The 230,686-nt window shown below is 29.8% G+C and carries 196 protein-coding genes and 2 tRNA genes (2 of these 198 only partly in view); 134 read left to right on the plus strand and 64 right to left on the minus strand.

Annotated elements, in window-relative coordinates:
* The 4 genes in view from H9I45_RS05415 to H9I45_RS05430 are tightly spaced (at most 39 nt apart) and all read left to right on the plus strand, a layout consistent with a single transcriptional unit that may run on beyond the window.
* Positions 1–842: the 3' end of a WD40/YVTN/BNR-like repeat-containing protein gene (locus tag H9I45_RS05415; RefSeq protein WP_088353059.1), read on the plus strand. Its footprint begins 2,356 nt before the window's first position; 842 of the gene's 3,198 nt are visible here — the last part of the coding sequence; its start codon lies beyond the left edge, outside the window; it ends in the stop codon at positions 840–842.
* A 3-nt stretch (positions 843–845) separates the two neighbouring features.
* A complete protein-coding gene (locus H9I45_RS05420; RefSeq protein ID WP_088353060.1) occupies positions 846–1,526 on the plus strand; it encodes a DUF2490 domain-containing protein in 681 nt (226 codons plus the stop codon).
* Between the two features lies 1 nt (position 1,527).
* Entirely contained in the window at positions 1,528–2,832 is a 1,305-nt protein-coding gene (locus H9I45_RS05425; RefSeq protein WP_088353062.1) for a DUF819 family protein, read from the plus strand.
* A 39-nt stretch (positions 2,833–2,871) separates the two neighbouring features.
* Positions 2,872–3,582: a DUF4369 domain-containing protein gene (locus tag H9I45_RS05430; RefSeq protein WP_088353063.1), complete on the plus strand. Its 711-nt coding sequence runs from the start codon at positions 2,872–2,874 to the stop codon at positions 3,580–3,582.
* 78 nt (positions 3,583–3,660) lie between these two features.
* On the opposite strand, the gene H9I45_RS05435 is transcribed toward H9I45_RS05430, so the two are convergent.
* Positions 3,661–4,116, minus strand: coding sequence for a DUF4442 domain-containing protein (locus H9I45_RS05435; protein ID WP_088353064.1), 456 nt, complete (start codon positions 4,114–4,116; stop codon positions 3,661–3,663).
* 233 nt (positions 4,117–4,349) lie between these two features.
* On the opposite strand from H9I45_RS05435, the gene H9I45_RS05440 reads away from it, so the two are divergent.
* The 5 genes from H9I45_RS05440 to H9I45_RS05460 all read left to right on the plus strand — a co-directional run bounded on the left by H9I45_RS05440 (position 4,350) and on the right by H9I45_RS05460 (position 8,304).
* Positions 4,350–4,775: a DUF4870 domain-containing protein gene (locus tag H9I45_RS05440; protein ID WP_088353065.1), complete on the plus strand. Its 426-nt coding sequence runs from the start codon at positions 4,350–4,352 to the stop codon at positions 4,773–4,775.
* Between the two features lie 92 nt (positions 4,776–4,867).
* Positions 4,868–5,212, plus strand: a complete 345-nt coding sequence (locus H9I45_RS05445; RefSeq protein WP_088353276.1) for a PadR family transcriptional regulator — start codon at positions 4,868–4,870, stop codon at positions 5,210–5,212.
* A complete protein-coding gene (locus H9I45_RS05450) occupies positions 5,205–6,884 on the plus strand; it encodes a PspC domain-containing protein (RefSeq protein WP_088353066.1) in 1,680 nt (559 codons plus the stop codon). The genes H9I45_RS05445 and H9I45_RS05450 overlap by 8 nt, the downstream gene beginning before the upstream one ends.
* A 95-nt stretch (positions 6,885–6,979) precedes the next feature.
* Positions 6,980–7,705 carry a head GIN domain-containing protein gene (locus H9I45_RS05455; RefSeq protein WP_088353067.1) on the plus strand — a complete coding sequence of 242 codons (726 nt, stop codon included), beginning with the start codon at positions 6,980–6,982 and terminating at the stop codon, positions 7,703–7,705.
* Positions 7,706–7,779: 74 nt separating this feature from the next.
* On the plus strand, positions 7,780–8,304 hold the full coding sequence (locus H9I45_RS05460; RefSeq protein WP_088353069.1) for a nuclear transport factor 2 family protein: 525 nt from the start codon (positions 7,780–7,782) through the stop codon (positions 8,302–8,304).
* A 247-nt stretch (positions 8,305–8,551) separates the two neighbouring features.
* Here the strand turns inward: H9I45_RS05460 and H9I45_RS05465 are convergent, their stop codons facing one another.
* Complete coding sequence (locus tag H9I45_RS05465; RefSeq protein WP_088353277.1) at positions 8,552–8,998, minus strand: FKBP-type peptidyl-prolyl cis-trans isomerase; 447 nt, start codon at positions 8,996–8,998, stop codon at positions 8,552–8,554.
* Positions 8,999–9,473: 475 nt separating this feature from the next.
* On the opposite strand from H9I45_RS05465, the gene H9I45_RS05470 reads away from it, so the two are divergent.
* Positions 9,474–10,934: a WG repeat-containing protein gene (locus H9I45_RS05470; RefSeq protein ID WP_176397528.1), complete on the plus strand. Its 1,461-nt coding sequence runs from the start codon at positions 9,474–9,476 to the stop codon at positions 10,932–10,934.
* Between the two features lie 373 nt (positions 10,935–11,307).
* Here H9I45_RS05470 and H9I45_RS05475 read toward each other — a convergent pair whose 3' ends face one another.
* Positions 11,308–11,715 carry a DUF2721 domain-containing protein gene (locus tag H9I45_RS05475; RefSeq protein WP_088353072.1) on the minus strand — a complete coding sequence of 136 codons (408 nt, stop codon included), beginning with the start codon at positions 11,713–11,715 and terminating at the stop codon, positions 11,308–11,310.
* Between the two features lie 101 nt (positions 11,716–11,816).
* On the opposite strand from H9I45_RS05475, the gene H9I45_RS05480 reads away from it, so the two are divergent.
* From H9I45_RS05480 to H9I45_RS05505, 6 genes are all read left to right on the plus strand, one after another.
* A complete protein-coding gene (locus tag H9I45_RS05480) occupies positions 11,817–12,584 on the plus strand; it encodes a DUF1206 domain-containing protein (RefSeq protein ID WP_088353073.1) in 768 nt (255 codons plus the stop codon).
* Between the two features lie 22 nt (positions 12,585–12,606).
* Positions 12,607–13,275, plus strand: a complete 669-nt coding sequence (locus H9I45_RS05485) for a M15 family metallopeptidase (RefSeq protein ID WP_088353074.1) — start codon at positions 12,607–12,609, stop codon at positions 13,273–13,275.
* Between the two features lie 76 nt (positions 13,276–13,351).
* A complete protein-coding gene (locus H9I45_RS05490) occupies positions 13,352–14,023 on the plus strand; it encodes a hypothetical protein (RefSeq protein ID WP_088353278.1) in 672 nt (223 codons plus the stop codon).
* Positions 14,024–14,296: 273 nt separating this feature from the next.
* Entirely contained in the window at positions 14,297–15,286 is a 990-nt protein-coding gene (gene pdhA, locus H9I45_RS05495) for a pyruvate dehydrogenase (acetyl-transferring) E1 component subunit alpha (protein ID WP_088353075.1), read from the plus strand.
* Positions 15,287–15,289: 3 nt separating this feature from the next.
* Positions 15,290–16,951, plus strand: coding sequence for a dihydrolipoamide acetyltransferase family protein (locus tag H9I45_RS05500; RefSeq protein ID WP_088353077.1), 1,662 nt, complete (start codon positions 15,290–15,292; stop codon positions 16,949–16,951).
* Between the two features lie 66 nt (positions 16,952–17,017).
* Complete coding sequence (locus H9I45_RS05505) at positions 17,018–17,704, plus strand: GNAT family N-acetyltransferase (protein ID WP_088353079.1); 687 nt, start codon at positions 17,018–17,020, stop codon at positions 17,702–17,704.
* Positions 17,705–17,819: 115 nt separating this feature from the next.
* On the opposite strand, the gene H9I45_RS05510 is transcribed toward H9I45_RS05505, so the two are convergent.
* From H9I45_RS05510 to H9I45_RS05535, 6 genes are all read right to left on the minus strand, one after another.
* A complete protein-coding gene (locus tag H9I45_RS05510) occupies positions 17,820–18,554 on the minus strand; it encodes a DUF6263 family protein (RefSeq protein ID WP_088353080.1) in 735 nt (244 codons plus the stop codon).
* Positions 18,555–18,659: 105 nt separating this feature from the next.
* The gene (locus H9I45_RS05515) at positions 18,660–19,988 is read right to left on the minus strand and encodes a dihydrolipoamide acetyltransferase family protein (RefSeq protein ID WP_088353081.1); all 1,329 of its coding nucleotides are present in this window, start codon (positions 19,986–19,988) and stop codon (positions 18,660–18,662) included.
* Between the two features lie 182 nt (positions 19,989–20,170).
* Positions 20,171–20,746, minus strand: a complete 576-nt coding sequence (locus H9I45_RS05520; RefSeq protein WP_088353082.1) for a hypothetical protein — start codon at positions 20,744–20,746, stop codon at positions 20,171–20,173.
* Between the two features lie 237 nt (positions 20,747–20,983).
* Entirely contained in the window at positions 20,984–21,685 is a 702-nt protein-coding gene (locus H9I45_RS05525) for a response regulator transcription factor (protein WP_088353083.1), read from the minus strand.
* Positions 21,685–23,082, minus strand: coding sequence for a sensor histidine kinase (locus H9I45_RS05530; RefSeq protein ID WP_088353084.1), 1,398 nt, complete (start codon positions 23,080–23,082; stop codon positions 21,685–21,687). Before H9I45_RS05530 ends, H9I45_RS05525 begins: the two co-directional genes overlap by 1 nt.
* 94 nt (positions 23,083–23,176) lie before the next feature.
* The gene (locus H9I45_RS05535) at positions 23,177–24,472 is read right to left on the minus strand and encodes a S41 family peptidase (protein ID WP_088353085.1); all 1,296 of its coding nucleotides are present in this window, start codon (positions 24,470–24,472) and stop codon (positions 23,177–23,179) included.
* A gap of 660 nt (positions 24,473–25,132) precedes the next feature.
* Between H9I45_RS05535 and H9I45_RS05540 the strand changes: the two genes are divergently transcribed.
* On the plus strand, positions 25,133–25,705 hold the full coding sequence (locus H9I45_RS05540) for a hypothetical protein (RefSeq protein WP_140422728.1): 573 nt from the start codon (positions 25,133–25,135) through the stop codon (positions 25,703–25,705).
* Here the strand turns inward: H9I45_RS05540 and hemF are convergent.
* The 6 genes from hemF to hemA all read right to left on the minus strand — a co-directional run bounded on the left by hemF (position 25,702) and on the right by hemA (position 33,098).
* Entirely contained in the window at positions 25,702–26,607 is a 906-nt protein-coding gene (gene hemF, locus H9I45_RS05545) for an oxygen-dependent coproporphyrinogen oxidase (RefSeq protein WP_088353087.1), read from the minus strand. The two genes, H9I45_RS05540 and hemF, sit on opposite strands and share 4 nt — an antisense overlap.
* A gap of 113 nt (positions 26,608–26,720) precedes the next feature.
* Complete coding sequence (gene hemE, locus H9I45_RS05550) at positions 26,721–27,749, minus strand: uroporphyrinogen decarboxylase (RefSeq protein WP_088353088.1); 1,029 nt, start codon at positions 27,747–27,749, stop codon at positions 26,721–26,723.
* A 56-nt stretch (positions 27,750–27,805) separates the two neighbouring features.
* A complete protein-coding gene (gene hemL / locus H9I45_RS05555; RefSeq protein WP_088353089.1) occupies positions 27,806–29,092 on the minus strand; it encodes a glutamate-1-semialdehyde 2,1-aminomutase in 1,287 nt (428 codons plus the stop codon).
* Positions 29,093–29,155: 63 nt separating this feature from the next.
* Positions 29,156–30,121: a porphobilinogen synthase gene (gene hemB, locus H9I45_RS05560; protein ID WP_088353090.1), complete on the minus strand. Its 966-nt coding sequence runs from the start codon at positions 30,119–30,121 to the stop codon at positions 29,156–29,158.
* A 138-nt stretch (positions 30,122–30,259) separates the two neighbouring features.
* Positions 30,260–31,852, minus strand: coding sequence for a hydroxymethylbilane synthase (hemC, locus tag H9I45_RS05565; RefSeq protein ID WP_088353091.1), 1,593 nt, complete (start codon positions 31,850–31,852; stop codon positions 30,260–30,262).
* A gap of 10 nt (positions 31,853–31,862) precedes the next feature.
* The gene (gene hemA / locus H9I45_RS05570; RefSeq protein ID WP_088353092.1) at positions 31,863–33,098 is read right to left on the minus strand and encodes a glutamyl-tRNA reductase; all 1,236 of its coding nucleotides are present in this window, start codon (positions 33,096–33,098) and stop codon (positions 31,863–31,865) included.
* 206 nt (positions 33,099–33,304) lie between these two features.
* Here hemA and H9I45_RS05575 point away from each other — a divergent pair, with 206 nt between their 5' ends.
* Genes H9I45_RS05575 through H9I45_RS05590 form a run of 4 tightly spaced genes read left to right on the plus strand, consistent with a single transcriptional unit; the run spans position 33,305 to position 36,452 of the window.
* Positions 33,305–34,189 (plus strand): helix-turn-helix domain-containing protein, encoded by an 885-nt coding sequence (locus H9I45_RS05575; protein ID WP_088353093.1) that lies wholly within the window; start codon positions 33,305–33,307, stop codon positions 34,187–34,189.
* Positions 34,190–34,246: 57 nt separating this feature from the next.
* On the plus strand, positions 34,247–34,765 hold the full coding sequence (locus H9I45_RS05580) for a TrmH family RNA methyltransferase (RefSeq protein ID WP_088353094.1): 519 nt from the start codon (positions 34,247–34,249) through the stop codon (positions 34,763–34,765).
* Positions 34,766–34,808: 43 nt separating this feature from the next.
* Positions 34,809–35,825: a ferrochelatase gene (gene hemH / locus H9I45_RS05585; RefSeq protein WP_088353095.1), complete on the plus strand. Its 1,017-nt coding sequence runs from the start codon at positions 34,809–34,811 to the stop codon at positions 35,823–35,825.
* Positions 35,826–35,855: 30 nt separating this feature from the next.
* On the plus strand, positions 35,856–36,452 hold the full coding sequence (locus H9I45_RS05590; protein WP_088353096.1) for a CopD family protein: 597 nt from the start codon (positions 35,856–35,858) through the stop codon (positions 36,450–36,452).
* Here H9I45_RS05590 and recR read toward each other — a convergent pair.
* Positions 36,449–37,066: a recombination mediator RecR gene (recR, locus tag H9I45_RS05595; RefSeq protein ID WP_088353097.1), complete on the minus strand. Its 618-nt coding sequence runs from the start codon at positions 37,064–37,066 to the stop codon at positions 36,449–36,451. The two genes, H9I45_RS05590 and recR, sit on opposite strands and share 4 nt — an antisense overlap.
* Positions 37,067–37,166: 100 nt before the next feature.
* On the opposite strand from recR, the gene H9I45_RS05600 reads away from it, so the two are divergent.
* The 5 genes from H9I45_RS05600 to H9I45_RS05620 all read left to right on the plus strand — a co-directional run bounded on the left by H9I45_RS05600 (position 37,167) and on the right by H9I45_RS05620 (position 41,919).
* A complete protein-coding gene (locus H9I45_RS05600; protein WP_088353098.1) occupies positions 37,167–38,639 on the plus strand; it encodes a sodium:solute symporter in 1,473 nt (490 codons plus the stop codon).
* Positions 38,624–39,271: a pyridoxamine 5'-phosphate oxidase gene (gene pdxH, locus H9I45_RS05605; protein ID WP_088353099.1), complete on the plus strand. Its 648-nt coding sequence runs from the start codon at positions 38,624–38,626 to the stop codon at positions 39,269–39,271. The genes H9I45_RS05600 and pdxH overlap by 16 nt, the downstream gene beginning before the upstream one ends.
* A gap of 35 nt (positions 39,272–39,306) precedes the next feature.
* Positions 39,307–39,795 (plus strand): SixA phosphatase family protein, encoded by a 489-nt coding sequence (locus H9I45_RS05610; RefSeq protein WP_088353100.1) that lies wholly within the window; start codon positions 39,307–39,309, stop codon positions 39,793–39,795.
* 6 nt (positions 39,796–39,801) lie between these two features.
* Positions 39,802–40,701 carry a Ppx/GppA phosphatase family protein gene (locus H9I45_RS05615; RefSeq protein WP_088353101.1) on the plus strand — a complete coding sequence of 300 codons (900 nt, stop codon included), beginning with the start codon at positions 39,802–39,804 and terminating at the stop codon, positions 40,699–40,701.
* Positions 40,702–40,818: 117 nt separating this feature from the next.
* Positions 40,819–41,919 (plus strand): OmpA family protein, encoded by a 1,101-nt coding sequence (locus H9I45_RS05620; protein WP_088353102.1) that lies wholly within the window; start codon positions 40,819–40,821, stop codon positions 41,917–41,919.
* Between the two features lie 305 nt (positions 41,920–42,224).
* Here H9I45_RS05620 and H9I45_RS05625 read toward each other — a convergent pair whose 3' ends face one another.
* Both H9I45_RS05625 and lpxK read right to left on the minus strand, forming a co-directional pair.
* Positions 42,225–42,722 carry a thioredoxin family protein gene (locus tag H9I45_RS05625; protein WP_088353103.1) on the minus strand — a complete coding sequence of 166 codons (498 nt, stop codon included), beginning with the start codon at positions 42,720–42,722 and terminating at the stop codon, positions 42,225–42,227.
* 90 nt (positions 42,723–42,812) lie between these two features.
* Positions 42,813–43,838 carry a tetraacyldisaccharide 4'-kinase gene (gene lpxK, locus H9I45_RS05630; protein ID WP_088353104.1) on the minus strand — a complete coding sequence of 342 codons (1,026 nt, stop codon included), beginning with the start codon at positions 43,836–43,838 and terminating at the stop codon, positions 42,813–42,815.
* Between the two features lie 54 nt (positions 43,839–43,892).
* Here lpxK and H9I45_RS05635 point away from each other — a divergent pair, with 54 nt between their 5' ends.
* Together H9I45_RS05635 and H9I45_RS05640 are read left to right on the plus strand one after the other, a co-directional pair.
* Positions 43,893–44,987, plus strand: coding sequence for a Nif3-like dinuclear metal center hexameric protein (locus tag H9I45_RS05635; protein WP_088353105.1), 1,095 nt, complete (start codon positions 43,893–43,895; stop codon positions 44,985–44,987).
* Between the two features lie 2 nt (positions 44,988–44,989).
* The gene (locus tag H9I45_RS05640; RefSeq protein WP_088353106.1) at positions 44,990–45,763 is read left to right on the plus strand and encodes a zinc ribbon domain-containing protein; all 774 of its coding nucleotides are present in this window, start codon (positions 44,990–44,992) and stop codon (positions 45,761–45,763) included.
* A 98-nt stretch (positions 45,764–45,861) separates the two neighbouring features.
* Here H9I45_RS05640 and H9I45_RS05645 read toward each other — a convergent pair whose 3' ends face one another.
* The 4 genes from H9I45_RS05645 to H9I45_RS05660 form a co-directional block, all read right to left on the minus strand.
* Positions 45,862–47,859, minus strand: coding sequence for a DUF349 domain-containing protein (locus H9I45_RS05645; RefSeq protein WP_088353107.1), 1,998 nt, complete (start codon positions 47,857–47,859; stop codon positions 45,862–45,864).
* 97 nt (positions 47,860–47,956) lie between these two features.
* Positions 47,957–48,715, minus strand: a complete 759-nt coding sequence (locus H9I45_RS05650; RefSeq protein WP_088353108.1) for a shikimate dehydrogenase family protein — start codon at positions 48,713–48,715, stop codon at positions 47,957–47,959.
* Positions 48,696–49,703, minus strand: a complete 1,008-nt coding sequence (locus H9I45_RS05655) for a DUF368 domain-containing protein (protein ID WP_088353109.1) — start codon at positions 49,701–49,703, stop codon at positions 48,696–48,698. The genes H9I45_RS05650 and H9I45_RS05655 overlap by 20 nt, the downstream gene beginning before the upstream one ends.
* Positions 49,704–50,627 (minus strand): polyprenyl-phosphate transporter, encoded by a 924-nt coding sequence (locus tag H9I45_RS05660; RefSeq protein WP_088353110.1) that lies wholly within the window; start codon positions 50,625–50,627, stop codon positions 49,704–49,706.
* A 135-nt stretch (positions 50,628–50,762) separates the two neighbouring features.
* On the opposite strand from H9I45_RS05660, the gene H9I45_RS05665 reads away from it, so the two are divergent.
* Both H9I45_RS05665 and H9I45_RS05670 read left to right on the plus strand, forming a co-directional pair.
* Positions 50,763–50,921 (plus strand): hypothetical protein, encoded by a 159-nt coding sequence (locus tag H9I45_RS05665; protein WP_176397529.1) that lies wholly within the window; start codon positions 50,763–50,765, stop codon positions 50,919–50,921.
* A 2-nt stretch (positions 50,922–50,923) separates the two neighbouring features.
* Positions 50,924–51,712: an SGNH/GDSL hydrolase family protein gene (locus tag H9I45_RS05670; protein ID WP_088353111.1), complete on the plus strand. Its 789-nt coding sequence runs from the start codon at positions 50,924–50,926 to the stop codon at positions 51,710–51,712.
* A gap of 53 nt (positions 51,713–51,765) precedes the next feature.
* Here H9I45_RS05670 and H9I45_RS05675 read toward each other — a convergent pair whose 3' ends face one another.
* The 3 genes from H9I45_RS05675 to H9I45_RS05685 all read right to left on the minus strand — a co-directional run bounded on the left by H9I45_RS05675 (position 51,766) and on the right by H9I45_RS05685 (position 53,059).
* On the minus strand, positions 51,766–52,023 hold the full coding sequence (locus H9I45_RS05675) for a DUF6952 family protein (protein WP_088353112.1): 258 nt from the start codon (positions 52,021–52,023) through the stop codon (positions 51,766–51,768).
* 3 nt (positions 52,024–52,026) lie between these two features.
* Positions 52,027–52,335, minus strand: a complete 309-nt coding sequence (locus H9I45_RS05680) for a thioredoxin family protein (protein ID WP_088353113.1) — start codon at positions 52,333–52,335, stop codon at positions 52,027–52,029.
* 82 nt (positions 52,336–52,417) lie between these two features.
* Positions 52,418–53,059: a peroxiredoxin gene (locus tag H9I45_RS05685; protein ID WP_088353114.1), complete on the minus strand. Its 642-nt coding sequence runs from the start codon at positions 53,057–53,059 to the stop codon at positions 52,418–52,420.
* 258 nt (positions 53,060–53,317) lie between these two features.
* On the opposite strand from H9I45_RS05685, the gene katG reads away from it, so the two are divergent.
* A complete protein-coding gene (gene katG, locus H9I45_RS05690; RefSeq protein WP_088353115.1) occupies positions 53,318–55,522 on the plus strand; it encodes a catalase/peroxidase HPI in 2,205 nt (734 codons plus the stop codon).
* Positions 55,523–55,753: 231 nt separating this feature from the next.
* On the opposite strand, the gene H9I45_RS05695 is transcribed toward katG, so the two are convergent.
* From H9I45_RS05695 to H9I45_RS05720, 6 genes are read right to left on the minus strand one after another with little or no spacing between them, the layout of a single operon-like run.
* Positions 55,754–56,281 carry a class I SAM-dependent methyltransferase gene (locus H9I45_RS05695; protein WP_088353116.1) on the minus strand — a complete coding sequence of 176 codons (528 nt, stop codon included), beginning with the start codon at positions 56,279–56,281 and terminating at the stop codon, positions 55,754–55,756.
* 11 nt (positions 56,282–56,292) lie between these two features.
* A complete protein-coding gene (locus H9I45_RS05700) occupies positions 56,293–57,456 on the minus strand; it encodes a sigma-54-dependent transcriptional regulator (RefSeq protein WP_088353117.1) in 1,164 nt (387 codons plus the stop codon).
* A complete protein-coding gene (locus tag H9I45_RS05705; RefSeq protein ID WP_088353118.1) occupies positions 57,456–58,325 on the minus strand; it encodes a DUF6268 family outer membrane beta-barrel protein in 870 nt (289 codons plus the stop codon). Before H9I45_RS05705 ends, H9I45_RS05700 begins: the two co-directional genes overlap by 1 nt.
* 13 nt (positions 58,326–58,338) lie before the next feature.
* Positions 58,339–59,295: a mechanosensitive ion channel family protein gene (locus tag H9I45_RS05710; RefSeq protein ID WP_088353119.1), complete on the minus strand. Its 957-nt coding sequence runs from the start codon at positions 59,293–59,295 to the stop codon at positions 58,339–58,341.
* Positions 59,296–59,299: 4 nt separating this feature from the next.
* On the minus strand, positions 59,300–60,619 hold the full coding sequence (locus tag H9I45_RS05715) for an ABC transporter permease (RefSeq protein ID WP_088353120.1): 1,320 nt from the start codon (positions 60,617–60,619) through the stop codon (positions 59,300–59,302).
* A gap of 2 nt (positions 60,620–60,621) precedes the next feature.
* Positions 60,622–61,551: an ABC transporter ATP-binding protein gene (locus H9I45_RS05720; protein ID WP_088353121.1), complete on the minus strand. Its 930-nt coding sequence runs from the start codon at positions 61,549–61,551 to the stop codon at positions 60,622–60,624.
* A 178-nt stretch (positions 61,552–61,729) separates the two neighbouring features.
* Here H9I45_RS05720 and H9I45_RS05725 point away from each other — a divergent pair, with 178 nt between their 5' ends.
* From H9I45_RS05725 to H9I45_RS05765, 9 genes are all read left to right on the plus strand, one after another.
* On the plus strand, positions 61,730–62,188 hold the full coding sequence (locus tag H9I45_RS05725) for a MarR family winged helix-turn-helix transcriptional regulator (protein ID WP_088353122.1): 459 nt from the start codon (positions 61,730–61,732) through the stop codon (positions 62,186–62,188).
* Positions 62,189–62,201: 13 nt separating this feature from the next.
* Positions 62,202–64,607, plus strand: coding sequence for a 3-hydroxyacyl-CoA dehydrogenase/enoyl-CoA hydratase family protein (locus tag H9I45_RS05730; RefSeq protein WP_088353123.1), 2,406 nt, complete (start codon positions 62,202–62,204; stop codon positions 64,605–64,607).
* Between the two features lie 4 nt (positions 64,608–64,611).
* Positions 64,612–65,802, plus strand: coding sequence for an acetyl-CoA C-acyltransferase (locus tag H9I45_RS05735; RefSeq protein ID WP_088353124.1), 1,191 nt, complete (start codon positions 64,612–64,614; stop codon positions 65,800–65,802).
* Positions 65,803–65,825: 23 nt separating this feature from the next.
* Positions 65,826–67,622: an acyl-CoA dehydrogenase FadE gene (locus tag H9I45_RS05740; RefSeq protein WP_088353125.1), complete on the plus strand. Its 1,797-nt coding sequence runs from the start codon at positions 65,826–65,828 to the stop codon at positions 67,620–67,622.
* Between the two features lie 236 nt (positions 67,623–67,858).
* On the plus strand, positions 67,859–68,809 hold the full coding sequence (locus H9I45_RS05745; protein ID WP_088353126.1) for a mechanosensitive ion channel family protein: 951 nt from the start codon (positions 67,859–67,861) through the stop codon (positions 68,807–68,809).
* Positions 68,810–68,954: 145 nt separating this feature from the next.
* Positions 68,955–69,857, plus strand: coding sequence for a septum formation inhibitor Maf (locus H9I45_RS05750; protein ID WP_088353127.1), 903 nt, complete (start codon positions 68,955–68,957; stop codon positions 69,855–69,857).
* Between the two features lie 53 nt (positions 69,858–69,910).
* Positions 69,911–70,870 carry a M20/M25/M40 family metallo-hydrolase gene (locus H9I45_RS05755; RefSeq protein WP_088353128.1) on the plus strand — a complete coding sequence of 320 codons (960 nt, stop codon included), beginning with the start codon at positions 69,911–69,913 and terminating at the stop codon, positions 70,868–70,870.
* Positions 70,871–70,894: 24 nt separating this feature from the next.
* Positions 70,895–71,287: a hypothetical protein gene (locus tag H9I45_RS05760; protein ID WP_088353129.1), complete on the plus strand. Its 393-nt coding sequence runs from the start codon at positions 70,895–70,897 to the stop codon at positions 71,285–71,287.
* A gap of 53 nt (positions 71,288–71,340) precedes the next feature.
* Positions 71,341–71,787 (plus strand): KTSC domain-containing protein, encoded by a 447-nt coding sequence (locus tag H9I45_RS05765; RefSeq protein WP_088353130.1) that lies wholly within the window; start codon positions 71,341–71,343, stop codon positions 71,785–71,787.
* A gap of 93 nt (positions 71,788–71,880) precedes the next feature.
* Here H9I45_RS05765 and trxB read toward each other — a convergent pair whose 3' ends face one another.
* From trxB to H9I45_RS05780, 3 genes are all read right to left on the minus strand, one after another.
* Complete coding sequence (gene trxB, locus H9I45_RS05770; RefSeq protein WP_088353131.1) at positions 71,881–72,828, minus strand: thioredoxin-disulfide reductase; 948 nt, start codon at positions 72,826–72,828, stop codon at positions 71,881–71,883.
* Positions 72,829–72,950: 122 nt separating this feature from the next.
* Entirely contained in the window at positions 72,951–73,379 is a 429-nt protein-coding gene (locus tag H9I45_RS05775) for a c-type cytochrome (protein WP_088353132.1), read from the minus strand.
* A 5-nt stretch (positions 73,380–73,384) separates the two neighbouring features.
* Positions 73,385–74,473 (minus strand): PQQ-dependent sugar dehydrogenase, encoded by a 1,089-nt coding sequence (locus H9I45_RS05780; RefSeq protein WP_088353133.1) that lies wholly within the window; start codon positions 74,471–74,473, stop codon positions 73,385–73,387.
* A gap of 85 nt (positions 74,474–74,558) precedes the next feature.
* Between H9I45_RS05780 and H9I45_RS05785 the strand changes: the two genes are divergently transcribed.
* The 4 genes from H9I45_RS05785 (at position 74,559) to H9I45_RS05800 (ending at position 81,244) form a co-directional block, all read left to right on the plus strand.
* Positions 74,559–74,633, plus strand: a tRNA-Pro gene (locus tag H9I45_RS05785).
* A 186-nt stretch (positions 74,634–74,819) separates the two neighbouring features.
* Positions 74,820–77,201: a hypothetical protein gene (locus tag H9I45_RS05790; protein ID WP_088353134.1), complete on the plus strand. Its 2,382-nt coding sequence runs from the start codon at positions 74,820–74,822 to the stop codon at positions 77,199–77,201.
* Positions 77,202–77,235: 34 nt separating this feature from the next.
* Positions 77,236–79,578 (plus strand): glycoside hydrolase family 2 TIM barrel-domain containing protein, encoded by a 2,343-nt coding sequence (locus tag H9I45_RS05795; RefSeq protein ID WP_088353135.1) that lies wholly within the window; start codon positions 77,236–77,238, stop codon positions 79,576–79,578.
* Between the two features lies 1 nt (position 79,579).
* A complete protein-coding gene (locus H9I45_RS05800; protein ID WP_088353136.1) occupies positions 79,580–81,244 on the plus strand; it encodes a glycosyl hydrolase 53 family protein in 1,665 nt (554 codons plus the stop codon).
* A gap of 80 nt (positions 81,245–81,324) precedes the next feature.
* On the opposite strand, the gene H9I45_RS05805 is transcribed toward H9I45_RS05800, so the two are convergent.
* From H9I45_RS05805 to H9I45_RS05815, 3 genes are read right to left on the minus strand one after another with little or no spacing between them, the layout of a single operon-like run.
* Complete coding sequence (locus tag H9I45_RS05805; RefSeq protein WP_088353137.1) at positions 81,325–84,525, minus strand: DUF8487 domain-containing protein; 3,201 nt, start codon at positions 84,523–84,525, stop codon at positions 81,325–81,327.
* 3 nt (positions 84,526–84,528) lie between these two features.
* Complete coding sequence (locus H9I45_RS05810) at positions 84,529–87,834, minus strand: DUF5107 domain-containing protein (protein WP_088353138.1); 3,306 nt, start codon at positions 87,832–87,834, stop codon at positions 84,529–84,531.
* Between the two features lie 23 nt (positions 87,835–87,857).
* The gene (locus tag H9I45_RS05815) at positions 87,858–89,267 is read right to left on the minus strand and encodes a sugar porter family MFS transporter (RefSeq protein ID WP_088353139.1); all 1,410 of its coding nucleotides are present in this window, start codon (positions 89,265–89,267) and stop codon (positions 87,858–87,860) included.
* Between the two features lie 125 nt (positions 89,268–89,392).
* On the opposite strand from H9I45_RS05815, the gene H9I45_RS05820 reads away from it, so the two are divergent.
* Complete coding sequence (locus tag H9I45_RS05820) at positions 89,393–90,268, plus strand: AraC family transcriptional regulator (RefSeq protein ID WP_088353140.1); 876 nt, start codon at positions 89,393–89,395, stop codon at positions 90,266–90,268.
* Positions 90,269–90,321: 53 nt separating this feature from the next.
* Here the strand turns inward: H9I45_RS05820 and H9I45_RS05825 are convergent, their stop codons facing one another.
* Complete coding sequence (locus tag H9I45_RS05825) at positions 90,322–91,428, minus strand: formylglycine-generating enzyme family protein (RefSeq protein WP_088353141.1); 1,107 nt, start codon at positions 91,426–91,428, stop codon at positions 90,322–90,324.
* Positions 91,429–91,512: 84 nt separating this feature from the next.
* Here H9I45_RS05825 and H9I45_RS05830 point away from each other — a divergent pair, with 84 nt between their 5' ends.
* The 13 genes from H9I45_RS05830 (at position 91,513) to H9I45_RS05890 (ending at position 115,634) form a co-directional block, all read left to right on the plus strand.
* Positions 91,513–95,421 (plus strand): two-component regulator propeller domain-containing protein, encoded by a 3,909-nt coding sequence (locus H9I45_RS05830; RefSeq protein WP_088353142.1) that lies wholly within the window; start codon positions 91,513–91,515, stop codon positions 95,419–95,421.
* Between the two features lie 211 nt (positions 95,422–95,632).
* On the plus strand, positions 95,633–98,311 hold the full coding sequence (locus H9I45_RS05835; protein WP_191141249.1) for a SusC/RagA family TonB-linked outer membrane protein: 2,679 nt from the start codon (positions 95,633–95,635) through the stop codon (positions 98,309–98,311).
* 326 nt (positions 98,312–98,637) lie between these two features.
* Positions 98,638–98,784 carry a hypothetical protein gene (locus H9I45_RS05840; protein ID WP_176397530.1) on the plus strand — a complete coding sequence of 49 codons (147 nt, stop codon included), beginning with the start codon at positions 98,638–98,640 and terminating at the stop codon, positions 98,782–98,784.
* 11 nt (positions 98,785–98,795) lie between these two features.
* The gene (locus H9I45_RS05845) at positions 98,796–100,427 is read left to right on the plus strand and encodes a RagB/SusD family nutrient uptake outer membrane protein (RefSeq protein WP_088353144.1); all 1,632 of its coding nucleotides are present in this window, start codon (positions 98,796–98,798) and stop codon (positions 100,425–100,427) included.
* A gap of 67 nt (positions 100,428–100,494) precedes the next feature.
* Entirely contained in the window at positions 100,495–100,776 is a 282-nt protein-coding gene (locus H9I45_RS05850) for a hypothetical protein (RefSeq protein ID WP_088353145.1), read from the plus strand.
* A gap of 71 nt (positions 100,777–100,847) precedes the next feature.
* Positions 100,848–102,506, plus strand: coding sequence for a sulfatase family protein (locus tag H9I45_RS05855; protein ID WP_088353146.1), 1,659 nt, complete (start codon positions 100,848–100,850; stop codon positions 102,504–102,506).
* A 217-nt stretch (positions 102,507–102,723) separates the two neighbouring features.
* Positions 102,724–104,337 (plus strand): MFS transporter, encoded by a 1,614-nt coding sequence (locus H9I45_RS05860; protein WP_088353147.1) that lies wholly within the window; start codon positions 102,724–102,726, stop codon positions 104,335–104,337.
* Positions 104,338–104,339: 2 nt separating this feature from the next.
* Complete coding sequence (locus H9I45_RS05865) at positions 104,340–105,719, plus strand: GH1 family beta-glucosidase (RefSeq protein WP_088353148.1); 1,380 nt, start codon at positions 104,340–104,342, stop codon at positions 105,717–105,719.
* A gap of 66 nt (positions 105,720–105,785) precedes the next feature.
* On the plus strand, positions 105,786–107,213 hold the full coding sequence (locus H9I45_RS05870; protein ID WP_088353149.1) for an MFS transporter: 1,428 nt from the start codon (positions 105,786–105,788) through the stop codon (positions 107,211–107,213).
* Positions 107,214–107,316: 103 nt separating this feature from the next.
* On the plus strand, positions 107,317–109,728 hold the full coding sequence (locus H9I45_RS05875; RefSeq protein ID WP_088353150.1) for a glycoside hydrolase family 94 protein: 2,412 nt from the start codon (positions 107,317–107,319) through the stop codon (positions 109,726–109,728).
* Between the two features lie 11 nt (positions 109,729–109,739).
* Positions 109,740–111,206, plus strand: coding sequence for a sulfatase (locus tag H9I45_RS05880; RefSeq protein ID WP_088353151.1), 1,467 nt, complete (start codon positions 109,740–109,742; stop codon positions 111,204–111,206).
* A 2-nt stretch (positions 111,207–111,208) separates the two neighbouring features.
* Positions 111,209–112,957 carry a glycoside hydrolase family 3 protein gene (locus H9I45_RS05885; protein ID WP_088353152.1) on the plus strand — a complete coding sequence of 583 codons (1,749 nt, stop codon included), beginning with the start codon at positions 111,209–111,211 and terminating at the stop codon, positions 112,955–112,957.
* A gap of 403 nt (positions 112,958–113,360) precedes the next feature.
* Positions 113,361–115,634 carry a CBM96 family carbohydrate-binding protein gene (locus H9I45_RS05890; RefSeq protein ID WP_088353153.1) on the plus strand — a complete coding sequence of 758 codons (2,274 nt, stop codon included), beginning with the start codon at positions 113,361–113,363 and terminating at the stop codon, positions 115,632–115,634.
* A gap of 110 nt (positions 115,635–115,744) precedes the next feature.
* On the opposite strand, the gene H9I45_RS05895 is transcribed toward H9I45_RS05890, so the two are convergent.
* Positions 115,745–116,746 (minus strand): glycoside hydrolase family 5 protein, encoded by a 1,002-nt coding sequence (locus H9I45_RS05895; protein WP_088353154.1) that lies wholly within the window; start codon positions 116,744–116,746, stop codon positions 115,745–115,747.
* 164 nt (positions 116,747–116,910) lie between these two features.
* Between H9I45_RS05895 and H9I45_RS05900 the strand changes: the two genes are divergently transcribed.
* The 9 genes from H9I45_RS05900 (at position 116,911) to H9I45_RS05940 (ending at position 129,867) form a co-directional block, all read left to right on the plus strand.
* Positions 116,911–118,563, plus strand: a complete 1,653-nt coding sequence (locus tag H9I45_RS05900; protein ID WP_088353155.1) for a sulfatase family protein — start codon at positions 116,911–116,913, stop codon at positions 118,561–118,563.
* Between the two features lie 40 nt (positions 118,564–118,603).
* On the plus strand, positions 118,604–120,193 hold the full coding sequence (locus tag H9I45_RS05905; protein ID WP_088353156.1) for a sulfatase: 1,590 nt from the start codon (positions 118,604–118,606) through the stop codon (positions 120,191–120,193).
* 108 nt (positions 120,194–120,301) lie between these two features.
* Positions 120,302–121,804, plus strand: a complete 1,503-nt coding sequence (locus H9I45_RS05910) for a sulfatase (RefSeq protein ID WP_088353157.1) — start codon at positions 120,302–120,304, stop codon at positions 121,802–121,804.
* Positions 121,805–121,928: 124 nt separating this feature from the next.
* Positions 121,929–123,071 carry an endo-1,4-beta-xylanase gene (locus H9I45_RS05915; RefSeq protein ID WP_088353158.1) on the plus strand — a complete coding sequence of 381 codons (1,143 nt, stop codon included), beginning with the start codon at positions 121,929–121,931 and terminating at the stop codon, positions 123,069–123,071.
* 24 nt (positions 123,072–123,095) lie between these two features.
* On the plus strand, positions 123,096–124,529 hold the full coding sequence (locus H9I45_RS05920) for a sulfatase (RefSeq protein WP_088353159.1): 1,434 nt from the start codon (positions 123,096–123,098) through the stop codon (positions 124,527–124,529).
* Between the two features lies 1 nt (position 124,530).
* Positions 124,531–125,379 (plus strand): alpha/beta hydrolase, encoded by an 849-nt coding sequence (locus tag H9I45_RS05925; protein ID WP_088353160.1) that lies wholly within the window; start codon positions 124,531–124,533, stop codon positions 125,377–125,379.
* A 4-nt stretch (positions 125,380–125,383) separates the two neighbouring features.
* Positions 125,384–127,141 carry an endo-1,4-beta-xylanase gene (locus tag H9I45_RS05930; protein ID WP_088353161.1) on the plus strand — a complete coding sequence of 586 codons (1,758 nt, stop codon included), beginning with the start codon at positions 125,384–125,386 and terminating at the stop codon, positions 127,139–127,141.
* A complete protein-coding gene (locus H9I45_RS05935; protein ID WP_088353162.1) occupies positions 127,138–128,196 on the plus strand; it encodes a COG3650 family protein in 1,059 nt (352 codons plus the stop codon). The genes H9I45_RS05930 and H9I45_RS05935 overlap by 4 nt, the downstream gene beginning before the upstream one ends.
* A 3-nt stretch (positions 128,197–128,199) precedes the next feature.
* Positions 128,200–129,867 (plus strand): sulfatase family protein, encoded by a 1,668-nt coding sequence (locus H9I45_RS05940; RefSeq protein WP_088353163.1) that lies wholly within the window; start codon positions 128,200–128,202, stop codon positions 129,865–129,867.
* A 74-nt stretch (positions 129,868–129,941) separates the two neighbouring features.
* Here H9I45_RS05940 and H9I45_RS05945 read toward each other — a convergent pair whose 3' ends face one another.
* A complete protein-coding gene (locus H9I45_RS05945; protein ID WP_088353164.1) occupies positions 129,942–133,373 on the minus strand; it encodes a T9SS type A sorting domain-containing protein in 3,432 nt (1,143 codons plus the stop codon).
* A gap of 165 nt (positions 133,374–133,538) precedes the next feature.
* Here H9I45_RS05945 and H9I45_RS05950 point away from each other — a divergent pair, with 165 nt between their 5' ends.
* From H9I45_RS05950 to H9I45_RS06240, 59 genes are all read left to right on the plus strand, one after another.
* Positions 133,539–135,005 (plus strand): sulfatase, encoded by a 1,467-nt coding sequence (locus H9I45_RS05950; protein ID WP_088353165.1) that lies wholly within the window; start codon positions 133,539–133,541, stop codon positions 135,003–135,005.
* A 58-nt stretch (positions 135,006–135,063) separates the two neighbouring features.
* Positions 135,064–136,662, plus strand: a complete 1,599-nt coding sequence (locus tag H9I45_RS05955) for a sulfatase (protein WP_140422729.1) — start codon at positions 135,064–135,066, stop codon at positions 136,660–136,662.
* A 90-nt stretch (positions 136,663–136,752) separates the two neighbouring features.
* Positions 136,753–137,622, plus strand: a complete 870-nt coding sequence (locus H9I45_RS05960) for an AraC family transcriptional regulator (protein WP_088353167.1) — start codon at positions 136,753–136,755, stop codon at positions 137,620–137,622.
* A 106-nt stretch (positions 137,623–137,728) separates the two neighbouring features.
* On the plus strand, positions 137,729–139,048 hold the full coding sequence (locus tag H9I45_RS05965) for an L-fuconate dehydratase (RefSeq protein ID WP_088353168.1): 1,320 nt from the start codon (positions 137,729–137,731) through the stop codon (positions 139,046–139,048).
* A gap of 1 nt (position 139,049) precedes the next feature.
* Positions 139,050–139,826, plus strand: a complete 777-nt coding sequence (locus tag H9I45_RS05970; protein WP_088353279.1) for an SDR family NAD(P)-dependent oxidoreductase — start codon at positions 139,050–139,052, stop codon at positions 139,824–139,826.
* Between the two features lie 73 nt (positions 139,827–139,899).
* The gene (locus H9I45_RS05975) at positions 139,900–140,751 is read left to right on the plus strand and encodes a fumarylacetoacetate hydrolase family protein (RefSeq protein ID WP_088353169.1); all 852 of its coding nucleotides are present in this window, start codon (positions 139,900–139,902) and stop codon (positions 140,749–140,751) included.
* Complete coding sequence (locus H9I45_RS05980) at positions 140,751–141,581, plus strand: amidohydrolase family protein (protein ID WP_088353170.1); 831 nt, start codon at positions 140,751–140,753, stop codon at positions 141,579–141,581. Before H9I45_RS05975 ends, H9I45_RS05980 begins: the two co-directional genes overlap by 1 nt.
* 4 nt (positions 141,582–141,585) lie before the next feature.
* Positions 141,586–142,365, plus strand: a complete 780-nt coding sequence (locus H9I45_RS05985) for an L-fucose dehydrogenase (RefSeq protein WP_088353171.1) — start codon at positions 141,586–141,588, stop codon at positions 142,363–142,365.
* Between the two features lie 2 nt (positions 142,366–142,367).
* Positions 142,368–143,708: an L-fucose:H+ symporter permease gene (gene fucP / locus H9I45_RS05990; protein WP_088353172.1), complete on the plus strand. Its 1,341-nt coding sequence runs from the start codon at positions 142,368–142,370 to the stop codon at positions 143,706–143,708.
* Positions 143,709–143,724: 16 nt separating this feature from the next.
* Positions 143,725–144,066, plus strand: a complete 342-nt coding sequence (locus H9I45_RS05995; protein ID WP_088353173.1) for an L-rhamnose mutarotase — start codon at positions 143,725–143,727, stop codon at positions 144,064–144,066.
* A gap of 1 nt (position 144,067) precedes the next feature.
* Complete coding sequence (locus H9I45_RS06000) at positions 144,068–145,216, plus strand: alpha-hydroxy acid oxidase (protein ID WP_088353174.1); 1,149 nt, start codon at positions 144,068–144,070, stop codon at positions 145,214–145,216.
* Positions 145,217–145,252: 36 nt separating this feature from the next.
* Positions 145,253–147,049 carry an alpha-L-fucosidase gene (locus H9I45_RS06005; RefSeq protein WP_088353175.1) on the plus strand — a complete coding sequence of 599 codons (1,797 nt, stop codon included), beginning with the start codon at positions 145,253–145,255 and terminating at the stop codon, positions 147,047–147,049.
* The gene (locus H9I45_RS06010; protein WP_088353176.1) at positions 147,042–148,631 is read left to right on the plus strand and encodes a sulfatase family protein; all 1,590 of its coding nucleotides are present in this window, start codon (positions 147,042–147,044) and stop codon (positions 148,629–148,631) included. Before H9I45_RS06005 ends, H9I45_RS06010 begins: the two co-directional genes overlap by 8 nt.
* A gap of 1 nt (position 148,632) precedes the next feature.
* Positions 148,633–150,063 carry a sulfatase gene (locus tag H9I45_RS06015; protein ID WP_088353177.1) on the plus strand — a complete coding sequence of 477 codons (1,431 nt, stop codon included), beginning with the start codon at positions 148,633–148,635 and terminating at the stop codon, positions 150,061–150,063.
* Between the two features lie 197 nt (positions 150,064–150,260).
* Positions 150,261–151,139 carry a sugar phosphate isomerase/epimerase family protein gene (locus H9I45_RS06020; RefSeq protein ID WP_088353178.1) on the plus strand — a complete coding sequence of 293 codons (879 nt, stop codon included), beginning with the start codon at positions 150,261–150,263 and terminating at the stop codon, positions 151,137–151,139.
* A 261-nt stretch (positions 151,140–151,400) separates the two neighbouring features.
* Entirely contained in the window at positions 151,401–151,730 is a 330-nt protein-coding gene (locus tag H9I45_RS06025) for a hypothetical protein (protein ID WP_088353179.1), read from the plus strand.
* A 102-nt stretch (positions 151,731–151,832) separates the two neighbouring features.
* Positions 151,833–151,973 carry a hypothetical protein gene (locus H9I45_RS06030; RefSeq protein WP_176397531.1) on the plus strand — a complete coding sequence of 47 codons (141 nt, stop codon included), beginning with the start codon at positions 151,833–151,835 and terminating at the stop codon, positions 151,971–151,973.
* A 233-nt stretch (positions 151,974–152,206) separates the two neighbouring features.
* Positions 152,207–153,409 (plus strand): T9SS type A sorting domain-containing protein, encoded by a 1,203-nt coding sequence (locus tag H9I45_RS06035; RefSeq protein ID WP_088353180.1) that lies wholly within the window; start codon positions 152,207–152,209, stop codon positions 153,407–153,409.
* An 11-nt stretch (positions 153,410–153,420) separates the two neighbouring features.
* A complete protein-coding gene (locus H9I45_RS06040) occupies positions 153,421–155,865 on the plus strand; it encodes a T9SS type A sorting domain-containing protein (RefSeq protein ID WP_088353181.1) in 2,445 nt (814 codons plus the stop codon).
* Between the two features lie 28 nt (positions 155,866–155,893).
* Positions 155,894–156,067 carry a hypothetical protein gene (locus H9I45_RS06045; protein ID WP_176397532.1) on the plus strand — a complete coding sequence of 58 codons (174 nt, stop codon included), beginning with the start codon at positions 155,894–155,896 and terminating at the stop codon, positions 156,065–156,067.
* A gap of 143 nt (positions 156,068–156,210) precedes the next feature.
* Complete coding sequence (locus H9I45_RS06050) at positions 156,211–156,867, plus strand: TetR family transcriptional regulator C-terminal domain-containing protein (protein ID WP_088353182.1); 657 nt, start codon at positions 156,211–156,213, stop codon at positions 156,865–156,867.
* A 57-nt stretch (positions 156,868–156,924) separates the two neighbouring features.
* Positions 156,925–158,229 carry an ABC1 kinase family protein gene (locus tag H9I45_RS06055; RefSeq protein WP_088353183.1) on the plus strand — a complete coding sequence of 435 codons (1,305 nt, stop codon included), beginning with the start codon at positions 156,925–156,927 and terminating at the stop codon, positions 158,227–158,229.
* Positions 158,229–158,852, plus strand: a complete 624-nt coding sequence (locus tag H9I45_RS06060) for a flavin reductase family protein (RefSeq protein ID WP_088353184.1) — start codon at positions 158,229–158,231, stop codon at positions 158,850–158,852. Before H9I45_RS06055 ends, H9I45_RS06060 begins: the two co-directional genes overlap by 1 nt.
* Positions 158,853–158,857: 5 nt before the next feature.
* Positions 158,858–160,279 carry an SDR family oxidoreductase gene (locus tag H9I45_RS06065; protein ID WP_088353185.1) on the plus strand — a complete coding sequence of 474 codons (1,422 nt, stop codon included), beginning with the start codon at positions 158,858–158,860 and terminating at the stop codon, positions 160,277–160,279.
* Positions 160,280–160,281: 2 nt separating this feature from the next.
* Positions 160,282–160,422, plus strand: coding sequence for a DUF2256 domain-containing protein (locus tag H9I45_RS06070; protein WP_088353186.1), 141 nt, complete (start codon positions 160,282–160,284; stop codon positions 160,420–160,422).
* Entirely contained in the window at positions 160,392–161,702 is a 1,311-nt protein-coding gene (locus tag H9I45_RS06075) for a DASH family cryptochrome (protein WP_088353187.1), read from the plus strand. The genes H9I45_RS06070 and H9I45_RS06075 overlap by 31 nt, the downstream gene beginning before the upstream one ends.
* A complete protein-coding gene (locus H9I45_RS06080; protein WP_088353188.1) occupies positions 161,703–163,187 on the plus strand; it encodes a cryptochrome/photolyase family protein in 1,485 nt (494 codons plus the stop codon).
* Positions 163,180–164,658, plus strand: a complete 1,479-nt coding sequence (locus H9I45_RS06085) for a cryptochrome/deoxyribodipyrimidine photo-lyase family protein (RefSeq protein ID WP_088353189.1) — start codon at positions 163,180–163,182, stop codon at positions 164,656–164,658. Before H9I45_RS06080 ends, H9I45_RS06085 begins: the two co-directional genes overlap by 8 nt.
* Positions 164,659–164,779: 121 nt before the next feature.
* Complete coding sequence (locus H9I45_RS06090) at positions 164,780–165,214, plus strand: hypothetical protein (RefSeq protein WP_088353190.1); 435 nt, start codon at positions 164,780–164,782, stop codon at positions 165,212–165,214.
* An 11-nt stretch (positions 165,215–165,225) separates the two neighbouring features.
* Positions 165,226–165,498: a TIGR03643 family protein gene (locus H9I45_RS06095; RefSeq protein WP_088353191.1), complete on the plus strand. Its 273-nt coding sequence runs from the start codon at positions 165,226–165,228 to the stop codon at positions 165,496–165,498.
* Positions 165,499–165,558: 60 nt separating this feature from the next.
* Positions 165,559–166,251: a GTP cyclohydrolase I FolE gene (folE, locus tag H9I45_RS06100; protein WP_088353192.1), complete on the plus strand. Its 693-nt coding sequence runs from the start codon at positions 165,559–165,561 to the stop codon at positions 166,249–166,251.
* Positions 166,252–166,253: 2 nt separating this feature from the next.
* A complete protein-coding gene (locus H9I45_RS06105; RefSeq protein WP_088353193.1) occupies positions 166,254–166,481 on the plus strand; it encodes a hypothetical protein in 228 nt (75 codons plus the stop codon).
* 78 nt (positions 166,482–166,559) lie between these two features.
* Complete coding sequence (locus tag H9I45_RS06110; protein WP_088353194.1) at positions 166,560–166,775, plus strand: hypothetical protein; 216 nt, start codon at positions 166,560–166,562, stop codon at positions 166,773–166,775.
* A gap of 7 nt (positions 166,776–166,782) precedes the next feature.
* Positions 166,783–167,466 (plus strand): SDR family NAD(P)-dependent oxidoreductase, encoded by a 684-nt coding sequence (locus H9I45_RS06115; RefSeq protein ID WP_088353195.1) that lies wholly within the window; start codon positions 166,783–166,785, stop codon positions 167,464–167,466.
* 3 nt (positions 167,467–167,469) lie between these two features.
* Entirely contained in the window at positions 167,470–167,943 is a 474-nt protein-coding gene (locus H9I45_RS06120) for a glutathione peroxidase (RefSeq protein ID WP_088353196.1), read from the plus strand.
* Positions 167,943–168,116: a Lacal_2735 family protein gene (locus H9I45_RS06125; RefSeq protein ID WP_140422730.1), complete on the plus strand. Its 174-nt coding sequence runs from the start codon at positions 167,943–167,945 to the stop codon at positions 168,114–168,116. The genes H9I45_RS06120 and H9I45_RS06125 overlap by 1 nt, the downstream gene beginning before the upstream one ends.
* Position 168,117: 1 nt before the next feature.
* Positions 168,118–168,579: a TspO/MBR family protein gene (locus tag H9I45_RS06130; RefSeq protein ID WP_088353197.1), complete on the plus strand. Its 462-nt coding sequence runs from the start codon at positions 168,118–168,120 to the stop codon at positions 168,577–168,579.
* 1 nt (position 168,580) lies between these two features.
* The gene (locus H9I45_RS06135) at positions 168,581–169,045 is read left to right on the plus strand and encodes an SRPBCC family protein (protein WP_088353198.1); all 465 of its coding nucleotides are present in this window, start codon (positions 168,581–168,583) and stop codon (positions 169,043–169,045) included.
* A 1-nt stretch (position 169,046) separates the two neighbouring features.
* A complete protein-coding gene (locus H9I45_RS06140; RefSeq protein ID WP_088353199.1) occupies positions 169,047–170,351 on the plus strand; it encodes a cryptochrome/photolyase family protein in 1,305 nt (434 codons plus the stop codon).
* A gap of 36 nt (positions 170,352–170,387) precedes the next feature.
* Complete coding sequence (locus H9I45_RS06145; RefSeq protein ID WP_088353200.1) at positions 170,388–170,750, plus strand: nuclear transport factor 2 family protein; 363 nt, start codon at positions 170,388–170,390, stop codon at positions 170,748–170,750.
* Between the two features lie 121 nt (positions 170,751–170,871).
* Positions 170,872–170,945, plus strand: a tRNA-Thr gene (locus H9I45_RS06150).
* A gap of 289 nt (positions 170,946–171,234) precedes the next feature.
* A complete protein-coding gene (locus tag H9I45_RS06155) occupies positions 171,235–173,070 on the plus strand; it encodes a wax ester/triacylglycerol synthase family O-acyltransferase (RefSeq protein ID WP_088353201.1) in 1,836 nt (611 codons plus the stop codon).
* The gene (locus H9I45_RS06160) at positions 173,071–174,003 is read left to right on the plus strand and encodes an alpha/beta hydrolase (protein WP_088353202.1); all 933 of its coding nucleotides are present in this window, start codon (positions 173,071–173,073) and stop codon (positions 174,001–174,003) included.
* Positions 174,004–174,013: 10 nt separating this feature from the next.
* Positions 174,014–175,174, plus strand: coding sequence for an alpha/beta fold hydrolase (locus H9I45_RS06165; RefSeq protein WP_088353203.1), 1,161 nt, complete (start codon positions 174,014–174,016; stop codon positions 175,172–175,174).
* A 14-nt stretch (positions 175,175–175,188) separates the two neighbouring features.
* Positions 175,189–178,422: an HAD-IB family hydrolase gene (locus H9I45_RS06170; RefSeq protein ID WP_228455066.1), complete on the plus strand. Its 3,234-nt coding sequence runs from the start codon at positions 175,189–175,191 to the stop codon at positions 178,420–178,422.
* A gap of 19 nt (positions 178,423–178,441) precedes the next feature.
* Positions 178,442–179,443: an NAD(P)H-dependent glycerol-3-phosphate dehydrogenase gene (locus H9I45_RS06175; protein ID WP_088353205.1), complete on the plus strand. Its 1,002-nt coding sequence runs from the start codon at positions 178,442–178,444 to the stop codon at positions 179,441–179,443.
* A 10-nt stretch (positions 179,444–179,453) separates the two neighbouring features.
* Entirely contained in the window at positions 179,454–179,969 is a 516-nt protein-coding gene (locus H9I45_RS06180) for a hypothetical protein (protein WP_088353206.1), read from the plus strand.
* 8 nt (positions 179,970–179,977) lie between these two features.
* Complete coding sequence (locus H9I45_RS06185) at positions 179,978–180,781, plus strand: bacterial transcriptional activator domain-containing protein (protein ID WP_088353207.1); 804 nt, start codon at positions 179,978–179,980, stop codon at positions 180,779–180,781.
* 88 nt (positions 180,782–180,869) lie between these two features.
* On the plus strand, positions 180,870–181,127 hold the full coding sequence (locus H9I45_RS06190) for a hypothetical protein (protein ID WP_088353208.1): 258 nt from the start codon (positions 180,870–180,872) through the stop codon (positions 181,125–181,127).
* Between the two features lie 75 nt (positions 181,128–181,202).
* Positions 181,203–182,078, plus strand: a complete 876-nt coding sequence (locus tag H9I45_RS06195; protein ID WP_088353209.1) for a helix-hairpin-helix domain-containing protein — start codon at positions 181,203–181,205, stop codon at positions 182,076–182,078.
* A gap of 27 nt (positions 182,079–182,105) precedes the next feature.
* Entirely contained in the window at positions 182,106–182,387 is a 282-nt protein-coding gene (locus H9I45_RS06200; protein WP_088353210.1) for a hypothetical protein, read from the plus strand.
* Between the two features lie 109 nt (positions 182,388–182,496).
* The gene (locus H9I45_RS06205; RefSeq protein WP_088353211.1) at positions 182,497–183,153 is read left to right on the plus strand and encodes a TetR family transcriptional regulator C-terminal domain-containing protein; all 657 of its coding nucleotides are present in this window, start codon (positions 182,497–182,499) and stop codon (positions 183,151–183,153) included.
* A 6-nt stretch (positions 183,154–183,159) separates the two neighbouring features.
* Positions 183,160–184,470: an ABC1 kinase family protein gene (locus tag H9I45_RS06210; RefSeq protein WP_088353212.1), complete on the plus strand. Its 1,311-nt coding sequence runs from the start codon at positions 183,160–183,162 to the stop codon at positions 184,468–184,470.
* A gap of 37 nt (positions 184,471–184,507) precedes the next feature.
* A complete protein-coding gene (gene udk / locus H9I45_RS06215) occupies positions 184,508–185,113 on the plus strand; it encodes a uridine kinase (protein WP_088353213.1) in 606 nt (201 codons plus the stop codon).
* A 4-nt stretch (positions 185,114–185,117) separates the two neighbouring features.
* Complete coding sequence (locus H9I45_RS06220) at positions 185,118–185,435, plus strand: FtsB family cell division protein (RefSeq protein WP_088353214.1); 318 nt, start codon at positions 185,118–185,120, stop codon at positions 185,433–185,435.
* The gene (locus H9I45_RS06225) at positions 185,435–186,799 is read left to right on the plus strand and encodes a methylmalonyl-CoA mutase subunit beta (protein ID WP_088353215.1); all 1,365 of its coding nucleotides are present in this window, start codon (positions 185,435–185,437) and stop codon (positions 186,797–186,799) included. Before H9I45_RS06220 ends, H9I45_RS06225 begins: the two co-directional genes overlap by 1 nt.
* Before the next feature lie 12 nt (positions 186,800–186,811).
* Positions 186,812–187,132, plus strand: coding sequence for a hypothetical protein (locus tag H9I45_RS06230; RefSeq protein WP_140422731.1), 321 nt, complete (start codon positions 186,812–186,814; stop codon positions 187,130–187,132).
* A complete protein-coding gene (scpA, locus tag H9I45_RS06235) occupies positions 187,125–189,188 on the plus strand; it encodes a methylmalonyl-CoA mutase (RefSeq protein ID WP_088353217.1) in 2,064 nt (687 codons plus the stop codon). Before H9I45_RS06230 ends, scpA begins: the two co-directional genes overlap by 8 nt.
* Positions 189,189–189,294: 106 nt before the next feature.
* Positions 189,295–190,008 carry an FkbM family methyltransferase gene (locus tag H9I45_RS06240; protein ID WP_088353218.1) on the plus strand — a complete coding sequence of 238 codons (714 nt, stop codon included), beginning with the start codon at positions 189,295–189,297 and terminating at the stop codon, positions 190,006–190,008.
* 72 nt (positions 190,009–190,080) lie between these two features.
* Here the strand turns inward: H9I45_RS06240 and H9I45_RS06245 are convergent, their stop codons facing one another.
* A complete protein-coding gene (locus H9I45_RS06245) occupies positions 190,081–190,407 on the minus strand; it encodes a hypothetical protein (protein ID WP_088353219.1) in 327 nt (108 codons plus the stop codon).
* Between the two features lie 188 nt (positions 190,408–190,595).
* Here H9I45_RS06245 and H9I45_RS06250 point away from each other — a divergent pair, with 188 nt between their 5' ends.
* The 3 genes from H9I45_RS06250 (at position 190,596) to H9I45_RS06260 (ending at position 194,421) form a co-directional block, all read left to right on the plus strand.
* Positions 190,596–192,116: a GH3 family acyl-acid amido synthetase gene (locus H9I45_RS06250; RefSeq protein WP_088353220.1), complete on the plus strand. Its 1,521-nt coding sequence runs from the start codon at positions 190,596–190,598 to the stop codon at positions 192,114–192,116.
* A gap of 271 nt (positions 192,117–192,387) precedes the next feature.
* Positions 192,388–193,650 (plus strand): putative DNA modification/repair radical SAM protein, encoded by a 1,263-nt coding sequence (locus H9I45_RS06255; RefSeq protein ID WP_088353221.1) that lies wholly within the window; start codon positions 192,388–192,390, stop codon positions 193,648–193,650.
* Positions 193,651–194,421, plus strand: coding sequence for a TIGR03915 family putative DNA repair protein (locus tag H9I45_RS06260; RefSeq protein ID WP_088353222.1), 771 nt, complete (start codon positions 193,651–193,653; stop codon positions 194,419–194,421). It abuts the gene before it with no gap.
* A 7-nt stretch (positions 194,422–194,428) separates the two neighbouring features.
* Here H9I45_RS06260 and H9I45_RS06265 read toward each other — a convergent pair whose 3' ends face one another.
* Positions 194,429–196,150, minus strand: coding sequence for an FAD/NAD(P)-binding protein (locus H9I45_RS06265; protein ID WP_088353223.1), 1,722 nt, complete (start codon positions 196,148–196,150; stop codon positions 194,429–194,431).
* Complete coding sequence (locus tag H9I45_RS06270; RefSeq protein WP_088353224.1) at positions 196,150–196,710, minus strand: hypothetical protein; 561 nt, start codon at positions 196,708–196,710, stop codon at positions 196,150–196,152. The genes H9I45_RS06265 and H9I45_RS06270 overlap by 1 nt, the downstream gene beginning before the upstream one ends.
* Before the next feature lie 112 nt (positions 196,711–196,822).
* Between H9I45_RS06270 and H9I45_RS06275 the strand changes: the two genes are divergently transcribed.
* Together H9I45_RS06275 and H9I45_RS06280 are read left to right on the plus strand one after the other, a co-directional pair.
* Positions 196,823–199,969, plus strand: coding sequence for a cytochrome c biogenesis protein CcsA (locus H9I45_RS06275; protein WP_088353225.1), 3,147 nt, complete (start codon positions 196,823–196,825; stop codon positions 199,967–199,969).
* 135 nt (positions 199,970–200,104) lie between these two features.
* Positions 200,105–200,620, plus strand: a complete 516-nt coding sequence (locus H9I45_RS06280; protein WP_088353226.1) for a hypothetical protein — start codon at positions 200,105–200,107, stop codon at positions 200,618–200,620.
* Between the two features lie 106 nt (positions 200,621–200,726).
* Here the strand turns inward: H9I45_RS06280 and H9I45_RS06285 are convergent, their stop codons facing one another.
* From H9I45_RS06285 to porU, 8 genes are all read right to left on the minus strand, one after another.
* A complete protein-coding gene (locus H9I45_RS06285) occupies positions 200,727–202,373 on the minus strand; it encodes a LysM peptidoglycan-binding domain-containing protein (RefSeq protein WP_228455069.1) in 1,647 nt (548 codons plus the stop codon).
* A gap of 5 nt (positions 202,374–202,378) precedes the next feature.
* Entirely contained in the window at positions 202,379–203,914 is a 1,536-nt protein-coding gene (guaA, locus tag H9I45_RS06290; RefSeq protein ID WP_088353228.1) for a glutamine-hydrolyzing GMP synthase, read from the minus strand.
* Between the two features lie 72 nt (positions 203,915–203,986).
* Positions 203,987–204,400, minus strand: coding sequence for an MFS transporter (locus H9I45_RS06295; RefSeq protein ID WP_088353229.1), 414 nt, complete (start codon positions 204,398–204,400; stop codon positions 203,987–203,989).
* A gap of 10 nt (positions 204,401–204,410) precedes the next feature.
* Positions 204,411–205,475, minus strand: a complete 1,065-nt coding sequence (locus H9I45_RS06300) for a 3-oxoacyl-ACP synthase III family protein (protein WP_088353230.1) — start codon at positions 205,473–205,475, stop codon at positions 204,411–204,413.
* A gap of 138 nt (positions 205,476–205,613) precedes the next feature.
* The gene (locus H9I45_RS06305; protein ID WP_088353232.1) at positions 205,614–205,994 is read right to left on the minus strand and encodes a group III truncated hemoglobin; all 381 of its coding nucleotides are present in this window, start codon (positions 205,992–205,994) and stop codon (positions 205,614–205,616) included.
* Between the two features lie 2 nt (positions 205,995–205,996).
* Positions 205,997–206,479, minus strand: coding sequence for a cytidine deaminase (cdd, locus tag H9I45_RS06310; RefSeq protein ID WP_088353233.1), 483 nt, complete (start codon positions 206,477–206,479; stop codon positions 205,997–205,999).
* A 77-nt stretch (positions 206,480–206,556) separates the two neighbouring features.
* Positions 206,557–207,663 carry a type IX secretion system outer membrane channel protein PorV gene (porV, locus tag H9I45_RS06315; protein WP_088353234.1) on the minus strand — a complete coding sequence of 369 codons (1,107 nt, stop codon included), beginning with the start codon at positions 207,661–207,663 and terminating at the stop codon, positions 206,557–206,559.
* Between the two features lie 36 nt (positions 207,664–207,699).
* On the minus strand, positions 207,700–211,149 hold the full coding sequence (porU, locus tag H9I45_RS06320) for a type IX secretion system sortase PorU (RefSeq protein ID WP_088353235.1): 3,450 nt from the start codon (positions 211,147–211,149) through the stop codon (positions 207,700–207,702).
* A gap of 203 nt (positions 211,150–211,352) precedes the next feature.
* On the opposite strand from porU, the gene gldJ reads away from it, so the two are divergent.
* Together gldJ and H9I45_RS06330 are read left to right on the plus strand one after the other, a co-directional pair.
* Positions 211,353–213,023, plus strand: coding sequence for a gliding motility lipoprotein GldJ (gene gldJ, locus H9I45_RS06325; protein ID WP_088353236.1), 1,671 nt, complete (start codon positions 211,353–211,355; stop codon positions 213,021–213,023).
* A gap of 68 nt (positions 213,024–213,091) precedes the next feature.
* Positions 213,092–214,348 (plus strand): UDP-N-acetylmuramoyl-tripeptide--D-alanyl-D-alanine ligase, encoded by a 1,257-nt coding sequence (locus tag H9I45_RS06330; protein ID WP_088353237.1) that lies wholly within the window; start codon positions 213,092–213,094, stop codon positions 214,346–214,348.
* Here the strand turns inward: H9I45_RS06330 and H9I45_RS06335 are convergent.
* Positions 214,341–215,192: an N-acetylglucosamine kinase gene (locus H9I45_RS06335; protein ID WP_088353238.1), complete on the minus strand. Its 852-nt coding sequence runs from the start codon at positions 215,190–215,192 to the stop codon at positions 214,341–214,343. The two genes, H9I45_RS06330 and H9I45_RS06335, sit on opposite strands and share 8 nt — an antisense overlap.
* Positions 215,193–215,318: 126 nt before the next feature.
* On the opposite strand from H9I45_RS06335, the gene H9I45_RS06340 reads away from it, so the two are divergent.
* Positions 215,319–216,059, plus strand: coding sequence for a tyrosine-protein phosphatase (locus H9I45_RS06340; RefSeq protein ID WP_088353239.1), 741 nt, complete (start codon positions 215,319–215,321; stop codon positions 216,057–216,059).
* Between the two features lie 45 nt (positions 216,060–216,104).
* Here the strand turns inward: H9I45_RS06340 and H9I45_RS06345 are convergent, their stop codons facing one another.
* The 12 genes in view from H9I45_RS06345 to H9I45_RS06400 are tightly spaced (at most 41 nt apart) and all read right to left on the minus strand, a layout consistent with a single transcriptional unit that may run on beyond the window.
* Positions 216,105–218,489: a GumC family protein gene (locus H9I45_RS06345; protein WP_088353240.1), complete on the minus strand. Its 2,385-nt coding sequence runs from the start codon at positions 218,487–218,489 to the stop codon at positions 216,105–216,107.
* Between the two features lie 2 nt (positions 218,490–218,491).
* Positions 218,492–219,268, minus strand: coding sequence for a polysaccharide biosynthesis/export family protein (locus H9I45_RS06350; RefSeq protein ID WP_088353241.1), 777 nt, complete (start codon positions 219,266–219,268; stop codon positions 218,492–218,494).
* 41 nt (positions 219,269–219,309) lie between these two features.
* Complete coding sequence (locus tag H9I45_RS06355) at positions 219,310–221,205, minus strand: polysaccharide biosynthesis protein (RefSeq protein ID WP_088353242.1); 1,896 nt, start codon at positions 221,203–221,205, stop codon at positions 219,310–219,312.
* 31 nt (positions 221,206–221,236) lie between these two features.
* The gene (locus H9I45_RS06360) at positions 221,237–222,334 is read right to left on the minus strand and encodes a DegT/DnrJ/EryC1/StrS family aminotransferase (protein WP_088353243.1); all 1,098 of its coding nucleotides are present in this window, start codon (positions 222,332–222,334) and stop codon (positions 221,237–221,239) included.
* Positions 222,334–223,296 (minus strand): MraY family glycosyltransferase, encoded by a 963-nt coding sequence (locus H9I45_RS06365; protein ID WP_088353244.1) that lies wholly within the window; start codon positions 223,294–223,296, stop codon positions 222,334–222,336. The genes H9I45_RS06360 and H9I45_RS06365 overlap by 1 nt, the downstream gene beginning before the upstream one ends.
* 3 nt (positions 223,297–223,299) lie before the next feature.
* Positions 223,300–224,214 (minus strand): NAD-dependent epimerase/dehydratase family protein, encoded by a 915-nt coding sequence (locus H9I45_RS06370; protein ID WP_088353245.1) that lies wholly within the window; start codon positions 224,212–224,214, stop codon positions 223,300–223,302.
* Entirely contained in the window at positions 224,189–225,379 is a 1,191-nt protein-coding gene (locus tag H9I45_RS06375) for a glycosyltransferase family 4 protein (protein ID WP_088353246.1), read from the minus strand. The genes H9I45_RS06370 and H9I45_RS06375 overlap by 26 nt, the downstream gene beginning before the upstream one ends.
* Positions 225,376–226,962 carry an alginate lyase family protein gene (locus H9I45_RS06380; RefSeq protein WP_088353247.1) on the minus strand — a complete coding sequence of 529 codons (1,587 nt, stop codon included), beginning with the start codon at positions 226,960–226,962 and terminating at the stop codon, positions 225,376–225,378. The genes H9I45_RS06375 and H9I45_RS06380 overlap by 4 nt, the downstream gene beginning before the upstream one ends.
* Positions 226,944–229,064, minus strand: coding sequence for a bi-domain-containing oxidoreductase (locus H9I45_RS06385; protein WP_088353248.1), 2,121 nt, complete (start codon positions 229,062–229,064; stop codon positions 226,944–226,946). Before H9I45_RS06385 ends, H9I45_RS06380 begins: the two co-directional genes overlap by 19 nt.
* Positions 229,065–229,076: 12 nt before the next feature.
* On the minus strand, positions 229,077–230,222 hold the full coding sequence (locus H9I45_RS06390; RefSeq protein WP_088353249.1) for a pyridoxal phosphate-dependent aminotransferase: 1,146 nt from the start codon (positions 230,220–230,222) through the stop codon (positions 229,077–229,079).
* Between the two features lie 13 nt (positions 230,223–230,235).
* Positions 230,236–230,679 carry a ParB N-terminal domain-containing protein gene (locus H9I45_RS06395; protein ID WP_088353250.1) on the minus strand — a complete coding sequence of 148 codons (444 nt, stop codon included), beginning with the start codon at positions 230,677–230,679 and terminating at the stop codon, positions 230,236–230,238.
* Between the two features lie 2 nt (positions 230,680–230,681).
* Positions 230,682–230,686 carry the final stretch of a phenylacetate--CoA ligase family protein gene (locus H9I45_RS06400; RefSeq protein WP_088353251.1) on the minus strand. It continues 1,285 nt past the right edge of the window, so only the last 5 of its 1,290 coding nucleotides appear in the window; the start codon falls outside the window, past its right edge — the gene reads right to left on this strand; its stop codon occupies positions 230,682–230,684.

Consider the following 230,686-nt stretch of genomic DNA (forward strand, 5'->3'; position numbering starts at 1 on the left):
TTGATAAACCTGTTGAAAAGAAGAAAGACAAAAGTGATAAGAAACAGGACAAAAGTGAAGCTAAAAAAGATAAAAACCAAGTAAAATACGATTCTATTAAATTAGAAATTTTTGATGGCGCTCGCCAAATTAGAACTTTAAAATTTAAAGCTCCTAAAGAAAGCGGAATTCATAAAACCACTTGGTATTTAAGAGAAAAAGGAGTTGCAAGAGCTTCTCGAAGAATTAGTAAATCTAAAAGAGAACCAGGAGGTGTAACTGTAAAACCAGGAACGTATCGTTTAAAAATGACGTTTGGAAATGAAGTTTCTGAGCAAAATATTAAAGTTGAATTTGATCCTAGGTTACAAATTTCTGAAACAGCTATCAATCAAAAATACAACGCAAGTAAAGAATTGGAATTTTATCAAGAAAAGATTGCAAATGTTGTAGAACAATTAGTTGAAAGTAAAAATACTGCAAGTTCAATAAAATCTGATTTATCTAAAGATGATAAGAAAAAATATAAAACAGAAATAAAATTGTCTACAGATATAATTAAAAAAATTGATGGATTAATCGCTAAATTCTTAGGTACTATTGATAAAAGACAAGGAATTACTAGAAACCCAGAAATCACTGTAAATCAGCGTTTTTATCAAGCAAGTAGTTATATTCGTTCTCGTTTTGGAGAGCAAACTTCAACAGAAACTGTTTTAATAAATCAGTTTAAAGAGGAGTTTAAAAAAGTCGTTAGCGAAACGAATGCCTTTTTTAATAACGATTGGATCAAATACAAATCAGAAACTGAAAATATTAAAATTTCTCCTTTTAAAGAAACTAAAATTTATTCAACAAATTAAAATATGCGTAAAATAATTTTTTTATTCAGTTTGACTTTTATCATTTTTAATACTCAAGCTCAAAAATTACCTGAAAATCAATTAGGAACTTGGTATATGTATAATGGTTCTCATAAATTATCTGAAAAATATTCATTGAAAACAATGGCGCATTTTAGGTATTTTGAAACTGCAAGTGAGTTTCAGCAAGAAATATACAGACTAGGTTTAAATTATAAATTCAACCCAAAAACAAATGTTACTTTGGGTATGAGTTACGCAACAGGAGATTTAGCTTACGATACTTCTTCCGCAAATTTATATGAATATCGTTTTTATGAGGATTTGAATTTAAATTCGAAATGGGGAGTTTTTAATGCAAGACATCGTTTTAGATTTGAACAAAGATTCATCCATAAAAATATTAATATAGATCAGTTTCAAAATTGGATTCGTTACGATTTAAATGTAAGTTATCCTCTTTCGGAAACTTGGAGTGTATATGCTTTTAATGAAATATTTTTAAATTTAAATAAGTCTAAAAGATTTGTTCAAAATTGGACTGGTGCAGGATTTATTCATAAATTGAATAACAACATCAAATTAAAAGCGGGTTATTTCCAAATTAAACTCCCTTCTAAAGTTTTAAAAAGATTACAATTTGGTATTATTTTAAACACAGATTTTTCTAAAAAAACAAGCTAATATGGAACCCATTTTTACAAACGATGCTATTGTATTTGGTATTTTAATGCTCTCTTTAGGATTTGTTTTTTATACAGAAAGTATAGAAAAAGGCTTTTGGCCAAAGTTTTACAAAATTGTTCCTGGTTTATTTATGGCATATTTTATACCTGCTATATTTACAACAATTGGCGTTATTTCTCCAGATTGGGAAACCACAAATGCCACTGGAGAAATTGTAAAAGGGAATTCTCAATTATACTATATAGCAAGTCGTTTTTTATTACCTGCAGCTTTGGTTTTAATGACTTTAAGCATCGATTTAAAAGCTATTTTTAATTTAGGTTCTAAAGCATTAATTATGTTTTTTACAGGAACTGTAGGAATTATTATTGGTGGGCCTTTAGCGATTCTCTTAATTTCTATATTTTCTCCAGAAACTGTTGGGGGCGCAAACTTCGATGCTGTTTGGAGAGGACTTTCTACGTTAGCTGGAAGTTGGATTGGTGGAGGCGCAAACCAAACTGCAATGCTGGAAATTTATAAATACAATCCTGCAAAATATGGAGGAATGGTGTTTGTAGATATTGTAATAGCAAATGTTTGGATGGCTGTTTTATTAATAGGAATTGGTAGAAAAGATAAAATTAACAAATGGTTAAAAGCAGATACTTCTGCTATTGAAGAATTAAAAGAAAAAGTTTCTTCATTTGCTCAAAAAGTAAAGAGAAATCCTACTTTAACAGATTTAATGATTATGTTAGCGATTGCTTTTGGAACTGTTGGTTTCGGACATTTTTCAGCAAAATATTTAGGTGCTTTTTTTAATGATTTTGTAGCTTCTATGGAATCGCAAACTTGGAGAAATATCTTTTCTTTTTTAGGATCTAGCTTTTTCTGGCTCATTAGTATATCTACAATTGTAGCAATTCTATTGTCTTATACAAAAGCAAAAAATTACGAAGGTGCAGGTGCAAGTAAATTAGGAAGTGTTTTTATTTACATTTTAGTTGCAACTATTGGTATGAAAATGGATTTAAAAATGATTTTCGATAATCCAGGCTTAATTGCCATTGGTTTTGTTTGGATGAGTATCCATGCAGGTTTATTGGTTTTAATTGCTAAATTAATAAGAGCTCCTTATTTCTTTTTAGCAGTTGGAAGTCAAGCAAACGTTGGTGGTGCTGCTTCTGCTCCAATTGTAGCACAAGCTTTTCATCCTTCTTTGGCTACTGTAGGTGTTTTATTAGCAGTTTTTGGATATGCAATTGGTACAGTTGGCGCAATTTTATGTACAATTTTAATGGAATTAGCGGCGAACATTTAAAAAATTAAAGCATATTTGCAATCGAAAATTTTTAAGATTATGAAGAAAATAATTGGGTTTATATTAATAGCTATTTTAGCTGTTGCGTGTTCCACTAAGAAAGATGGAAACATGATTGTTCAAGGAAATATTAAAGGTTTAAAAAAAGGAACTTTATACTTACAAAAAATGCAAGACACTGCACTAGTATCTGTAGATTCTGTAAAAGTTTCTGGCGATGGGAATTTTAGATTAACAGATAATGTAGAATCTCCAGAAATGTATTACGTAACTTTTAATGGAAATATTACTAATAAAAGAATTTTATTTTTCGGAGATAAAGGAACAATTACAATAAAAGATAATATCGAATTATTTGGTTTTAACCCAGAAATTACGGGTTCTAAAAACCAATTGGTTTTTAACGATTATATGAAGATAAATTCGAAATTTCAAATTCAAAGTTTAGAGTTTGTTAAAAAAGAATTTGATGCGAAAAGAGATAATGATAAAGATTTATTAGAGAAATTAGATAAAGATTATCGAAATATGATTAGAAGAAGGTATTTATACACCACTAACTTTGCATTAACTAATGCAGATTCTGAAGCAGCACCATATATTGCTCTAACTGAATTATACAATGCTAATATTAAATTATTAGACACTATTAATAATTCGTTATCTGAAGGTGTAAAGAATTCTACTTATGGAAAACGTTTAGATACTTACATTAAAGGTATAAAAGAGAAAGAAAAAGAAAGAAAATAAATAATTCTTTTTTTTTAAAAAAAATTTATTATAAAACCAAGCTCTTTTGCTTGGTTTTATTTTTAAAAAAAATTAAAATTACTGTTTCACTCTCACACTCCAGTTAAACTGAAATTTAGAAACGACTACTCCATCTTCATTTTTTCCTTCCGATGTTAAAACAACTAATTGTCCTTCTCCAGTTTTTATAGATTCTTGGATTGCGCTTCTAATTTCATTTCCTCCTTTGCAAGTAAATAAAATTTTGCCTGTTGCTTTTTTATAGAAATCTGCTTCTTGGTGCGTAACCAACATCGATACTTTTCTCTTAGAATCGTCAATTGCTTTCATTACCAAAATACCAGTTGGCATTTCTGCAGCCATTCCTTGTGCAGCCCAAAACATACTTCTAAACGGATTTTGGTTTAACCATTTGTGTTTTATAGAAACTACAACTTCAGTATCTGTAATCGAACGAACTCTTACACCTCCAAAATAGGCCAAAGGAAGTTTTACGAGGTTAAAAAGATTGACTTTTCTTGGAGTAAATTTCATTTTTATTGTAATTTTTGAAGCAATAATAGTTTCTTATTGAAATTATTTAAAAGCACAATATACTTAAAATTAATTTATAAAACTCAATAACAGTAATTGTTTCAGCTCTTTTTATGTTGAAATGAATTAAAAATAATAATGTTAAAAAAATGTTAATTATAGTACTATGCATTGCATAATACTATCTTTAAGATATATATTTGCATAAGAAAGTATTATATAGATTTAATAAAATGAAACAAAACAACGAAAACACCAACGCATTTTTAATACATTTATCTGCATTTGCAGGTTTTATGTTTCCTTTCGGAAATATAGTAGCACCATTAATAGCTTGGCAAACTTTAAAAGATAGAAGTCTTTATTTAGACGAACAAGGTAAAGAAGCTGTAAATTTTAACATCAGTTATACCTTATATGTTTTTATTATAAGCATTGCATTTGTTCCATTTGCATTTGGTTCTATTTTTAGAAACTTTAGAAATTTTAACAATATAGATATCAACTTAAATTTCGATAATCTTTTTGGATTTATAGGTTTAGGTTCTATTGCAGGCATTATTTACTTTATAGGAATTGCCTTGGTAATTATTGCATCCTTAAAAGTAAAAGATGGAGAGAATTACAAATATCCATTTACCATAAAATTTGTAAAATAAAAAAAAATGAAAATGAGATTTCAAAACATAAAATTAACGTCCTTAATTTTCTTCAAAATAAGAAGATTAGTATGGACTCAACCAACAAATACATGAAAATAGAAAACACAAAAGCACAAATGCGAAAAGGTGTTTTAGAATATTGCATTTTATCCATCTTAAAAAATGGCGATGCTTATACTTCTGAAATTCTTTCCACATTAAAAGGTGCAGAAATGATTGTGGTTGAAGGGACCATTTATCCATTATTAACACGTTTAAAAAACGCAGGCTTATTAACCTATAGATGGGAAGAATCTACTTCTGGACCACCAAGAAAATATTACGTTTTAACCGAAAACGGAGGCATGTTTTTAAAAGAATTAGATAAAACATGGAGTAATTTAATCAATTCAGTAAACCAAGTAATCAGCAAAAAACCAACTACAGATGAATAAGACAATAAATATTAATTTAGGCGGATTTTTCTTCCATATAGACGAAGTCGCTTATCAGAAATTAAAAAGATATCTAGAATCTATTTCTAGGTCTTTAAGCGACGATCCTCAAGGAAAAAATGAGATTATTGCAGATATAGAAGCACGAATTAGCGAACTTTTATCAGAAAAAATTACAGACGCAAGACAAGTCGTTAACGAAAGTGATATCGACGATATTATCGCAATTATGGGACAGCCAGAAGATTATGCAGAAGCAGAAGAAGCGTATGATAATTCTAGTTACTCTTACACAAGAAATAGTGCCTCTGGAAAAAAACTATTTAGAGATGGAGACGATAAATTTATAGGTGGTGTTGCATCTGGTATTGCACATTATTTTGATGTTGATACGATTTGGATTCGTCTTGGACTATTAGCATTATTCTTTGGTGCTGGTTTTGGGGTAATTTTATACATTATTCTTTGGATTTTACTTCCTGAAGCAAAAACAACTGCCGAAAAATTACAAATGGAAGGCGAACCTGTAAACATCGATAATATCGAAAAAAAGATTCGAGAAGAATTTAATAATGTTTCCGAAAATGTTAGTGTTTTTGCAAACCAAGCTTCAGAAAAAATAAAAGATGGTGCAAACGAGTTTTCAGAAAAAATGAGTAAAACCTTTAGAGCAAAGACAAAAAAAAATAACGGACTGCAAGATTTTTTAAATGCATTAGGCAATATTTTCTTAGTACTTTTAAAAGTAATTGGAAAATTTATAGGAGCCATCTTAGTATTTGTGGCAGCAGCAGTTATTTTATCTCTTATTATTGGAGGGTTTTCTGTAGGTAGCTTAGAATTTTTAAATTTTGGAGAAGAAATATTACAATATCCAGAGTTTTTCTACGCATCAAAAATACCAATGTGGGTATTAACATTGTTTCTTTTTTTATTAGTTGGAATACCGTTTTTAGTCTTATTCGTATTAGGTTTAAGAATACTTTCTAGCAGTGTAAAACAATTTAGCAAAACAACTTCTTTAACTCTTTTAGGAATTTGGATTATTGCTTTATTAGGAATCATTTTTGCTGGTTTGGAGTTTGGAGCTTCCCATGCGAATTATGGCCAATCTGTGGAGAAAAATACTTTAAACATTCAAAGTAATGATACGTTAGTTTTAAAAATGAAGAATGATGATGCTATATATTATCAACATAATTTAAGAAGAAGTTCTCGAAAATACAAGGTTGAAATTGACGACAAAATAGCAGTGTATTCAAATGACGTAGAAATAGATGTAAAAAGAAGTGCTACAAACGAAACGTACATTGTAGTGCAAAAAGAATCTCGTGGAAAAAGCAGAATTTTGGCAAACAAAACTGCCGAAAAAATTGAGTATAAGTATGAGGTTACTGGAAATGAAATTGTTTTCGATGCATTTTTCTTATCTGATGTTACCAATATTTGGAAAGACGAAGAAGTAGATATTACTGTGTTTATTCCAGAAAATATGACCATTTATTTCGATAATTCTGTAAAGAACTTCATCTATAATATTAAAAATGATGAAAAAATTCGTGATAGAAATATGCTTGATAGATATTTTACAATGGGTAAAAGCATTTTAAAGTGTACAGACTGTGTAAAGGAAGAGGAAGAATTAGAAGAAATTGAAAAAGAAACAATTTAAATTACATTTCAGCATAAAATTTACACAGTTGGGCAACTAAACTTTTGTTGTAATCGTCTATTAAGAGACTTTTACAATCTAAACAAACCATAATCATGAAAAAATCAATCAACAAAATTGTCGCAATTCTTTTTTTAGCAACCGTATTTACATCTTGTGGAGTCGATATGTTTAACAGAGTTAATGGAAATAGAAATGTAACGATTGAAGACAGAAAAGTAGACGAAAACTTCTCTGGAATAAAAGTAAGCTCAGGAATCGATTTATATATTACACAAGGAAATACAAACGAAGTAACCATTGAAGCAGACGAAAATTTGCATGAAATTATTATTACAGAGGTAAATGATGGTGTATTAAGAATCTATTCAGAGAAAAATATTTGGAAGGCAAAAGCCAGAAAAGTACATGTAGCTGTTAAAAACTTAGATCTTTTAACAGCCACAAGTGGAAGCGACGTTTATGGAAAAGGAGTTATTAAAACTCAAGAGATTTCAATCTCCGCAACAAGTGGTGCAGACATTCAAATAGAAGTAGATGCAGAAAGTGTAGAAACTGCTTCTACAAGCGGATCTGATATTTACATTTCTGGAATAACAACCAACCATGCTTCTAGTGCCACAAGTGGAAGTTCTATAGATGCATACGAATTAAGAAGTGCAAATGTAATTGCGAAAGCTACAAGTGGTGCAGACATTAACATTTTTGCATCCGATAAAATTGAAGCAAAAGCAACAAGTGGTGGAGATATCGACTTTAAAGGAAACCCTAAAAAAGTGAATAAGAAATCTACTTCTGGAGGAAGTGTTTCTAAAAAATAAACTTATTTCAATCAACCAAAACCAAGATTTCTTGAGGCTAGCAATAGCCTCAAGTTTTCAAAACCAAACCAACTATGAAATCTCTTTTAGATCCTTTTAAGGATTCTGTACTCATTAAAATTATCATGGCAATTCTTATGTTTTTGTTTAGCTTATTTAGCAATGCGCAAGAATCTAAAAATTCAGAATTGTACCAAATATTAAAATCTAAAGACAGTACAATTTTCGAAAATGCTTTTAATAATTGTAATCTTAAAAAATTAGAGCCAATAATTTCAGATAATTTTGAGTTTTATCATGATATTGGTGGCATTCAAAACAAAGAACAGTTTCTTGAAGCTGTAAAAAACAACATTTGTTCCAAGCCAGATAACCATGCCAGAAATCTTGTAGAAAATTCTTTAGAAGTTTTTTCGATGAAGAAAAAAGGACAATTATATGGTGCCATCCAAAAAGGGAAACACACCTTTCAAGAAAAACAAAACGGAAAATTAACAACAGTGGGTATTGCAGATTTTACACATCTTTGGATACTCGAAAATAAAATTTGGAAATTAAAAAGGGTTTTAAGTTATAACCACAAACCTTATTCCTATTAAAAATTTATTAGAAAGCTAACTTCTAATATGGTTACTAATACTTGGTTTTATTAGTTTACTTGGTAAGACGTCGTTTTGTAAAAAACGGCGCTTACTTTTTTATATACTAATCTTGTTTCAATATCTTATATTTTGTTTTTATATTTAAATTAAATAGTTTCAATAAAATTAATAAAAACAAAAACCTGACAACCTTTGCTAAAAAAATTAACAAAAAGCAGTCAGGCTATAAAAAAAGTGTTTTATTTTATTTGATAATCTCAAGTGGATTAATTTCTACCACTTCAAGATCGAAAATAAGTTCTTTACCAGCCAATGGATGGTTTCCATCGATAACAATACTTTCTTCCTTCACTTCCACAACCATTAAATTTAATTCTTGGCCATCTGGAGTTTTAGAAACTAATCCCATACCAACTTCTGGTGTCATATCTTCTGGAAGTTCTGTCTTCTTTACTTCTTGTATTAAATCACCATTAATTTCTCCATAGGCTTCTTCTTTGGAAACTGTAACAGTTTTTTTCTCATGCAACTTCATATCTATTAACCCTTTTTCAAAACCAGGTATTAACTGTCCTTGTCCTAAAGTAAATTCTAAAGGTTCCTTTCCTTCAGAACTATCAAAAATTTGTCCATCAGATAATTTACCTGTATAATTTACTTTTACAGTGTTGTTCTCTTTAACTTGAATCATATTACTATACTTTTTATTTTTAAAATACATTTTACATAATTCTTATGTTATAAATATTTTAAATTAAACTTATTGTTATAGTAGCCACTAAAACCAAGCCAAATGAGGAAAAATGATAACTAGTTTTTATAAACTTTCGTATTTAAATAATAATACTGTTAAGAATGAGTTGTGGTCTTACAAACGGAATAAAATTATCTCATTTTTTATATGAAATAATATGATAAAAAAAATCGGTAAACCTGTCAGTAAAAATTACTTATACTAAACTTAATACATACAAAGTAATAGAAGTTTATCTTTGATAACCTTATCGTTTTATAAAATACGGTATTTATATTTATAGTTTAACTTGTTTCTGTACCTAAAAAAATATAAATTAGCTAAGAATACTAATTAAAATATGACAAACTTTAAAAAAACAATATTCACACTTGCTCTTCTTTTTATTTCTATAGTATCAAATTCGCAAAATTTGAATAAGGAGCAAAAAAATAAACTTAGAAAAAAGGGCTATAGCATTGAAAAATTTCAAAATGGATATGCAGTAATTTATAATAAAAATAAAAAGAGAGGTATAATTGACAACAATGGAAAAATTATACTAAAGACAAAATACACATATTTATCGAATGTTTCCGAGGAAGGAAACCTAATTACAGGAGAATATATTTATGGTGGGAATGATGGTGGCGGATCACCAAAAATAGGTTTAAAAAACTTCAAAATTATTACATTAAAAGGAGATGTAATAAAGGAAAACGAATTTAAAAATATGACAATTCAATTTCTTAAATACAATCCGAATTACAGTGTAGGTTCTTATTTTAAATTATGGAACAGTAATCGTAAAGGAGGTATAATAAATTGCAACGGAGACCTTATTATAGAACCTAAATATGATTATTTAACTTTTTTTAATAATAAAGGAAAAATTATTGCATTCTTAAACAATGAGATGTACGTATTTAATAATAATGGAATTCAGTTAAATAAAACATCTTTAAAATATAAAATAGAACTTCAGAGTCAATCCACTACAACTTTTCCATTAGTAAAAAGTGCAAACACAAAAAATCTTCAAGTTTTTGATGACACCGTTATTTGTACCAAAGATGGTACTAATTACGGTGTTTTTAACCTTAAAGATAATAAGGAAAAAATTTCTTTTATATATGAGAAAATTGACACGAAATTATTTATAAAAAATAAGGATACCATAGGATATAAAGTATTTAAAAATAATTTATCTACACTTATTGATTATAAATCAAACAAAGAAATTGCTCCTTTTGTTTTTGAAGACATTACAGACCTTATTACATTTAAAAATCAAAAATTTTTAGAAGGAAACTATCTAAAAAATAAAAAACATATTTGGTCTAATTATTTAAATTTAGAAACTAAAGAATTAATTTTTCCAAATGATTTAGAATTATATAAGGCTTCTCCGATAAATTCGAGTTTCTGGATTGTTAAAGTTTTAGGGGTTTTACCAAATGGTTATTCATCACATGCTTACAGTGTTTATAATGTTAAAGAAGCAAAGTTTATAGAAGCCCCAGAATTAGAAAAATATTCATCTATTGACAGGTTAAGTAGTAATTTAGTCTTATTTAATAAAAAAAATAGTGGGTCTTGGATATATGATTTAAACAAAAAACAAAAGATAAAGTCTTATCTTAAAAAACCTCGCTTTACAAAGTTTGAATTAACTAAAAATGATTTGGTGAAAAATTTTATAGTAATTACCAATGAAAGAAAAAAAACTTTATATGACGAAGAGTTTCAGATAATATTTAAAGACTTAAAATATTCTTCTTCCTATGTTAAAAAAGACAGGTATATTATAAAAGAAAGAATAGAAGGTAAATATGTTAGAACTGCGTATGGAATCGATGGAAAGATTATTGGAGAAAAATACAAATATAAATAATAACTATAGCTAATGATCTCTGTGTATCGTTAAGGAAGCACGTATAAGGAGGAACGATAATCAAGCCTGATTAACAATATTTTGTGTTGTTAGTAGTATATTATGTCGAAGAAGCAGAAAGTTATTAATAATACATTGAATTCTTTAAGCGCAATTAAACAAGGACATAGATTCGTAATTGGCATAAATGAAGAGTTTGAAAAGCACGTTTTATGTGTGCTACAGGCAATTACTCATCAATAACATATATAAAAAATACCGGTTTAGGTAACTACATGAACCGTTTTTGTGTTTAATTGGGTATCTTGTTTTCTAAAAAAGTTAATTCTTCAAAATCCATGACTTTTCATATATAAACACGTTAGCGAAACCACTATTTCTTCTCCAAATGTTCTTCAATATCTGCAATATGATGTTGTAAAGCTTCTGCAGAAATTTGAATTTCTTTTATCAATAAAGCCAAAGAAATTATCAATAAAATAAGTGCAAAGCCAAAAATATAAATAGCTGTTAGTTGTAAACCCACGTATATTAAAAACATTGTTAAAACACAAAACAACAAACTACTAATCCCAAAAATTTGCATCCATCTTGTAAGGTTTAAACGCAATTTTAAGTTTTTAATTTGTCTTAGAAGAGAATCGTCGTGTTCTTTTAAATATTTGTCATGCAAATTTCTAATAACAGCTGCATAGGCCAAAAAACGATTTGTATATGCAAGCATAATCAAAGAAATTGCCGAAAATAAAAGTGCTGGTGTTGTTAAAGTCAGTTGTTCCATAAAGAATCAAAATTAAGTAATAATTTTAAATGAATTCGTTTTTATATGGATACAATTAAAGTTTCCTAAAATCAACTCTTAGTTTTACATAAAAATATAGCATGATAAAAAACATAAGAAAGCTAGGGATTATTACAAAAGGTATTATTTATAGTTTAGTTGGTATATTAACCCTTTTAGCTGCTTTAAATGTGGGTGGAGAAGTTTCTGGAAAAAACCAGGTGGTTCAGTTTTTGGGGAATCAAATTTTCGGAAAAATTCTTTTAATAATAATTGCAATAGGCTTAATTTTCTATTCAATTTGGAGATTGTATTCAGCTTTTTTCGATGGCAAGAACGAAGGTTCAGATAAAAGTGGCATATTTAAAAGAATTGGTTATTTTTTTAGCGGAACTATCTATGGAACTTTAGCATATTCTATATCTGCAAAAATAATTAATTTAGAATCTTCAGGAAGCTCAAAAAATACTGCTGTAGAGGCTTTGATAAATAATGAAGGTGGTTTATACCTACTTTATGTAATTTCAATAGTTTTATTTTGTGTAGGTTGTTATCAATTTTACAAAGGTTATTCAGGAAAATTTTTAAATGATATTAAAAAAACTAACCATAGTAATTATCCGAAAATTTTAGAAAAAACAGGAAAATACGGACATATTTCAAGAGGAATATCTTTTGCTATTTTCGGTTTTTTTGTTTCTGTTGCAGCCTACGAAAAAGATGCGTCTGCTATAAAGGGAATACAAGAAATGTTCAGTTTTTTGAGAGAATTTAGTTGGGGAAATATGTTAATGGGTTTTATGGCAACAGGTTTTATTTGTTATGGAGTCTATCAATATTTCTTAGCTAGATATAGTAAAGTAGAGTAATATTCGTTAATTTTGATTTCTTATGAAACAATACATACTATTTATAGTTTTTCTTTCAAACTTTTTCGCAAAAGCTCAAGATTTCCCTGAAGGTTTTACCTATTTAAATACTATTGATAATACCATTCAATTGGAATTAAGATATCTCTCTAACAACAATTTTATTGGAAAAAAAATAGATGGATATAAAAGTAACTGTGTAATTGTTACCCTAGAAACTGCCAATACTTTAAAAATTGTACAGCAAAAATTATTAAAAAAAGGTCTCAGTTTAAAAATTTTCGATGCTTATAGACCACAACAAGCAGTAAACCACTTTGTTCGATGGGCAAGAGTTATGAATGATACTTTAATGAAAAACGAGTATTATCCAAAAGTACCAAAATCCGAACTTTTTAAAAGAGGTTATATTGCATCTAAATCTGGTCACACAAGAGGAAGTACAGTAGATTTAACAATTGTTAATGTAAAAACGGGAAAAGAATTAGACATGGGAAGTCCGTATGATTTTTTCGGAATTCAATCTCATCCATTTTATAAAAACATCACAGAAAAACAAAAAGAAAACAGATTATTATTACGTAAAATAATGATCGATCATAATTTTAAACCCTATAATAACGAGTGGTGGCATTTTACTTTACGAAATGAACCTTTTCCAAAAACATATTTCAATTTTCCAATCGATTAAAAAGTTTAACAAAATTGAAAGAACTTCAACAAAAATCGGCATTATATTTGCTCTTGTTACGTTAAACGTTTCTAAAATGAATCTTAAAACAAAATTTACATTTCTTATTATCTGTTTTTTATCTACTTTTTCTTTTTTTGGTCAACTTGATAAAATAAATGGCGGAAAAGCTAATGAGAAAGGAAAATCTGTTACTTTAAAGAATAAAATAGTTTCTGTAAAACCAACTTCAATAGAATTAAAGGGAGATTTAGGTTTTAAGAAAGCTTACGAAAAAGAGCAACAGAAGTTAAAAAAACAGCAAGATGAAGAATCTCTTCAAAATAAAGGAATTTTAACTCAGAAAAGATTGAGTGAAGCACGTTTTTTAAACTCATTTAAAAAAATTAACGGACAATATATTTATCCAAAAATCGATCAAGATTTAGGAAGTATTCGAACAAATTCTAATAGTGTAAATATTATTTGTAGAGATTACCAATATCCAGATGGAGATAGAGTAACTATTTTGGTAAATAATATTCCTGTGGTTACAAATATATTATTAAAACAACGTTATCAAAGTTTTAATATTCCTTTAGAAGTAGGTATTAATAAAATAACCATATTAGCTTTAAACCAAGGAACTTCTGGCCCAAATACAGCCGCTTTTAAAGTATATAACGATGCTGGTATGTTATTATCTTCCAATGAATGGAATTTAGCAACAGATGCAAAAGCAACATTACTAATAGCAAAAGATAAATAAATAGTTATATTATTTATAAAAGTTAAAACCAATTAACTACTTCCTATCAATACAAAATAAAACCATAATTGTGTTTTGCTTTCATTTCTTTCCTTATATTAAAAAAAATATTAATTTCTTTACTAATAAATCCTAGTGGTTAATAGTATTTACGAAAACGATTGAGTTAAATCGAAAAATGTTGTTTTTTTATTCTATTTAAAACAGTTATTTTTGTATTTCGATTATAAAAATTCAATTTCATAATCTACATTATAAATAAGAATCATTAGAATGAAAAAAATAACCAAACAGACCTACTTAGATTGGTACAAAGACATGCTTTTCTGGCGTAAATTCGAAGACAAATTAGCTTCAGTTTATATTCAACAAAAAGTAAGAGGTTTCTTGCATTTATACAATGGACAAGAAGCTATTTTAGCAGGAGCATTGCATGCAATGGACTTAACTAAAGATAAAATGATTACTGCTTACAGAAATCACGTACAGCCAATTGGAATGGGAGAAGATCCTAAGAAAGTTATGGCAGAGTTGTTTGGAAAAGTTACTGGAACCTCTAAAGGAATGGGTGGTTCTATGCATATTTTTTCTAAAGAATTTCGTTTTTATGGAGGACATGGAATCGTTGGAGGGCAAATTCCTTTAGGAGCAGGACTTGCTTTTGCAGATAAATATAAAGGAAGTGATGCTGTAACTTTAACATGTTTTGGAGATGGTGCTGCAAGACAGGGATCTTTACACGAAGCCTTTAACATGGCAATGCTATGGAAGTTACCTGTAATTTTTATTGTTGAAAATAACGGTTACGCAATGGGAACTTCTGTTGGTAGAACTGCAAATCATGAAGATATTTGGAAACTTGGTTTAGGTTATGAAATGCCTTGTGGACCAGTAGATGCAATGAATCCAATAAAGGTAGCAGAAGCTGTAGATGAAGCAATACAAAGAGCAAGACGTGGAGATGGTCCAACATTTTTAGAAATGAAAACCTATAGATATAGAGGACACTCTATGTCTGATGCACAACATTATAGAACAAAAGACGAAGTTGAAGAGTACAAAAAAATAGATCCAATTACGCAAGTAAAAGATGTTATTTTAGAGAAAAACTACGCAACAGAAGAAGAGATATCTGCAATAGATAAAGAGGTTAAGAAAATGGTTTTAGAATGCGAGAAATTCGCAGAAGAATCTCCATTTCCAGAGACTCAACAAATGTACGATATGGTTTATGAACAAGAAGATTATCCTTTTATAAGTTAAAATATGGCTACAGTTATAAATATGCCGCGTTTAAGTGATACCATGGAAGAAGGTGTTGTTGCGCAATGGCTAAAGAAAGTTGGAGATAAAATTGAAGAAGGTGATATTTTAGCAGAAATCGAAACAGATAAAGCTACAATGGAATTCGAATCTTTTCACGAAGGTGTTTTATTACACGTTGGTGTTCAAGAAGGAGAAACTTCTCCAGTAGATACATTATTAGCAATTATTGGTGAAGAAGGAGAAGATATTTCTGACCTTTTAGCTGGTGGTTCTTCTGATGAAAAATCAGCAGAGAAAGAAGATTCTAAAGAAAACGAAAGTAAAGATTCTAATGAAGATAATTCTTCTGAAGATGAAAGCACTGATGATTCTGCAGAAATTCCTGAAGGTGTAAACGTTATTACTATGCCACGTTTAAGTGATACCATGACAGATGGTACTGTTGCAACTTGGTTAAAGAAAGAAGGAGATGCAGTAGAGGAAGGTGATATTTTAGCAGAGATTGAAACTGACAAAGCAACTATGGAATTCGAATGTTTCTACGAAGGAACTATTCTTTACATTGGTGTTCAAGAAGGAGAAACTGCTCCTGTAGATAGTTTATTAACCATTATTGGACCAGCAGGAACAGATGTTTCTGCATTGGTTAAAAATGGTGGAGCTTCTGCAAGTAAATCTTCAGAAGCAAAATCTGAAAAGAAAGAAGACAAAAAAGAAGAGAAATCTTCTGATAAAAAAGAAGAAACAAAATCTTCTAATACAACTACAAATAATTCTGGCGGACGAATTTTCGCTTCTCCTTTAGCAAAGAAAATTGCTTCAGATAAAGGAATTAATTTAGCAGATGTTTCTGGTTCTGGTGAAAATGGAAGAATCATTAAAAAAGATGTTGAAAATTATACACCTAAAGCAACAGTTTCTGTAGAAACTCCTTCTCCAGCATCTAGTGCCGCGACTCCATCTTTTTCTGTTACAGGAGAAGAAAAGTCAGAAGAAGTTAAGAATTCGCAAATGCGTAAAGCAATTGCAAAATCTTTAGGAAACTCTAAATTCTCTGCACCAGACTTCAGTTTAAACATTGAAGTTGATATGGACAATGCAATGGCTTCAAGAAAAACAATCAATGCAATACCAGATACCAAAGTATCTTTTAATGATATGGTTGTAAAAGCTTGTGCAATGGCTTTACAGAAACACCCACAAGTAAATACTTCTTGGACAGATAACAATACAATATACCACAGTCATATTCATGTTGGTGTCGCTGTTGCAGTAGATGAAGGTTTATTAGTACCAGTTATTAAACATACAAACCAAATGAGTTTAACTCAAATTGGTGCAACTGTAAGAGATTTAGCTGGGAAAGCAAGACACAAAAAAATTACACCTGCAGAAATGCAAGGAAGTACTTTTACAGTTTCTAATTTAGGAATGTTTGGTATCGAAAACTTTACTTCGATAATTAACCAACCAAATTCTGCAATTTTATCTGTTGGTGCAATTGTAGAAAAGCCAGTTGTTAAAAACGGACAAATAGTTGTTGGAAATACTATGAAATTAACTTTAACGTGCGACCACAGAACTGTTGATGGTGCTGTTGGTGCTCAGTTTTTACAAACATTAAAAACGTTTATCGAAAACCCTGTTACAATGTTAGCGTAGTTTTCTTTTAAATATATTTTATAAAAACCAGCGAAGTTCGCTGGTTTTTTTTATTTTTAATTTAGAATGAAAAAATTAGAAGACAAATTAAAAAACCCTGTTTGGTATTCGTTAAACGAAACTCATAAAAAATTTCTTATAGAATTTGATGGTGTTCAGTTTTATCATCCAGAAGTAAATACTTTTGGAGCTTTTTACGATGTTACAAAAACTAGTAAAGCAATGAATGAATATTCGAAAATCTCTGAAAAATTCTTTTTAGTTTCCGAAAATAAAATTCCTGAAATCGATAACGATTTTATAACCTTAGAAAAGAAAATTGACGGGTGCCAAATGGTTTTAGAAAATTTAATTGAAGTAGAAATTACAGAAGAAATCATATTACTTACAGAAGAATATATAGAAGAAATTTACGATTTAATTTGGCTGGTAATGCCAGGGTTTTATAGGAAAAGAGGTTTTGAAATGGGCGATTATTTTGGTATTTTTAAAAATAATAAATTAGTTGCTATTACTGGTGAGAGAATGCAAACTGACGATTTTATAGAAATAAGTGGTGTTGTCACGCATCCAGATTATACAGGTAAAGGGTTTGCCAAACAACTAATAACATATACTACCAAAGAAATTTTAAAAGAAAAAAAGTTACCAATTCTCCATACAAATAAAGGGAATAAGGCGATTCCTCTTTACGAAAAATTAGGATTTAAAGTTTCTAGAGATATGAATTGGTGGTTGTATTGTAGAAAGTAGTTTACAGAAATTAAAAACTAAATAATGTTTACTGTTTTAAAATTAATTATTAAAACAAAAAAAAATAGCCTTGAAAGTTTAAGGCTATTTTTTTATATCTGAAATAAATTAAATATTACAGTTTTGTTATTTTAGATTCTACTCCAGAAACAATATCTTGGCCTTGTGCTGCCATTTTCATTTCTACTTTAGAATCTACTGGAACACCCGATTTTTTATCAACATCCATACTTCCAGAAATAGTTCCTTTTGCTATTCCACCAACAGTTCCAGAAACATCTATCTTTACAGTTGTTGTTGTTATTGCAGAAACCTTATAATTGAATTCAAGCTCCATTCCATTTTCACTTTTCTTTGTAGTCCAAACACTACCCACTTTTACAGCCTCTTTTGGATAAACAACACTTCCAGACTGTTTTAACATTTGCTCTGCTCCAGGAACATTTGGTTCCACTGTTGTTTCTAATACTTCTCCTAAGTTATTTCCTTTAGAAATAAAATTAGCACTTAAAAACGGCCCCATTTGAGTTGCAATCATTTTTCCCATTTCATCTAAATCTTCTACTTTTTTAGAAGAATCGTAACTCATAATTTGTCCACCTTGCATCATGTCCATAGACATGTTTGAAATTTTCATGTTAGAAGTAAATAAATCTTCTGTAACAGAAACAATTTCCTGATTCATAGTCATCATAATTGTAGAAGACATTGCTACACCTACATTTTGAGTAACTTTCATATTAGTTTTATAAGTATCGCCTTTTGCATAATTAAGTCTTAATAATACTGTTTCTTGTGCTGCTACATTAAATGTTGCTACCAACACAAATAAAATTAACAATTTTTTCATTTTTATTTTAGTTTAAAATCTATTATTCTGCGAATATAATTGAATCCAAATAAAAACGCTTGGAAAATCCAAGCGTTTTATAAATCTATGCATATTTTTAACTTTTTAAAAATCTTGTTTCATATCCCAAGCTTCTAAAGTTTCTTTTAAAGTTTTAATAAACATTCCACCTAAAGCACCATTTACAACTCTGTGATCGTAAGAATGAGATACAAACATTTTCTGTCTAATTCCTATAAAATCTCCTTCTGGAGTTTCAATAACTGCAGGTACTTTTCTAATAGCTCCTAAAGCTAAAATAGCAACTTGTGGCTGGTTTATAATTGGTGTTCCCATTACAGAACCAAAACTACCAACATTTGTAACAGTATAAGTTCCTCCCTGAATATCATCGGGTTTTAAAGCATTATTTCTTGCTCTTGTAGCCAAATCATTTACAGATTTTGTCATGCCAACCAAATTCAACTGATCTGCGTTTTTAATTACTGGTACAATTAAATTTCCATCTGGCAAAGCGGCTGCCATCCCTAAATTTATATTTTTCTTTTTAATGATATTCTCACCATCTACAGCAATATTAATTAGTGGGTATTTTTTTATAGTATTTGCAACAGCATGCATTAATATTGGCGTAAAAGTTAACTTCTCTCCTTCTCTTTTAAAGAAATCGTCTTTAACTTTTGTTCTCCATTTTACAATATTGGTTACATCAATTTCTATAAAAGATTGCACATGTGCAGAAGTTTGTACAGAGTTTACCATATGCTTGGCAACCAATTTACCCATTCTACTCATTTCCATTACTTCATCTTCTCCATTTACAGAAACTGGCGCTGCTTTTTGAACCTCTTTTTGAATTGGTTTTTCAACTTTAACTTCTACTTTTGGTTGAGATTTCTCGACTGTGCTCGAAATGACAGGAGTGTTTCCTCTATTTTCTACAAAAGCTAAAATATCTTCTTTAGTTACTCTACCTTCTTTTCCTGAACCAGCAATCGTTTCTAATTCTTCCATTGAAACTCCTTCTGTTTTAGCTATATTTCTAACTAAAGGAGAATAAAATTTACCAGAATCTGAAGTTTTAGATATTGGTGTAGCAACTACTTCATTTGCTTTTTCAATTGTTTTTTCTACAGCTGCAACTTCTTTAGAAGTTTCAACTTTTGGAGCTTCTTCTGTAGTAGAATCCTCACCTTCTGTTTCTATAATTGCAATAGTTGCACCAACTGCAACAACTTCATCTTTTTCAAATAAAATTTCTACCAAAGTTCCTTCTACTTCAGATGGCACTTCAGAATCTACTTTATCTGTTGCAATTTCTACGATAGCTTCATCTAATTCTATTGTTTCACCAACTTCTTTTAACCAAGATGTAATAGTTGCTTCTGCAACACTTTCTCCCATCTTTGGTAATTTTAATTCGAATCTTGCCATTTATATCAATTTTAAGACTGCAAAAATACTAAAAAATGAAAGACTTTTCGTTAAAATTATCATGAAAAAGATAATTTTAAAAATCGAATACTTTAAATTATTCGTAATTTAAAAAAGCTAAAAACAAATTATATTAAATATAATTCAGTTTTTAGCAAATATTTTAAACATATAACAACAATTTAGTTATTTCTTTCTAATCTCTTTTTTACTTTTTCTAACGCTCTTTTTGCCCTTGCTAATTCTCTTTCAGCACTTTTTAACTCACTTTCTGCAATCTTTTTAGCTTCTTCTTTAGAATCTGTTCCAGAAATAGCATCTTTTAAAACTTCTCCAAATTCGTCCATCATATCTACAACTTTAGAATTTGCATATTCTTTATCAACATAAATTTTTAAACTATCATCAGTTAATTTGCAATCGTATAATTTATCTCCATTTTCAGTTTTAATCCACCTATAAGTATCACCAGAAACTGTTAAATTAGAATTACCCAATTTGTCTACTAATAATTTTTTAATACTCCCAGTTTTACTTTCATGAAAACTTGCAGTAAACTTGTAGATATTGTCGTTTCTTTTAATGGAAACTGATGAATTATCTTCTTTATCATCTGTATCAAAAGTAATTGAATAGGAAGTTCCTTTACTTGTTGTAGTAACTTTTGAAGGAGTTTTTGGTGTTATTGGTGTTGATTGAGAAAAAAGACTCGTTGTTAAAAATGTTGCGATTAATATTGGTAATAATAAAGTTTTCATAATAATAATAATAATAATAATAATAGGTTTTAAGATTAATATGCCACAAATGTAAATCTGAAACACACTTAAAACAAAGAATTACAAGTCGTTAACCTTCGATTAACGTTAAACAAATACTGTATTAACGTAAGTATAGATTAATTATAAAATTTTGAAAATTCAAAAAAAAAGATCCCGTTTTTCAACGGGATTAATTCAACTAGAAATTTAAAATAAGTTTTTACATTTTTTAAATTAAGCTTCATTAACCTTAAACTCTAGACCAATTCCACGAGTGCTTTCTATTGATATTGATGCGTCTTCTTTAAAATATTTACGAATTCTGCTGATAAAAACATCCATACTTCTACCTGTAAAGAAATCGTCGTTTTGCCAAACAGCTTTTAGAATTTCTTCTCTTTTTAATAATTGATTTTTATGTTGATATAAAAAACGAATCAATTCTCCTTCTTTTTCTGTTAGTTGTTGAATATTCTCATTAATTTTTAACTCTAATCTCTTGGTATTGAATTGGTAATTTCCAATTATAAGAATTTCATTTTTAGAAATTATTATTGATGATTTTTGGGTTCTTTTTAGAATGTTATTCAAACGCAAAACCAATTCATCTGCTTCAAAAGGTTTTACAATATAATCGTCTGCGCCTAATTTTAATCCTTTTAATTTATCTTCTTTCATCTTTCTGGCAGTCAAGAAAATAAAAGGAATTTCTGGATTGATTTCTATAATTTTTTCAGCCAAAGAAAATCCATCTAATTTTGGCATCATTACATCTAAAACACAAATATTAAAGTCGCTTTTTTGAAAGGTTTCTAACGCTTCTTCTCCATCTTTTGCCCATTCTACAGAAAAGCCAGACATTTCTAAATACTGTTTTAAAATGCTTCCAAAATCGGCATCATCTTCTGCTAATAAAATATGTTTGTTTGTGCTCATTATTTTAAAGGAATTTGAATGGTAAATGTAGTTCCAATATTTTCTTCACTTTCAACAAAAACACCACCTTTATGCGCTTTTATAATTTGATGTGTGTAATACAAACCAAGTCCTAATCCTTTAACATTGTGGACTTCCTTATTACCAACCCTGTAAAATTTATCAAACAAAAATTGTTGTTGTTTTTTTGGAATGCCAATTCCATTATCTTTAATTGAAATTGTAAAATTCTCTTTTGTTGTTGCTGAAATATGTATCTCTAAATCTTCTTTACCATATTTAACTGCGTTTTCTAAAATGTTTAAAACAGCAGTTGTAAAGTAAAATTTATCGATTAAAATTTCATTATTTACTGATATATTTTTGTTAAACTTTATACTTTTTGAATCTAACGAAAGCTGAAAATCATCAACAATCATATTCAAATAATCGTTTGTATTTACAACTTCTTTATTCAGTTTAATTTCTTGGTAACCTAAAGAATTATTCAATACTTGGTCTATCAATTTTTGCAAACGAATATTTTGTCTTTCAATTGTGTTTATGGTACTTTCAATAATAATTGGCTGTGTTTTTATTTCTTCTTTTTGAAGCATTTTTGTTGCTAAATTTAAAGTTGCCAAAGGTGTTTTTAATTCGTGTGTAATATTATTTACAAAATCGGTTTTAATATCTGCAATTTTCTTTTGTGTGATTAAATTTTTAATAGAATAATATAGTAATCCAAAAACGAATAAAAAGATTATTACAGAAAGAATTAGTAGGCTTGTCATTCTTCGCAAGACAATTTTTTCCCAACCATCTATATTCATTCTATCTTGAGTTTCGAATTGCAAATCAAAAGTAATTGACTCTTTTTTTCCATTAATTTCACGTTGAAAATTATGGTCTGTCATCCACAATGAATTGCTAACTCTATGGCCTTCTTCTTCAGTAAAATTTGCCCCCAATAAAAGAAAAGAAGGTTTTGTTTTAGATTCAAAAATGGTATCATTTTTAATTCCAAGACTATCTAAAAGAATAATTGTTTTTACTTTTTTCTGAAATTTTAACTTGTAACCGATGTTTTTTGTTGCAATTTCTTTTTGATATTTTTTAATATAATTCTCATTTATAGAATCCGTTTTACGGTTCAGCTTTTCTAAAATTTGCTCTTTAGAAATCTTTTTTACATAATAATCTGCTACAAGGTTTAGAAAATGATTTTGCCAAATATCGTTTACAGAGTCTAAACTTGGCGATAAATCGTCTATACGAGAAATAGACTTTCTTGTGTCTGAAATAAAGACGTCTTTTTTTAATTTATAGGTATTATTAATTAAGAAACCTTGTACTAAAGAGAGTGCTAGTAAACCAAGAATTGAAGCAATTATAAGAAGTCTAATTTTTTTGAGCATTTTCAAAAATAAGAATTCCTTTTTCTTTGTGATGAAAAAAGCGTTGTGTTAACCTTGCATTAACCTAAATATATAAATAGAATTTAATGGTAAATTATGGTTTTTTATCAGTTTTAGCAATAATGTTATTTGTAGTTACATCTTTAGAATCAAAATTATTAAGATCTTTAAGTTCAAACAAATTGAAGGCTTTTACTAAAACGTCGTCAACTAAAGTACTTTGTTGAATTATATTAAATTCTGGAACAAAATTTTCTTTTAAAATTCCATTAACATGATATAATTTCTGTGTAGGAATTCTATAACCATACTTACGATTTTCAAAAGAATAATCTATAGTAGAACCAACTAGTTTCCCCATTTCAGATCCTACAATTTTAGCTCTTTCCATTCCATCTAAACCTACTGCCAAATTTTCTCCAGTACTACCTGTCCATCTTCCCACCAAAACAACAACTGGTTTATTATATTGTGTTCCTCTTGGACTTACAAACTCTAATCTACTCCTATTAACTTCTGGGTTATTACCATATTTTTCTTTTGTAATATTTTTTTGATATGGTAAATCTTTATCAATAAATCTACTCATTATAGCTCTTGCAACATAATCATTTTCTCCATCGACTGTATTTCTTAAATCTAGAATTAAGCCTTTTGTATTTAAAAGAGTATTTAATTGTCTGTCAAAACGCTTTATAAGCTTGTTGTTTCCTAAGGAATTATTGATTTTAATAATAGCAATCCCATTTTCTTTACGAACAGTTAAAAGCTTTTTGTCTTCTTTAATTTTAATATTATCTACATCTAAACTTATTTTTCTATCATCCGTTAATTTCAAGGTTAAAATTCTAGATTCATTTAATCTTCCTGAAATAATTTTATTCGCAATCCATTCTCTTACTTCTGGTAGGTTTTTATTCGCACATTGTGTTGGAAAATCGTCTATAACCTTATTAAATTCTTTACTATTAAAATTTAAAACTTCTGCCCCAATAATGTTTTTCCCAAAATCTTTTATTTGCGAATACCAAATATTTTGAACGTAAAATTTACCCTCTTTTAGAACGATATGTAATGGAGAATGCAAGCGAAAAGAAGATTTTGTTGTGGTATTTAAAAGTAGATTCGTATCGTAAAACTCATTTAACAAATATTCGAAAAAAAGCACTCTTTCCTGATTCGTTTTAACATTACCAACAACATTCGCATATTTATCTTTTACACAATCGAAATCTGTTTTTTTATCTTTTAAATAAATATAATTATCTGCTAAGCTCTGAATGATGTTCCCAAAATCTTGATTAAGTTTATAGGCATCTACAGAGTTTTGTGTTTGTGCAAAATTTGCAAAGCTTAAAAATAGAAATAATGGAGTTAGAAAATTTTTCATAATAAAATATTAAAACTTACTTGGAAACGTATACCAAATAATATTCTTGACTATACTAAGTTAAAAATTTTAACACTTTAATTTTTAAAGCACAACAACACTTATTAACATTTGTTAATAAGTGTTGCTTGAAACTGTTGATAACAGAATCTTAAATATAAATACCAACCTTTAAGCAATAAACTAAAAAATATACTCAAGAGTACTTATTGTTATTTCGGCTTCCATACAACAATTCACCTTTAATAAAAACCCTATGAAATAAGCAACAAAAAAGGTTTTATAAAATTTACACTACTTGAAAAGCAATTCTGTTCAACCATTAATTTTATAATATAATAATTTAAATCTTTATTGTTTTTTATATATTTTATTTTAAAACATTTATTTTATGAATCCATTTTTTCGTAGTTATTAACAATTTTAAAATCTTATTTTTAAAAAAAACACATATAATTCTTCTTAAAATTTTTATTTAAAAAATAAAACACTGAAGTAAATAGTTGAGATCTTTCTAAATGAAAGTATTTTACAACTTTTACTAATTATGCCTTTTCATCTTAATATTCTTAAAAAAATGAAGCTAAAAAATATTTATTTCAATAAAATAAATAGCTATAATAAATAATAGCTATATTTTAGTCACCTAAATTTCACTCTATGAAAAAATTAGTCTTTATAATACTTTTTACACTTTTGTCTTTTTCTAAAACTACAGCGCAAAATGATTTTGCAATTGCTTTATATGCAAATATAGGTTTAACTTTAAGAGGCGATCATCATGGACATCCTGCAGGAACTTTAGATATTGTAACTCGTTTTAAGTATAATGCTAACCAAAATAAATTAGGCCATTGGGTGTATTTTGCTGAATTTGAATTCGCGCAATTAGAGGGAAATTACAAAAGGTATTCTGGAAATTTAGCTTATAATTTTAACAGAATTGTGTTTCCTAAAATATGGTTTATTCCAAGATTCGAACTAAAACACTTAGAATTGCAACCATCTATTGGCTATGGAGTAATTACAAGGTTCGATCTTGTAAAACCTAGCCTTGGTTTTTCTTTAGAAGTTGGCTATCGATTAAATAAACACTTTAAAATTGATGTTTTATTTCAAGCTTCAGAAAGAAGTGATATGATTGCATTGTATGGAGATTCTGACTCAAAATTAGGTCTTTTTGATACAAGACAAAGTGTTTTTGGAGGTTTGGGTGTAGAGATTGATTTTTAAACTATCCAATTTTTAGGCGCTGCTAAGATCTTTAACAGTCTTTCTTCTTCTGAATTTTCTTCTGGTTGATGATTGTATTTCCACTGAACAATTGGTGGTAAACTCATTAGAATACTTTCTATTCTTCCGTTTGTTTTTAGACCAAAAAGAGTTCCTCTGTCATGCACTAAATTGAATTCTACATAACGACCTCTTCTTACTTCTTGCCAATCTTTTTGTTCTCTTTTAAACGAAATTTCTTTTCTTTTTTCTACAATTGGAACATAGCTTTTTAAAAAACTATTTCCAACTTCTGTTACAAAATTGAATCTGTCTTCTATCGTAAAATCTTCAGTTTCTTTTAAATAATCGAAAAATAAACCTCCTATTCCTCGAGCTTCGTTTCTGTGTGAATTCCAGAAATATTTGTCGCAAGTTTCTTTGAATTTAGGATAGAACTCAGCATTATGCTTGTCACAAGCTGTTTTACAAACCGTATGAAAATGCGTAGCATCTTCGTCAAATAAATAATAAGGCGTTAAATCTTGGCCACCACCAAACCATTGGGTTACAATTTCTCCTGCAGAATTATACATTTCAAAATAACGCCAATTTGCGTGTACAGTTGGTACAAAAGGATTTGTTGGATGCAAAACCAAACTTAATCCACAAGCAAAGAAATTACCTTCTTCTACTCCAAATTGTTTTCTTAATGCCTCTGGTAATTCACCAAAAACTTTGGAAATATTTACACCACCTTTTTCGAAAATTGTACCATTTTCTATAACACGAGTTCTACCTCCACCACCTTCTGCTCTTTTCCAGTTGTCTTCCTGGAATTTAGCTTTTCCATCTATTGCTTCTAATTTTGAAGTAATTTGGTCTTGTAGGTTTTCTATGTAGGCGAAAAATTTATCTTTCATAACTTTTGCTTCTAAACAGGTGCGTTAGCGATTGAAATGGCATCCTTTTGCTTTTTCAGCAAAAGATATAATGGAAAGTGCGACCTTTAGGTAACGCCCAAATTCTTATAATTTTAATTTGCGTTATACTCTTTTACAGCATCTATAAACGCTTTTGCATTGTCTAAAGGAATGTTTGGTAAAATTCCGTGACCAAGATTTACAATGTATTTATCTTTCCCAAATTCGTTAATCATTTGAGTCACCATTTTTTTGATTTCTGATGGTGGAGAAAACAATCTTGTCGGGTCGAAATTACCTTGCAATGTAATATTTCCACCTGATAAATAACGTGCATTTCTTGCTGAACAAGTCCAATCTACACCCAAAGCAGAAGCTCCTGATTTTGCCATTTTATCTAACGCAAACCAACAACCTTTACCGAAAGCAATTACCGGAATTTCATCTTTTAAAGCATCTATTATTTGCTGCATATATTGCCAAGAAAACTCTTGATAATCTACTGGAGACAACATTCCTCCCCAAGAATCGAAAACCTGAACTGCATTTACGCCAGCCGCAACTTTTGCTTTTAAATACGCAATTGTAGTATCTGTAATTTTCTGTAATAAACTATGTGCAACAACAGGATTTGTAAAACATAATTCCTTCGCTTTATCGAAGTTTTTAGAACCCTGACCTTGCACACAATAACATAAAATTGTCCAAGGTGAACCTGCAAAACCGATTAAGGGAACTTCGTCATTCAGTTTTTCTTTGGTTGCTTTAATTGCATCCATTACATACCCTAAAGTGTCTTGAATATCTGGTACAATTACCGAATCTAAATCTTTTTGAGTACGAATAGGATTTGGCAAATAAGGTCCAAAATTAGGTTTCATTTCCACATGAATATTCATGGCCTGTGGAATTACCAAAATATCTGAAAACAAAATTGCAGCGTCCATTCCATATCTTCTGATTGGCTGCACCGTAATTTCTGATGCTAATTCTGGAGTTTGACAACGTGTAAAGAAATCGTATTTCTTTTTAATTTCTTGAAATTCTGGTAAATATCTTCCTGCTTGACGCATCATCCAAACTGGTGGTCTGTCTACAGTTTCTCCTTTTAATGCTCTTAAAAATAAGTCGTTCTTGATCATAATTTTTATTAAAAAGACTTCACAGGTTTTAAAAACTATGAGGTCTGAATTTTATATTAAATTTTACTAACAGCCAACATCGCTTTATCAACTGCTTCTGCTATTTTCTTAATATCCTTATCGTTTAAAGCTGATGATAAAAACCAAGCTTCAAACTGACTTGGAGGTAAAAACACTCCATTTTTAATCATTTCCCAAAAGAAAACAGCAAATTTACCTGTGTCTGATGTTTGTGCTTTTTCAAAGTTTGTTACTTCAATATTTGTGAAAAAAGGATTTAGCATAGAACCAAATCTGTTTACCACTAAATCTACATTATATTTTTTAGCAGTTTCTAATAAAATGACTTCTAAAATACTTCCAGTTTCTTCGAACTTTTTATAAGGGTTTTGCTTTTTCAATTCTGTTAAAGTTGCGATTCCTCCTGCCATTGCAATTGGATTTCCACTTAACGTTCCTGCCTGATACATACCTCCTAATGGTGCAACTTCTTGCATTATTTCTTCTCTTGCCCCATAAGCTCCTACTGGAAAACCTCCACCAATTACTTTTCCTAAACAAGTAATATCTGCAATTACTCCTAACAATTCTTGCGCTCCACCAAATTTAGAACGGAAACCTGTCATTACTTCATCTGCAATTAACAAGGCGTTTTTAGATTCTAAGTATTTTTTTAGTTCTACTAAAAATCCGTTTTGTGGAATGGCAACACCCATATTTCCACAAATTGGTTCGATAATTACACCAGCAATATCATCGTGTTTTTCGAAATGTGCTTTTACACTTTCTAAATTATTATATTCTGCAATTAACGTATTTTTTACAGCTCCTTCTGGAACACCTTTACTTCCTGGCATACTTAAAGTTGCCAAACCAGAACCTGCTGCTACTAATAAAGAATCTTGATGTCCATGGTAACAACCAGAAAACTTAATGATTTTATCTTTTCCTGTAAATGCTCTTGCCAAACGAACCGCACTTAAAACAGCTTCTGTTCCTGAATTTACAAAACGTACTTTATCCATTCCTGGAAAAGCATCGCAAACTATTTTTGCTAACTTTATTTCTGCTTCTGTAGATGCTCCAAAAGAATAGCCATTTTTTAATGCTTTGTCTACTCCTTTTTGCACTTTTTTATGACGATGACCTAAAATCATTGGACCGTAAGAAAGTACTAAATCTACATATTCATTTCCATCTACATCTGTAATTTTAGTTCCTTTTGCTTTTTTGATAAACAAAGGATTTCCACCAACTGAAGAAAAGGCTCTTACTGGAGAATTTACGGCTCCAACCAAGTTTTTTAATCCTTTTTTATATAATTTTTCTGATTTTTTAAACATCTTTTATTGTGTAATTGTTTATTTGTTTAATCGTGTAATTGTACAGTTACACAATTAAACAGTTTAACGTTTCAACAGAACTTTCGCTGCTTCCTTCGCAAAATAAGTAATAATAATATCTGCTCCTGCCCTTTTCATTGATAGTAAACTCTCCATCATTACTTTTTCGCCATCAATCCAACCTTTTTCTGCAGCTGCTTTTACCATAGCATATTCTCCACTTACATTGTAACAAGCAATGGGTCTGTCGAAATTATTTTTTAAATCACGAATAATATCTAAATAAGACAATGCTGGTTTCACCATTAAAATATCTGCTCCTTCTTGATCGTCGAAAGTTGCTTCACGCATTCCTTCATCTCTGTTTGATGGATCCATTTGATACGTTCTTCTATCTCCAAATGTTGGTGCAGAATCTGCTGCATCTCTAAAAGGCCCATAAAATGCTGATGCATATTTTACAGAATACGCCATAATTGGCAAGTTTACAAAACCTGAATTATCTAAAGACTGACGAACCATATCTATTGTTCCATCCATCATTCCTGAAGGTGCAACCATATCTACACCAGCTTTTGCGTGTGAAATTACTTGTTTTGCTAAATTGATTAAAGTTGCATCATTATCCACATCATTATCATGAATAATTCCACAATGTCCGTGAGAAGTATATTCGCAAAAACAAACGTCTGTAATTACATATAAACTCGGGTAATTCTTCTTAATAAAACGAACTGCTTGTTGCATAATTCCGTTATCATTCCAAGTTTCTGTTCCTTCTTCGTCTTTGTTTGATGGAATTCCGAATAATAAAACTGCAGGAATATTTAACATTACAACTTCATCTAATTCTTTCGAAATTGTATCTAAAGACCAACGTTTTATTCCTGGCATAGAAACAATTTCTGTTTCTATATTTTCGCCTTCTTCAATAAAAAGTGGGTAAATAAAATCGTCTACAGAAAGTTTAGTTTCTTTGACTAATCTTCTAATTCCTTCTGTTTTTCTTAATCTTCTTGTTCTAAACATATGGCCCCTGTTTCCCCAAAGGGGAGCACAATGAAAATTGTGCGGTTAATAATTTGTTTTCACAATAGAGAAACTCTCTCTTGTTATTTTACACATAAACTTACTCATTTCTTCCCTTTGGAAAGGTTAGGATTTGCTTTAGTTAGAAAAATGTGTATTTACTAATTCTAAAACACTTTCCACATCTGGCATATTTGCAACTTGAACATTTTGGAAATGTTTTCTTGCTTCAACAGCTGTAGTTTCTCCAATACAAAAAGCAACTTTATCTGTATTATTTTCTTCTAAATAACTTTCGATTCCTGATGGACTATAAAATAAAACTCCAGTAACATCATCTGCAATTTTTACTGGACTTAACATTGTTTTGTACGCTTCTACCTCATTCACTACAATATCATGCGCTTGTAAATACGTTGGTAAAACATCTAATCTTAAGTCACTACAGAAATAAGAAACTTCTTTAATTTCAGTTTCTTTAGCTATATATTCAGCTAATTTTAAAGCATTTTTTGCAACGTGTTTTACTTTTCCAATTCTTCTTTCAATTAATTTTTTTGTTCTTCTACCAACGCAGAAAATATTCTTAAAATTAATTTCGTCTTTTGTGAAAGAATTTAAAATTGCTTCTGCTCCATTCTGACTTGTAATTATAACATTTTCATGCGTTTTTTTCATCACTTTTGCAGGAATTCTATTAAAACGAATCTTAATAAAATCGCTATCTTCTATACCAATAGCACTTGGTAATGTTTTCTTCTGAATTTCAGATAGTTTCTTTGTAGAATATACTTTATTTTCGATTAAAGACTCTCCTTCAATATCTTCTAAAATAAGTTCTTTACCACCTCTATTTATAATGTAATCTGCACAGTCTTTTGCTAAAAATTTATGACTTCCTAATTTTGCAGTTTTATTAACTGTCAGTTTTTTAGAACCGTCTTTTTTTAATAAAACACCTTTAAAGTTTATTTCTTCAGTTCTTGCATCTACATAGGCTAAAGCTCCAATTGGTGCTGTACAACCACCTTCTAACAATCTTAAAAACTCACGCTCAATACCAACACAAACTTTAGTTTGGTGGTCATTTAATTGTTCACAAGCATCTAAAACGTAATCGTCGTTTTCTAAAGCTGCAATCATAACTGTACCTTGACCTGGTGCAGAAATCATCCAAGATAAATCTACTGAAGTTTCTGGTCTAATTTTTAATCTTTCTAAACCTGCGGCTGCAAAAACTGCTCCGTTCCAAGTTTCGCTATCTTCTAATTTTTGCAAACGAGTATTTACGTTTCCTCTTAAATCTTCAACTTTATGGGTTGGATAACGATTTAACCACATTGCTTTTCTTCGTAAACTTCCAGTGGCAATAATACCATTTGGTTGTCCAAAAAATTCTTCAGTGTCTTTTAAAACTAAAATATCGTTGTAATTTCCTCTTTTTAAAACTGCAGCTTGCACAATTCCTTCTGGTAAAGCTGTTGGTACATCTTTTAGAGAATGTACAGCAATATCAATATCGCCATTTAACATTGCAATATCTAAATTTTTAGTAAAAACACCAGTAATTCCTAATTCATACAAAGGTTTATCTAAAACGATGTCTCCCATAGATTTTATAGGAACAATTACAGTTTCGTAGCCTAATTCTGTTAATTTTTCGCGTACTTTATTAGCTTGCCAAAGCGCTAATTTGCTATCGCGAGTTCCTATTCTAATTACTTTTTGCATGATTTTTTGGTTAAGATTGAAACACTTTTTGAATTACATCTAAACTTTCTGTTACAGAAGTTTCTTCATCTTTTAGATGTTTTACAAATTGTGTTGTAATTTTTTGAATGAAGCGAGAAGTAAGTATTTCTGCCTGATCTTCATCAAAATTGCTTATTTTTTTCTTCTGAAAGTTTATTTCGTCTTTCTTTATAGTTTCTAAAGATTTTTTTAACGCAGCAATTGCTGGAGTAAATCTTCTGTGATTTAACCAATCGTTAAACTCACTTTTATGAATTTCTATTATTGCTTCTGCAGTAGGAATTTCTTGTAAACGAACTGCTAAAGTTTCATCTGTAATTTTAGAAAGCTCATCTACATTTACTAAAGAAACATCAGAATAATCTGTAACATCTTTGGCTACATTTTCTGGCATCGATAAATCTAAAATCAATAATTCTCTGTTTTTAGAAATATGTTCTTTTGTAATTGTTGGTTTATCTGACCCTGTAGAAACTATTAAAACATCTGTATTTTCAACCTCTTCTGCTAAATTTTCTATTAAAGATTTTCTTATTGAATTATGTTCTTTAATAAATTCAGTCGTTTTTTCTTCAGTTCTATTAATTAAACAAACAGATTTATTTTGCGTGTATTCTGCAAGGTTCTTGCAAGTATGTTTTCCCATTTTACCCAAACCAAAAACTAAAATATTTTTAGAATTATAATCTGGTAAATTTTTAATGATATATTGAACAGCAGCATAAGAAACAGATGTTGTACCTGAACTTAATTTTGTTTCGTTCTTTACTTTTTTACTTGCTTGTAAAACACAATTTAAAAGTCTTTCTAAATACGCATTTGTAGTTTTTTGCGCTTTTGCCATTTTAAAAGATTGTCTTAATTGACCAACAATCTCATAATCTCCTAGAATTTGACTATCTAAACCAGTTCCCATTCTAAATAAATGAGTAATGGCTTCTTGATCCTTGTTAATATTACAAATATTGTCGAATTCTTTTGCAGTTCCTTCCGAGAAATCACACAACAATTCAATTAGTAAACAAGGTCTATTTGCAAAACCAAATATTTCGGTTCTGTTACATGTAGAAATTATAAAAATACCAGAAACACCTTTTTCTTTGGCAGATTTTAGAAGTTCTACCTGATTTTCTTTAGATACAGAAAATTTACCACGCATTTCTGCATCTGCTTTCTTGTAACTTACGCCAATATTGTAAAAGTGCTCTTGCCCTAATGCTTTCATAAAATCTTAAAAAGATGACACAAAAGTAAAAACTACATTTACAAAAAAGTATCGCTTAAAGAACTTTTAATAACGATAGATGTTTTTTAAGTTTTATTTGTAATTAAATTACCTAAAAGCCTTATTTTTGCAGTATTCTAAAGGATTCATTGCATTGCAATATAGAATGATTCTAAATAAAAGGAATTTAAAAATAGATAAAAAACATGTTTAAAAATGTCGGAGAAAGTACTTTTGAAGAAATAATTCTTGATAAAGGTTTTTATGTGCTTCATTTTCAGAACGAAAGCAAAGAAGTTCAGAATTTCGAAAGAGAAATAAATAGCACTTTTATACAGATTCATTTTTGTTTACGAGGAAAATCTAAATTCTTATTTAATGACGGCTCCTATTCTTTCGATGTTTTAGATAACCGATCTATTTTACTATACAATCCACAGAGAACTTTACCAATTAATTTGGAAATTCAACCTAAAACAACATTGGTTTCTTTGTTAATTTCCATTGAAAAATTTCACTCATTATTTTCTAAAGAATCTGGCTATATTCCTTTTTTAAGTGATGAAAATAGTAATAAAAAATATTACGACGATACTGAAATAAAGCCAACTGTTTCTATTGTTTTACAACAAATTATAAACTCTAACATTAATAGTTCTATTAAAGATTTATATGTAAAAGGAAAGGTTTACGAATTGTTGAGTTTACATTTTCAGCATGAAGAAAATAATGATGCAGAATTTTGTCCTTTTTTGGTTGATGAGCAAAATGTTATAAAAATTAGAAAAGCGAAAGAAATTATTATATCAAGAATGGCAGAGCCACCAAGTTTGCAAGAATTAGCAAACGAAATTGGTTTAAGTCTAAAAAAACTTAAAGATGGTTTTAAGCAAATTTATGGAGACACAGTCTATAGTTTTTTGTTTGATTATAAAATGGAACACTCCAGAAGATTGTTAGAAAGCAACAAGTACAATGTAAATGAAGTTGGCTTACAGGTTGGTTATAGTACTGCAAGTCACTTTATTGCAGCTTTTAAAAAGAAATTTGGCACAACACCAAAGAAATATGTAATGAGCCTGAATCAGTAAACAATTTACAGTCGCAGTTTACAAACTTTAAAACTTTGAAATTATAAAATTATAAAATTGAAACAACTAACACATTACGATATCGAAAATAAGCAGAAACAATTTCCAATAACAATTGTTTGTGATGCGATTAGAACTCCAGAAAATATTGGAATGTGTTTTCGTATTTCCGAAAGTTTTGGAGTTGAAAAAATTTATTTTCACGAGAACTCACCAACAATAGAAAATAGAATTGTAAAGAAAACTGCGAGAAACACTGTCAACCAAATTGAACATGACACTTATTCTAATTTTGCTGAAATCATCAACAAATTAAAAGCAGCAGGCAATACAATTATTGGAATAGAAATTACTGATAAAAGCATAAATATTCAAGATTTTAATTTTAAAAATCATGAGAAAATCGTTTTACTTTTGGGAAGCGAAAGAAACGGAATTGAAAACATAGATTTAGTCGATTATACAGTTTCTATTCCTATGTTTGGTAGAAATTCGAGCATGAATGTAATTCATAGTTTAGCGATTTCGCTATATGAGGTAACGAATCAGTTTTTAACTAACAACAAGCAAGAATAACAACATAAAATTTCTTTTTGAAATTTTTGAAACTTTTTTATAAATGAAAGGAATATTATTAAACAATTTAGGATCACCAGATTCAACAGAAACAAAAGACGTTAAAAAATATTTAGACGAATTTTTAATGGACGAACGTGTAATTGATATTCCTTATTGGAAACGTTACGTTTTAATAAAAGGAATTATTTTAAATTTCCGTCCAAAAAAATCTGGAGCTGCTTACAAGAAAATTTGGTGGGATGAAGGTTCTCCTTTAGTTGTAATTTCAGAAAGATTTACAGAAAAAGTAAAACAAAAAGTAGATATTCCTGTGGAATTGGCAATGCGTTATGGTTCTATGTCTATGGAAAAAGGAATCAAAAATTTGGTTGATAAAGGAGTTACAGAAATATTTTTAGCGCCTTTATACCCTCATTATGCAATGTCTTCTTTTGAAACTGTAGTTGTTAAGACTGAAGAAATTTTAGCGGAAAAATATCCTGATGTAAAATTAGATGTTTTACCACCTTTTTATAATGAACCAGATTATATAAAAGCGATGAGCAACAATATTGCGAATCATTTAAAAGATTTCGATTACGATCATATTTTGTTTTCTTATCATGGAATACCTGAAAGACATATTAAAAAATCTGATCCTACAAATAGTCATTGTAAATTAGATGGTTCTTGTTGTGAACGTAATTCGGTTGCACATCACACATGTTATAGACACCAATGTTTTGAGACTACAAAAGAAATTGCAAAATCCTTAAATTTGAAAGAAGGAACATATAGTAATTCTTTTCAATCGAGATTATTAAAAGATCCTTGGTTAAAACCTTATACAGATTTTGAGTTAGAGAAATTCCCATCAGAAGGAAAAAAGAAATTAGCAGTAATAACTCCTGCTTTTGTTGCAGATTGTCTAGAGACTTTAGAAGAAATTGCAATGGAAGGAAAAGAAGAGTTCTTAAAATTTGGAGGAACAGATTACAAACACATTCCTTGTATGAATGATAATGATGATTGGGTAGATGTTATGGTTTCTTGGATTAATGAATGGGAGAAATCGTAATTTTTAATTAATAAATTGTAATTTTAAAATATGGATTTTCTATACGTAAAAGCATTACACATTATCTTTGTAGTTACCTGGTTTGCTGGTTTATTTTATATTCCGAGGTTATTTATTTATCAAACGGAAGCTGAAAATAAATTAGAACCTGCAAAATCTATTTTGCAAACGCAATATAAATTGATGACTAAAAGACTTTGGTATATTATTACTTGGCCATCAGCAATTTTAGCAAGTATTTTTGCTTTTTGGATGTTGTATCAAAATCCATATTATTTATCTGAACCTTGGATGTTGGTAAAATTAGCATTCGTTTTAGCATTGTATTTTTACCATGGTTTTTGCCAGAATATTTATAGCAAACTTCAAAAAGATATTGTAAAATATTCTGCTTTTAAATTGCGAATGTTTAATGAAATTTCTACGATAATTTTATTTGCTGTCGTTTTTTTAGTAACCGTAAAAAGCGCTATCAATTGGATTTGGGGAGTTGTTGGTATTATTCTTTTCGGAATTTTAATGATGTTGGGAATTAAATTGTACAAGAGAATTCGCGAGAAAAAATCTTGGGATAAAGCAGAAAAAGAGGTTTTAGAAAGTGATGAAACCAAAAATTTAGAGAATTAACCTCTAATACTTTGTTCAAAAGGAATTCTATTCACAATAGATCTTCCTAAAGTAACTTCATCTGCATATTCTAATTCATCGCCTACAGAAATTCCACGTGCAATTGTAGATGTTGTAATCTCGAATTTTTCTATTTGTTTAAAAATATAGAAATTCGTGGTATCTCCTTCCATAGTTGAACTTAAAGCAAAAATTAATTCTTTTACTTCTCCGTTTTCAACTTTATTAATAAGCGATTCTATTTGTAAATTTTGGGGACCAATTCCTTCAATAGGAGAAATTTTACCACCCAAAACATGGTATAATCCATTAAATTGAGACGTACTTTCAATTGCCATTACATCTCTAATATCTTCAACAACACAGACAATTTCAGGGTTTCTTTTTGGGTTGTTACAAATATCACACAAAGCTGTATCAGAAATATTGTGGCATTTTTCACAAGTTTTCACATCATTTCTTAAATGTAATAAAGCTTCAGACAAATATTTTGTATTATCTGTTGGCTGTTTTAATAAGTGCAAAACCAAACGCAATGCAGTTCTTTTACCAATTCCTGGCAAACGTGAAACTTCATTTACAGCATTTTCTAATAATTTTGATGAAAAATCCATAGTCTGCAAATTTAACTTATTAAAGAGAAAAGAATCAAGAAAAAAGAGAAAAGACTTCTAAAAAACATATATTCGTACATCAAAAATTAAAATTGTTTCAATGCAACCACTTCATATTTTTTTATTGATTATTGCCTATTTTTTAGTCTTAATAACCATATCTTATTTTACAGGAAAAGACGATTCTAACGAAGTTTTCTTTAAAGCAAAAAGAAGTTCTCCTTGGTATTTAGTGGCCTTTGGTATGATTGGCGCTTCGCTTTCTGGAGTTACTTTTATCTCTGTTCCAGGAATGGTAGATGGACAACAATTTGCTTATATGCAAGGGGTCTTTGGCTTCTTTTTTGGATATTTAATTATTGCTTTTGTACTACTTCCACTCTATTATAAACTAAATATTACTTCAATTTATCAATATTTAGAGCATCGTTTTGGAAAAACAAGCTACAAAACAGGCGCATTTTTCTTTTTACTTTCTAGAGTTACAGGGGCTTCTTTTCGATTGTTTTTAGTAGCATTAGCAATGCAATATATTGTTTTCGAAGAAATTGGTGTTCCTTTTGAAGTTACTGTAATTATCTCCATTTTATTAATTTGGATTTACACCTTTAGAGGTGGAATTAAAACTATTGTTTGGACAGATACTCTGCAAACCTTGGCAATGTTAGTTTCAGTTGGTTTGTCTATTTATTTAATTAACGAGAAATTAGATTGGTCTTTTGTCGAATTTTTAAATTCTGATGATTTTAAAGTAAAGGGGCAAATTTTCTTTTTTGACGATGCAAATGCCACTACATATTTTTGGAAATATTTTATTGGTGGAATTTTTATAGCCATTGCAATGACTGGTTTAGACCAAGATATGATGCAAAAAAACTTAACTTGTAAAAACAATAAGGAAGCTCAAAAAAATATGATTACAATGGCTAGTTTATTAGTTGTTGTTAATTTCTTCTTTTTATCTTTAGGTGCTTTGTTATTTATATATTCAGAAAAAATAGGTTTAGAAATACCAATTATAGATGGAAAAACGAGAACAGACTTGTTATTTCCAGAAATTGCTATGAATCAAAATTTAGGCTTGGGAGTTGCAATTACTTTTATAATTGGATTAATTGCCGCTGCTTATTCTAGTGCAGATTCTGCATTAACATCCCTTACAACTTCTTTTTCTGTAGATTTTTTAGGAATTGAAAAAAGACCAGAAGAAGAGCAAAAACCATTGCGTAAAAAAGTGCATATTGGAGTTTCTATATTATTGATTTTAGTGGTTATTTTATTCAATAATTTAGAAGGAAATGTGGTAAGTAATTTATTTAAATTCGCCACTTTTACTTATGGTCCATTATTAGGATTGTTTGCTTTTGGTATTTTAACCAAACACAAAATAAAAGACAAATATGCCTGGATTATTGCTTTGTTATCTATTATTGTAAGCTTTGTAATAACGTCTTTACCAGAAAGTTTTATAGGAGCATATAAATTTCATTGGGAAATTTTACCTTTAAATGGGCTAATTACTTTTATTGGTTTATATTTGATTAGAAGAAAAAAAGAATGCAGAAAGATTTAAGTAATTACCGAAAATCCTACGAAAAGCAAGAACTTTTAGAAAGTAATTGTCCAGAAAATCCGATGGAATTATTCCAAACTTGGTTTAGAAATGCAGAAGAATCGGAATCTGTAGACGAAACCAATGCAATGACAATTAGTACTATTGGTAAAGACGGCTTCCCAAAAAGCAGAGTTGTTTTACTAAAGAAATTTACATGGGAAGGTTTTATTTTCTATACTAATTACACTTCCGAAAAAGGAAAAGCAATTGAAGCAAATAACAATATTTGTTTGTCTTTTTTCTGGCCTGCTTTAGAGCAACAAATCATCATCAAAGGAAAAGCAGAAAAACAAGTAGAAAACTTATCTGATGGTTATTTCGAATCGAGACCAGAGGGAAGCAAATTAGGCGCTTGGGCATCAAACCAAAGCTCTGTTGTTTCATCAAGAAAAGAATTAGAAGAAAATTTAGTTTCTTTGGAGAAAAAATTTGATGGGAAAGAAATTCCAAGACCAAATCATTGGGGAGGATATTTAGTTAAACCTATTTCCATAGAATTTTGGCAAGGAAGACCAAATAGATTACACGATAGAATTAGATATTTTTTGCAAGAAGATTTTTCTTGGAAATTAGAACGATTGGCACCATAAATTTTTATATTTACGACTCAACAATTAAATTATAAATGAAAACATTATATATTGTTAGACACGCAAAGTCTTCTTGGGAATACTCTGGAATAGAAGATATTGACAGACCTCTAAAAAAACGTGGAATAAAAGACGCGCATTTAATGTCTAACTTTTTAGCAAAAACTATAGATAAACCAGATGTTTTTATCTCAAGCAGTGCAAATAGAGCTTTACATACTGCTGTAATTTTTTGTGAAAACTTAAGTTATCCACACGCAAATCTTCAAATAAAAAGACAATTATATAGTTTTAGCGATGGTTATTTGGTAAAAACAGTTAATGCCTTAGACGATGCGTTTAATTCTGCAATTATCTTTAGTCACGATCATGGAATCAATACCTTTGTGAATGAGTTTGGTAATACACCAATAGCACACGTTACCACTTGCGGAATTATTGGTCTTCAGTTTAAAGAAAAACATTGGAAAAATATCAGAAGAGGAAAAACTTTTATGGTAGAATTTCCTAAAAATCATAAATAAATTAGTTTGTTAGAAATAAAAAAATTAGGTGCGATAGATATTGGTTCTAATGCAATTCGTTTACTAATTTCGAACGTAATTGTTTCAGAAGACAAAGAACCTCAGTTCAAAAAATCTTCTTTAGTTCGTGTTCCAATTCGTTTAGGAGCAGATGCATTTGTAGGTGAAGGTATTATTAGTGAAGCCAACATTACAAGAATGTTAAATGCCATGGAAGCCTTTAAATTATTAATGAAAATTAATGGCGTAGAACGCTACAAGGCTTGTGCTACATCTGCAATGAGAGAAGCAAATAACGGAAAAGAAGTTGCAGAAAAAATTCTTGCAGAAACTGGTGTTCAAATAGATATTATTGGAGGTAAAGAAGAAGCTGCTATAATTTCTTCTACAGATTTAAACCAATTAATACAAGGAGATAATTCTTATTTATATGTAGATGTTGGTGGTGGTAGTACAGAATTTACCCTTTTCTCTAAAGGAAGAATTATTACTTCTAAATCTTTTAAAATGGGAACAGTACGTTTATTGAACAATAAAAAAGCTGTAAACAAAGAAATTTTTGCTAACGTAGAAAAATGGATTAAAAAAAACACAAAAGATTTAAAACGTATTTCTTTAATTGGTTCTGGAGGAAATATTAACAAACTCTTTAAAATGTCTGGACGAACTGAAGGAAAACCTATTTCTTTTATTTATTTAAATGCTCAATATCAATTTTTAAAGAACATGTCTTACGAAGACAGGATTTCGGAATTGAGTTTAAATCCAGATAGAGCAGACGTAATTATTCCTGCTACAAAAATATACTTATCTGCAATGAAATGGAGTGGCTCAAGAAAAATTTATGTACCAAAAATTGGGCTTTCAGATGGTATTATAAAAAGTTTATACTTTAACAAATTGTAAATTTTTTAACTTTTCTTTAACATATGTATTTTTTTTTAATACCTTTATCGTGACTTCTAAATATTTAGTGTGTCTTAAAGTTATTAATACATTATACAAATCAAAAACTATTTAATTATGAAAAAAATTTTACTTAGCGTAACTTTTTTAATGCTGGGTGCTGTCGCATTTGGACAAGATTTACCAGAAAACCCTGAACCAGGAAAATGTTACGTTCGTTGTAAAACTCCAGAAGTTTGGAAAAACGAAGATGTAACTTTAGAAGTTGCTCCAGCATACAAAAAAATTGTTACTTACCCTGCACAATATAAAACTGTTACTGAAAGAGTTTTAGTAAAAGAAGCTGGACAAAAATTAGTTATTGTTCCTGCTGTTTGGGAAACAAAAACTGTTTCTTACATTGCAAAGGAAGATGCTAACAAGTTAAGTGTTATTAAAGCAAGTTTTAATCCAGACTCTAAAGTTATTGAAACTAAAGCTGCTTCTGCAAACTGGGAAATGAGCGAAAAAGCTCCAGATTGTGAATCTAGCGATCCTAACGATTGTAGATATTGGTGTTATAAGCCAGTTCCTGCAAAATTTGTAACAGTTCCATTAACTGTTTTAGATAGAGATGCTTCTACAAGCTCTAGTGCTGTTCCTGGATACGAAAAAACGTATACAAAAAGAGTTATGGTTACTCCTCCAACAACAAGATCTGTTGAAATTCCTGCTGTTTATGGTAGTATTAAAAAAACAGTTTTAGTAAAAGACGCTTGGAAAGAAGAGGTTACTGTAGCTGCTAAATATAAAACTGTAACAAAAGAAGTTTTAGTAAACAAAGGTGGTTTAACTACTTGGAAAGAAGTTGAGTGTGAATTAGTAAATAATACTCCATTACCAATTACTTGGAATTTAGGAAGTGCTACTTTAACTAATGGAGCTAAAAGAATTATCGATGCTAGATTGTTGCCAATCTTAAAAGATGGTGTTGCTGTAGCTATTGAGTCTCATACAGATGCTCGTGGAACAAAAGAAAGCAACCAAGATTTATCTGAAAGAAGAGCGCAAGCTGTAACAAGTTATTTAATTTCTAAAGGAGTTAATCCTAGCCAATTAACTGGAAACGGTTTTGGAGAAAGAAGATTAACAAATAGATGTGCAGATGGAGTTTCTTGTACAGAAGCACAACACAGAGCAAACAGAAGAACTACATTTAGAGTTATTAATCAAAAATAATTAATAACCGTTCTTAATATATTAAAACCGAAGCTTTTGCTTCGGTTTTTTTTGTGCTTATCTTTTCAAATAATTTCGAAAACAAATGATATAAAAAAAATAATTTTGAAAGTAACCAATTAATTAGGCAAGAAATAATTCGATTTTAAAAGGGTTTAAAGTATTTGTGGAATTTAATATACGATTATTAACACGTACAAGAAATACCTTTAGAACGTCTTATATTTCGTTTTTGGGACAACTTTAAAAGTCAAGCACAAAAAAAAACTGAAACTTAATGTTTCAATTTTTTTTTAATATTCTTGCTAATAATTTTCTATAACCGCTTGCAAAAAGGGGTAATAATAATCTGTGAGAATTAGCCCTTTTTTAAAACCAATTATTCTTCCTTTATGATTTACCATCACTAAAGTTGGAAAAGATTTTACTTTATATTTTCGCTGTAAATCTCCATTTACCTCCAATTTTTCTGGAGCAACTATATCTGTATTTCTAGGAAGATCTGCTTCATATAAAATTAAATCTTTATCTGCTAATGCTTTAAATTTTTCTGTATGAAATAATTTTTTATCCAAGACCTTACAAGGCCCACACCAATCTGAACCCGTAAAATAAATTAAAACCGGCTTTTTCTCTTTTTTAGATTTTTTTAAAGCATCCTTAAAAGAATCTTCCCAATTTAAAAAAGCAACTTCCTCAATTTGTAAAGAATCAACTTTAATTGGATCTAAAGTATCAATATCAATTTGTGCTGAAGTATTTGAAACTACTAAAGAAACAAATAAAAGTAATAAATATCTCATTTTAATAATGTTGGTATTTTTATCAAAAGTATCAAAAATAATTCCAAAATGAAAAAACCGCTATTTATTAAAGAAAATAAATAGTAAAAATCAATTAAATTCTTTAATATGATTAGCTATTAGCTCGTTAAAATTATCTTGCTTTTCTTCTAAAAAAGCAGTTTCAATTGATAAAAAAGAAATTTTATCTATCTTATGTATTAAGCGAACATAATCTTTTTCTGTGGTAAGAATTATTTTTTTTGCTGAAGTAATTTCTTCAAATCTTTTTTGAATATCTTTTATTTCATCATTCGAAAAATGGTGATGATCTTGAAATTTTAAATGCTGGAAACAGATTTCTTCACTTTTTAAATAATCTTGTAAAGGTTTGGGATTTGCAATTCCAGTGATTAATAAAACTTCGTATTCTTTTAATTCTTCAATTGAAATAGCTGTACTTCCAGAAAGTAAATTTGCATATTTAATAGTAGTAAAAAAAACCTCTTTGTTGTAAAAATGCAGTTTTCTTTTAATTTCTTCTTGCTCTTTTACATCTAAATTATTTGGGCATTTAGTAACTAAAATTACATCTGCTCTTTTAGCACCTCTTCGACTTTCTCTTAAATTTCCTGTTGGAAGTAGAAAATCGTCCACAAATAAATCATCATATTTTGTAAGTAAAATATAAAAACTTCCTTTTACTTTTCTATGTTGAAAAGCATCGTCTAATAACATAACTTCAGCATTATTATTAGCAATTAAATGACCAATACCCTCTACTCTATTTGCATCTACAGCAACCTCTATATTTTTAAATTTATTAAAATATTGCAAGGGTTCGTCTCCAACATCTTCTGCAGAATGCGAATTATCTAGCAATACGTAACCTGTTGTTTTTCTTTTATATCCTCTGCTTAAAACGCCAATTTTATAATTCTTTTTTAACAACCTTATTAAATATTCTATTTGTGGCGTTTTTCCTGTTCCACCAACACTTAGATTACCAACCACAATTACTGGGATTTTAAATGTTGTTTCTTTAAAAATACCAATATCAAAAAAATAGTTACGAATTCTCGTAACCAAGTCGTAAACAATTGCAAATGGAAACAGTAAAAATCTTAGTAGTTTCATTGTTGTAAAAATACATAAAAATGGTAACTTTGGATTTAAGATAAAGAGATTAAAATGAGGATAAAAGAAGTAACAGATTATTTAGAAGTTTTAGCTCCTTTAGAATATGCAGAAGATTTTGACAATGTTGGTTTGCTGGTTGGAAATTACAATTCTGAAGTTTCAGGAATCTTAGTTACATTAGACACTTTAGAGGAAACTGTAGAAGAAGCAATTGTAAAAAAATGCAATTTAATTGTTAGTTTTCATCCGATTGTTTTTGGTGGAATGAAAAAATTTAATGGCAATTCTTATGTAGAAAGGGTTGTTTTAAAAGCTATAAAAAACGATATTGCTATTTATGCAACTCACACAGCTTTAGATAATTCTAAAAATGGAGTTTCAGCAAAAATGTGTGAAGTTTTAGGACTTACAAATACCAAGATTTTAATTCCTAAAAAAGGAATTATTAAAAAACTAACCACTTTTATTCCTTCAGACAAAGCTCCTGGCTTAAGAAAGGCGCTCTTTAATGCTGGTGCAGGAAATATTGGTAATTACGACCAATGTTCTTTTAATATTGAAGGGAATGGAACATATAGAGGTAATGAAAATTCGAATCCTATGGTTGGTGAAAAAGGAGAATTACACACCCAAAAAGAAACTAGAATTAGTGTTATTTTTGAAAGTAAAAATGAAGCTGGTATCTTAAAAGCATTGCATGAAAATCATTATTATGAAGAAGTCGCTTACGAGTTAATTACGACCGAAAATGTACACCAAAATATTGGAATGGGAATGTTTGGCGAGCTTCCTGCAGAAATGGATGAAAAAGAATTTTTACTATTTTTAAAACAAACAATGAAAACAGATTGTATAAGACATTCTATTTTTCTGAATAAAAAAATAAAAAAAGTAGCAGTTTTAGGTGGTTCAGGAAGTTTTGCAATTTCTAATGCAAAAAGAGCTGGAGCAGACGCTTATGTAAGTGCAGACTTTAAATATCATGAATTTTTTAAGGCAGAAAACCGTATTTTATTAGCCGATATTGGGCATTATGAAAGCGAACAGTTTACAAAAAACCTTTTGGTTGATTATCTTACGAAAAAATTCACTAATTTTGCAGTCATTTTATCAGAAAAAAGTACAAATCCTATTTATTATATATAAACATGGCAAAGAAGAAAGAAGTTTCGGTTGAACAAAAATTAAGAGCATTGTATGATTTACAATTAATAGACTCTAGAATTGACGAAATTAGAAACGTTAGAGGTGAATTGCCTTTAGAAGTGGAAGATTTAGAAGATGAAGTTGCTGGATTAAATACACGTATTTCAAATTTAGCAGAAGATGCTTCGAATTTAGAAACAGAAATCAACAACAAAAAACAGTCGATTGAAGATTCTAATGCGTTAATGAAAAAATACGACGAGCAACAAAAAAATGTTAGAAATAACAGAGAGTTTGACTCTTTATCTAAAGAAATTGAATACCAAGATTTAGAAATTCAATTAGCAGAGAAAAGAATTAACGAGTACAAAGCTAAAATTGCTCAGAAAAATGAAATAATCGACGCTACTAAAGAAAAATTAGCAAAGCAAGAGCAACACTTAAGTCATAAAAAAGCTGAATTAGATGCAATATTAAAAGAAACTGAAAAAGAAGAAAAACTTTTATCAGAAAAATCTGAAGAATTTGCAAAATCTTTAGACGAGCATTTATTTACAGCTTATAACAGAATTAGAACCAAAGTAAAAAATGGTTTAGCTGTTGTGGCAATCGAACGTGGAGCTTCTGGAGGATCTTATTTTACGATTCCACCACAAGTACAATTAGAAATCGCAAATAGAAAGAAAATTACAATAGACGAGCATAGTGGACGTATCTTAGTAGATGCTGCATTGGCTGAAGAAGAAAAAGAAAAAATGGATAAATTATTCTCATAATTTAATTTCTTTTTACCATATAAAAAAACTCGAAGCTTACGCTTCGAGTTTTTTATTTTTTATACCTACATATTTTTAGAAAATTTACAGGATAAATTCTAATAATCTAAACTTTTAAGATAATTTAGTTTTTCTTTCCAAATATCTAAATCTACTCTAAATTGTTCTACTTGCTTTTTAACATTTGTAACTAAAGGATTATCTGCTTTTGCATTTGAGAAAAACCCTAAGTTATTTTCTAATTGCGAAATTTCACGATTTACTTCGTCAATTTTCTTACGAATAAACATTTGTTCGGAATCTAATTTTCTAAAATCTTTATTAGCAACCAAACTATCTAAAGAATTGGTAAATTTTAACATAGCAACTTCTTGTTTATCTAAAGATAAACTTTCTAACATTTTATCTATTTGCTTATTAAACTTACCTTCTAAATGTCTTACATTTCTTGGCAAAACACCTAATTCTCTCCAAGAATTTATAGCTTCTAAAACACTTTCTTTTGTATGAGACTCTTTTTCTTTTAAAGAATCTAAAAGCGCTTTTTTAGCATCTACTGCAACTTGTTGTTCTTTACTAACAGCGTTTTTTTGTTCGTGAAACCTATCGAAATAATGATTACAAGCAGCCTTGAATCGTTTCCAAATATCGTCTGAAAACTTTCTAGGAACATGACCAATTTTTTTCCAATCCGATTGAATTTTCTTCATGGCATTTGTAGCCATATCCCAATCTTCACTTTCTTTAAAAGATTCTGCAATTTCTATTAATGCAATTTTCTTCTCTAAATTTTCTTGTTGTCCACTTTTTTCTTGTTTGTAAAAAAGATTCTTAGAACTATTAAATTTCTTTGTAGCTGCTTTGAACTTTTGCCAAACTTCTTCACTTTTATTATATGGCAATTTACCAGCATTAAAATACAATTGTCTTAATTGCTCTACATGCTTTATACTCTCTTGCCAATCTTTGTGAGATGTATTATTGGAAGTATCATAATTATTTAAAACTTCTATAACTTCTAATTTATTATCAATAATTTCTTGATATTTAGAACGCATATCACGAAAATATTGATGACGTTTATCGTGAATTTTTTTAGTAACAACACTAAATTTATGCCAAACTTCTTCTCGCATTTCACTAGAAACAGGTCCAATATCTTCTTTCCACTTTTTATGTAATTCCTGTAATTCTTTAAAAGCTTCAGTAATATCGTCTTTCTCAGCTAATGCTTCAGCTTGTTTTATTATTTTAAGTTTTTCCTCTAAATTATTTCTAAAATCTAAGTCTCTAAAATCGTTACTTAAATGTAATAAATCGTAAAAACGCTCTACATGATGATGGTAAATTTTCCAAGTATCGTTATAACGAGTTTTAGAAACTGGTCCAATTGCTCGCCAATTGTCTTGTAAATCTTTAAAATTCTTATACATAGTAGCAGTATCTGCATCCTCTATTAAAGTTTTTAAATCTTCAATTACTTTTAACCTTTTCTCTAAATTTTCGTTTAATTGTTTTTCTAAATCTTTATAATGCGCATCTCTTTCTTTTTTATAGTTAGAAAGTAATGTATTGTATTCTGACTTAATTGGACTTGAAAACTGAAAATCGATAGAATTACCACCTTCAGCTAAAAAAGCTTCTTTTTTTTCTGCCAGTAACGCACCAAACTTTTGATTAAATGCATTCTTTATTGCATCGACTTGAGATTTAATTTTATGAACTGGATTTCCAGAAATTACCCTTTTTAGAGCTACCACCAATTCTTCTAAATTTGCTTTAGAATAATCTACTTTTGGAGCTTCCTCTTCTTTAGAGTCGCTATTTTCTGCTTCTTCTGCTACAGATTTTTCAATCTCATCAACAGCTTCATTTGTTTCCTCTTCTTTTTCTTGAATACCATTTTCTGTTGATTCTTCAACTTCGTTGGTTAATTCAGAATTTTTTTCTTCCTTTACTTCAACAGTTTCTTCTAACGGTTTTTCAACTTCATTTACTTCTTTAGATGAATCTACATCAGCTTTTGGAGTTTCATTTACAGTTTCTTCTGTATTTTTTACCGTTTTTTCAACGTTTTCGTCATTATTTTCTAACATATCTACAATGTTTAAGTTCGGTTAATAATATATATTATTATAGTCTATAAAGATACTGACAACTTACAATATTAGCAAACCACAGCAATAAATTAAATTATTTGGACTGATTCCATATTGCCCAAGATTCTTCAGCCTGAATTTCTAACATTTGATAACCATTTTTTACAGTTGCGCCTTTTTCTTTTCCCTTTGCAAGAAAAACTGTTAATTCTGGATTGTAAATTAAGTCGAATAACAAATGTTTTTCAGATAAATGTTGATAAGGAATTGCTGGACACATATTTACATTTGGTGAAGTTCCTAAAGGTGTACAGTTGATAATAACATTGTATTTGTTTATAATTTCTTCTGTTAAATCTTGATAAGAAATTTCTTTTTTACTTGAAGGGTTTCGAGAAACAAATTTATATTTAATATTATTTCGCTTTAATGCAAAAGCTACAGCTTTAGAAGCACCACCAGTTCCTAAAATTAATGCAAATTTATGATGCTTCTTAAAAAATGGAGAGATTGATTTTTCAAAACCAACCACATCTGTATTGTATCCTTTTAAATTACCTCTTTTTGTGAACTTTATGGTATTTACTGCTCCAATTTTTTTGGCTGTTTTATCTAATTTATCTAAATAAGGCATAACCTCTTCTTTGTATGGAATGGTTACATTAATTCCACAAATACTATCATCATTATTAATAACAGTAGTGAAATCGTCAATTTTTGGAATGTCAAAATTCACGTATTTGGTTTTAGTAAAACCTAAATTTTTAAACTTTTCTGTAAAATATCCACGTGAAAAAGAATAAGAAATATCTTTTCCTAAAAGTCCGAAAGTTCTATTTTTTCTTTCTTCCATAATAATCTATAATTAAAATTAATGCGATTCCAATAACAATATAAAAAATAGCAAACCACGTTTCTAAATTTGAAAAATCTGGAATAAATCTGCTATAATTTTCAATAATTTTATTCCCACTTTTATCTAAAGAAAAATTGCCATTATTAGTTAGATAAACCGCTTTTTTCCAAGGCCAAACAATTCCTAAAGAACCTGTTATAAAACCAATTATTACAGCAGTTACAATGGAGTTCCACCTTTTTAAAACATATCCTAAAACATGCGAAATAGAAACCAAACCAAATGCAGAACCCAATGTAAATACAGAAATTATTTTAAGATATCTTATTTTTTCTGGGTCTGACAAAACTTCAAAATTTCCTGATAACAAATTTGTAAATACAAAGAGTAACTCATTTACAGAATCGACTAGAAGCAATACGTAATTACCCATTAAAATTAAAATAAATGAGCCAGAAAGACCAGGTAAAGTCATTCCAGAAACACCAATAATTCCACAAATAAAAACAAACCAAAGATTATCGTTTTCGCCAGCTGGTGTTAAAAAACTAATACCAATTCCTACTGAAGCCCCTATAATTAATGAAATAATATTTTTTGTGTTCCACTCACCAAAATCTTTTCCTATGTAATAAATAGAACCGATTATCATTCCAAAAAACCAACTCCAAACGTACAATTCGTAGTGTTTTAAAAAATAATCTAAAACCAAAGAAATACTAAAATAGCTAAAAATACTTCCAGCCATTATTAACGTTAAAAATTGTGCGTTTATATATTTAAAAAAACTTCTAAACCTTCCATTTAAAAGTAATTTTAAAGCAACTAAGTTTACTTTTCGAAAAGAATAAATTAATTCTTCATAAAAACCAAAAACAAAAGAAACAGTTCCACCAGAAACACCAGGAACTTTGTTTGCAGCTCCCATTGCCAATCCTTTTAGAAAAAGATTCGTTTTTTGTAGAAAAGTTCTTTCTCTTTGCATTTATGCCTTCTTAACAGCCAATTTTTCCATTAATAAAATAAGTACAAAACCAATTAAAGCCAAAATAATGGACATTAATAATTGTGGATCTCCATCAAAATTAAAAGGAGATATACTTTGCTCTTTTAAAGGAACTTCAATCCCATGAGAATTTGTTCGCCAAGTAAGTGTTTCTTTCCAAGGCCAAATTTTATTTAGAGAACCTATTATAAAACCTGTTAAAGTTGCTAAAGTGATGTTTTTATAGTTTGTAAACATCCATTTTAAAATCTTAGAAAATGATAGTAAACCTATTATTGCTCCCAAACCAACTACAGCTACAGTTTTTAAATCTCTATCATTAACAGCAGATAAAATAGGTTTGTAAGCACCTAATAAAACAAGAATAAATGCTCCAGAAATTCCCGGTAAAATCATTGCACAAATTGCAATTGCTCCTGCTAAAAACATAAATAACAAAGAAGAATTTTCACTAACCAAAGGATTTAAAGTGGTTACATAATATGCTAAAAACGTAGCAACTATAAGTGCTAAAATCGATACAACATTCCATTTTTCTATTTGCTTTCCTATATAAATAATGCTTGCTAAAACCAAACCAAAGAAAAAAGACCATAATAAAACTGGCTCGTTTTCTAACAACCATTTAATAGTTTTTGCCAAAGAAATAATACTTATAAAAATTCCAATAAATAAAGCCAAAAGAAAAGATCCATTTACTTGTTTCCAAGCTGCTTTTACACCTTCTGTCTTTAAAATTTTAAAAAGTTTTAGGTTTACATTACTTATGGATCCTAATAACTCCTCATAAATACCAGATATAAATGCAATTGTACCTCCAGAAACTCCTGGCACAACATCAGCTGCACCCATTGCCATTCCTTTTAACCCAATAACTACGTAATCTTTTATACTTCTAGACATTCTCTTTAAATTTAAAAAACGAAGATAATAGAATTTTAAGTAAAAATAATATCGATTATCGCTATTGAGCTGTTAATTTAATTTAAAAAAAATGTATTTTAACCTTTTGTAAAAAAACATCTTTAAAATTAACAAATGCCTAAAAAAGGAAAAGCAAAAAATACGGTTAACAAAGCGAAGCATACTAAATTAATGAATCGAAAAATTAACAAGGTAAAGTTAGAAAAACAATTGCATAAAGAACGTTTAAAAGCTATTATTAAAAAGGTAAATCAAGAAAAAAACGAAAAATAAATATGAATTTAAAATATATTTTTGGTTGTATTATTTCTTTTCCTTTAATTCCTATTCTCTTAATACAAGGAAAAAAAATTCGAAAAGAAACACCAAGGTTACCAGAAGCGATAAAGCCAAAAGGTTATTTAAAAACCAATTCGAAAAAGACTTTAAAGATAATTACAATTGGAGAAAGCACTATTGCTGGTGTTGGTGTAGACATTCATGAAAATGGATTTACTGGTGCACTTATTAAAGAATTATCAGAGAAAAATAATATTTCTGTTTTATGGCGTGTTTATGCAAAAAGTGGCTACACAACTAAACAAATTACTAAAAAATTAGTACCAAAAATTGAAGAAACTAATGCAGATCTTATTGTTATTGGCTTAGGTGGAAACGATGCTTTTAAATTGAATTCTCCTATAATGTTTATACTAAATATCGAAAAATTAATTAAAAGTATTCAGAAAAAATTTCCTAGAACTCCAATTTACTTTACAAATATGCCTCCCATTAAAGAGTTCCCTGCATTTACAAAAACAATAAAATTTGTAATAGGAAACTTGGTTGAAATTTTTGGAGAAAGGCTTCGAAAAAAAGTAAAAAGAAAAAAAAGAGTTTTTTATAACAGTGAAATTGTAACTTTAAAAAGCTGGTCTAAAAAATACAATCTTAAAAATGATGTTGCTATTTACTTTAGTGATGGGGTTCATCCTTCCAAATTAACTTACGAAATATGGGGGAAAGATATGGCTCAATTTATTATGAAAAAACGAGCTTTTAAAAAATGGATAAGAAGTAAATAAATTAAAAAAACCTCAAGCTTTCACTTGAGATTTTTAATATATTTTCGATAATTTTAATTATCAATAGAACCTAAAACACGTTTCATAAATGTATTTAACGCTTCCTTTTTAGGAGTACCGTCTTTTACCATTTTATCTACTTCCAAAGCTCCATACATATTCGAAATCAACTCTCCAATAACATCTAATTCTTCATCTTTTAAAGACGAAACTTCTGTTAAAGCCTCTAATGTTTCAATAGTTTCTAGTATGTAATCTTGGTCGTTTTCTTCAATAAAACTAGTTAAATGCTTAATTACAGGTAATTTCATAATCTAAGCTAATTCGTTTACTAAGTCCTTCAAGACATCAAACTTATTTGTTTGTGCCTGATTTTTCTTTTCTCCATTTTCAAAAATTGCAAATGTTGGCAAATTACTTACGTCTGCTAACTTTCTGCTTTCAGGAAATTTCTCAGCATCAACAATTACAAACTTAATTGAATCCATTTCTGAAGCCAATTTCTTAAACTTAGGTTTCATAATTCTACAATTTCCACACCAAGTTGCAGAGTACTGTACAATTACTTTATCGTTACCTAAAACAATTACTTGTAAATTATCTTCTGTTAATTCTTGTACCATTTCTTTTTTGCTTTTTTAAATTATTAAAAGGATTCGTGTTCTTGTCCCCCAACGAAAACACGAATTTTTTCCTCTTATATTATTAGTTTTTAGCTAAATACTCTGCAGTTCCTTTAGCATTTGGAGACATTGCTTCTTTACCTTCTTCCCAGTTTGCAGGACAAACTTCTCCATTTTTCTGAACATGAGAATATGCATCAATTAAACGTAAAAATTCATTTACATTTCTACCAACTGGCATATGATTAACTCCTTCATGAAATACAGTTCCTTCTTCATCAATTAAATACGTAGCTCTGTAAGTTACATTATCTCCTTCTACTTGTATTGTTTGAGAAACCTCATCAAAAGTCTCGTTCGTAATATCTAAAATCCCTAAAATTGAAGATAAATTACGGTTAGAATCTGCTAAGATAGGATATGTTACACCTTCAATTCCTCCATTATCTTTAGAAGTACTTAACCACGCAAAATGTACTTCTGGAGTATCACATGAAGCACCAATTACAATTGTATTTCTTTTTTCGAACTCACCTAAAGCTGCTTGAAAAGCATGTAATTCTGTAGGACAAACAAATGTGAAATCTTTTGGATACCAAAATAATAAAACTTTTTTCTTATTATTTATTGCTTCTTCTAATACATTTAATTTAAATGTATCACCCATTTCATTCATTGCGTCTACATTTAAATCTGGAAATTTTTTACCAACTGCTGTTGCCATTTTTATTGAATTTTATAATTATTAATATTTTTTTATTTTCTGATACAAAGATAAAAATGATGTTAGAGAATAATAAATAAGTTAATGGGAAGTTTTTATATTACAATCATTTTTTCTTATAGCCAAATGGTTCAATAATAAGATTTTCTGATATTAATTATTTTAATCAATTTTATTGATTTTCAAATAAAACATATAGATAAAAACTATTAAAAATAATTTGTAACTTTGAAGTCTTAAAACATAAAACATATAATTATGGATAATTACGATATAAACGATAGCAAATCTAGCATGGATAAATGCCCATTTATGGCTGGAGCTGAGAAAAAAACTGGCGGACATGGTACAACAAATAGAGAATGGTGGCCAAATGAATTAAAATTAAATATACTACGTCAAAATGCAACAAAATCAAATCCTTTAGGAGAAAAATTTGATTACAAAGAGGCGTTTAACAGTCTTAATTTTAGCGAGTTAAAGCAAGATGTTCTAAATCTAATGACAGATTCGCAAGATTGGTGGCCAGCTGATTATGGACATTATGGTGGTTTTATGATTCGAATGGCTTGGCACAGTGCTGGTACTTATAGAATTGGAGATGGACGTGGAGGAGCTTCTTCAGGAAATCAAAGATTTGCACCTTTAAATAGTTGGCCAGATAATGGAAACTTAGACAAAGCACGTTTTTTATTGTGGCCAGTAAAGAAAAAATATGGAAATAAAATTTCTTGGGCAGATTTAATGATTTTAGCAGGAAATTGCGCTCTAGAATCTATGGGTTTTCCAACATTTGGTTTTGCAGGGGGAAGAGAAGATATTTTTGAACCTGAACAAGACATCTATTGGGGAAGTGAAAAAGAATGGGGAAATAATGAGGCTAGATACGAAAGTGGTGAATTAGAAAAGCCATTAGCAGCAGTTATGATGGGTTGGATTTATGTAAACCCTGAAGGACCAAATGGAGTTCCAGATCCAATGGGTTCTGCAAAAAACGTTCGTGAAACATTTAAAAGAATGGCAATGAACGATGAAGAAACTGTTGCTTTGGTTGCTGGTGGACATACTTTTGGAAAAGCACATGGTGCTGCAAACCCAGATGAGTTTGTTGGAACTGAACCTCATGGAGCCAAAATTGAAGAAATGAGTTCTGGTTGGAAAAACTCATTTAAATCTGGTGTTTTAGACGATACAATTACAAGTGGAATCGAAGGAGCCTGGACACCAAACCCAATTCAATGGGATGCAGATTATTTTGATGTTTTATTAAATTACGACTGGGAATTAACTAAAAGTCCTGCAGGTGCACATCAATGGACACCAACAGCTGCTTCCAATGCTAAAATGGCTCCAAAAGCTGGAAACGCAAATGAAAAGCAAGCTTTAATGATGACAACAGCAGATATTGCTTTAAAAACAGATCCTAAATATTTAGAAATTTCTACTCGTTTTCATAAAGACCACAAAGCTTTTGAAGATGCTTTTGCTAGAGCTTGGTATAAATTAACACATAGAGATATGGGACCAATTGATCGTTATTTAGGCCCTGAAGTTCCTTCTGAAGAATTATTATGGCAAGACCCTATTCCAACTTCAAAAAACATTTTAAGCGATGCTGATATTAATTCTTTAAAGAATAATATAACTAATTCTGGATTAACAATTTCTCAATTAGTTTCTACTGCTTGGGCTTCTGCTTCTACATACAGAGGTTCAGACAAACGTGGTGGAGCAAATGGTGGAAGAATTCGTTTGGAACCTCAAAAAAATTGGGAAGTAAACAATCCTGAGGAATTAAGTAAAATCTTAACTGTTTACGAACAAATTAAAAATGATTTTGAGGGTAATGTTTCTATCGCAGATTTAATTGTTTTAGGGGGTTCTGTAGGAATTGAAAAAGCAGCAAAAAATGCAGGATACAATTTAACTGTTCCTTTTTCGCAAGGGAGAGGAGATGCTTCTCAAGAACAAACAGATGTTGATGCATTTAGTTATTTAGAGCCTTTGGCAGACGGATTTAGAAATTATGCAAAAACTAATTTGGCAATTTCTCAAGAAGATTTGTTAGTAGACAGAGCTAACTTATTGACTTTATCTATCCCAGAAATGACAGTTTTAATTGGTGGACTAAGAGTTTTAGGAGCAAATTACAACAACTCTAATCATGGTGTTTTTACAGATAAAAAAGAAACCTTAACCAACGATTTCTTTGCTAATATTTTAGATTTTTCAATTACTTGGAAAGCTGTAAATGCTGAAGAAAAAGAATTTATTGGAAGAGATCGTAAAACAAATGCAATGAAGTTTTCTGGAACAAGAGCAGATTTAATTTTCGGTTCTAACACAGAATTAAGAGCAATTTGTGAAGTTTATGGTGCAAATGACGCTCAAGAAAAATTTATAACAGATTTTATAAGCGCTTGGACGAAAGTGATGAATTTAGATAGATTTGATATCTCTTAAATAAACCATAATATTGAATTGTATAAAAAAGGTAGTAATTAAAATTACTACCTTTTTTTTATTATATTCTTTTTAAAATATAAAAAACTTGCGAATTTAAATTTCTAAAGAAGTTAAAGGGAGAGTATTCCTTTTTCAAAATTTGTAAATTTTCTTCGAAAAACACTTCTTCTAATTTATTATAATTGAACCCAATGTGAGTTAAAATATAACCGTTTTTTTCGGTTCTATTTACTGGTTTAAAAACAGTGCCTTAAAAATATTCTTTCTATTAGTATCTTTTTCTGTCTGTTTTATGGATAGTCTAATTAAATTTTTTACAAATGAGGCAACACCAACTTCAATAGGAACTGAAACAACAATTTGCCCTTTTTCTTTTAGCTTCTCTTTTATTTGTTTTAATAATTTAGATTGATTTTCTTTACTAAAGTGTTCTAAAACTTCTAAACAATAAATAACATCGAAGTTTTCTTTAGTTTGATTTAAGTTATTAATTAATAAGAAATCTTCATTAGAAATATTTGTTTCTAATTGATCAAACATATCTGTTACAGGTTCGTAACCTGTAATTTTTGCATTTACTTTTTCTTTTAATAATTTTAAAAAATAACCATCTCCAGTTCCAAAGTCTAACAAAGAAAAATTGTCTGAAAGTTCAATTAAATTTAATGCTTTTTTAAAACGTTTGTTATGTGAAAGTCTTTTAAAAAAAGAACGGTTTTTAATAGTTAAATTAGAATAGATATATTTTTTAGTCATCTAATTTTTAATTATTTACTCGCAAACAACTTCACATCATTTACAGAGACCTCTTTTTCTCCTAAAATAATTAAACGTTCTACAACGTTTCTTAACTCACGAATGTTTCCTGTCCAATTATATTCTTGTAATAACTGTATAGCTTCCGTTGAAAAGTTTTTCAAAGCCATTCCTTGTTCTTCCGAAATCTTTTTTGCGAAGAAATCTACCAATAAAGGAATATCTTCTCTACGATCGTTTAAAGCTGGAACTTTTATTAAAATAACCGCCAATCTGTGGTATAAATCTTCTCTAAACCTACCTTTAGCAATTTCTTCTTGAAGATTTTTATTTGTTGCAGCTACTACTCTAACATTTACTTTTATATCTTTATCTGAACCCACTCTAGAAATTCTACTTTCTTGAAGCGCACGTAAAACTTTTGCTTGTGCAGATAAACTCATATCTCCAATTTCATCTAAAAAAATAGTTCCTCCATTTGCAGCTTCAAATTTACCTGCTCTGTCTTTATTTGCTCCTGTAAAAGAACCTTTTATGTGTCCAAATAATTCACTTTCTATTAGTTCTGAAGGAATTGCCGCACAATTTACTTCAATCATAGAACCTTTATGACGATTAGATTTTTCGTGTAACCAATGTGCTACCAATTCTTTTCCTGTACCATTTGGCCCTGTAATTAAAACTCTTGCATCTGTTGCTGCAACTTTTTCTATAATTTCTTTAATATGAGAAATAGCATCGCTTTCGCCAACCATTTCGTAATTTTTACTTACTTTTTTCTTTAAACGTTTGTTTTCTACAACCAAAGTTTTCTTTTCCAAAGCGTTTCTAACCGTATTTAAAAGTCTATTTAAATCTGGTGGTTTAGAAATATAATCGAAGGCTCCCAAACGCATTGTATTTACAGCTGTATCTAAATCTCCATGACCAGAAATCATTACAATTGGCACTTCTGGTTTTATCTTTTTTGCTTTCTCCAAAACCTCAACACCATCCATTTTAGGCATTTTAATGTCACAAAGAACTAAATCGTAATCTTTGTCTTTTATCATTTCTATTCCAGCCAAACCATCTTCTGCTTCTTCAACAACATATGTGTCGTTTTCTTCAGAAATAATTTTTGTTAAAACTCTTCTAATCGCTGCTTCGTCTTCTATTACTAATATTGTTGGCATTATAATCTGAATTTAATTCCTGTTCTTAAATAAAATGTGTTTAAATTGTCTAACGTAAAAACGTTATCTCTATCTGCGTTTCTTAAAACATTGTTTAATCTTAATGTATACCCACTATATGCAAACCAAACTAAATGTTTTGTAAATTGATATTCGTAACCTAAACCAGCAACAACTAACGATAACGAAATATTATCTACTTGATTACCATTTACCATTGTTGGTTTTTGTAAATGTGCAAAATAACCATCTAAACCTACAAAAGATTGCAAACTTTTTTCTGGACTAAAGGCATATTTTAAATTCATTTTTGGCACTCCAACTGTGTAAGACCATTTTTCTGTCATCTGCCTAAAATAGCTAATTAATGGAAGTGGAAATGGAATTCCTGCAGTTGTATTATAAGTTAGACCTAAAATTAATCGATAAGGTTTTTCAAGCTCTTTTGCTTTTGTTCGGTCTTTAATAAAGAAAACTCCACCATTAACAAAAAAGTCTTTATTCGTTATTTTTTTATTTAATGTAGAAGCTAATCTTGGAGTAATACTGTAAGCAACTCTCCAATATTCATTCATTTTATAAGTATAAGCTAAATTTAAATCTATAATAGTAATTGTTTCTATTGCAGAAGTATCGAAAGGATATTTATCATTTAAATTTAAATATATTCTGTTGTATTCGGAACCAATAACAAAGTAACTATCTTCCTTAATTTTAATTGGGTAATTTACCAATGCTCTAATTCTTGTATATTGATCTTCGGATTTATTCTTTGGAATAAAAGAATATTCTAATCTTGCCAAATCTGTAAGTTGCGCATTTGCACTTACACATACGAACATTAAAATCAATACTAAAAACTTTTTCATATTTTTTTCTGCTTTACTCTTCCTTTTTCTCTTCTTTCTTTACTTCTTGCTTTTCTTCTTTATGTTCTATTTCTTTTGGTTCGTTATTTTCTTTGACTACTTGTAATTTTGCCTGCGGATAAAAATGCACATCTCTTTGTGGAAAAGGAATAGTAACATTATTATCTCTAAATGCTTTATCTATTTCGAAACGCAAATCACTTTGTACAAATCGTGTTTCGAAACTATCGTTTAAAGAAAACACCAACTTAAAATTCAAAGAACTGTCTGCAAAATCTGTAAACAACACACTTGGTTCTGGAACTTTTAAAATTTTAGCATGCTTTTTAGCAGTTTCCATGAGAATATTTTTCACTAACCCAACATCACTTCCATAAGAAACTCCCACTGTTACAGATTCTCTTGTTTCTGTTCCATTTTCGGTCCAATTGAACAAGATATTGGTTAAATATAAATGATTGGGAATTACCAAAACCTTATTATCAATCGTTACTGCTCTTGTGGTTCTTAAACGAATATCTAAAACCCGACCCACTTTTCCTTCTAATTCAATAATATCTCCAACATGTACAGATTGGTCTACCAATATAAAAATCCCAGAAATAATATCTTGAAACAACGTTTGCAAAGCCAAACCAACACCAATTAAAAGTGCTGCAGAAGCTGCAAAAACCGCAGTTACATTTACTCCTGAAGAATGCATTGCAATTAAGAAAATAACGAGGAAAACAAACCACCTGATGTAGGTAAAAACAGTAACAAACTTGTGTTTATCGTTCTCTGGAAGCTTTCTTGTTATTAATCTTCGTACAAATTTAAGCAAGATTGCTGTTACGATTAGCGCAATCGCAACAAATAGTAACCCTTTTACAGTTATACTTATTTCTTTCGAAAAAACGAATGTGTATTCTAAAATAGAATTTGCTTCTTCTACAATTGTATCTGCTACTTGCTCTATCTTGTCTTGCATTATTTTAATATTTTAACCATTTGTACAAGTCTTTATAAGTTGCTTTTTTACCATACATTAAAATACCAACTCTATAAATTTTTGCCGCTAACCAAACCATAAAAACGAAGGTAGCTACTAATAAGCTCATCGAAATTGCTAATTCTGTCCAAGAAACTCCAAAAGGGACTCTCATTAACATTACAATTGGCGATGTTAACGGAATATATGAAAAAATTATCGAAACAGGTCCATGAGGATCATTTACAACAGTTGCAAAACCAACGTAAACACCTAATATTAAAGGTAACATAATTGGCAACATAAATTGTTGCGTGTCAGTTTCGTTGTCTACAGCAGCTCCTACTGCTGCAAAAAGTGAACTATACAACATAAATCCACCTAAAAAATAGAAGATAAATAGCACAAATAACTTTAAAATTGGTAAGCCTAATATTTCTTGAACTACCAATTGCATTTTATCTCCTTCTGCTACATTTTTAACAGCATCCATTTGTTCTGCAGAAACAGACGTGTTTTGCATTTGAGACATATCTACCCCAAATACAGAAGAAACGATTGTTAAAATAATGAACAATAAAATTCCCCAAATAAAAAATTGAAGCAAACCTGCAGACGCATTTCCAATGATTTTACCTAACATTAACTGAAAAGGTTTTACTGAAGAAACAATTATTTCTATAATTCTACTAGTTTTTTCTTCGATAACACTTCTCATTACAGAAGTTCCATAAATCATTACAAACATCATTAACAAATAACCAGCAATTGCGCCAAAAATAATTTTAATCCAATTTCTTAATTTTGATGATTCTTCTCCTGAAAAATCATACATTTTTATATCTGTATTAATTTTTGAAGCTTCAATTTGAGCTAAATCAATACCAAAACTGGTTAGTTTTTTATTTCTAAGTTTTTTCTCGATTTTACTTTCTAAAGAATTTATTAAAGACATATTTGGCGAATCTTTAGAATAAAATTCCACAGAACTTGCTAAAATTTCTAAACTATCGTTTTTTGGAATGTATAAAACTCCATAATAACTACCTTCTTCTACTTTTTTCTTAGTTTCATCGATTCCTGAAGATGTGAAATCTGTATAAATTATAGATTTCGTGTCTTTAAAATCACTTTTATCAAACAAACCAGAATTATCTACATAAACTATTTGTTTTGCCTTTTCGTCATTTTTCTTCATTAGAAAAACAACCAAAGTTAGCATCCCAACCATAATAAGTGGACTCAAAAAAGTCATTACTATAAATGATTTATTTCGAACCTTAGCAATAAATTCTCGCTGAATAATTAATTTTAACTTACTCATAATTAATTGTTTTTATTTATTGCTTGAATAAAAATATCGTTCGCACTTGGAATCAATTCCACAAAATGTTGCACTTCTCCTCTACTCGTTAAGAAAGATAATAAATCGTTAGATGTACTATTTTCGTTTAACTGAACATTTAACGTTAAACCATCATTCAATAATTTAAAATCTGCAGGCGACACTTTAAAATTTTCTTTCAATGTATTTTCTACTTCCTTCGGATTTGTAGTTTTTAAACCAACTTGAAAGGTATTTGTTCTAAATTCTCTTTTGATATCTTGTAATTTTCCATCTAAAATTAAATTCGACTTATTAATTAAAGCAATCTCATCGCACATTTCTTCTACGGATTCCATTCTATGTGTAGAAAAAATAATGGTTGCACCTTCATTTCTTAATTGTAGAATTTCATTTGCAATTAATTGCGCATTAATAGGATCGAAACCAGAAAAAGGCTCATCAAAAATTAATAATTTAGGATTGTGCATTACTGTTACAATAAACTGTACTTTTTGTGCCATTCCTTTAGAAAGCTCTTCAATTTTCTTTCCCCACCAAGCAGTAATGTCGAATTTTTCGAACCAATATTGTAATCTTTTCTTTGCTTCAGACTTACTTAAACCTTTTAATTGTGCCAAATACAAAGCTTGTTCGCCAACTTTCATCGATTTATATAAACCACGTTCTTCTGGCAAATATCCAATTTGCTCTATATGATGTGGTGCCAATTTTTCTCCATCTAATAAAATAGACCCAGAATCTGGCAATGTAATTTGGTTAATTATTCTTATTAAAGAAGTTTTTCCTGCACCATTTGGTCCTAACAATCCATAAACACTTCCCTTTGGAATATGTATGGAAACATCATTTAACGCAGTAAAATCGCCATATTTTTTTACGATATTATTTATTTCTAATAAATTATTCATTAATTATTCTAAATTAAAACCATTAATTTTCTCTAATACAAACTTACATATTTTGTAGGTATTTGTATTATTAATATTCGAAAGCTTCAGCATTAATTTTTTGTTAAATTTACTATGCGTGCATAACTTTTTTAAAATTTACTATGCGTGCATAATAAATTTTTATATCTTTGAGCCAATGGAGAAATATAAATCGATAGATCATCAATTAAGAGCAACTTGGCAAGCAGTTGCCAAAATGTATAACGAACAAGCGTTAACTCATAATAGTACAATGGCTACAGCTTTTGTATTATTAAATATTGATAAAATTAACGGAACTCCATCCACAGCATTAGGGCCTTTAATGGGAATGGAACCTACAAGCCTTTCACGAATTTTAAAAAACATGGAAGATAAAGGAGCTATTTGTAGAGAAAAAAATCCTGATGATGGTAGAAGTGTAATTATAAAACTAACTGAATATGGAAAAGAAATGAGAGCCGTTTCTAAAGGACATGTTATTCAATTTAATGAAACTGTAATACAAAATGTATCTCAGAAAGATTTAGAAGGTTTTTTTAATGTGACTTCAAAAATAAATAAATTAATTTCTGATAAAGAAATTTACAAGGAAACAAGCAACAAAGCAGTATAAAAACAATAAACAAATGACCAGAAGAATTAAAAAAGTAGCGATTATCGGTTCCGGAATTATGGGAAGTGGAATTGCATGTCATTTTGCCAATATTGGCGTAGAAGTTCTATTATTGGATATCGTTCCAAGAGAATTAACTGACAAAGAAAAAGCAAAAGGTTTAACATTAGAAGACAAAGTTGTACGAAATCGTTTAGTAAATGATGCGTTAACTGCTTCTTTAAAGTCGAAACCGTCTCCTATCTATAATCAAAAATTTGCAAACAGAATTACTACTGGTAATTTAGAAGATGATATTGCAAAAGTAAAAGATGTAGATTGGATTATGGAAGTCGTGGTTGAAAGACTAGACATCAAAAAAATAGTTTTCGAAAAACTGGAAAAACACAGAACTCCAGGAACTATAATTTCTTCGAATACTTCTGGAATTCCTATTAAATTTATGAATGAAGGAAGAAGTGAAGATTTTCAAAAGCATTTTGCGGTAACTCACTTTTTTAACCCTCCAAGATATTTAAAGCTTTTCGAAGTAGTACCAGGACCAGATTGTAAACAAGAAGTTACAGATTTCTTAATGATGTATGGTGAAAAATTCTTAGGAAAAACTTCGGTTTTAGCAAAAGATACACCTGCATTTATTGGAAATAGAGTTGGTATTTTCGGAATACAATCTTTATTTCACCAAGTAAAAGAATTGGGTTTAACTGTAGAAGAAGTAGATAAATTGACTGGACCCGTTATTGGACGCCCAAAATCTGCAACTTTTAGAACGGTTGATGTTGTTGGTTTAGACACTTTGGTACATGTTGCTAATGGTATATATGAGAATTGTCCAGATGATGAAGCTCACGAATTATTCAAGTTACCAGGTTTCATCAATACAATGATGGAAAATAAATGGTTAGGAAGCAAAACAGGACAAGGTTTTTATAAAAAAACAGTAAATGCTGAAGGAAAAAAAGAAATCTTAACTTTAGATTTAGATACTTTAGAATATCGTTCTTCTAAAAGAGCAAAATTTGCAACTTTAGAATTAACGAAAACGATTGATAAACCAATAGACAGATTTAAAATCTTAGTTGGTGGAAAAGACAAAGCTGGTGAATTCTACAGAAAGAATTTTTCTGCAATGTTTGCATACGTACAAAATAGAATACCAGAAATTTCTGATGAATTATACAAGATAGATGATGCAATGAAAGCTGGTTTCGGTTGGGAAAATGGACCTTTCGAAATTTGGGATGCAGTTGGCGTAGAAAAAGGAATCGAATTAATGAAAGCAGAAGGTTATAAAGTTGCTGATTGGGTAACTGAAATGACTGCAAATAATATAAAATCTTTTTATACAGTTAAAGAAGGAGCAACTCATTTTTATGATTTAGCTTCGAAAACACAAACGAAAAAACCTGGTCAAGATGGATTTATCATCTTAGACAATATTAGAAAATCTAACGAAGTTTTTAAAAATTCTGGTGTTGTAATCGAAGATATAGGAGATGGAATTTTAAATGTAGAATTCCAATCTAAAATGAACACAATTGGGGGTGATGTTTTAGCAGGCATAAATAAGGCTATTGATTTAGCTGAAAAAGATTACCAAGGACTTGTCGTTGGTAATCAGGCTGCTAATTTTTCAGTTGGTGCAAATATTGGTATGATTTTTATGATGGCTGTAGAGCAAGAATATGATGAATTAAATTATGCCATTAAATATTTCCAAGATACAATGATGCGTATGCGTTATTCTTCAATTCCAACTATTTCTGCTCCTCATGGAATGGCTTTAGGTGGTGGTTGTGAAATATCTTTACATGCAGATAAAGTAGTTGCTGCTGCAGAAACATATATGGGATTAGTCGAATTTGGAGTTGGTGTAATTCCTGGAGGTGGTGGTTCTAAGGAAATGGCTTTAAGAGCATCAGATTCTTTTAGTAAAGGAGATGTAGAATTAAATATTTTACAAGAAAACTTTTTAACTATTGGAATGGCAAAAGTATCTACTTCTGCTTATGAAGCATTTGATTTAGGATTACTTCAAAAAGGAAAAGACGTTGTTGTTGTTAATAAAGACAGACAAATTGCAACTGCAAAAGCCCACGCGAAATTAATGGCAGAAAGTGGTTACACACAACCTGCAACTCGTAAAGATGTAAAAGTTTTAGGAAAACAAGCGTTAGGTATGTTCTTAGTAGGAACAGATTCTATGGAACATTCTAAATACATTTCTGAACACGACCAAAAAATCGCAAATAAATTAGCTTATGTAATGGCTGGTGGAGATTTATCTGAACCAACTTTAGTTACAGAACAATATTTATTGGATTTAGAAAGAGAAGCATTTTTATCTCTTTGTACAGAACGTAAAACGTTGGAAAGAATTCAAGCGATGTTAAAAACAGGTAAACCTTTAAGAAACTAAAAAAATGAAAACAGCATATATAGTAAAAGCATACAGAACTGCAGTTGCGAAAGCGCCAAAAGGGGTTTTTCGTTTTAAACGTGCAGACGAGTTGGGTGCAGAAACCATTCAACATATGATGAAAGAATTACCAAATTTAGACGTAAAACGTATAGATGATGTAATCGTAGGGAACGCAATGCCAGAAGGTTCGCAAGGATTAAACATGGCACGTTTTATTTCTTTAATTGGTTTAAATTCTGTGGATGTTCCAGGAGTTACTGTAAATCGTTTCTGTTCTTCAGGATTAGAAACTATTGCAATGGCTGCTGCAAAAATTAGTGCAGGAATGGCAGATTGTATTATTGCAGGTGGTGCAGAAAGCATGAGTTCTGTTCCAATGACTGGTTTTAAACCAGAGTTAAATTACGACACTATTAAAGATGGTCATGCAGATTATTATTGGGGAATGGGAAATACTGCAGAAGCAGTTGCCAATCAATTTAAAGTTTCTAGAGAAGACCAAGATGAATTTGCATTCAATTCTCACATGAAAGCTTTAAGAGCACAAGCAGAAAATCGTTTTCAAGACCAAATTGTTCCTATTGAAGTTGAAGAAACGTATTTAGATGCAAATGGAAAAAAAGCGACAAGAAAATATACAGTAAATAAAGATGAAGGACCAAGAGCTGGAACTTCAACAGCTATTTTAAACAAATTACGTCCAGTTTTTGCAGCTGGAGGAAGTGTTACTGCAGGAAACTCCTCTCAAATGAGTGATGGTGCTGCTTTTGTAATGGTAATGAGTGAAGAAATGGTAAAAGAATTAAATATCGAACCAATTGCAAGAGTTGTAAACTATGCAGCTGCTGGTGTAGAGCCAAGAATTATGGGAATTGGACCAGTTGCAGCGATTCCTAAAGTTTTAAAACAAGCAGGATTGCAACAAAGTGATATCGAGTTAATTGAATTGAATGAAGCTTTTGCTTCTCAATCTTTAGCAGTAATGCGTGAGTTAAACTTGAATCAAGATATCGTAAATGTAAATGGTGGAGCCATAGCATTAGGACATCCATTAGGTTGTACAGGAGCAAAATTATCTGTGCAATTATTCGATGAAATGCGCAAACGTGATATGAAAAACAAATACGGAATGGTAACAATGTGTGTAGGAACTGGACAAGGTGCTGCAGGTGTTTTTGAATTCTTAAGTTAATAACAAAATTAAACAAACAAAAAATGGCAGAATTATTAAGAGGTGGTCAATTTCTTGTAAAAGAAACAAATTGCGAAGACGTTTTTACTCCTGAAGATTTTTCAGAAGAACAACAAATGATGAAAGAAGCAGTGATGGAATTTAATGATCGTGAAATTATTCCTCATAAAAATAGATTTGAAGCAAAAGACTACGCTTTAACTGAAGAAGTAATGCGTAAAGCAGGAGAATTAGGTTTCTTAGGTGTTGCTGTTCCTGAAGAATATGGCGGATTAGGAATGGGATTCGTTTCTACACTTTTAACTTGTGATTATATTTCAAGTGGAACAGGTTCTTTTAGTACCGCTTTTGGTGCACATACAGGAATTGGGACTATGCCTATTACTTTATATGGAACTGAAGAACAAAAACAAAAATATGTACCAAAATTAGCTACAGGAGAGTGGTTTGGTGCTTATTGTTTAACGGAACCTGGAGCAGGCTCTGATGCGAATTCAGGAAAAACAACTGCAGAAGTATCTGCAGATGGAAAATCTTATAAAATTAATGGACAAAAAATGTGGATTTCGAACGCAGGTTTTTGTCGTTTAATGATTGTTTTCGCAAGAATAGAAAATGATAAAAATATTACAGGTTTTATCGTAGAATATGATAAAGACAATGCAAATGGAATTACCCTAGGTGAAGAAGAGCATAAATTAGGAATTAGAGCATCATCAACCAGACAAGTATTTTTTAACGACACTGTTGTTCCCGCAGAAAATATGTTAGCTGGACGTGGAGAAGGGTTTAAAATTGCAATGAATGCTTTAAATGTTGGTCGTATTAAATTGGCAGGTGCTTGTTTAGATTCTCAAAGAAGAGTTATTACACATGCAGTAAAATATGCTACTGAAAGAAAACAATTTAAAACTCCAATTGCAGATTTTGGTGCCATTAAAGTAAAGTTAGCAGAAATGGCAACTGACGCTTATGTTGGTGAATCTGCAACTTACAGAGCTGCAAAAGATATTGAAGATAGAATTGCATTAAGAGTGGAAGCTGGAAATTCGCATCAAGAAGCAGAATTAAAAGGTGTTGAGGAGTATGCTATTGAATGTTCTATTCTTAAAGTTGCGGTTTCAGAAGATATTCAGAATTGTGCAGATGAAGGAATTCAAATTTTTGGTGGAATGGGATTCTCGGAAGAAACTCCTATGGAATCTGCTTGGAGAGATGCAAGGATTGCTCGTATTTACGAAGGAACCAACGAAATTAACAGAATGCTTTCGGTAGGAATGTTAATTAAAAAAGCCATGAAAGGTCATGTAGATTTATTAGGGCCTGCAACAGAGGTTGCAAATAGCTTAATGGGAATTCCTTCTTTTGATACTCCAGATTATTCTGAATTATTTGCTGAAGAAAAGCACATGATAGAAAAGTTAAAGAAAACTTTCTTAATGGTTGCTGGTGCAGCATTACAAAAATATGGTCAAGAAATTGAAGAACACCAACAATTATTAATTGCTGCTGCAGATATATTAATTGAAATATACATGGCAGAATCTGCAATTTTAAGAACTGAGAAAAACGTGAAACGTTTTGGTGAAGACAAGCAATCTGTTCAAATAGCAATGTCTAAATTATATTTATATCATGCTGTAGACAAAATCGAAGAAAAAGGAAAAGAAAGTATCATTTCTTTTGCTGAAGGTGATGAACAACGTATGATGTTAATGGGATTAAAGCGTTTTACAAAATATGCGAACTATCCAGATATTGTAGATTTACGAAACGAAATTGCAGAAAAAGTAAAAGCAGAAAATAAATACTGCTTCTAAAAAGCTCTTGATGTCAAAATGAGTGTTTAGAAAATATTTTTTCTTTTCACTCAGGCTGACAACTTTATAAATATTGAAAATTTTCTTAAATAATCAAAATTTTAAGAATTAGTTGTTTGTTTAGAAAAGACCATCTTAATCGATGGTCTTTTTTTGTTTTGAGTTCATGTTAAATTGATTTCAGTTAAATTATTTTTATTTGTGTCCTTAATTTTACAATATCAAAAAACGAACTTATGTTATCATTATTTATACAAGAAACACCTAAAGATCAAAAAGGAGAATTAGATGTTAACACACAAAGTATTATAGAAAAATTAGACACTTGGTTGGATGGTTTTATAAAAAACATCCCAAATATATTAGTCGCAATTTTAGTCTTTATTGCTTTTATTTATATCGCTCGTTTCTTTGGAAGAACTGTGAAAAAACTTCTAAAAAAGAGAGGGAGAGACAATTTTGGAGAAATTTTAGGAAGTTTTACCAAATGGGTTTTATTAATAGTAGGTGTAATGTTATCATTAACAATTATGTCTCCTAATTTAAGTCCTGCAGATTTAATTGCTGGTTTAGGTGTAAGTTCTGTAGCCATTGGTTTTGCATTTAAAGACATTTTACAAAACTGGTTGGCTGGTATATTAATTTTGATGAGAAGACCTTTTGAAATTGGCGACCAAATTGTTGTAAATGGTTTTGAAGGAACTGTTGAAAGAATTGAAACAAGAGCCACTATAATTAGACAATATAATGGAAAAAGAATTGTAGTTCCTAATAGTGAAATCTATACAAATTCTGTTAAAGTAATTACTGCTAACGATTTAATTCGTTCGCAATATGATATTGGTTTAGGTTATGACCAAGACAGAGAAAAAGCAATGCAAATTTTAAAAGAAACTATTGAAAACACAGAAGGTGTAAGTAGTGAAAAACCAGTAGATGTGTTGCCTTGGGATCAAGCAGATAGTTGGTTGACAATTAGAGTTCGATGGTGGACAAATAGTGACAGACCAGATGTTGTAAAAGCGTATTCTAAAGTGATTTTAAATACACAAAATGCGATGGATGAAGCAGGAATAGATTTACCTTTCCCAACTCAAATTGAAATTAAAAACGCACACAATTTTGAAGAATTAAAAGAAAAAGCAAATAATTCTAAAGAAAATAAAGAAGAGAAAAAAGAAGAATAATTAGATTATAAAATATTTATGAAAGGCTTTCATTGTAAATAATGAAAGTCTTTTCTTTTAAGTAGGTTTTCAAATGAAAATTAATAAAAATCTATCTTTTAATCCTTTCTTTATTGTTGTAAATTAGTACTTTAAACTTTATATAATGAAACTTTCACTAAAAATAGCACTTCCAATTTTTGCAACCACAATATTATTCGTTTTCTGTAATAATATGGAACCTAAAAAAACGACTACAAAATCTGTTGAAGTTGCTCAAAAACATTCAAAATTTAACGATTATTGGTACCAAGGAAAAGCAGAAATAACTTCTTACAAATTATCACAAAATAGATATGGAGAAATCCATGAAGGCAAAGCTGTAAACATTTTTGTTACGGAAGATTTTCTGCCTGAAAAACAAGTGAAAGCAGATAGTAGAAATGATAAAAACATACCAATTCTAAAACTGAATAGCACTAAAAAATATGTAACAGGAATTTATCCTTATTCTTTAATGACAAGCACCTTCTCTCCTATCAACACAAACGAAAATGCGATTAAAATTTCTTTTTCTGTGCAAGAATGGTGTGGAAATACTTTTGTTCAATTGAATAACAGAGAACAATTTAAAATTGATTTTCACTCGTATTTCGAAAGTAATGCTGATAGAAAATTGACTCTGGAAAAAAATATTTTAGAAAATGAATTGTGGAATGTTTTACGAATAAATCCGAAGAATTTACCCATTGGAAAATTTGATATAATTCCCTCTTTTGAGTTTTTAGCTTTGAATCATCAGAAAATAAAAGCCTATAAAGCCGAAACTTCTTTAGATGAAAAAGAAGGTTTTATTGTGTATTCAATTAATTATCCTGAATTAGAAAGAACCTTAACAATAAAAGCAACTAAAGAATTTCCATTTATTATTGAAAATTGGAAAGAAACTTCAACCAGAAGAGGAAAAACATTAACCACCAAAGCTGAAAAGATAAAGACAATACAATCCGCTTATTGGAGTAAAAATGGAGTTGCAGATACCCAAGAAAGAAAAGAATTAGGTTTATAATTTTCTAAAATAGATTATATAAAACATTTATCTTCGTTCAAAATAAAATAATTATGAAAACTAAATTCTTGTTACTAACTTTATTTACAACCATATTTATTGGCTGTAATTCACCTAAAAACAATCAATTTGATAAAGAAATGCTTTTAGAAAGCATTAAAATCTTATCTCACGATTCTTTGGAAGGAAGAGGTTTCTCTAAAGTTGGAAATTACAAAGCTCAAAAATTTATAGCTAAAAGATTCGAAGAAATTGGTTTAGAAAAAATGTTTGACAATTCTTACATTCAAGAGTTTCCTTATACATTTTCAGGTAAAAGAAGATTGAGAATGTTTCCAATAGCTGGAATTGAAAAAGATGTAGAAAACATTCCTGACACAACAGTTATTGGTGGAAATGTAATTGGAAAAATTCCTGGAAAAATTGACAAAACAATAGTAATTACTGGGCATTTAGATCATTTAGGAAGTAAAAATGGAGAAATTTACAATGGCGCAGATGACGATGCTTCTGGAACAGCTGCTTTGTTTGCAATTGCTTCTTATTTCAAAACAAACAAACCAAAACATACCTTAATTTTTGCAGCTGTAGATGCTGAAGAAATTGGTTCTTTGGGCGCAGATTATTTCTTAAAAAACTATACTGACAAACAAAATATTGTTTTAAATATTAATATGGATATGATTGCACATAACGATTCTTTGCAATTATATGCTTCTGGTTTGCATCATTATCCGCAGTTAAAAGAACCGCTTCAAAATATAGAATCTCCAATAACTTTGTTATTCGGACATGACAACCCTGAAGATAAAACAAAAGACGATTGGACATTTTCTTCTGACCACAGAATTTTCCATAAAGAGAAAATTCCGTTTATTTATTTTGGTGTAGAAGACCATAAAGATTATCATAAAGCAACTGATACTTTTGAAAACATCAACCAAGGTTTTTATGTAGATGCTGTTAAGTTGATTATTAAAGCTATTGAAAATTATGATTCATTTTTAGAATAAAATCAATATTTAAAAATTTCAACTATGAAAAACACCATTACAAAAGGTTTTATTTTATCAGGATTATCGAATATTATTGCAGTTTTAATCCTATCAAGATTTTTTACAAACGAATTTATTCCGAAATACGACAATGTAGTAATGTCTAATTTTGGTTTATTAATGATTGTTGTTTGGGGTTTTGCTTATATTTCTGTTGCAAAAGATTATTCAAAAGTAAAATGGTTGGTGGCAGTTTTTGCTGTTGAAAAACTAATTTATGCGATTATTTGGATTCTTTGGAGATTAAATAATGATGTTTTTCCAATTTTCGACGAAGATATAATGGCTGGAATCTTCTATTCTATTTACGGAATTAACGATATTATTTTCTTTTTCTTCTTTTCGTACGTTTTTATAAAACTATCTAAAAAATAAATAGCTAATCTCTTTTTTATCAGTACTTTTGCACGCAATTTGAAAACAACGAAATGAAGCGCATAAAACAATACAAAAAACTTTTTAACGTAGAAGGAGCTATCGATTTAAAAGATCTTAAAAAAACCTACAGAGGTTTAGTCAAAGAATGGCATCCTGATAAATTTTTAGAAGAAGACAAAAAAGAGGAAGCAGAAATTAAAAGTACAGAAATTATTGATGGTTACCACTTTTTAGTAAGTATTGCTCCTGAAACAAAAGAAGCAAATTTAGATGCTTACAAAAAGACAATTACAGAGTTTCAAGTAGCAGATTGGCATCATAAAAGTATGTTGTTAGAAGTTACTTTTACAGATGGAAATTCTTACGAATACTTTGGTGTAAGTAAAATTTTATTCGGAAAATTTGTAAACGCAAAATCTATGAATAACTTCGGTAAAAGAAATATTTTTAATTCTTTTACTTACAGAAAATCTATGAAAGCTTCTGTAAACGCTTAATTATAAATTTCTATAGAATAGAAATTACTCAAATAAAAAAAGAGATTACTTTAAAAGTAATCTCTTTTTTTATTGCTTTAAAGTTTAAAAAATCTATTCCAAAGCTCCTAAATAACGCTCTGCATCTAAAGCAGCCATACAACCTGTACCTGCTGCAGTAACTGCTTGTCTGTATTCTTTATCTTGGATATCTCCAGCTGCAAAAACTCCTGGTAAATTCGTTTTTGTCGTTTTTCCTTTCGTAATTAAATAACCTGTTTCGTCCATATCTAAAACTCCTTTAAATAAGTCGGAATTTGGTGTATGTCCAATTGCAATAAAAACTCCTGTTACAGGAATTTCAAAAGTTTCTTTTGTCTGATTATTAATTGCTCTAACACCTTCCACTACATTTGTTCCTAAAACTTCGTCTATTTCAGTATTATATAATACTTCAATATTTTTAGTTTTATTTACTCTATGCTGCATCGCTTTAGATGCTTTCATATAATCTTTACGAACCAAAATGGTTACTTTACTACAAATATTTGCTAAATAAGTTGCTTCTTCTGCAGCAGTATCTCCTGCTCCAACCACTACTACATCTTGTCCTTTATAGAAAAATCCGTCGCAAGTTGCACATGCAGAAACACCTCCACCAATTAAACGTTGTTCACTTTCTAATCCTAAATATTTTGCAGTTGCTCCTGTAGAAATAATTACAGTTTCTGCCTCAATATGTTTGTTTTCGTCCACAATAATTTTGTGAATTCCACCAACTTCTTCGCTTAAATCTACTTTTGTAACCAATCCAAAACGAACTTCTGTTCCAAAACGTTCTGCTTGTTTTTTTAGATCTTCCATCATTGCAGTTCCATCTGTACCTTCAGCATAACCTGGAAAATTATCAACTTCTGTAGTCGTTGTTAATTGACCTCCCATTTGCATTCCTGTATACATTACTGGTTTCATATCTGCTCTTGCTGCATAAATAGCGGCTGTGTAACCTGCAGGTCCTGATCCAATAATTAAGCATTTTATTTTTTCTATATTTTCTGACATAATTAGTATTGAAAAATTTGATTACAAATCTATATTTTTAGATTTATTTATGCCACTTTTCCCTATGAATAATTATAATTAGTTAATAACAAAAATTTATAGATTGTTTATAATGAAGTAAATTACTCTTTAGAAATATTTTCGACTTCTTTTTCAGTAATCATTTTATCGTTTTTATTTCCCCAAGAATTGGTAATATAATTCATAACATCTGCAACCTCATCATTGTCTAAACCCAATCTTGCCATGCTTCTTTTATATTGAACTCCATTTACAATAATCTTGCCTTTTAGACCAAATTTTATTGCTCTTATGCTTTCTTCTCTATTTTTCATTAAATAGTCAGATTTCGCCAATGGCGGATATGCTTTTCGTTTTCCTTCTCCATTTCCTGAATGGCAAGAAACACACATATCTTCATAAACATCTTTCCCTCTTTTAATGCTTTCTACAAATTTTGAATCCTGATTTACAACAATATATTCATCTTTTTTAGTTTGAAATGAAAATATCAAAAAACTAAATAAAATTACAATTCCTATTTTTTTCATGTTAATTATGGATTAATTCTTACAATTCCAACACCTTCAATTCCAGCATACAAAAAACCATAAATTCCTTGTTCTATCGAACGAACTCTTCCTAAACCTTCTAAAATTTTCTCTTCTTTCATTACTTTTCCATCTTTTAAAGTACAAACAGTAATATATTGAAACTTTAGTGAGCCAACTAATAAATTACCTTTCCAATTCGGATATTTATCAGAATTTACAAAAGCCATTCCACTTGGTGCAATCGATGGTGTCCAATAATGTAAAGGTTGTTCCATGCCTTCTTTTTTAGTGATTTCTGTAAATTTTGATCCTGAATAATTAACTCCATAACTAATTACTGGCCAACCATAATTTTTTCCTTTTTTAATAATATTTATTTCATCACCACCTTTTGGACCATGTTCATGAGACCAAATTTCGTTCGTAAACGGATTTATTTCCATTCCTTGAGGATTCCTATGTCCGTAACTAAAAATTGCTTTTTTAGCATTCTCTTCATTTACAAAAGGATTGTCTTCAGGAATTGTTCCATCGTCATTTAATCTATAAATTTTACCACCATCTCTGGTAATATCTTGCGGATTCTCATCTCTATTTCCTCTATCTCCAACACTAAAATACACACGATTTTGTGCATCAAAAACAATTCGAGAGCCAAAATGTTGTCCTTTTCTACTATTTGGTGTTGCTTTGTATAAAACTTGTTTGTTGATGAGTTTGTTATTTTTTAATTCAGCACTCATTAAAGCAGTATTTGCTCCTTTACCTTCACCTTCAGAGGAAGCATATGTAAAATAAACTCGATTATTTTCTTTAAAATTTGGGTGCAATTCTATATCTAACAAACCTCCTTGACCACGCAACGTAACTTCTGGCATTCCTTTAATTTCTATCTTTTTTCCATCTTTAAAATGAATTAATTGTCCTTCTTTTTCAGTAATTAATATTGAATTGTCTGGCAAGAAAGTAAATCCCCATGGAATATCGAGATCTGCAACTATAACTTCGTAGTTTTTTTCTTTTGATTTTTGTGAATAACAAGAAGAAAACAACATTAAAAAACTGATTAATAAGAGATAAGAATATTTCATTTCTATTGGGAATTAAATTTCAAAAAACTATTACAATATATAAATATTATTCTATATTTGCAGTCCTTAAATTGATGACTATTTTCGGGGTGTAGCGTAGCCCGGTCATCGCGCCTCGTTTGGGACGAGGAGGTCGCAGGTTCGAATCCTGCCACCCCGACTAAAACCAGTAACTTTGTTACTGGTTTTTTTGTGGGAAATTTTTAAAAAAATAGTTTTCTATCAAGTAAATCTTATAAATTTATTATTGATTAAAATTTTACACACAAAAGACCAAAACAACCTTTCATAAATTTAAAAATCTTAAGTAGCTTTACATAAAATCGATCAACATAAAAAAAACACAATGTTTTTATCAAAAAAAAGACTCTTTCAATTATTTTTTATAGCTATAATTAGTTTCAATTCTTACTCGCAATCAATTATCGACAACAATTCTTGGAAATTATCTTTAACTAAAAAAGGGCAAATAGAATCTCTATTATATAAGAAGGCAAATACCTTAATTCAATTTAATAAAAATGAATTTTCTGGTCCACGTTGGTATTTAAAAGCAAATAATAAAACGCTAGATTTAGACAATACTTATTTTAGTAAAGGGGAGTTTATTACAAATTACGACGGAATTAAAATGTCCTTAGCATATAAAAATGAGGAAGGAAAATTATTAATAATCGCTTCTGTAACAAACAATAATCAAACTCCTTTTCAACCAACAACATTAGGTTTACGATTGGGAATTGATACTTATATGGACGAATATCCTAATTGGGAAAAGAGGTTATTTCCTACGCTTTTACGAGCGGAATACACTCATTTTTGGGGTTATTTTATGTCTCCAAAAGGTAAAATTTTAGCAATTGCAAGCCCAGATGCAATCGCTTCTTGGAGTCATAACTATTCGAAAAGCTGGGGTTCACCTCCTTATGTTTTTGAAGGACATAGAGTAACATCAGTAAATTTAGACTTAATAAATGCATTGCCTTTGCCAAATAGACATCCGCAAAATTTATGGCAATTAAAACCTGGAGAAACTAAAACATTTCGAATTTATTTAGACGAAGTAAAATCGTTGGAAGTGCTTTCTAAAAAAATAGAAAATCTCACAAAAGCTCCAATGATTAATTTAGAGGTTACTTCTTTTGAAAAAGATGAAAAAGTAAAATTCTCAATTTTATCACAGCAAAAAACAACTGTAAAAATATACAATTCAAATGGAGATTATTTTACTCCGACTCTAAAATCAACAAAAAATAATGAATATTTTTTTGATTTTAAAAATCCGAATGAAGAAGGTTTGTATTTGATAAAAGCAACTTCAACAAATGGAAAAGTATCGGAGGCAAGTTTTTATGTAAGAAAACCATATAGTTGGTATATGAAAAAAGCAATGAAAGCTGTTATTGATTATCCTCAAAAAGCATCAAAATCGCACTGTGAGAGCTGGTATGGTTTTTATACAAGTTTTTCTGGCGGAAAATATTTTCCAGATAACGAAAACTTGAAACTTGCTAATAAACAGTTTGATAAAATATACCCTAAAATTTTCGATTCTATAAAAAATGTTCCTTTAGAGTATGGTTATAGAATTCAAAATACCAGTTCTATGATTGGTATTTTGGTAGATAGGTATCAACTTTATAAAAATGAAGAAGATTTAAAAAGAGCCATTCAGTTGGGCGATTTCTTAATTGCTTCTCAAACTCCAGATGGTGCGTATAGAGCTCATAATAAACATTATACAAGTGTTATTTATATCGCAAAAAGTTTAATGGAATTATTAGAAGCGATTGAACCATTAAAAAAAGATATCAATTATAATAAAATATACAACAAAATTTACGCGTCTGTTACTCTAGCAATTGACGAGTTAAAATTGAATAAAACTGATATTAAAACAGAAGGCGAACAAACTTTTGAAGATGGTATGATTTCTTGTTCTGCTTTACAATTGGCTAATTTTGCTTTGTTGCAAAAAGACGCTTCTAAAAGAAAACAATACCAAAATGCTGCTGTAGAAATGCTTGAAGAACATAGTTGTTTGGAACAATTAGCAATTCCTGATGCTAGAATGAGATCTTCTTCGTTGCGTTTTTGGGAAGCTCAGTATGATGTTTTAATGGGGAATAATTTCTTTAATTCTCCTCATGGCTGGTCTTCTTGGACTACTTATGCAAATTATTATATATATCTTTTAAATGGGGATATAAAATATTTAGAAAGAACTTTTAATGGTTTGGATGCTGCCATGCAAATGGTAGATTTAAAAAACGGAAAATTAAATTGGGCGTTTATGGTAAACCCCTATTTAAAAGTAACTCAAATTACAAAAAATATTGAAGGCGCAAATCCTCTTAATTTCCCTGGAGTTCATTACCATGTAAAAAATAATGTAAATAAAGAATACATTATGGGCGAAGAATATGTACCAATGGTTAGTAACTGGTTTTATGCAAATGCAAACGATAACGACATTCACGAGCATTTTAAATGTTTAGAAGAAGTTGCCTTAGGAAAAGCGTATGTTGCAGAGAAAGAAAATGGAGAGTTTTTAACTTTTAATTGTTCTATCACTAAAAAGAATGGAAAATTAGTTATACAACCAAGTGAAGATATTATTCATAAAGTCCATGTAAACCTTAAGAAAAAACATAATTTAAAAGTTGAGTTTAACAATAATACAGTATTAAAAAAAGCTCCTAAAGGAATGTCTTGGGTTACCAATTAATTTATCAACTAAATTTTAATAAAAAATCTTTAAAATGAAAAAATTCAAATATATATTTTTATTTATCAGCATAATTTTATTGAATAGTTGTAATGACAAAGAAATTACAGTTTTAGAAAAAACGAATTTTAACGAAAATTGGTTTTTTACAAATTCAGAAAATTTAGACGATAATAATTATTTACAAACTGTAAATTTTAGCGATTGGGATTCTATTACATTGCCTCATACACCCAAAATAGAGCCTAAAATTGTAAATAATCAATGGCAAGGAATTTCTTGGTATGCTAAAACATTTTTACTTTCTGATGAAATGAAAAATAAAAAATTATTCTTGAATTTCGAAGGCGCTATGAATATTGCCGAAGTTTGGATTAATAACAAGAAACTCATAAAACATCAAGGTGGATATTTACCTTTTACTGTCGATTTTACAGACGATGCTATTTTTGATAAGGAAAATACAATTCATGTGAAATTAAATAATAAAGACAATCCTATAACAGGACCAAAACCCTTAAAAACTTTAGATTTTAACACATATGGTGGTATTTATAGAAATGTTTGGTTAGTTGCTAAAAACAAGCTTTATATTACTGAGCCTATTTTAGAAAACAAGATCGCAAATGGAGGAATTTTTGTGACTTTCCCTGAAGTTTCTAATGAGAAAGCTGTCATCAACATAAAAACGCATATTAAAAATGAAACTGGTAAAACTGCTTCCTTGTTAATTAGAAATACGCTAATTGATAATGGAAAAGAGGTGATTTCTGTAAATACCAAAAATTATGATTTAGATTCGAAGAGCAATCAACAAATAGCTACTAATTTAAATGTACAACAACCTAAATTATGGTCGCCAAAATCACCTAATTTATATGATTTAAAAACAGAAATCATTCAAAATGGACAAATTATTGATTCAGAAATAACGCGAATCGGAATTAAAACGATGAAATTTGTGGGTCAGGATTTTTATTTGAATGGAGAAAAAACTTTTTTAAGAGGCATAAATCGTCATCAAGAATATCCTTATGTTGGGTATGCACTTTCAGACAATGCAAATTATCGAGATGCAAAAAAAATAAAAGATGCTGGTTTCGATTACGTTCGCTTATCTCATTACCCACAAAGCACTTCTTTTATGAATGCTTGTGATGCCTTAGGTTTGGTTACTATTGACGCTATTTTAGGTTGGCAGTATTTTAGCGAAGACAAAGATTTTCAAAACCATGTTTTTAAAACTGCAAGAGATTTAATTCGAAGAGATAGAAATCACGCATCTGTAATTGCATGGGAAGTTTCTTTAAACGAATCTTGGATGCCAGAACCTTTTATCGATAAATTAACAAAAATTGCGAAAGAAGAATATCCTACAGACCAATGTTTTACTGCTGGTTGGCAATCTTATGGTTATGATATTTATCTACAAGCGCGTCAACATCGCTTAAAACATTACGATGCCGATTTAAAAAAACCATACAACGTTTCTGAATATGGAGATTGGGAATATTATGCCATGAATGCAGGGTTGAATCAAGATGATTGGAGTGGATTATTGCAACAAGAACGTTCAAGTAGGCAATTGCGTTCTGCTGGCGAAAGAGCACTTTTGCAACAAGCAACCAATATTCAAGAAGCACATAACGATAATTTAAATACACCCGCTTTTGCAGATGGTTATTGGGTAATGTACGATTATAATAGAGGGTATGCAGACGATTTAGAAGCTTCTGGAATTATGGATGTTTTTAGAATTCCAAAACCTGCTTATTATTTTTATCAAAGTCAGCGAGATGCCAAGGATCCTTTTGGAAAACCAATGGTTTATATTGCAAATAATTGGCGAAAAAACAGTTCTTTAAATATCCGAATTTTTAGTAATTGCGAAGAAGTTGAGTTGTTTTTAAATGGAGAAAGTTTAGGAAGAAAAAAACCTACTATTAATACTGTTTCTAATAACTTAAACCATCCACCTTTTACATTTGAATTACCAAAATATGTGGCAGGAAAATTGGAAGCAAAAGGTTTTTTAAATGATAAAATTGTAGCAAACTACACTGTGAATAGTCCAGAAAAAGCATCAAAAATTAAAATTGAATTCGATTTAAGTGGTCGTGAAATTGACGAAAATAATAATGATTTAATTTTTGTTTATGCAAATATTATGGATGAAAATGAAACATTAATTACTGATGTTGTTGATAAAATTAAATTCGAATTAACTGGAAATGCTCAATTGATTGGCGAAAACCCAGTAAATATTGAAGCAGGAATTGCTACTATTTTATTGAAAACAAATAAAAATACCCAAAACATAGAAATAAAAGCAAAAACGATAGATGCTAACTTAGCATCTTCATCAAAAATAAAATAGCATGAAAATTATAAAATTAATATTTGCCATTATTTTACTGCTTCCTTTTATAGCTTTTTCTCAGTCTATAGAAATTACTACTTTTAACAACAATCCTTTAGAAGTGAATCCATTAATAGGAGGGAATTTAAAAGTAAACTACAAATATTCTAGTGAAGCTGGTTCTACAGGAAACCATATTTATATTGGCTTAGAAATTTTAGACGCGAATAACACCTATGTAAGTACAGTAAAAGAGGTGACTTTAAACAACCAAACTGCCGGAACAAATCTTCAAAATTCTGTAGATTTTTTTATTGGAAGTAATCAAAAACTTTCTTCGGAATTACCAACTGGGCATTATTATCAAGTAAAAGCTGCAATGTATGCCAGTGGAACTTGGACAGAAAACGCCTCTACAGGTTATTGGAATACACCAAAATTAGAATTACAAGACACAAGCAACACTGTTTTTGGCACCAATAAAATTGCAAAAGGCGCAGATATAAGTTGGATGACAGAAATGGAATCTGATGGTTATACTTGGAGAGATAATTCAGGAACCACAAAAGAATTATTGCCTTTATTAAAAGAGTATCAATTAAATGCAGTTCGTTTAAGAGTTTGGGTAAATCCAGATATTTCTGGTGCTAATGGTTGGTGTGACATAGACGATTTTGTAGCCAAAGCAAAATTAGCAAAAGCACAAAATATGGATATTATGGTTACTATTCATTACAGCGATTGGTGGGCAGATCCTGGCAAGCAAAACAAACCTGCTTCTTGGTCTAATTTTTCGGTTTCTCAATTAGAAACAGCTGTTGCAAACCATACAACAGCGATTTTAAATGCTTTAAATGCAGAAAGAATTACCCCAAAATGGATTCAAATTGGTAACGAAACAAACGACGGATTACTTTGGTCAACTGGAAAAGCTTCTACAGGAAATTTTAATAATTATGCGAAGTTTTTAAATGCGGGTTCAAATGCTGTAAAGACTTTTAATAGCGCTATTAAAACGATTCTACATTTGTCAAATGGAAATGACAATGCACTTTTTAGATGGAATATTAACGGACTTTTAAATAACGGACTCGTAACAAATAGATTCGATATTATAGGAATGTCTTTATATCCTGATGAAAATAATTGGATTTCTAAGGTTGATGATACCTTCAATAATATGGTAGATTTAAAAACGCGTTATAATAAAGAGGTTATGATGGTGGAAGTTGGTTTTTCTTCTAACAAACCCGATGTTTCTTATCAGTTTTTAACATATATGATAGAAAAAACAAAGCAAGCAGAAGGTTTAGGTGTTTTTTATTGGGAACCAATTGTACATAAAAATTGGAAATCTTACTCCAAAGGAGCTTGGGACGCAGATGGAAGCCCTTCAATTGCAATGGATGCTTTTATAAGCAAAAATACGTTAAATACAAATGATTATCAATTTTCGGAGAATGGTTTGTTTACTATAATACCCAATCCAAGTAGCCATAAAATTCTAATTAAATCGCTAAAAAACAACATTACATCTATTGGGATTTACGATGTAAATGGGAAAGAAATTCAGCAAATTAAAGGTAAAAAAGCTTTAGATTCTATAGATGTTTCTAAATTTAAAAAAGGAATTTATATCTTGAAAATAAATAATTCTGAATCGATAAAGTTTCTTAAAAATTAAGCACTCTATCTTTCAATTGAAATACAAAAAAATGCTGCATAAAGTTATATGCAGCATTTTTATTTTTTTTTAAAGACAAACTATTCTTTCGACAAAACAATCTTAGAAATCATTAAATTATTTCCTTTGGTCGCTTTTGTTTTTAAAATTAATTTACCATCATTACTGTCTTCTCTCATCACGTGAAATTTTATCCACTTCCCTTCATTTCCTTGATGGTCTCCCAACTTTACTTTTCTTCCTTCAAACTCTAAGAAACCTTCTCTACTTTGCTTATTCCAATCATTAAATTCTACATAAAAAGTCCCTAAAATTCCAGCAGGACATTCAACTTCTATTGTCATTTCTTCTCCATGCCAAACTGTTGTAACATTATCTTTCCAAACACCATTTGCTCTTATTTTATAGTTTGTCTCTTTTGAAACTTCAACAATATCTAAATCTTTTTTCCAAGGTTTATTTGTTTCTTTTTCATTAAAATTCCCTGCAGCATTTACTTCAAGAATTACATTTTTAAATTGACTATTTCGAGCTACATCTTCCACTTGTGGAATTAACGGAAAAAGATTTTTAATAAAAGGAACACTTACAGATTGTTCTGGAGCAAAATCTGAAGTTTTCATATACTCCGTTAAACTATATTTCAACTGATTTGCTACCACATTTTTGGTATTATTAACATCGAAACCTGAGATCAATAATTTCCCTTTCCCTACTTTAAATTCGAAAATTGCCCCTTCTTTATTATTTCTATGGAAATCGTCTACAACTTGAGCAATGGGTTTATAGTTGGCTGGCAAATCGTTTAAAATAAACCCTTTAGTTTTATTTTTAAATGTCTCCCATTGCCAATTAGTATGAAAATTTGTTGGAAATTTATCAAACGCTGGATGTTTGTCTTTTAACAACATTCCAATATTGGTTTTTCCTTGACCAGGGAAAAAAGTTAACGACCAATATAGAGGGTAAAAACCAACATTTACACTGTTTTCAGTAGTTCCTAAATTGTTCGCAACCAATAAAACTTTTGCTCCATTTTCTAAAGCTTGTAAAGTTTTATCATCTAACTGATCTGAAATAATTAATTCACTATTATCTACTTTAGGCAACTCTTTTGGAAATACCCAAATTTGCCACTCATTTTTATATTCTGTTCCTTTTAATTGTAAAGAAACCGTAAGCTCATCTGCAGTTGTAATAGTATTTAAAGGCAAAGAAATATTCCCTAAATCTAATAATGAACCAATTTCAACATTTTTAATATTCCAAGAAGCTGTTTTTAATACTTTTCCATTGGAAGTACTAATTTTCATTTCCACAACTCCATTTTCAATGGCGCTATTTCCATAATGAGACAATTGTGCTTTTGCTTCGTAAACCTCATCTGTAGACCATACAAATTTTTTCATACGAAGTAATGGAACTGTTTCTGTAAAATGCTCTCTAAATTTTTCTGGTGTGGTAATTCCTTTGCTATCCCAATGCGCATCTAACCAACCAATTAAAGCTTCTCCTTGTCCTTGATAATCTTGAATACTTAATAATTGAACACCAGCACAACTTTTTGTTCTTAAAAAAGATTCTGTTTCATATTTGTACATAATCTGGTTCAATGCTCCAGACGCCATTTTAAAATCTTCATCTTGGTCTACAATTCCGTTTTTCTGGGCAACAGTTTTAAATTCTTCGAAATTTCTTGCTTTTAAAACACCTGTATATTTGTCGATTTCTGTCCAAGATGGATAAACTGGCCATTGTCCAATTTCATGTGCAATAATTGGAATGTTCATTTGGCTATACACTGCTTCAAAATCCCAATCTGTTCCAGGACCATTTAAACCTCTTGTTCTACCAACACCTGGTATGTGATGAGTAGCCATATAATCGTCTACCTCCATTACTTTTCTTGCAGTAGAAGTTGCATATAATCTTCTTGGATCTTTCTTTTTAAGATCTGCTATCCAGTTTTTCATTACATCAAAATCTGAATTTCCTAATTCGTTTCCAATACAAAACATGGTAAATGATGGATGATTCCCATAATAATCTACCACTCTATTCATTTCTGAAATTACAAATTCGTCTCTTTTGGGATCTTTTCCTAAACCTTTTGGATAGCCTTTTGTATCCATTTCTGGTCTTCCTCTCTTCTTCATATCTTCGCTCATCCACCAATCTATCCAAATAGAAGCTTCTGCTTGCATGTAAATTCCAACTCTATTAGCTGCTTTAAAAGCCGCTTCTGGTGGACACCAAGAATGGTAACGAACATGGTTTAATCCATAATCTTTATAAATTTCGAATATTCTTACCCAATCTTCTAATTTTGTAGAAGGATAACCAGTTAATGGAAAGTGTACACAGTCTAAATTTCCTCTTAAAAATACTGGCTGTCCATTTACTGTAACTCTAGTACCATCATGTGAGAATTGAACAAAACCGAATTCTGTTTCATAAATATCTTCACTTTTTCCTGATTTTAAACTTACTTTTAAGTTGTAAACTTCTGGTGTAAATTCTGACCATTTTTTCAGTTTTCCTTTCAGATTTAAAACAATTTCTTTTGAATTTTCTCCGACAACCAATTTTTCTTTTACCTTAGTTTTAAAAGCTACTTTATTCGTTTTTATGTCAACAATTTCTATTAAAAAAGTACCTTTTCTATTTTCTGATGAAGTAATTGCAACATCCAATTTTAATTGATCTTTATCTACCAAAGGAAACGTTCGAATCGATTTTATAAATGAAGGATCGCTTGCATTTAATTCGATTTTACCCACAATACCATTCCAAATACTTTGTGTGTATTCTCCATAAGCATGACCTTTATCTCCAATATTATGAATCATGTCGTTATTTACTCGGATTGAAATTTTATGTTTTCCTGGCTTCAATTTTCCAATTTGATGAATATGAGGCGTTCCCAAACCATCTTGTGTGGTAAATTTCCTACCATCGATATATACTTGAGACTCCCATAAAACGCGTTCTAAAAAAACTTCAATTGTTTTATTCTCCCAATTCTCGGGAATCGTAAACTCTCTTTCGTACCAAGCAACACCAATATATTTATATTCCGGAGTTAAAATTCCAAAATCGGAACCTACTGTTTTTTCTCCAATTTTTGCCTCTGCCAAAGTTCCTGGCAATTGCATTTGTTTTTTTACTTTATTTTTATCTAATTGAACATGCCAAGTTCCTTGCAAATCCAAAATATTCTGAGCTTTAAATGTTGCAGAAACAGCTATTAATAAGACGAATAAGATTGTTATTTTCTTCATGTTTTATAATATATATAATTGATTTTTTTCTATTAATTTTTGATGAATTACAGCTCCATCATGATTGATATTTTCTTGCAATACTTCCTCGAAATTTTTCTGTGCTTCCTCTATTTTTTCTAAACCAAGAAACCCTAATCCCATTAAATAATTACAATGGATTTTATTCCTATTGTTTAAATCGTCTTCCCAAATTAATAAATCTGGTAACGAAACTGCAAAATAATCTAGTTTTACATCATCATTAAAATGAGTTTTTCCATAATTTAATAAATTCTCGAATCTCTTTTTAGCTTCTTCATTTTTATTCAGTTTTTGCAAAGCCAAACCTTGATAAAATATTTTATCTGGTTGTTGGTCGTTATAAAAAATCGCTGCAGATGGTTCCGATAATCCTTCTGAAGCCTTTTTCCAATAATTTTCCGCCAATTGCTGTTCTCCCAAACCTTCATAAGCACAACCCAACCAATAATTTATATCGTTTTCTTGGGTTCCTTCTAATTTTCCTTCTCCTAAATTATCTGGATATTTTTTGGCTTTTTGAAGTAATTCGATTGCTTTTTTAAATTTACCTTTTGAAATTGCATTTTTTGCAATTCCTATAAGTGCAAATAAATATTGCCCAGTAACTTTCCCTTCTCCTCCTTCCCAAGGATGAAATTGTCTGCTCATTAACAAATCTAAACTTTTCGAATATTCGCCTAAATGATTATGAATAGTACATTTCTCCAAATATAAATCGTCTCTAAAATCTACTAATCCAGGATGTAAACTAAACAATTCTAATCGCTTTTCAATCGAATAATTCAGTCTTTTATATAACTGATCTAGTTCCATTAAAACTCTTGCATCGGTTTTGTCTAACTCAAAAGCTCTCTCTAAAACTTTTACAGCTTTTTCTTTATCATCTAACTTATTAAAATAGGCTAAAGACAAGTTTCTATGCACTGTTGCAAAATTTCTATCTATATTTTTTGAAGATTCCCAACAAGAAATTGCATTTGTATATTGCTTTTTATCGTACCACAAATTCCCTAAATGATACAGTGCTTTTGCATCGTCTTTTTTCAAATTAATTGCAGATTTTAAAGCTGCAATTGCTTCTAATCTGTAGGCAAAACATCCATTTGCATCTCTATCTTTCAATAATTCTAACGCTTTATTTTCATTTCCATTCTGGGCATAAAACCAAGAAAGAAAATAAAAAGCCAACGGATTTGTGTCATTTGTAGAAATTCCTGTTTCGAGTAACGCAATCGCTTCATTATAAAGTCCAGCATTTGCATAATCTAGCGAAAATTCAATATAATTATTAATATCATTTCTCATAATATTTTTTAATTGCTGAAGCGTTTCAGATTCCTCAGAAATTAAATAACTTTCAAAAATTGCTCCAAAATTGAATTTATCCAAAGTCAAACTATCTTGAATCAACTTTTTTGCTCCCTCTTTTTTGCCTGTTTTTCTTAATAAAGAAATTTTTAAAACACGTGCTTTATGGTTGTGCCAATTTCTTACTAAAGATTTATCAATCAACTCTAAAGCCAATTGTAATTTGTTTTGTAAAGTAGCGATTTGCGCCAAATGAAAGTAAGCTGCATCTTGCCAAGCAGCGTTCCATGCAGATTTGTAAAACGCTTTATACGCTTCGTTATATCTTTCTTGATATTTTAAAGATTGTCCTAAATTATAATAGGCTTCACTATCATAAGGATTCGGATTTCGTTCTGTTAATGTTTCAACAGCTTTGTTAAAATATGTTTCCGCTTTTTCAAATTGCCCTGCTCTTAACAATAATAAACCCATTGCATTATTACATCGAACATCAGTTGGCTCTCTTCTTAACGCTTCCAAATAATATTCTTTTGGGTCGTAAGTTGCATGTCTATATTGCTCTAAATGTAAACCTCTTAAAAATAATTGCTCAATACTTTCAATTTCTTTTGGAGATTTTGCTGGTTTTGCTGGTTCTGGTAATTTTTTATCTGACGTATCTTTTGGTTGATAAGAAACCAATATATTTCCAGCATCATCTTCCAAAGAAAGTTCGTATTCTGTTGTAGGAATTGAAGTATCTATTTTTATTGTTTTTTTGTAAGAATTTTTCGGAGAAGCATCTACTTCTTCTTCTAAAAACACAATATTGTTTGCTTTTAAAGTTATTTTCGAACTTTGATAAACACCTAAAGTATAAAATTTTACGACAGCTTCATCCCCAATAAAAACAATATTTAGCATTGCTTCTTTTGTTGCATTTTTTACAATACCTAAATCTCTGTAAGGCATAAAATATTGCGAAAATGTTTTTTCTTCAAAAGGATGCATCCAAGAAAAATCTGGCTGATTATCTGTATAAACTCCACACATTAACTCGATATATGGCCCATCTTCGTCCGTTAAATTTTTATCCCAAGCTTTGCCAAATTCTCCATTTCCCCAAGTCCATTGTTTTTTTCCAGGAGAAACATTGTTATCTGCAACATGCAATAAACCACCCTGACTATCGTTTTCGAAACCGCCGACAAAATTATAATCGCTATTTATGGCCATATAAGAAGTTGGAACCGGAATATTTTTATATTTTGAAATATCTGTTCCAGGAGCATAATCTTTTTTATAATACGTTCCTGTTGCAATTGGAAAATCGGAAACGTCTCTTTTTCCATGATCGAAAACTGCATTTACATCTGGTGGAAAAACAGATTGATAATCGTCATTTACTTTCACAGCAGGGTTTGCCCACCATAAAAAAGTTTGTGGCTGTGCAGTTCTATTGAATAATTTTACTTTTATTTCTAAATAAGCTTTGTCTGGGTGCAATGTAAAACCAGCCATTCCTTTGGTTCTAAACATGCGCTCCACTTCACTACACCAAACAGTTTTACTACCATCTTCATTTTCTTCGATATCAAAATCAATAGGACTGTAAGTTGAAGGTCTGTGATGTTGTGGCCAATTAAACTCGATTCCGCCAGAAATCCAAGGTCCAGTTAAACCCACCAAAGCCGGTTTTATAACATTATTGTAATATACAAAGTGGCGCTCCTTCGTTTTATCATAAGCCATTTGAACACGACCTCCCAATTCTGGTAAAATCATAATTTTCACAAACTCGTTTTCCAAATAAACGGCTTGCCATTCTTTGTCTATTTTAGTGTCGCTAATTTTTTCTATCACAGGATTTGGGTAAACTTTCCCTGAACTACCTTGATAAACTCTATTTTCTAAAAAAACAGGATTTTTCTCAGGTTCACCAACTTCATAAGTAGGAATTACCACTTTTTCTTTCCAAACTTTTACAGAATTCATACGTTTGCTTTTTACTTTATATTTTAGATAGATTTCTCTGTACCCACAATTTCTTCCTCAATTTCTTCCAACGACTTTCCTTTAGTCTCTGGTAATTTTTTATAAATAAATATAAAACCTGCTAAAGAAATAAAACCATACATCCAAAAAGTACCTGAGGCTCCAAAAAAGTGATTCAGTAATGGAAAAGTATAGGTTAAAATAAAGCAAGCAGACCATAATGCAACTGTTGCAACAGCCATTGCTGCTCCTCTAATTTTATTTGGAAAAATTTCTGACAAAACCACCCAAGTAACTGGTGCTAAAGACATTGCGTAACATGCTATTGCAGTAATTACCAATACTAATAATGGCCAACCACTAATTTCAAAAAAGTAGGCGGCTCCTATTAATGCGTAAATTCCTGTTAATCCTCCAGCTCCTAAAAGCATTAATGCACGTCTTCCCCAACGATCTACTGTAAAAATTGCTACAAATGTAAAAATTAGGTTTACACTTCCTGTAATTACAATATTAAAAAGGATGTCTGATACTCCATAACCTGCAGATGAAAATATTTCGTCTGCATAATTAAAAATTACGTTTATTCCACACCATTGTTGAAAAACTGCAATTACAACACCAATTAATAATATCTTTTTAACATTTGGCTTCAAAAGTTGTTTAAAATCTACTTTTTCTCTGAGTCCTTTTGTAGTTTCACGAATTTGGTCGATTTCTGTTTGCGCATATTCTTGTCCTCCAATGGATGTAAGCGTTTTTAATGCTTTCTTTTCATTCCCGTTTTTTGCTAACCATCTTGGACTTTCTGGCACAAAAAACATTAAAATAAAAAATAAACCTGCAGGGATTATTTCTACCCAAAACATCCATCGCCAACCAGTTTGGCCATTCCAAGAATTTAAAATTTCTAAATCTGTCGCGTTTATGGCAACTGGTTCTGCCAATTGCCAGTTGACTAATTGCGCAGCTAAAACCCCAACTACAATTGTTAATTGATTTAAGGAAACAAATTTCCCTCTTACTGCACTTGGAGAAATTTCTGCAATATACATTGGCGATAAATTAGAAGCCAAACCAATACCAACTCCACCAATAATTCGATACATAATAAAAATAGTAAATGTATCTGTTGCTCCTGTTCCTATTGCAGAAACTATAAAAAGAAACGCTGCTAAAATTAGCAATTTTTTTCTTCCATATTTATCACTTAACATTCCAGAAAAAATCGCACCCAATAAACAACCTATTAATGCACAGCTCATTGCCCAACCTTGTAAAGATGGAGAATCTACAATATTAAAAAATTTCTCATAAAAAGGTTTTGCGCCACCAATTACAACCCAATCGTATCCAAATAAAAGACCTCCCATCGCAGTTACTAAAGATATGCTAACTAGAAAACGATAGTTATAAGTATTTTTTTTATTCATATTTTTATTTTTAATCAGAGAAGCATTTTTATGTTTTCAAATGTAATTTTAAATAATGGCAAAACAAATAGATTATAATTTTATAAAAATGGACTATCTTACGATTTTTAAATTATTTTTATAAAATGAAAAAAAAGGAAGGTTTTAATGAAGAAAAATCGATTGTTTTACCTAAAAGCATTATTAAAAAATTAAAAAAAAATGAGCTTGTAAATTCTTTATTAGTTACAGATATTGGATATTACCCAAATGCTTACAAGCATTACAGAAAAAGAAAAGGTATTTCTCAGAACATACTAATTTATTGTATAGATGGTGAAGGTTGGGTAGAAATAGATGGAAAAAACCAACAAATAACAAAAAATGAATACATTATTATTTCTGCAGAAACTTCTCATAAATATGGTGCAAATAATAACAATCCATGGAGTATTTATTGGATTCATTTTATTGGAAACAAAGCGAAAAGTCTTATAAATCATCCGAATAAAAAAATACCCCTTAATTTAACTGCTAACTCTAGGTTTACAGACCGTATTTTACTTTTCGAAGAAATTTTTAATAATTTAGAAATGGGTTACAGTAAAGATAATCTAGAGTATGCAAATATTTGTTTATGGCACATGCTAGGTTCTTTAAGGTATTTGTCTCAATTTAGAAAAGTGAAAGAAATACAATCTTCAGACAGAATTACAAAAAGTATATCTTACATGAGAGAACATCTAAACGAAAAAATAAGTTTAGAAAACTTGGCAAAAGACGCAAAACTTTCTGTTTCTCAATTTTGTACATTATTCAAGAAAAAAACTGAAATTTCTCCTTTAAATTACTTAACACATTTAAAAATTCAAAAAGCATGTAGTTTGCTAGATTTTACCGATTTAAAAGTAAATGAAATTGCAGTTAAAGTTGGTTATTCTGATCCGTTTTATTTTTCTCGTGTTTTTACAAAAACGATGGGAAAATCACCTAAAAATTATCGAAATTTAAAGAAAGGATAATTATCAATAGTTTAAATTTCATATTGATTAAAAAAATAGTGAATTAATAAAAATTATTTTTTATTGATTAGCATTTCTGGAGTTGCGACTGTTCTAAAACCAATATGATCTGAACTTGAACTTGGCTCCATTCCCATTCTTGCAGAAATTCTAAAACTTGCGCAGTAAGAGGCATGACATAAAAATGAACCACCTTTCATAACTCGTTCTAATTGATAAGGATTTGATGGCGTATAAGAAGTATCTGCTCCTTTTGGATTATTTAAAACTTCGTTAGGGTTTAAAGATTTGTAATAATTTACATTAAATAAATCTGTTGTCATTTCCCATACATTTCCAGCCATATCATACAATCCAATACTATTTGGAGGATAAGACTCTATAGGAGAAATATATTCAAAACCATCTACAGAATTATTTTTTACTGGAAATTGACCTTGCCAAGTATTTGCATTTGCATCTAATTCCGCTAAGTTATTTCCCCAAGAAAAAGTATCTGCTGTATTATTTCCTTGCGCTGCAGACTCCCATTCTGCTTCTGTTGGTAACCTTCGGTTTGCCCATTTACAATATGCCAAAGCATCGTCGTAACCAACATGAACTACTGGATAATTATCTTTCCCTTCTATAGAACTTCCAGGGCCTTCTGGTTGTTGCCAATTTGCGCCAATTTTCCAGGTCCACCATTGTTGGTAATTATTCATAGAAACAACCTTACTTGCATGCTTGTTAAATATTAAACTTCCTGGCTGTAAAATAGAATCTGCTGGTTTTTCGGTTCCTGCTGGTAAATCTTTTTTAATTTCCTCCCAATCTATTGGTTTCTCTGCAGTTGTAATATATTTTGTTGCTTCTACAAATGCTCTAAACTGTTTGTTTGTAACCTCGTGAGCATCTATATAAAAACCATCTATAGAAACTCTATGTGCTGGTTTTTCGCGCATCATTGCATATTGATCGCCTTCTTTTGCTCCCATTAAAAATGTTTTCCCTTCAACCCAAACCATTCCTTCTGGAGTTTTTAAATCTTCTTTCGATACAGTTTTCGATACTTTTTCTTTTTCATTTGAGGCTTTTACTTTTTCTTTTTTATCACAAGAGATTATAAAAGAGCAGCATATAGAAAATGCGATTAAAGTGGGTTTTATTTTAAAAATCATAATTTATAAATGTAAATATGGAATTCTATTAGGCTATTATTTAATATTTGTTATTTTTACAATAACAACATACAAAGGTACATATTGAAATTTATTATTAAGTTATTTTCTATTTTCATTTTATTATTTGTTCAAAGTATTTGTACTCAAAATAAAATTGAATTTTCGCAACTAGAAGGAGAAAATGTTTCTACCCAAAGCATTACTTATGCTATTAAAGAAGATAACATAGGTAACATTTGGATTGCATCCGAAGAAGGAATTTTAAAACACAATTCTAAATTTTATAAAATATATAATACTTATAATGGCTTACCAGAAACACTTAGCAATAGGGTAAATGAAATTTTTATTGCTAAAAACAACAACATTTGGGTAGGCTTAGAAAAGGGTGTTTGCCTATATAACAAAGATTTAGACAAGTTTAATCTTATTAAAAGTGAAAACAACATAAACCCTTCTTTGGTTACTTCTATTGCAGAAGATGCCCGTGGAAATATTTGGATAGCTGCCTTTAATGGTTTGTGGATGTATAATTCTTCCACCAAAAAAATTAAAAATATTGGATATGAAAAACCAATAGAAACACTTATTGTTTTTAAAAATGACATATATTTTGGTACTCCAAAAGGACTTTTAAAGTACAATATAGAAACCAAGCAAATTAAAAACATTCCACTTTCGGAAACTATAAATGATGTTCATTTTTTAAATAATATTAAAAACACTATTTATGGGGCAACTAAAAAAGGAGCTGTATTCAAATTAAAAACTGTTTTTGATGAAATTTCTTTAGATAAAATAATTCACGATTTTAAATTTACTGTAAAAGATATTATTGAAGGAAAAAATAGTAGTGTTTATGTTGCTACAGATGGAGATGGAATCTACCAACTAGATGACAACAACAATACTATTCGACATTTTATTCAAGATTCCAATAACCCGACATCCATTTCTAGTAATGGAGTTTACGATTTAGAACTAAGTCCAGAAGGAATTTTATGGGTTGCAACTTATGGTGGGGGAATAAATTATTTCAACTCCAAAAACCTTCCTTTTCTTAAAATTCAGCATCAACTTAATAACGATAATAGTTTATCTAGTAATTTCACAAGAAGTATTGCTAAAGATAAAAATGAAAACTTGTGGTTTGGAACTAAAAACGGATTGAGTATTTGGAATCGTAAAAAAAATACTTGGAAACATATTTCGCAGTTCGATCGTAAAAACAAATCGTCTGTAATTGTATTAGCAATTGAAGCAGATGATAACTTTATGTGGATTGGAACTTACAATTTTGGCTTGTATAAAATTAATGTTAATAATTTTTCTATCGAAAGTTTTAACGACCAAAATAAAGACAAAAATCTTATAACAAAAATTTACGCCATTAAAAAAGATTCAAATAACACAATTTGGGTAGGTGGAATTGATAAAAATTTAATTGCAATTTCCCCATCTGGAAACATCAAAGAATTTCCTATTCTTCATATTAAATCGATTACAGAATCTAACAATGGTACTATTTTAGCTGCTGGAAGAAGTGGAATTTATCGAATTAATCCAAAAAATAACAATTTTAGAATTATAGAAGATTTAGAACCTAGCAAAAATTCATTGGCATATTCTTCCATTCAATCAGTTGCAGAAACTTCTAATAATAACTTAATTATTGGTACAAATGGAGCTGGAATTATTTTTTATAATGCAGCTTCAAAAGAAATTAAAAAACTAAATATAAATTCCGGGATACCTTCCGATATTGTGCAAGGAGTACTTTTAGAGAACAATAATTCTATTTGGACCAGTACAACAAGAGGCCTTGTACATGTTCAAATTAGAAAGAAAGACACCATAATTAATGTTTATGATAAAAAAGATGGCTTAGCAAGCACTGAATATAATTACGGAAGCTATGCTATGTTAGCTGAAAATCTAATGGCTTTTGGTGGTGTTAATGGAGTTACATTATTCAATCCAAAAAATATTATAATCCAAGAACAAAAACCAAAGTTAGTTTTCGATGAGTTTAAATTATTTAATAAAGATATAAAACCTTCGGAAAAACCTTTAGGTAAACATATTAATGAAACATCTTCAATTATTTTAAAAAGTAATGAAAACTCCATAGAAATGGAATTTACAGGAATACAGCACAGTGCTTCCAGTAAAATGAAATATTCTTGGATTTTAGAAGGTTTTGATGAAAATTGGTCCGAACCTTCTATAAATAATTTTGCTTCTTACACCAACTTAAATAGTGGGAAATATACGTTTAAAGTTAAAGCAATTAATAAATACAATTTCGAAAGCGATGTTCGAACCGTGCAAATAAAAGTTTCTTCACCTTGGTGGAATTCCTCAAGTGCATTTCTTATTTATGGAATTATTTTTATTCTATTAATTATAGGTATTGTTTACTTTACAACAGTAATAATGAACAAGAAAAATGCTGATGATCAAATTGAATTCTTTAACAATATTACTCACGAAATAAAAACACCATTAACTATTTTAATGTCTTCGTTAGATAATATAACAAACGAAAATTCAGATACTACAAAAGATTCAAATAAGAGAATTAAAACGACGGTTAAGAGAATTAATTCGCTTTTCGAACAAATGCTTAATTTCCATAGAGTTACTTCTCAGGACAGTATTTTTCAGGAAGTTTCTAAGGTAGATGTTAACAAATATTTAAAAGGAAGAATTAACAATTTTAAACCTCTAACAGAAGAAAGAAACATATCTATCGAAGTAAATAATAATTGGCCAGACCAAATATTCTATTACTATAAAGATGTTTTCGATAAAATTATTTTAAACCTATTATCAAATGCAATTAAATATTCTTTCGACAATGGGAAAATTATTATCAATTTATATAAAACTTCAAAAGGAGAACTTAGAATTGAAATTGCAGATCAAGGAATTGGAATCCCTAAAGACCAACAAAAATTCATTTTAAAAAGATATTACAGAGCAAGAAATGCAATTAACAGCCAAAGACCTGGAACAGGGCTTGGTTTAATAATGACAAAAAAACTAGTTGAAAAAACGGGTGGAAACATAAGCTTCGAAAGTTTAGAAAATAAAGGAACTACATTTACCATTCATTTAAAGAATTTAATATCCGAGTACAGAGAAAATACAATTAAAGAAAAAGAAATAATTCCTATAGAAAACGCAATTGAAGAGCAAACTGAATTAGACAAATTTAGCGATGCAAAAATTTTAATTGTAGAAGACAATGATGAATTAAGAGGTTTATTAGTAGAGAAATTAGGAACCTATTTTCAGATTTTTGAAGCAAGCAATGGAGTTGAAGGTATTGAAATTGCATCTCAACATTTCCCAGACATTATTTTAACAGACTTAATTATGCCTGAAATGGACGGAATGGAAATGGCTAAACAACTTAAAGAAAACATCAATCTAAATCATATTCCTGTTTTTATGTTAACAGTTTTACAAAACTCAACCCAAAAATTGGAAAGTATAGAAGCTGGAGTATCGGAATATATAGAAAAACCGGTTGATATTAAATTACTACTTGCAAAGATTTTAAATACACTAAAGTTTCAAATTAAATTAAGAGAGAAATACGTTCAAGACTCAGATGCAGAAAATGCATCGTTATATAGAACGCAAAAAGACCAAGATTTCTTAAAAGATTTAGAAAATAAAATTTTAGAAAATATCGAAAATAATTCTTTCTCAGTACACGATTTGTCCAAAAGTTTTGGAATGAGTAGAACCTCTTTATATATGAAGTTAAAAAACTTAGTCGATTTATCTCCACAAGATTTTGTTATACATACAAAATTAAAACAAGCAAAAAACTTATTAATTAAAGGTCAATTAAGTATTAAAGAAGTTGCTTATAGTTCTGGTTTTTCTAACCCAAAATATTTTAGTACTTCCTTTAAAAAATTCTACGGAAAAACGCCAAGCGCATTTATAGAGAGTCTAAAAAACACATCTTCTTAAAAAAAAGGAATCAAACAAAATAGTACCACCTTTTTTAACATTCTACACATAAACCTAGTAAAAATAGTTGTTTTGACAATTATTGAACCTTTTGTGATGTTTATTAAAATCTGTAATACGAAACTTTTGAATACTTTAGCCTTAAATAAATCAATCTTAATATATGAAAAAAATTTTTTATTCAATTTTGTTGCTTTTGCCAATCTCTTTTATGGCACAAACAACAATAAAAGGAAAAGTTATAGATGACACCAAATTTCCATTACCTGGTGCTTCTATTATTGTAAAAGGTACAAACACAGGCCAATCTACTGATTTCGATGGTTTATTTACTATTAATATAGATAAAACACCTGCTACTTTAATAATAAGTTATTTAGGGTATACTACACAAGAAGTTATTATTACTAACCAAAGAAATATTACTGTAGAGCTTAAACCAGATTCACAACAATTAGAAGAGATTGTAGTAATTGGTTATGGTAGTTCTACAAAATCTGATGTTACAGCTGCAATAACAACTGTAAAATTAGACACAGATAAAAAAGGTGGTATTGCTACTGTAGAATCTGTTTTAAAAGGAACATCTGGTTTAAATGTACTTTCTAATGGAGAACCTGGGTCTGCAGTATCTATTAACATTAGAGGAATATCTAGTTTAAGTGGCTCAAATCAACCACTTTATGTTATAGATGGTATTGTAATGGATAGTTCTGAAGAATTTTTAACAGATCCAACCAACTTCCAAACCAATAGTAAAAGTGGTGTTGGAGGAGTTGCACCTGAAGATATTGAATCTATACAAGTTTTAAAAGACGCATCTGCTACTGCTATCTATGGTTCTTTAGGAGCAAATGGAGTTATTTTAATTACCACAAGATCTGGAAAAAAAGGAGCGCCTAAATTTAAATTTTCTACTTCCACAACTGTTGGTAAAGCTGTTTTACCATACAATGTTTTAAGTACAGAAAAATTTGTTTCTTTTATGGCTGAAAAATATAAAGAAGATCCAAATTCTATTGCTGGTCCAGAATATCAATATCCAGTTGGTAGAAGTCCTTTTGAAATTAGACCTGATGGTTTATATAATTTTATTTCTAGAAATGATGATGATAATGATGGAAATTTAGATTTAATAGGTGTATATGAAGCAAGAGACTGGCCAAGCCTTTTTAGAACTAGTTTTTCTTCAAATAATAGACTTAATGTTTCTGGAGGTAGTGATAAAACAAAATATTATGCATCTGTAGGTTATTTACAAAGTGAAGGTATTATATCTAATATATACTTAAATAAATTTGATTTTAACGTAAATCTAAACCACAGAATAAACAGTAAATTAGAAATTGGTGCAAAACTTTCATTCACAAATTCAGAAAACTCAATAACGGGTGGTAGTGGAGCAAATGCTAATGAAACCAATTCTGTATACAGACATTTGTACAACGAATTTCCTTTAGAAATAAGAGAAAGTATTGCTCCTTTACAGGATGAAGGTTTTAGAATAAGCCCAAGAGGTTGGTTTAATGATTATGACAATATTTCTGAAGAAAATCGTTTTATAGGAAATTTATCTTTAAAATATCGTATTTCTAATTCTTTTACTTACGATCTTAAAATTGGTGGAGACAAAAGAAAAGCAAACTTAGACGTTTGGCAAGGTATTGGTACAAATAGTGGTTCTAATAGAGATGGGCGTTATGCTTTTTCTGAATTAGATCGATTAACATACAATATAGATCAAACTTTACTTTTTAGACCAAAAACAAAAGGCAATCATAGGTATTCTCTTCTTGCTGGTGTTGTTTACACAAATACCGACTCTGAAAAAAGTTACACAAGAGCTTCTAACTATTCTGTTGCAGGGCAATTAAATAGAGGAAGAGATTTTTTTGGAGCTAGTATAATAGAAGATACCGTTTTTAACTATGGTCCAGAAAAATTATTATCTTTTTTAGGAAGAGGAACTTACGCATTTAAAAACCGCTACAAAGTGTCTGGATCTTTAAGATATGATGGTTCGAGTAAATTTGTTGGTAAAAATAGATTTGGCCTTTTTCCTGCTATAAGTTTTGCTTGGGAAATGCATAAAGAACCTTTTTTAGTTGATAACAAACTAAACATTAACGAATTAAAATTTCGTTTTGGATATGGAGAAACAGGAAACCAAAGAGTTGGTAACAATTTAACAGCTGTTAACTATAGAATATCACCAGAAGGTTATGCCTCAAATGGAATATTATTACAAGCTTTTGAAAAAACAAATATTGCAAGTACAGATTTAACATGGGAAACTCAAAAACAATTTAATCTTGGGTTAGACTTTAAAATGTTTGACAGTAGATTAAATGTTACAGTAGATGCATACGATAAAACCTCAGATGATTTATTAAATACACTAAGTATTGGTGGAAGTTCTGGTGATGACTCTATTGTAATAAACCAAGGTTCAATCAAAAATAAAGGTGTAGAATTTTCTGTTAATGGAGATATTGTAAAAAACGAAAATTTTAATTGGAATTTATATGGAACTTATTCTTTTAATACTGTTAAAATTGAAAACCTTGGTTTAGAAGAAGGCCAATTTGGTTCTGAGGGTAGTTTCGTTGGTTATTTTGGTAGACCAATTCAAGTTACTAGTACAAATACAGTTCCAACAAATGTCTATTTAGAAGGACAAGCGCCAGGTTTATTATTTGGTTTTGCAACAGATGGTATTTTAACAGCTGCAGATATAGCTGCAGGTTCTCCAACCATTAATGGAGATGCCGCACAAGAAGGTTTTTATAAAATTATTGATAAAAATAACGATGGTAATATAACAAATGAAGACAAAGTAATTATGGTGACCCAAATCCAGATTTTACATTTTCTTTCGGAACAAATTTAGAATATGATAACTGGTCTTTAAGCGCTAATTTTTATGGGGTTGTAGGTAATGATCTTTACAATGCAAATTTTTTATCCGAGAATTATAGTGCAGAGAATAGATATAACAACGTTAGAGAATCTTATTTTCAAAATAGATATAGTTCTACAAACCCAACAGGAACTTTACCAGCAGTAAATCTACAAAATGCTACACTAAATGAAGTTGGTGTTTTAGATGTTGCTATTTCAGATGGTAGTTATTTAAGACTTCAAAATGTAAGTTTAGGTTACACAGTTCCTTTAGGAGAAAACTCAAAAATTACTACTTTAAAATTATTTACATCTATGAGTAATGTTTTTACTTGGACAAATTATAATGGTGTTGAACCAGAAATATCTTCCCTAAGATTTACTGCAGGTGTAGCTGGTGTAGACATTGGAACTCCTCCAAATCAAAGAACAATCTCAATTGGTGGTTCTATTAACTTTTAAAATAAAACAAAATGAAATATAAATTTATAATCTTTTTAGCTTGTTTTCAATTTCTAATATCTTGCGATAGCATATTAGAAGTAAATGATGACTTAGCAGATTTAGGAGCTTTAAACAACGAACTTTTATTTTCAACTGAAGAAAATGTAGAAAAAGTTGTAAATGGTGTGTACGCAAAATACGGATCAGAATTTTATCAAGGTGGAAATTTTTACCAAATGACAAGTGCAAATACTCCGTATTTTTCAAGTACAGGTGCTAAAGGTCTAGAATTTGGACAATTCGATATTTCTCCATCTTCAAAAAACTTAAATGATACCTGGGAAGAAATTTACAGTTGTATAGATAATGCGAATAATTTAATAGAAAACTTAAACAAGTTTGCTCCAAATTTTCCAAATACAACTAGGAGTTTAGGGCAAGCCCACTTTTTAAGAGCTTTAGCATATTTTGATTTAGTACGTGTTTGGAATGAAGTTCCATTGAGAACTGAAACAGCAAACCAAGAAACTTTATTTTTACCAAAATCATCAAAGGAAAAAATTTATAATCAAATTATTTCTGATCTTACAGCCGCAACTAGCGAGTTGCCATCCGAAGTATATATTATTGGTAGACCTCTTTCTTTTGCTGCAAATGGTTATTTAGCAAAAGTATATATGAAAATGGCTACAGAGTCTGGACTTTCTAAATCATCTCAAGAATATTGGGATTTGGCTTTTGATAATGCAAAAATAGTTTATGATTCTAAAAAATACAATTTACTTCCTAATTATGGAAATTTATTTATTGAAGGAAATGAAAATACAGCAGAAAGTATTTTCGAAATACAATATATTTCTACGGGTACATCAACAAAAAGTGGTCAGCATTCTACAATTGTAGGGCCTCAAGAATCTATCTATAATCAAAGAAGTAGTGGTGGGCAATTAAGGGTAAATAGATTGGCTTTGCACGACCATTATTTAGATTATAATATTGGTGTAAAAGATAATCATCCAGATTCTAGAATAGAACCTACATATATTCAAGATTCTTACGACGAAATTTTAGCACCTTTTAATAGCAGAAAAATATATCCTAAACAATTTTCTGGTGGTTTTGCAGTTAATTTTATAAAGAAATTTGCAGAAGCAAACAATACGAATATTAATTCAGATAGAAATAGAATTATTTTTAGATATGCAGATTTATTATTAATGCTTGCAGAAATTGAAAATGAGAGAAATAATTTCCCAGAATCTAAAGGATATATTAAAGAAGTTTTAGATAGAGCAAATACAACTTTATATGCCCAAGCTAACATAGATGCAATTGCAGGTGGAGACGATTTAAGAACAAGAATTGGTATAGAACGTGCTTATGAATTGTTAGGAGAAGGACAAGAATGGTTCGATTTAAGAAGAATTAAAAACGGAACAGTTACTTTTTTAGAAAATCGAATTTTAAGAAGACAAGATTTAATGACGGGTTCAGATTTATTTGACAAAAAAAATAAAACTAAATTTCATAACGTTTGGAATCCAGATTTATCGTTTGTAACTGGAGTAAAGTTAACTAAAAACTACTACTTCCCTATTCCAACTAACGAAATCATCGGAAATAATAAAATAACAAATGCAGACCAGAATCCAGGTTACTAATTAAAACAATTAATAATAAGCCTAATTAATTTTTTAATTAGGCTTTTATTTTCAAATCAACTACTACTTGTCTTTATCCAAATATATAATACGCATAACCTTTACAGTTATATTTATTTCCTCTTGTAACTCAAAACAAAAAGGAAGTATAAATGCTATTTATTTAGATTCTGCGAAATCGATTGATAACCGAATAAAAGACTTAATGTCTAGAATGACTTTGGAAGAAAAGGTCTATCAAATGTGCCAATATGTGGGTTTAGAACACATGAAAATTGCTGAGGCAAAAATCTCCAAAAAAGATTTAGATAAAAACGATGCTTTAGGATTTTACCATTATGATGGGTAATTCATCGTCTTCAAAAGACCAGAAAGAAACAAGTCTTTCTGTGAAAACTGCTATCCAACTAAAAGAATAATATGAAAAAATTTAAAAAAAATATCCCTACTGTTTTCATAGTTTTAACTGTTTTATTGACACTTTTTTATTGTGGAAATAAAAATATCAATCAGGTTGCACAAAACAAAATCATAAAAGAAAGACCAAATGTTATTTACATTATGGCAGATGATTTAACAACGCAAGCCATTAGTGCTTATGGAGGAATTTACAAAGACATTGCTCCTACCCCAAATATCGATAGATTAGCAAAAGAAGGAATGCTTTTTAACGATGTTTTATGTACAAATGCAATTTGTGGCCCATCAAGAGCAGCAATTCTTACAGGTAATTACAGCAATATAAATGGCTACTATAAAAATGAACGTGGAGGAACATTTGACAAAACGAAATGGACGTTTCCACAAGAATTTCAGAAAAACGGTTATCAAACAAGTTTATTTGGAAAATGGCATTTAGGAACAGAACCTCAAGGTTTTGATGTTTTTAAATATCATAATTCAGCTGGTCAACAAGGTCATTATTGGAATCCTATTTTTAATGAAAACGGAAAAGACGTTAAAGAAAAAGGATATTCAACTAATTTAAGTACAGATTTTGCAATGAATTGGTTGGAAAAAGATCGTAAACAAGACGATCCTTTCTTAATGGTTTTACAATATAAAGCACCTCACAGACCTTGGGAACCAGATACAAAATATGAGAAACTTTGGGACGATATAGAAATGCCTTATCCTTCAACTTTTAATGATACGTATGAAGGTAGAGAATTAACTGCAGGAGATACAGAAATGACAATGGATTATTTCTCTAGAAGAGATATGAAATTAGAAACCCCTGAACACTTAAAAAAAGATTGGAAAAATCGTTTAAGTTGGGAGTTTTACGGTGCAAAACGTGGTGAAATTGTACAACCAGAAAACATGTCTGCAGAAGAAGGTAAAAAATGGCGTTATCAAACGTATATAAAAGATTATTTAGCGTGTGTAAAATCTGTTGATGATAATATTGGTCGTGTTTTAAAATATTTAGATGATAATAATTTAACAGAAAATACAATTATCGTTTTAACATCAGACCAAGGATTTTATTTGGGCGATCATGGTTTTTTCGACAAACGTTTCATTTATGAAGAATCTTTAAGAATGCCTTTTATTGTTAGATATCCTAAGAAAGTAAAAGCAAAAACTGTAAATGAAGATGTAATTACAAATATCGATTTTGCACCTACTTTATTAGATTTGGCAGACATTAATACAGAAGAACAAATGCAGGGAAATAGTTTCAAACCCATGTTATTAGGTGAAACTCCTAAAAATTGGGAACAAGAAATGTATTACCATTATTATGAGTTCCCTTATTGGCATCATGTACAACCTCATTATGGAATTAGAACACAAAAATATACATTAGCACATTTCTATTATAATATTGATGTTTGGGAATTGTATGATTTAGAAAAAGACCCTAAACAAATGCACAATATTATTTTAGATCCACAATACACAAATGTTGTTGCGAACCTGAAAATTCAACTAAAAGGTTTGATGGAAAAATATGAAAACAACAAATCTTTAGCTGATTTTAGAAAAATTACAGACACAGATTTTGGTGCTATTGTAGAAAACAAAAGTGGAGAACCTTCTGTACAAGACATTATTACTAATAACAAAAAATAAGTATCCAAAATAGTTAAGTAATTGTCAGTAATTATTACTTAAAAACATAACAACCCTTTTAATAGAAAAGTTTTAACGGAATTTTAACGTAAAAGAGGTTTTATATATTCTGACTATATAAAAACCTCTTTTGATTTTAAGTAGACCATTATTACGTGTTATAAATTTACTTTTACTACAAAGTATTTCGAACTCGATTTTTGGAATCTCTTAAAATATGACCAAACTAAAACTTAAAGAAAAAATTGGATACGCCCTTGGAGATGGAGCCGCAAATATTGCGTGGAGAGGTGTAGCTACTTTTTTGTTTATTTTTTATACGGATGTTTTTGGGTTGAGTCCAATTACTGTCGGAATTTTATTTTTAGTAGCAAGATTTAGCGACGGAATTTCCGATATTTTAATGGGAATTATTGGTGATAGAACCGAAACTAAATATGGTAAATTTAGACCTTGGATTCTTTGGACTGCAATTCCATTGGCAGTAATTCTATCTTTATTATTTACAAATCCTAATTTTAGCGATACTGGTAAAATTATTTATGCATACGTAACATACATTTTATTCACTCTAATTTACACAGCAAATAATATTCCTTATGGAGCATTAATGGCAGTTATGACTGGTGATGATAAAGAACGTGCAAGTTTAGGTTCTTATAGAATGGTAGGTGCTTTTGCAGGCGGAATGTTAGTGCAAGGTGCATTATTATATTTAGTAGCGAGTTTTGGAAACATAAATCCAGATATTCAACTTCAAAAAATTGATGATACTACATACGAAGTTTCAGTTTCTTCAAAAGAAAACTTCGAAAATGTAAATATTAAAACTGAAAACGGAATTGCATTATTTGCTTTTACAGATGCTTCTTTAGAAACTAAAAACGCAGAGCCTGTTCCTTCTAAAACATTTTCTGTTGAAGCCAATAAAACATATAATTTTACAATTTCTGGTGAAGAAAATTTAAAAGAAAGCGATATTACTATTATCAATCAGAAAAAAGGATACAGCAATGCTATGTATCTAATGTCTGTTGTTTTAGCGATTCTTTTACTATTGACTTTCTTTTCAACCAAAGAAAGAGTTTTACCTCCAAAAACTCAAAAAAATAATTTAAAACAAGATTTTAAAGATTTAATAGCAAACAAACCTTGGTTAATACTATTGTTTGTTGGGTTGTTATTCAATATTTATAACTCTATAAAGCAAGGAATTGTAATTATTTATTTTACGCATTATTTAAATAATCAATTGTTATCTGCTTCTTTTTTAGTAAGTTTAATGGTCGCTTCTATATTGGGAGCAATGGTTACAGCTCCTTTAAGTAAAAAATTTGGAAAAAAGAATTTGTTTATTGGTGCGTTATTATTTTCAGGAATTGTAAATAGTTTATTTATTTTTTGTGATGCTAATGATATTGGGGCCATTTTTACAATAGGAATTTTATCAGAATTTGCAGCAGCAATTTTTCCAACATTATTCTTTGTAATGTTAGGTGATGCAGCAGATTATTCAGAGTATAAAAATAAACGTAGAGCTACAGGATTAATATATTCAGCAGGTTCTTTCGCTACAAAATTCGGAGGCGGAATTGCAGGTGCAATTATAGGATTGGTTTTAGGAATGTATCATTATAATGGACAAGATACTGTTTCTATACAAGGCGCAGTTCCAGGAATATTAATGTTAATGAGCTGGATTCCTGCAATAATTACAGTAATCGCTGCAGGTTTAATGACATTGTATCCATTAACGCAATCGAAAATAACAGAAGTTACACAAGAATTATATTCAAGAAGACAATTAGAACAAAATAGCAACACAATATAAATATGAGAAAATTTCCAGAAGATTTTATTTGGGGTACTGCCACTTCTTCTTATCAAATAGAAGGAGCTGCAGATATAGATGGAAAAGGGCCTTCTATATGGGATTCATTTTGCACTATTCCAGGGAGAATTGCACAAGGAGAAACAGGCAATATAGCTTGTGATCATTACCACAAGTTCAAAGAAGATATACAATTGATGAAAGATATGGGCGTAAAAGCATATCGATTTTCAATTGCTTGGGCAAGAGTAATGCCTACAGGAAAAGGAGAAGTTAACGAAAAAGGAATTCAATTTTATTCAGATTTAATTGACGAACTTTTGAAGGCAGGTATAGAGCCTTGGGTAACATTGTATCATTGGGATTTACCTCTTGCTTTACAATTAGAAGAAGATGGTTGGCTGAATAAAAATATGACAGATTATTTTGCAGATTATGCAAATTTATGTTTTGATAGATTTGGAGACCGTGTAAAAAACTGGATTACATTAAACGAACCTTGGGTGGTTTCTATTTTAGGTTATGGACAAGGTGTATTTGCACCTGGAAGATCCTCTAATTCAGAACCTTATTTAGCTGCACATAATTTGCTTATCGCACATGCAAAAGCAGTTGCTGTTTACAGAGAAAATTACGGGCATCAAGAAGGTCAAATAGGAATTTCCAATAATTGCGATTGGCGTGAGCCTCTTACCAATAGCGAAGAAGATAAACAAGCAGCAGAAAGAGCTCTTGAGTTTTTTTTAGCTTGGTTTGCAGACCCTGTTTATAAAGGTGATTACCCAGAAGTTATGAAAGAAAGACTAAAGGAACGTCTTCCTGAATTTACAGAAGAAGAGAAAAAAATGATAAAAGGTTCTTCAGATTTTTTCGGATTAAACCATTATACAACCATGTATGCCGCAAATTCAAATGGTGAGCAACAAGAAATTTCAGTAAATGGAAATGGAGGTATTTCAGAAGACCAAGATGTTAGCTTGTCTTTAGACAAAAGTTGGAATGTAACCTTAATGGACTGGGCAGTTGTGCCATGGGGTTGTAAAAAATTGCTAAAATGGATTAGCAATCGTTATGACCAACCAAATATTTACATCACAGAAAATGGTTGTGCTTATCCAGATAAATTAGTCGATGGAAAGGTTAACGACCAAGAAAGAGTCGATTTTTATCAAGGATATTTAAAAGCCTGCCAAGAAGCAATTGATGAAGGTGTTCAATTAAAAGGGTATTTTGCTTGGTCTTTTATGGATAATTTTGAATGGGCTTCAGGTTACGAGAAACGATTTGGATTGCATTATGTAGATTTTGAAACTTTAGAAAGAGTTCCAAAAAAATCTGCACATTGGTTCAAAGAAGCTATCGAAAAGAACAGTGCTGAATAATATAAACAATAAATACCTACAATGTTATCGTAACATTAGGTTCATTAACAAAAAAACCAATTAATTATGGCTGAAAATGCAAACCAAGTAGTTAGTAACGAAGACAAAGTTCCTTTTTCGAAGAAACTTGCCTACGCTGCAGGTGGTCCAGTAGATATTTTAGGAGTTTGGGTAATGGTAAGTATTGCTTATCAAGTATTCAATTTCGAACTAAAAATGCCTCCAACTTATGTGGCCATTATTTTAATGTCGTTACGTTTATGGGATGGAGTTATGGATCCTTTAATGGGTTGGATTTCAGATAATTTTCGTTCTAAATGGGGACGAAGAAGACCATTCATTTTAGTTGGTGCAATTTTAGCTGGTTTAACGTATCCTCTTATTTGGTGGTTTCCTACAGATATGTCTCAAGAAGGTATTATGTTTTGGGTAATTGGTTTTGGAATTATATTCTACACTTGTTTTACAGTTTGGGCAATGCCTTACCAAAGTATGTTAATGGAAATGACACCAGATTATAATGAAAGAACAAGAGTTGCAGAAATACGTGGCTATTTTCAAACACTTGCCGGTTTTTTTAACGGTTGGGTTTGGTGGTTAAGTATGTTGCCAATTTTCTTTATAGATGGAGAAGCAAGTCCTGTAAACGGAATGCGTTATATTAGTTTAATAATTGCTGTTGTAATATTAGTTTTAGGAGTTTTACCAGCCATTTTTGTAAAAGAACGTTATTACGAAAGTGATTTAATTCAGAATCAAAAACAAGTAAAATTATTGGATAGTTTACGAGAAACATTTTCTAATAAACCTTTTATAATTCTATGTGGTTTAACGCTGTTTTTCTTGTTAGGAACATCAATTTTCGATAGTTATGGACGATATGTCGGAACCTACTATGTATTAGGTGGTGATTGGAATGAAGGTGCAAAATTTGCAGGTTATGGTACGTTTGTTTATACCGGTTTTAGCTTTTTATTCATTCCGCTTTTTAGAAGATTATCAGAAAAAATAGGAAAACCAAAAGTTTTAATGATTTCCATGACCATTGTGGTTGTAGCTGTTACTACAACTTGGTGGACTTTTACACCAGATAATCCTTGGTTAATGTTACTAAATACAGCATTTATTGGAGCAGGTTATGCAGGTTTATGGTTAATGATACCTTCTATGCAAGTAGATGTGGTAGATTATGACGAATTACAAACAGGTGAAAGACGAGAAGGTAGTTTTGCATCTATATTTTCTTGGGTTTTAAAATTCAGTTTTGTAATTGGTTTTATGATTTCTGGACCCGTAATTGAAATGACTGGTTTTGATGCAAATTTAGATGGTGCACAAGCAGAAGGAGTTTATGACATTATGAGAATTGGCTTTTTAGTAATACCAATTACATCTTTATTAATTGCCATTTTATTATTAAGGAAATTCCCAATTACATCTGAAAAAGCTGCAGAAATTAGAGTACAATTAGAAGAAAGAAGAGGAAAAGTTTAATAAAGTAAATTAAAAAATAAGAATGAGATTTGTAAAAATCTGTGTCGAAAAACATAGAAATCAATCTTTAAAAATACAATAATCAACGTAAAAATATATTAAAATGAAATACGGATATTTTGATGACAACAAAAGAGAATACATCATTACAAACCCAAAAACGCCAGTAAAATGGACGAATTATGTGGGTACATTATCTTTTGGAGGTATAGTAGATCAAACAGGGGGGTCTTTAATTTGTAAAGGCGATCCTGCATTAAACAGAATTACAAAATACATTCCACAATTACCAGGATCAGACTTTAAAGGGGAAACATTATACATCCGTTTTAAAGATGAAAATGGGAAATACAAAATATTTTCTCCATTTTTTGTTCCAACTTTAGATAATTACGATTTATTCGAATGTCATGTTGGTTTGTCTTATCAAAAAATAGTATCCGAATTTTATGGAATTAGAACAGAAGTAACCATTTTTGTTCCTAATGAAGAAAATAGAGTTATTCGTAAGATTGAAGTAAAAAATATCAGTGGAAAAGATTTACAAATAGATGTAATTCCGGTTGTAGAGTTTACACATTTCGATGCTTTAAAACAATACACAAATGCAGATTGGTGTCCTCAAACAATGACAATGAGAGCCAACAAAAATGTAGATGGAACTTTGTTATTACGTCAGTATGCTTTTATGAAAAAAGATACTGAAAACAATTTCTTTACATCAAATTATCCTGTAGATTCTTTTCAAACGGATAGAAAATTATTTTTAGGTGATAATGAATATGGAACTTGGAAAAATCCGTTAGAATTACAAAACGAAAGTTTATCTAATTTCGAATCGAACAGAGGAGATAACATTGCTGCTTTATTGCACAAATTAGGAACGGTTTCAAACGGAGAAACGAAAACTGTAATCACTCAATTAGGACAAGGAGCACCAAATGAAATTGAGAAAAATGCAGAGAAATATAAAGATGAAGCAACTGTAGATCAAGCTTTCAAAGAATTATCAGAATTTTGGGATGATTATTTATCAAAAGCTGAATTCCACACACCAGATGCAGCATTTAATTCAATGGTAAATATTCACAATCCACGTCAATGTCACACAACTTATAACTGGTCGAGATATTTATCTTTATACCAATTAGGTCTAGGAGCAAGAGGAATTGGATTTAGAGATAGTTCGCAAGATATTTTAGGAATTTTATCTGCAATGCCAGAAAAAGGAAAGGAATTAATCAAAAAATTAATTTCTGTAAAGAAAGAAGATGGTTCTGCAATGCACCAATTTTTTCCTTTAACAATGGAAGCAAATGAAGGTGATTCTCGTGAAGAAGCACATTTAAAAGACTTTTATGGTGATGATCATTTATGGATTGTACAAACTGTAATCGAGTATATTAAAGAAACTGGAGATTACGATTTCTTAAAAGAAGAAATTACTTTTTATGATAAAAAAGTAAAATTAAAAGATCGTAAAAAAGGAACTGTTTTAGAGCATTTAAAACGTTCTTTAGACTTCACAAAAAACAATTGTGGTCAGCATGGTTTACCAATGTTAGGTTTTGCAGATTGGAATGATACTGTAAACTTACCAGGAGATTCAGAAAGTATTTTTAATGCGAATTTATATGGAAAAGCATTGAATGAAATGGCTGCTATGTTAGATCATTTAGGAGATACAGAATTAGCAGATCAATACAGAAAAGACCACGCTCACATGAAAAAAGTTGTGAATGACAACTGTTGGGATGGAGATTGGTATTTACGTTATTTTGAAGATAATGGAAATGCAATTGGATCGAAAGCGAACAGCGAAGGTCAAATTTATACAAACGCACAATCTTGGACAATTTTAGCTGGTTTTGCAACGCCAGAAAGAGCTGAAACTGCATTAGATTCTGTTGAAGATAAGTTAAACACAAAATTCGGAATTAAATTATCTTATCCAGGTTATAATGGATATGATGAAAGTATTGGTGGTGTTTCTACATATCCTCCAGGAGCAAAAGAAAATGGAGGTATTTTCTTGCATTCGAATCCTTGGGTTATGATTGCAGAAACAATGATGGGTAATGGAGACAGAGCTTTTCAATATTACAATCAAATAAACCCTGCATCTAAAAATGATATTATAGACAGATTTGAATGTGATCCATATTGCTATCCTCAAAATATTTTAGGTGATGAGCACCCACAGTTTGGATTGGCAAGAAATTCTTGGTTATCAGGAACCTCTTCTTGGACGTATCAAGCTGCATCGAAATATATTATGGGAGTTCGTCCAGATCATAAAGGATTAATTATAGACCCTTGTATTCCTAAGGCTTGGGATGGTTTTACAGCTGTTCGTAAATTTAGAGGAGCTACTTATAATATCGATGTAAAAAATCCAAATAACGTTTCTAAAGGTGTTGTTTCTATGATTGTTGATGGAAATAAAATTGATGGAAATATCGTACCCGTTTTTAACGATGGAAAAGAGCATACAGTTGAAGTTATTCTAGGGTAAAATTTTATAAAATGAAGAATATATTTAAAAATAGTCTTTTATTAATTGCATTTAGTTTGGTTTTTACAAGTTGTAAAAACCAAGCTGGTGTAAAAAAAGAAACCATAAAAGCAACAGCGCATAAAAATGTTTTATTTATTGCTGTAGATGATTTAAAACCTATTCTTGGAGCTTATGGAAGCAAAGTTGTAAAAACGCCGAATATTGATAAATTAGCTACTAATGGTTTTGTAATGAAAAACAATCACTGTCAGCAAGCTGTTTGTGGTCCATCTAGAGCAAGTATCCTTTCTGGTAAAAGACCAGATTATACCAAGATTTGGGATTTAAAAACAAAAATTAGGTCAAAAAACCCAGACATTCTTACAATACCTCAATATTATAAAGAACATGGCTATGAAAGTGCGCCAGTTGGTAAAATTTTCGACTTTAGATCTGTAGATAAACAACACGATTCTATTTCTTGGAACTACAACTATTTGGGTATAAAACATAAAATGAAGGAATATGTAACTTCAACAGAACATGTTTCTTACGAAGTTTTACAAAACCCAGACAGTACCACTGCAGATGGTAAAGTTGCAAGTAGAAGTATTAAACTTTTAAGAAAATTTGCAAAAGAGAAAAAGCCATTCTTTTTAGGTACAGGTTTTCATAAACCTCATTTACCTTTTGTAGTTCCTCAAAAATATTGGGACATGTATCCAATAGAAACTATTTCTTTACCAGAATATAGAAAAGATCCTGAAGGAGCACCAAGATACGCGACACAACCAAGTTGGGAATTAAGAGGTGGTTATGCAGATTTCCCTAAAGATTATAGTGTACCAATTTCTGAAGAAAAACAGAAAAAATTAATACAAGGGTATTATGCAAGTGTTTCTTTTGTTGATGCTCAAATTGGTTTGGTTATTGACGAATTAGACAGATTAGGTTTAAGAGAAAACACAGTAATTGTGCTTTGGGGAGATCATGGTTGGCATTTAGGTGACCATAATATGTACTGTAAACACACAAATTACGAACAATCTACAAGATCTCCTTTAATTATATCTGCAGGAAAAAACAGAATTGGAGAATCTAATTCACCAACTGAATTTGTAGATATATTCCCTACCCTATTAGATTTAACAGGGCTTAAAAACCCAGGTAATTTAGATGGCGTAAGTTTAGTTCCACTTATGGAAAGTAAAGTAGACCACGTAAAAGATTTTGCTGTAAGTCAGTTTCCAAGAGAAAGCGATAAAATGGGGTATACTTTTAGAAACGACACGTATCGTTATACAGTTTGGATGAAAGATAATTGGCGTTCAGACAAACCTTATAAAGAATCTCTTTTAGATGCAGATGAATTATACGATTATGATAAAGATCCTCAAGAAACTAAAAATTTAGTAAATGAGGTTGCATATAAAAGTATAAAAGCAGATTTAAAAGCAAAAGCTATTGCTTATTTTAAAAGTCAAGAAACTAAATAAAGATGAAAACCTACATATCAGTTTTTCTAATAATAGTAACGTTCTGCGTTACTATTATTAGTTGTAACAAACCCAAAGAAAATCAATTACCAGAAGCAATTTCTTACAATTTTACTCCAAAAGATACCACTTGGAAAAGTTTATCAATAAGAGAAAAAATCGGACAAACAATGATTGTACGTGCGTTTCATAAAGCACAAGTTGCAGAGTTTGGTTCTATTGAAAATATGATGGAGAAATACCCAATTGGAGGAATTTTTGTTCCTTATTGGGATTATCTATTTACACCTCCAAGAGACCAAGTAATTCCAACAATTAAAAATGCGATTTCAGATTATGAAAATGCATCTAAATATCCAATGATTGTTACAGAAGATTTTGAACGTGGAGTTGGAAGTATTTATAGTGAATTTACAAATATGCCTTCAGAAATGGCAGTTGGTGCTGCAAATAATACAGATTTAGCCTATAAATTTGGTAATGCAATTGCAAAAGAATCGAATGCTTTAGGTGTAAATTGGTTGTTACATCCTTTGGTTGATTTAAATATGAATCCGTTGCAAAGTTTGGTGATAGAACGTGCAATTTCTGATGATGCAACAAGAGCTTATCCGCTTTTAAAAGCGCAAATTGAAGGAATGAACGCACAAGGTGTAGTTTCTACAATTAAACATTTTCCTGGAGATGGAGCAACCATTAAAAATCAGCATTTAATTACCTCTGCAAATAATTTATCAATTTCTGAATGGAATAAAACTTTTGGTACCATGTATCAAAAAATGATAAACGAAGGAACCCCTGCAATTATGGTGGGTCATATTCGTTTTCCTGCGTATCAAAAAGAGAAGAGAAATGGTATTTTCTTACCTGCTTCTTTATCTGAAGAATTAATGGTTGGTTTGTTGAAGAAAAAAATGAAATTCAACGGAATAATTATGTCTGACGCTTTAAATATGGGTGGTGCAGCTGGTTATTATGATAACGAAATTGAAACTTCTTTAGCCGCTTTCAAAGCAGGAGTTGATATGGTATTATGGCCAACTTTAAAATTTATGGATTCTTTGGAAGTAAGAATCAAAAGAGGAGATATTCCAATGTCGAGATTAAATGATGCTGTTGAGAGAATTTGGGGAGTTCGTGAGCAATATAATTTACTGAAAAAGAAGGGAAATATTTTTTATGCGATTACTCCTGAAGAAACTACTAAAATTCAAAAAGATGCGCAAGAAATTGCAAACAGTGCTGTAACTTTATTAACAGATGCTACTAAAATTCCTTTAAAAACATCAGAAAATAAGAAGATAATCATTGTAAATATTAGTCACGAAGACAGAACAAACGATTTGCGTTACACACAAAGTTTATTGCAAGCAAAAGGTTTTGAAGTGGATACCATTTTACACAACCCTAACTTTCTAGATTGGGGCGAAAAACTAAATTTCTTCGACAAATATGATAAAGTTTTAGTTGCTTTCGAAAATAGATATTTTAGTCCTTTAGGCGCTTCACTTTTAAAAGACAAAGAAGCTTTAGGTGTTTGGACAATGGGAATGTTGCCACAGGATAAAATTATTGCAGTTTCTTACAGTAATCCTTATTATGTAAATTACTATTTCGAAAATGCATTTATTGGGATTAATGCATATAGTTTAGACTTATTTTCCCAAAAAGCAGTCGTAGAAACTTTAACTGGAGGAATCTCTTTTAAAGGAACTTCGCCTGTGAAATTGGAGCATGATATGTTGAAATAATTTTACTCCAAAACAGAACTTTTATCAGTTCGGTTTTTCAAAAAAAATCATCAAAAAAGTCAATCTTAATTATAAGATTGACTTTTTTGCGTTATAAATACTTTAATTTATACTTCTAATTTATTGTATTATTCTAAATAAGACCTCTTTTTTTAATCAAATTGATAAATATTTAAATATTTTTTTATCAATATGCAATATTTGATAGTTTAAAAGTTTCTCTTCTTTACTTGTTATAGCTTAAAAAAACTTTCTTTACTACTGATTTACAATAGCTCACAATATTAATTTGTCAGTTTTAAGACCAAAACAGATGATAATTGAACTCATAAATATTTGTTAAATTATTACTTGTAAAGACTCAATTTAACTTTTTAATTTAACCCTAATTAATTCAACCCAAATGAAAAAATTTTTACTTTTATTAGCCATCCTAATATTTAATTTGAATGCAATCTGTCAAACAACAACTCCGAAAACAGTTACACAGCAGAAAACATTAATAAAATCCAACCATAATTTTGGATTAACAAACCCTGTTCATGATGCAAATTCACCAATGACCTACATAGAATCTGAAGTAGATGCTAAAGGAGGTGCTTTTATTCTTGAATACAAAAACCAAGGAGGAACAAGTTTTGATGGTTACCCAAGTGGAAGTATTGGTGGTTTTAAAGCGAATAACACTTATTACTCTGGAAACAAAACTGCATGTGGTTTACCTGTTCAAATTAAAGATTTAACAGATAGTTTTAGAATCAACTGGAAAACAAGTCAAACAAATGCAAATGATACAGATGATAAATGGTGGGCAACAATTAATGTGATTTTTGATGGAGGAGCAGAAACCGCTCAACCAGATGTAACTACTCGTGATTATGATTTAGTGATACAAAATGTAAGTTACAAACAAGACGATTTTGCTGATTTCGATAATCCAGGTGGTAGATATTGGTATTTTGCAAGAAATTCAGATGCAAACAAAACCATTAAACCGTTTACGGTTTATCTTGATGGAGTTGCTTATAGCTGGGCAATAAGATATAAGTTTTTCGATTATCCAGCAGGACATAAAAATGTCGATAAAAATGATAAAGTGCATATTAAATTTATTCCTATTGATAATAGCACTCCAATTCCTAATTTAGACCATTCTTTAAAGCAATTTATAGATGCTACTAAAGATTATTTGGAATATCTTCCTTTAAGTTCAACTGAAGAAACATTAGCTAATCAAAAAGTTGCAGAAAGTACTTTATGGATTAAATCTATTACAGCTGGATATGAAATATACGAAGGAACTTCTACTTTAGCTAACGATTATTTTTACTCAACAATAGATACTACTGCTCCAAATGCCTTAACAAATGTATCTGCTACTGAACAATCTGGAGATATTTCTTTAAGTTGGTCAGCTTCAACTGATGACGCTTTTGATACGTATATTGTTTATCGTTCTGAAAATGGAGGCGCTTATACAGAAATTAAAAAAGATTTAAGAACAAATAGTTATGTAGATACTTCTGTTCCTGATGGAGCTTATAATTATTATATAACTGCAAAAGATCGTTCTTTTAATGAATCTACACAATCTAATATTGTTGCTATAAATTTAGGGTCAACACTTAATTCGCCAACAAATACAACTGCTACTGCAGCTGATTGTTCTACAATTAGTTTGACTTGGGACGACAATTCAACTGAAGAAGATGGTTATAAAATTACAAGAAGTATTAATGGAAGTGCTTATACTTTATATCAAACTTTAGCTGCAAATACAACTTCTTACACAAGTAGCCAATTAACTGAAAACACTGCATATGCCTATAGAGTAAAAGCATTTGATGCTTCAGGAAACTCTTCTGCAGATCAATCTAATACTGTAGCCACACCTTCTTGCCAAACTACTTCAACAATCTATGTAAATGATGACGCACATGTAAGAAATGGAACGTATAAAAACACTAATTACGGAACAAATAGCGTTTTACAAATTAGACAAACAAACAACCAAAATGCGAAAAGAATGACCTATTTAAAATTTAACTTAAATGGAGCCACAAATATTACTTCAGCAATTCTTCGTGTTAATAATACTGGTTCTAATGGAGATGTTTATGTAAAAGAAGTATCTAACAATAGTTGGAATGAAGGTACTTTAGAATGGCAAGGAAAACCTTCATTAGGGAGCACAATTGGTACTTATAACTTTACAGCAACTGGATTTTATGACATAGATGTTACCAATTATGTAATAGCTCAATCTTCAGGAGATGGAAACGCAAGTTTCGCCTTAAAAGGTGTTACTTCAAATCTTATGTCTATTTCTAGTAAAGAAAGTGGAAATGGTGCTCAATTGATTATTACACATATTGGATCAAGTGCAAGCGCAAAAACTTCAAACCAAAAATCTTTAGCAGTAGATACTGTAAGTAACGATTTTGATAAAATTATTGTATATCCAAACCCAACAAATTCTTTTGTAAATATTAAAATTCCGAATTTAGATAATAAAGATGGTAAAGTTCAAGTTTTTGATGTAGCAGGAAGATTAATTCAGTCTCAACAGATTACATCAGCTTCTACTCAAATAGATTTAGAAGGTCCAACAGGGATTTACATTTTAAAAATACAGAATAACGATACTGTAACTATTAAAAAAGTTGTGAAGAGATAATAAAGCCCCCAATTCTTTTTAATAAAAAACACCTTAAGAATAGATTTCTTAAGGTGTTTTATTATTTATTAAAGGATAATAAGAGTTTTAATGACTTGTTATTACTTTCTTTACCAGTTTTTAATATATTTTTTAGCCAATTTACCAGAGATAGTTAAATCTTCATCTTTCCAACCACCTTTTAAACTTGCATTTGGCTTTAAAGCAGAAGCGCCTTCGTCTTTATTGTTAATAGACCAATTACAGTGTATAAGACTATTTTTACGCATAAATTCCATCCATTTTTTTGTTGATTCTGGATCTGCTTCTCCTCCTCCATCAGCTTCTACAGTTCCCCATTCTGTAACAATTAAAGCAACACCATTGTCTAATGCTTTTTGTGCTTTTCCCATTAACCAATCTTTATGAGAAGCAGCATAAAAATGAAGCGTATATGCAATATTATCATAACCAATAATTGGATTTTCTGAAGCCTTGTCTACATCTTGAGACCAATGAGCTGTTCCAACTACAATAATATTTTTTTTATCAATTTTACGAATCGCTTCAATTACTTTTTCGGCATAAGGTTTTATTACATCGTCCCAAGTAACTTTTAAAGGTTCGTTATAAATTTCGTAAATAATATTTGGGTGTTTGCCATATTTAGTAGCCATTTGTGTAAAAAACTCAATAGATTCCTCTAAATTATCTTCTGCTTTATGACTGTGCCAATCTATAATTACATACAAACCTAAATCTATTGCAGCATCTACAGCTATTTCTATATTTTTCTGATTCGTTTCTTTATCAAAAATATAACTATCATGAATATCTGGGTCTGCTGTCATTGGCAAACGAATAATTTTCGCATTCCAATCTTTTTTTAACCAAGCTACTACCTCTTTATTATAAAAACCATCTCCTCTGTAATATTCATTAGACCAAAAAAAACTATTTCCTGCAAAACTTACAGGCTGTCCAAAACTATTTACAACCTTATTTCCTTTAACAGATAGGAATCCATTTTTTTCCACTACAGAGTTTATAACAGTACTTTCTGCTACTTTTTGAGTGTTTTTTTTAGAATTACAACTAACTAAAATGAATAAGCAAAAAATAAAAATTCTCATTGTGTCTTTTTTTGTGTAAATTGAACTTCTAACAAATTTAATTATTTTTTGCTTTAATTCCTCTATTTATATGAGGTTTGACGATATCTAAACCTTTTAAGATAGTGAGTAAACCTTTTTTTAAAGGTTCACAATTACTTTTATCACACTAAATAAATTTAAAAATGAAATCAATTTTCTCAAAATTACCTTACCTATTTTTTGTTCTATTATTTGCTTTAGGATGTAAATCTGAAAAGAAAGAAATAGCCGAAAATTCATCAACAGAAAAGAAACCAAATGTTATATTTTTTATTGCAGATGATATGTATCCTTGGATGTTTAATAACACCCCACAAGGAAAAGACAAAGATGGTAATCCTTTAAATTTAACACCAACTTTAGATAGATTGGCAAAAGAAGGGGTTTGGTTAGAGAACATGAAAGTTGTTTCGCCAGTTTGTACACCAAGTCGTTACAATTGTTTAACAGGAAATTATGCAAGTAGAGCAACTAACGAAGCCTTTACAGGTTTTACTGAAACAAATGATGGTCAAACAGTAATACAGTGGAACTCTTACATTGTTCCAGGTGAAAAAACAATGGGAACTTACTTTCAAGATTTAGGTTATAAAACAGGTTTTGTTGGTAAAAACCATGTTATTGAAAGTCTATCGCAAGTTGGTGAAGGTGCAAAACCAGATTTAAACGCAGATCCTACAGACCCAGAAGTAATTGCTGGTTTAGAATATCGTTTTAAAGAATTACAAAAAGACATGCATAAATCAGGATTTGATTATGCAGATAAATTATATCATAACAATCCAAATTGGTTAGGAATTAGAGCACTTGCAGTACAAAATACAGATTGGATTGCTGAAGGTGGTGTCGAATTTATTGAGAAATATAAAGACAATCCTTTTATGCTTTATATCGCAACTACTTTACCACATGCTCCTTTAGACCCTAAACATTCTTGGAAAGCAGATAGAAGATTAACTGCTAAAGGTATTTTAGACAAAGCACCAACTGTTTTGCCTCAACCACCAGTAGAATCTATTAAACAAAGAATTAAAGAAGCTGGTTACGAAGGAAAAAATCGTGAAAACATTTTATGGTTAGATGATGCTGTTGGAGCATTATTTAAAAAATTAGAAACAGAAGGCGTTTTAGACAATACAATTGTAGTTTTCTTTAACGATCATGGTCAAGATTTCAAAGGAACTTTATATGAAGGTGGTGTAAATTCACAAGCTTTTATTTGGAAAAAAGGAGGTTTTAAAGTTGGTAATGTTTTAGATGCTCCTGTTTCAAATGTAGATTTCCTTCCTACTTTATTAGATTTTGCAGGAGATTCAAAAAACTTAAATAATTTTGATGGAAAAAGTTTTAAATCTGCTTTAGAAGGTAAAGAATACGAAGGAAGAACTTCATTTTATCATGAATTAGGGTATGCAAGAGCTGTTGTAAAAGACGGTTTTAAATATTACGCAGTTAGATATCCAAAATGGGCAACAGACTTTACGTTAGAACAACGTAAAGATACGTTAGCGAAATACACAAAATTTAGAGAATCTTTTGGTGAGCATGGAATTTCTGACAATCCAAAAGATCCTTATGGACAATTAGAAATGGTTCCAGGAGGTGGAGGTGCAGAGCATAATGCTTATATGAATCACCCGAATTTTACAGCTTCAGATCAATTATATGATTTGAAAAACGATCCAGAAGAGAAAAACAACTTGTACAAAGATCCTAAATACGCGAAACAATTAGAAATGTTGAAAGCTGAATTAAAAACATATACTTCTTCTTTACCTGGTAAATTCGAAATATAATTCAACAATTTTAATCCATATTCAGTAATATATTTATAAGATGAAATTAAGATTTACACTATTATTTTCAGTTGTACTTGCAACAATTATTGGTTGTAAAACACAACAAACTAAAACTTCAAATACTCAAAAAGAAGTTTCACAAAGTGTTTCAAATACTAATAAAAAGAACATTCTTTTTATTGCTATTGATGATTTAAAACCATTGTTATCAAATTACGGAAATTCTCAAATGAAAACTCCAAATTTCGATAGATTGGCAAAAATGGGAATGACATTTACAAATGCACATGTACAATATGCAGTTTGTGGCGCTTCAAGAGCAAGTGTAATGACTGGTGCAAATCCTGATAAAACAAAGGTTTGGGATTTAAAAACAGATTTTAGAAAATCTGCACCAAGTTTAGTTTCTATGCCAGAGTATTTAATTTCTCAAGGATATGAAAGTACTGGTGTTGGAAAAATATATCATATTCCTTCTTCTGCTGGCGGACATGATGGAAAAACTTGGAGTATTCCTCATGAAATGCCAACAAATTTTGACCCAAAATATGGAGAACCTGCTTTAAATTATTATCAGAATACTGAAACAAAAAAGGAAATGGCAAGATTAACAGCAGAAGCAGAAGCGAAAGGAATAAAAAGAGGAAAAGTTAGAAATTATGTGTTTAAACGTTTTAAGCCTTCAACTGAAAGTGCAGATGTAAGTGATACTGCTTATAATGACGGATTATTTACACAAACTGCTTTAAAGCAATTAGAAGTTTTAGAAAACGGAAACAAGCCTTGGTTTTTGGCTGTTGGTTATCAAAAACCTCATTTACCGTTTGTTGCGCCAAAAAAATATTGGGATTTATACGACAGAGATAAAATTGAGTTAGCTCCTTTTCAACAAGTATCTGAAGGCACTCCAACTTATGCGTTTCATTCTTTCGGAGAAATTAGAGCTTTTTCTGATATTGATAATAAATTAAGAATTGGAGATAAAATTCCTGAAGCAAAACAACGTGAATTAATTCATGGTTACATGGCTTGTATTTCTTACATAGATGCTCAAATAGGAATATTATTAGATGAGTTAGAAAGAAGAGGTATTCTTGAAGACACAGTAATTGGACTTTGGGGAGATCATGGTTTTCATTTAGGAGATCACACAGAATGGTGTAAACATTCAAACTTCGAACAAGCAACAAGAATTCCTTTTATGTTTGCGGGTCCTGGAGTTAAAAAGAACCAAAAAAGTCATCATCCAGTAAATTTAGTTGATATTTTTCCAACATTATTCGATTTAGTTGGTGTTCCTCAACACTCTCAAACAGATGGTAAATCTTTAGTAAATTTATTAGACGCAGATGCTTCTACAACTGTTGATATGGATTATGCATATCATCAATATAAAAGAAATGCAAAAATGGGGTATTCTGTTAGAACAGAGAGATATAGATACACAGAATGGCACGATAATAACTATAGAAGTTACGACGATTATAATTCATCTAAAATTTCTGGACGTGAATTATACGATTACGAAAAAGATCCTTTAGAAACAAAAAATTTAGTGAAGGAAGCTAATTATTCTGCAATTGCAAAAGAGTTGAAAAGTAAATTAAAATCTCACTTAACAAAATAAAAAAAAGCGATAATGAGAGTTATCAGTTTTTGGCATAGTTTCTGAATTAAACTTTAAAAATAACATGAAGTCTAAAGTTTAGATTTACATAAATTAAAATAAGATAAAATGAAAAAAATTACACTTTTGTTCGCTTTCTGTCTGTCTGTTGCAGCATTTGCTCAAGACAAACCAAATATCTTAATTATTCATACAGATGATTTAGGATATCACGATTTAAGCATTACAGGATCGCAATTATACAATACAGATAATATAGATCAATTAGCAAAAGAATCTGTTTCTTTTGCTAATGCATATAGTAGTTACCCACGTTGTACACCATCTCGTTATGGAATGATTACAGGAACCTATCCTGTTAATGAAGACAAAGGTTGGCTTGGTGGTGTTCCAGAAGACAAAAACTTTGTAAAACAATTTAATAATGCTGGTTACAATACATCTTATGTTGGAAAATGGCATTTAGGAAATGGAGACAGTGCACCAGATAAATTTGGTTTTTCTCATATTTATGCAGCTGGTGAAGCTGGAGGAATCGCTTCGAGACATTACCCTTTTAATATAGATGCTAAAGGTAAGAAAGGAAAATATTATGTTCCTAATGTTCAAGAAGATGGAAAAGAAGGAGATTATGCTTCAGATTTATTAACGGATGCAACTATTAAGTTCATTAAAAATAATCCTAAAAACGAACCATTTTTAGCAGTTTTAGCTTATTACGCTGTACACACACCAATTGAAGCAAAGCCAGAGGATGAAGCAAGAAATAAAGAACAATTAAAAAATATCGACTTCGGAAACACACCAGAATATATTAAAGAAGGTGAAGGAAGACGTAAAATGAGACAAGATGATGCTGCTTATGCAGGAATGGTAGAAAATGTAGATGAAAATGTAGGTCGTTTATTAAAAGCGTTAAAAGAATTAAATATTGATAAAAACACAATCATCGTTTTTTCTTCAGATCATGGAGGTTTGTCTAATGATGGTAACAAAAATGAGCGTCATTTAGCAACAACTAACTTGCCTTTAAAAGCAGGGAAAGGACATTTATATGAAGGTGGAATTCGTGTTCCATTATTCGTAAAATGGACTGATAAAATAGCGCCAAAACAAGATAACTCTTCCATTATTTTAGGAATGGACGTTTTTCCAACATTATTAGATTTAGCTATTGATAAAAAAGTTGAAGGTGTAGATGGTAAAAGTTACGCAAAAGTTCTAAAAGGAAAAGAAGCTTGGCAAGATAGAACTGTTTTTTGGATTTCAAGAAAAGCAAGACCACATAGTACAGGAGATAGTAATGCTGCTGTTGTTAGATCTGGAGATTATAAATTAATTCAATTTTTAGATACAGAAAAAATTGAATTGTATAATTTGAAAAATGATATTGGTGAAGGAAACAATTTAGCAACATCTAATCCTAAAAAAGCTGCTGAATTATTAAAAACTTTAGAGCAATGGAAAGAAGAATATTTAGTTCCTGAAAAATTAAATGTTCAAAAAATGAACCCAAATAGAAAAAAGGGTAAGAAAAAAGGAAAGAAAGAAAAAAACGATAAAAAAGGTAAGAATAAAGGAAAAAATAAGAAGAAAAAAAATAAAGACTAAAAATGATTTTTTCTTAATACAATTTTTACAAAATACTGAAGATAGTTGTTAATTCAACCATTTTCAGTATTTCTTTTATAGGAAACATTGAGTTTCAAAAAATAATTAAACTTTAATTTTAAGTATGATTCATAAAAATAAATATTACACATTAGTATCTATACTTTTTGGGTGTAGCATTTTTTTTATGCAATCTTGTTCTTCAAACAAAAAAGTTACAGAAAATAATATTTCATCAAAAAAAATAGATTTTCAGCAATATAAAACCAATAATATTTTAGTTGGTGCAACTTTAAATTACGATGAATTAAATACCATCGAAGAAAAGTTATTTTTAAAAGATTTTAAATATTTAACTCCAGCAAATGCTGCAAAGCAAAGCAGAATTCATCCACAACCAAACAAATGGAACTGGACGTTTATAGATGATTTTATCGCATTTGCAAACAAAAATAAATTAGCGGTAAGATTGCATGGACCAATAAGTCCACAAGCTTCTAAATGGGCAAAAAAAGATAACAGAACTGCTAAAGAATTAGAAACTAATTTAATTGAATTTACAACTGCCTTTGCAAAAAGATACAACAACGAACCTTCTGTGGTTTGGATGGATGTTGTAAACGAAACCATTCTTGCAAACGGAAAATGGTTTGGCCCAAAAAAAGGAACAAATCAATGGGAAAATCCTTGGTTAAAGATAGGTTTAGACGAAAACGGATTCCCAAAATACATTTTAAAAGCTTTTGAAATTGCAACAAAACATGCTCAAAATATAAAATTGGTGTACAACCAAAATGCAGGAATGGAAGATATAATGTGGAATAAAGTGAAAGAAACCATATTATACATTCGTTCTAAAGGCTACAGAGTAGATGGAATTGGTTGGCAAGCACATTTATTGTTAGGCGCAAAACGTAAAGATTTTGTCGATAATATTGACGAAACAATGCTTAAATTAGGGAATCTTATAGATTGGGCGCATGAAAATGATTTGGCTTTTCACGTTACAGAGTTAGATTTTTTAATTAAAAACAAAGACCTTAACAAAAAGAAATCTGAACTTTTAATTCAGAAAAAAGTCTATCAGAAAATAGTAAACGTTTTGCTTGAAAAAGGAAAAAACGGAGAAGTTAGTCTCAATCTTTGGGATATTGGCGAAAGATCTAAAAAAGGAACAGGAAAATTTCAATCTATTTATGATGAAGATTTCAAACCCAATCCTGCTTATGAAGTTATTAAAAATGTACTTCAAACTGATAAAAAATAACACAAAAGAATACCATATATTTCAATGAAAACAATCAAATTTTTTATAGCAATTGCATCGCTTTCACTTGTATTTTCTTGCAAATCTAAAGTTGCGACTTCAGAAAATAAAACAACTGAAATTAGCTCTTCAGAAAAAAAACCAAACATTCTAATTATTCATGTAGATGATTTAGGTTTTCACGATTTAAGTGTAAATGGTTCTAAAATTTATCAAACGCCAAATGTTGATAAATTGGCATCAGAATCTGTGGTTTTTAATAATGCTTATGCAAATTACCCAAGATGTGTGCCTTCTAGATATGCAATGATGACAGGAGATTATCCTGTAAAAAATGGTGATGTTCCTGATGATGGTTTTGAAATGAGTGGAATTCCAAAAAGTAAGAATTTTGTAAAAAACATTAAAGAAGCTGGTTACCAAACCGCTTATTTTGGAAAATGGCATTTAGGTGATGAAAATAGTTTAAAAGACTTTGGTTACGACTTTAGCTTTGCTGCGGGTCATTCAGGTTCACCAATCAGTTTTTTATATCCTTTTAATGAAATGAAAAGAAAAGGAAAATCGAAAAAATCTCCAATTCCTGATGTAGATAAAGTAAGTAAAGAAGGCGATTATTTAATGGATGTAATGACAGATAATGTTGCTAAATACATATCAAATGTTGATAAAAGCAAGCCATTTATGGCAATGTTTTCTTTCTATGCAGTACATCAACCTTTAGAGGCAAAAGAGAAAGATATTGCAAGAAATAAAGAAGAAATTAAAAATTTTGATTTTGGAGATCAACCAGAATTTATAAAAGAAGGAACTGGAAGAACTAAAATGCGTCAGAATCATCCAAAATATGCTGCAATGGTTGAAACAATGGATGAAAATGTGGGTAAATTAATGCAACTTTTAAAAGATTTAAAAATTGATGATAATACGATTGTAATCTTTTCTTCAGATCATGGAGGTTTATCTAACGATGGAACAAAAAAACGTGATTTAGCAACCTCTAATTATCCTTTAAGAGCTGGAAAAGGTTGGTTGTATGATGGAGGAATTAAAGTGCCACTTTTCGTAAAATGGGCAAATCATTTTCAACCAAAAGAAGACAATGAATCTTTAATAATGCTAATGGATGTTTTTCCGACTGTTTTAGATATTACAGCAGAAAAATCTTTAGAAACAAGTGGAAAAAGTTTTCTTAAAGTTTTGAAGAACGAAGAAAAGTGGGATAACAGAACTACATTTTGGCATTCATCTAAAGCAAGACCAGTAAATACAGGTGACACAAAATCATCTGCCATTAGAAAAGGAGATTTTAAATTGATAAATTGGTATAAAGAAGGCAGAACTGAATTGTACAATATTGCACAAGACCCTTCAGAATCTAACGATTTATCAAAAGAAAAACCAGCATTAACTGCAGAATTATTAATAGAATTAAACACTTGGAAATCTAATTTTTAATATGAAAAAATTACTATCTTTTTTATTTATCTTCTCTTTTTTGGTAAACAATGCTCAAAATAATATTGAGAATATAAAGCCAGAACGTATCATTTATAAAAAGGTAGATACCATAAATTTAAAACTACATATTTATAAACCTTTAAATTTTGATAAAACAAAAACATACAATGCTATTGTTTTTTTTCATGGTGGTGGCTGGAATGGAGGAAGTTATAAAGCTTTTAAAAGACAAGCTTCTTATTTAGCTTCAAGAGGAATGATTGCTATTTCTGCTGAATATAGGTTATTTAATATTCACAAAACTTCGCCTTTTATTGCAGTTGAAGATGCAAAATCTGCAATTAGATATGTTAGAAAACATGCAAAAGAGTTAAATATTAATCCTGATAAAATTGCTTCTGGTGGTGGTTCAGCTGGAGGTCATTTAGCAGCTGCTTGTGGAAACATTGATGGATTAGAAGGTAAGCATGAAGATTTAAAAATAAGTTCTAAACCAAATGCACTAGTGCTTTTTAATCCTGTTTACGACAATAGTAAAAGAGGATATGGATTTAGAAAAATGGAAGGTAGATATTTAGAAATTTCACCATTACATAATGTTACAAAAGGAGCCCCACCAACAATTGTTTTTTTCGGAACAAAAGACAAAACAACACCAGTAATATCGTCTAAAGAATACGAACAAAAAATGAAAAATGTTGGTAGTAGAATCGATTTACATTTATACGAAGGCGCAACACATAGTTTCTTTAACAAAGGAGATTATTTTATAGATACACTTATAAAAACAGATGTTTTTCTTGAATCATTAGGTTATTTAGAAGGAAAACCTACACTTAAAAAATAATTTTATGAAGCAATTACTTTTTTTTATATCGATTTTGGTTTTTCCATTAATTTCTTTTTCACAAGAAGATTATAAAAAAGGAGAAAATTTAATTGATTATTCGAACATAAAATTTCTTAAGACAAATAAAAAATTTGGTTCAGTTACAAGAATTGAACCTTTCAAAAAAGAAAACGCAACTTTTGAAATTGAAACAGTTACACTACCAAAATTTATTTATAATTCTGCAACTGCGCTTCCAATTAAAAAAGTAAGTGTAAAAAAAGGACGTATTTTTTTATTAAGCTTTTCAGCAAAAACTACAAAATCGAGTTTAGAAACTGGTGAAGCAAAAGTGAATATTCTTTTTAAACAATCGGATTCTTACAAGAATAACATGCTTTCTACGCAAAGTATTTCTTCCAAATGGCAGAAATATTATGTTCCTTTTCAGTCGAATATCAATATCAACAAAAAAGATTTGGGTATTGTTTTGCATTATGGTTTTAAACCTCAAGCATTTCAAATTAAAGATATTAAGTTTGAATTATTTCCAGAAAATACTGATTTAGCTTCACTTCCAAAAACAAAAATTGTCTATAAAGGAATGGAAGCTGATGCAAAATGGCGTAAAGATGCATTGGCAAGAATTGAAGTGATTAGAAAAGGCAATTTTGAACTTCAATTTACAAAAGACGGAAAACCTGTTGCTAATAAAAATATAAAAATAGAATTGGCTAAACATAGTTTTCCTTTTGGTGCAGCAATAAATGCAAAAGCTATTGTAGAAAATGGAGCAGCATACAAACACTTTAAAAAAGCTTTTGATTTGGCCGTTTTTGAAAACGATTTAAAAATTAAAAGTTTACAATGGGATAAGAAAAAGCAACAAGCTTTAGATGCAATTTCTATTTTAAGAAATGATAATGTTACTATAAAAGGGCATGTTTTAATTTGGCCTGGATTTAATTATTTAACGAAAGAATTCAAGAAAAACGAGAATAATCCGAAGAAAATAAAAGAACTTATTGAAAACCATGTGGACAATTTATTAGACATGACCAAAGGAAATATTTCTCATTGGGATGTTGTAAATGAAGCGTATACAAATAGAGATTTACAAAGAATTACAGGTTCCGAAGAAGTTTTATACGATGGTTTTAGAACTTTAAGAAAAAAACAACCAAATGCAAAAGGGTTTACTAACGAATATGGAATTATCAGTAAAGGTGGTTTAGACACAAAAAAGCAAGAATGGTATTATAATTTTGTAAAAAGAATTGACGAAAACACAAACGGACTCATTAACGGAATTGGAATTCAGAGTCATATTGGTTCCGATTTAACTCCACCTGAAAAAGTGTTAGATATTTTAGCTTATTATGCAACTTTGGACAAGCAAATTAGTATTTCTGAATTCACAATGGACATTCAAGAACCTAAAATTAGAGAACAATATACCAGAGATTTTATGATTGCTGCTTTTAGTCATCCAAATGTGAGCGAATTTCTTTTTTGGGGATTTCAGTTAGACGAACGTAAAAAAGTTGATATTTATAACAAAGATTGGTCTATTGGAACCATGGGAAAAGCTTATTTTTCTTTGGTTGATAACGATTGGAGAACAAGAATTAATAGTAAAACCGATTCAAATGGAAGTTTGAAAGGACGTGGATTTTATGGTTTTTATAACTATTCATATATGGAGAATGGCAAGGAATTTGTCGGTACTTTTGTATTGAATAAGAACAATAGAAAACCCATAAAAATTGAATTAAAATGAAAAAAATAATCACTTTAGCGTTAATTACGCTTATATTTTCTTGTAAAAAAACAACTAAAGAAACAACAGTTTCATCTTCAGAAAAAAAGGTTGAAACTATTATAAAAGATCCAATTAAAGAAAAGCTTCAACAAGAATATTCCAAAGAATATAAAGTTGGGGAATCTTCTTTCTTTATCAATGCAAAAAACGGCGAGGTTTCCAATGTTCATATTTATACAAAGGGTTTAGAGGAAAATTTCGATAAAACCTACGAAATTGGAGGTCAGGTTTTAAGCAGTACAGCATTAGATATAAATAATGACGGTTTTAAAGAAATCTTTTTAAAAGTTCTCCCAACTGACGATTCTGGGAATGTAGATTTAATGGGGTTTGCTTCTCATAAAGACCAGAAAATCTATGAAATACAAATAACTGAAAGTGATCATTTAAGAGACATGAATACTGATAAAGTTACGTTTTCTGATAATAAAATTGAGCGAACATTCACTACAAATGGAAAAGAAAGTGGCTATTCTTATGATTTAATCTTCATTAAAGAAAATGATGAATATATGTTAGAAAACATTTTTAAGGATGATGGCCCTAAATATATGGATTTCACTGAAAATGATGAATTGGCAAATAAAATAGGAAAATTCTTTAGAGAAAATTACTTAAAATCTGACATAGATATTCTTACAGAAAATGACAAAAAATTTCAATTGGCAGAAGTAGATTTGAATAACGATGGTAAAAAGGAAATATTTATCAATTTTATGACGCCTTATTTCTGTGGTTCTGGAGGTTGCAATATTTTATTGTTAAATCAAGATTTAAAACAAATTACCAAGTTTACAGTAATGCAAACGCCACTTTTCTTACAAAAAGAAACGACAAATGGTTGGAAAAATATGCTCATAAGATCTGGTAAAGATTTTAGGCAATTACTTTATAAAAATGGTAAATATCCATCAAATCCATCAGTTGTAAAAAAATATCCATATTCGCCAAATGCACACGATTGGGTTTTATTTGATGACCAATTTAGTCCGTCCAAAACATACACTTTTTAATTTATGAAACAACTATCTTTATTATTTGTACTTTTTATTTTCTCTTGTCAAACAAAAGAAAAAACAGTAGAAAAAGAACAAAAAAAACAACCTAATATTCTTTGGATTGTAACAGAAGATATTAGTCCTACATTATCTTTTTATGGCGATAAAACTGCTAAAACACCAAATTTAGACGCTTTAGCTACACAAAGTGTTGTGTATGACAATGCATTTACAACTGTTGGTGTTTGCGCACCAAGTAGATCTACGATTATTACAGGAATGTATCCTACAAGTATTGGAACTATGCATATGAGAACAGCTCACGATGTTTTTTCCAAAGGGAAACAAGTATATAAAGACAGTGTAAACATAAAAGATATTTCTGGAAATTATATCAGACAATATTCCGCAGTTATTCCAGAAAATGTAAAATGCTACACTGAATATTTAAGAGCTTCTGGTTATTTTACAACGAATAATTACAAAACCGATTATCAATTTTCTGCACCAATTACTGCTTGGGACGAAAATAACCAAAAAGCACATTGGAGAAACAAACCTAAAAATAAACCTTTCTTTTCTGTTTTTAATATTGATGTTTCTCATGAAAGCTTTCTTTGGAGAAATAAAGATTTACCATTAACTGTAAACCCAGAAACTGTTCCTGTACCTCCATATTTACCATATAATGAGGCAACAAGAAACACAGTTGCAAGACATTATAGCAATGTAGAATTGATGGACAAAAGAGTTGGGAAAATAATTAAAGAGCTTAAAGAAGATGGTTTGTATGATAATACAATTGTATTCTTTTATAGCGATCATGGAGGACCTTTACCAAGACAAAAAAGAGCCATTTACGATTCAGGTTTAAAAGTACCTTTTATGATTAAAGGGATTAATGGTAAACCTGGAAGAACAGATAGAATGATTTCTTTTGTTGATTTAGCTCCAACAATGTTAAGTTTAGCTGGTGTAGAACCACCAAATTACATGGAAGGGAAAGCTTTTTTAGGAGAATTTGACACTGAAAAAAGAACACACATTTTTGCTTCTTCTGATAGATTTGACGAGTTTACAGATAGAATTAGAGCTGTTAGAAGCAAACAATTTTTATATTTAAGAAACGATTTTCCTAAATTAACAAAATATAAAGATGTTGGTTATAGAAAAAACATACCTATGATGCCTGTTTTTTTACAATTGAAAAAAGAAAATAAACTGAATGAAAAGCAACAAATCTGGTTTCAAACTAAAACTGATGAAGAATTATATGATGTAGAAAAAGATCCTTACCAAATTAATAATTTATCTGAAAACCCAGAATATGCTTCTGTTTTAGAAGAAATGAGAGAAACTTCTAAAAACCATTATGCAGATAGAAAGGATTTTGGTTTTACACCAGAAGCTGAAATGATTGACACAATGTGGCCAAACAATACACAACCAACAACCAACAGTGTTGTTATTAAAAAAGATAATGATAAAGTAACTCTTTCATCAACCACTAAAGGCGCGTCTATTGCATATCTAATTTCCGACAATGCTAATGAAAAACTAAATTACGATAGTAAATGGCAATTATATTCTACACCAATAACTGTTGAAAAAGGTAAAACTCTTTATACAGTTGCACAAAGAATTGGATTTAAACAAAGTGAAATAGTTTCACAGAAAGCAGAATAACATTTAACTCTTCAAATAAAAAAAAGCCTTTAAGTTTTTATACTTAAAGGCTTTTTCTATCTATAAAAATATCTTTAATTCTTTATAATCTTCTTGGTCATATTCAAGTTATTATCACCTTTAATGGTAACAAAATAAACTCCTTTTGCACCTTTAATAGTAAAGTTTACATTTTCTGTATCTGAATATTCTTTAGACGAGATTCTCTGTCCCAATAAGTTTATCAATTCAACTTTAATATTTGTTTGAATTGAATTAAACTTAATATTTACAGAATTTTTTGTTGGATTTGGATAGAAATTAACTAATAATTCCTCTTCTTTATCAACAGACAACGTATTATCAAAAGTTCTTCCAATAACTTCAATTTCTGCAAACTTTAATTTACTATTACCATCGCTAGAAGAATGAATTCTCATATATCTTCCTTTTGCATTTAAGTTATTTCCAGAAAATTTTCTTGTTGGAGTTCCGTTTTTTTCAAAAGCGTAATCTGCATTATCTTCAGATTGTTTAAATGTTGTTCCTGTAAAAGGAGTATCTGCAATAAAAACCGTAAAATTTTTAAATTCTTTTGAAAGCGTTTCAATACCTGAACCATTCAATTCTACTGTGTTCCAAATATCGAAATAATCGATTGTTTTTAATTCGCCAAAATCTAAATCGTAATAAGGTTCAGATTCATTTTTAGTTTGAGAGAAACTACCAACAGGCAATAAGTCTCTTTGGTAATATTGTGCATTTATTCTACCATTGTTGTTACCATCTATTGCTTTTTCTGGGCCTAAAGTAATACTTACAGTATTATGTGTACCATCTGTATAACTTAAATTACTTCTTGTAGAACTTTGAGAAACTGTTGCAAATCTCGAAATAATTTGGTTTTTTGGAGCCAATGCACTTGCAGGTTCTACTGTTGCACTTGCAAAAACTCCAGAATTTGGCGCGTTTTTAATTCTTACTCTTACAGGGAAAGTCGTGTATTTAAAAGTACGTCTATTTGGTAAACTTTCATTAATGATAAAGTATAACTCATCATTATTTTCTTCATCTTTAAAAACTCCATTTACAGAAAGATATTCTTCAAATTTTGCTTTTGATGCAAATTGATAAATTCTTTTTGGATAACCATATCTTAAATCTCCTTGTGCTAATGCTTGTTGAATTCCCATGTTATAACTTCCAAAGTCGTCTGTTATAATTCCATCAACTTCAAATTTTAAAGCATCATCGCCAGTTACATTGTAATCAATTTCTAAAGTAGAATCGTCTATAACTGTAAAAGTTGTAGGTCTCGAAGAAATTTCATCTGTATTTAAATGAATGGCGTTATCTGCATGTTGTTCATAATTAAAACTTGCATTTTCTGATGGATTATCTACTGTAAGCTCATAAAACTCACCAACATTTTTTGTTTTTAAGTTTACAAAAAGCCAAGGTGTAAAACCATTATTTCTTGTTTTTGGTCCTTGAGAGTTACTTAAAACTACTTTCGAAACTTGAATTCCGTTTTTTAAATCTTCTAACGTAATGTTTTCAAAAGTCTGATTGTGTGAGTGTTTCCACATATCAATTCCCAAAGAATTATTTGCATTTTTTCCAGAAATATAAACATCTTTAAAAGAATAATCTGCTTGATAATTAATTAGAAAACCAGTGTTGGCTCCCCAGACTTTAAATTTATCAAAAATAGAACGCGATTCGTGATTTACACCCATATCTCTTTCAATAGAACGTAAACCAATATTAGAATTTATTACAATCGTGTTTTCCATTATTAAAGATGCTTCTACAGGCATAACTCCATCTCCTTCTTTACTATAACCGTTTTTACTTAACGGAAAATTATCCACTTCATATTTAACTCCTCTTGTTTTGGCCAATGCTTCAGCATCTAACCTGTCTAAATTATTAATAGAATTATTCATATTAATAACTGCAACGCCTCTTTTAGCATTTGCAATTACGTTGTTTTTACACAAAACTGCACGTCCTTTCATAGCTAAACCATCTCCAGAATATAAGTAATCATCATGATGTAAGGAAGCTGTATAAGGGTCTGTAGTATGACCTTCTTTAATATCTACAACCAAATTATTGTTCCAAGTTCCTGTTTCACTTCCAGTTTCAGAAACAATTCCTGCACCAGTAACATCGTACACAACATTTTCTGAAACATTGGCATGAGAATCGTGATGTGTAATTCCCCAACCTGGATTATCCCAAACCACATTTCCTGTAACTTGTGCCATTTTTGCACCAAAAACAGTTCCTAATTTGTGTAAATGAATCGAATAACGACCTCTTGGGTTTGTCATTTCGTTTTTAGGAATTGCTCTCATCTCTGCAATTTCTTGTCCTAATGGAGAAATTTTAGAAATGAAAACCTTAGGTTCTAACCAATTATTCCAGATAAAATCGTCTAATAATTGTGATTTATCTGTTCTTCCTAATCTTTTAAATTGCGTATTTTTTATTTGCACATTCGTATCATTATGCATCGCCATTACATGACCTCTTTGATGTACATTGGTTGTTGTTGGAGAACTAAAAGTAATGTTACGTGTTAAATTACCAACGTAACAGTGTAAGTCTTCAGAAGGTCTGCCTTCATGATTTTTATTTAAACTAGATGTTAATGTTATTGAAGTTCCAGAAATAGACTGAATCTTTACTTGATCTTCTCCATTACTAGAACCTGTTGCATTACCACCACTTGTAATTATAATGTCGTCATTAGTTTTCCAACCATCAGGAATTTCTGCTAATTGAATTACATCATTTCCTTTTTTTGCATCAGCAGACAATGGTACCATATTTAATTTTTCTTGCCCAATAATCTCCAATTGCCCCATTGTTACCATACCTAAACTTAATTGTTTAGGATCCCAATTGTAGCGTCCAAGAACTCCAGGTCCATCATCTATGGTTGTTCCAGCACTTTCTGTAATACTAAAATTACCATTATTGGCTTCTTCTATAGTATTGTACCTATCTGTTCCTGTACCAGTTCTAGTTTTAAAAGTTACCACTCCATTATCTCTAAAATGCGTTTTTGCATCTGTAGACCAAATACTATTACTATTTGCTCTATAAGCTTCAATATCAAAAGGAGCAATTTCTACATCAATTTTACCATCATTTTCTCCATTTGCTAAAAACTTAACGAATGAGCCATGAATTGCAAAAAAAGTATCGAATTTTAATTTTGTGGTTTGATTTGCATTTGTTTGTGTACAATTAAAAACACCATCAACTCTAATTGCAAAAATATGCACAGAAGAAGAACCTTGATAATTTACAGTTCTTTCTTTAGGAATGTAAACAATTGCGCCTTCTGTTGGTACTTCATTTTTATCCCAAGTAGATGCTGTAAACCAAGAACCATCATTAACAGCTTTGTGTGTTGCTAAATTAGATGGTATTGCATTCATCAAATCCATTTGAGCCGATGCTGAAGAAACAACTAATAATAGAAATATTGTAAAAGAGTAAATTTTTTTCATGGTCTTTATAATCTTGTTGTAACAAAAATAGTTATATAATGCTTTTTTTAGGTTTCATAATCAACACATGAAGTCTAACAATTGTCTGTTATAAAACTACTATTGACGATTTTGAAACCGATTCTTTTAAAATTAGTTTTAATTTTGGATGTGATAGTTAGGTTTATGAAATTTAGATTTTTAATTCAAATTGGTTTTTTAATATTGATAGTATCTTGTAAAAAGAATGCTCTTAATACTGAAATATCAAAACCAAACATTCTACTTTTATATATGGATGATTTACGTCCACAATTAGCAAGTTTTGGAGCATCACAAATAATTTCTCCGAATATTGATGCACTTGCAAAAAAAGGAATTCAATTTACAAATGCGTATTGTAATGTACCAGTTTGTGGTGCTTCTAGAGCAAGTATGTTAACTGGAATGTTGCCGACAAAAAATCGATTTTTAAATTATGATACGTTTGTAGAAAAGGAAACTCCAAATGCAATTACTTTACCTCAACTTTTCAAAAATAATGGGTATACAACAATTTCTAATGGAAAGATTTATCATCATTTAGACGATAGAGCAAATGATTGGAATGAAGTTTGGAGACCTTATGCTTTTGATAAAAACGATAAAAATTTAGCACCAACAGATTATTGGCAATCGCTTTGGAAAGATTATCAAAATGAAAAAAATATTGCAGAATATAAAGAAACAAATACAGGTCCTGCTTATGAAAGTGCACAAGTAAATGATTCTATCTATATTGATGGATTAGTCACAGAAAAAGTAATTAGAGATTTAAAAAAACTAAAGAATTCTGATAAACCTTTCTTTTTAACTGCTGGTTTTATTGCACCACATTTACCATTTAATGCACCAAAGAAATACTGGGATTTGTATGATAGAAACACAATAAAACAGCCAGAAAATTACAATTACATTCCTAAAAATGCTCCAGAAATCTCTATAAGTACTTGGGGAGAAATGCGTATGTATTCTCATATTCCAAAAACGGGACAAGTTTCAGACAGTATTGCAATTAATTTAATTCACGGTTATTATGCTACAATTAGTTATACAGATGCTTTAATCGGACGAATTTTATCAGAATTAAAAACCCAAAATTTAGAAAAAAACACCATTGTTATTTTGGTTTCAGACCATGGTTATAATTTGCAAGAACATACTCAATGGGCGAAATTCACTAATTATAATACGTCAACTCAAGTTCCTTTAATAGTTTACAATCCGTTTTCAAAGATTCAAGGAAAAACAAAAGCGTTGACTGAATTAGTAGATCTATATCCTACTTTGGCGGAGCTTTGTAATATAGAAGTTCCAAAAAATCAGTTGGATGGAAAAAGTTTAATTTTTAATTTAGAAGATCTTTCAAAAAAAGGAAAAGAAACAATTTTCATTAAAAAAGGAAATGGTTTTACAATAAAATCGCTTAACTTTAGCTATACAGAATTTATAAATGCTGAAGATAACTCAACAATAACAACAATGTTATATGATCATAAAATTGATAAATCTGAAAATGAAAATGTAGTAAACAATCCTAAATATGCTGAAACAGTTGCACATTTAAAATCAGTTTTACACACAAAATATCTTTCAAATATTGAAGGAAAATAAAAAACTATTAAACTTTGGCTCGATTTTAGAGTCTAAAATATTAAATACAATTAAAAATATGAAACATAAAATTATTCTATTACTCGTTGCTTTTTTCGCTGTAAAGTCAATAAATGCACAAAACACAGACAAAACAAAACCAAATGTACTTTTAATTTGTATTGACGATTTAAGAAATAATTTAGGTGTTTATGGAGATGAACAAGCCATTACTCCTAATATAGATGCGTTAGCAAAAAACGGTGTAACTTTTAGAAATCATCAAGTGCAATATGCAGTTTGTGGACCATCAAGAGCTGCTTTAGCAACAGGTTTAATGCCAGAAGAAACAGGTGTTATTGGTTTTAAACCCATCAGAAAAAAATTGACAGATGTTATTTTTTTACCTCAACATTTTAAAAATAATGGGTATACAACTGCTGCAGCAGGAAAAATTCACGACCCAAGAACTGTAGGAGATCCAAAAAGTAAAAGTAAAGATGGAGATGATGCTGCCTCTTGGACAATTCCTTATTTAGCGCCAAAAGGTGGACATCATCCAAAAGGTGTTGCACTAGATTTTCAAGATTTACCAGATGAAGAGTATGTAGATGGAATTATTAGAGTCGAAGGCGTAAAATTATTGGAACAAGTGGCAAAAAAAGATGCGCCGTTTTTTATGGCAATCGGCTTTAAAAAACCCCATGAACCTTTTATTGCACCAAAAAAATATTGGGATTTGTATAATAATACGAACTTTAAAGTTGCTGCAAATCAAAATGCTCCAATTGGTAGAGAAGATTTAAAAACGTACGTTCCTCATGGAAAAGATGTAAAACAAAACATGAATGCTGAAACTGGACGTATTAATGAAGATTTTCAATTAAAATTAAAACAAGGGTATTATGCATGTACTTCTTTTGTAGATGCACAAATTGGTTTGGTAATTGAAAAGTTAGAAAAACTAGGAGTTGCAGACAATACAATTATTGTGCTTTGGGGAGATCATGGTTTATTTTTAGGAGAACATGGACGTTGGAATAAACACTCGAATTTAGAAGTAGCTTCTTCTTCTCCATTAATAATTATCGATCCAAGAAATAAAAAAGCAAAAGGAGAAACTTTTTCTGCGGCTTCAACTGTAGATATTTATCCAACTTTGTGTGAATTGGCGGGTTTAGAAATCCCAGAACAACCAAAAAACGCAAAAAAATCAACAGGAAGAGCTATTAAAGGTAGAAGTTTAGTCCCAATCTTAAATGACACAAATGCACAAGTAAAAATTGGTGCAATTACTGTTTATAGAGGTCAACGTGGATTGGGTTATGGTTACAGAATAAAAGGAAAATATAGGTATGTAGAGTGGGTTAATAAAAAAATTGGAGAAACTTTTTACGAGTTATATGATTATGAACAAGACCCGAATGAAACAAGAAATTTGGCAGTTACAGAAAGAGAAGCGTATGCTCCTTTATTACATAAATTCTCAAGAAATATAAGAAGTTTTGGCGAAGCAGATGGTTGCTTGGCATTATTAAAAACAAAACCTTTTGAGCTAAAAGATAAAAGTAGAATTTTAGTGAGAGATGCAGATGGAGATGGAATTCCAGATGATAAAGAAAGTAATAAAGATTCTAACGGAAATGGAATTTTGGATTATTTAGATGCCGAAAAATAGAAATTCTATTTTCTTAAAAATTTCATCTTAACTAATACTTTTTTTGCATTTTTAACTAATAATTGAATTTTTATCATTAATTTAGAATTAATGAAACTACATTTATTAGATAGAAGCACCAATAACACAGCAATTTCTGTAAGAATTAATAGTTATCCTAATTTTTTAAAAATTTGGCACTATCATCCTGAATTAGAATTAGTAACGATTTTAAAAAGTAAAGGTACGCGTTTTATTGGGGATAGTATTAAGAAATTTCAACCAAAAGATGTGGTTTTAATTGGCAAAAATTTACCTCATATGTGGTTAAATGATGCTAATTATTTTGAAGAAAACAGCAAATTAAAAGCTGAGGCTATTTCAGTTCATTTTAAAGAAAATTTTTTAGGAGATTCTTTCTTAGATTTACCTGAAATGAAATCAATCTCGCAACTATTTGAGAAAGCCAAACAAGGTATTTATTTTAAAAATGTACCTAAAAAATTAAGACAAGATATAAAAGCTTTAACTACTTCATCCGACTTTTACAAAACACATCAATTTATAGATATTTTACACAAGCTTTCTAACCACAAAAGCTATAAACTTCTAGCTAGCTCTGGCTATATTAACTCATTACAGAAAGAAGATTCAACCTTATCAAATCAAGTAATTGGGTATATTTTTAAAAATTTTAATCAAGAAATTAGTTTAAGCAGTGTTGCACAAATTGCAAATATGAATACTGCTGCTTTTAGTAGATCTTTTAAACGTGTACATCGTAAAACGTTTTCGAAATATGTTAACGAAATAAGAATTGGTTATGCTTGTAAATTACTTCAAGAAAATGAATTAAATATTGCTACGATCGGTTATGAAAGTGGATTTAATAATCTATCTAATTTCAACAGACAATTTAAAAAAATAAAGAATATTTCTCCTTCATCTTATTTAAAAAAACATACAAATCATACTAAATAGATAAATTAAAACATATAAATGCAAAAATAGTATTAGTTTATGTTGAATTTGTGGTGGACTTTATAAGTGTTCTAAATTACATTTGTAAAGCTATAAAATCTATATAATGAAACAATCGATTACCATAACTAAAGTAGTAACAAAAGATGTACGTTTTCCAACTAGTGATTCGTTGGATGGTTCAGATGCAATGAACCCAGACCCAGATTATTCTGCTGCTTACGTGATTCTAGAAACAAATCATCCAGAATTAGAAGGTCATGGATTAACATTTACAATTGGTCGTGGAAACGAATTATGTGTTGCTGCAATTGAATCTTTATCTCATTTAATCATTGGAAAAACTTTGGAATCTTTCACCAAAAATATGGGTGATTTTTGGAAAATGATTACAGGCGATAGCCAATTACGTTGGTTAGGTCCAGAAAAAGGAGTGATTCATTTAGCAACAGGAGCTGTTGTAAATGCAGTTTGGGATTTATATGCAAAAGCAGCAAAAAAACCTCTTTGGAAATTAATTGCAGACATGTCTCCAGAAGAATTTGTAAAATGTGTTGACTTTACTTACATCACAGATGCAATTACACCAAAAGAAGCGTTGGAAATTCTTCAAAAGAATGAAACTACAAAGCAAGAACGCATCAATAATTTATTAGAAAATGGTTACCCTGCTTATACCACATCTGCTGGTTGGTTGGGTTATAGTGACGATAAAATGCGAAGACTTTGCCAAGAAGCAAAAGCGGAAGGTTTTAAACATATGAAAATAAAAGTCGGTTCCGATTTAAAAGATGATATGCGTCGTGCGCAAATTATTCGCGAAGAAATTGGAGACGATTTACAGTTAATGATGGATGCTAACCAGAAATGGGATGTAGATGAAGCAATAGAAAATATGGCTTCATTGAAAAAATTTAATCCTTATTGGATTGAAGAACCTACAAGTCCAGATGATATTTTAGGACATGCAAAAATTGCAAAAGCAGTTGCCCCAATTAAAGTAGCAACTGGCGAGCATTGTCAAAATCGTGTAATGTTCAAGCAATTAATTATGGCAGACGCTTTACAAATTTGCCAGATTGATAGCTGTAGAGTTGGTGGCGTAAATGAAATTTTAGCGATTATTTTAATGGCTGCAAAATATAAAGTTCCTGTTTGTCCACATGCTGGAGGAGTTGGTTTGTGCGAATATGTACAACATTTATCTATGATAGATTATATCTGCGTAAGTGCAACAACAGACGATAGAATTATTGAATATGTAGATCATTTACACGAACATTTCTTCGAACCAGTTGTAATTAAAAATGGTGCTTACATGCCACCAAAACAACCTGGTTACAGTATTACAATGAAACCAGAATCTTTAAAAACTTATAGTTTTCCAAATGGAGAAGTATGGGCAAAAAAACTTCAATTACAATAATATGATATTTAGTTTAAAAGGAAAAACAGCGATTATTACAGGTGGAGGAAGTGGTATTGGAAAAGCAATTTCTAACACATTTGCTAAACAAGGTGCACATGTTTGTATTCTAGATTTTAATGAAGAAAATGGGACTTCAACAGTTACAGAAATTGAAAATAATAATGGAACTGCCAGTTTTTATAAATGTGATGTTTCAAATCAAGAACAAATAGAAAATATTATTTCAGAAATTACGAACAATCATTCCATAAATATTTTAATCAACAATGCAGGAATTGCTCACGTTGGAAATATAGAAAACACAAATTCCGAAGATTTAGATCGTTTATACAATGTAAATATTAAAGGAGTTTATAATGGAATAAAAGCAGTAATTCCTCATTTTAAAAAGAAAAAAAGTGGTGTAATTATTAATATGGCATCCATTGCATCTTCTGTCGGAATTTCTGATCGATTTGCATATTCTATGACGAAAGGAGCTGTATTAACCATGACATATTCTGTCGCAAAAGATTACGTTACTCATGGAATTAGATGCAATTGCATTTCTCCAGCACGTGTTCACACACCATTTGTTGATGGATTTATAAAACAAAATTACCCAGATAATCAAGCAGAAATGTTTGAGAATTTATCTAAAACACAACCTATTGGAAGAATGGGAAAACCAGAAGAAATTGCAAATCTTGCATTGTATTTATGCAGTAATGAAGCTTCTTTTATTACTGGAACAGATTTTCCAATAGATGGCGGATTTATTAAATTAAATGGCTAATTTTAACAACTAATACTCTAATATGTTTTAAAAAATCTATTAGATTTAATATAAAAAATTAAAATACATTAAAATGAAACTCATAAGATTCGGAACAGAAGGAAATGAAAAAGCAGGACTTCAATTAGAAAACAAAAGAATAGATGTTAGCGCTTTTGGTGAAGATTATAACGAACGATTTTTCGAAACTGACGGATTAAACCGTTTAAAAAATTGGTTGAAAACAAACGAATCTAATTGTCCAACGATTGATGATTCTGTAAGATTAGGTTCGCCAATTGCAAGACCATCGAAATTAGTTTGTGTAGGTTTAAACTATGCAGAACACGCAGAAGAAGCAGGTATGAAAGTACCTAATGAACCAGTATTATTCTTTAAATCTACAACTGCGATTGTGGGCCCTAATGACGATGTTACAATTCCTAAAAACAGTTTAAAAACCGACTGGGAAGTAGAATTAGCCATCGTAATTGGTAAAAAAGCATCGTATGTAAACTTAGAAGATGCAGAAGATTATATCGCTGGTTATGTGTTGCATAATGATGTTTCTGAACGTGCTTTTCAAATTGAAAAAGAAGGTCAATGGTGTAAAGGAAAAGGTTGTGATACATTCGCGCCTCTTGGACCTTTTTTAGCAACAAAAGAAGAAATTAAAGACCCAAATAATTTACACTTATGGTTGGAAGTTAATGGCGAACGTTTGCAAGATTCATCAACATCCGATTTTATTTTTAACGTACAAGAAGTAGTTTCTTATATCAGCCAGTATATGACATTGTTACCTGGAGATGTTATTTCAACTGGAACACCATTTGGAGTAGGTTTAGGTTTCAATCCACCAAAATATTTAAAAGCTGGTGATGTAATGCGTTTGGGAATTGAAGGTTTAGGAATTTCAGAACAAAAAGCAGTAGCTTACAAATAATGAAAATAGACGCACATCAACATTTCTGGCAATTTAATCCGCAAAAAGACACCTGGATTACTGATGAAATGGCTGTGCTTAAAAGTGACTTTTTACCTGAAGATTTAGAACCTTTATTAAGACAACATCAATTGGATGGTTGTGTTGCAGTTCAAGCAGGTACTTCAGAAAAAGAAACGCTATTTTTATTAGATTTAGCTGAAAAGAATTCGTTTATAAAAGGAGTTGTAGGTTGGTTAGATTTATGTGATGAAAATATTCAAGAGCGATTACACCTTTTTTCTTCTTATAAAAAATTAAAAGGGTTAAGACATATTGTTCAAGCAGAAGCTGATGGTTTTATGCTTCGTAAAGATTTCCAAAGAGGAATTTCAGCTTTAGAAAAATATAATTTTACGTATGATATTTTAATATTCCCACATCAATTAGAAGAAGCGATTGAATTGGTTCGAACATTTCCGAAGCAAAAATTCATTTTAGATCATTGTGCAAAACCGTACATTAAAGATGAGAAAATAACGGTTTGGAAAAATCATATTGAAAAATTAGCATCATTTAAAAATGTAGCTTGTAAAGTTTCAGGTTTAACTACAGAAGCACATTGGAAAACTTGGAAAAAAGAAACCATAAAACCATATCTTGATGTGGTATTCAATGTTTTTGGAACTAAACGTACCTTATTTGGAAGCGATTGGCCTGTTAGTTTATTAGCTGGAAATTATGCGAAAACAGTAAATTTAATTGAAAATTACATCCAGCAATTTCCTAAAACAGAACAACAACAAATTATGGGATTGAATGCCAAAAACTGGTATTCTTTAGAGAACTAAAATTATGGATTTAAAACTTAAAAATAAAGTTATTATTGTTACTGGTGGTTCCAAAGGAATTGGTAATGGAATCTGTAATGTCTTAGCAGAAGAAGGCGCAATTCCTGTAATTATTGGTAGAAATAAGCAAAATGTTTTAGATGCTGTTCAAAAAATAAAAAATAATGGAGGAAAAGCTTTTTATGCTTTTGCAGAATTAACAAATAAACAAGCTTGTGAAGACGCAATAAATTCTGTAATTAAAGAGTTTGGCAGAATTGACGGATTGGTAAATAACGCAGGTGTTAACGATGGTATTGGTTTAGAAAACGGAAATTACGACGATTTCATGACCTCCATTCAGCGAAATGTAACACATTATTATGCAATGGCACATTTTGCGCTGCCAGAACTTAAAAAAAGTAAAGGAGCCATTGTAAATATTGGCTCTAAAACCTCGGTAACAGGTCAAGGAGGAACTTCTGGTTATGCAGCTGCTAATGGTGCAAGAAATGCATTAACAAGAGAATGGGCTGTAGAATTATTACCTTATAAAATTCGTGTAAATGCTGTAATTGTTGCAGAATGTTTTACACCATTGTATAAAAAATGGTTAGATACTTTCCCAAATCCCGAAGAAAAATTAAATAGTATTACCAAAAACATCCCTTTAGAAAATAGAATGACAACAGATAATGAAATTGCAAATACAGTTGCTTTTTTATTGTCAGAAACATCAAGCCACACAACAGGACAACTCGTTTTTGTAGATGGTGGATATACTCATTTAGATCGTTCAATATAATTATGAAAAACACCTCAAAAATTCCAGTAGTTTCCAAAAAGGTATTAATTCCTTTTATTTTAGTAACTTCTTTGTTTGCTCTTTGGGGCTTTGCAAATGCAGTTACAGACCCAATGGTAAATGCTTTTAAAAAAGTATTAGAATTAACAAACACTCAAGCTTCATGGGTTCAAATGGCTTTCTATGGAGGTTATTTCTGCATGGCAATACCAGCAGCTTTATTTATGCGTAAATACTCATATAAAGTTGGTGTATTAATTGGTTTAGGTTTGTATGCTGTGGGTGCTTTATTATTTTATCCAGCAGCAATTACAGAACAATTCTGGTTTTTTTGTTTAGGGTTATATGTATTAACTTTTGGATTGGCATTTTTAGAAACTGCAGCAAACCCATATATTTTAGCAATGGGCGCCAAAGAAACTGCTACCCAACGTTTAAATTTAGCACAATCTGTAAATCCTATTGGGTTGATTGCTGGTTTATTAGTCGCAAAGTTTTTTGTGTATGACAATTTACAATCAGACGATATTGCAAATTTTGGCGCTTTAGACGAAGCAAAAAGAGCAATGATTAAAGTAGCAGATTTAGCTGTAATTCGAGATCCTTATGTAATATTAGGATTGGTTATTTTAGTAGTATTCGTTTTATTTTTAGTAAATAAAATGCCTCAATCAAAGGAAGAAGGAACAATGCCTAGCTTAGGAGAAACATTTAAAAAACTCTTAAGCAATAGAAAATATGTTTTGGGTGTAATTGCTCAAATACTATATGTTGGAGCTCAAATTATGACTTGGACTTACATCTATCAATATGCAGAAGCAATAGATTTAGCAAACGCAAATGTTGTTGGTTATGAAAAAATAGATGTATTTACCTATCAATTTATAGCATTTGTATTATTTACAGTAGGTCGAATTGTTGGAACAGCAATGCTACGTTTTATGAGTCCAGGAAAACTATTAATGTCATTCGCTTTACTTGCAGGCGTATTTGTATTAACAGCAATATTTGTTGATGGAATTTTCGGATTGTATGGTGTTGTAGGCGTCTCTTTTGCAATGTCTTTAATGTTTCCAACAATTTATGGAATTGCCTTAAACGACTTAACCGAAGAACAATCTAAAGTAGGCTCTGCAGGATTGGTTATGGCAATTGTTGGTGGTGCTTTACTCCCAATGTTGCAAGGTATTATTATAGATGCTGGAGGAAGAGGTGTTGCAGATACTAAAATATTAGGGGTAGCAGAAATTAACTTTTCGTTTATTCTTCCCTTAATATGTTTTGCTTACATAGCTTGGTATGGTTTAACAGTGTTTAAAAAATATGAAGCAATAAATCAATAATGTATAAAACTTAAACATGAAAGATTTAAAAAGATATTGTCTTGCCTTAGATTTAGTCGACGACCCTAAACTTATAGCAGAATATAAAAAATACCATGAAAAAATTTGGCCAGAAATTACTAAAAGCATTAGAGATTCTGGGATAGAAAACATGGATATCTATTGTATTGAAAATCGCTTGTTTATGATTATGGAAGTCAATAACACATTTTCTTTCGATAAAAAGGCAATAATGGACGCTAAAAACCCAAAAGTACAAGAATGGGAAACTCTTATGTGGACATATCAACAAGAATTACCAACATCAAAACCAAATGAAAAATGGCGTTTGATGGAACATATTTTTCAATTAGAATAAAATGGATTTAGGATACAATACAAAATACCCATCTGTAAACGATTTACGCAAAAAAGCAAAAAAACGCATACCAAAATTTGCTTTCGATTATTTAGATGGTGGCTGTAATGAAGATGTAAACCTTCATAAAAATACAAAGGAAATTCGCGATGTAGAGTTGTTTCCCAAATATTTAAAACCTCATGGAGGTTCTTCATTAAAAACAGAACTTTTTGGACATACTTACGATGCTCCTTTTGGAATTGCTCCAGTTGGTTTGCAAGGTTTAATGTGGCCAAATGCTCCAGAAATTTTAGCAAAATCGGCACATAAACATAATATACCTTTTATTTTAAGTACAGTTACCACAAGTAGCATCGAACGAATTAGCGAAATTACTGAAGGAAAAGCATGGTTTCAATTATACCATCCTACAGAAGATCGTTTACGAGACGATATTATCAAACGAGCAGAAGCTGCACATTGTCCTGTTTTAGTTATTTTATGTGATGTTCCTACTTTTGGTTTTAGACCCAGAGATATTAGAAACGGATTGGCAATGCCACCAAGAATGACGTTATCTAACATTCTTCAAGTTATGGGGAAACCAGAATGGGCTTTTAATACTTTAAAATACGGGCAACCAAATTTTGAAACTTTAAAACCTTACATGCCTAAAAATCTTGATTTAAAACAATTGGGATTATTTATGAATAACACCTTTTCAGGACGTTTAACAGAGGAGAAAATCAAACCAATTCGAGATATGTGGAAAGGTAAGATTGTACTAAAAGGTGTAGCAACAGAAGCAGATACAGAAACAGCTATTAAATTAGGATTGGATGGAGTTATAGTTTCTAATCATGGAGGAAGACAATTAGATGCTGGAGAATCTACCATAAAACCTTTAACAAGAATTGCAGAAAAATATAGCGATCAAATTAAAGTGATGATGGATAGTGGAATGCGTTCTGGCCCAGATATTGCAAGAACCTTGGCAAGTGGAGCCGAATTTACTTTTATGGGACGTAGTTTTATGTATGGAGTCTCTGCATTAGGAAAAAAAGGTGGAGACCACACAATTTCGATTTTAAAGACACAATTACAACAAGTTATGGAACAAGTTTGTTGTGAAGACGTAAGAGATTTCAATCAGTTTTTAAAAAAATAATTTAAACTATTTTTTAGTTTAAGAGTCTTATATAATATGAAGAAAGATACACTACTCCTATTATTTATATGCCTTGCAATAAGTAATTTCGCACAAAAAAAGAAATCAAATTATAAAGACCAATGGCAGTTTGCCGCTAAAGACTCATCGTTTTATGTAACTGCAGAACAACAAAAAGAATTGTATGCTACAGATGCAGAAATGAAATGGTTTAAAGATGCCAAACTCGGTATTTTTGTTCATTGGGGACCAGCATTATTAAAAACAAATGTTTTAAGTTGGGGAAGAAATGGAGAAAGACCTGGAGCTGGAAAACCGGCTACAAATGGTGTTGACCCAGAAATTTACGATAACTTATCTAAAAAATTCAATCCTAAAAATTTTGATGCAGACAAGTGGATGCAACAAGTAAAAGATTGGGGCGCAGAATATATTGTGTTTACAGCAAAACATCATGATGGTTTTACTTTTTTTGATGCAAAAAACACAGAGTACAGTATTATGAATACGCCTTATGGAAAGGATATTTGTAAGCAATTAGCAGATGCTGCACATAAAGCTGGCGTAAAATTATTTTGGTATTACTCACAACCAGATTGGAGTCATCCAGACAATCTTCGTGAAAAACATTACGAAAATTATTTACCTTATATGAAAGAACATGTAAAACAATTGTTTACAGAATATGGTAAAATTGATGGTGTTTTTTGGGACCATTTAGCAACAAAATATTGGCAATGGGATTCTTATCATGTTTTAAAAGACATGAAAAAATGGCAACCAGGAATTATAAGCAATGCCAGAGTTGGTTTTGGTTGGCCTTTAGAAGACAAAGGCGATTATGATACACCAGAACAAAGTTTAGGCCCCGTAAATCATCACAGATATTGGGAAGCTTGTTTAACTATGACAGACAAATGGTTATATAGCCCAAAAGGCCCCATAAAACCTTATGAAACTGTTTTAAGTATGCTAATTCAAGTTGCTGGAAATGGTGGGAATTTATTATTGAATTTAGGCCCAAATGGAAAAGGAGAATTTGTAGAAAAAGAAGCAATTGAAGCTGAAAAAGTGGGAGATTGGATTAAAAAATACGGAAACACAATTAAAAACACAAGACGTGGAATTTATATTGGTGGCGACTATGGAGCATCAACACAAGTTGGAAACAAATTATACATTCATGTTTTACAGCAAAGAGCAAATAATACGGATGCAATTATAGAACTACCTCAATTACCTATTGAAATTATTTCAGCAACAGGAATTACAGATAGTTTTACAAAATATGATGTTAAAAACGGAAAATTATATCTTCATTTTGATAAAAATAAATTTGATGAAAATTTAGATAATATTGTGGAATTGACGTTGGTAGAAAATCCTTCAAAATTTGAAAGAATTGAAACTTGGAAAGCAAATCCAATTGCTAAAAAAGATTTTGAGGTAAGTTCATCTTCATTTGCAAAAGCAAAAAACAAACCAGAAGCAATTTACAACACCAAAGGAAATGTCTTTAGTGAAGGTATTCACTTAAAATCTTGGTGGGAACCTAAAAAAGAAGATAAAACTCCAAGTCTAACGTTAGATTTTAAATCAGCAAAAAAAGTAAAAACTGTTTTGTTGAGTGAGAACATGCGTTCGCATTGTACTCGAGATTTTACACTTGAAACTAAAGATAAAAATGGTAATTGGAATACTGTTTATAATGGAAAAACAATTGGCGAAGGTTTGCGAATAAAACTGAATGGCGATGCTATTTACGGAATCCGTTTAAATGTATTAGAAAACACAAAAGCAATTCAAATTACAGCATTTAATAGTTATGAATAAATTTTTCAAGCTTTCTCTAATTCTTTTAGGATTCGGTTCTTGTAAAGCACAAAACACGACTTCTAAAGTCAATAAAAATCAACCAAACATCGTTTATATATTAGCTGATGATTTAGGTATTGGAGATGTTTCAGGATTAAATCCCGAAGCAAAAGTAAACACGCCAAATATTGATAAATTGATTAGTAATGGTATGACTTTTACTGATGCACACACCACTTCATCTGTTTGTACGCCATCGAGATACAGTATTGTTACTGGCGAATATTCTTGGAGAACAAAATTAAAAGCAAGAGTTTTAGATGGGTATTCCAAAGCATTAATTGAAGACACAAAAGATACTGCACCAAAATTATTGCAAAGAAAAGGTTACCAAACTGCAATGATTGGTAAATGGCATTTGGGTTGGAACTGGGAACTTAAAGTTGAAGAAAACTTGGAAATGGATGCAAAAAATCCATATCAATTTAAAAATGACATCAGCAAAAAAGTAGATTATAGCAAACCTTTTAAAGGTGGTCCAACAGATAATGGTTTCGATTATTTCTTCGGATTAAATGCGTCTTTAGATTTCCCTCCTTACGTGTATTCAGAAAATAATAAATTGATTCTTATTCCTACTGAAACAATGAAAGGAGATGGAAGAAATAAAGATTTTCCTGGTGGACGAAAAAAAGATTTGGTTGGCGGACAAAAATTAAAACGTAAAGGAGACAAAGCACCAGGTTTTAAAGCAGAACAAGTAATGCTCGATTTAACCAACAAATCTGTGGATTATATTAGTAAATCTTCAGAAGAAAAACCATTCTTTTTATACATTCCTTTAACTGCACCTCATACTCCTGTATACCCAAGAGACGAATTTTTAGGAAAAAGTAAAGCAGGAATTTATGGCGATTTTATTCAAGAATTAGATTGGACAGTTGGCCAAATTGTTACTGCTTTAAAAGAAAAAGGCATTGAAGACAATACAATTATCATTTTTACTGCAGATAATGGCGCTTCCAAAGCTTCTTTTCCTGTAGAATTTGAAAGTAAATACAATCATAAACCAAGTGCCTATTTAAAAGGTAGAAAAGCATCCTTAAATCAAGGTGGACATACAGTTCCTTTTATTGTACAATGGAAAAATGAAGTAAAACCAAATACAAAAAACAATACTGCAATTACTTTGGGTGATTTATATGCCACTTGTGCAGATTTATTAAACGTAAAAACTGATAAAAACCAAGGTGTAGATAGTTACAGTATTTTATCGCTTTTAAAAGGAAAAGATAATTACAGCAGAAAAGCTTCAGTTTATACTGATTTTGCTGGTCGTTTTTCAATCAGAAAAGGAGATTGGAAATTAGATTTAAATAAGTTTGACAAGAAAAATTCTTTAATAAATATAAAAGAAGATCCTTCTGAAACAAACAACTTATTTCAGGATGAAGCCTACGCCGATAAAAAGAAAGAATTGACTTCAACATTAAATGATATTATCTTAAATGGAAGAAGTACAGATGGAGAAAAGTTAGAAAATGATGGTCCTAAAGTTTGGAAAGAATTATTTTGGTTAAAAAATAAAAAGAAGAAATAAGATGAAATATTTTACGCTATTATTAGTTTTATTTTTTGGTTTACAATGCTGTAAAGCACAAAACACTTCATCAAAAATCGAACAAAAACAACCCAATGTAGTTTTTATTTTGGCAGATGATTTGGGTATTAATGCTCTAAATTGTTATGGCAACAAATTGGTAGAATCTCCAAATATAGATAAACTTTTTTCTGAAGGAATGCATTTTACAAATGGCTACTCAAACGACCCAACTTGTGCGCCATCAAGAGCTTCCATTTTATCTGGACAATATGTGCCAAGACACAAGGTGTACAGAGTTGCAGACCGTTATAAAAAGGATAAAAAAACGTTGGAAGCAATGAAGTTTTTACCACCTGCCCAAAATCGTGTACAAGGTGCTGGTATTGGGTTAGGTTTGGATAAAACAACTATTGCAGAAGCTTTAAAAACGAACAAATACACGACTTCTGCTTTTGGAAAATGGCATTTAGGAAAAGATAAATTGCAAATCAAAAACCAAGGTTTTGATGAAGGTTATGAAATTACAGGGCATTATAAATTTAAAACATCTCCAAATCAACCAGATTTAGACAATACTTTGTACTCAGCAGATGTAATTACCGAAAAAACGATTGATTTCATCAAAAAAGCAAAAGCTTCAAATAAACCTTTCTTTACGTATGTTCCTTATTATTTAGTGCACAAACCTTTGCAACCAAAGGCTGAATATTTAGCACATTTCAAAAATAAATTAAAAGGAAATAAAGACGTTGGCAAAGATGAGGTTAAAGTCTTGGCAATGATTAAAAGTTTAGATGACAGTGTTGGGCAATTGTTACAAGCTTTAAAAGATTTAGGATTGGAAGATGATACAATTATTGTTTTTACAAGTGATAATGGACATTATAAAACAGAAAGTAATATTTTTAATCAACCTTATAAAGGTGTTAAAGGAGAAACTTTTGAAGGCGGAATTAGAGTTCCTTATATCTTTAAGTGGAAAAATAAAATTAAAGCAGGATCAACTTCAACAGAACCAATTATTCACGTAGACATTTATCCTACAATTTTGGGCTTAACAAATACTGCTAAACCAACAAATTATATTTTAGATGGTGAAGATATTTCATCTGTATTATTAGGGAAAAATTCAGCAACAAAAAGAGATGCTTTGGTTTGGGAATACACAAACTATGCAAGATGGAGTGACAAAAAAAATGAGTTTGCAAGCGAATGGGTAAATGTCATTCAAATGGATGGTTATAAAATGACAGAAGTTGTAGAAAGTGATAGGTATTATTTATACAATTTAAAGAACGATCCTTATGAAACTAAAGAAATTTCAAAAGAAAATCCGCAAATCATTTCAAAAATGAAAAAAAGGTTGGAAGAATGGAAAATAGATACTGGTTATGAAAAGCCAAAGGCAAATCCTGATTTTAAAAAATAGTTTTTAATAATAAAATTTAACTACTAGAAGTTTTTGATGTTTAATATATCAAAGACTTCTTTGTTTTTATCATTTACTCCAATCTAAAACGTATATCAAACACCTTTTGATAATTTATATACCATAATTGGTATCTTTATCTATAGATTTGATTAATTGAAAACAAGCATCCTATTTATTGCACATCAAAATAAATTATGAAAAAAAATCAACCTATATTATTGTTATTACTTTTAATTCTAGTTACTAGTGTTTCTTGTAAAACAGATACCAAACCTAAAAATGACACAAAAAAGCTATTTGCCAAAAGCAATCTAATTCCTTGGTCTATTGTTGGTTTCGATGTAAAAGAACGTACGCCAAAAGTGCGTTTAGAAATGTTAGAACGCTTGGGTTACAAACAATATGCGTATGGAAATCGCCCAAAACACATACCTACAATGCAAGAAGAATGGAACTTGGCAAAAGAGAAAGGAATAGACATAAAAGCAGTTTGGTTATACATCAATTTAAATAAAGACAAAGTAGACTCTTTAAAACCAGATAGCGAAGTTGTTTTTAAAAATTTGGAAGAAACTGGCTTAAAAACTCAAATTTGGATTGGTTTTCAGCCAACATATTTTGATAAATTAACGGATGAGGAGTCTTTGAAGCAATCTGTAGCCATGGTTTCTTATCTTTCTAAAAGAGCCAGTAAATTAGGCTGTAAAATTGCGTTATACAATCATGGTGGTTGGTTTGGGAAGCCAGAAAATCAGCTTCGAATCATAAAAGCATTGCCAAATGAAAATTTGGGAGTTGTGTTTAATTTTCATCATGCGCATGATTCTTTAGACGAATATTCTAAAAATATAAAAATGCTGTTTCCATATTTATGGGCAGTTAGTTTAAATGGAATGAAAGCTGAAGGACCTAAAATTATAACCATTGGAAAAGGCACTTTAGAAAAGCAAATGATTCAGGAATTATTAGACCTAAATTACACAGGTTCTTTTAACATTTTAGGACATGTAAAAGGTGGTGATCCTGAAGTAATTTTAGAAGAAAATTTTAACGGTTTACAAACCCTTTTTTAAAGTTAAATTAAAATAATCTTTGTTTTTTCAGAATAATTTAGCTTCATTTCTACATGTTATTTTACCCTAATTAACATCAGAATTAACATTTTAAAAATATTTTTTTTACAATTAAATCGATAAAAAACACCCTAAAATCTCTGATTTTTAGGTGTTTTCACGTTTATTAAACTTTATCCGACAGTAATTGAACCTTAAAATTGTAATTATTATAGATATTTACAAAATCAATAATAACTAATTTGTAACAAATCTTAAAAAATGAAAACATTAACATTCTTATGTATCCTATTTTTAGGAATCTCAACAATAAGTTTTTCACAGTCTAAAGGCATCCTAAAAAAAGCTGCAGATTTAGTTGAAAAAGTAAATACACAAATTGCAAAAGGAGATAAAAGTCTGGCTTTATCTGATGAGCAAAAGAAAAAAATTACTGCAGTTCATGTAGAGCGTTTAACAGCACTTAAGAAATTAGGAAAAGATGCAAGTAAAGAAGATAAGAAAGCATTAAATAAAACGTTTTTTAAAAAAATTAATAAAGAAATCCTTACCAAAGAACAAAAAAAAGCAATTAAAGAAGGTAAAGAATAACAATATTTAAACGAAGGTTTAATTATGCAACTTAAAAACAATCTCTTATTATTACTCTACTCTCTTAGGTTAGGTATGTTTGGACAATTTTTCTCTAAACAAATGGTATTAAATATCGAGAGAGGTATTAATGCAGGAAATGTTTTAAGTGCACCTTCTGAAGGAAATTGGGCGACAGTTTATACAGTAGTTTATTTGAATTTGAATGTGAATATACAATTTCAAAGAGTGTCACATTTTTAGAATTTTAAACTATGTTTAGCAAAACCTCATAAAAAATAAGTCATTAAAAAAAAAGATTGTTGATGTAATTAGACGTTAAAGAAAAATTTTATTTTGTTAAAAAATTTGAAAACCACAAAGATTTAGCTAAATTTAACACTGGAAATTATTTTTTATACACTTCTTTTACAGATAACACTGTTAAACAATCTAAGATTATAATATATAAGTAAACACAATTAAACAAATTTATTATGAAAAAAACTACTTTAATTATTTTATTAATGTTTGTACCATTTTTTGGTTTCTCGCAAACATTTAATTTTACAAACGATGCAGAGGGATGGACAACATCATCCGCAGATTTAACTGTAAATGCAACTTCAGTTACATTAACTACAAATGGAGGAACAAACCCACTTTTAACAAATAGTACAGCAAATATAGATGCAGAAATCAATAAGATTGCCGCAATTACTGTAAAGGTTAGTGAAAATGGACCAACTCTTATGCGTGTTTCTTTTCCAAAAGCACCTTCTGGTAGAGTATACAAAAACGTTATAATTTCTAAAAATGATAGTGAGTTTAAAACATATTATATTGATGTTTCAAATGCTCAATGGGCAGGAAAAGTAAATGATGTTAAAGTTCATTTTAAGGATGATAGTAGTACAGCAAATAACGGCACAAACCACACATCTACAGGAGAAACAGTAGAATTTGATAGCATAGAATTTATTAATGAAATACCTAAAGTAGAAAAAAACAGTTATACTTTTGATACTGACGCAGAAAACTGGGAAGAATTAGATGCAAGTGTAGTAGTTTCTGCTGGAGTGTTAACAATTACTCCAGTTGCTGGTGAATCTTCAAAAATTATTCAATCTATAAATAATGTAAATGCTACTACTAACAAATTTGTGCACATTGTATACAATAACAAATCTGCAACTAATAATCAAATAAGATTTCAGTTCAAAAGTTCTGCAGATAATTATGCTTCGGTTACAGGAGCAAACAAAAGCATGAATACAAGTACTACCGATTTTGAAACATTAACGTTCGACTTATCTGAAAAAGCAGAGTGGACTGGTTTAGCTCAAGATTTTCAAATTGTAATTAGAGATACAGAAAACGGTAATAAAGCATCTGCTGGAGATTTACAAATAGACAGTGTTACTTTTAGTAGTAGCGCTTCTTTAGGTGTAAATGACGAAGTTACATTTGCAAATAGTTTATCAATCTACCCAAACCCTGCTAGCAACAACTTATATATAAATACAGATACAACAATATCTAAAGTGCAAATATTTAATTTATTAGGTAAAAAAGTAATAGAAACTACAACATTATCTAATAAAAGTTTAGATGTTTCTGGCTTAAATGGTGGAGTATACTTAATTAAAGTTTTCAATTCTGTAAACAAAACAGCTACTCAAAAATTAATTATTAACTAAAAATTACAATTATGAAAAAATTATTACTTACTATATGTTTTTTGGCTTCATTAGCTATTAATGCACAAACTTTTAATTTTAATACAGATGGAGATAACGAAGGCTGGAGTAATTTAACCGTCGCAAACGGATTAGCTTCTTTGTCTTCAGGAACCTCGTCAAGCACAACTGCTAATGTTAGTGCTACCAATGTAATTGTAAAAATTACAGTTAAAAATTTATCAGGAAACTCTTATTTACGTGTTTCTAACTTAAAATCTGGAGGTTCTGGTCGTGAATATGAAAATTTATATATTTCTACGAATGACTCAGAGTTTAAAACATATTCTTTTGATATGACTGGAAATGATGGTTACACAGGTACTGTTAATGATATAAAAGTGCATACCAAATTAAATGAAAACGATAATGCTACTTACGGAGCAGGTGAGGAAATGTTAATTGACAAAATTGAATTTGTTCCAATAACTAGCATAGACTCTAAAGCTCTATTTACTTTCAGTAATGCACCTCATACAGATTTTTTCAATATTATTACAAATAGTACATCTGTAGTTGCAACTGCAGGGAAATTAATTTTCACTCCAGAAGCGAACGCTAATTCAAAAATTAGATTATCTTCTGCATTAACAGTAGACGCAACAAATAATAAATATATACACGTTAGACTAAAAAATAATTCAGCTACACACAATCAAGTAAGGCTTTCTTTTACTTCATCAGCAGGTACAGGAGGAGAGAATTTAAACATTTCTCAATCAGATGCAGATTTTAAAATATATTCTTATGACCTATCATCAGATGCTAATTGGACTGGAAATATAGAGGTTTTAGATTTTGCTATTAGAAATACCGGTAATACACAAAATAGACCTTCAGACGCAGATACTGTTGAGTTTGATTATATTATTTTTAATAATTCTGCTACTACACCAAGTGTTTGGATTGGAGATACTAATACAACTTGGAGTACTGGTTCTAATTGGAATACTGGTACTACACCAACAAGTGCAGAAAATGTAGTGATACAGAGCTCTTCAAATACTCCATCTATTGGAACTTCTACAGGTGCAGAAACTAATAATTTAGATATTATTTCTGAAACTATTTTATCGATTAGTGCTGGTGGTTCTTTAAAAGTTAATGGAACTTCTTCTGGAAAAGTAACTTATAATAGAACACTAACAGCTGTTGGTGGAAACACAAATGGATGGCATTTATTGGCTTCTCCTGTTGTAGGGCAATCTTATGATAATGACTATGCAACCGCAAACAGTTTAGCAACAAGTGGAACTAAAAGAGGTTTAGCTGTTTCTTATGATGATGATGCACCAACTTCGTTATTAAAATACACTTATTTACAAGATGATGATAGTAACTCAGGAACATTTACTTCTGGAAAAGGATATTCAGTTAAAAGAGCAAGCACAGGAAATATTGCTTTTACTGGAACTATAAATACAGCAGATGTTAATGGTGTAACTGTTTCTACTGCAGGGAATGGATTTAATTTATTAGGTGTACCTTATACTTCTTATATGAGTAGTCAAACTTTTTTAACTGCAAATACAGACTTAGACCAAGGTCAAATTTGGGTATGGGAACAAGGAGCAACAGGTGGTAACTTTATTACGATGACAACCAAAACAGATAATTTCATTTTAGCTCCAGGACAAGGTTTCTTTGTAAAAGCAACAGCAGCAACTCCTGTTAATTTTTCAAAATCTAATCAGCAACCTAATGCAGATACATTTAAAAAATCACAATCTACAAGAACAGAAATAAAACTTTTAATGACAGATGGTACAAATAACCGTTTTGCGAAATTTTATTATACAGATAGTGCTACAAAAGGTTTCGATATTGGTTGGGATGGAGAAACTTTTGGAGGAATTCCAAACAGTTTAGATGTTTATTCTCAATTAGTTGATGGTAACCAGGGTAAAAATTATCAAGTACAATCTTTACCAAATTCAGACTTGGAAAACATGATAATTCCAATTGGTGTAACAGCAGCAATAAATTCTGAAGTTACATTTACCGCAAAAGCGGCTAACTTACCAAAAGGTTATAATGTTTATTTAGAAGATAGATTAAATAGTATAGTAACTTTATTAGACAATACAAACTCTTATAAAGCAACAGTTACAGATGCTAAAACAAATGGACGTTTCTTTATTCATGCTCGAACAAATTCGATTTTAAGCACTGATACTGAAATTTTAAATAGCGTTTCTATTTACAAAACTAGTAACGAAAACTTAAAAATAATTGGTTTACAAAAAGGAAAAACAACAGTTTCTTTATTCAATATTTTAGGGAAACAAGTTTTAAACACTTCTTTTGAAGCTACAAGCGTAAACAACATTGCTCTACCAAGATTAGCAAAAGGTGTATACATGGTAAATGTACAAACAGAAAACGGAAAGTTAGATAAGAAAATAATTTTAGAATAATTTACGAGAATATTTAAAACAAAACATCATGAATAAAAATATAGAAAACAAGCAAACCGAAGAAATTACTCGTAAAGACGCAATTAAAAAAATTGGAAATTACGGAAAATATGCAGCTTTAACTGCATTAGGCACATATATGATTTTAAACCCCCAGAAAGCGCAAGCGCAAAGTCCGGAAGCTCCTGGTGCAGGATTCTAAAAGACACATACTAATTCAAATTAATTGAAAAACCAAGAACTAATGTTCTTGGTTTTTTTTGTGTATTCAATTTAACAAAAAATTATTGTTTAACAAATATGTGATAATGTTAAACATTTGTATCTTTACATAAATTCTATATTATGGCTCGAAAAAAAAATATAACTAAAGATAAATTAATTTCTTGGTACATGGAATTTGTACTTGAAAACAACCACGCACCAAAATCTGTATTTAGTTTTGCGAAAGAAAATAATTTCGAAGAAAGCGATTTCTACAAATTCTATGGTTCTTTTGAAGCAATTGAAGAAGCAATATTTTCAGAGTTTTTTCAACATACTTTAAAAGTTTTACATAAAAGTGAAGATTTTGAATCTTATGATGCAAGAAATAAATTATTAAGCTTCTACTTTACATTTTTTGAAGTTTTAACAGCAAACAGAAGTTATGTGGTTTATGCTTTAGAAAATGGTAAAAAGGATATTAAAAAATTAAATTCTTTAAAACATTTACGAAAAGAATACACCCAGTTTGTAGAAGATTTAAACATCGAAAGAATTGAATTAAAGCAAGAAACTTTAGAGAAAATTCAAAATAAATCTATTAAAGAATCTTCTTGGGTACATCTTTTAATCACGTTAAAATTTTGGTTGGATGATACTTCTGCTTCTTTTGAAAAAACAGATATTTTTATCGAAAAATCTATTAATGCTCGTTTCGATTCGATGGATATAAAGCCGTTAAAAAGCATTATCGATTTTGGGAAGTTTATCCTAAAAGAAAAAGTGAATTTCAAATAAAAGAATAGAAATACAATTTAATACCAGTTGAAAAATACTAAACTAAATTCAGCATAAATGAAAACGATAGACTCTATACCAACTTCCAAAATAAAACGAGCTAGCAAATTAGTAACTACAGGTGCTAAAATTGGAGTTAATTATTTAAAATATTATGGAGATAAAATCACTAAAACAGAAGTTGAAGCAAAAGCAAGGTTGAACGAAAATAATGCAGAAGATATTTACGATGGTCTTAAAACACTAAAAGGAAGTGCTCTGAAAGTTGCTCAAATGTTAAGTATGGAAAAAAGTATTTTACCACAAGCCTATGTAGAAAAATTTTCCCTTTCTCAGTTTTCTGTTCCTCCACTCTCTCCAGCTTTAGTCATAAAAACATTTAAAAAGTATTTTGGAAAAAACCCAAATGAAATTTACGATAAATTCGATTCAGTTTCTATTAATGCAGCTAGTATTGGTCAAGTCCATAAAGCCGAAAAAGATGGTAAGAAATTGGCCGTTAAAATTCAATATCCAGGTGTTGCAGAAAGTATTGCATCCGATTTAGCTTTGGTAAAACCCATCGCTATTAAAATGTTTAATATTAGAGGAAAAGATTCCGATAAATATTTTAAAGAGGTCGAAAATAAATTAGTTGAAGAAACCAATTACGTTTTAGAAGTAGAGCAAAGTAAAGCAATTGTAGGAGCTTGTAAACACATTCCGAATTTGAATTTCCCAAATTATTACCCTGAATTATCTTCAGATAGAATAATTACGATGGATTGGATGAATGGTGTTCATTTATCTGAATTCAACTTTAAAAACCAAGAAGTTGCCAATAAATTAGGGCAAGCCTTATGGGATTTTTATATGTTTCAAATTCATAATTTAAAGAAAGTACATGCAGATCCGCATCCTGGAAATTTCTTAATTTCTCCAGAAAACGAATTAATCGTCATAGATTTTGGTTGCATGAAAACAATTCCGAACGATTTTTATTTGCCATATTTTGAATTAGCTAAAAAAGAAAATTTAGCAAATCCATCATATTTTGAAGAGAAATTATACGAATTAGAAATTTTAAAAAAAGACGATTCTAAAGAAGAGTTAGTATTTTTTAGAGCAATGTTTCACGAAATGTTAAGTCTTTTTACACAACCTTTTCACCAAGAAAGTTTCGATTTTTCTGATGAAATATTTTTCGGAAAACTTTCTAAGTTAGGCGCAAAATATTCGAAAAGTACAGAGTTGAAAAACATGAACGGAAACAGAGGTTCTAAGCATTTTATTTACATTAATAGAACCTTTTTTGGATTGTATAATTTAATGCACGATTTAAAGGCAAAAGACGTAAAAATCAATAATTATAAAACTCTATAATGGCATTTTTTAACAGAAAAGATATCGACGAATTAGGCAAAATCTATAAAATAAATTTAATAAACAGTTGCTCTGGTTTTAAATCTGCCAATCTTTTGGGTTCAATTTCCACAGAAGGAAAACCGAATGTTGCTGTTTTTAGCTCTGTAACACATTTAGGCTCAAACCCACCAACTTTGGGCTTTATTTTAAGACCAACTACTGTTCCAAGAAATACTCATAAAAATATTAAAGAAACTGGTGTTTTTACCATCAATCATATTTTTGAAGATATTATAGAAGATGCACATCACACCTCAGCAAAATATCCAGAAGAAATATCTGAATTTGATATGACAAATCTTGAAGAAGAATACAAAGGAAGTTTTAAGGCGCCTTTCATAAAAAATAGCCCAGTTCAGATGGGTATGAAATTTGTTGAAGAAATTTATGTACCTTCTAACGATGTAATGTTAGTGGTTGCTCAAATTGAAGAATTATATATTAATGACAAACTTTTAGAAAAAGACGGACTCATAAACTTATCAAAAGGAAATGTAGCAACTATTAACGGTTTAGACACGTACGCGATTCCTAAATTCAAAAAACAACTGTCATATCAAAGACCAAAAAAACAACAATAAATTCTATGAAAATTCTCGTTACAGGAGCAACTGGCTATATTGGAAAACGATTAATTCCGTTATTATTAAATGACGGTCATACTGTAGTTTGTCCTGTTAGAGATTTTAAAAGAGCAGAAAATTACTTTAAAGAAAAAGAAAATGTAATTCTTGTTGAAGCAGATTATTTGAATGCAGATAGTTTAGATAACATTCCTAAAGATATTGATATTGCTTATTATTTAATTCATTCGATGTCTAATTCTGCAAAAGAATTCCATGCTTTGGAAGAAAAATGTGCTTTTAACTTCAAAAAATTTGCAGAAACAACAACCTTAAAACAAGCCATTTATTTAAGTGGAATTACAAACGACACAAAACTGTCTAAGCATTTATTATCAAGAAAAAATGTTGAAAACGCTTTAGCTTCAGAAAAATACGCATTAACCACTTTTAAAGCAGGAATAATCGTGGGTTCAGGAAGCTCATCTTTTGAAATTATTAGAGATTTGGTAGAGAAATTACCAGCAATGATTGCCCCAAAATGGCTAAATACAAAAACACAACCTTTAGCCATTAGAGATGTTTTATCATTTTTACACAATGCTCTTGACAGAAAAGAATTATACAACACTTCTTACGATATTTTTGGCCCAGAAATACTCACGTATAAAGAAATGCTATTGCAATTCGCTGAAGTTAGGAAATTAAAAAGAACCATAATTACAGTTCCTATAATGACACCCAAATTATCTTCCTACTGGTTATATTTTGTTACGTCAACTTCTTATAAACTGGCGAGTACTTTAGTAAACTCAATGGGTGTAGAAGTTATTGGAAATAAAAGTGACATTAATAAGATTTTGGATGTAAATCCTATGTCATACAAAGAAGCTGTAAAATTAGCTTTCAAAAAAATTGAACAAAATAGTATTGTTTCTAGTTGGAAAGATTCTTATGTAAGCAGTGGAAAATTAAAAAACTATGTTCATGAGTTTATAAATGTTCCTGAATATGGTTGCTTTAAAGATTTTAAGAAACGAAAAGTAAAAGACAAAGAAAGAACAATAAACAGAATTTGGGCAATTGGAGGAGAAACTGGTTGGTATTATGGAACTTTCTTGTGGAAAATACGTGGTTTTGTAGATCAGATTTTTGGTGGAGCAGGTTTGCGAAGAGGAAGAAGACACCCAACACAATTAAATGCTGGAGATGCTTTAGATTTTTGGCGTGTTATTTTTGCTGATAAAGAAAAAGGGAAACTCCTACTCTATGCAGAAATGGTTTTACCAGGTGAAGCCTGGTTAGAATTTAAAATTGAAGATGGTGTTTTATACCAAACTGCTACTTTTAGACCTCATGGATTGGCTGGAAGATTGTATTGGTATGCTGTAATGCCTTTTCATTGGTTCGTTTTCAACGGAATGATAAATAACATTAACAAGTAATTTTGAAAAAACAGCACCTTCCAGAAAAAACATGTTTGGTCTGTGAAAAACCATTCACTTGGCGAAAAAAATGGGAGAAGAATTGGGAAGACGTAAAATATTGTAGCGAAAAATGCAGGAGAAACAAGAAAAAACAGGTTTAGTATGGTTTCGTAATAACTTACGAATAAACGATAATAGCTCTTTAAAAGAATCTACAGAAAATCATAAAAAAGTAATTGCTGTTTATTTTTTTGATCCTAAATATTTTAAAGTTGATGAATTTGGTTTCCAAAAAACAGCAAAGTTTAGAGCAAAATTTTTAATTGAAACGATTGAAGATTTACAAAAAAACCTTTCGGATTTAAACATTACACTCCTCACCTATTTCGATGCTCCAGAAAACAAACTACATACAATTTGTGATGAATTTTCTATTGATAAAATTTACACTCAAAAAGAATGGACAAAAGAGGAAATTGAAACCAACAATCTAATAAAAAACACCCTTTCTGATACTATTTCTTTTGTTGAAGATTACGACCAATTTTTATATCATCCTGAAACTGTTTCAAATGATTTTTCTAACATTCCTAATGTGTTTACACAGTTTCGAAAGAAGTTAGAAAAGACAGTTGAAATACCACAATTGACTTCTGTTTCTAAACTTTCGGATAATAATTTAGTTGAAAACAGAACAGAAATTCCAAGTTTAAGAGAGTTAGGTTTTGATGATTTTGAAGTAAACAAAAAAACGGCTTTTCCATTTTCTGGAGGAGAAAATTCTGCTCTAGAAAGGTTAGAAAACTACTTTTTTGAAACTAAAAAAGTTGCTTTCTATAAGAAAACTAGAAATGGTTTGATTGGTACAGATTACAGTACAAAATTTTCTGCTTGGTTGGCAAATGGCAGTATTTCTGCAAAAACAATTTATTGGAAAATTAAAGAATTTGAAGCTGAATTTGGCGCAAATCAATCTACATATTGGGTAATTTTTGAATTAATTTGGAGAGATTATTTTAAATACATTTCCTTAAAATACGATTCCAAAATCTTTAAAATAGGTGGAATTTTAGAAAAAGAATATCATTGGAACTCCGATTCAGAAATTATTCAAAAATGGATACATGGAGAAACAAAAGATGATTTTGTTAACGCCAATATGATAGAATTAAAAGAAACTGGTTGGATGAGCAACAGAGGAAGACAAAATGTTGCCTCTTATTTTGCCAAAGAGTTATTGCAAGATTGGCGAATTGGAGCTTCTTATTTCGAATCGATGTTGTTAGATTACGATGTACACAGCAACTATGGAAATTGGATGTATGTTGCTGGCGTTGGAAATGATCCAAGAGACAGAAAATTCAACACAAAATTGCAAGCTGAACGTTATGATGCGAATCATAAGTTTAGAAAATTATGGTTAGAAAAAACATTGTTTTAAATGAGTAAAAAATCTGTTCATATTATATTTCCGCATCAACTTTTTAAAACTTCTGAAGTATTAGGTAAGGTGGATGATATTATTATAGTTGAAGAATATTTGTTTTTCAATCAGTATAAATTTCATCAACAAAAAATTGCTTTTCACAGAGCGAGTATGAAATCTTATGCCGATTTTTTAACCGAAAAAGGAAAAAAAGTAAATTATATAGAGGCTAAAAATGAGTTGAATGATGTTCGAAAATTACTCCCAAAATTAGCAAAAGAAGGTGTTTCTGAAATCCATATTATCGACCCAACAGATAATTGGTTAGAAAAACATATTCATCAATCTAAAGAAAGTTTAAAATTAATCTGGTATAATAATTCTCTATTTATCAATACAAAAGAAAAGTTGTCCACATTTTTCAAACCATCAAAAAAGAAATTTTTCCAGACTTCATTTTATAAAAGTGAAAGAAAAAATAGAGATATTTTAATGGATGGAAAAAACCATGTTGGAGGTAAGTTGACTTTTGATGATGAAAACAGAAAGAAATATCCGAAGACAAAAACGCCACCAGTAATTCAATTTCCAACGCAAAATAAATATCACAAAGAAGCTACAAAATATGTAAATGAAAACTTCTCTAAAAACTACGGAAAACTAAACGATTTTTTAGTGTATCCTATCGATTTTAAATCTGCCCAAGAGTGGTTACAACAATTTTTTGAAGTCCGTTTTCACGAATTTGGCACTTATGAAGATGCTATTGTTAGAGAAGAACATTTTTTGAATCACAGTTTATTATCACCATTAATAAATGTAGGTTTATTACACCCAAAATATGTTATTGACCAAGCTATAGCATTTGCGAATAAAAATGATGTGCCCATAAATTCCACAGAAGGATTTGTACGTCAAATTTTAGGTTGGCGAGAATTTATAAGAGGTGTTTACGAAGTAAAAGGAACTGAAGAACGCACCAAAAACTTTTGGAAATTCAGTAAAAAAATTCCAAAATCTTTTTATGATGGCACAACTGGCATACAACCCATAGATGATGTAATTAAAAAAGTAAATAAAACTGCTTACGCACATCATATAGAGCGTTTAATGATTTTAGGAAATTTTATGGTGTTGTGCGAATTTGACCCAGATGAAGTTTACCAATGGTTTATGGAACTTTTTATTGATGCTTACGATTGGGTAATGGTGCCTAATGTTTATGGAATGAGTTTATTTGCAGATGGTGGTTTAATGAGCACAAAACCCTACATAAGTAGCAGTAATTACATCATGAAAATGAGTAATTACAAAAAAGGCGATTGGCAAAAAACTTGGGATGGTTTGTTTTGGACTTTTATGGACAAACACAGAGATTTCTTTTTAAGCAACCCAAGATTGGGCATGCTAATAAGAACTTTCGACAAAATGAATCAAGATAAAAAAGAAGCACATTTCGAAAATGCAAAATTATTTTTAAATCAATTAGACAATGAGTAACAGAGAAGAAATAAATGTTGTTTGGTTTAAACGCGATTTAAGAATCCAAGATAATGAGGCGATTTTTAATGCTTTTGCATCAAAAAAAAGAGTATTGTTTTTGTATGTTTTTGAAAAATCACTTCAAAACGACTTGCATTATAGTGAGCGTCATTGGAACTTTATAAAACAATCTTTAACGGATTTGAATGAAGATTTAAAAGCGTTTAATTCGGAAATTATATGCGTTTCTTCAGAAGTAACGACCACTTTCAATCAGCTTTTAAATACTTATAAAATAAATACTGTTTTTTCGCATCAAGAAACGGGTTTGTTGTTAACCTATAATAGAGATAAAGATTTTGCTCGTTTTTGCAGAAATAATTCAATTAATTGGATAGAAAATAAAAATAATGCCATTTTAAGAGGCTTATTAAATAGAGAAGATTGGTTTGAACACTGGGAAGAATATATGAATTCCAATCAGATTAAAATCAATTTAAAAACGGAAAAACTTGTTTCTTCTGAAGAAATTAACGACTTAAAAAAAGGGTTCACTATTGTTGATTTAGAAACTCCTACTTCAAAAATATTTCAAAAAGGAGGTACAAAAACAGCTTGGAAATACGCAAACACCTTCTTTGAGACAAGACATAAACAATATATGTACAATATTTCGAAACCAGCTTTGGCAAGAGAAAGTTGTAGCAGATTATCGCCTTATATTTCTTGGGGAAATGTTTCTATTAGACAAATTTTTCAGCAGGCAAATGAGGCGAAAAATGACAATAATAAAAGACATTTAGATGCTTTTACGTCACGTTTAAGATGGCAGGCTCATTTTATTCAAAAATTTGAAATGGAACATACCATGGAAAAAGCGAGTTTGAATAAAGGTTTTCAAAAATTGAAGAAAAGCATTTCAGAAAAGTACCAAGAAGCTTGGAGAGATGGGCAAACTGGTTTCCCTTTAGTCGATGCAAGTATGCGTTGTTTAAATGAAACTGGTTATTTAAACTTTAGAATGCGTGCTTTATTGGTTTCTTTTTTTACGCATATTCTGTGGCAACCTTGGCAAGATGCAAGTACTCATTTATCACAAATGTTTTTAGATTTCGAACCTGGCATTCACTTCCCTCAATTACAAATGAGTTCTGGCGATACAGGTTTAGACACGCTTCGCATTTACAACCCCATTAAAAACAGCAAAGAGCATGATGAAGATGCAACTTTTATAAAAAAATGGGTTCCAGAATTAGCAAATTTACCCACAGCATTTATTCATGAACCTTATTTAATGACTTCTTTAGATGAGCAATTTAATAATTTCCATTTAGGAACAGATTATCCTAAAACGATTGTAGACATTAAATTAACTCGTAAAAAAGCAACAGAAATTCTCTGGAAAATGAAAGACGACCCAGATGTTGTTGCAGAAAGCAGTAGAATTTTTAAAAAACATACCATTACAACCAGAGATAAAATGTTGTAGTTTCTATTAAAACAGAACTTTTATTACTTCCTTATTACTCTGATTGTTAATACTTTCTTAATTTTTGTTTATAGATAACAAATATTAGTTAAACAAAAATATATTTTATGTATCTTTGAGTGTGATTTTTAATACTACACATAAAAATAAAGATGCAGAAGCTACTATTAATGATTTAGTAGGATCTGCTTACACTTTTTTTGAAGCTATAAAAAAGAAAGGTGTAGGTTCTAAAAGAATGATGGTTTCTGATGTAAGCCCTAATTTCAAAAATATAATGAATGTCGTTTCTGATATTAACTATGCAAATATCGAAATCAGAAAAAAAGGAATTTTAGTTCATATTAATAAAGGACTCAAAAATTTCAGTTGGGCAATTCCTTTTTATCAACTTTACATGTATAAGACAGATGGTTTTAGCATTCACGCACAAGGAAATTTTATAAAATTTACAAGTAATAAATTACTAAAAGAAAATAAAAAATTTATCGACAAGTTGGTTGATTTAAAAATTGAAAATGATAAGAATTACGAGTTTTATGACGCTATAAATTAAATTGATAAGAAATGATTTTAGATGGTATAGCAATTGATAGAATAATAGAGATGGCTTGGGAAGATAGAACAACTTTCGAAGCTATTCAATTTCAATTCGGATTAAAAGAGCAAGAAGTTATCGATTTAATGCGAAGAGAAATGAAGCCGAAAAGCTTTAAAATGTGGCGAGAAAGAGTTCAAGGAAGGAGAACGAAACACGAGAAATTAAGAACTTTCGAAAAAGGAAGATTTAAGTGTTCGAGGCAAAAATCAATATCAAACAACTCTATAGCAAAAAGATAAAAATCGTGCTTTGCTTTTAAGTTTAGAGTACTTAAAGACAGCACATTAAAAAGACAAATTATGATTACAGAAGTAATACCAAAAGAAATTTCAGAAAAATTAAATGGCTTTTCATTCGAAGAAGTTGGAGACGACCATTTATTTACTGGTTTGCAAACTCCAATGAAAGCAAATGCGTTTGAACTTTCTGATGAAGAAAAGAAAGAAAAAATTGCCAATTTATTTTCAGAAATAATGGATGTAATGGGGTTGGATTTAACTGATGATTCTTTACAAGGAACTCCAAAAAGAGTTGCCAAAATGTATATTGATGAAATATTCAGCGGATTAAACCCAGCCAATAAACCAAAAGTTGCTTTGTTTGATAACAAATACCAATACAACCAAATGTTGGTGGAAAAAAATATTACTTTCTATTCTAATTGCGAGCATCATTTTGTGCCAATTTTTGGAAAAGCACATGTTGCCTATATTTCATCAGGAAAAGTAATCGGACTTTCTAAATTGAATAGAATCGTTCAATACTATGCAAAAAGACCGCAAGTTCAAGAAAGATTAACAAACCAAATTGCGGAAGAATTAAAAGGAATTTTAAATACAGAAGATGTTGCAGTAATAATTGATGCAAAACATTTATGTGTTTCTTCAAGGGGAATTAAAGATGATACTTCTTCTACTGTCACCTCTTATTTTGGAGGTAAATTCCAAAATCAAGAAAAAATAGCAGAATTACAAAATACATTAAATTACTAATTATGAAGGAATTAATAGAAAAAGCCTTGGAATTCGAGACAAGAAAAATGAGATTCCCAACAACAAGCGATCGTATTATGGCCGCAAGAGAAGCAAAAGATTTGGTCTTAAGTTTAAACGAAATTTACAAAGAAAATAAAGACGAAAAGATTATGGATATCATGAAACGTCTTACTGTAATAAAGCAAAGAATTGAGAAACGTTTAAAGGGAAAACCTTTAACTGCATAATAAATTGACTTTTCACTTGCTTTTCTAACAATTATAATTATATTCGAAAATTAGATAAAAAATCGAATATACAAGATAATGACATTAAAAGAAAAGGCAGTAGAATTTGAGACAAGAAAATTCTCATTTAAAACTACAAGTGATAGAATTTTAGCATCAAGAGAAGTAAAAGCTTTAGTATTAGAGCTTAACGAAGAATATAAAAAAGAAAAAGATCCAGAATTAATGGATTTGATGAAGCGCTTAACAGTTGTAAAACAAAAAATTGAAAAGCGCTTGAAAGGAAGACCTTAAAAGCACTATGAGAAAAATATTAGTTATTGGAGGAAGCAAAGGAATTGGAAATGCAATTGTAACTGCTTTAGTTGAAGAAAACTCAATTATAAACATAAGCAGATCTGCTCCTTTGCAGCCTCACACTAATCTTACTCATTATAACTGCAATATTTTAGAAGATGCTTTACCAGAAATTGAAGAAATAGACGCTTTAATATACTGTCCTGGAAGCATTAACTTAAAACCAATTTCGAGGTTAAAGTTAGAAGATTTTAGAAACGATTTCGAAATTAATGTTGTTGGTGCTGTAAAAGCGATTCAACATTATTTACCTTCACTAAAAAAAGGAAACAACCCAAATATTTTATTATTTAGCACAGTTGCCGCCAAATTAGGTATGCCTTTTCACGCAAGTGTGGCTGCAGCAAAATCTGCTGTGGAAGGTTTAACAAAATCTTTGGGTGCAGAATTAGCACCCACAATTCGTGTAAATGCAATTGCACCCACAGTTACAGATACTGAACTGGCTTCAAAACTTTTAAGAAATGAACGTATGATAGAAAATATCACAGAACGTCATCCGCTTAAAAAATACTTACAACCTACTGAAGTTGCAGATTTGGCAACTTTCTTAATTTCTGACAAAGCAACATCTATTTCCGGACAAATTTTCGAATTAGATTGCGGAATTGTCAGTTTCAAAATTTAAAATATGACCAATATCTACGATATTAAAATCAATAGTTTACAAAATAAAGCTATTGACTTATCTGAATACAAAAACAAATTTATCTTGTTTGTAAATGTCGCTTCGAAATGTGGCTTTACTTCACAATATAAAGAATTGGAAGAATTAAGTAATCAATACAAAGAAAACTTGGTAATTATTGGAGTTCCTTGCAATCAATTTGGAAAACAAGAACCTGGAAATGCTTCTGAAATTCAAGAGTTTTGTGAGGTAAATTATGGAGTTTCGTTTCTAATAACAGAAAAAGTAGATGTGAAAGGAATTAACCAACATCCTTTATATACTTGGTTAACAAGTAGAGAATTTAACAACAAGAAGAGTTCTACTGTTAAGTGGAATTTTCAAAAATATTTGGTTTCTCCTGAAGGAAAATTAATCGATTATTATTTTTCAATTACAAAACCATTGAGTTCTAAAATCACTAAACACTTAAAATAATGTTCGGACTTTTCAAAAAGAAATCAGCAGTAGAAAAATTACAAGAAAAATATAAAAAATTGATGGAAGAAGGTTTTAAGCTTCAATCTATCAATAGAAGTGATAGTGATCAGAAATATTTGGAAGCGGACAATCTTTTAAAAGAAATAGAAAAATTGAAAGAAAATTCTTAAAATGAAACAACTAAAACTTACCATATTATTTTTAATCATCAATTTTGGTGGTTTGGTAATTGGAAATTGGCTTATGGAAAATGGACCAATGACAGATTGGTACATCAATTTAAATAAAGCTCCTTGGACACCTCCAGGTTGGGTTTTTGGTGTTGCTTGGACGTTAATTATGATTTGCTTTTCCATTTATTTAGGAAAATTATTTTCTGAAGAAAATTCCAAGAAAATGAAATTATTTATTCTACTTCAATTTATATTGAATGTAAGTTGGAATTATATTTTCTTCAACCAACATTTAGTGTTATTTGGATTGATAACTATTTCATTACTCACTTCCCTCCTATTTTATTACTTCTTTAATTTGAGTAGTAAAGTAAAAAATTATAAATATTTATTACTTCCATATATGATTTGGTTGTGCATTGCAACTTCCTTAAATCTATATATTTTAATTCATAATTAAGATGAAAATATACACGTTTCACAGAAAACAAAATCTACCAATTTCGTTAGAAAAAGGTTGGGAATTCTTATCGAACCCGAAGAATTTAAAAACAATTACTCCAGATTATATGAGTTTTGATATCCTTTCAGGAGCAGACAGACCTATGTATCCTGGACAGATAATTCAATATATTGTTACTCCGATTTTAGGGATAAAAACAAAATGGGTCACAGAAATTACGCACGTAAAAGACAACGAATATTTTGTAGACGAACAACGTTTTGGACCTTATGCTTTATGGCATCACAAACATTTTATCAAAGAAATTGATGGTGGTGTAGAAATGGAAGATATTATAGATTATAAAGTTCCTATGGGAATTTTAGGGCAAATGGTACATCCTTTTTTAGTGAAACCAAAATTGGAAGAAATATTTGAATACAGACAAAAAAAATTGACAGAACTTTTTGGAGAATACAAGTAAAATGAAAGACAAAATAAATATTTTTTGGTTTAGACGTGATTTAAGATTAGATGACAATATCGGTTTTTACAATGCTTTAAAAAGTGAGTATCCTGTTCTCCCTATTTTTATTTTTGATGAAAATATTTTAGACAAACTACCAAAAGACGATGCAAGAGTCAACTTTATTTTTGATGAATTGCAAAAAATGAGAAAAACCTTACAAGATGAAAACGACAGTAGTTTGGCTATTTTTCATGGAACTCCAAAGAATATTTATCAAAATTTAATAAAAGAATATAAAATAGATACTGTATTTACAAATAGAGATTATGAGCCGTATGCAAAAGAAAGAGATGAAGAAATAGAGAAACTATTAGCTGATAGTAACATCAATTTTAAGACTTTTAAAGACCAAGTAATTTTCGAAAAAGACGAAGTTGTAAAAAAAGATGGTACTCCTTATGTGGTTTATACGCCTTTCATGAAAGTGTGGAAAGAAAAATTTAAAACACATAATTTAGATATCTACTACACAAATTCTTTCCTAAAAAACTTGGTAAAAAATACATGTTTACCAAATCTCTCATTGTCAGATTTAGGTTTTACTAAATCGAAACAAGAAATTAAAGAGTACGATGTTAGGCCTACTTTAATTCAAGAATACGAAGAAACTAGAAATTTTCCTGCGAAAGATTCCACTTCAAAACTGGGACCACATTTACGATTTGGAACGGTTAGTATTCGAAAAATGATTAAAAAAGCAACTGCAGAAAAAAACGAAATTTTCTGGCAAGAATTAATTTGGAGAGAATTTTTTATGCAGATTTTATGGCATTTTCCACAAACTCATAAAGAAGCCTTCAAATCGAAATACGACAGAATTGAGTGGAGAAATAACGAAAAAGAGTTTAAAAAATGGTGCGAAGGTCAAACTGGTTACCCTTTAGTAGATGCAGGAATGCGTGAATTAAATGAAACTGGTTTTATGCACAATAGAGTAAGAATGTTAGTGGGTAGTTTTTTATGCAAACATTTATTAATCGATTGGAGATGGGGAGAAGCATATTTCGCAGAAAAATTACACGATTACGAAATGGCAAGTAATGTTGGTAATTGGCAATGGGTTGCAGGTTCTGGAGTTGATGCTTCGCCATATTTTAGAATTTTTAATCCAACAACACAAATCAAAAAGTTCGATAAAGATTTAAAATATATTAAAAAGTGGGTTCCAGAATTTCAAGAATTAACGTATGCTAAAGAAATTGTAGATCATAAAGAAGCAAGAGAACGTTGTTTAAAAACTTATAAAGAAGCTTTAAATTAATTTTCTTAACTTTATTGTCAACCAAAAATAAAATATATGAATACTTTAGAAGTTGCCAATAAATGGCGCCAAATGTGCCAAGAAGGAAAAAATTTAGAATGTATTACAGAGTTATATGCAGACAATGTAGTTAGTAGAGAAATGCCAGGTGTACCTCATGGAGAAGTTGTTTCCGGAAAACAAAATGTATTCGAAAAAAGTAAACAATGGTTAGAAGATGTTGTGGAATTCCACAGCAGTGAAATTTCTGAACCAGTTGTTGCAGACAATCATTTTACAAGCAAAATGAGTTTCGATGTTACATTTAAAAGTAGAGGAAGACAACAAATGGACGAAGTTTGCGTTTTTGAAGTACAGAATGGAAAGATTGCGAATGAGCAATTCTTTTACACTATGTAAAATTTATTATTCTTGTTAGAAAACTTCAATTTATTTTGGAGTTTTTTTTTGCTAAAAAAAATCGTTTTTCTTTAGGTCAATTTTATTTTTTGTGTTTAATTTGCGCTCGTTAAAACAAAAAGCCGATGTAGCTCAGCTGGCTAGAGCAGCTGATTTGTAATCAGCAGGTCGTGGGTTCGAGTCCCTCCATCGGCTCTTTTTATTAAAAAGTCTCAAATTAATTTTTGAGACTTTTTTTGTTTTTAAAATTTCATTTTAGAATTATTACTTAAGACAACTATATTATATAATTGACTTTCAATAATATACAAACAAAAACATCTTTTACAACAAGTAAAAAAAATCAATTTAAAAAGTGTTTTGTAATTTTAGTAATACAATAAAAATCTAACGAATTTTCTTTATCTTGCAGAGTTGCGTGGTATTCTAGCAGCAATTTTTTGATCAATTTTAGACTAAAAAGTCAACTTAATTATTTTGATAAATGGCGAAAAAAGTAATAACAGAGCTTCTACAAGACGCAATTGAAACTTCAGCAGAGCAAATTTCTGGACAAGATGCAACTTTTTTATATGCAGATTCACCTTCAAGTCCTATGCACATTGCTACATTAACAATTGTGGAAGGCTCTTTAAAATTTGAGGATTTTAGAGAAATGGTCGCTTCTAAATTACATTTAATTCCGAAATTTAGAAAAAGATTGGTAAATGTGCCATTAAAATTAGATTATCCTTATTGGGCAGATGACCCAAATTTTGATATTGATTTGCATTTGAATCGATTAAAATTGCCAGATCCAGCAAATTGGAAAACCTTAAGAGATTTAACATCGAATATTTTTAGCAGTTCTTTAGATTTAAAAAGACCTTTATGGTCCGTTTATTTTATTGAAGGTTTAGATGAAATTAACCAAATACCTAAAGGTTCTGTAGGAATTGTTACCAAAGTACATCATGTAATGGTCGATGGTAGTTCTGGTGTTGGTATTATGGGATTGCTGTTTGATAAAGATGAAAAAGCAGAAGATAAAAAACCAGCAAAACCAAAACCATTTGACCCAGAACCTTTGCCAGATGAATTGAGTTTACTTTTAAAAAGCACCTATAGTTTTCTTAAAAACCCTTTAAAAATTCCGAAATTAGTTAGCGAAACTGCTGTTTCTATGATGAAAGGAAAAATAAATGCGCAACTTAAAAACAAAAGAACGTTTCAAAAAAGTGCATATCCTGTTCCAAAAACTATTTTTAATGGCTCTGTTTCACCAAAGAGAACTTGGGGAACTGCTATTTTATCTTTCGAAAGAATAAACACGCTTCGTAAAATAATGGACGTTAGTATTAACGATATTATTTTGGCAATCTGTGCTGGTGGAATTCGTAAATATTTAGAAGAAAGAGAGCAATTACCTGTACAACCTTTAGTTGCAAATGTTCCTATTTCTATTCGAGTAAAAGGTGAAAAACAAAAAATGAACAATCAAATTTCTAACATGTTGGTTAGAATTGCAACGCATATAAAAGACCCAATTGAAAGATTAGAATATATACAAGAACAAACCAATTTAGGAAAAACAAGACACAAAGCTGTTGGAGCAAAATCTTTAGCAAAAATGGCAGATGCTGTTCCTTTTGGGCTGGCAAATTTAGCTGCTGGTTTGTATAGTAAATACAATATTAAAGAATTTCACAGACCACCTTTTAATGTTACAATTACAAATGTTCCTGGACCAAAAGGTTTGCTCTATTTAAAAGGTCATAAAATTGTTGGTATTTTTGGATTAACGCCTGTTTTAGATGGTTTTGGGTTAATTATTGCTGCTTTTAGTTATAATGGACAAGTAACAATTACAACAACTTCGGATGCGAAAACAATGCCAGATGCTGATAAATTTTCAAGATATATTAGAGATTCTGCAAACGAATTAGAAGAAATTATTCTAAAAAAGAAAGAAGAAAAAACAGTTTCTAAAGTAATTAAATTTAAAAGTATCTCTTTCTTTAATTCCTTTAGAAAGTTCTTAAAAGAAAACAAATATTTAGATAAAAAACTAAAAGCTGTGTATAGTTTTGAGGTTCATCAAAATGAAACCATTGCATATTGGACATTAGATTTCTCTAAAAAAGAACCTTCTTTAAGTAAGAAAAAAACCGCAAAAGTAAATACAGTCATCACAATTGATGATACTATTTTATACGATGTTTTTAAAGGAAAATTATTATTGGAAGAACTTATAATTCAAGAAAGAATAAAATTCACAGGAACAAAAAAAGACACAGATTTAATCTTAAAATTAATGTCAACTTTTTTAGAGAAAGCATAAATGGTGTTTATTACAGATACATATAAAACTAAAGACGAGGAAACTATTTTTTACTATAAATGGGAAGTGAAAAAAATGCCTTTAAAAGGTATTGTTCAAATTTCTCATGGAGTTGGCGAACATGCAGGTCGTTATCATTCTATTGCAAAACTTTTACAAGAAAAAGGGTATGAAGTCTATGCAAACGATCATAGAGTTCATGGAAAATCTGCCGAAAATAAAAATGATTTAGGTTTTTATGATGGTGATAATTATTTTGATGACGCCATAAATGATATGCGTCAATTAACAGAAATCATTAAAAACGAACATCCGAATAAAAAAATAATTCTATTTGGTCATAGCATGGGTTCTTTATTAAGTAGAGATTATGTTACAAAATATGGCGACGATTTAGAAGCTTTAATTCTTTCTGGAACTGCCAGTTTTATGAAAGGTTTGGGAACTTTTGGTTTGTATAGCGCAAAAGTTATCAGCAAATTTAAAGGAAGAGAAAGAAGCAATCAACTATTAAAATCGGTGTTTTTTTCTGAATTTAATAAGAAATTTAAACCCAACAGAACAAAAGTAGATTGGATTAGTAGAGATGAAAATGAAGTCGATTTATTTGAAGCTGACCCATACAGAATAGAAGATTTTTCTTTGAGTGTCTTTTTAGATATTTTAAAAGGAAGTAAAAAAATAAACGAGAAATCAACTTTCAAGAAAACACCAAAAGCATTACCGATTTTTATTTTTTCGGGTGATAAAGATCCTGTAGGAGAAATGGGTGAAGGTGTAAAAAGAGTTGCAGAAAATTATAAAAAAGCAGGAATTAAAGACTTGACTTTAAAATTATATGAAGGAGGAAGACATGAGATGTTGAATGAAGTGAACAAAGAAGAAGTTCAGCAAGATGTAATTAATTGGTTAGAAAAAAGGACGAAAGTCTAAAACTCAAAACATGGAAAACAACAAAACACTCTATACATCATTTACCAAATTGGCTTTAAAAGTTGCAATGTCTAAAGGAATAACATTAAAAAAAGCCAAAGAAATAGTTATTCAAAAGTTTGAATTACATCCTTTTGAAAAAATGATTGTTGGTCTAATTGACAGTAAAAAATTAATCAGAAAAGATGTAGACTCATTATTAAAAGACTGTATTTCAGTCTGTGAAGATTTTGGGCCTGATAGAGATTATGTCACTTTAATTATTGTTTTAGAAAGAATTGATAAAATAAAAGCGACAAAAAAAGGAACAGATACTATTTCTGCAAGAATTTTATTGACCTTTAAAAATCAGATTGATAATATCAATACAAAAATTGATGCTCCTCCTCTATTCAATGCCTTATTAGAAACAAGATCTGCTATTGAATGGGTAACCATGTTTGGTATTTATCCTTTTATTCCAAAGCACAAAGCCAGCAAAAACAAACCTGTTTTATTAATGCCTCCATATTTAGGTAATGATGTTTCTACAACTTTTGTACGTAATTATTTAAAATCTGTTGGTTTTAAAACCTATAAATGGGAATTGGGTGTAAATATGATCAACTCTAAATATTTACCAAAATTGATCGAAAAATTAGATGAAATTTTCGAGAAACATCAAGAAAAAGTAAGTCTTGTAGGTTGGTCTGGTGGTGGAATTTTCGCAAAAATAATCGCCAATAGATATCCAGATAAAGTAGAACAATTAATTACTATTGGCTCGCCAGTTTGGGGAGTTAAAAACATGAAAACACCTTTGGTAAGAATGTTAGAATTTTTAAGAGGAAAAACTTTAAGAGCCAGAAATGATAAATTTATACACGAATTGGAGGAAATACCAAATGTTCCTGTAACGTGTATTTACACAAAAACAGACGGACTTTTACCTTGGAAACATTGTATGGAGGCAGAAACGTTGAGAAGTGACATCAAAAACATTGAAGTTTTTGGAAGTCATTGTGGAATGGGCGCAAATGCATCCGTTTTATTAACTGTAGCAAATTCCCTAAACAAAAACATTACTGGTAAAGAACCTAAAGGAATTATTACCAAAGTTGAAAGTTTATTTTTTCCAAAGTTTTGGGAACAAAAAGGCGTTTCTAAATTCACAAATCTATTTTTTAATTGATTATGGAACACACAATGCAAAACATTATTCAGCATGCTGAATTTCAAAATAGTCTTAAAGAAATTGCAAAAGAATTAAAATTAGACCTTTCTGAAGTTCAAAAAACGGCTGGAAATTGTATTGAGGAATTATATTCTCAACAACATCCAATTGCAAATACAGTTTCTGTAAGAGGTTTTCAATATTTGCTTTCAAAAGCTTACAATGACAAAATAGATATTGATCCAAGAGAAATAAAAAAATTAATGAAAATTATGCGACAAAACTCTGTTGCATTTATTTTAACCCATAAAACCTATTTAGATACTGTTGTTTTAGTAAGCACTTTAGCACGTTATGGAATGCCAATTCCGTTTTCTTTTGGTGGTATAAATTTAGCGTTTCCAGGATTTAAACAATTGGGAAAAAACTCTGGATTAATTTTTATAAGAAGAAGTTTTAAAGACGATATTATTTACAAAGCTGCATTAAGACATTACATTGCTTCTTTAATTGAAAATGGCGATCATCTTACTTGGAATATTGAAGGAACGCGTTCCAGAACAGGTAAAATTGTCTATCCTCAAATGGGGATTTTAAAATACATTATGGAAGGTGAAAAACAAAGCACCAAAGACATTAAATACATACCAGTTTCTATTGTGTATGATTTAATTCCGGATGTAAAAGAAATGATGGAAGAAGGAAAAGGCAAGGAAAAAAAGTCTGAAAACGTTGCTGCTTTTATTAAATATTTTAAAAAATTAGGAAATGAATTTGGGAAAGCAGCCATTCGTTTTGGCGATCCTGTAAATGCAAGTGCGCATCAAAATGCCATAATTCCAGATATTGAAGAAGACAGTTATTCAGACAAAAACACATTGCCAAGATTTGCTTTTGAGTTGATTCATAAAGCAAATATGATAACTCCTGTAACCACAGTTTCTTTAGTTTGCAACGTACTTTTAAGCAGTTTTGCACTCACCAAAAAAGAGTTAGAGTTTAGTGTTTTTAAATTGATGAATTATATAGAACAACGAAAAGAAGATGTTCTAATAGACAGAGGAAATAGCATTGCAGTTACTGTTCAAAAAGCATTAAATCTTTTGAAAAGTGCTGGAATTGTTCAGAAAAACAAAGCAGGTTATAAAACACAATATAGTTTAACTCAAAATGAGTTTTTAACGGCTACTTATTATGCAAATATAGCTTCTGCTCATTTGTATCACAGAGCTTTTATAGAAATGGCTTTGGTAAAAATTAAAGATGAAAAAACGGATAGAATTTTATCTTTTTGGACAGAAATAATGCGCCTTCGAAATTTATTTAAGTTTGAATTTTTCTATACCAACAAACCACAATTCAGTAGTGAAATTGAAGCTGAATTAGAATTATTTGACAAAAATTGGAGAGCAATTATTAGCAACCCAGAAGGAGATATTGATAAATTATTATCGAAACAAGAGTTATTTGTTTCAAAAGCAATTCTTCAAATTTATTTGGAAGCAAATAAAGTAGTTTGTCACACCTTACATACTTGGGATTTAGAAGATGATTTTAACGATATCGATTTTATAGAACTATGTCTTTTTAAAGGAAAAGAATTGCATTGGCAATCTCGAATTAGCAGATTAGATAGTGTTTCTAAACCATTTTTGGTAAGTGCTTTACGTTTGGCAAAAAACAGCAAACTAACTCCTATTGATAAAAAAATAGATTTTAAAGAATTAGATATTTGGATGGATTTGTTAGACAATTTAACAGAACGTCTAAATTATCTTCGTAGATTAGAAGTTGTCATCAACAAAAAAAGCATTCAACAAAACAATGAATTGGAAGCAGAAATTGTTCCTGGTTCAGAACTAAATAGTGTTTCTAAACAAATCGAAAAACAAGAAGAAGGGCCACATATTGCTGCTTTTTTCGATTTAGACAGAACGTTAATCAATGATTTTTCAGCAAAGAAATTCATGCAATCGAGATTATTTAGTGGAAAATCTACCGCCAAAGAATTGCTTTCTCAATTTGCAACAATATTAATTTATGCAGCTGGAAATAGAGATTTTGAAATTCTAACAAAAATTTCTGCATCTGGTGTAAAAGGAATCAAAGAAAAAGATTTTTACGATTTAGGTGAAGAAGTGTATGCAAATCATTTAGCAAATACAATTTATCCAGAATCTAGAGCATTAATAGCATCACATTTAGAAAAAGGACATCAAGTTGTTATTATTTCTGCAGCAACACGTTATCAAGTAACTCCAATTGCCAACGAATTAGGAATTACTGATATTTACTGTACAGAGATGGAAATCCGAAAAGGAAAATTCACAGGTTCTATTAGTGAAATGTGTTGGGCAGAAGGAAAAGCGAAAGCTGGAAGAAAGTTTGCAAAATTAAATAATATCGATTTATCTAAAAGTTTCTTTTACACAGACAGTATAGATGATTTCCCATTAATGGAAATTGTTGGAAATCCGGTTGCAACTAATCCAGACAGTAGATTGTCGCAAGTTGCTTTCGAAAGTAATTGGCCAATTCTTCGTTTTAAAGAAACTAAAAAGAAACCAATTATTAATGGCGTAAGAACTGCTTTGGCAGGCGCAAGTATTTATCCATCAGCATTTAAAGGCTTAGTAACTGGGACTTTAAAAATGTCGAGACAAGAAGGTGCAAATGCAACTTTTGCAAGTATTGGCGATTTAGGAACAAAATTGGCTGGATTAGATATTGCAGTAAAAGGAAAACATAATTTAGAAGATTTTAGACCCGCTGTTTTTTGTTTCAACCACCAAAGTTCTGCGGATTTTTTCATTTTGATGAAATTATTAAGAAAAGACATTGCTGGAGTTGCAAAAAAGGAATTAGAATACACACCAATGGGACCAATTTTTAAAGCTATGGGTGCTATTTTTATCGACAGATCTGACAAAACAAAAGCAATTGCAGCCATGAAACCTGCTGTACAAGCTTTAAAAGATGGAATTTCTATAGTAATTGCGCCAGAAGGAACCAGAAGTGGAACTAAAACTTTAGGGAAATTTAAAAAAGGTGCGTTTCATTTAGCAATGAAAGGTGGAGTTCCAATTATACCAATTGTAATTAAAAACGCATATATGGCAATGCCAAAAGGAAGTAAAATGTTTAAACCAACGCATATAGAAGTGGTTGTTTTAGATCCTGTAGATACTTCTGAATGGAAACCAAAAAATATAGATACGTACGTGGAAGATGTTCGTAATTTATTTCAGAAAGAATTAGAAAATTAATCAACTAAAAATACATTTTATGAAACTAAAAGTAGGATTATTAGGTGGTGGATCTTGGGGAACAACTGTTGCTTCTTTAACAGCAAAAAATGCTGAAACAATTCTTTGGGCAAGAAACCAAGAAACAGTTAACGAGATTAATGAGCATCATACAAATGAGAAATATTTGCCAAATGCAAAACTAACATCTTCCTTAAGAGCATCTTCTTCCATAAAAGAAACTGTAGAAGAAGCAGATGTTATTGTTATGGGTGTTCCTGCACAAAGTTTTAGAAAAGTATTAGAAGAAGCAAAACCTCATATTCGACCTTGGGTTCCCATTGTAAATTTAGCAAAAGGTTTAGAGATTAGCACAAAAATGCGAATGACAGAAATTGTTAACGAAATAATGCCTGGACATCCTGCAGGAGTTTTAACGGGGCCAAATTTGGCGAAAGAAATTCATTTTGGAAACGCTGCTGCTGCTGTTATTGCAATGGTAGATAAATTGATTGCAACCAGATTACAAAGCGTTTTTAGTTCTGGTCTTTTTCGTGTGTACACAAATACAGATGTTATTGGTTGTGAATTAGGTGGAGCTTTAAAAAATATTATTGCCATTGCAACAGGAATGGGAGATGGCGCAAATGCAGGAGACAACACAAGAGCCGCAATTATTACCAGAGGTTTATCGGAATTGACAAGATTAGGAATTGCAATGGGTGGAAAACAAAGAACCTTTGCAGGTTTAGCAGGAATGGGAGATTTAGTGGCAACTTGTTCGAGTTCTAAAAGTAGAAATCATCATGTTGGTTTTCAATTAGGAAGAGGAAAAAGTTTAGAGCAAATTATTAATGAAATGAATGAAGTTGCAGAAGGTGTAAAAACTGCAAAAGTTGTGGTAGAATTAGCAAAAGATTATAATGTTGACATGCCTATTTCTCAAGAAATTTATAAAGTTTTGTACGAAGGAAATACTGTAAATGATGCTTTTAAAGGATTATTAAGATATGAAGTTGGCTCTGAAAAAGAACCAGGATAAAATTGAGACTATGACAAAAAAACAAGAACAAACTGCCTCTTTTATGGTGCGTTTTAATCAGCAAATTTTTGAAGAAAAAGGAGAATCTTCTGTGCAATGGCGTGGAAAAATCTCTCATATTCAAGATGGAGAAGAACAACGTTTTACGGACTTTAATGATGCACTTTCTTTTATGCAACAAAAATTGGCAGAATTAACGGAAGAAGCTACAAAACATGAAAGTTCCGAAAAGCAAGAAACTATTTTAGATAAAAGTCTTTCTATGTGGAAAACCATTAAAAATGTAGGTCCGCAATTAATTAAAGACACTTTAAAGGATCCTAAAAAACAGCTGACGAATTTACAAGATGAAATCCAGGGAAAAATAAGTTCTTTTGGTGAAGAAATTGGCGAGAAAGTTCATATAAATGAATGGAGAAATGCATCAAGATCTGACTTTAATAAAATTCAAAATCAGATTCAAAATTTATCATCAGAAATGAAAAAACTGACTTCGAAAATTGACAAATTGAACAAAAAGAAGTAGTTATTTATATGTCAGATTTACTTCAACAATTACGAGAATTAGAAACCTTTCAAGAGAATGCAACAATTCGCATTCAAACTTTAGGTGGTTTTAATTTATGGAGAAATCAAGAAAAAATAGATGCTAAAGAATGGGGAAGAGATAAAACCATTCAACTTTTACAATATTTAATTTCATACCGAAAAAGAAACGCGCTTCACAAAGAAAAAATAATGGATCATCTTTGGGAAGATTGGAACGATAGAGATTTTAAAGTCGCATTACATGGAATTAATAAGGTTTTGGAACCCAACAGACCTTCCAGAACTGAAGCGATTTACATTACAAGGCAAGGTGTTAGTTATCAAATTGATTTGGAAAAACTTTGGATTGATGTTGAAGCATTAGAAAAATACATCATTTTAGGAAACCAGGCTTTTGAAGTTGATAATGAAGTTGCTAAAAAAGCATATCAAAATGCTATAAATTTATACAAAGGTTCTTATTTACCAAACAGAATTTACGAAGATTGGACTTCCGAAGAAAGAGAAAGATCTCAGTTACTTATTTTAGGAGCCTATATTACTTTAGCAGAAATTTTATTGGAAGAAAAACCTATAGAAAGTATTCGTTTGGCGCAAAATGCATTAGCAATTGATGCTGCTTGGGAAGAAGCTTACAGAATACAAATGAAGGCTTATATTGTTAAAGGAAATAGACCACAAGCGATAAAAACCTATATGAAATGTGAGGTTATTTTAGAAGAAGAATATGGAATTTCTCCACTTCCTGAAACAAAAAAACTACTACAAGAAATAGAAGCAATTACCTAAAATACAACCTCTTACTTAATCTGCAACTCATTTGCAACCTCCATTTTTTATGTTTGCATCATAATTAGTAAATAAAACTAAAAAAAAGATGAAAACTATTTCAACAATAAATATAAAAGAGCATACCTTAAAGTTAAATGATTTCGCTTTAGAATCTACAGAAAAAGTTGTTTTGAAAACAATAAATACAACTGAAGATTTACAAAAATTTACAGCAAAGAAAATAAAAAGCACTTTAAGTTTTACAGAGAAGCAACAAGAAAATTTCTTCAATAAAGCTGAAAATGTAAAAAGTTTGGTTTGGAAAAAAATAAACAAAACTGTAGATTTTTTCAGCAAAAACTAAAATGCAACTCATCTGCAACTAACAGAAATTATATTTGCAGTATAAATTAATAAACAACGCACAAAAACATATATTATGGCAACAAAGAAATCTAAAAAAGATAACAAATTAGGAAAAGCAAAAGCAATCGTTAAGAAAATAAATAACGATTTAATTGATGCTTCTTTTAACGCAATTGAAACTACTGTTAAGACAGGAGAAAAATGGCAAAAATTAACGGCTAAATTAGTAAAGAAAGCAGAACCATTAACAAAGCAACAAATTAATATGGTTGTAGAAACTGCAGAATCTATTAAAGGTCAGTTAGAAAACGGAACAGAGCGTTTAAAAACATTGGTTGGTTACGACCCAAAAATGTTAGAAAATGCAAAGAAAATGGTGTCTGAACATCCTTTAGTTGAAAAAGCTGAAGAAATGAAAGACAAAATCGAAAAAGAAGTTTCTAACAATAAATTAGTTAAGAAAGCAGAAAAAATGTCTTCTAAATTAAAAAAGAACATCACAGAAACAATTGAAGATGTTAAAGAAAAAATAGAAGATTATACAGAAGACGTTATAGATGACGTAAAAGGAAAAGTAAATAAAGCTACAGGTACAAAATCTAAAAAAGCTCCAGCTAAAAAAACTACTCCTAAAAAAACGGCTCCAAAGAAAAAAGCGGTTACTAAAAAAGTAGAAGTTGAAGTAGAAAAAGTAGTGGTTGTAAAAACGGATGTAAAAGACGATTTAAAAGTAATTAAAGGAATTGGACCCGTTTTAGAAACTTCTTTAAATGATTTAGGTGTAACTGCCTATGATCAAATTGCAAAAATGACGCTTAAAAACATGAATCAATTATTAACTGATGCAGGAATAAATGCAAAAATTTATGATTTATCTGGTTGGAAAGCACAAGCAAAATTGGCTTTAAAAGGAGATATGGAAGCAGTTAAAAACTGGGAGAAGAAATAATTTTATCAACTTTAAAAATTCATACAAATGAAAACTAAAAATATAAAAGTTACCGAAAAATTAAACAACGCAATTGTTAATGCAAAAAGTTCTGCAAAAAAAGCAAATGATTATGCTTTAAACACAACTGAAGAAGTAGTTTTAGAAACAATTACAATTGCGGAAAACTGGCAAAAAGTAACAGACAAAGCTTTAAAAGGTGGCGTAAAGTTAATGGCGAATCAACAAAATTTAATTTTTGATACGTTAGAGACAGTAAAAGCTCAATTAATAGATGGAAAGAAAAAATTAAGTAAAGTTTTTGCTTAAAAGTTCCCTGATATTTTTTTTTTAAAACCAAGTTAATTTTTAACTTGGTTTTTTGTTTTTATATCATTTCTTATTCTTTTAACCATAAAACGTTTCGTATTTTTGTTACATGGCAAAAAAGAAAAAAGTTTCTAAATTAGACATCCTTACTTTGTACATGGATTTCGTTGTAGAACATCAAAATAAACCTTTAGATGTTGAAGATTTCTGTGAAACTGTAAAGATTGAAACAACTTCTTTTCACAAACATTTTAAGTCTTTAAAAAAGGTTGAAAAAACAGTTTTTAAAGAACTTTTTAATAATTCTTTAGAAGTATTAAATGAAAGTGAAGAATTTGTTTCTTTCGATAAAAAAAATCAACTTTTAAGTTTATACTTTACTTTTTTTGAGAACCTAAATTTAAACAGAGAATACATTGTTATTGTTTTAAAAGGTTGTAAAAACAAGATAAAATCATTCAGTACATTTTCTGATTTAAAAAAGGAATTTATTCAATTTGTTAATCATTTAGAAATTTCTGAAAGCATCTTACCTATTGATGGTCTAGAAAAAGCACAGAGAAAGTTTGTAGGGGAATCTGCCTGGATTCAACTTTTTTTAACCATTAAATTTTGGTTAGATGACACTTCTGAATCTTTTGAAAAAACCGATATTTTAATTGAAAAATCTATCAATACAAGTTTTGAGCTTTTAGAAAATAATTTTCTGAAAAACGCTTTGGATTTAGGGAAATTTATCTACAAAGAGAAGTTTCAAAAAGAATAAAATTCTATGAAAAAAGCAAGTAAAATACCTATTTCTAAATTACAAAGAGCTTCTAAATTAGTTACAACAGGTGCAAAAGTTGGTGTAAATTATTTAAAATATTACGGAAATAAAATAACTGAATCCGAAGAAGACGCAAGAGAAAAACTAAACAAATCGAATGCAGAAGATATTTACGATAGCTTAAAAGACTTAAAAGGAAGTCCGCTAAAAGTTGCGCAAATGTTAAGCATGGAAAAAAGTATTTTACCAAGAGCTTATGTAGAAAAATTTTCTTTGGCGCAGTTTTCTGTTCCACCACTATCTGAAGCGTTAGTTACAAAAACATTTAAAAAGAGTTTTGGAAAATTCCCCAGTGATATTTACGATTTTTTTGATTTAAAAGCATACAATGCAGCTAGTATTGGGCAAGTTCATAAAGCAGAAAAAGATGGTAAAAAATTAGCAGTTAAAATTCAATATCCAGGAGTTTCAGACAGTATAAAATCTGATTTAGCATTACTAAAACCTTTTGTTATTAGAATGTTTAACATGAAAGGAAAAATGTCTGATGAGTATTTTTTAGAGGTTCAAAATAAATTATTAGAAGAAACAGACTACGTTTTAGAAGTAGAACAAAGCCAAGAAATTGTAGATGCTTGTAAAGACATTCCAAATTTATCTTTTCCTAATTATTATAAAGAATTATCCTCTAAACAGATAATTACAATGGATTGGATGCAAGGAATCCATTTATCAGAATTTACAAATACCAACACAAATCAACAAAAAGCAAATTTACTTGGACAAGCTTTATGGGATTTTTATATGTTTCAAATTCATAATTTAAAAAAAGTACATGCAGATCCTCATCCAGGGAATTTTTTAATTTCTGAAGATGATAAATTAGTCGCTTTAGATTTTGGTTGCATGAAAACTATTCCTTTAGATTTTTACAATCCATATTTTGTTTTAGCAAACAAAGAAACGCTTGCTAATGATGCATTATTTGATGAGAAAATGTACGAATTAGAAATCTTATTGAAAGATGATAGCAAAGAAGAATTGGAATTTTTTAGAGCAATGTTTCATGAAATGCTATCAATTTTTACACAACCTTTTCACGTAGAAACTTTTGATTTTTCCGACGAAGTATTTTTCAATAAAATATCTGAATTTGGCGAGCGTTATTCTAAAAGTGCAGAATTAAGATCTATGAATGGTAGCAGAGGCTCCAAGCATTTTATTTACATGAATAGAACTTTTTTCGGGCTCTATAATTTAATGTTCGATTTAAAAGCGAAGGACATTAAAATTAATAATTTCCTTAATTTATAAAATCTTTACTATTTTAGTACATTAATTAATATTTTATATGCTTATTATTGGAATTGCTGGTGGAACAGGAAGTGGAAAAACCACTGTTGTAAATCAAATTATAAAACAATTACCTACAGACGAAGTTTGTGTAATTTCACAAGACTCTTATTATAATGCCACAGACGACATGGCATATGAAGAGCGTGCAAAAATAAATTTCGACCATCCAAGAGCCATTGATTTCGAATTAATTATAAAACATCTAAAAGCATTAAGGCTTGGCAAAACAATAAACCAACCAGTGTATTCTTTTGTAACTCACAATAGAACCAAAGATGTTGTAAAAACACACCCAAGAAAAGTGGTTATTGTCGAAGGTATTCTTATTTTAAATAATAAAGAATTAAGAGATTTATTCGATATTAAAATTTTTGTTCATGCAGAAACAGACGAACGATTAATTCGAAGGTTAAAAAGAGATATTTCTGAAAGAGGAAGAGATTTAGACGAAGTTTTAAATCGATATCAAACAACATTAAAACCTATGCATCAGCAATTTATAGAGCCTACAAAAAACTTTGCAGACCTAATAATACCAAATGACAAATACAATACTGTTGCAATAGACATCGTTAGAACAGTGATAAACGAACGCTTATAATAAAATGACTTTAAAGAATTTAAAAGAAAATAAAGCCGTAAAAATTCTAACAAATATTTTTGTTTTAATTTTAATTCCATTTGTAATATGGATGCTTTTTTTTGATGACAATTCATATTTAGTCCATCGTAAATTCAATAAAGAAATAAACGATTTAGAAAATACAATTTCTTTTTATAAAACGAAAATAAAAGAAGACAGAGTAACCATAAAAAAGCTAGAAGATTCTTTACAATTAGAACGTTTTGCAAGAGAAAAGTATCTAATGAAAAAAGAAAATGAAGACATTTATATTATTGAATTCGATACCATAAAAAAATAATGAGCAAATTTCTATTTGATGATTTTAATGGAACTTCACCTGCCGCTTGGAAACAAAAAATTCAAGTAGACTTAAAAGGTGCAGATTATAATGAAACATTACTTTGGAAAACAAATGATGGTCTAACCGTAAAACCATTTTACACAAAAGAAGATAGAAATAATTTAAAAATTAACTTACCGAAAAACAGCTTTAAAACTTGCCAAACTATTTTTATTGATGATGAAATAACAGCAAACACTTTTGCAGTAGATTCATTAAATAGAGGAGCAACTGCCCTTCAATTTGTGGCGAATTCTAAATTCGATTTTAAAGTTTTATTGAAAGACATACAACTTAAAGAAATTGTAGTTTATTTTAAATTCAGTTTTTTAGATGATTTTTTCATTAAAGAAATATTCGAATTTATAAACAGTAACACTTGTTTTTTTCAAACAGATATTATTGGAAACTTTGCAGAAACTGGTAATTGGTTCGTTAACTTAAAAGAAGATTACAAAAAGCTAGAAAGCATTGTAAATACTACAGAAAACAGCATTTCCATTTTTGGAGATTTATACCAAAATGCTGGCGCTAATAACACCCAGCAATTAGCTTACACTTTGGCGCATGCAAACGAATATTTAAATCATTTTGGTGCTTCAATAGCTTCTAAAATTCATTTCCAATTTTCTGTCGGTGGAAATTATTTTCATGAAATAGCAAAATTGAGAGCATTTCGCTTACTTTGGTCTTCTCTTTTAAAAGAATATAATATCGAAGAAAAAGAGGAAACTCATTTATTTGTTCAGCCATCTTTTCGAAATAAAACACTGTACGATTACAATGTAAATATGTTGCGAACAACATCCGAAAGTATGAGTGCAATTTTAGGTGGCGCAAACACAATTTCCAACATTTCTTATAATACTATATATGCAAAGCAAAATGAATTTGGAGAACGAATTGGAAGAAATCAATTATTAATTTTACAAGAAGAAAGTGGGTTTCTAAACGCTCAAAATTTTGCAAACGGAACTTATTATATAGAATCTTTAACTGAGCAAATGGCAGAGAAAGCTTTAGCTATTTTTAAACAAATAGAAAAAGGTGGTGGTTTAGTAAAACAGTTAAAAGAAGGTATTATTCAGAAAAAAACAAAAGAAAGTGCTTTAAAAGAAGAAGCACAGTTTGCTAAAAATGAACTGATTTTATTAGGAACAAATTTGCACGCCAACAAACAAGATTTTATGAAAGAATATTTAGAAATAGACCCTTTCCTAAAACAAAGAAAAATTAAAACATTAATTCCCCCATTAATTAGAAAACGACTTTCGGAAAATCATGAAAAACAAAGATTGAAAAACGAAAGTAGTACTCATTAAATATTAATGAAAATGAAAGAAAAAGAAGAAATTTTAAAACATCAAAAAAAACAGGTTCAATTAAAAAAAGAAATCAAAAAGATAAAAAAAACAATACCCATCTATTTAGCTGGATTTGTTTTTATAATGTTCTTAATCATATTTCTTTTTGAAGATAAATTGTATATCTATTTTAAAGGATCTTTAAATTTTATATTAATAGGAATATCTATAACAATAATATCTGGAGTTATATTCTATTATTATTGTCAGAGAAAAATTAAATCAAAAGAAAAATTATCCAAAGCAATTGGTGTAAAATTATACAGCTTAATGAAGCTTGAAGATGAGTAGAAAATCAGTAGAACATATTACACTTAAAAAAGGAGTTTCTAAACCTTTAAAATCTTTTAATCACGAAGATTTTGTAGCAGGAATTGCCCCAAATTTACGTGGACCATACTCAACAATGTATGTAAGAAGACCTTGGACAATTAGACAATATGCAGGTTTTTCTACAGCTGAAGAAAGCAATGCTTTTTATAGAAGAAACCTAGAAGCTGGACAAAAAGGATTATCTGTTGCTTTTGATTTGGCAACTCACAGAGGTTACGATTCCGACCACGAACGTGTGCAAGGAGATGTTGGTAAGGCTGGAGTCGCAATAGACTCAGTTGAAGACATGAAGGTTTTATTCGACCAAATTCCATTGAATAAAATGTCTGTTTCTATGACAATGAATGGTGCAGTTTTACCCATTTTAGCTTTTTATATTGTTGCTGCAGAAGAACAAGGAGTTTCTGTAGAACAACTTTCTGGAACCATTCAAAATGATATTTTAAAGGAGTTTATGGTACGAAATACGTACATCTATCCTCCTGCTCCATCTATGAAAATTATTGCGGATATTTTTAAATACACCAGTAATAAAATGCCGAAATTTAATTCTATTTCTATTTCTGGATATCATATGCAAGAAGCTGGTGCCACTGCAGAAATTGAATTAGCATATACACTTGCAGATGGTTTAGAGTATATTAAAAAAGGAATTGACGCAGGAATGGACATCGATTCATTTGCACCAAGATTATCATTTTTTTGGGCAATTGGAATGGATCATTTTACAGAAATAGCAAAATTAAGAGCAGCAAGAATGTTGTGGGCAAAAATTGTGAAACAATTCAACCCAAAAAACCAAAAATCTTTAGCATTAAGAACACATTGCCAAACAAGTGGTTGGAGCCTAACAGAACAAGACCCATTTAACAATGTTGCCAGAACAACAATTGAAGCAATGGCTGCAGTTTTTGGCGGAACACAAAGTTTACATACAAACGCATTAGATGAAGCAATTGCTTTGCCAACAGATTTTTCGGCAAGAATTGCAAGAAATACACAAATTTATTTACAAGAAGAAACGCATATTACAAAAACTGTAGATCCCTGGGCTGGAAGTTATTATGTAGAGGAATTAACAGAAAAAATTGCCAATAAAGCTTGGGAATTAATGGAGGAAGTTGCAGAATTAGGTGGCATGACTAAAGCAATCGAAAAAGGAATTCCGAAAATGAGAATTGAGGAAGCCGCTGCAAAAAAACAAGCAAAAATTGATAGCGGACAAGATGTAATTGTTGGTGTAAATAAATATCAATTAGAAAAAGAAGATCCTTTACATATTTTAGATGTTGATAATGAAGCAGTTCGAAAATCTCAGATAGACAGATTAGAAAAATTAAAAGCAAAGAGAAATACAACAACTGTAAATACAGCTTTAGAAGCTTTAACAAAAGCCGCAAAAACTGGAGAAGAAAATTTATTGGATTTAGCTGTAAATGCAGCAAGAAACAGAGCTACTTTAGGAGAAATTTCCGATGCTTTAGAAACAGTTTTCGGAAGACACAAAGCAGTTCATAAAACAATTTCTGGTGTGTATAGTAAAGAAATAAAAGAAGATAAACTCTTTAAAAAAGCAAAAGATTTAGCAGATAAATTTGCAGAATTAGAAGGAAGACGACCAAGAATTATGATTGCCAAATTAGGGCAAGATGGTCATGACAGAGGCGCAAAAGTTGTGGCAACTGGTTATGCAGATTTAGGTTTCGATGTAGATATTGGCCCACTTTTTCAAACTCCAATTGAAGCAACAAAACAAGCTGTAGAAAATGATGTTCATATTTTAGGAATTTCTTCTTTGGCTGCAGGACACAAAACATTGGTGCCACAAGTTATTGCAGAATTAAAAAAATACGGACGTGAAGATATTATGGTAATTGTTGGTGGCGTAATTCCTGCACAAGATTATCAATTTTTATTTGATGCTGGTGCTGTTGGTGTTTTTGGCCCAGGAACAAAAATTGCACAAGCTGCTATTGATATGCTAACTATTTTAATTGACAGTGTTATTGAGTAGTTGGGTTTTAAAAATTTATTTTCTAATAAATTTGCTAACTTTTTATAGAAAAAAATGAAACATTTCACTTTAATATAGTAATAATACATTTAAAGAAATTTTGTAAATGAATATATTAATTAGAAAAATATATAAGAAACTAAAAGGGTATTTTTATAATTCAATTAAATTTAAGCATTTAAAAATTGGTTTAAAATGTAAAACTAAGTGGTATGGAAATCAGTATGGTGGTTTTAATTTAAATCCAAACTTACTAAATAAAAACTCTATTGTATATTCGTTTGGAATTGGAGAAGACATATCTTTTGACAAAGCATTAATTGACAATCATAATTGCAATGTCTATGGATTTGACCCAACCCCAAAATCTATAGATTGGTGTTCGAAACAAACCTTACCAGAAAATTTTCATTTATTTAAATTTGGTATTTCAGTTAAAACAGGGAAAGTTAATTTTCATCTACCAAAAAATAACCAACATGTATCTGGAAGCTTAATTTTACAAAATAATGTTTCTGAAGATTGTGTGGTAGAGGTAGAAATGAAATCGTTTGATGAAATTTTGAAAATTCTTGAACATGACAAAATAGATGTTCTAAAAATGGACATAGAAGGTTCTGAATACGATGTGATTGAAAATATTTTGAAAACTGGAATTGAGATTAACCAAATGGCTATTGAACTACATGAAAGGTTCTTTAAAAATGGTAAAGAAAAATCTATAGAACTAATAAATATTTTAAATAATTATGGTTACGAAATCTTTGCTATATCTAATACTTATGAAGAAATTTCATTTATTAGAAAAAAAGCATTGTAATTCCTTATAAAAAAATAGTACTTAAAATCTACTACCAATCTCACACTAACTTGTTAACAAAAAATTCCAATCCTACATAAAAACATTCTCATCCTTAGAAATGTTCTCATCAGGAATTTCCTTAAAAAATTCTGCTGTTTCTAAATCTGCAGTTGCACCATAAGCAGCTACTAAAGTTCCTTTTGTGTCTTTGGTTTCTAATACATATAAAATCGACATATCAGAAGGATTGCTCATCCCCTCAAATCTATGTTCAGCAACAATTTTCACATCTTTTGGTATGTATTTTGTCTTTTCATTGTTGGCTATCAATTTAGAATCTACCACCCTATAGCTTTCAGTATATCCTTTTTCTTCATATTTTTTTATTAATTCTAACTCGTTTTTTGCATTTTCCATAATAGTTTAGTTTTTATTTTTATCAAAATAACAAAAAGTTAGAGAGTTCTTTTATTGCAATCCATCTTAAAATTGACTCATATAATTACAAACCCGAATAATAATAATATCGAATTGAATTAATTTTTATTTCTAATGAGTTCATTTTTACATCCTAAATAATTCATCTTTGTGTAAAATTAAATTCAATGGCTATTTTAGGAAACGTTATAAAAGGATTAATCGATTTAAAAGGAGTTTTTACTTCGGAAGTAAACCATACAGAAAATCAAGAAAAAGTACTTAAAAATTTATTAGAAAAAGCAAAGAACACTCAGTTTGGAAAACAATATAAGTTTGAAGAAATATTAGAATCCGATACAATAGAAAAAACATTTTCTAAAAATGTTCCTTATTTCGATTATAATAGTATCGATAAAGAATGGTGGCACAAATTACATAAAGGAGAAGAAAATGTTACATGGCCAGGAAATCCGTCTTATTTTGCTTTAAGCTCAGGAACAACAGGGAAAAGCAGTAAAAAAATCCCTGTAACAGACGAAATGATTGACGCCATAAAAAGCTCTGGAATTAAACAAGTTACAGCATTAAGTAATTTCGATTTACCAGCAGATTTTTTCGAAAAAGATATTATGATGTTGGGTAGTTCTACAGATTTAGAAGAAAAAGATGATCATCTAGAAGGAGAAATTAGTGGAATTAGCGCAAGTAATATCCCTTTTTGGTTTAAAGGATATTATAAACCAGGTGAAGATATTGCAAAAATTGAAGATTGGGACGAACGCGTGCAACACATTGCAGAAAATGCTAAAAGTTGGGATATTGGTGCATTAAGTGGAATTCCTGCATGGATAGAATTAATGATGCAAAAAGTTATTGAGCACCATAATTTAGAGAATATACACGAAATTTGGCCAAATCTACAAGTTTATACTTCTGGAGGCGTTGCTTTCGGACCGTATGAAAAAAGTTTCAACGCGCTTTTAGGAAAACCAGTTACAGTTATAGATACATATTTGGCTTCTGAAGGATACATTGCCACACAAGTTAGGCCAGAAACAGATGCCATGCAATTGAATACCGAAAACGGAATTTATTTCGAATTCGTTCCAATGAATCCAGATTATATAAATGCAGACGGTTCCATTCACCAAGATGCACCTGTTTTTACTATAAATGAGGTAGAAAAAAATAAAGATTATATTTTAATTATTAGCACAGTTTCTGGTGCTTGGCGTTATTTAATTGGCGATACAATTGAATTTACAGATGTAGAAAAAGCCGAAATTAAAATTACTGGAAGAACTAAATTCTTTTTAAATACAGTTGGTTCACAGTTATCTGTCAATAAAATGGACGATGCCATTAAAAGTTTAGAGGAAAAATTCGATACTTTAATTCCAGAATATACCATTTGTGCAAAACGTTTCGAAGATGGCGAATTTTATCATTCTTGGTATTTAGGAACCGATTTAAAGAAAGACGAAGAAGAAGTTGCAACTGCATTGGATAATTTTCTAAAAGATGCCAATAAAAATTACAAAGTTGCTAGAAGCAAAGCATTAAAAGGAGTAAAAGTTCAATTAATTTCCACAGACAAATTCCACGATTGGAGTGATAAAAACAAGAAAAAAGGTGGACAAGTAAAAATGGAACGCGTTATGAAAGAAGAAAAATTTGCAGAGTGGGAAGAATTCGTGAATAATTAATTTTATTTTAAATATATTTATTTGGGCGTTTTAACGGGCTTTACGCACTCGCTTTTTTTCTGAAAAAGAAAAAAGAGCTCAAACAACTGCTTCAATCCCTAACGCACTCACTCAAACCCTAAAAAACAGCTATTTTAAATTTAAAAATAGTTGTTTTTTAATTATGTTAAATGTTCTTTTTCAGTCTAAAATTACCTTAATTATTTCGTAACTTACACTACTTTTTTCTTCGGAAAATTCCCTAATATAAAACTCAATATTTCAATAATTTATGTCTTTCGAAAGGACTTTAGAAAAGCTTAAAATTCTTGCAGACGCTGCTAAATACGACGTTTCTTGTTCTTCCAGCGGAAGTAAAAGAGCAAACACAAACAAAGGTTTAGGAGACGCAACAGGAATGGGAATTTGCCATTCGTATACAGAGGATGGAAGGTGTGTTTCTTTACTTAAAATATTATTGACAAATCATTGTATTTTCGATTGTGCCTATTGCGTTACCAGAAAAAGTAACGATGTAAAAAGAGCCGCTTTTAAAGTACAAGAAGTAGTAGATTTAACCATTAATTTTTACAGAAGAAATTATATTGAAGGCTTATTTTTGAGTTCAGGTATTTTTAAAAGTGCAGATTATACTATGGAACGTCTAGTTGCTGTAGCAAAAAAATTAAGGCTGGAAGAAAATTTTAATGGATACATTCATTTAAAATCTATTCCTGGCGCTTCAGATGAATTAATGAGAGAAGCAGGTTTGTATGCAGATAGATTAAGTGTAAATATAGAAATACCAACAAAATCTGGTTTAAAATTATTAGCGCCAGACAAAAATTTTGAAGATTTTATAAAACCAATGGAAAAGGTAAAAAATGAAATCATTCAATATAAATCTGAAAAGAAAATTATTAAAAGCACACCAAAATATGCTCCAGCAGGGCAAAGTACACAAATGATTGTAGGTGCAAGTGGAGAAAACGATTTCCAAATTTTAAAAACTGCAGAGCATTATTATAAAAACTATAATTTAAAAAGAGTTTATTATTCTGGTTACGTTCCTATTAGTTTAGATGATAGATTACCAAAAATTGGTACAGAAGTACCAATGTTACGTGAAAACAGATTGTATCAATCTGATTGGTTAACGCGTTTTTATGGTTTTCAAACCAATGAAATTGTAAACTTAAATCATCAAAATTTAGATTTAGATATCGACCCAAAATTGAGTTGGGCATTAAGAAACTTGCACGAATTTCCTGTAGATGTAAATAAAGCCGATAAAAGAATGTTGGCAAGAATACCAGGAGTTGGTATGAAATCTGTCGCTAAAATTTTAATGGCAAGAAGATTTAGAAGATTAAATTGGGATCATTTAAAAAAAATAGGAATCGCATTTAACAGAGCACAATACTTTTTAGTTTGCGATAGTAATTTGTTTGAAAGAAGAGATTTAACCGCAGAAAAATTAAAAGCAACTATTTTGAAGAATTCAAATAGTAAATACGATAAATTATTAAGTACTCAATTAAATTTATTTTCTTAAATGACAGGCAAAACGTTAATTTATGATGGTTCTTTTGAAGGTTTTTTAAGTTGTGTCTTTTACATTTTCGAATACAAATTAACAGATGTTATTATTCAAAATGAATTTGTTGTACAAAATGGATTGTTTTCAGAAAATGAAACTATTGCTACAGACACAAAAAAAGCGGACAGAGTTTGGAAAGGTTTAAAACAAAAAGCTTCCACTATTTCTTCCACAAAAATATATTATGCTTTTTTAAGTGAACAATTAGGGGTAGAAAATATCTTGTTAGATTACATTCAATATATTTTTAACAACACAAAAAAAGTTGATACAGATTTTACACAACCCAGTGTTTTAAAAACTTCTCAAATAGCAAAAAACGTAAGCAGAGAAAAACATAGAATGGAAGCTTTTGTAAGGTTTAAACTTACAAAAGACAACATTTATTTTGCAAATATTGAACCTGATTTTAATGTATTACCACTAATTTCAAAACATTTTAAAAGCAGATATGCAGACCAAAAATGGGTTATTTATGATATTAAAAGAAACTATGGTTTATTCTACGATTTAGAAACATTAGAAATGATGCAAATGGAATTTCCAAAGAATTTTGATTTCTCAAAAACCGATACCAACTTTTTTGCAGATGAAGAATTTGAATTTCAGAAATTATGGCAAAACTATTTTAAAAGCACCAATATTACAGAACGTAAAAACATGAAATTGCATATTAGACATGTACCAAAACGTTATTGGAAATATTTAAGTGAAAAACAACCTTAAATTTTTCTTATAATCTGCTTACACATCCTTTTGCCCAATCTTTAATTCTTGGCCCAAAACATTCTAAAATAGCATCTACTCCAATAACACTTCCTTTTGCCAATCTTCCTAAAACTGCTAAAGGAATCTCTTTTTTATCTGCATTTATAATAATTCCGTTTTTATTTGTATGCACTCCAAGTTTCGTATGAATTGGTTTTATAATATCATTTTTTAATAAATTTCGAATAATTGGAGCAGTAACATCTAATATTTCTGGCGCACTTAAAACACTATTTATAATTGTATTTACAGTAATTTCTTTTCCGTTTTTAGAAAATTTCCATCCATTTTCTTTATGTTCAATTTTTGGATTCGCAGCAAAAGAGAAATCAATAATTTCAGCTCTATGTAATGCTAGTAACTGTTGCATACTCTCAATTGGTGGCCCATACGAATATCGTTTTAATTGTTCATCTAATTTTATAACTTCGCTTATAATCTCTTCAGTAACTTTAGCATGAGAAAAAGTCTTATACAAAATAGGTTGGCAATGACGCACAACTTGTCCCACACAGTAATCTAAAGAAATTTGTCTTTTTCCAATAGCCATTTCAACAAAAGAGGCAAGAATAGTAGCAGTATCTTGGCTAGAGTCTTCAATTAAATCGTGTTTATAAGAATCATCTTCTAGCAAAATGATAATTATTTTTTTTAGTCCTTTTTTATCAATATTTAAAGAAATCCTATTTTCTAAATTTAAATAAACTTCACTTCCAATTTCTGCAATAACTTCCATTAAAAAAGAATTCCCATTGGTCTCCTTTTTTCCGTTAGCAACCCCTTTAATACTTTTCTTAAAAAATTTTAACTGTTTTTTAGAAGGTTTAAAAATCTCATCCATTTTTGCATGAATTGGTTTTGGTGCCATTGGCAAACCATTTAATGAATATGGAATAATTTTATGAGCAACATTACTGGAGGAAATAAATTCAGATTCAAAAGTTTTTTTATTTAGGATTTTAAAGCGCCCACTTTTTTCTATGGTTAAAGCTCTTACTGCATCAATCATACTTAAACCTAAACCTCTAATTGCTATGTTTGTTTCTGAAGTAATTTTATCGGAATTAATAATCTTTTTTAAAGGATATACTTGAGAGAAAGAAGTGTGTTTTCTGTTTAAAGATTGTACCTCATAAGTTTCCACATCTTTATCAAACTTTGTTGTCTGATGTCCAATGGTTAATAAAACCTCATCGAAAATAAATATCTCTTTGTCTAAAGATGTTAAATTAAATTTATCAGACTTAAAATCGACATTTACAATAACTGCTTTTAAAATTTTAATTTTATCGTGTGCTTTTAAAACTGAAATAATTGAATTTGCTCGCTCTATTAAATAACAACCTACTTTATTTCTTGGCGGAAATTTATCTGGAATTGTTTTCGATAAATTTTTATCTTTTTTAGGTAACCATTTTTTATAAGAAGGAAATGCAGGTATTTCAAAATCACTAAATTTTATCTTTTCTCTACCAGACAAATCTTTTAGTGCTCTTTCAGAAATATTTATCCAATTTACATTTGGCTGATTTACATTCCACACTTTTCCAGCTCCTAAATCTTCTTCATTTTCGAAAATAGTAATGGTTACATATTTATCTTTTTGTTCTTTCGATAACTTTATACACAAGCATTCTAATGAATGTAAACCTCTTGGACCAAAACCTACAATTGCTAATTTTCTCATTACTGTGTTGCTAATTCGTCTCTTTCTTTAATCAAAACCATAATTTCTTCTGGAGACAAATAATATCTTTTAATTCTATTTTTATAAGCTTCAGGAATATCTGCATTATTCAAAATAAAATCTTTTGTTTTTAAAATATACTCCTCCATATTATGATTTACTGCAAAACTATCTGCAGCTCTTTCTGCTTCGATTATATGATTATCGGACAACAAATATTTAATTCCAAACCAAATTAAATTCAATTTATTTCGATGCTGATAATCCATAATATGCCCTAATTCATGCCCAATCCAACCAATAAAAATATCTTTAGGAATATCTATTGTAGAAAATTCTCTACCAGAAATCTTAAATTTTTCGCTAATTAAAATTAAGAATTTTCGATTCTTTTTCGTTTTAAAAAAACTATCGAAAGTAGGCCTTGCCTGCATTGTAGACTTTTTAATGTTTTTTTTAAACTTAAATTCTATATGAATATTTTTTAACTGCGGATAATGTTGCAACGCAAATTCGACTTCTTCTTTTATATTTAATGGTATTATATGTGTTTTAGACATGAATTTATTTCGATTTTTAACAATTTATATTCAATAAATATAGCGCATACAAACCTCTTATTTGTGCTTTTATGCTTAAATTTGTAACTCTTTTAAAAAGCATTTCATAAGGATGAAAAATATATTCAATTTCCTATACTCTACTCGTTTAATGGCAGTTTTATTTATCTTATTTGCGACAGCAATGGGAATTGCCACATTTATCGAAAACGACTTTGGCACACAAACTTCTAAAGCACTTATTTACAATGCTTGGTGGTTCGAGTTAATTATGGTTTTCTTCGTAATAAACTTCTTTGGAAATATTTTTAGATATCGTTTGTATAGAAAAGAAAAATGGGCTGTTTTAATGTTTCACGCTTCTTTTTTATTAATTTTAATTGGTGCTGGAATTACACGCTATATTGGTTATGAAGGAATTATGTTAATTGAAGAAGGGCAAACCACCAATAAATTCTTATCCGAAACCACCTATTTAAATGCCATTGTAGATGATGGTAATTTACAAAAACCAGAAATTAACGAACCAATAATGCTTTCTGCTTGGGGAAGTAATTCATGGTCGTATTCAGATTCTTTTAAGTCTAAAGAGAACAACATTGATTTCTCTTTCGAACTTGTAGATTATATTCCTTGGGCAGAGAAAAAATTAGTAGAAGACGAAAATGGAGAAGATCATTTATTTTTTGTAGAATCTTCAGAAGGAACACGTCACGAACATTGGATTAAAAAAGGAACTATACAAAATATTCATGGTATTTTAGTAAGCTTTGAAGCTGAAGAAAAAAATGCATCTATCCATTTTACCAAAGAAGATGGTGTTTTAAGAATGAGTTCTAAAGCAAATGGAGATTGGTTTAGAATGGCAGATCAAAAACGAGGAAATATTGTAAAAGATTCTGTGCAAGACTTCCAATACCTAACATTACATAATATTGAGGATTTACAGTTTGTAATTCCAAGACCTGCAGAAAAAGGAATTATGAAAACCGTAAGTGGGCCAAAAGATGATAAAAAACAAGATTTAATTATTGTTGATGTTACTGCAAATAGCGAAACGAAAAGAGTAGAGCTTACAGGAGGTAAATTTAATTCGGATGGTTCCAAAGAACTTGCAGTTGGTGGTTTAAATTTTAGAATGTTGTATGGTTCTAAAATATTAGAAACTCCTTTTAGTATAAAATTAAATGATTTTCAACTAGAAAAATATCCAGGTTCCGAAAGTGCTGCTGCTTATGCAAGCGAAGTTACAGTTATCGATACAGAAGAAACTTTCGATTACCGTATTTTTATGAATCATATTTTAGACCATAAAGGTTTTAAATTCTTTCAAGCAAGTTACGATTTGTCTGATGGTAAAGAAGAAACACACCTTTCTGTAAACCACGATTTCTTAGGAACTTTTGTTACTTACTTAGGGTATTCTTTATTATATACAGGATTAATTTGTATTCTTTTTGCGAAAAATACGCGTTTCGACGATTTGAAAAAAGGACTTACAAAAATTAGAAAGAAGAAGTTAACTTTATCGATTTTCGCGGCAGTTTTATTGAGTATTTCTGGATTTTCTCAACATGACGACCATAAAACAAATAAATTATCTACCCAGCAAATAGATTCTATTTTAAAAGCTAACTTGGTAGATGCAAAACATGCAGAAAGTTTTAATAAATTAGTTATACAAGATGCTGGTGGTAGAATGAAACCTGCACATACTTTTGCATCGGAATTGGTTAGAAAAGTAAGCCAAACAAGTAAATTTAAAGATATGGATCCTAGTCAGGTTTTATTATCTATTATCGAAAATCCATATTTATGGTACGAAGTTCCTGTAATTTATTTAGAAAAAGGAAATACAGAAATTAGAGAGTTTATTAGGGTAGATAAAGATGCTGAATATGCAAGTTTGTCTGACTTTATTGTACCAAATACTGGTGAATATAAAATTCGAGAAAAAATTGCAGAAGCTCAAAAGAAAAAGGTAAAAAATAAATTTGAAAAAGATCTTATAAAAATTGATAGAAGAATTGGTTTATTATATAGCGCTATTGGTGGTGGAATTTTAAAAATTTATCCAATTCCAAATGACGATAATAACAAATGGGTTTCCAGACCAGAAAGCTCTCAAGCAAATTTTAAAGGAACCGATTCTGTTTTTGTTCGACAATCTTTACCTGTTTACATCCAGTTTTTACAACAAGCGAAGCAAACAAACGATTATACTGAAGCTAATAAGATTTTAGACGGAATTAAAAAGTTTCAGAAAAAATTTGGGGCAGACATTTATCCTTCAGAAAGTAAAATAGGTTTAGAGATTGGTTATAATAAAGTGCAACCTTTTCAAAAATTGGCAACCTATTATGGTTTTGTTAGTTTATTTCTAATTGTATTTGTGATTTGGCAAATTTTTAATTCTAAAAAATGGATTAATACTATTGTTAAAGTATTAATCGCAATTACGGTTGCATTATTTATATTCCATACATTAGGTTTAATTTCACGTTGGTACATTAGTGGAAATGCACCTTGGAGTAATGCTTATGAATCCATAATATTTGTTGCTTGGGCAACCATGTTGTTTGGTCTTTTTATGGGAAGAAAATCTGCGTTAACCATTACAGCAACTGCATTTTTGGTGGCAATTACACTTGGATTTGCACATCAAAACTGGTTAGACCCAGAAATTGCAAATTTACAACCTGTTTTAAATTCTTGGTGGCTTTTAGTGCATACTTCTATTATTGTAGCTAGTTATGGTCCACTTTCACTAGGGATGATTTTAGGAATTTTCGCACTCTTTTTAATGATTTTTACCAATGAAAAGAATAAAAAGAAAATGGATTTAAACATTAAAGAAATTACTATTATTAATGAAATGGCAGTTACTGTTGGTTTAGTAATGTTAGCTATTGGTAACTTTTTAGGCGGCATGTGGGCTAATGAAAGCTGGGGTCGTTATTGGGGTTGGGATCCAAAAGAAACTTGGGCATTAATTTCTATTATGGTATATGCTTTTGTTTTACATATGCGTTTAATTCCGGGTTTACGTGGTAGATATACTTTTAATTTATGGTCCATAATTGCATATGCATCTATTATGATGACGTATTTTGGTGTTAATTTCTATTTATCTGGGTTACATTCTTATGCAAGTGGAGATCGAGTTATAACCCCATCCTCTGCATATTACTCAGTAGGTTTTGTTACTATTTTAGGAATTTTAGCTTGGTTTAAATACCGTAAATATTATAAAAAATAATTTCTTTAATTCGTAGATTCTTTCTTGTAAGGTTTTACAAACCTTGTAGGTATTTATAATCAAAAAATGTACTTTTGCTTTTCAATTTAAAATAACCTCTCGAATACGTTCGAAGAGACTAATAAAAAAATAAAAATGTTCCATAAAAATATAAAATTAATTTTAGCAGGTTTAATTACAGTTTGGTCTATATATCAATTTAGTCAAGGAAATATAATGAATGGTATTTCCATCTTATTATTAGCTGGGATTTTCGTTTTATTCTATTTTAAAAATGAATTTATCTTACTTGCTTTTTTACAGTTAAGAAAGCAAAATTTCGAAGGAACTAAAAAATGGTTAGATTATATTAAAAATCCTGAAGCAGCTTTAACAGTGAAACAACAAGGTTACTTTAACTATTTACATGGAATTATGTTAAGCCAAACAAATATTACGCAAGCTGAAAAATTCTTAAGAAAGGCTGTAAAATTAGGATTGGCAATGGATCATGATTTGGCAATGGCCAAATTACAATTGGCAGGAATTGCTATGACTAAAAGACGTAAACGTGAGGCAATAAATTTAATGGCAGAAGCTAAAAAATTAGACAAACACGGAATGTTAAAAGAACAAATGACAATGATGAAACAACAAATGAAAAAGATTTAAATCTTTTTATTCATAAACATAAAAAATCCGCTGTAAATAATTTTACAGCGGATTTTTTATTTTAATATTATAACAGAGCTTGCTCGTTTGTTTTATGCTTGTATTATTAATCTATCCTCGTTAAAGTTAAATCAGGATTATACTTTACAATAAACAAACCTTTGTTTTCTGTTATTTTGAACAACTTGTTTGTATAATCGAACTTGCTTTCTACTCTATAAGAATATCCTTCATCGAAAGTAGATTTTAAGCTTTTTCCTGATGCCAAACGCATTAGAACATCATAAGTAACATCGAAACCTCTAGTTGCATAATAAGATGGTAAAACGCCATTTTTCTCCAAATATTTATTGTTGAAGTTTATAGATTTAAAAGAATCTTCTCTAACAAATTCGTCACTTACATATGTAAAACCAATTTTCGCTAATTTAAAATTATCTACTTTATTAAAAGCACTTACTTTATCAAAAGTAAAAACACGAACAGTTACATCTTCAGGTAAACTAATTAAACTGTTTATAGCACTTGCTACAATTACATTATCGTCTGTTGTTAAAACAACCAAATTATTCATATTTGGTTTTAAAACATCTGTAAACTTACTTCTTTTAATGTAACCTTTTTGAGGAGTAATTACAGCTACAGAGTTAATAGAATCGTGCTTTTCTAATTCATTTTGAATCTGTTTTGCATTAAGATTAGATTCTGCTTCTCCATCTCCAACTAAAATAATATTTCCATCATGAAAATTATTTGTAATGTGTTCGAGTAATTTTTCTCTAAACAACTTTTTATTAGGAGATGTTTTTACAAGTCTTTTAGATGTAAAGGTAGATTGCTTTGAAGAGTAAAAAGGAAAAACTATTGGTGTTTTAATTTTCTCTGCTAAGAACTGGGCTTCTTCAGAGTATAAAGGGCCAATAATAACATCGTTATCATCTAAATCTTTTTCTGCAACTATACTTCTAATTCTTGTACTATTAGATTCTGTATCGTAAACATCTAAACGAATATTAACACCTTGCTTTCTTAAAGAGTCTACTGCGATTTCTACTCCCATGTAAAACTCAGCTACTATGTTTGCCAATTTACTATTGCCAAAAATTTGAGTTCGAGTTAAAGAATCTAATTCTTTTGCTCTAAAAGGCAACATTAATGCTGCTTTTATAGAAACTCCATCTTCAATTTCGTCTACATATAAAAAATCTTCTTCATCAAAAACCTCTTCTAATTTTTTAATTTTTATAATCTGCTGTAATTTTAATCCTTCAGACAATTCAGGATTTAAAGCAATTAAATCTTCCCTAGAAACATCGTAGAATCTTGTTAAGCTGTAAAAAGTATCTCCTTTTTTAACTTCATGTATTTTATACTCCTTCTCTAACGCTTCAATTAATTCGGTTTTTTGACGCTCTTTATCAGTTATTATATCTTTGCTTACAGAGTTATCATCTTCAATATTATTGTTCTCCTTTGTTTTATCTTTCTCAGTAGCAACATCCTTTTTAGGATTTTCACTTTTAAGAGTTTGCATCTTTTTGTTCGGAATAATAATAACCGTGTTTTCTTCGGGTTTCTTATCTACATCAGGATTTAAACGATACAAATCTCTAGCAGACATGTCCAATTTCTTAGCAATTTCTGTAATCGTTTCTCCTTTTTTGACTTTGTACTGAATGTACTTTTTTTGTTGACCGCAAGAAACAGTAAACGTTAAAATACACAGAAAAATAAAAAATTTTAAATGTTTCATATGTTCTATTCCCATTCTATAGTTGCAGGTGGTTTTGAGCTGATATCATATACTACTCTATTAACGCCTTTTACTTGATTTATTATCTTATTTGAAGTTTTTTGTAAAAATTCGTAAGGTAAGTTTACCCAATCTGCAGTCATTCCATCAGTGCTTTCTACAGCTCTTAAAGCAACCACTTTTTCGTAAGTTCTTTCATCTCCCATAACTCCAACAGAATTTACAGGCAATAACATTGCACCTGCTTGCCAAACACTGTCATACAAACCATCTTCTCTTAATCCATTGATAAATATAGCATCTACTTCTTGCAAAATACGAACTTTTTCAGGAGTAATATCGCTTAATATACGAATTGCTAAACCAGGTCCAGGAAAAGGATGACGTCCTAATAAATCTGGATCTAATCCCATAGAAGCTCCTACTCTTCTTACTTCGTCTTTAAATATCATTTTTAAAGGTTCTACGATTTTCAATTTCATGAAATCTGGTAAACCTCCTACATTATGATGGCTTTTAATAGTCGCAGATGGACCTCCATTTACAGAAACAGATTCTATTACATCTGGATAGATAGTTCCTTGTGCCAACCAAGTTACGTCTTTTATTTGATGGGCTTCATCGTCGAAAACTTCTATAAATGCATTTCCAATTGCCTTTCTTTTCTTTTCTGGATCTACTAAACCTGCCAAAGCTGTTAAAAAACGTTCAGATGCATCTACACCTTTTACGTTTAATCCCATTCCTTCATATTGCGCTAAAACACTGTCGAATTCATTTTTTCTAAGCAAACCGTTGTTTACGAAAATACAATACAAGTTTTTACCAATTGCTTTGTGTAATAAAACTGCAGCTACTGTAGAATCTACACCTCCTGAAAGCCCTAAAACTACTTTATCGTTTCCTACTTGTTTTTGAATTGCTGCAACTGTACTTTCTACGAAAGAATCTGCAGTCCAAGTTTGTGCAACTCCTGCAATTTTAACTAAAAAATTTTCTAACAATTGTTTTCCATCTGAAGAATGATACACTTCTGGATGAAACTGAATTGCATAGGTTTCTTCTCCTTCAATTTTATAAGCAGCATTTTCTACATCTGCTGTACTTGCTAACCTTACTCCATTTGTAGGTAACTCTTTAATGGTATCTGAATGGCTCATCCAAACTTGACTTCCTTCAGAAATATTTTCAAAGAAAACCTCATCATTTTTAATAAATGATAAATTTGCTCTACCATATTCTCTCGTATTTGAAGGTGCTACTTTTCCGCCAGAAAAATGCGCCAAATATTGTGCTCCATAACAGACAGCCAATACTGGTTTTTTTCCTCTAATCTCAGATAAATCTGGATGTAAAACGTTTTCTCCTCTTACGGAATTTGGACTTCCAGATAAGATAACAGCTTTAAATTCTGAAGCGTTTTTTGGTGGATTGTTATAAGGATGAATTTCACAGTAAATGTTTAATTCTCTTACTCTTCTCGCAATTAATTGAGTGTATTGCGAACCGAAATCTAATATAAGTACGTTGTGTTGTTGCATGCGCAAAAATAATATATTGATTTGGAATGAAAAGCAAACTTTGTAAAGTATTTTTACAAAAAAAACTAAAATTTAAGAACCAAAATTATCAATATCATTTTTAATTTTATCTTCTGTTGGATGTAATAACGATAAGTACAGAATAATTAATATACCAAATATTAAAAAAATTTTATTTAAAATTAATATAGCAAAAGCAGCATACTCTAATATTGCCCAACGTATTATTGATGCACTCTGATATTCAACCATATTATCTTCTAAGTTTTTTTTTGAACTTATATTTTGTAATTTTTTTTTATATAAATAATTGCTAAGAACATAAGCTATTAAAGGGATTAGTAAATAAATTACAGAAGAAGAATTTATGCTTGGTATTTTTAGAAAATCAAAAGATTTTAAATCTCCAATAATAAAGTAACCAAGTAACACCCCTAAACAAAGTGCTAAGTGGATTATTTTAATAACTTTTAATTTTTCTTTCAATTATACTATTTTAAAATTTATAAATAATAGCATTGATGTTCATTCCTGCTCCAACAGATGCTAAAATAACAACATCGCCTTTGTTTACTTCTTGGTTTTCTATATTTCCTTTTAAAACTAAATCTAGTAAAGTAGGCACTGTTGCTACAGAACTATTTCCTAATTTGTGAATACTCATTGGCATAATACCTTCTGGAGTTTTCATTTTATACAATCTGTAAAACCTTTTTACAATGGCTTCGTCCATTTTTTCATTTGCTTGATGAATAAATATTTTCTTTACATTATCAATTGAAACACCACTTTTATCCAAAGCAATTTTCATTGCAGCTGGAACATTGGTAATCGCAAACTCGTATATTTTTCGTCCATACATTTTTATGTAACGAACATCTTCATTTTCATCTTTATTAAAAGAATTCCCAAAGTGTAAGAAATAAGCTTCTTCTTTTGCAAATGTCTGTGTGGCATGACTTAAAATTCCCGAGTTTTCATCTTCTGAAGCTTCTACAATACACGCTCCAGCTCCATCACTATAAATCATAGAATCTCTATCGTGTTTGTCTACAACTCTAGACAAGGTTTCTGCACCAATAACCAAACACTTTTTTGCGATTCCTGCTTTTATAAATGCTTGTGCTTGTATTACACCTTCGATCCAACCTGGGCAACCAAAAAGAATATCGTAAGCAACACAATTTGGGTTAGCAATTCCTAATCTATATTTTACTCTGGTTGCTAAACTCGGTAACATATCGCTTTGGATTGCTCCTTGTTTAACATCACCAAAATTGTGCGCTACAATAATATAATTTAGTTCTTCTGCGTTTACATTTGCATCTTCTATTGCTTTTTGAGCTGCAAAAAAGGCCAAGTCAGAAGTTTTGTATTCCTCTTTTGCATAACGTCTTTCATCAATACCTGTAATGGTTTTGAATTTATCGATAATTACATCATTCTCAGAAGCAAAAACAGAGCCATCTTCATTTAAAAAGTCTGCATTTAAAAAAGCATTATTCCCCTTTTTAATGGATGGTATAAATGTTCCTGTACCTGTAATTTTTGAAGTAATCATAAATTTTGATAAGTTTTACACTGATAAATTGTGCATTAAAATTACAAAAAGTGTTTATTTTTTTGAATGTGAAGAAAACAAAAAACCGATGTTCAGAATGCTTTTTACATTAAGAAATAAATTAACAGAACTATTCTATTATTTATAAACTCCCATCTTAAGCTCCATTACTGTAGCAATAGACCTTGCTCGGTTTTTCATATTATTGGCATTTTCGCCTTCGAAATAAACATCTATTGTTTCGAACAAATACGATATCCAACTTGTAAAATGTTCTTTCTGGAACTTTACAAATGCATTTTTATCTAAATGTTTTTGCATAGTATTATTTTTATAAGTGGAAGTGTAGAAGAGTATATCGTTCCAAAAATCGGAAATAATTTCTAAATGTTCTTCTAAATGATTCTCGGCTACTATATCCTCGAAAAAAGGAAGCATAGTTTCATCAACCAACAATTTATCGTAGAATTTTGTTATAATAAATTTTATGTCTTTTCTATTTGAAATGTCTTGTTTCATATTTATAGATAAGCACTATCAAATGAAAAAGGTAACAAAGATAAAAGTGATTCTGTTTTTACAACTTCGCCAACTTCTCCCATAAATAAAAGTTCGAAAGGTTGTTTTTGATTAATTTCAAATTCCGATAATGTTTGCCTACATGCTCCACATGGTCCTACAGGTTTATCTACTTTAGAAATTGTTGAACTTGCAGTAATTGCCAATTTTAGAATTTTAACTCCAGGGAAATGAGAACCTGCATTCCAAATGGCAACTCTTTCTGCACACATTCCTGATGGATATGCTGCATTTTCTTGGTTATTTCCTAAAACAATTTCGTTGTTTTCTAACAGTAAAGCTGCTCCAACATTAAATTTAGAATAAGGTGCATATGCATTTCCTCTAGCTTCAATTGCTTTTTCCATCAACATTTTATCATCTTTAGGAAGTTCAGAAATATCTTTAAAAACAATTGCTGAAGTACTAATTTCTATTTTTTTCATAAATAAAGGAGTCAAAAAAAAGCAGCCTTTTGTAGACTGCTTTTAACTTTGATAAATTTACTAAATTTTTACGACTTTTAAAAATCTTCAAAAATTTCTCCTAAATCAAATGATAAAGAAAAACGTAAAGAATTTTCTAAAGGATTATTTACATCAGAAGCATTAATTAAATACGACAAATCGATATTTAGTGCATTGGTTTTAAAACCTCCACCCATTGTAAAATATTGTCTATTTCCTTTGTCTTCACTTTCATGAAAATAACCTGCTCTTAATGCAAATGCATTATTATATAAATACTCAGCAGCTAATGCATAAGTAATTTCTTTCATTTCTTCGCTAAATCCTCCTGGAGCATCTCCAAAAGAACTGAACATACCTTCTACCCAACCTTTTTCGTTATTTGGATCCTGTACAGTTGGAACTAATAATTTTGTAAATTCTACTGTTGTAGAAATTGTATTGTAATCGTCTAAAATAAAGTCGAAACCTCCACCTAATTTAAGGTTTGTTGGTATAAAATCTTCTTCTCCTGGTGTATATGAGACTTTTGGTCCAATATTCGCAATATTAAAACCAAACCTATAACGTCCATTAAAATTTCCGTAAAATTCTTCTGTAGATTGGTAATAACCAGAAACATCTACTGCAAAAGAGTTAATTGGCTGTAAATTGTTTCCATTTGTTCCATTAAATGCTAAATTAGAGCGAATGTATTTTAAAGAAACTCCCATTGCAAAAGTTTCACTTAACTTTAAAGAATATGCTCCAGTTGCTACTAATTCATTAGGGTTAATAGAACCATTTGCATTTCCTTGACTGTCTGTTAAATCGATTTGACCTAGAGAAAAGTACTTAAAATCTGCACCCCAAGCTGCGTTTTCGCTAAATCTATTAATATAAGATCCACTTCCTACGAAAATATCGTCTGTTAAATTACGTAACCATGGAGAATACGTAATTCCTGTTTTTATTTGTCTGTTACTAAATGCCATTTTAGAAGGGTTGTGAAACAACGAATAAGCATCTGCTGTTGTTGCGACACCAACATCTCCCATTCCTCCAGATCTTGCATCTGGTACAATTAATAAAAATGGTGTTGCTGTTGTGATTCCTCCTGATTGTGCTGTAACTTTAACTGTTGCTAAAACACAAAACAATAAACATAATCCTAATTTCTTCATCTATAATTCTCTTGTTAATTATTGCAAATATACTATTTATTGAAGTATTACTAATTTCTCGTATTTCTCGGAAACTAAATTACTTGTGGTAGATTTTACCCTTAATTTATAAACATAAACTCCTTTTCCTATTTTATTTCCAAAATCGTCTAATCCATTCCAAGAAATACTTCTTGATAAATTACCTGTGGTTTGGATATTTCGATTGATTGTTTTTACCAATTTACCAGAAACTGTAAAAACCTGTACTTGAACCTCTAAAGACTCATTTGGCTTATTGTGATTGAACCAAAACTGGGTGTAATTTACAAAAGGATTTGGATAATTTAAAACGTTTTCTAAATTTAAAATTGCATCGCTTACAACCACGAAGTTTAACGTAGTTTCTGATGAGTTATTGTATGTGTCCCAAGCTTTTATTTTTAAAGTGTGTGGGCCAACTGCCAAATCTCGTAATCTATAGTTTACTTTTCCTTTGGTAAAATCGTTTAATTCTGTTTGGTAAAAATCGTTTAATATAATAGGGTTTGAAGTATCGCCATCTAAAACACCAACAATATCATGATCTACAGCTGTTATAGAAGTGTTTATTCCACTTGAATCTGCCAAAACTGCAATTAAATTTGGAGATGTATTTGTATTTGCTCCATCTATAAAAGATTCGTCATTCATAAATAATTGAATTTCTGGACCAACTGTATCTTCTGGAGCGTTTTCGTTAATACCACCAACGACCACATCAAAATTAAAACCTGCTTTATCTGTTTCTCCATTTTCTGCATAGAAGCTTAGCTTTCCTTTACCAAATGCGACTTTAATATCTTTGGGTACAATAAAATCGAAAGTAAATGTTCCGTTTGTAATCGTCGATTTTCCTCTAAACAACTTGCTATCTTGTGTATCAAAAGTCATAGTAATACCATAACCATCGTTATCTAAGGTAGATTTATCTATAGGTTTATCAAAAACAGTTGTAGATAACGAACCATTAAAATTATTTAAAACAACATCGGAGTTATCTACGACCACACCTTCGAAACGAACTTTAGATAGTGCTTTTAAAGTATCTAAAGGTTGGGAGATATCTTTGCCATTTATTTTAGTGATTTTTACATTTGGGTCTGGAACGGATAATTTCATTGCTGGATCGCCAAATGAATAAATAAAGAATTTTTGAAATTTGAATGAGCCAGAATAATTATTTTTCGTTTTCATTAAAGTTTCAGAAATAGTTAAATCTTCATTAGGAATTGTTAAATCTGCATTTGGAAACTTAAATAAAATTCGAATTAACTCTTCATTAAAAGCTTGCCCCATAGAAATGTAAACTTCTCTAGTAGTAGTTATCATACTTGCTGCACCTCCATTTTTATTCCATAAAGTTAATTCGCCTGCAGTAATTCTATTTGGATTATCGAAACGAGAAAAATCGCAAGTAACTGTAATTAGTAATGGTAACGTATTGGCATTATTAAATTCTTGTATTTGAGGTTTCTCTAAAATTCTTTCAGCAGCAAAACCATCTTCTCCTCCATGTCCAAAATAATCGAAAACTAAAGTCCCTTTTTCTATTGCATTTGTAATTGCTTTTTTTACTTCGGGATAACGTTCTCCTCCAGAAGAATTTTCTTGCACATAAGAATCTACATAAATTTTATTGATATTAAATATTGACTTGTTATTTTTAATTTCATCTGCAATAGATTCTACTCCATTTTGTATAACCTCTTCTCCTGGATCGTCTATATCGTCTGCTAAAAGTGTTATCGTGTTTCGCCAATCTCCAAAAGCAGCCTTACTGTAATACGATAAAATCTTATCTACAACTTGTTTAGCTTGTACATTTGTGTTTACGGGTATTCTACTAGAGGCAACATCTAAAGTATGTGATGGAGACATGGTACCCTCATTATCATCTAACATTACAAAGTAATCGTCTGTAACATAAGAATTGGCCAAATTAAAACTTAATTCAGATAATTTTACAGGAACAATATTATTATTGCCAGCAATTCTGTCTTTATAATCGTAAGAAGCATCCCCAAAAAAACAAACATATTTTAATTTTTTATCTGCAGTTGAATTTGTCGTGTAAATATGTTTTATAAAATCTCTAACACCTGTAATATCGGAAGAACCTGAAGAGAATTCATTATAAATTTCATCTAACAGCACCACGCTTGTAGTTAGATTTGAATTTGTTTGGTGATAATCTGCCAACCTTTGAGCTTGAGAAGACAATTCCGAATTTGTAATTACAATATAATTAATGTCTTTTAAAGCATGTAAATTTTGATTTTCAACCTTTGCATTCTCAATGGTTTCTGGAATGTAAAAATCTGATTGATTTAAAACTACATATTCTCTTAAAATTTCTTTATTATTTTTATCTATTGCTCTTGCTTCATCATTAAAACTAAAATTGTTTCCAGTGCTTTCGTTTGTAATTAATTTCGGAGAAATAAAATCGGAAACATCCCAAACCTGAAAAATATTATTTGAATTCTGAATATTAAAAGTTATAGTACCAGTAGCATCAAATTGTTCGAAGCTTCTAAACGAAAACTGTTTACCATTTGCAGTCAAATTCTTTCTTCCAACAATCTCAATAAAATCTAAATAAGCATTCGCAGAAGGATTTCCTCCATTATCGTAAATAATTTCAATATTAATAGAAGTTGCAGAATTATTAATAGTTGCAGTTTTTTCCGAGGTTAAAGCTTTGGTTAAAAAAGAAGGATTTACTCCTGAATAAGGAATTGTATAAATATCTTGTCCATTAACTTTTACTAACATGGACGAAGAAGCAATAGAGTTGCTAACACCTCTCGTTCTAATGGAAATAGGTTCATTTGCAACCGCGTTTGTAAAAGGGATATTAAATTTTTGAGTATTCTCTATGTTAAAATTATCATCGAAAAACCATTGGGTTCCAGCTGCTAAAAGATTCAATTCTTCTTTTTCTAGGAAAGTAAAATCGTCGTATGAATTTATCGTTAAAGAAGACGTATTTGTATTTGTAGTTTTTGTAGTAATTCTTTTACCATCTGTATCATTTACAGTAATAAAATAATAGGCTTTATCCGAATAAATATTCTGACGATGTTTTGCAGTTTTAGATGCTGTATCTACACTCCAACTATGAGGCCCTTTAGCATAAAAGAGAATAAAATCGCTATTATCGAAGTTACCATCATCTTCACCTTCTACCAAAATGGCGTTTTCTTGTAAATCCTCATACCTAAACTCACTATTTAATTCTGGTAATAAGTTCCCTCCATTTCCATAAATATGGATTTTTTTAGGATTCAATCCGTTTGTAGAAACTCCTATTCTTTGTAGTAAATTTTTATCAATTTTAAATACACCAGTAGTATCCACAGAAAATTTAAACCAGTTCCCAGAAGACAAAACAGAACTAGTGGTTTGTGCATTAGAAAACGGAATAAAAAAAGTAAATAAAAATAGTGTTAAAATTCTTTTCATAAAATATATTCAAATAACGCAAATAAATTAGAGATATTTTAATAGTTACAAAGATAAATTATACTAAATTTAAATTGTGCTCGTTTAATAAAAAGTGAACAAAAAATTGATGCGTTAAATTTTATAATTTACTTGCTCGAAAGTATAATTATTGTAAATTGCATCGCAAATACGAAATATCATAAATAATTTTCAATTCGGAAATGAAAAATATCTTAAAAATAACTTTAATTGCTTTAACAACAATACTTTTAGCAAATTGTAATAGATCTAATGCTGGTAAATCTCGTTTAACGGGTTTATCTTTTAATGATCCCAAAAACGGTAATTATATTCGTTCTAATTCTTTCGAAGGTCAAAAACCGCCATTAGGTATGGTTGAGATTGAAGGTGGTAGTTTTACAATGGGGCAAGTTCAAGACGATGTTATGTTCGATTGGAATACAACTCCAAAGAAAATGCACGTTCGTTCGTTTTTTATGGACGAAGCAGAAGTTACAAATTCGGAATACTTTTTATATGTACAATATATAAAAGATGTTTTTCCTCCTTCTGAAGAAAAATACAAACATATTTACAATTCTGTTTTGCCAGACACTTTGGTTTGGAGAAAAAGTTTAGGAAATACAGATATATTAGCAGAAAATTATTTTCGTCATCCTGCATACGCAGATTATCCTGTAGTGGGTGTAAGTTGGTTACAAGCGAATGAATTTTGTAAATGGAGAACAAATGCTGTAAACCTAAAGACATTAATTGAGAAAGGGCATATAGAAAATATTTTTGAAAGAGATTCTGTAAGAAACTTTTTTGATACCGATGTTTTTTTAGCTGATGATTCTCAATTATTTGAAGGAGATACTACTATTTATAAAAGAGGTGTTCGAACAAGAGGGAGGTCTTCTAATGCTGGGCCAAATTCGTTTCAAGGTAGAAAAATTACAAAAGCAGACGGAATTTTACAACAAAAATTTAGATTACCTACAGAAGCTGAATGGGAGTTTGCAGCAAAAGCAAATATTGAAAACAGAGAGTACAACAACATTAGAGGTAGAAAAAAATATGCTTGGGATGGTAAATATACTAGAGAAAAAGAAAAACGCTCTAGAGGAGACCAATTAGCCAACTTTAAACAAGGACGAGGAAACTATAGTGGTTTACCTGGCTGGAGTTCAGATGGATCTGATATTCCAATTCGTATAAAATCATACCCTCCAAATGCATTTGGCTTATATGACATGTCTGGAAATGTCGCAGAATGGGTTGCAGATGTTTACAGACCAATTATAGATAACGAAGCAAATGATTTTAACTATTTTAGGGGTAATTTATTTACCAAGAAAATGATTAACCAAGATGGCCAAGTTGTTATTGTTGGTGGTGAAACTGCACAAGTTGAATATGATACTTTACCAAATGGTAGAATTATACCAAAACAACTTCCAGGATCAATTAAATACATTCCAATAACAAAAGACGACGCTACTTTTAGAACAAATTTCTCTAAAGCCGAAAATGCAAATATTGGAGATGGAGATTTAAACTCTACACGTTATTACGAAGATGACGAAGAAAGATTTGCATCTAGACCTAGTATGTACAATTCTCCAAAAAAACCTATGAGAGTTAGAGATTCTATTACAGGAAGAGATGTTATTGCTACAGACTCTAAAAGTAGAACAACTTTAATAAGTGATAAAACAAGAGTTTATAAAGGTGGTTCTTGGTCCGATAGAGAGTATTGGTTAGATCCTGCTCAAAGAAGATATTTACCAGAATATATGGCTACAAACTACATTGGTTTTAGATGTGTAACAGATAAATTAGGCCCAATGACTTATAAGAAAAGAAAAAAGAGAACACCAACTAGATAATTGATGTATCTTTAGAATATATACAACCTCATTGTTATCTTTACAATGAGGTTTTTTATTTTTTAAAAATGAATATAGAAGATATTTACAAACGATATACAGAACACTATTTAGTAGATACAGATACTAGAAAAATTCGTTCTAACACCCTTTTTTTTGCACTAAAAGGAGAGAATTTTAATGGTAATGAATTTGCAGAAAAAGCTTTGGAATTAGGAGCTAAATACGCAATTATAGATGAAGCTGATTTCGAAATTGAAGGTAAAACAATCTTAGTTGATAATGTTTTAGAAACATTGCAAAATTTAGCAAAACATCATAGGAATCAACTTAACATTCCAATTATTGGATTAACAGGTAGCAATGGTAAAACAACTACGAAAGAACTTATAAACTGTGTACTTTCAGAAAAATATAAAACTACTGCCACTGTTGGAAACTTAAACAACCATATTGGAGTTCCGCTAACTTTACTATCGATAACAACAAGTACAGAAATTGGTATTGTTGAAATGGGTGCAAATCACCAAAAAGAAATAGCGTTTTTATGTTCGATTGCTCAACCTGATTTTGGATATATTACTAACTTCGGAAAAGCACATTTAGAAGGTTTTGAAGGAATAGAAGGTGTTATAAAAGGCAAAAGTGAATTGTATAAGTATTTGATTAAAAATAATAAAACTGCTTTTGTAAACCCTAAAGACACTATTCAAGTTGAAAAAACTGAGAACTGTAAGAGCGTACTTTTTTCTGATAAAATTAAGTTTTTGGAAGCAAATCCATTTGTAAAATTAACATATAATTCTAACATTATTTCCAGTAATTTAATTGGAAAATATAATTATACAAATATTGTTGCCGCTATAACTTTTGGTAATTATTTTAATGTTCCTGATGAAAAAATAACAAAAGCAATAGAAAACTACTCCCCAACTAATAATCGTTCTCAAATTATAAAAACAAATAATAATAAAATTATTTTAGACGCCTATAATGCGAATCCATCAAGTATGAAGGCAGCCTTAGATAATTTTTCTGTTTTAAAAGATACACGAAAAACAGTTATTTTAGGAGATATGTTCGAGTTAGGAGAAGATAGCTCTAAAGAGCACCAAATAATAGTAGATTTGTGTGATAGCTATTCATTTAAAAACACATTTTATGTTGGAGAATTATTCTACAAAACTAAAACCAAAAACAAAACCTTTAAAACGTTTGAAGATTTGAAACAACATGTCATAAAAAAACCTCTAGAAGATCAATCTATTTTAATTAAAGGTTCTAGAGGTATGCAATTAGAGAGAGTTCTCGATTTTATTAATTGATATTATTTCTGTGGTATTCTAATAAATTGTCAATAGGTCTTTGAATAACATCTGTAATTTGTAAGTTATTTTTTCGTGCAATTTTTTCTAAAATATCTCTAAAGTAATGCGCAATAGATCCTATAAAATAAATTTTTGTTTCATCATTAATATCATAAGGTAGAATTCTATATTTAAAAAATTCTTGAAACCCTTTTTTAATGATTCGTTTAATATATTTTTCGTCTTTAAAATCGAACATAAATTTGGCAAAAGAAGCTAAATACATATTAGGGTTTGGCTCCTTATATATATTTTTCTTTATATAATCTGCCTCTAAATTAAATTCCTCGTTAAATTTTTGTGCAATTGCCTTTGGCATTTTACCATAATAATAATCTACAATTAACTTTTTACCAAAGTAATTACCACTTGCTTCGTCCATTAAAATATACCCTAGTGAAGGCACTAACATTTGCATCTCTTCACCATCAAAATAGCAACTATTAGATCCTGTTCCTAAAATACAAACCATAGCTGGGTTTTTACCTGTTGCTGCGTAAACTGCTGCCAACATGTCTTCCGCAATAAAAACTTTTGCGTTATTAAAAATTGACTCTAATATTTTTTTTAAAATCTCAATTGGTTTTGGAGTTCCACAACCAGCTCCATAAAAATGAATTTCAGTAACATCATCTTTAATGTTTATTAACTGAAACATATTAATAATTCTATTGTGCAATTCTTCTTCTGGAACAACTGCTGGATTCAAACCTAAAGTTCTAGCTCTAAATTCTTCTTTTTTATCTTTATTTATGGCTATCCAATCTGCCTTGGTAGAACCTCCATCAGCTATTAATATCATATTTGTTTGTATTTAATATCAAATATATAACAACAGAAGCATTTAGACAATAATTACTAAAACTTCAATCGTTTTCGTCAAGACAAATAATTTGAAATGTCGTAAATTTGTAATAAAAAATTACTTATGCTTTTTTTTAAGAAAAAAACAATGCCATTAACGGATTTTTTCTCAGATAATTTTATTGATATCCATTCTCATTTATTGCCAGGAATAGATGATGGTGCTAAAAATATAGAAAAATCTTTAGAATTAATTTTGAAGATGTATTCGTATGGAATAAAAAATTTTATAACAACTCCTCACGTTTTAGGTGATATATATCCTAATTCTACTGAAACGATAAAAAGCAAACTTGCTGACGTACAAAATGCCTTAAAAGATAAAGGGTATACTGATATTAAAATAGATGCAGCTGCAGAATATATGATGGACGAACAATTTAGCATTCGTTTAGAAAAGAATGATATTCTTCCGCTAAAAGATAATTATATTTTGGTAGAAATGTCTTATTTTAATGCTCCTATTAATTTATATGAAATACTTTTTGAAATTCAACTAAAAGGATACAAGCCAGTTTTAGCACATCCAGAAAGATATAATTTTTATCACAATGATTTTGACAACTATTACAAACTTAAAAAGGCAGGTTGTCTATTTCAGCTGAATTTACTTTCTTTAACAGAACAATATGGTAAAAATGTACAAAAGATTAGCAACGAACTTTTAAAGGTAAATATGTACGATTTTGTGGGTACAGACACGCATCATAATCAGCATTTAGAATTACTTAAAAAAATTGGAACGAAGAAGAATTATAAAAAAATCGAGCATTTAATATTAAATAATAGTAAAGTATTTAATTAAAAAATGCGCAATTTAAATTGCGCATTTTTTAATTTTATCATATTTCTATTTAGAAAACATCTTTTTATACCAAGGTTTTGTTTCATCTTCGGAAAGATAACCATAACCATAACCACCATATCCATAACCATAGCTTCGCTTTGGATCTGTATCGTTTAAAACGATAGACATGTTTGGTAAACGTTTACTTTTGTACAATTCCTCTGGAACAGCTAATAATCTTTTATCTAAATAATTTGCTCTTACCACATATAAAAACATATCTGCATATTTAGAAATTAAAAGAGTATCTGTTACCAAGTTAACTGGAGCAGTATCAACGATAATAAAATCGTAATAATCTAAGTCTCTAACTTCTTTAAACAAGTCCTCAATACTCTTACTAGCTAATAATTCAGCAGGATTTGGAGGAATAGCTCCTGATGATATAATATCCAAACCTTTAGCTTCAGGAATAGTAAATTTAATATCATCTAAAGATAAATCATCATTTGTAATATAATTAGTTACCCCTTTACGACTTTCAATACCAAGGTATTCTGTTACTTTTGGAGCACGTAAATCCATTCCCATTAAAAGCACCTTTTTATTAGATAAAGCTAAAGTAGCAGCTAAATTTATGGATATAAAAGATTTCCCCTCGCCACTAGTGGTTGAAGTTATAAATATAAACTTACTACTTTGGCTATTGTTAGCAAGCATAAAGTCTAAGTTTGTTCTTATTAATCGAAATGCCTCCGAACCACTTGACCTTGCATCATGACTAACAATAATTTTTTGATCACTTTCAGATCTTGGTATATCACCAAGAAAAGGAACTGATAAAGCTGCTTCAATATCTTTTTTATTATGAATTTTTGTATCTAGTAAATTCTTTAAATAAATAATTACGAAAGGAACTAATATCCCTAATAACATTACTGCTAAATAAATAATTTTTTTCTTTGGGGAAACAGGTATTCCTGAACTATAAGCTACATCAATAATTTTAGCATTTGGAACAGTAACAGCCAACGAAATTGCAGTTTCCTCCTTCTTTTTTAATAAGTAGGAATATAAATTTGCTATAATCTCTTGTTGCCTTGCGATATCTATATACCCTCTTTCAATAGTTGGTATAGAAGAAACCTTGTTATTTACCAAGCTTGCAGCTCTTTGTAGACTGTTTAATTCCGATTTTAAGGAAAAAATTAAATTTTCAATACTTTTTCCTAAATTCAGTCTTAAATTTTCAATTTCAGACATAAGCTGTAAAATTTCAGGATTTTTCTCACCAGCATTAATACTCAATTTATTTTTTGCTAAGACTAATTCATTATATCTATCGATTGAAGACGATACACTTGGGTCACTAAATCCAAGAATTTGAGGCAATGTCTTGTCTGAAGAGTTGTTTTTTCTTAAATTATTTGAAATTGATTCCGCATATGCTAATTGAATTTTTAAATCAATTAATTTTTCATTATTTTTGGATGCATTTTCCAAAGCTAACTCACCTTCTTTTGACAAACCGGTTATACTGTTATCTTTTTTATAATTTTTTGCCGAATCTTGGATAGAAGCTAAATCTAAATATACTTTTGCTAATCTCTCTTCCAAAAATTCCTTTGTTTTTTTTGATACTTCACTTTTATCATTAACAGCATCTAAATTATATTGTTTTATTAATTCATCCAAAAAGTTTTCCGCTTTATTTCTAACTGTATTCTTTATAGAAAGAGACAAAACGCTAGAGTTCTTGCCAATTGTACTAATACTAACTCCTTTTCTATATGCATCAATGACTACTGATCTTTTATTTATAAAAATAAACACATCAGAATAATCATTTCCAATTACTGGATTTTTAATAATTTTAAATTTTCCAATTTTAGAATTAATAATATCATCGTATTGATGTTCCGAAATAACTTCTTTTTCTATATTTTTTAATTGAAATTTAAAATTATCTTTAAATGAAATAGTAATTAGAGTATCCTTGTTAATAAAAGTAGAATCTTTTGATAAAAAAATTAATCTAATAGGGCTAGTTTTATATAATTCTGTTTTCTTTATTCTACCTTCTCTAAAATATGAAATATTTAAGTCTAAAGAGTCAACAACTTGACCAATAATTTTTCTAGATTTTATAATCTCTATTTCATTATCAGTATTATTTACAGAACCTGTCCCTACAATTCCTAAATCAGCTATCGCAGACAATTCTTGTGAAATACCAGACTTCTGATTATCTTTAATCATAATTGTAGCAGAAGCATTATATTGAGGTGTAGTATATCTTAGGTATAAAAAAGCCCCTAATATTGCTATAACAACCCCAAACACAAACCACTTCCAATGTAGTGCATATTTTTCTATCTCTTCTCTTATATTGATCGTATCGCTATTTTCCTGTAATTGATTATTTATCATTTCAGATTTACTATTCATTATTATCTAGTTAAAACAGTGATTAAAGAAATTAAAACAGAACCTATTGAAATAAAAAGTCCTGTATTTCGATTATAAGAGGCAGATTGAATTGCAGCATTATTATGCTCTACATAAACAACATCGTTTTGTTGTAAGTAAAAAACCGGGGATGTATTTAATTTATTGGATCTTAAGTCTACCCTATACTGTGTCTTCTTTCCGTCCGCTTCTCTTTGAATCAAAACATTATCTCTTTTTCCAGATATATTTAAATCCCCTGCTAACGCAATAGCATCAATAATACTAACACGTTCATTTGGGATATTATAAGTTCCTGGCTTTCGTACGTCTCCCATAACCGAAATTTTAAAATTGGAAATACGAATGTTAATATTTGGATCTTTTACATAATCTGGATCTAATTTTGATTGTAATAAAAAAATTGTTTCCTCTCTTGTTAACCCTCCTATTTTTAGTTTTCCAAAAATTGGAAAATCAATTTCCCCTTTACTGTCAATTAAATAAGATTGTTGTCTTGGCTGACCAACCACAGCATCAGTTGTTGTATTAAATGTTACTGCTGGTAAATTAAAAGGTTTTACTGCTTGTAAATCTTCAGAAGAAACGGTAATTTGAAGTAAATCATCTGGTTTAAAGATTGTTTTATAATTATTACTAACCTTAGATTGGTCAATTTCGTCATATTGAAAATAAGCTATTTTTTTATTTGAAACACAAGAGCTTAGGCTTACTAAAACAAGAAGAAATAGTATAGATTTCTTTAAAGACATATTCATTACAATAATTTATCGCAAAAATAGCATTTTTAATTGAAATCTTAATTATTAAGATCTAATTTTTCATAGATAGAATTTTTAGAAATATACTCTGGTACAATTACTTTGATAAACTCAACAGATGCATAATTATTTAATTGAAAAATCTCAGTACATAATTTTTCAATTTGAGCTTTTACACTTGCGTGATCCATATCTGGAGAATTTGCAATCATAATTTTTTCATGATAAGTTTTTTTAGTATTCTCTCCATTTGCTAACAATTCTTCATATAATTTTTCACCAGGTCTTAAACCAGTTATTTTTATATCTATATCTTCTGGATATTTTAAGCCTGAAAGAGAAATCATCCTTTTTGCCATTTCAAAAATCTTTACGGATTTACCCATATCAAAAATATAAATCTCTCCACCAACTCCCATTGTACCTGCTTCCAAAACTAATCTACAAGCTTCAGGGATTGTCATAAAATATCTAGTTATATCTTGATGAGTTACAGTAAGTGGACCTCCGTTTTCAATTTGTTTCTTAAATAAAGGTATTACAGAACCATTGGAGCCTAAAACATTTCCAAACCTTGTAATTGTAAATTTGGTAAATTTAGATTCTTTACTTAAACAACTAATATATTTTTCGGCAACACGTTTTGAAGCTCCCATTACATTAGTAGGGTTTACAGCTTTGTCCGTAGACACCATAACAAATCGCTCTACATTATACTTTAATGATAAATCTGCGATATTTTTCGTCCCACAAACATTAATTTTTATTGCCTCATAAGGACTATGCTCCATTAAGGGAACATGCTTATATGCTGCCGCATGAAATACTTTTTCTGGTTGAAATTCATTAAATATTTCTTCCATCCTTGCAAAATCGCGAACATCTGCCACAATTGCAACAAAGTTGAAAATATTTTTCTGAATTAATTCTTGCTGTAAGTCGTACAAAGGCGACTCTGCTTGGTCTACCAATATTAATTTTTTTAATTGATACGAAGCTAATTGTCTTGAAATTTCACTTCCTATTGATCCTGCTGCCCCAGTCACAATAACAACCTTATCATTCACTTCTCTTTTTACAATAGGGTTATCAATAGAAATTTGCTCTCTCCCTAATAAATCATCAATATTAATTTGTTTAATTTGATTTGCTTGTAAATCTCCTCCAATCCACTTAGACAATGGTGGTACAATTTTAACCTCTACTCCTAATGACAACAATTTATCTGTAATTTCTAAAAGCCTATTAGGTTTTATATTTTGGATAGATATAATAACTTCATCAATATCATAATAATCAATAAATTCTTCATCGATTTTAGCAGGGTCATAAATTTTAATTCGATCTATTTTTTTTCCTATTTTATTTGAATTATCATCAATAAAACCCAAAACATCGTAGTTATTCTCTCTTTCTCTATTAATTGCTCCATAAGTTATCAATCCAGAATCTCCAGCACCATATATTAAAACGTTTGTAATAGTTTTTAATTCAGTGGAAATAACTTCATAAAAAGCCTTAAATATATACCTACTAATTATTAATAAAAAAACAGAGACTAAATAATGTATCAATACTATAGATTTTGGAATGGTAAACCCTTTATAAATAGAAAAGAATTGATTAAGTACCACTAAAAAACCTATAAATACTGAAAAAATGGTAACACCAAAAAAAACATTGAAAGCATCTTTTGTTCCTGTATGCCTAATTATTCCCTTATAGGACCCTACAAAAAGAAAACAAATTAAAGCAATTATAGCTACAATTGGTATTTGCGTTTTAAGTACTGATAAATTAAAATTAAAACTTATATTAAAACGAATTGCGTATGCTATAACAAATGAGAAGCAAACCAATAAAACATCTATAAATAGAACAATCCATTTGGATGCATACTTATTTAATGCTTTTAAAAAAAAATTTCTAATCATCTTGTTAGCAATAGTAAAGAATAATGCGAAGTTACAATAATTTCTTTATAGAAATAGAAATTCTTTTAAGTTGATTTTTAGTAAGATTTGAACCTGATGGTAAACAAAGGCCTTGTTTAAATAAATTTTCTGAAATAGTTTCTCCAAAATAGGAGGTTTCTTTAAAAACAGGTTGTAAGTGCATTGGTTTCCATAAAGGTCTTGATTCGATATTTTCTGTTTCTAAAAATAATCTTAATTCTTGAGCATTAAATCCTGTTTTTTTTTTATCTATAAGTATACAGCTTAACCAATGATTTGAAAAAAGATTTTTATCTGACTCTTCTAAAACATGTATACCTTCAATTTCTTTAAAAAAACTCTTATAAAATTGATTAATACTTCTTCTAAAAGAAATATATTCGTTTAAAAAACTCATTTGACCTCTTCCAATACCAGCTAAAACACTACTTATTCTGTAATTATAACCAATTTGCGAATGTTGATAATGAGGAGCCTTATCTCTTGCTTGAGTTGATAAAAAAAGAGCCTTTTCTTTATGTTTAACGTCCTTACAAATTAACGCCCCTCCTCCAAATGTTGTTAAAAGCTTATTATTATTAAAAGATATAATCCCAAAATCTCCAAAAGTCCCACATTTTTGTCCTTTATAAGTTGAACCTAAAGCTTCTGCAGCATCTTCAATTAAAATAATATTGTACTTTTTTGCAATTAGGTAAATTTCTTCAATTTTTGCAGGCATACCATACAAATGAACAAAAATAATGGCCTTTGGTTTTTTTCCATTTTTTATTCTGTGTTTTATAGCTTTTTCTAGATAATATGGACACATATTCCAAGTATCTATTTCGCTATCTATAAATATTGGGTCCGCTCCTTGGTAAATAATTGGATTGGCAGACGCCGAAAAAGTAAAACTTTGGCAAAGTACTTCGTCTCCCTTGTTAACACCTGCTAAAAGTAAAGATAAATGTATTGCAGATGTCCCTGAATTAACAGCTAATACAGATTTTTCTTTCCCAAAATACTCTTCCAATAATTTTTCGAACTCTAAGATATTATTATCTTCTAATAAGTTTAAGTTATTTAACGGAACATTAGATTTAGATAAAAATATTCTATTATTCATCAGATAATTTCTTTTCTTTTAAATTTTATAAACAAATAAATATATAGAATTATAAATGCTAAAATTAAAGATATAAAAATAATAAATTGAGTTTGTAACTCTAGGCGATATGTTTTAAATATAAGAACATTAATTATTATTTGAATTATTGCATATACTGCAGAAACTTGTAGATGAGACATACAGTTATTGTCTACTATTTTTTGATAAATGTGATGCCTGTGAGGCTCTAAAACACTTTCTTTCGTAAAAAATTTTCTATAGATTAAAGTATTTCCTGAATCTGCACCATATACAATAACTAATAAAAGAATTAAAGGAGAAGACAAATAAAAAGTAAAATACATTCCTAAAAAAAAGATTAGCATACCAATGGCTATGCTACCTATATCTCCTGCAAAAAAAAGTGCTTTTTTTCTAAAATTATAAAAACCAAAAACTAAAAGAGCTATTAAAGAATATATAATTAGATTCGAGTTTATTAAACCTTCATAATGATTTATTAAATAGAAACCTAGTAAAACTGAAATGCTGTATAAACCAGTAATACCATTAATACCATCCATAAAATTGAACATATTTATGATACCTACACCAAATATTAAGTAAAAAACAAAAACATAATAAGGCTCAAAAGGTACTCCTACTTGATATAAAATAAGAAAAATTGCTATAACTTGAAATGGAAATCGAATCTTAGAACTTAGAGTATAAATATCATCTAGAAAACTAATAATTGAAATAGCAAATACTCCTGCAAAAAAATAAGGGTATTGAAAATTGTTAAATAAAACAAATAAAATAATAGCCATAGGAAAAAGAATCCCTCCTCCTCTAACCGTTATTTTCTTGTGAGAACTTCTCTTATTGGGTTTATCTATAATCTTATATTTAAGAGCTATTCTTAAATACAAATAAGAAAGAGCAAATAGAATAATTAAAACGAGAAAATAAGTTTTCATAATTTAAAATGAAGAAATGGTTTTTTTAATTCCTTCTTCTGACGATAAAGGTAATTCTTTTTGGATAGCTTTTTTTATTTTAAAGTTAGAAACCTCATAATTTTCAGTTAGTTTTTGAAGCCTCTCTGAGTTTAAAGGTAATGGTAAAATATCTCCAACTTTAGATAATAAACGAATTAATGATTTTGGTAAATATAGAATTTTTGAAGGTTTATTTAATACATCTCCCATAATTTTAACTAAATCTACAGTTGATAAAGATGTATCGTCTGCAATATTATAAATACCCGACTTTACTTTCCTATTGTCTATAATTTTGTTGATAATAAAACATAAATTTTCAACAGACACAAAAGATCTATTGTTTTTATATTTACCAAATGGATAAGGTATTCCCTTAGAAACAAAGCTGTATAAAAGATTTAAATTCCCCTTATTATTAGGTCCATGAATCATACAAGGTCTTAAAATATAAACTCTTTTGTTATTTGGAATCTCTTTTGATAAGATATATTTCTCTGCCGCTAATTTAGACTTGCCGTAAACCGTTATTGGGTTTGGTTTTGCGTTTTCGTCTAAAATTCCTTCAACAATATCTGCAACTGCTTTTACTGAACTCATATATATAAAAACCTCACATTTACTTTTTAAGAATTTATCAAATAAAGTTTTAGTTAATTCTGTATTAACTTCAAAATATTCGGTATCTTCAGACGTTTTTTTTAAATCATGTGCTTTACCTGCTAAATGGACAATCGCTTTTGCATTATTTAAAATATCTAAATCTAAAGCCTTATAATCCACTTCATTTTTCAACGGAAATCTAGAAACCCCTATAACTTGCTTGCTATTTTGAAGTAAAAATACTGATAAATTTCCACCAACAAAACCCTTATTTCCTGTTACTAGTATTTTCATACGTGCTAATTATAGATTGTGACATTAAAATATTAATTTTTTCTCTTGAGTAATTATCCACAAAAGCTTTTCTTAGTCCTTTAATATATTTATATTTTTTTAAAGAATCTATAAACTCTGTAGCATTTCCTGGTTCAAATAAAATTACATTCGTTAAGTTTTCTTTAAGAAACTCATATGCATAACCACCAACTCCTGCAATTATAGGTTTATCAAAAGCACCATATTCAAATAATTTAGATGGTAAAACTCTTTCAAAAGCTTTGTATTTATTTAAGTGAAGAAACAAAAAATCTGCTTTTTGGTATTCTTCTATTAATAACTTTCTATTAATAGGTTTTTTTATTTCTATATTCTCTACTCCCTCTTCTTTTATTGCCAACATTAATTTTTGCTTAGCTCCTCCATCTCCATATATTATAAATTTAAATTTTTTTGGAAAAGCTTTTGCTACCTTTGGCAAAATAATATGCAAACCTTGTCCCTCACCTATATTACCTGCATAAACAATTGTTTTTACTTTTTCTTCTTTTATAGCCGTTTCTATATTTTTATTTAAGAAAACATTATCAATACCATTAGTGTAATAAGAATATGTAGACTGCTTGTATTTAACGAAGTAACTTTGAAAACCTTTTGAAACTAAATTTATGTGATTTGCGCTTTTAAAGGTATAATTTTCTATAGGTTTAAGAAAAAAATCTAAACCGATTTTAACAATAGGGTTTTTAAAAATCTCTACAATACTTTCTCTAAAAATATCTCTAATGTCTAAATATAATTTTGCTTTATTTTTTTTAGCTAATTTCGCACCAAGAAAAGCAGTAAATAATCTAGAGGATGAAGCATAAACTAGGTCGTAATTTTTATCTTTTGCTATTTTTTTAGCCTCTTTATAAAAAACTCTAAAAGATTTTATTTGACCAAACAAACCACTATTATGGTCTGGAATAAGAATTCTATTTATGATAATATTTTCTCCTCTTTTTTCTAAGTTTTTTGCAGTTACTTTATAAGAATCATACCTGTTTGGGTGTGTTGTAATAACATCAATACTATCTGTACTTTTAAGTCTCGGAGCTAAAGCTTTAAATAAAGAAGTATTTCTAAAAGATCCTGCACATAAATCTGGTTCAAAATAATACGTTAGAAATAATATTTTCATAAATTAATTGTTGTTGATAAACTCGATTCAAATATAATTTTTAATTTTATTGCCTCAGATGTTTTATTAAAACCGTTTGCAAATCTAAAATTTCCTCTTTCAATAGAAATATTTTTTCCTTCAAAAAATAACTCTATTTTACTTTCTTCAATTGTAACTTTAGAATTTTCTATTAAGACATTAGAAATTCTTGGGTGTAAATGAAAGTATGCAACTTGTTTAGAAGATATTTCTTTAGATATAATATCTTTTATAAAAACGCTTCTTTCATTTATTGTAAACTTTCTTGAATGCGTAAGGTTTAAATCTTTGTATCCATTATGTGTAGCTTCAATACTATTATTTTTTTCATTTAAATTAGTAATTTTTGCTCTTTTTCCAACTCTAAATCCTCCCCAAACCTGTGTTTGTTCAATATCTTCTATTTGAACAGTATTATGAGATGCTGTGCTTCTTTCTGTTTGTCTAGTTTGGTTTTTCTCATATGTAGAAAGCCCTGTATCTACAAAAACAGGTTTTCCAAATGCATAAAATATGAAATTAAAAGTATCTGAATGTACATGTGCTGGTTGATAGGAAGCACCAACATTGCCAACATCTACAAAAAGCTCAAATTTGTCTTTTTTAAACATTCTGTAACCAGAATCAGATAATTTTATTTTTTCATATTGCAAACCTAATTTCTTCGCATAATTTAATAGCTCATCAGAATCTGGTGCTATACCAAAAGAACTATCATTTACCATCGGAATATCGCCGTTATTAAATGTTACTTGTTCTAACCAAGACAACATTTTTAAAGCTATATTATTTAAAAAATCTAGTAGATTGTCATCTTTCCAATTATTTAATTGAATTAATTGAATACAATCTAACACTCTAAAAAGCATTGTTTGATGATACATTGGCGATAATTCGAAATGTGCACCATCATTTAAAATTTGTTCTTTTAATTCTTTTTTTAGAATTTGAACTCCTTTTTTATAAAGTACTTCATCTTGAAAATAATAAGCTCCAAACAGAAAAGAAAAACCATTCTCTAATAAATGATTTCCTAATAAATGATACTCAATATTATGAAGTAATAGTTGATAATGATTGTATAAATTTTGATTTATCTCATCTGCTGAAATTTTATTTTTAGCTAAAAATTTAACCCAATTAATTCCTCTGAGAGAAATAGGATATGATTCTTTGCCATCTTTTAACAAATTATCTTTAGCTACGAAATCTTTTATGAGCTTTAAGCCTTCATTTACTTCAATTTGTTTTTGATTTAAGAAATCGAAATAATTTAAATTAAAAGTCCATAATTTACCAAACTCACTAAAGTTCCAATCGATATTATTTTCAAAATCTTTAGATATGTTTAAAAAATGAAACTTATTCGAGTCTAAATAAGATTCAAAACTAAATATAGCATCTTCCCATATTAACTGAGAAATATTTTTCTTAGATAATTCTTTGTAGTAAGATTTTTTAAAAAAACGATTTCTAGCAAAATAATATACTCTATAATATATTTGAATTGGTTTTAAATATTTTACTGTATGATATAAAGTTTTTATTTTACTTCTATCCATTTTCCTTCTTTCAGAGATTCTATTGCAGCAAATGATGCTTTAGTTGTATTTACAATTTCTTCAAAAGGGATAATTGGGTTTCCACCTTTTTTTTGTTGTGAGATTAGTTCATCAAATTGATTAAAGTGTCCTTTATCTTGTTTTGATGAACTTTTAGAGAAACCTTTAAAACCATAACCATATAATTTTCTCCAATTATCCATTATAAGCGTTCTTTCTTGAGAAAAAATTTCAACTCTTTCTTTTGAATAGGCTTTAGACCCATTAGCAAAATAGTTAATTACAGCATTTGTTCCATTTTCATATTTTAATAATATACTTGCATTATCTGTATTTTCTTCAGGATTAATTCCCATTGAATTCATACAAACAGCCACAACTTTACTTCCTGCAAAATAAGTACATAAATCTATGTAATGACAGGCTTCACCTAAAATTCTTCCTCCACCAATTTCCATATCATGCACCCAAACATCTGTAGGAATAAAACCAGCATTCATTGTTGCAATAATATTCATTGGAGCATTATCATTCCCTAAAGCTTTTTTCATTTGCTTTGCTAATGGAGCAAAACGTCTATTAAATCCTACAGCCACATTAACTTTACGTTTGTTGTATTCAGCTATAATTTCGTCTAATTCTTCTTTTGTTAATGCCAAAGGTTTTTCAACAAAAACACTTTTATTTGCTTTCATGGTTTCTAAAACCATAGTTGCATGCATATTGTGTTTTGTTGTAATTAAAACCAAATCTGTATCAGCATCAGTTAAAATTTCTTTGTAGTTTGTTGTAGAGTTTGCTATTTGATATTGTTTTGCCATTGTTGTAGAAGACAATCCACCAGAACTTGCAATATATTTTATATCTGCATTTAGCTTTTTTAAGCTAGGTAAAATAGTTGCACTTGTAAAATTACCAGCGCCAACAATTCCAATAACACCTTTATTTCCTTCAAAAGATTTTTTATGAATTGCTACTGTAGATACTGGTTTTTCAGTTTGATTATATTCTAAAATTGAAGCTATGGATTTAGATGTTCCCATATTTCCATAAATTTTATTATAATCTCCTAGAGGAATCCTTTCTGTTATTAGTGGCTTCACATCTAAAGAACCATTTGAAATTGCATTTAAAACAGCATCAAAGTTTCGTTTTTCTGTCCAACGTACATAACCAATTGGATAATCTATTCCTTTATTTTCATATTCTTCATCATACCTACCTGGACCATAAGAACACGATACTTGAAAAGATATTTCTTTATTGTAAAAATCTGCTCTACTAATATCTAACCCAATTACACCAACTAGAATAACTCTTCCTAATTTTCTGCACATTTGAGCAGATTGTGCTATAATATCGTTGCTTTTACTAGAAGCTGTAATTATAACTCCATCTGCTCCAATTCCCTTCGTAAAAGTTTCAACAAATTTTACTTGGTCTGTTCCTTCAGCAGGGTTTATTGCTGTAATACCTTTTTCTTTAGCTATTTTAACTTTTTCTGAATCATAATCAAAACCAATAACATTACAACCGTTTGCTTTTAAAAGTTCTGCTGTTACTAATCCTATAAGACCTAAACCTACAACAACTATTGTTTCTCCAAAAGTTGGTTTTAGCAATCGAATACCTTGCAATCCAATAGAACCAATTACTGTAAACGCCGCTTCTTCATCTGTTACATTATCTGGTATTTTAGCCACCAAATTTTTAGGTACCAATACATATTCTGCGTGATTTCCATTAGAGGCAACTCTGTCTCCTATTTTAAATTCGCTTACGCCTTTACCAACTGCAACAACTTCCCCTACATTACAATATCCTAAAGGTAAAGGTTGCCCAAGTTTATTAAAAACAGCGTTTAAAGTAGGTTTTAAGCCATCAGTTTTTACTTTATCTAAAACCATTTTTACTTTGTCTGGCTGTTGTTTCGCTTTTTGCAAAAAATTAGCCTTACCAAATTCTACCAACATCCTTTCAGTACCTAAAGAGACTAGTGTTTTACTGGTTTTTATAAGTACACATCCCGATTTTACAACTGGCACTGGTACTTCTTCTAAAATTGTATCTCCGTTTTTAAGGTCTTGTATAATTTGTTTCAAAATTTTATTTTTTTAAAAATTAAGTACATTCTCCAATGCTCTTAATATTATTACATTTTCTTCTTTTGATCTTGAAGCTACACGTATAAATTCTCCTTTTAATCCGATTTTATCATCACAGTTTCTAACGTAGACACCATAGTCTAACAATAAGTTAATTGCTATTTCTTCCGACGATTTACCATTTAAAATTTCTATTAGAACAAAATTAGCCTTTGAAGGGTAAATTTTAACGTTTTTTAAATTTTGAAGCTTTTCTTGAAAATATTGAGTTTCAACAATATATTTCTTTCTAACTAATTCGTATTTCTCTATAAACTCTAGATTTGAATACTTCTTAAAGAAATATTCTGCTAAGCCATTTATATTCCATAAAAAACCATTTTTCATTAATTTAGAAACTTTATCCTTTGAAAAAATACCATAACCAGCTCTAATACCTGCAATTCCAAAGTCTTTAGACATACTCTTTATGATATTTAAATTTGGATATTTCTCGATAAATCTTACACACGATTTTTGAACTAAATCTGAATCTTCATATGCAAAATGAACAAAACTTTCGTCTATAATTACATTTTCTACAAAACTTAAATTTTCTAACAAATAATCTACTTCACTTTCATTAATATAATATCCATTAGGGTTATTAGGGTTTATTAGAACAATTGTATTAGGTTTATTTGCTTTTACAAATTCTATATAATCATGCACATCAAACCGAAAATCGTCTTCTTTTTTTAGTTTATAAAAAATTACATCATTCTCATTTATAATATATTCGTAGTAAGAACTAAAGGTTGGAATTGGAATTATTATTTTTCCATCGACAAAATTATGTAAAAAAGCTTGTATTACTTCTATAGCTCCATTTCCAATAAAAATTCTCTCGGAATCTATTTGTAAATCTTTCGATAAATATTTCGCGATTTGTGGGCTTTGTGAAGGATAATATTCTAAAACCTTTTCAATTTCATTTGTTTCGAATAAATCCGTTTTTAATTCTTCAATAAATAATTTTGTAGCGTAAGGATTGCTCAAAAAACAAGCATCTACTTCAATTTTTATTTCTGGTATTTGTTTTAAAACAGAATTTATACTTGGTGAGTGTGAACCTGCATCATTTTTTAGTTTTAAAAACTTTTCTCTTAAATTCATATCAATAGTTGTATTATAGATTTATTTCAAATAAGCTAGAGATTAAAATCAAAGGCTTCCAATCGTCTTCAATCGTTTGTATTTCATGAAGAGTCGATTTTGGTTTTAACATTTTTTTTGTATTTATTACATTAAGTATTTCTCTTTTACTTAACATTTTCTCTTTGCTATTATGGGTTCTAATAGTTTCATCATTATAAGCAATCCATGTTACCGGAATTAAATCCACATTTAAACCAACTAAAGTATGGTATCTATGATGCCCATCTATAATTAGACCTGTTTTTGAGCAACAAATTATCGATGGCAAAACAAAATAACCTCCATAAGATTTTAAATATGATTCTAAAGCGTTCTTTCTATCTTTTAAGACTTCTTCGTGAGAATAAATATTTTTATATGAGGTCAACCCTGTTGAAATTATAACTTGTGGCTTTTTTAAATTAATTGAGTACATATTTATT

The organism is Polaribacter haliotis, from assembly GCF_014784055.1.
GTDB lineage: Bacteria > Bacteroidota > Bacteroidia > Flavobacteriales > Flavobacteriaceae > Polaribacter > Polaribacter haliotis.

Excerpts from the sequence above, each read along its gene's own strand:
- H9I45_RS05460 (WP_088353069.1), top strand. The coding sequence starts at position 7,780 with ATGAAATCTCTTTTAGATCCTTTTAAGGATTCTGTACTCATTAAAATT.
- H9I45_RS05715 (WP_088353120.1), bottom strand. The coding sequence starts at position 60,619 with ATGAGTAAGTTAAAATTAATTATTCAGCGAGAATTTATTGCTAAGGTT.
- recR (WP_088353097.1), bottom strand. The coding sequence starts at position 37,066 with ATGGATTTTTCATCAAAATTATTAGAAAATGCTGTAAATGAAGTTTCA.
- H9I45_RS06020 (WP_088353178.1), top strand. The coding sequence starts at position 150,261 with ATGAAAAAAAATCAACCTATATTATTGTTATTACTTTTAATTCTAGTT.
- H9I45_RS06275 (WP_088353225.1), top strand. The coding sequence starts at position 196,823 with ATGAAAAATATATTCAATTTCCTATACTCTACTCGTTTAATGGCAGTT.
- porU (WP_088353235.1), bottom strand. The coding sequence starts at position 211,149 with ATGAAAAGAATTTTAACACTATTTTTATTTACTTTTTTTATTCCGTTT.
- H9I45_RS05965 (WP_088353168.1), top strand. The coding sequence starts at position 137,729 with ATGAAACAATCGATTACCATAACTAAAGTAGTAACAAAAGATGTACGT.
- H9I45_RS05985 (WP_088353171.1), top strand. The coding sequence starts at position 141,586 with ATGGATTTAAAACTTAAAAATAAAGTTATTATTGTTACTGGTGGTTCC.
- H9I45_RS06015 (WP_088353177.1), top strand. The coding sequence starts at position 148,633 with ATGAAATATTTTACGCTATTATTAGTTTTATTTTTTGGTTTACAATGC.
- H9I45_RS05865 (WP_088353148.1), top strand. The coding sequence starts at position 104,340 with ATGAGAAAATTTCCAGAAGATTTTATTTGGGGTACTGCCACTTCTTCT.
- H9I45_RS05960 (WP_088353167.1), top strand. The coding sequence starts at position 136,753 with ATGAAACTACATTTATTAGATAGAAGCACCAATAACACAGCAATTTCT.
- H9I45_RS05760 (WP_088353129.1), top strand. The coding sequence starts at position 70,895 with ATGAAAAACACCATTACAAAAGGTTTTATTTTATCAGGATTATCGAAT.
- H9I45_RS05910 (WP_088353157.1), top strand. The coding sequence starts at position 120,302 with ATGAAAAAAATTACACTTTTGTTCGCTTTCTGTCTGTCTGTTGCAGCA.
- H9I45_RS06205 (WP_088353211.1), top strand. The coding sequence starts at position 182,497 with ATGGCAAAAAAGAAAAAAGTTTCTAAATTAGACATCCTTACTTTGTAC.
- H9I45_RS05475 (WP_088353072.1), bottom strand. The coding sequence starts at position 11,715 with ATGGAACAACTGACTTTAACAACACCAGCACTTTTATTTTCGGCAATT.
- H9I45_RS05995 (WP_088353173.1), top strand. The coding sequence starts at position 143,725 with ATGAAAGATTTAAAAAGATATTGTCTTGCCTTAGATTTAGTCGACGAC.
- H9I45_RS06195 (WP_088353209.1), top strand. The coding sequence starts at position 181,203 with ATGGCAACAAAGAAATCTAAAAAAGATAACAAATTAGGAAAAGCAAAA.
- H9I45_RS05575 (WP_088353093.1), top strand. The coding sequence starts at position 33,305 with ATGTTTAAAAATGTCGGAGAAAGTACTTTTGAAGAAATAATTCTTGAT.
- H9I45_RS06130 (WP_088353197.1), top strand. The coding sequence starts at position 168,118 with ATGAAACAACTAAAACTTACCATATTATTTTTAATCATCAATTTTGGT.
- H9I45_RS05450 (WP_088353066.1), top strand. The coding sequence starts at position 5,205 with ATGAATAAGACAATAAATATTAATTTAGGCGGATTTTTCTTCCATATA.
- H9I45_RS06085 (WP_088353189.1), top strand. The coding sequence starts at position 163,180 with ATGAGTAACAGAGAAGAAATAAATGTTGTTTGGTTTAAACGCGATTTA.
- lpxK (WP_088353104.1), bottom strand. The coding sequence starts at position 43,838 with ATGAAACTACTAAGATTTTTACTGTTTCCATTTGCAATTGTTTACGAC.
- H9I45_RS05435 (WP_088353064.1), bottom strand. The coding sequence starts at position 4,116 with ATGAAATTTACTCCAAGAAAAGTCAATCTTTTTAACCTCGTAAAACTT.
- H9I45_RS05515 (WP_088353081.1), bottom strand. The coding sequence starts at position 19,988 with ATGGCAAGATTCGAATTAAAATTACCAAAGATGGGAGAAAGTGTTGCA.
- H9I45_RS06125 (WP_140422730.1), top strand. The coding sequence starts at position 167,943 with ATGTTCGGACTTTTCAAAAAGAAATCAGCAGTAGAAAAATTACAAGAA.
- pdhA (WP_088353075.1), top strand. The coding sequence starts at position 14,297 with ATGAAAAAAATAACCAAACAGACCTACTTAGATTGGTACAAAGACATG.
- H9I45_RS05800 (WP_088353136.1), top strand. The coding sequence starts at position 79,580 with ATGAAAATTATAAAATTAATATTTGCCATTATTTTACTGCTTCCTTTT.
- H9I45_RS05905 (WP_088353156.1), top strand. The coding sequence starts at position 118,604 with ATGAAATTAAGATTTACACTATTATTTTCAGTTGTACTTGCAACAATT.
- H9I45_RS05945 (WP_088353164.1), bottom strand. The coding sequence starts at position 133,373 with ATGAAAAAAATTTACTCTTTTACAATATTTCTATTATTAGTTGTTTCT.
- H9I45_RS06335 (WP_088353238.1), bottom strand. The coding sequence starts at position 215,192 with ATGATATTAATAGCTGATGGAGGTTCTACCAAGGCAGATTGGATAGCC.
- H9I45_RS05445 (WP_088353276.1), top strand. The coding sequence starts at position 4,868 with ATGAAAATAGAAAACACAAAAGCACAAATGCGAAAAGGTGTTTTAGAA.
- H9I45_RS05700 (WP_088353117.1), bottom strand. The coding sequence starts at position 57,456 with ATGCCAACAATATTAGTAATAGAAGACGAAGCAGCGATTAGAAGAGTT.
- H9I45_RS05940 (WP_088353163.1), top strand. The coding sequence starts at position 128,200 with ATGAAACAACTATCTTTATTATTTGTACTTTTTATTTTCTCTTGTCAA.
- H9I45_RS05685 (WP_088353114.1), bottom strand. The coding sequence starts at position 53,059 with ATGGCAACAGCAGTTGGTAAAAAATTTCCAGATTTAAATGTAGACGCA.
- H9I45_RS06075 (WP_088353187.1), top strand. The coding sequence starts at position 160,392 with ATGCAGGAGAAACAAGAAAAAACAGGTTTAGTATGGTTTCGTAATAAC.
- H9I45_RS05755 (WP_088353128.1), top strand. The coding sequence starts at position 69,911 with ATGAAAACTAAATTCTTGTTACTAACTTTATTTACAACCATATTTATT.
- H9I45_RS05895 (WP_088353154.1), bottom strand. The coding sequence starts at position 116,746 with ATGAGAATTTTTATTTTTTGCTTATTCATTTTAGTTAGTTGTAATTCT.
- H9I45_RS06180 (WP_088353206.1), top strand. The coding sequence starts at position 179,454 with ATGACAAAAAAACAAGAACAAACTGCCTCTTTTATGGTGCGTTTTAAT.
- H9I45_RS06035 (WP_088353180.1), top strand. The coding sequence starts at position 152,207 with ATGAAAAAAACTACTTTAATTATTTTATTAATGTTTGTACCATTTTTT.
- H9I45_RS05835 (WP_191141249.1), top strand. The coding sequence starts at position 95,633 with ATGGCACAAACAACAATAAAAGGAAAAGTTATAGATGACACCAAATTT.
- H9I45_RS05610 (WP_088353100.1), top strand. The coding sequence starts at position 39,307 with ATGAAAACATTATATATTGTTAGACACGCAAAGTCTTCTTGGGAATAC.
- H9I45_RS06165 (WP_088353203.1), top strand. The coding sequence starts at position 174,014 with ATGGAAAACAACAAAACACTCTATACATCATTTACCAAATTGGCTTTA.
- H9I45_RS05505 (WP_088353079.1), top strand. The coding sequence starts at position 17,018 with ATGAAAAAATTAGAAGACAAATTAAAAAACCCTGTTTGGTATTCGTTA.
- H9I45_RS06200 (WP_088353210.1), top strand. The coding sequence starts at position 182,106 with ATGAAAACTAAAAATATAAAAGTTACCGAAAAATTAAACAACGCAATT.
- H9I45_RS05490 (WP_088353278.1), top strand. The coding sequence starts at position 13,352 with ATGAATCTTAAAACAAAATTTACATTTCTTATTATCTGTTTTTTATCT.
- H9I45_RS05535 (WP_088353085.1), bottom strand. The coding sequence starts at position 24,472 with ATGAAAAATTTTCTAACTCCATTATTTCTATTTTTAAGCTTTGCAAAT.
- H9I45_RS05820 (WP_088353140.1), top strand. The coding sequence starts at position 89,393 with ATGAAAAAAAAGGAAGGTTTTAATGAAGAAAAATCGATTGTTTTACCT.
- H9I45_RS06370 (WP_088353245.1), bottom strand. The coding sequence starts at position 224,214 with ATGAAAATACTAGTAACAGGAAATAAGGGTTTTGTTGGTGGAAATTTA.
- scpA (WP_088353217.1), top strand. The coding sequence starts at position 187,125 with ATGAGTAGAAAATCAGTAGAACATATTACACTTAAAAAAGGAGTTTCT.
- H9I45_RS05775 (WP_088353132.1), bottom strand. The coding sequence starts at position 73,379 with ATGAAAAAAATAGGAATTGTAATTTTATTTAGTTTTTTGATATTTTCA.
- H9I45_RS05870 (WP_088353149.1), top strand. The coding sequence starts at position 105,786 with ATGGCTGAAAATGCAAACCAAGTAGTTAGTAACGAAGACAAAGTTCCT.
- H9I45_RS05885 (WP_088353152.1), top strand. The coding sequence starts at position 111,209 with ATGAAAACCTACATATCAGTTTTTCTAATAATAGTAACGTTCTGCGTT.
- H9I45_RS06300 (WP_088353230.1), bottom strand. The coding sequence starts at position 205,475 with ATGATTACTTCAAAAATTACAGGTACAGGAACATTTATACCATCCATT.
- H9I45_RS05675 (WP_088353112.1), bottom strand. The coding sequence starts at position 52,023 with ATGAAATTACCTGTAATTAAGCATTTAACTAGTTTTATTGAAGAAAAC.
- H9I45_RS05645 (WP_088353107.1), bottom strand. The coding sequence starts at position 47,859 with ATGTTAGAAAATAATGACGAAAACGTTGAAAAAACGGTAAAAAATACA.
- hemL (WP_088353089.1), bottom strand. The coding sequence starts at position 29,092 with ATGTTTAAAAAATCAGAAAAATTATATAAAAAAGGATTAAAAAACTTG.
- H9I45_RS05655 (WP_088353109.1), bottom strand. The coding sequence starts at position 49,703 with ATGCAAAGAGAAAGAACTTTTCTACAAAAAACGAATCTTTTTCTAAAA.
- hemE (WP_088353088.1), bottom strand. The coding sequence starts at position 27,749 with ATGATCAAGAACGACTTATTTTTAAGAGCATTAAAAGGAGAAACTGTA.
- cdd (WP_088353233.1), bottom strand. The coding sequence starts at position 206,479 with ATGAAAAAAATAGAAATTAGTACTTCAGCAATTGTTTTTAAAGATATT.
- hemB (WP_088353090.1), bottom strand. The coding sequence starts at position 30,121 with ATGTTTAGAACAAGAAGATTAAGAAAAACAGAAGGAATTAGAAGATTA.
- H9I45_RS05440 (WP_088353065.1), top strand. The coding sequence starts at position 4,350 with ATGAAACAAAACAACGAAAACACCAACGCATTTTTAATACATTTATCT.
- H9I45_RS05860 (WP_088353147.1), top strand. The coding sequence starts at position 102,724 with ATGACCAAACTAAAACTTAAAGAAAAAATTGGATACGCCCTTGGAGAT.
- H9I45_RS05665 (WP_176397529.1), top strand. The coding sequence starts at position 50,763 with ATGCCTAAAAAAGGAAAAGCAAAAAATACGGTTAACAAAGCGAAGCAT.
- H9I45_RS05920 (WP_088353159.1), top strand. The coding sequence starts at position 123,096 with ATGAAAACAATCAAATTTTTTATAGCAATTGCATCGCTTTCACTTGTA.
- katG (WP_088353115.1), top strand. The coding sequence starts at position 53,318 with ATGGATAATTACGATATAAACGATAGCAAATCTAGCATGGATAAATGC.
- H9I45_RS05670 (WP_088353111.1), top strand. The coding sequence starts at position 50,924 with ATGAATTTAAAATATATTTTTGGTTGTATTATTTCTTTTCCTTTAATT.
- H9I45_RS05680 (WP_088353113.1), bottom strand. The coding sequence starts at position 52,335 with ATGGTACAAGAATTAACAGAAGATAATTTACAAGTAATTGTTTTAGGT.
- H9I45_RS05640 (WP_088353106.1), top strand. The coding sequence starts at position 44,990 with ATGGCAAAGAAGAAAGAAGTTTCGGTTGAACAAAAATTAAGAGCATTG.
- H9I45_RS06305 (WP_088353232.1), bottom strand. The coding sequence starts at position 205,994 with ATGAAACAAGACATTTCAAATAGAAAAGACATAAAATTTATTATAACA.
- H9I45_RS06095 (WP_088353191.1), top strand. The coding sequence starts at position 165,226 with ATGATTTTAGATGGTATAGCAATTGATAGAATAATAGAGATGGCTTGG.
- H9I45_RS05980 (WP_088353170.1), top strand. The coding sequence starts at position 140,751 with ATGAAAATAGACGCACATCAACATTTCTGGCAATTTAATCCGCAAAAA.
- H9I45_RS05420 (WP_088353060.1), top strand. The coding sequence starts at position 846 with ATGCGTAAAATAATTTTTTTATTCAGTTTGACTTTTATCATTTTTAAT.
- H9I45_RS05525 (WP_088353083.1), bottom strand. The coding sequence starts at position 21,685 with ATGAGCACAAACAAACATATTTTATTAGCAGAAGATGATGCCGATTTT.
- H9I45_RS05880 (WP_088353151.1), top strand. The coding sequence starts at position 109,740 with ATGAAGAATATATTTAAAAATAGTCTTTTATTAATTGCATTTAGTTTG.
- porV (WP_088353234.1), bottom strand. The coding sequence starts at position 207,663 with ATGAAGAAATTAGGATTATGTTTATTGTTTTGTGTTTTAGCAACAGTT.
- H9I45_RS06395 (WP_088353250.1), bottom strand. The coding sequence starts at position 230,679 with ATGTACTCAATTAATTTAAAAAAGCCACAAGTTATAATTTCAACAGGG.
- H9I45_RS06135 (WP_088353198.1), top strand. The coding sequence starts at position 168,581 with ATGAAAATATACACGTTTCACAGAAAACAAAATCTACCAATTTCGTTA.
- H9I45_RS06080 (WP_088353188.1), top strand. The coding sequence starts at position 161,703 with ATGAGTAAAAAATCTGTTCATATTATATTTCCGCATCAACTTTTTAAA.
- H9I45_RS05600 (WP_088353098.1), top strand. The coding sequence starts at position 37,167 with ATGCAACCACTTCATATTTTTTTATTGATTATTGCCTATTTTTTAGTC.
- H9I45_RS06330 (WP_088353237.1), top strand. The coding sequence starts at position 213,092 with ATGAATATAGAAGATATTTACAAACGATATACAGAACACTATTTAGTA.
- H9I45_RS05465 (WP_088353277.1), bottom strand. The coding sequence starts at position 8,998 with ATGATTCAAGTTAAAGAGAACAACACTGTAAAAGTAAATTATACAGGT.
- H9I45_RS05765 (WP_088353130.1), top strand. The coding sequence starts at position 71,341 with ATGAAGCGCATAAAACAATACAAAAAACTTTTTAACGTAGAAGGAGCT.
- H9I45_RS06030 (WP_176397531.1), top strand. The coding sequence starts at position 151,833 with ATGGTATTAAATATCGAGAGAGGTATTAATGCAGGAAATGTTTTAAGT.
- H9I45_RS06210 (WP_088353212.1), top strand. The coding sequence starts at position 183,160 with ATGAAAAAAGCAAGTAAAATACCTATTTCTAAATTACAAAGAGCTTCT.
- H9I45_RS05635 (WP_088353105.1), top strand. The coding sequence starts at position 43,893 with ATGAGGATAAAAGAAGTAACAGATTATTTAGAAGTTTTAGCTCCTTTA.
- H9I45_RS06390 (WP_088353249.1), bottom strand. The coding sequence starts at position 230,222 with ATGAATTTAAGAGAAAAGTTTTTAAAACTAAAAAATGATGCAGGTTCA.
- H9I45_RS05725 (WP_088353122.1), top strand. The coding sequence starts at position 61,730 with ATGGAGAAATATAAATCGATAGATCATCAATTAAGAGCAACTTGGCAA.
- folE (WP_088353192.1), top strand. The coding sequence starts at position 165,559 with ATGATTACAGAAGTAATACCAAAAGAAATTTCAGAAAAATTAAATGGC.
- H9I45_RS06285 (WP_228455069.1), bottom strand. The coding sequence starts at position 202,373 with ATGAAACATTTAAAATTTTTTATTTTTCTGTGTATTTTAACGTTTACT.
- H9I45_RS06230 (WP_140422731.1), top strand. The coding sequence starts at position 186,812 with ATGAAAGAAAAAGAAGAAATTTTAAAACATCAAAAAAAACAGGTTCAA.
- H9I45_RS06140 (WP_088353199.1), top strand. The coding sequence starts at position 169,047 with ATGAAAGACAAAATAAATATTTTTTGGTTTAGACGTGATTTAAGATTA.
- H9I45_RS05455 (WP_088353067.1), top strand. The coding sequence starts at position 6,980 with ATGAAAAAATCAATCAACAAAATTGTCGCAATTCTTTTTTTAGCAACC.
- H9I45_RS05650 (WP_088353108.1), bottom strand. The coding sequence starts at position 48,715 with ATGGAAGAAAGAAAAAATAGAACTTTCGGACTTTTAGGAAAAGATATT.
- H9I45_RS06375 (WP_088353246.1), bottom strand. The coding sequence starts at position 225,379 with ATGAAAATATTATTTCTAACGTATTATTTTGAACCAGATTTATGTGCA.
- H9I45_RS06145 (WP_088353200.1), top strand. The coding sequence starts at position 170,388 with ATGAATACTTTAGAAGTTGCCAATAAATGGCGCCAAATGTGCCAAGAA.
- H9I45_RS06255 (WP_088353221.1), top strand. The coding sequence starts at position 192,388 with ATGTCTTTCGAAAGGACTTTAGAAAAGCTTAAAATTCTTGCAGACGCT.
- H9I45_RS06365 (WP_088353244.1), bottom strand. The coding sequence starts at position 223,296 with ATGAAAACTTATTTTCTCGTTTTAATTATTCTATTTGCTCTTTCTTAT.
- hemF (WP_088353087.1), bottom strand. The coding sequence starts at position 26,607 with ATGAAAGATAAATTTTTCGCCTACATAGAAAACCTACAAGACCAAATT.
- H9I45_RS06040 (WP_088353181.1), top strand. The coding sequence starts at position 153,421 with ATGAAAAAATTATTACTTACTATATGTTTTTTGGCTTCATTAGCTATT.
- H9I45_RS06360 (WP_088353243.1), bottom strand. The coding sequence starts at position 222,334 with ATGAATAATAGAATATTTTTATCTAAATCTAATGTTCCGTTAAATAAC.
- H9I45_RS05900 (WP_088353155.1), top strand. The coding sequence starts at position 116,911 with ATGAAATCAATTTTCTCAAAATTACCTTACCTATTTTTTGTTCTATTA.
- trxB (WP_088353131.1), bottom strand. The coding sequence starts at position 72,828 with ATGTCAGAAAATATAGAAAAAATAAAATGCTTAATTATTGGATCAGGA.
- H9I45_RS06250 (WP_088353220.1), top strand. The coding sequence starts at position 190,596 with ATGGCTATTTTAGGAAACGTTATAAAAGGATTAATCGATTTAAAAGGA.
- H9I45_RS06265 (WP_088353223.1), bottom strand. The coding sequence starts at position 196,150 with ATGAGAAAATTAGCAATTGTAGGTTTTGGTCCAAGAGGTTTACATTCA.
- H9I45_RS05540 (WP_140422728.1), top strand. The coding sequence starts at position 25,133 with ATGAAAAAATTAGTCTTTATAATACTTTTTACACTTTTGTCTTTTTCT.
- H9I45_RS05810 (WP_088353138.1), bottom strand. The coding sequence starts at position 87,834 with ATGAATTCTGTAAAAGTTTGGAAAGAAAAAGTGGTAATTCCTACTTAT.
- H9I45_RS06185 (WP_088353207.1), top strand. The coding sequence starts at position 179,978 with ATGTCAGATTTACTTCAACAATTACGAGAATTAGAAACCTTTCAAGAG.
- H9I45_RS05875 (WP_088353150.1), top strand. The coding sequence starts at position 107,317 with ATGAAATACGGATATTTTGATGACAACAAAAGAGAATACATCATTACA.
- H9I45_RS05780 (WP_088353133.1), bottom strand. The coding sequence starts at position 74,473 with ATGAAATATTCTTATCTCTTATTAATCAGTTTTTTAATGTTGTTTTCT.
- H9I45_RS05695 (WP_088353116.1), bottom strand. The coding sequence starts at position 56,281 with ATGACTAAAAAATATATCTATTCTAATTTAACTATTAAAAACCGTTCT.
- H9I45_RS06345 (WP_088353240.1), bottom strand. The coding sequence starts at position 218,489 with ATGAATAGTAAATCTGAAATGATAAATAATCAATTACAGGAAAATAGC.
- H9I45_RS05735 (WP_088353124.1), top strand. The coding sequence starts at position 64,612 with ATGAAAACAGCATATATAGTAAAAGCATACAGAACTGCAGTTGCGAAA.
- H9I45_RS05805 (WP_088353137.1), bottom strand. The coding sequence starts at position 84,525 with ATGAAGAAAATAACAATCTTATTCGTCTTATTAATAGCTGTTTCTGCA.
- H9I45_RS06005 (WP_088353175.1), top strand. The coding sequence starts at position 145,253 with ATGAAGAAAGATACACTACTCCTATTATTTATATGCCTTGCAATAAGT.
- H9I45_RS05890 (WP_088353153.1), top strand. The coding sequence starts at position 113,361 with ATGAAAAAATTTTTACTTTTATTAGCCATCCTAATATTTAATTTGAAT.
- H9I45_RS05710 (WP_088353119.1), bottom strand. The coding sequence starts at position 59,295 with ATGCAAGACAAGATAGAGCAAGTAGCAGATACAATTGTAGAAGAAGCA.
- H9I45_RS05825 (WP_088353141.1), bottom strand. The coding sequence starts at position 91,428 with ATGATTTTTAAAATAAAACCCACTTTAATCGCATTTTCTATATGCTGC.
- H9I45_RS06155 (WP_088353201.1), top strand. The coding sequence starts at position 171,235 with ATGGCGAAAAAAGTAATAACAGAGCTTCTACAAGACGCAATTGAAACT.
- H9I45_RS05970 (WP_088353279.1), top strand. The coding sequence starts at position 139,050 with ATGATATTTAGTTTAAAAGGAAAAACAGCGATTATTACAGGTGGAGGA.
- H9I45_RS06105 (WP_088353193.1), top strand. The coding sequence starts at position 166,254 with ATGAAGGAATTAATAGAAAAAGCCTTGGAATTCGAGACAAGAAAAATG.
- H9I45_RS05520 (WP_088353082.1), bottom strand. The coding sequence starts at position 20,746 with ATGAAAACTTTATTATTACCAATATTAATCGCAACATTTTTAACAACG.
- pdxH (WP_088353099.1), top strand. The coding sequence starts at position 38,624 with ATGCAGAAAGATTTAAGTAATTACCGAAAATCCTACGAAAAGCAAGAA.
- hemC (WP_088353091.1), bottom strand. The coding sequence starts at position 31,852 with ATGCAAAAAGTAATTAGAATAGGAACTCGCGATAGCAAATTAGCGCTT.
- H9I45_RS06225 (WP_088353215.1), top strand. The coding sequence starts at position 185,435 with ATGAGCAAATTTCTATTTGATGATTTTAATGGAACTTCACCTGCCGCT.
- H9I45_RS05935 (WP_088353162.1), top strand. The coding sequence starts at position 127,138 with ATGAAAAAAATAATCACTTTAGCGTTAATTACGCTTATATTTTCTTGT.
- H9I45_RS05485 (WP_088353074.1), top strand. The coding sequence starts at position 12,607 with ATGAAACAATACATACTATTTATAGTTTTTCTTTCAAACTTTTTCGCA.
- H9I45_RS05730 (WP_088353123.1), top strand. The coding sequence starts at position 62,202 with ATGACCAGAAGAATTAAAAAAGTAGCGATTATCGGTTCCGGAATTATG.
- H9I45_RS06240 (WP_088353218.1), top strand. The coding sequence starts at position 189,295 with ATGAATATATTAATTAGAAAAATATATAAGAAACTAAAAGGGTATTTT.
- H9I45_RS06175 (WP_088353205.1), top strand. The coding sequence starts at position 178,442 with ATGAAACTAAAAGTAGGATTATTAGGTGGTGGATCTTGGGGAACAACT.
- H9I45_RS06115 (WP_088353195.1), top strand. The coding sequence starts at position 166,783 with ATGAGAAAAATATTAGTTATTGGAGGAAGCAAAGGAATTGGAAATGCA.
- H9I45_RS05740 (WP_088353125.1), top strand. The coding sequence starts at position 65,826 with ATGGCAGAATTATTAAGAGGTGGTCAATTTCTTGTAAAAGAAACAAAT.
- H9I45_RS06380 (WP_088353247.1), bottom strand. The coding sequence starts at position 226,962 with ATGGATAGAAGTAAAATAAAAACTTTATATCATACAGTAAAATATTTA.
- H9I45_RS05500 (WP_088353077.1), top strand. The coding sequence starts at position 15,290 with ATGGCTACAGTTATAAATATGCCGCGTTTAAGTGATACCATGGAAGAA.
- H9I45_RS06010 (WP_088353176.1), top strand. The coding sequence starts at position 147,042 with ATGAATAAATTTTTCAAGCTTTCTCTAATTCTTTTAGGATTCGGTTCT.
- H9I45_RS05955 (WP_140422729.1), top strand. The coding sequence starts at position 135,064 with ATGAAACATAAAATTATTCTATTACTCGTTGCTTTTTTCGCTGTAAAG.
- fucP (WP_088353172.1), top strand. The coding sequence starts at position 142,368 with ATGAAAAACACCTCAAAAATTCCAGTAGTTTCCAAAAAGGTATTAATT.
- H9I45_RS05855 (WP_088353146.1), top strand. The coding sequence starts at position 100,848 with ATGAAAAAATTTAAAAAAAATATCCCTACTGTTTTCATAGTTTTAACT.
- gldJ (WP_088353236.1), top strand. The coding sequence starts at position 211,353 with ATGAAAAATATCTTAAAAATAACTTTAATTGCTTTAACAACAATACTT.
- H9I45_RS06065 (WP_088353185.1), top strand. The coding sequence starts at position 158,858 with ATGAAAATTCTCGTTACAGGAGCAACTGGCTATATTGGAAAACGATTA.
- H9I45_RS05790 (WP_088353134.1), top strand. The coding sequence starts at position 74,820 with ATGTTTTTATCAAAAAAAAGACTCTTTCAATTATTTTTTATAGCTATA.
- H9I45_RS05430 (WP_088353063.1), top strand. The coding sequence starts at position 2,872 with ATGAAGAAAATAATTGGGTTTATATTAATAGCTATTTTAGCTGTTGCG.
- H9I45_RS06270 (WP_088353224.1), bottom strand. The coding sequence starts at position 196,710 with ATGTCTAAAACACATATAATACCATTAAATATAAAAGAAGAAGTCGAA.
- H9I45_RS06055 (WP_088353183.1), top strand. The coding sequence starts at position 156,925 with ATGAAAACGATAGACTCTATACCAACTTCCAAAATAAAACGAGCTAGC.
- H9I45_RS06025 (WP_088353179.1), top strand. The coding sequence starts at position 151,401 with ATGAAAACATTAACATTCTTATGTATCCTATTTTTAGGAATCTCAACA.
- H9I45_RS05480 (WP_088353073.1), top strand. The coding sequence starts at position 11,817 with ATGATAAAAAACATAAGAAAGCTAGGGATTATTACAAAAGGTATTATT.
- H9I45_RS06160 (WP_088353202.1), top strand. The coding sequence starts at position 173,071 with ATGGTGTTTATTACAGATACATATAAAACTAAAGACGAGGAAACTATT.
- H9I45_RS05925 (WP_088353160.1), top strand. The coding sequence starts at position 124,531 with ATGAAAAAATTACTATCTTTTTTATTTATCTTCTCTTTTTTGGTAAAC.
- H9I45_RS06245 (WP_088353219.1), bottom strand. The coding sequence starts at position 190,407 with ATGGAAAATGCAAAAAACGAGTTAGAATTAATAAAAAAATATGAAGAA.
- H9I45_RS06355 (WP_088353242.1), bottom strand. The coding sequence starts at position 221,205 with ATGATTAGAAATTTTTTTTTAAAAGCATTAAATAAGTATGCATCCAAA.
- H9I45_RS05720 (WP_088353121.1), bottom strand. The coding sequence starts at position 61,551 with ATGAATAATTTATTAGAAATAAATAATATCGTAAAAAAATATGGCGAT.
- guaA (WP_088353228.1), bottom strand. The coding sequence starts at position 203,914 with ATGCAACAACACAACGTACTTATATTAGATTTCGGTTCGCAATACACT.
- H9I45_RS05950 (WP_088353165.1), top strand. The coding sequence starts at position 133,539 with ATGAAATTTAGATTTTTAATTCAAATTGGTTTTTTAATATTGATAGTA.
- H9I45_RS06060 (WP_088353184.1), top strand. The coding sequence starts at position 158,229 with ATGGCATTTTTTAACAGAAAAGATATCGACGAATTAGGCAAAATCTAT.
- H9I45_RS05425 (WP_088353062.1), top strand. The coding sequence starts at position 1,528 with ATGGAACCCATTTTTACAAACGATGCTATTGTATTTGGTATTTTAATG.
- H9I45_RS06000 (WP_088353174.1), top strand. The coding sequence starts at position 144,068 with ATGGATTTAGGATACAATACAAAATACCCATCTGTAAACGATTTACGC.
- udk (WP_088353213.1), top strand. The coding sequence starts at position 184,508 with ATGCTTATTATTGGAATTGCTGGTGGAACAGGAAGTGGAAAAACCACT.
- H9I45_RS06190 (WP_088353208.1), top strand. The coding sequence starts at position 180,870 with ATGAAAACTATTTCAACAATAAATATAAAAGAGCATACCTTAAAGTTA.
- H9I45_RS05530 (WP_088353084.1), bottom strand. The coding sequence starts at position 23,082 with ATGCTCAAAAAAATTAGACTTCTTATAATTGCTTCAATTCTTGGTTTA.
- H9I45_RS05915 (WP_088353158.1), top strand. The coding sequence starts at position 121,929 with ATGATTCATAAAAATAAATATTACACATTAGTATCTATACTTTTTGGG.
- H9I45_RS06110 (WP_088353194.1), top strand. The coding sequence starts at position 166,560 with ATGACATTAAAAGAAAAGGCAGTAGAATTTGAGACAAGAAAATTCTCA.
- H9I45_RS05660 (WP_088353110.1), bottom strand. The coding sequence starts at position 50,627 with ATGTCTAGAAGTATAAAAGATTACGTAGTTATTGGGTTAAAAGGAATG.
- H9I45_RS05590 (WP_088353096.1), top strand. The coding sequence starts at position 35,856 with ATGGATTTTCTATACGTAAAAGCATTACACATTATCTTTGTAGTTACC.
- H9I45_RS05795 (WP_088353135.1), top strand. The coding sequence starts at position 77,236 with ATGAAAAAATTCAAATATATATTTTTATTTATCAGCATAATTTTATTG.
- H9I45_RS05815 (WP_088353139.1), bottom strand. The coding sequence starts at position 89,267 with ATGAATAAAAAAAATACTTATAACTATCGTTTTCTAGTTAGCATATCT.
- H9I45_RS06340 (WP_088353239.1), top strand. The coding sequence starts at position 215,319 with ATGCTTTTTTTTAAGAAAAAAACAATGCCATTAACGGATTTTTTCTCA.
- H9I45_RS05840 (WP_176397530.1), top strand. The coding sequence starts at position 98,638 with ATGAGTAATGTTTTTACTTGGACAAATTATAATGGTGTTGAACCAGAA.
- H9I45_RS06350 (WP_088353241.1), bottom strand. The coding sequence starts at position 219,268 with ATGAATATGTCTTTAAAGAAATCTATACTATTTCTTCTTGTTTTAGTA.
- H9I45_RS05750 (WP_088353127.1), top strand. The coding sequence starts at position 68,955 with ATGAAACTTTCACTAAAAATAGCACTTCCAATTTTTGCAACCACAATA.
- H9I45_RS06280 (WP_088353226.1), top strand. The coding sequence starts at position 200,105 with ATGTTCCATAAAAATATAAAATTAATTTTAGCAGGTTTAATTACAGTT.
- H9I45_RS05845 (WP_088353144.1), top strand. The coding sequence starts at position 98,796 with ATGAAATATAAATTTATAATCTTTTTAGCTTGTTTTCAATTTCTAATA.
- H9I45_RS05975 (WP_088353169.1), top strand. The coding sequence starts at position 139,900 with ATGAAACTCATAAGATTCGGAACAGAAGGAAATGAAAAAGCAGGACTT.
- H9I45_RS06260 (WP_088353222.1), top strand. The coding sequence starts at position 193,651 with ATGACAGGCAAAACGTTAATTTATGATGGTTCTTTTGAAGGTTTTTTA.
- H9I45_RS05930 (WP_088353161.1), top strand. The coding sequence starts at position 125,384 with ATGAAGCAATTACTTTTTTTTATATCGATTTTGGTTTTTCCATTAATT.
- H9I45_RS05625 (WP_088353103.1), bottom strand. The coding sequence starts at position 42,722 with ATGAGATATTTATTACTTTTATTTGTTTCTTTAGTAGTTTCAAATACT.
- hemA (WP_088353092.1), bottom strand. The coding sequence starts at position 33,098 with ATGAAAGCATTAGGGCAAGAGCACTTTTACAATATTGGCGTAAGTTAC.
- H9I45_RS06170 (WP_228455066.1), top strand. The coding sequence starts at position 175,189 with ATGCAAAACATTATTCAGCATGCTGAATTTCAAAATAGTCTTAAAGAA.
- H9I45_RS05510 (WP_088353080.1), bottom strand. The coding sequence starts at position 18,554 with ATGAAAAAATTGTTAATTTTATTTGTGTTGGTAGCAACATTTAATGTA.
- hemH (WP_088353095.1), top strand. The coding sequence starts at position 34,809 with ATGAAAGGAATATTATTAAACAATTTAGGATCACCAGATTCAACAGAA.
- H9I45_RS05620 (WP_088353102.1), top strand. The coding sequence starts at position 40,819 with ATGAAAAAAATTTTACTTAGCGTAACTTTTTTAATGCTGGGTGCTGTC.
- H9I45_RS05705 (WP_088353118.1), bottom strand. The coding sequence starts at position 58,325 with ATGAAAAAGTTTTTAGTATTGATTTTAATGTTCGTATGTGTAAGTGCA.
- H9I45_RS05745 (WP_088353126.1), top strand. The coding sequence starts at position 67,859 with ATGTTATCATTATTTATACAAGAAACACCTAAAGATCAAAAAGGAGAA.
- H9I45_RS06045 (WP_176397532.1), top strand. The coding sequence starts at position 155,894 with ATGAATAAAAATATAGAAAACAAGCAAACCGAAGAAATTACTCGTAAA.
- H9I45_RS06120 (WP_088353196.1), top strand. The coding sequence starts at position 167,470 with ATGACCAATATCTACGATATTAAAATCAATAGTTTACAAAATAAAGCT.
- H9I45_RS06220 (WP_088353214.1), top strand. The coding sequence starts at position 185,118 with ATGACTTTAAAGAATTTAAAAGAAAATAAAGCCGTAAAAATTCTAACA.
- H9I45_RS06050 (WP_088353182.1), top strand. The coding sequence starts at position 156,211 with ATGGCTCGAAAAAAAAATATAACTAAAGATAAATTAATTTCTTGGTAC.